214 protein-coding genes, 7 tRNA genes, 1 pseudogene, 2 CRISPR repeat arrays and 1 riboswitch (1 of these 225 running past the window's edge) are annotated in these 230,686 nt (G+C 40.5%); of the genes and pseudogenes, 135 read left to right on the top strand and 87 right to left on the bottom strand.

What is annotated here, in order from left to right; all coding sequences use genetic code 11:
* Positions 1-827, bottom strand: the 5' portion of a protein-coding gene (locus ACE2AL_RS13575) for an MFS transporter (protein WP_375083593.1). It extends 712 nt beyond the left edge of the window; the window shows 827 of its 1,539 coding nt (coding positions 1-827); its start codon is at positions 825-827; its stop codon lies off the left edge, out of view.
* A 130-nt stretch (positions 828-957) separates the two neighbouring features.
* On the opposite strand from ACE2AL_RS13575, the gene ACE2AL_RS13570 reads away from it, so the two are divergent.
* Entirely contained in the window at positions 958-1,860 is a 903-nt protein-coding gene (locus tag ACE2AL_RS13570; protein WP_272538693.1) for a LysR family transcriptional regulator, read from the top strand.
* Between the two features lie 55 nt (positions 1,861-1,915).
* On the opposite strand, the gene ACE2AL_RS13565 is transcribed toward ACE2AL_RS13570, so the two are convergent.
* From ACE2AL_RS13565 to ACE2AL_RS13555, 3 genes are all read right to left on the bottom strand, one after another.
* Positions 1,916-1,991 (bottom strand) — tRNA-Asn (locus tag ACE2AL_RS13565).
* A 253-nt stretch (positions 1,992-2,244) separates the two neighbouring features.
* Positions 2,245-2,320: transfer RNA gene (locus ACE2AL_RS13560), tRNA-Asn, on the bottom strand.
* A gap of 136 nt (positions 2,321-2,456) precedes the next feature.
* Positions 2,457-2,960, bottom strand: a complete 504-nt coding sequence (locus ACE2AL_RS13555) for a YlaC family protein (RefSeq protein ID WP_206086735.1) — start codon at positions 2,958-2,960, stop codon at positions 2,457-2,459.
* A 484-nt stretch (positions 2,961-3,444) separates the two neighbouring features.
* Between ACE2AL_RS13555 and cspE the strand changes: the two genes are divergently transcribed.
* From cspE to mgtA, 4 genes are all read left to right on the top strand, one after another.
* Positions 3,445-3,657, top strand: coding sequence for a transcription antiterminator/RNA stability regulator CspE (gene cspE / locus ACE2AL_RS13550; protein ID WP_004909801.1), 213 nt, complete (start codon positions 3,445-3,447; stop codon positions 3,655-3,657).
* 104 nt (positions 3,658-3,761) lie between these two features.
* Positions 3,762-3,950, top strand: a complete 189-nt coding sequence (gene dsrB, locus ACE2AL_RS13545; protein WP_206086736.1) for a protein DsrB — start codon at positions 3,762-3,764, stop codon at positions 3,948-3,950.
* Between the two features lie 425 nt (positions 3,951-4,375).
* A complete protein-coding gene (locus tag ACE2AL_RS13540; RefSeq protein WP_219249123.1) occupies positions 4,376-5,074 on the top strand; it encodes an MgtC family protein in 699 nt (232 codons plus the stop codon).
* A gap of 148 nt (positions 5,075-5,222) precedes the next feature.
* On the top strand, positions 5,223-7,925 hold the full coding sequence (gene mgtA, locus ACE2AL_RS13535) for a magnesium-translocating P-type ATPase (RefSeq protein ID WP_375083592.1): 2,703 nt from the start codon (positions 5,223-5,225) through the stop codon (positions 7,923-7,925).
* Positions 7,926-8,041: 116 nt separating this feature from the next.
* Here mgtA and ACE2AL_RS13530 read toward each other — a convergent pair whose 3' ends face one another.
* Positions 8,042-8,350 (bottom strand): DUF5339 domain-containing protein, encoded by a 309-nt coding sequence (locus ACE2AL_RS13530; protein WP_102139566.1) that lies wholly within the window; start codon positions 8,348-8,350, stop codon positions 8,042-8,044.
* A 1,023-nt stretch (positions 8,351-9,373) separates the two neighbouring features.
* Here ACE2AL_RS13530 and fliZ point away from each other — a divergent pair.
* Positions 9,374-9,889: a flagella biosynthesis regulatory protein FliZ gene (gene fliZ, locus ACE2AL_RS13525; protein WP_206086740.1), complete on the top strand. Its 516-nt coding sequence runs from the start codon at positions 9,374-9,376 to the stop codon at positions 9,887-9,889.
* A gap of 207 nt (positions 9,890-10,096) precedes the next feature.
* On the opposite strand, the gene putA is transcribed toward fliZ, so the two are convergent.
* Positions 10,097-14,080 (bottom strand): trifunctional transcriptional regulator/proline dehydrogenase/L-glutamate gamma-semialdehyde dehydrogenase, encoded by a 3,984-nt coding sequence (putA, locus tag ACE2AL_RS13520; protein ID WP_375083591.1) that lies wholly within the window; start codon positions 14,078-14,080, stop codon positions 10,097-10,099.
* A gap of 498 nt (positions 14,081-14,578) precedes the next feature.
* Between putA and putP the strand changes: the two genes are divergently transcribed.
* Positions 14,579-16,063, top strand: coding sequence for a sodium/proline symporter PutP (putP, locus tag ACE2AL_RS13515; RefSeq protein ID WP_272538691.1), 1,485 nt, complete (start codon positions 14,579-14,581; stop codon positions 16,061-16,063).
* A 91-nt stretch (positions 16,064-16,154) separates the two neighbouring features.
* Here putP and cycA read toward each other — a convergent pair whose 3' ends face one another.
* On the bottom strand, positions 16,155-17,555 hold the full coding sequence (gene cycA / locus ACE2AL_RS13510) for a D-serine/D-alanine/glycine transporter (RefSeq protein ID WP_206086742.1): 1,401 nt from the start codon (positions 17,553-17,555) through the stop codon (positions 16,155-16,157).
* 255 nt (positions 17,556-17,810) lie between these two features.
* Here cycA and ACE2AL_RS13505 point away from each other — a divergent pair.
* Positions 17,811-17,886: transfer RNA gene (locus tag ACE2AL_RS13505), tRNA-Lys, on the top strand.
* Positions 17,887-18,323: 437 nt separating this feature from the next.
* On the opposite strand, the gene ACE2AL_RS13500 is transcribed toward ACE2AL_RS13505, so the two are convergent.
* A complete protein-coding gene (locus ACE2AL_RS13500; RefSeq protein ID WP_206083828.1) occupies positions 18,324-18,764 on the bottom strand; it encodes a hypothetical protein in 441 nt (146 codons plus the stop codon).
* Positions 18,765-20,393: 1,629 nt separating this feature from the next.
* Between ACE2AL_RS13500 and flhD the strand changes: the two genes are divergently transcribed.
* The 13 genes from flhD to ACE2AL_RS13435 all read left to right on the top strand — a co-directional run bounded on the left by flhD (position 20,394) and on the right by ACE2AL_RS13435 (position 32,926).
* Positions 20,394-20,744: a flagellar transcriptional regulator FlhD gene (gene flhD, locus ACE2AL_RS13495; protein ID WP_206083829.1), complete on the top strand. Its 351-nt coding sequence runs from the start codon at positions 20,394-20,396 to the stop codon at positions 20,742-20,744.
* Positions 20,741-21,331, top strand: coding sequence for a flagellar transcriptional regulator FlhC (gene flhC / locus ACE2AL_RS13490; protein ID WP_206083830.1), 591 nt, complete (start codon positions 20,741-20,743; stop codon positions 21,329-21,331). The genes flhD and flhC overlap by 4 nt, the downstream gene beginning before the upstream one ends.
* 95 nt (positions 21,332-21,426) lie before the next feature.
* A complete protein-coding gene (gene motA, locus ACE2AL_RS13485; RefSeq protein ID WP_206083831.1) occupies positions 21,427-22,314 on the top strand; it encodes a flagellar motor stator protein MotA in 888 nt (295 codons plus the stop codon).
* 7 nt (positions 22,315-22,321) lie between these two features.
* Positions 22,322-23,245 (top strand): flagellar motor protein MotB, encoded by a 924-nt coding sequence (gene motB / locus ACE2AL_RS13480; RefSeq protein ID WP_241016823.1) that lies wholly within the window; start codon positions 22,322-22,324, stop codon positions 23,243-23,245.
* Positions 23,246-23,343: 98 nt separating this feature from the next.
* Complete coding sequence (cheA, locus tag ACE2AL_RS13475; RefSeq protein WP_272538690.1) at positions 23,344-25,398, top strand: chemotaxis protein CheA; 2,055 nt, start codon at positions 23,344-23,346, stop codon at positions 25,396-25,398.
* Between the two features lie 16 nt (positions 25,399-25,414).
* A complete protein-coding gene (gene cheW, locus ACE2AL_RS13470; protein WP_004909833.1) occupies positions 25,415-25,912 on the top strand; it encodes a chemotaxis protein CheW in 498 nt (165 codons plus the stop codon).
* Between the two features lie 103 nt (positions 25,913-26,015).
* Positions 26,016-27,701 carry a methyl-accepting chemotaxis protein gene (locus tag ACE2AL_RS13465; RefSeq protein WP_206083833.1) on the top strand — a complete coding sequence of 562 codons (1,686 nt, stop codon included), beginning with the start codon at positions 26,016-26,018 and terminating at the stop codon, positions 27,699-27,701.
* Between the two features lie 116 nt (positions 27,702-27,817).
* Positions 27,818-29,386: a methyl-accepting chemotaxis protein gene (locus tag ACE2AL_RS13460; protein WP_206083834.1), complete on the top strand. Its 1,569-nt coding sequence runs from the start codon at positions 27,818-27,820 to the stop codon at positions 29,384-29,386.
* Positions 29,387-29,514: 128 nt separating this feature from the next.
* On the top strand, positions 29,515-30,351 hold the full coding sequence (locus ACE2AL_RS13455) for a CheR family methyltransferase (protein WP_206083835.1): 837 nt from the start codon (positions 29,515-29,517) through the stop codon (positions 30,349-30,351).
* Complete coding sequence (locus ACE2AL_RS13450; RefSeq protein WP_206083836.1) at positions 30,351-31,418, top strand: chemotaxis response regulator protein-glutamate methylesterase; 1,068 nt, start codon at positions 30,351-30,353, stop codon at positions 31,416-31,418. The genes ACE2AL_RS13455 and ACE2AL_RS13450 overlap by 1 nt, the downstream gene beginning before the upstream one ends.
* A gap of 39 nt (positions 31,419-31,457) precedes the next feature.
* Positions 31,458-31,850, top strand: a complete 393-nt coding sequence (gene cheY / locus ACE2AL_RS13445; protein ID WP_206083837.1) for a chemotaxis response regulator CheY — start codon at positions 31,458-31,460, stop codon at positions 31,848-31,850.
* A gap of 24 nt (positions 31,851-31,874) precedes the next feature.
* Positions 31,875-32,513 (top strand): protein phosphatase CheZ, encoded by a 639-nt coding sequence (locus ACE2AL_RS13440; RefSeq protein WP_047756177.1) that lies wholly within the window; start codon positions 31,875-31,877, stop codon positions 32,511-32,513.
* A gap of 113 nt (positions 32,514-32,626) precedes the next feature.
* Positions 32,627-32,926 (top strand): helix-turn-helix transcriptional regulator, encoded by a 300-nt coding sequence (locus tag ACE2AL_RS13435; protein WP_272573711.1) that lies wholly within the window; start codon positions 32,627-32,629, stop codon positions 32,924-32,926.
* Positions 32,927-32,933: 7 nt separating this feature from the next.
* Here ACE2AL_RS13435 and ACE2AL_RS13430 read toward each other — a convergent pair whose 3' ends face one another.
* The 3 genes and pseudogenes from ACE2AL_RS13430 to ACE2AL_RS13420 form a co-directional block, all read right to left on the bottom strand.
* The gene (locus tag ACE2AL_RS13430) at positions 32,934-33,491 is read right to left on the bottom strand and encodes a hypothetical protein (protein ID WP_375083590.1); all 558 of its coding nucleotides are present in this window, start codon (positions 33,489-33,491) and stop codon (positions 32,934-32,936) included.
* A gap of 95 nt (positions 33,492-33,586) precedes the next feature.
* The gene (locus ACE2AL_RS13425; RefSeq protein WP_272538689.1) at positions 33,587-33,814 is read right to left on the bottom strand and encodes a CcdB family protein; all 228 of its coding nucleotides are present in this window, start codon (positions 33,812-33,814) and stop codon (positions 33,587-33,589) included.
* Positions 33,814-33,960, bottom strand: a pseudogene (locus ACE2AL_RS13420) (type II toxin-antitoxin system CcdA family antitoxin); the annotation flags it as partial. The pseudogene ACE2AL_RS13420 and the gene ACE2AL_RS13425, both read right to left, overlap by 1 nt.
* A 359-nt stretch (positions 33,961-34,319) precedes the next feature.
* Between ACE2AL_RS13420 and flhB the strand changes: the two are divergent.
* The 4 genes from flhB to ACE2AL_RS13400 all read left to right on the top strand — a co-directional run bounded on the left by flhB (position 34,320) and on the right by ACE2AL_RS13400 (position 38,291).
* Positions 34,320-35,471 carry a flagellar biosynthesis protein FlhB gene (gene flhB, locus ACE2AL_RS13415; protein ID WP_206083841.1) on the top strand — a complete coding sequence of 384 codons (1,152 nt, stop codon included), beginning with the start codon at positions 34,320-34,322 and terminating at the stop codon, positions 35,469-35,471.
* Complete coding sequence (flhA, locus tag ACE2AL_RS13410) at positions 35,464-37,563, top strand: flagellar biosynthesis protein FlhA (RefSeq protein WP_206083842.1); 2,100 nt, start codon at positions 35,464-35,466, stop codon at positions 37,561-37,563. The genes flhB and flhA overlap by 8 nt, the downstream gene beginning before the upstream one ends.
* A gap of 249 nt (positions 37,564-37,812) precedes the next feature.
* Positions 37,813-38,016, top strand: coding sequence for a type II toxin-antitoxin system RelE/ParE family toxin (locus tag ACE2AL_RS13405; protein WP_375083589.1), 204 nt, complete (start codon positions 37,813-37,815; stop codon positions 38,014-38,016).
* A gap of 107 nt (positions 38,017-38,123) precedes the next feature.
* Positions 38,124-38,291 carry a DNA-binding transcriptional regulator gene (locus ACE2AL_RS13400; protein WP_241016826.1) on the top strand — a complete coding sequence of 56 codons (168 nt, stop codon included), beginning with the start codon at positions 38,124-38,126 and terminating at the stop codon, positions 38,289-38,291.
* A 92-nt stretch (positions 38,292-38,383) separates the two neighbouring features.
* Here ACE2AL_RS13400 and ACE2AL_RS13395 read toward each other — a convergent pair whose 3' ends face one another.
* From ACE2AL_RS13395 to flgA, 3 genes are all read right to left on the bottom strand, one after another.
* Complete coding sequence (locus tag ACE2AL_RS13395) at positions 38,384-38,824, bottom strand: flagella synthesis protein FlgN (RefSeq protein ID WP_206083843.1); 441 nt, start codon at positions 38,822-38,824, stop codon at positions 38,384-38,386.
* 9 nt (positions 38,825-38,833) lie between these two features.
* A complete protein-coding gene (gene flgM / locus ACE2AL_RS13390) occupies positions 38,834-39,136 on the bottom strand; it encodes a flagellar biosynthesis anti-sigma factor FlgM (protein ID WP_206083844.1) in 303 nt (100 codons plus the stop codon).
* A 493-nt stretch (positions 39,137-39,629) separates the two neighbouring features.
* Positions 39,630-40,298, bottom strand: coding sequence for a flagellar basal body P-ring formation chaperone FlgA (gene flgA, locus ACE2AL_RS13385; protein ID WP_272538686.1), 669 nt, complete (start codon positions 40,296-40,298; stop codon positions 39,630-39,632).
* Between the two features lie 246 nt (positions 40,299-40,544).
* On the opposite strand from flgA, the gene flgB reads away from it, so the two are divergent.
* From flgB to cas6f, 17 genes are all read left to right on the top strand, one after another.
* Complete coding sequence (flgB, locus tag ACE2AL_RS13380) at positions 40,545-40,958, top strand: flagellar basal body rod protein FlgB (RefSeq protein ID WP_206083846.1); 414 nt, start codon at positions 40,545-40,547, stop codon at positions 40,956-40,958.
* A 5-nt stretch (positions 40,959-40,963) separates the two neighbouring features.
* Positions 40,964-41,368 carry a flagellar basal body rod protein FlgC gene (flgC, locus tag ACE2AL_RS13375; RefSeq protein WP_047755990.1) on the top strand — a complete coding sequence of 135 codons (405 nt, stop codon included), beginning with the start codon at positions 40,964-40,966 and terminating at the stop codon, positions 41,366-41,368.
* 12 nt (positions 41,369-41,380) lie between these two features.
* On the top strand, positions 41,381-42,232 hold the full coding sequence (locus ACE2AL_RS13370; RefSeq protein WP_206083847.1) for a flagellar hook assembly protein FlgD: 852 nt from the start codon (positions 41,381-41,383) through the stop codon (positions 42,230-42,232).
* A 29-nt stretch (positions 42,233-42,261) separates the two neighbouring features.
* Positions 42,262-43,482 carry a flagellar hook protein FlgE gene (flgE, locus tag ACE2AL_RS13365; protein ID WP_206083848.1) on the top strand — a complete coding sequence of 407 codons (1,221 nt, stop codon included), beginning with the start codon at positions 42,262-42,264 and terminating at the stop codon, positions 43,480-43,482.
* Positions 43,483-43,497: 15 nt separating this feature from the next.
* Positions 43,498-44,253 carry a flagellar basal body rod protein FlgF gene (locus ACE2AL_RS13360; protein WP_206083849.1) on the top strand — a complete coding sequence of 252 codons (756 nt, stop codon included), beginning with the start codon at positions 43,498-43,500 and terminating at the stop codon, positions 44,251-44,253.
* Between the two features lie 18 nt (positions 44,254-44,271).
* Complete coding sequence (gene flgG / locus ACE2AL_RS13355) at positions 44,272-45,054, top strand: flagellar basal-body rod protein FlgG (RefSeq protein WP_206083850.1); 783 nt, start codon at positions 44,272-44,274, stop codon at positions 45,052-45,054.
* 143 nt (positions 45,055-45,197) lie between these two features.
* Positions 45,198-45,896: a flagellar basal body L-ring protein FlgH gene (locus tag ACE2AL_RS13350; RefSeq protein WP_241016843.1), complete on the top strand. Its 699-nt coding sequence runs from the start codon at positions 45,198-45,200 to the stop codon at positions 45,894-45,896.
* A gap of 34 nt (positions 45,897-45,930) precedes the next feature.
* Positions 45,931-47,034 (top strand): flagellar basal body P-ring protein FlgI, encoded by a 1,104-nt coding sequence (locus ACE2AL_RS13345; RefSeq protein ID WP_206083852.1) that lies wholly within the window; start codon positions 45,931-45,933, stop codon positions 47,032-47,034.
* Entirely contained in the window at positions 47,034-48,014 is a 981-nt protein-coding gene (gene flgJ / locus ACE2AL_RS13340; RefSeq protein WP_272538685.1) for a flagellar assembly peptidoglycan hydrolase FlgJ, read from the top strand. Before ACE2AL_RS13345 ends, flgJ begins: the two co-directional genes overlap by 1 nt.
* 139 nt (positions 48,015-48,153) lie before the next feature.
* Positions 48,154-49,797 carry a flagellar hook-associated protein FlgK gene (gene flgK, locus ACE2AL_RS13335; protein ID WP_272573703.1) on the top strand — a complete coding sequence of 548 codons (1,644 nt, stop codon included), beginning with the start codon at positions 48,154-48,156 and terminating at the stop codon, positions 49,795-49,797.
* Positions 49,798-49,825: 28 nt separating this feature from the next.
* Positions 49,826-50,761 (top strand): flagellar hook-associated protein FlgL, encoded by a 936-nt coding sequence (flgL, locus tag ACE2AL_RS13330; protein WP_206083855.1) that lies wholly within the window; start codon positions 49,826-49,828, stop codon positions 50,759-50,761.
* A gap of 254 nt (positions 50,762-51,015) precedes the next feature.
* Positions 51,016-51,765: direct repeats of the CRISPR family, unit length 28 nt; unit sequence GTTCACTGCCGTATAGGCAGCTTAGAAA.
* A 225-nt stretch (positions 51,766-51,990) separates the two neighbouring features.
* Positions 51,991-52,968, top strand: coding sequence for a type I-F CRISPR-associated endonuclease Cas1f (gene cas1f / locus ACE2AL_RS13325; RefSeq protein WP_353168136.1), 978 nt, complete (start codon positions 51,991-51,993; stop codon positions 52,966-52,968).
* A complete protein-coding gene (gene cas3f / locus ACE2AL_RS13320; protein ID WP_375083588.1) occupies positions 52,965-56,450 on the top strand; it encodes a type I-F CRISPR-associated helicase Cas3f in 3,486 nt (1,161 codons plus the stop codon). The genes cas1f and cas3f overlap by 4 nt, the downstream gene beginning before the upstream one ends.
* Before the next feature lie 27 nt (positions 56,451-56,477).
* Positions 56,478-57,743, top strand: a complete 1,266-nt coding sequence (gene csy1 / locus ACE2AL_RS13315; protein WP_353168141.1) for a type I-F CRISPR-associated protein Csy1 — start codon at positions 56,478-56,480, stop codon at positions 57,741-57,743.
* Positions 57,740-58,684: a type I-F CRISPR-associated protein Csy2 gene (gene csy2, locus ACE2AL_RS13310; RefSeq protein WP_353168144.1), complete on the top strand. Its 945-nt coding sequence runs from the start codon at positions 57,740-57,742 to the stop codon at positions 58,682-58,684. Before csy1 ends, csy2 begins: the two co-directional genes overlap by 4 nt.
* 3 nt (positions 58,685-58,687) lie before the next feature.
* The gene (csy3, locus tag ACE2AL_RS13305; RefSeq protein ID WP_206083860.1) at positions 58,688-59,710 is read left to right on the top strand and encodes a type I-F CRISPR-associated protein Csy3; all 1,023 of its coding nucleotides are present in this window, start codon (positions 58,688-58,690) and stop codon (positions 59,708-59,710) included.
* An 8-nt stretch (positions 59,711-59,718) separates the two neighbouring features.
* Positions 59,719-60,354 (top strand): type I-F CRISPR-associated endoribonuclease Cas6/Csy4, encoded by a 636-nt coding sequence (gene cas6f, locus ACE2AL_RS13300; protein WP_206083861.1) that lies wholly within the window; start codon positions 59,719-59,721, stop codon positions 60,352-60,354.
* A gap of 130 nt (positions 60,355-60,484) precedes the next feature.
* Positions 60,485-60,872: direct repeats of the CRISPR family, unit length 28 nt; unit sequence GTTCACTGCCGCATAGGCAGCTTAGAAA.
* A gap of 374 nt (positions 60,873-61,246) precedes the next feature.
* Here the strand turns inward: cas6f and fliR are convergent.
* The 13 genes from fliR to fliF form a co-directional block, all read right to left on the bottom strand.
* Complete coding sequence (fliR, locus tag ACE2AL_RS13295; protein ID WP_117162049.1) at positions 61,247-62,026, bottom strand: flagellar biosynthetic protein FliR; 780 nt, start codon at positions 62,024-62,026, stop codon at positions 61,247-61,249.
* Positions 62,027-62,028: 2 nt separating this feature from the next.
* Complete coding sequence (gene fliQ / locus ACE2AL_RS13290) at positions 62,029-62,298, bottom strand: flagellar biosynthesis protein FliQ (protein WP_206083863.1); 270 nt, start codon at positions 62,296-62,298, stop codon at positions 62,029-62,031.
* A gap of 8 nt (positions 62,299-62,306) precedes the next feature.
* Entirely contained in the window at positions 62,307-63,050 is a 744-nt protein-coding gene (fliP, locus tag ACE2AL_RS13285; protein ID WP_375083587.1) for a flagellar type III secretion system pore protein FliP, read from the bottom strand.
* 12 nt (positions 63,051-63,062) lie between these two features.
* Positions 63,063-63,527: a flagellar biosynthetic protein FliO gene (fliO, locus tag ACE2AL_RS13280; RefSeq protein WP_272538679.1), complete on the bottom strand. Its 465-nt coding sequence runs from the start codon at positions 63,525-63,527 to the stop codon at positions 63,063-63,065.
* 19 nt (positions 63,528-63,546) lie between these two features.
* Complete coding sequence (gene fliN, locus ACE2AL_RS13275) at positions 63,547-63,963, bottom strand: flagellar motor switch protein FliN (RefSeq protein ID WP_004255621.1); 417 nt, start codon at positions 63,961-63,963, stop codon at positions 63,547-63,549.
* On the bottom strand, positions 63,956-64,963 hold the full coding sequence (gene fliM / locus ACE2AL_RS13270) for a flagellar motor switch protein FliM (protein WP_206083866.1): 1,008 nt from the start codon (positions 64,961-64,963) through the stop codon (positions 63,956-63,958). The genes fliN and fliM overlap by 8 nt, the downstream gene beginning before the upstream one ends.
* Before the next feature lie 5 nt (positions 64,964-64,968).
* On the bottom strand, positions 64,969-65,445 hold the full coding sequence (fliL, locus tag ACE2AL_RS13265) for a flagellar basal body-associated protein FliL (protein ID WP_206083867.1): 477 nt from the start codon (positions 65,443-65,445) through the stop codon (positions 64,969-64,971).
* 163 nt (positions 65,446-65,608) lie between these two features.
* Positions 65,609-66,976: a flagellar hook-length control protein FliK gene (locus tag ACE2AL_RS13260; RefSeq protein ID WP_375083586.1), complete on the bottom strand. Its 1,368-nt coding sequence runs from the start codon at positions 66,974-66,976 to the stop codon at positions 65,609-65,611.
* Entirely contained in the window at positions 66,977-67,420 is a 444-nt protein-coding gene (fliJ, locus tag ACE2AL_RS13255; RefSeq protein WP_047756920.1) for a flagellar export protein FliJ, read from the bottom strand.
* Between the two features lie 11 nt (positions 67,421-67,431).
* On the bottom strand, positions 67,432-68,796 hold the full coding sequence (gene fliI, locus ACE2AL_RS13250) for a flagellar protein export ATPase FliI (RefSeq protein WP_206083869.1): 1,365 nt from the start codon (positions 68,794-68,796) through the stop codon (positions 67,432-67,434).
* On the bottom strand, positions 68,793-69,524 hold the full coding sequence (fliH, locus tag ACE2AL_RS13245; protein WP_206083870.1) for a flagellar assembly protein FliH: 732 nt from the start codon (positions 69,522-69,524) through the stop codon (positions 68,793-68,795). Before fliH ends, fliI begins: the two co-directional genes overlap by 4 nt.
* The gene (gene fliG, locus ACE2AL_RS13240) at positions 69,517-70,509 is read right to left on the bottom strand and encodes a flagellar motor switch protein FliG (RefSeq protein WP_206083871.1); all 993 of its coding nucleotides are present in this window, start codon (positions 70,507-70,509) and stop codon (positions 69,517-69,519) included. Before fliG ends, fliH begins: the two co-directional genes overlap by 8 nt.
* Positions 70,509-72,191: a flagellar basal-body MS-ring/collar protein FliF gene (gene fliF / locus ACE2AL_RS13235; protein ID WP_375083585.1), complete on the bottom strand. Its 1,683-nt coding sequence runs from the start codon at positions 72,189-72,191 to the stop codon at positions 70,509-70,511. The genes fliG and fliF overlap by 1 nt, the downstream gene beginning before the upstream one ends.
* A 243-nt stretch (positions 72,192-72,434) precedes the next feature.
* Between fliF and fliE the strand changes: the two genes are divergently transcribed.
* The 3 genes from fliE (at position 72,435) to ACE2AL_RS13220 (ending at position 74,154) form a co-directional block, all read left to right on the top strand.
* Positions 72,435-72,746, top strand: a complete 312-nt coding sequence (gene fliE, locus ACE2AL_RS13230; RefSeq protein ID WP_206083873.1) for a flagellar hook-basal body complex protein FliE — start codon at positions 72,435-72,437, stop codon at positions 72,744-72,746.
* A 399-nt stretch (positions 72,747-73,145) separates the two neighbouring features.
* Positions 73,146-73,604 (top strand): Hsp20 family protein, encoded by a 459-nt coding sequence (locus ACE2AL_RS13225; RefSeq protein WP_349415256.1) that lies wholly within the window; start codon positions 73,146-73,148, stop codon positions 73,602-73,604.
* Positions 73,605-73,941: 337 nt separating this feature from the next.
* On the top strand, positions 73,942-74,154 hold the full coding sequence (locus ACE2AL_RS13220; RefSeq protein WP_206083875.1) for a cold shock domain-containing protein: 213 nt from the start codon (positions 73,942-73,944) through the stop codon (positions 74,152-74,154).
* 361 nt (positions 74,155-74,515) lie between these two features.
* Here the strand turns inward: ACE2AL_RS13220 and ACE2AL_RS13215 are convergent, their stop codons facing one another.
* From ACE2AL_RS13215 to ACE2AL_RS13205, 3 genes are read right to left on the bottom strand one after another with little or no spacing between them, the layout of a single operon-like run.
* Positions 74,516-75,175: a MarC family NAAT transporter gene (locus ACE2AL_RS13215; RefSeq protein ID WP_206083876.1), complete on the bottom strand. Its 660-nt coding sequence runs from the start codon at positions 75,173-75,175 to the stop codon at positions 74,516-74,518.
* Between the two features lie 17 nt (positions 75,176-75,192).
* Positions 75,193-76,827 (bottom strand): FUSC family protein, encoded by a 1,635-nt coding sequence (locus ACE2AL_RS13210; protein WP_353168276.1) that lies wholly within the window; start codon positions 76,825-76,827, stop codon positions 75,193-75,195.
* Positions 76,828-76,830: 3 nt separating this feature from the next.
* Positions 76,831-77,679: an efflux RND transporter periplasmic adaptor subunit gene (locus ACE2AL_RS13205; RefSeq protein ID WP_375083584.1), complete on the bottom strand. Its 849-nt coding sequence runs from the start codon at positions 77,677-77,679 to the stop codon at positions 76,831-76,833.
* Positions 77,680-78,674: 995 nt separating this feature from the next.
* Between ACE2AL_RS13205 and ACE2AL_RS13200 the strand changes: the two genes are divergently transcribed.
* Together ACE2AL_RS13200 and ACE2AL_RS13195 are read left to right on the top strand one after the other, a co-directional pair.
* Complete coding sequence (locus ACE2AL_RS13200; RefSeq protein ID WP_272538672.1) at positions 78,675-80,249, top strand: NAD(P)/FAD-dependent oxidoreductase; 1,575 nt, start codon at positions 78,675-78,677, stop codon at positions 80,247-80,249.
* Between the two features lie 98 nt (positions 80,250-80,347).
* Positions 80,348-80,704 carry an MmcQ/YjbR family DNA-binding protein gene (locus ACE2AL_RS13195; RefSeq protein ID WP_272573699.1) on the top strand — a complete coding sequence of 119 codons (357 nt, stop codon included), beginning with the start codon at positions 80,348-80,350 and terminating at the stop codon, positions 80,702-80,704.
* An 18-nt stretch (positions 80,705-80,722) separates the two neighbouring features.
* Here the strand turns inward: ACE2AL_RS13195 and ACE2AL_RS13190 are convergent, their stop codons facing one another.
* The gene (locus ACE2AL_RS13190) at positions 80,723-81,055 is read right to left on the bottom strand and encodes a DUF4180 domain-containing protein (RefSeq protein ID WP_375083583.1); all 333 of its coding nucleotides are present in this window, start codon (positions 81,053-81,055) and stop codon (positions 80,723-80,725) included.
* A 161-nt stretch (positions 81,056-81,216) separates the two neighbouring features.
* On the opposite strand from ACE2AL_RS13190, the gene ACE2AL_RS13185 reads away from it, so the two are divergent.
* Positions 81,217-81,519, top strand: a complete 303-nt coding sequence (locus ACE2AL_RS13185) for a hypothetical protein (protein WP_349415251.1) — start codon at positions 81,217-81,219, stop codon at positions 81,517-81,519.
* 487 nt (positions 81,520-82,006) lie between these two features.
* On the opposite strand, the gene ACE2AL_RS13180 is transcribed toward ACE2AL_RS13185, so the two are convergent.
* Complete coding sequence (locus ACE2AL_RS13180; protein WP_375083582.1) at positions 82,007-82,456, bottom strand: DUF1097 domain-containing protein; 450 nt, start codon at positions 82,454-82,456, stop codon at positions 82,007-82,009.
* 1,371 nt (positions 82,457-83,827) lie between these two features.
* On the opposite strand from ACE2AL_RS13180, the gene def reads away from it, so the two are divergent.
* Positions 83,828-84,337: a peptide deformylase gene (gene def, locus ACE2AL_RS13175; protein WP_206083884.1), complete on the top strand. Its 510-nt coding sequence runs from the start codon at positions 83,828-83,830 to the stop codon at positions 84,335-84,337.
* Positions 84,338-84,382: 45 nt separating this feature from the next.
* On the opposite strand, the gene fliT is transcribed toward def, so the two are convergent.
* The 3 genes from fliT to fliD are packed head-to-tail and all read right to left on the bottom strand — an operon-like array spanning position 84,383 to position 86,608.
* Complete coding sequence (gene fliT / locus ACE2AL_RS13170) at positions 84,383-84,772, bottom strand: flagellar protein FliT (protein ID WP_206083885.1); 390 nt, start codon at positions 84,770-84,772, stop codon at positions 84,383-84,385.
* The gene (gene fliS / locus ACE2AL_RS13165; protein ID WP_004909969.1) at positions 84,762-85,160 is read right to left on the bottom strand and encodes a flagellar export chaperone FliS; all 399 of its coding nucleotides are present in this window, start codon (positions 85,158-85,160) and stop codon (positions 84,762-84,764) included. The genes fliT and fliS overlap by 11 nt, the downstream gene beginning before the upstream one ends.
* Before the next feature lie 5 nt (positions 85,161-85,165).
* Positions 85,166-86,608, bottom strand: coding sequence for a flagellar filament capping protein FliD (gene fliD, locus ACE2AL_RS13160; RefSeq protein WP_375083581.1), 1,443 nt, complete (start codon positions 86,606-86,608; stop codon positions 85,166-85,168).
* A 367-nt stretch (positions 86,609-86,975) separates the two neighbouring features.
* Here fliD and ACE2AL_RS13155 point away from each other — a divergent pair, with 367 nt between their 5' ends.
* Positions 86,976-88,094 carry a FliC/FljB family flagellin gene (locus ACE2AL_RS13155; protein WP_375083580.1) on the top strand — a complete coding sequence of 373 codons (1,119 nt, stop codon included), beginning with the start codon at positions 86,976-86,978 and terminating at the stop codon, positions 88,092-88,094.
* 184 nt (positions 88,095-88,278) lie between these two features.
* On the opposite strand, the gene ACE2AL_RS13150 is transcribed toward ACE2AL_RS13155, so the two are convergent.
* Complete coding sequence (locus ACE2AL_RS13150) at positions 88,279-89,457, bottom strand: MFS transporter (protein WP_375083579.1); 1,179 nt, start codon at positions 89,455-89,457, stop codon at positions 88,279-88,281.
* A 617-nt stretch (positions 89,458-90,074) separates the two neighbouring features.
* On the opposite strand from ACE2AL_RS13150, the gene ACE2AL_RS13145 reads away from it, so the two are divergent.
* A complete protein-coding gene (locus ACE2AL_RS13145) occupies positions 90,075-90,788 on the top strand; it encodes an RNA polymerase sigma factor FliA (protein WP_206083888.1) in 714 nt (237 codons plus the stop codon).
* Positions 90,789-91,368: 580 nt separating this feature from the next.
* On the opposite strand, the gene ACE2AL_RS13140 is transcribed toward ACE2AL_RS13145, so the two are convergent.
* On the bottom strand, positions 91,369-91,815 hold the full coding sequence (locus ACE2AL_RS13140) for a GNAT family N-acetyltransferase (protein WP_206083889.1): 447 nt from the start codon (positions 91,813-91,815) through the stop codon (positions 91,369-91,371).
* A gap of 313 nt (positions 91,816-92,128) precedes the next feature.
* On the opposite strand from ACE2AL_RS13140, the gene cbpA reads away from it, so the two are divergent.
* Both cbpA and ACE2AL_RS13130 read left to right on the top strand, forming a co-directional pair.
* Complete coding sequence (gene cbpA / locus ACE2AL_RS13135; protein ID WP_375084311.1) at positions 92,129-93,070, top strand: curved DNA-binding protein; 942 nt, start codon at positions 92,129-92,131, stop codon at positions 93,068-93,070.
* Positions 93,070-93,366 carry a chaperone modulator CbpM gene (locus ACE2AL_RS13130; RefSeq protein WP_206083890.1) on the top strand — a complete coding sequence of 99 codons (297 nt, stop codon included), beginning with the start codon at positions 93,070-93,072 and terminating at the stop codon, positions 93,364-93,366. Before cbpA ends, ACE2AL_RS13130 begins: the two co-directional genes overlap by 1 nt.
* 134 nt (positions 93,367-93,500) lie before the next feature.
* Here ACE2AL_RS13130 and ACE2AL_RS13125 read toward each other — a convergent pair whose 3' ends face one another.
* Positions 93,501-94,118: a bifunctional 4-hydroxy-2-oxoglutarate aldolase/2-dehydro-3-deoxy-phosphogluconate aldolase gene (locus ACE2AL_RS13125; RefSeq protein WP_272538665.1), complete on the bottom strand. Its 618-nt coding sequence runs from the start codon at positions 94,116-94,118 to the stop codon at positions 93,501-93,503.
* A 12-nt stretch (positions 94,119-94,130) separates the two neighbouring features.
* Complete coding sequence (locus ACE2AL_RS13120; RefSeq protein ID WP_206083892.1) at positions 94,131-95,075, bottom strand: sugar kinase; 945 nt, start codon at positions 95,073-95,075, stop codon at positions 94,131-94,133.
* A 229-nt stretch (positions 95,076-95,304) separates the two neighbouring features.
* Here ACE2AL_RS13120 and kdgR point away from each other — a divergent pair, with 229 nt between their 5' ends.
* A complete protein-coding gene (gene kdgR / locus ACE2AL_RS13115) occupies positions 95,305-96,084 on the top strand; it encodes a DNA-binding transcriptional regulator KdgR (protein WP_272573693.1) in 780 nt (259 codons plus the stop codon).
* A 20-nt stretch (positions 96,085-96,104) separates the two neighbouring features.
* Here the strand turns inward: kdgR and ACE2AL_RS13110 are convergent, their stop codons facing one another.
* Positions 96,105-97,025, bottom strand: coding sequence for a chitinase (locus tag ACE2AL_RS13110; protein ID WP_375083578.1), 921 nt, complete (start codon positions 97,023-97,025; stop codon positions 96,105-96,107).
* Between the two features lie 458 nt (positions 97,026-97,483).
* On the opposite strand from ACE2AL_RS13110, the gene ACE2AL_RS13105 reads away from it, so the two are divergent.
* Positions 97,484-97,843 carry a hypothetical protein gene (locus ACE2AL_RS13105; RefSeq protein ID WP_206083895.1) on the top strand — a complete coding sequence of 120 codons (360 nt, stop codon included), beginning with the start codon at positions 97,484-97,486 and terminating at the stop codon, positions 97,841-97,843.
* A gap of 60 nt (positions 97,844-97,903) precedes the next feature.
* On the opposite strand, the gene ACE2AL_RS13100 is transcribed toward ACE2AL_RS13105, so the two are convergent.
* Positions 97,904-99,946: a choline transporter gene (locus ACE2AL_RS13100; RefSeq protein ID WP_206083896.1), complete on the bottom strand. Its 2,043-nt coding sequence runs from the start codon at positions 99,944-99,946 to the stop codon at positions 97,904-97,906.
* A gap of 209 nt (positions 99,947-100,155) precedes the next feature.
* Between ACE2AL_RS13100 and betI the strand changes: the two genes are divergently transcribed.
* The 4 genes from betI (at position 100,156) to ACE2AL_RS13080 (ending at position 106,607) form a co-directional block, all read left to right on the top strand.
* Positions 100,156-100,758: a transcriptional regulator BetI gene (gene betI / locus ACE2AL_RS13095; RefSeq protein ID WP_206083897.1), complete on the top strand. Its 603-nt coding sequence runs from the start codon at positions 100,156-100,158 to the stop codon at positions 100,756-100,758.
* A 21-nt stretch (positions 100,759-100,779) separates the two neighbouring features.
* A complete protein-coding gene (gene betB / locus ACE2AL_RS13090; RefSeq protein WP_272538661.1) occupies positions 100,780-102,258 on the top strand; it encodes a betaine-aldehyde dehydrogenase in 1,479 nt (492 codons plus the stop codon).
* 39 nt (positions 102,259-102,297) lie between these two features.
* Complete coding sequence (gene betA, locus ACE2AL_RS13085) at positions 102,298-103,974, top strand: choline dehydrogenase (protein WP_206083899.1); 1,677 nt, start codon at positions 102,298-102,300, stop codon at positions 103,972-103,974.
* 377 nt (positions 103,975-104,351) lie between these two features.
* A complete protein-coding gene (locus tag ACE2AL_RS13080; RefSeq protein WP_375083577.1) occupies positions 104,352-106,607 on the top strand; it encodes a TonB-dependent receptor domain-containing protein in 2,256 nt (751 codons plus the stop codon).
* A 56-nt stretch (positions 106,608-106,663) separates the two neighbouring features.
* Here the strand turns inward: ACE2AL_RS13080 and ACE2AL_RS13075 are convergent, their stop codons facing one another.
* Positions 106,664-107,005 carry a carboxymuconolactone decarboxylase family protein gene (locus ACE2AL_RS13075; RefSeq protein WP_375083576.1) on the bottom strand — a complete coding sequence of 114 codons (342 nt, stop codon included), beginning with the start codon at positions 107,003-107,005 and terminating at the stop codon, positions 106,664-106,666.
* A 335-nt stretch (positions 107,006-107,340) separates the two neighbouring features.
* Positions 107,341-107,688, bottom strand: a complete 348-nt coding sequence (gene cutA / locus ACE2AL_RS13070) for a divalent-cation tolerance protein CutA (RefSeq protein WP_206083902.1) — start codon at positions 107,686-107,688, stop codon at positions 107,341-107,343.
* A 674-nt stretch (positions 107,689-108,362) separates the two neighbouring features.
* Between cutA and ACE2AL_RS13065 the strand changes: the two genes are divergently transcribed.
* Complete coding sequence (locus ACE2AL_RS13065; protein ID WP_206083903.1) at positions 108,363-109,835, top strand: anion permease; 1,473 nt, start codon at positions 108,363-108,365, stop codon at positions 109,833-109,835.
* A gap of 70 nt (positions 109,836-109,905) precedes the next feature.
* Here the strand turns inward: ACE2AL_RS13065 and ACE2AL_RS13060 are convergent, their stop codons facing one another.
* The gene (locus ACE2AL_RS13060; RefSeq protein WP_206083904.1) at positions 109,906-110,112 is read right to left on the bottom strand and encodes a 3-oxoacyl-ACP synthase; all 207 of its coding nucleotides are present in this window, start codon (positions 110,110-110,112) and stop codon (positions 109,906-109,908) included.
* A gap of 358 nt (positions 110,113-110,470) precedes the next feature.
* Here ACE2AL_RS13060 and ACE2AL_RS13055 point away from each other — a divergent pair, with 358 nt between their 5' ends.
* Together ACE2AL_RS13055 and ACE2AL_RS13050 are read left to right on the top strand one after the other, a co-directional pair.
* Complete coding sequence (locus tag ACE2AL_RS13055) at positions 110,471-111,343, top strand: DMT family transporter (RefSeq protein ID WP_206083905.1); 873 nt, start codon at positions 110,471-110,473, stop codon at positions 111,341-111,343.
* Positions 111,344-111,576: 233 nt separating this feature from the next.
* Positions 111,577-111,897, top strand: a complete 321-nt coding sequence (locus tag ACE2AL_RS13050; protein WP_206083906.1) for a hypothetical protein — start codon at positions 111,577-111,579, stop codon at positions 111,895-111,897.
* Positions 111,898-111,943: 46 nt separating this feature from the next.
* Here ACE2AL_RS13050 and ACE2AL_RS13045 read toward each other — a convergent pair whose 3' ends face one another.
* Entirely contained in the window at positions 111,944-113,035 is a 1,092-nt protein-coding gene (locus ACE2AL_RS13045; RefSeq protein WP_206083907.1) for an NADH:flavin oxidoreductase/NADH oxidase, read from the bottom strand.
* A gap of 595 nt (positions 113,036-113,630) precedes the next feature.
* Between ACE2AL_RS13045 and ACE2AL_RS13040 the strand changes: the two genes are divergently transcribed.
* The 4 genes from ACE2AL_RS13040 to ACE2AL_RS13025 all read left to right on the top strand — a co-directional run bounded on the left by ACE2AL_RS13040 (position 113,631) and on the right by ACE2AL_RS13025 (position 118,166).
* The gene (locus ACE2AL_RS13040; RefSeq protein WP_375083575.1) at positions 113,631-114,947 is read left to right on the top strand and encodes a CitMHS family transporter; all 1,317 of its coding nucleotides are present in this window, start codon (positions 113,631-113,633) and stop codon (positions 114,945-114,947) included.
* 331 nt (positions 114,948-115,278) lie between these two features.
* Positions 115,279-116,097: a VanW family protein gene (locus ACE2AL_RS13035; protein WP_272538658.1), complete on the top strand. Its 819-nt coding sequence runs from the start codon at positions 115,279-115,281 to the stop codon at positions 116,095-116,097.
* A 228-nt stretch (positions 116,098-116,325) separates the two neighbouring features.
* Positions 116,326-117,036 carry an RNA ligase family protein gene (locus ACE2AL_RS13030; protein WP_206083910.1) on the top strand — a complete coding sequence of 237 codons (711 nt, stop codon included), beginning with the start codon at positions 116,326-116,328 and terminating at the stop codon, positions 117,034-117,036.
* The gene (locus ACE2AL_RS13025) at positions 117,033-118,166 is read left to right on the top strand and encodes an AAA family ATPase (protein ID WP_206083911.1); all 1,134 of its coding nucleotides are present in this window, start codon (positions 117,033-117,035) and stop codon (positions 118,164-118,166) included. The genes ACE2AL_RS13030 and ACE2AL_RS13025 overlap by 4 nt, the downstream gene beginning before the upstream one ends.
* 44 nt (positions 118,167-118,210) lie before the next feature.
* Here the strand turns inward: ACE2AL_RS13025 and ACE2AL_RS13020 are convergent, their stop codons facing one another.
* The 8 genes from ACE2AL_RS13020 to citC form a co-directional block, all read right to left on the bottom strand.
* On the bottom strand, positions 118,211-119,263 hold the full coding sequence (locus ACE2AL_RS13020; RefSeq protein WP_272573684.1) for a 4-oxalomesaconate tautomerase: 1,053 nt from the start codon (positions 119,261-119,263) through the stop codon (positions 118,211-118,213).
* A 526-nt stretch (positions 119,264-119,789) separates the two neighbouring features.
* Positions 119,790-121,223: an anion permease gene (locus tag ACE2AL_RS13015; RefSeq protein ID WP_206083913.1), complete on the bottom strand. Its 1,434-nt coding sequence runs from the start codon at positions 121,221-121,223 to the stop codon at positions 119,790-119,792.
* A gap of 255 nt (positions 121,224-121,478) precedes the next feature.
* Complete coding sequence (citG, locus tag ACE2AL_RS13010) at positions 121,479-122,363, bottom strand: triphosphoribosyl-dephospho-CoA synthase CitG (protein WP_349415240.1); 885 nt, start codon at positions 122,361-122,363, stop codon at positions 121,479-121,481.
* Positions 122,350-122,889 carry a citrate lyase holo-[acyl-carrier protein] synthase gene (citX, locus tag ACE2AL_RS13005; RefSeq protein WP_353167300.1) on the bottom strand — a complete coding sequence of 180 codons (540 nt, stop codon included), beginning with the start codon at positions 122,887-122,889 and terminating at the stop codon, positions 122,350-122,352. Before citX ends, citG begins: the two co-directional genes overlap by 14 nt.
* A gap of 2 nt (positions 122,890-122,891) precedes the next feature.
* Positions 122,892-124,418, bottom strand: coding sequence for a citrate lyase subunit alpha (gene citF / locus ACE2AL_RS13000; RefSeq protein ID WP_375083574.1), 1,527 nt, complete (start codon positions 124,416-124,418; stop codon positions 122,892-122,894).
* An 8-nt stretch (positions 124,419-124,426) separates the two neighbouring features.
* The gene (citE, locus tag ACE2AL_RS12995; protein WP_206083917.1) at positions 124,427-125,323 is read right to left on the bottom strand and encodes a citrate (pro-3S)-lyase subunit beta; all 897 of its coding nucleotides are present in this window, start codon (positions 125,321-125,323) and stop codon (positions 124,427-124,429) included.
* Positions 125,323-125,619: a citrate lyase acyl carrier protein gene (gene citD, locus ACE2AL_RS12990; RefSeq protein ID WP_206083918.1), complete on the bottom strand. Its 297-nt coding sequence runs from the start codon at positions 125,617-125,619 to the stop codon at positions 125,323-125,325. Before citD ends, citE begins: the two co-directional genes overlap by 1 nt.
* On the bottom strand, positions 125,616-126,692 hold the full coding sequence (gene citC / locus ACE2AL_RS12985; protein ID WP_206083919.1) for a [citrate (pro-3S)-lyase] ligase: 1,077 nt from the start codon (positions 126,690-126,692) through the stop codon (positions 125,616-125,618). The genes citD and citC overlap by 4 nt, the downstream gene beginning before the upstream one ends.
* Positions 126,693-127,060: 368 nt before the next feature.
* On the opposite strand from citC, the gene dpiB reads away from it, so the two are divergent.
* From dpiB to ACE2AL_RS12965, 4 genes are all read left to right on the top strand, one after another.
* Positions 127,061-128,689, top strand: coding sequence for a sensor histidine kinase DpiB (gene dpiB / locus ACE2AL_RS12980; protein WP_272538651.1), 1,629 nt, complete (start codon positions 127,061-127,063; stop codon positions 128,687-128,689).
* Between the two features lie 2 nt (positions 128,690-128,691).
* Positions 128,692-129,372: a two-component response regulator DpiA gene (gene dpiA / locus ACE2AL_RS12975; RefSeq protein WP_349415239.1), complete on the top strand. Its 681-nt coding sequence runs from the start codon at positions 128,692-128,694 to the stop codon at positions 129,370-129,372.
* 362 nt (positions 129,373-129,734) lie between these two features.
* Entirely contained in the window at positions 129,735-131,078 is a 1,344-nt protein-coding gene (locus ACE2AL_RS12970) for an MFS transporter (RefSeq protein WP_206083922.1), read from the top strand.
* A 21-nt stretch (positions 131,079-131,099) separates the two neighbouring features.
* The gene (locus ACE2AL_RS12965; RefSeq protein ID WP_272538648.1) at positions 131,100-131,693 is read left to right on the top strand and encodes a carboxymuconolactone decarboxylase family protein; all 594 of its coding nucleotides are present in this window, start codon (positions 131,100-131,102) and stop codon (positions 131,691-131,693) included.
* A gap of 65 nt (positions 131,694-131,758) precedes the next feature.
* On the opposite strand, the gene ACE2AL_RS12960 is transcribed toward ACE2AL_RS12965, so the two are convergent.
* The gene (locus tag ACE2AL_RS12960; protein ID WP_375083573.1) at positions 131,759-132,796 is read right to left on the bottom strand and encodes a hypothetical protein; all 1,038 of its coding nucleotides are present in this window, start codon (positions 132,794-132,796) and stop codon (positions 131,759-131,761) included.
* A 938-nt stretch (positions 132,797-133,734) separates the two neighbouring features.
* On the opposite strand from ACE2AL_RS12960, the gene dtpA reads away from it, so the two are divergent.
* A complete protein-coding gene (gene dtpA / locus ACE2AL_RS12955) occupies positions 133,735-135,207 on the top strand; it encodes a dipeptide/tripeptide permease DtpA (RefSeq protein WP_206083925.1) in 1,473 nt (490 codons plus the stop codon).
* A gap of 46 nt (positions 135,208-135,253) precedes the next feature.
* Here dtpA and glpX read toward each other — a convergent pair whose 3' ends face one another.
* A complete protein-coding gene (glpX, locus tag ACE2AL_RS12950) occupies positions 135,254-136,237 on the bottom strand; it encodes a class II fructose-bisphosphatase (RefSeq protein WP_272680813.1) in 984 nt (327 codons plus the stop codon).
* Positions 136,238-136,389: 152 nt separating this feature from the next.
* Positions 136,390-137,313: an AEC family transporter gene (locus ACE2AL_RS12945; RefSeq protein ID WP_206083927.1), complete on the bottom strand. Its 924-nt coding sequence runs from the start codon at positions 137,311-137,313 to the stop codon at positions 136,390-136,392.
* A 598-nt stretch (positions 137,314-137,911) separates the two neighbouring features.
* On the opposite strand from ACE2AL_RS12945, the gene ACE2AL_RS12940 reads away from it, so the two are divergent.
* The 16 genes from ACE2AL_RS12940 (at position 137,912) to fabV (ending at position 150,558) form a co-directional block, all read left to right on the top strand.
* A complete protein-coding gene (locus ACE2AL_RS12940; protein ID WP_375083572.1) occupies positions 137,912-140,770 on the top strand; it encodes a DUF2339 domain-containing protein in 2,859 nt (952 codons plus the stop codon).
* Positions 140,767-142,245 carry a DUF3999 family protein gene (locus ACE2AL_RS12935; protein ID WP_375083571.1) on the top strand — a complete coding sequence of 493 codons (1,479 nt, stop codon included), beginning with the start codon at positions 140,767-140,769 and terminating at the stop codon, positions 142,243-142,245. The genes ACE2AL_RS12940 and ACE2AL_RS12935 overlap by 4 nt, the downstream gene beginning before the upstream one ends.
* 189 nt (positions 142,246-142,434) lie before the next feature.
* Complete coding sequence (locus ACE2AL_RS12930; protein ID WP_272538644.1) at positions 142,435-142,719, top strand: hypothetical protein; 285 nt, start codon at positions 142,435-142,437, stop codon at positions 142,717-142,719.
* 64 nt (positions 142,720-142,783) lie between these two features.
* Positions 142,784-143,197 (top strand): GFA family protein, encoded by a 414-nt coding sequence (locus ACE2AL_RS12925; protein ID WP_375083570.1) that lies wholly within the window; start codon positions 142,784-142,786, stop codon positions 143,195-143,197.
* A 203-nt stretch (positions 143,198-143,400) separates the two neighbouring features.
* Positions 143,401-143,808, top strand: a complete 408-nt coding sequence (gene psiE / locus ACE2AL_RS12920; RefSeq protein ID WP_206084381.1) for a phosphate-starvation-inducible protein PsiE — start codon at positions 143,401-143,403, stop codon at positions 143,806-143,808.
* Between the two features lie 182 nt (positions 143,809-143,990).
* Positions 143,991-144,677 carry a LuxR C-terminal-related transcriptional regulator gene (locus ACE2AL_RS12915; protein WP_206083932.1) on the top strand — a complete coding sequence of 229 codons (687 nt, stop codon included), beginning with the start codon at positions 143,991-143,993 and terminating at the stop codon, positions 144,675-144,677.
* The gene (gene uvrC / locus ACE2AL_RS12910) at positions 144,644-146,476 is read left to right on the top strand and encodes an excinuclease ABC subunit UvrC (protein ID WP_375083569.1); all 1,833 of its coding nucleotides are present in this window, start codon (positions 144,644-144,646) and stop codon (positions 146,474-146,476) included. Before ACE2AL_RS12915 ends, uvrC begins: the two co-directional genes overlap by 34 nt.
* 57 nt (positions 146,477-146,533) lie before the next feature.
* A complete protein-coding gene (gene pgsA / locus ACE2AL_RS12905; RefSeq protein ID WP_206083934.1) occupies positions 146,534-147,082 on the top strand; it encodes a CDP-diacylglycerol--glycerol-3-phosphate 3-phosphatidyltransferase in 549 nt (182 codons plus the stop codon).
* Positions 147,083-147,246: 164 nt separating this feature from the next.
* Positions 147,247-147,322 (top strand) — tRNA-Gly (locus ACE2AL_RS12900).
* Positions 147,323-147,345: 23 nt separating this feature from the next.
* Positions 147,346-147,419: transfer RNA gene (locus tag ACE2AL_RS12895), tRNA-Cys, on the top strand.
* Positions 147,420-147,426: 7 nt separating this feature from the next.
* A tRNA-Leu gene (locus ACE2AL_RS12890) sits at positions 147,427-147,513 on the top strand.
* A 129-nt stretch (positions 147,514-147,642) separates the two neighbouring features.
* Positions 147,643-147,729 (top strand) — tRNA-Leu (locus ACE2AL_RS12885).
* A gap of 207 nt (positions 147,730-147,936) precedes the next feature.
* Positions 147,937-148,089 (top strand): MbeCy, encoded by a 153-nt coding sequence (locus ACE2AL_RS12880; protein ID WP_206083935.1) that lies wholly within the window; start codon positions 147,937-147,939, stop codon positions 148,087-148,089.
* 125 nt (positions 148,090-148,214) lie between these two features.
* Positions 148,215-148,802, top strand: coding sequence for a hypothetical protein (locus ACE2AL_RS12875; protein ID WP_375083568.1), 588 nt, complete (start codon positions 148,215-148,217; stop codon positions 148,800-148,802).
* Positions 148,803-148,939: 137 nt separating this feature from the next.
* Positions 148,940-149,254, top strand: coding sequence for a DUF1090 family protein (locus tag ACE2AL_RS12870; RefSeq protein WP_206083937.1), 315 nt, complete (start codon positions 148,940-148,942; stop codon positions 149,252-149,254).
* A gap of 104 nt (positions 149,255-149,358) precedes the next feature.
* Positions 149,359-150,558, top strand: coding sequence for an enoyl-ACP reductase FabV (gene fabV / locus ACE2AL_RS12865; RefSeq protein WP_206083938.1), 1,200 nt, complete (start codon positions 149,359-149,361; stop codon positions 150,556-150,558).
* Positions 150,559-150,619: 61 nt separating this feature from the next.
* Here fabV and ACE2AL_RS12860 read toward each other — a convergent pair whose 3' ends face one another.
* Positions 150,620-151,141, bottom strand: a complete 522-nt coding sequence (locus ACE2AL_RS12860) for a YcxB family protein (protein ID WP_206083939.1) — start codon at positions 151,139-151,141, stop codon at positions 150,620-150,622.
* A gap of 139 nt (positions 151,142-151,280) precedes the next feature.
* The gene (locus ACE2AL_RS12855) at positions 151,281-151,553 is read right to left on the bottom strand and encodes a toxin-antitoxin system YwqK family antitoxin (protein WP_375083567.1); all 273 of its coding nucleotides are present in this window, start codon (positions 151,551-151,553) and stop codon (positions 151,281-151,283) included.
* A 480-nt stretch (positions 151,554-152,033) separates the two neighbouring features.
* Between ACE2AL_RS12855 and ACE2AL_RS12850 the strand changes: the two genes are divergently transcribed.
* The 3 genes from ACE2AL_RS12850 (at position 152,034) to ACE2AL_RS12840 (ending at position 154,503) form a co-directional block, all read left to right on the top strand.
* Positions 152,034-153,239 (top strand): nicotinamide mononucleotide deamidase-related protein YfaY, encoded by a 1,206-nt coding sequence (locus ACE2AL_RS12850; RefSeq protein WP_206083940.1) that lies wholly within the window; start codon positions 152,034-152,036, stop codon positions 153,237-153,239.
* Between the two features lie 38 nt (positions 153,240-153,277).
* Positions 153,278-153,664: a GFA family protein gene (locus tag ACE2AL_RS12845; RefSeq protein ID WP_206083941.1), complete on the top strand. Its 387-nt coding sequence runs from the start codon at positions 153,278-153,280 to the stop codon at positions 153,662-153,664.
* Positions 153,665-153,726: 62 nt separating this feature from the next.
* Positions 153,727-154,503, top strand: a complete 777-nt coding sequence (locus tag ACE2AL_RS12840; RefSeq protein ID WP_375083565.1) for a nucleotidyltransferase domain-containing protein — start codon at positions 153,727-153,729, stop codon at positions 154,501-154,503.
* Positions 154,504-154,507: 4 nt separating this feature from the next.
* Here the strand turns inward: ACE2AL_RS12840 and ACE2AL_RS12835 are convergent, their stop codons facing one another.
* On the bottom strand, positions 154,508-154,939 hold the full coding sequence (locus ACE2AL_RS12835; RefSeq protein ID WP_272573344.1) for a hypothetical protein: 432 nt from the start codon (positions 154,937-154,939) through the stop codon (positions 154,508-154,510).
* A gap of 132 nt (positions 154,940-155,071) precedes the next feature.
* The gene (locus ACE2AL_RS12830; protein WP_272573343.1) at positions 155,072-155,497 is read right to left on the bottom strand and encodes a universal stress protein; all 426 of its coding nucleotides are present in this window, start codon (positions 155,495-155,497) and stop codon (positions 155,072-155,074) included.
* 325 nt (positions 155,498-155,822) lie between these two features.
* On the opposite strand from ACE2AL_RS12830, the gene ACE2AL_RS12825 reads away from it, so the two are divergent.
* Both ACE2AL_RS12825 and map read left to right on the top strand, forming a co-directional pair.
* Entirely contained in the window at positions 155,823-156,029 is a 207-nt protein-coding gene (locus ACE2AL_RS12825; protein ID WP_375083564.1) for a ParD-like family protein, read from the top strand.
* The gene (map, locus tag ACE2AL_RS12820) at positions 156,022-156,792 is read left to right on the top strand and encodes a type I methionyl aminopeptidase (protein ID WP_206083946.1); all 771 of its coding nucleotides are present in this window, start codon (positions 156,022-156,024) and stop codon (positions 156,790-156,792) included. Before ACE2AL_RS12825 ends, map begins: the two co-directional genes overlap by 8 nt.
* Positions 156,793-156,865: 73 nt before the next feature.
* Here the strand turns inward: map and ACE2AL_RS12815 are convergent, their stop codons facing one another.
* Positions 156,866-157,297 (bottom strand): carboxymuconolactone decarboxylase family protein, encoded by a 432-nt coding sequence (locus ACE2AL_RS12815; RefSeq protein ID WP_206083947.1) that lies wholly within the window; start codon positions 157,295-157,297, stop codon positions 156,866-156,868.
* A 157-nt stretch (positions 157,298-157,454) separates the two neighbouring features.
* Between ACE2AL_RS12815 and ACE2AL_RS12810 the strand changes: the two genes are divergently transcribed.
* Both ACE2AL_RS12810 and ACE2AL_RS12805 read left to right on the top strand, forming a co-directional pair.
* Positions 157,455-158,924, top strand: coding sequence for a PLP-dependent aminotransferase family protein (locus ACE2AL_RS12810; RefSeq protein ID WP_375083563.1), 1,470 nt, complete (start codon positions 157,455-157,457; stop codon positions 158,922-158,924).
* 319 nt (positions 158,925-159,243) lie between these two features.
* A complete protein-coding gene (locus ACE2AL_RS12805; RefSeq protein ID WP_206083949.1) occupies positions 159,244-160,527 on the top strand; it encodes a dicarboxylate/amino acid:cation symporter in 1,284 nt (427 codons plus the stop codon).
* 86 nt (positions 160,528-160,613) lie between these two features.
* Here ACE2AL_RS12805 and ACE2AL_RS12800 read toward each other — a convergent pair whose 3' ends face one another.
* Positions 160,614-161,501: a LysR substrate-binding domain-containing protein gene (locus ACE2AL_RS12800; protein WP_375083562.1), complete on the bottom strand. Its 888-nt coding sequence runs from the start codon at positions 161,499-161,501 to the stop codon at positions 160,614-160,616.
* A 123-nt stretch (positions 161,502-161,624) separates the two neighbouring features.
* Here ACE2AL_RS12800 and ACE2AL_RS12795 point away from each other — a divergent pair, with 123 nt between their 5' ends.
* The 6 genes from ACE2AL_RS12795 (at position 161,625) to ACE2AL_RS12770 (ending at position 165,757) form a co-directional block, all read left to right on the top strand.
* Positions 161,625-162,359, top strand: coding sequence for an aspartate/glutamate racemase family protein (locus ACE2AL_RS12795; protein ID WP_206083950.1), 735 nt, complete (start codon positions 161,625-161,627; stop codon positions 162,357-162,359).
* A gap of 279 nt (positions 162,360-162,638) precedes the next feature.
* A complete protein-coding gene (locus ACE2AL_RS12790; RefSeq protein ID WP_206083951.1) occupies positions 162,639-163,583 on the top strand; it encodes an SPFH domain-containing protein in 945 nt (314 codons plus the stop codon).
* A 204-nt stretch (positions 163,584-163,787) separates the two neighbouring features.
* Complete coding sequence (locus ACE2AL_RS12785; protein WP_272573341.1) at positions 163,788-164,297, top strand: DUF523 domain-containing protein; 510 nt, start codon at positions 163,788-163,790, stop codon at positions 164,295-164,297.
* Between the two features lie 189 nt (positions 164,298-164,486).
* Positions 164,487-164,621 carry a hypothetical protein gene (locus ACE2AL_RS12780; RefSeq protein ID WP_375083560.1) on the top strand — a complete coding sequence of 45 codons (135 nt, stop codon included), beginning with the start codon at positions 164,487-164,489 and terminating at the stop codon, positions 164,619-164,621.
* Complete coding sequence (locus ACE2AL_RS12775; RefSeq protein ID WP_375084310.1) at positions 164,567-164,743, top strand: GNAT family N-acetyltransferase; 177 nt, start codon at positions 164,567-164,569, stop codon at positions 164,741-164,743. The genes ACE2AL_RS12780 and ACE2AL_RS12775 overlap by 55 nt, the downstream gene beginning before the upstream one ends.
* A 207-nt stretch (positions 164,744-164,950) precedes the next feature.
* Positions 164,951-165,757: a hypothetical protein gene (locus ACE2AL_RS12770; protein ID WP_206083954.1), complete on the top strand. Its 807-nt coding sequence runs from the start codon at positions 164,951-164,953 to the stop codon at positions 165,755-165,757.
* Between the two features lie 48 nt (positions 165,758-165,805).
* Here ACE2AL_RS12770 and ACE2AL_RS12765 read toward each other — a convergent pair whose 3' ends face one another.
* Genes ACE2AL_RS12765 through ACE2AL_RS12755 form a run of 3 tightly spaced genes read right to left on the bottom strand, consistent with a single transcriptional unit; the run spans position 165,806 to position 167,829 of the window.
* On the bottom strand, positions 165,806-167,062 hold the full coding sequence (locus tag ACE2AL_RS12765; RefSeq protein WP_272516241.1) for a PTS ascorbate transporter subunit IIC: 1,257 nt from the start codon (positions 167,060-167,062) through the stop codon (positions 165,806-165,808).
* An 11-nt stretch (positions 167,063-167,073) separates the two neighbouring features.
* Positions 167,074-167,361, bottom strand: a complete 288-nt coding sequence (locus ACE2AL_RS12760) for a PTS sugar transporter subunit IIB (protein ID WP_219248895.1) — start codon at positions 167,359-167,361, stop codon at positions 167,074-167,076.
* 21 nt (positions 167,362-167,382) lie between these two features.
* Positions 167,383-167,829: a PTS sugar transporter subunit IIA gene (locus ACE2AL_RS12755; RefSeq protein WP_206083957.1), complete on the bottom strand. Its 447-nt coding sequence runs from the start codon at positions 167,827-167,829 to the stop codon at positions 167,383-167,385.
* Between the two features lie 230 nt (positions 167,830-168,059).
* Between ACE2AL_RS12755 and ACE2AL_RS12750 the strand changes: the two genes are divergently transcribed.
* Together ACE2AL_RS12750 and ACE2AL_RS12745 are read left to right on the top strand one after the other, a co-directional pair.
* Positions 168,060-169,094 (top strand): LacI family DNA-binding transcriptional regulator, encoded by a 1,035-nt coding sequence (locus ACE2AL_RS12750; protein ID WP_206083958.1) that lies wholly within the window; start codon positions 168,060-168,062, stop codon positions 169,092-169,094.
* 246 nt (positions 169,095-169,340) lie between these two features.
* Complete coding sequence (locus ACE2AL_RS12745) at positions 169,341-170,234, top strand: endonuclease/exonuclease/phosphatase family protein (RefSeq protein WP_272516242.1); 894 nt, start codon at positions 169,341-169,343, stop codon at positions 170,232-170,234.
* 43 nt (positions 170,235-170,277) lie between these two features.
* Here the strand turns inward: ACE2AL_RS12745 and ACE2AL_RS12740 are convergent, their stop codons facing one another.
* From ACE2AL_RS12740 to ACE2AL_RS12730, 3 genes are all read right to left on the bottom strand, one after another.
* Positions 170,278-170,580, bottom strand: coding sequence for a hypothetical protein (locus ACE2AL_RS12740; RefSeq protein WP_206083959.1), 303 nt, complete (start codon positions 170,578-170,580; stop codon positions 170,278-170,280).
* Between the two features lie 1,501 nt (positions 170,581-172,081).
* Positions 172,082-173,701, bottom strand: coding sequence for an FGGY-family carbohydrate kinase (locus ACE2AL_RS12735; protein WP_272573339.1), 1,620 nt, complete (start codon positions 173,699-173,701; stop codon positions 172,082-172,084).
* Between the two features lie 40 nt (positions 173,702-173,741).
* Positions 173,742-174,470, bottom strand: coding sequence for an SDR family oxidoreductase (locus ACE2AL_RS12730; RefSeq protein ID WP_206083962.1), 729 nt, complete (start codon positions 174,468-174,470; stop codon positions 173,742-173,744).
* Between the two features lie 234 nt (positions 174,471-174,704).
* Between ACE2AL_RS12730 and ACE2AL_RS12725 the strand changes: the two genes are divergently transcribed.
* Positions 174,705-175,733, top strand: coding sequence for a LacI family DNA-binding transcriptional regulator (locus tag ACE2AL_RS12725; protein WP_375083559.1), 1,029 nt, complete (start codon positions 174,705-174,707; stop codon positions 175,731-175,733).
* A gap of 59 nt (positions 175,734-175,792) precedes the next feature.
* On the opposite strand, the gene fetB is transcribed toward ACE2AL_RS12725, so the two are convergent.
* Positions 175,793-176,569 carry an iron export ABC transporter permease subunit FetB gene (gene fetB, locus ACE2AL_RS12720; protein WP_375083558.1) on the bottom strand — a complete coding sequence of 259 codons (777 nt, stop codon included), beginning with the start codon at positions 176,567-176,569 and terminating at the stop codon, positions 175,793-175,795.
* Between the two features lie 12 nt (positions 176,570-176,581).
* Positions 176,582-177,232, bottom strand: a complete 651-nt coding sequence (gene fetA / locus ACE2AL_RS12715; RefSeq protein WP_206083965.1) for an iron efflux ABC transporter ATP-binding subunit FetA — start codon at positions 177,230-177,232, stop codon at positions 176,582-176,584.
* A 487-nt stretch (positions 177,233-177,719) separates the two neighbouring features.
* Between fetA and ACE2AL_RS12710 the strand changes: the two genes are divergently transcribed.
* Positions 177,720-178,481, top strand: coding sequence for an SDR family oxidoreductase (locus ACE2AL_RS12710; RefSeq protein WP_272538631.1), 762 nt, complete (start codon positions 177,720-177,722; stop codon positions 178,479-178,481).
* 119 nt (positions 178,482-178,600) lie between these two features.
* Here the strand turns inward: ACE2AL_RS12710 and tkt are convergent, their stop codons facing one another.
* On the bottom strand, positions 178,601-180,631 hold the full coding sequence (gene tkt / locus ACE2AL_RS12705; protein WP_375083557.1) for a transketolase: 2,031 nt from the start codon (positions 180,629-180,631) through the stop codon (positions 178,601-178,603).
* Positions 180,632-180,663: 32 nt separating this feature from the next.
* Positions 180,664-181,116 carry a ribose 5-phosphate isomerase B gene (gene rpiB, locus ACE2AL_RS12700; protein WP_206083968.1) on the bottom strand — a complete coding sequence of 151 codons (453 nt, stop codon included), beginning with the start codon at positions 181,114-181,116 and terminating at the stop codon, positions 180,664-180,666.
* A gap of 323 nt (positions 181,117-181,439) precedes the next feature.
* Between rpiB and ACE2AL_RS12695 the strand changes: the two genes are divergently transcribed.
* The 6 genes from ACE2AL_RS12695 (at position 181,440) to crcB (ending at position 187,684) form a co-directional block, all read left to right on the top strand.
* Positions 181,440-182,552, top strand: coding sequence for an alcohol dehydrogenase catalytic domain-containing protein (locus ACE2AL_RS12695; RefSeq protein WP_375083556.1), 1,113 nt, complete (start codon positions 181,440-181,442; stop codon positions 182,550-182,552).
* Between the two features lie 123 nt (positions 182,553-182,675).
* Positions 182,676-183,941 (top strand): MFS transporter, encoded by a 1,266-nt coding sequence (locus tag ACE2AL_RS12690; protein ID WP_225818175.1) that lies wholly within the window; start codon positions 182,676-182,678, stop codon positions 183,939-183,941.
* A gap of 11 nt (positions 183,942-183,952) precedes the next feature.
* Entirely contained in the window at positions 183,953-184,954 is a 1,002-nt protein-coding gene (locus tag ACE2AL_RS12685; protein ID WP_206083970.1) for a dihydroxyacetone kinase subunit DhaK, read from the top strand.
* Between the two features lie 11 nt (positions 184,955-184,965).
* Positions 184,966-185,619 (top strand): dihydroxyacetone kinase subunit DhaL, encoded by a 654-nt coding sequence (gene dhaL, locus ACE2AL_RS12680; protein ID WP_272538627.1) that lies wholly within the window; start codon positions 184,966-184,968, stop codon positions 185,617-185,619.
* A 157-nt stretch (positions 185,620-185,776) separates the two neighbouring features.
* The gene (locus ACE2AL_RS12675; protein ID WP_206083972.1) at positions 185,777-186,739 is read left to right on the top strand and encodes a sugar-binding transcriptional regulator; all 963 of its coding nucleotides are present in this window, start codon (positions 185,777-185,779) and stop codon (positions 186,737-186,739) included.
* Between the two features lie 254 nt (positions 186,740-186,993).
* Positions 186,994-187,065, top strand: a riboswitch (Fluoride riboswitch).
* Between the two features lie 238 nt (positions 187,066-187,303).
* The gene (crcB, locus tag ACE2AL_RS12670; protein WP_206083973.1) at positions 187,304-187,684 is read left to right on the top strand and encodes a fluoride efflux transporter CrcB; all 381 of its coding nucleotides are present in this window, start codon (positions 187,304-187,306) and stop codon (positions 187,682-187,684) included.
* A gap of 51 nt (positions 187,685-187,735) precedes the next feature.
* Here the strand turns inward: crcB and ACE2AL_RS12665 are convergent, their stop codons facing one another.
* Positions 187,736-188,686, bottom strand: a complete 951-nt coding sequence (locus ACE2AL_RS12665; RefSeq protein WP_272538625.1) for a sugar-binding transcriptional regulator — start codon at positions 188,684-188,686, stop codon at positions 187,736-187,738.
* A gap of 177 nt (positions 188,687-188,863) precedes the next feature.
* On the opposite strand from ACE2AL_RS12665, the gene dalD reads away from it, so the two are divergent.
* The 6 genes from dalD (at position 188,864) to ACE2AL_RS12635 (ending at position 197,424) form a co-directional block, all read left to right on the top strand.
* Complete coding sequence (gene dalD, locus ACE2AL_RS12660; protein WP_206083975.1) at positions 188,864-190,252, top strand: D-arabinitol 4-dehydrogenase; 1,389 nt, start codon at positions 188,864-188,866, stop codon at positions 190,250-190,252.
* A gap of 11 nt (positions 190,253-190,263) precedes the next feature.
* Entirely contained in the window at positions 190,264-191,733 is a 1,470-nt protein-coding gene (xylB, locus tag ACE2AL_RS12655) for a xylulokinase (protein WP_206083976.1), read from the top strand.
* A gap of 88 nt (positions 191,734-191,821) precedes the next feature.
* Positions 191,822-193,111, top strand: a complete 1,290-nt coding sequence (locus ACE2AL_RS12650) for an MFS transporter (RefSeq protein WP_206083977.1) — start codon at positions 191,822-191,824, stop codon at positions 193,109-193,111.
* 611 nt (positions 193,112-193,722) lie between these two features.
* On the top strand, positions 193,723-194,946 hold the full coding sequence (locus ACE2AL_RS12645) for a hypothetical protein (protein WP_206083978.1): 1,224 nt from the start codon (positions 193,723-193,725) through the stop codon (positions 194,944-194,946).
* Positions 194,947-194,952: 6 nt separating this feature from the next.
* On the top strand, positions 194,953-196,188 hold the full coding sequence (locus ACE2AL_RS12640) for a Zn-dependent hydrolase (RefSeq protein WP_375083555.1): 1,236 nt from the start codon (positions 194,953-194,955) through the stop codon (positions 196,186-196,188).
* A 51-nt stretch (positions 196,189-196,239) separates the two neighbouring features.
* The gene (locus tag ACE2AL_RS12635) at positions 196,240-197,424 is read left to right on the top strand and encodes an amidohydrolase (protein WP_206083980.1); all 1,185 of its coding nucleotides are present in this window, start codon (positions 196,240-196,242) and stop codon (positions 197,422-197,424) included.
* Positions 197,425-197,513: 89 nt separating this feature from the next.
* On the opposite strand, the gene ACE2AL_RS12630 is transcribed toward ACE2AL_RS12635, so the two are convergent.
* Both ACE2AL_RS12630 and ACE2AL_RS12625 read right to left on the bottom strand, forming a co-directional pair.
* The gene (locus ACE2AL_RS12630; RefSeq protein WP_206083981.1) at positions 197,514-197,690 is read right to left on the bottom strand and encodes a DUF2526 family protein; all 177 of its coding nucleotides are present in this window, start codon (positions 197,688-197,690) and stop codon (positions 197,514-197,516) included.
* Between the two features lie 66 nt (positions 197,691-197,756).
* Complete coding sequence (locus ACE2AL_RS12625) at positions 197,757-198,317, bottom strand: helix-turn-helix domain-containing protein (protein ID WP_206083982.1); 561 nt, start codon at positions 198,315-198,317, stop codon at positions 197,757-197,759.
* 81 nt (positions 198,318-198,398) lie between these two features.
* Here ACE2AL_RS12625 and ACE2AL_RS12620 point away from each other — a divergent pair, with 81 nt between their 5' ends.
* On the top strand, positions 198,399-199,067 hold the full coding sequence (locus ACE2AL_RS12620) for an AzlC family ABC transporter permease (protein ID WP_375083554.1): 669 nt from the start codon (positions 198,399-198,401) through the stop codon (positions 199,065-199,067).
* Positions 199,068-199,069: 2 nt separating this feature from the next.
* A complete protein-coding gene (locus ACE2AL_RS12615; RefSeq protein ID WP_206083984.1) occupies positions 199,070-199,387 on the top strand; it encodes an AzlD domain-containing protein in 318 nt (105 codons plus the stop codon).
* A 38-nt stretch (positions 199,388-199,425) separates the two neighbouring features.
* Here the strand turns inward: ACE2AL_RS12615 and ACE2AL_RS12610 are convergent, their stop codons facing one another.
* Together ACE2AL_RS12610 and ACE2AL_RS12605 are read right to left on the bottom strand one after the other, a co-directional pair.
* Positions 199,426-199,614 carry a YegP family protein gene (locus tag ACE2AL_RS12610; protein ID WP_206083985.1) on the bottom strand — a complete coding sequence of 63 codons (189 nt, stop codon included), beginning with the start codon at positions 199,612-199,614 and terminating at the stop codon, positions 199,426-199,428.
* Positions 199,615-199,909: 295 nt separating this feature from the next.
* Entirely contained in the window at positions 199,910-200,224 is a 315-nt protein-coding gene (locus ACE2AL_RS12605) for a hypothetical protein (protein ID WP_206083986.1), read from the bottom strand.
* A 274-nt stretch (positions 200,225-200,498) separates the two neighbouring features.
* Between ACE2AL_RS12605 and ACE2AL_RS12600 the strand changes: the two genes are divergently transcribed.
* On the top strand, positions 200,499-201,503 hold the full coding sequence (locus ACE2AL_RS12600) for a luciferase-like monooxygenase (protein WP_206083987.1): 1,005 nt from the start codon (positions 200,499-200,501) through the stop codon (positions 201,501-201,503).
* Positions 201,504-201,596: 93 nt separating this feature from the next.
* Here the strand turns inward: ACE2AL_RS12600 and ACE2AL_RS12595 are convergent, their stop codons facing one another.
* The 4 genes from ACE2AL_RS12595 to hxpB all read right to left on the bottom strand — a co-directional run bounded on the left by ACE2AL_RS12595 (position 201,597) and on the right by hxpB (position 205,401).
* Positions 201,597-201,983, bottom strand: coding sequence for a YkgJ family cysteine cluster protein (locus ACE2AL_RS12595; protein WP_375083553.1), 387 nt, complete (start codon positions 201,981-201,983; stop codon positions 201,597-201,599).
* A gap of 413 nt (positions 201,984-202,396) precedes the next feature.
* Positions 202,397-203,788 carry an L-cystine transporter gene (locus ACE2AL_RS12590; protein WP_206083989.1) on the bottom strand — a complete coding sequence of 464 codons (1,392 nt, stop codon included), beginning with the start codon at positions 203,786-203,788 and terminating at the stop codon, positions 202,397-202,399.
* 180 nt (positions 203,789-203,968) lie between these two features.
* The gene (locus ACE2AL_RS12585) at positions 203,969-204,544 is read right to left on the bottom strand and encodes a metal-dependent hydrolase (RefSeq protein ID WP_206083990.1); all 576 of its coding nucleotides are present in this window, start codon (positions 204,542-204,544) and stop codon (positions 203,969-203,971) included.
* 191 nt (positions 204,545-204,735) lie between these two features.
* A complete protein-coding gene (gene hxpB, locus ACE2AL_RS12580; protein ID WP_206083991.1) occupies positions 204,736-205,401 on the bottom strand; it encodes a hexitol phosphatase HxpB in 666 nt (221 codons plus the stop codon).
* A 365-nt stretch (positions 205,402-205,766) separates the two neighbouring features.
* Here hxpB and ACE2AL_RS12575 point away from each other — a divergent pair, with 365 nt between their 5' ends.
* Positions 205,767-206,306, top strand: coding sequence for a YniB family protein (locus tag ACE2AL_RS12575; protein WP_206083992.1), 540 nt, complete (start codon positions 205,767-205,769; stop codon positions 206,304-206,306).
* A gap of 296 nt (positions 206,307-206,602) precedes the next feature.
* On the opposite strand, the gene ACE2AL_RS12570 is transcribed toward ACE2AL_RS12575, so the two are convergent.
* On the bottom strand, positions 206,603-207,469 hold the full coding sequence (locus ACE2AL_RS12570; RefSeq protein ID WP_206083993.1) for a fructosamine kinase family protein: 867 nt from the start codon (positions 207,467-207,469) through the stop codon (positions 206,603-206,605).
* A gap of 268 nt (positions 207,470-207,737) precedes the next feature.
* Here ACE2AL_RS12570 and ACE2AL_RS12565 point away from each other — a divergent pair, with 268 nt between their 5' ends.
* The 4 genes from ACE2AL_RS12565 to ACE2AL_RS12550 are packed head-to-tail and all read left to right on the top strand — an operon-like array spanning position 207,738 to position 217,862.
* Positions 207,738-209,576: an AAA family ATPase gene (locus tag ACE2AL_RS12565; RefSeq protein ID WP_272538618.1), complete on the top strand. Its 1,839-nt coding sequence runs from the start codon at positions 207,738-207,740 to the stop codon at positions 209,574-209,576.
* A 4-nt stretch (positions 209,577-209,580) separates the two neighbouring features.
* Positions 209,581-210,210 carry a 4Fe-4S single cluster domain-containing protein gene (locus ACE2AL_RS12560; protein WP_206083995.1) on the top strand — a complete coding sequence of 210 codons (630 nt, stop codon included), beginning with the start codon at positions 209,581-209,583 and terminating at the stop codon, positions 210,208-210,210.
* A 15-nt stretch (positions 210,211-210,225) separates the two neighbouring features.
* A complete protein-coding gene (locus tag ACE2AL_RS12555; RefSeq protein ID WP_375083552.1) occupies positions 210,226-216,516 on the top strand; it encodes an AAA domain-containing protein in 6,291 nt (2,096 codons plus the stop codon).
* Positions 216,513-217,862 carry a hypothetical protein gene (locus tag ACE2AL_RS12550; RefSeq protein ID WP_353166897.1) on the top strand — a complete coding sequence of 450 codons (1,350 nt, stop codon included), beginning with the start codon at positions 216,513-216,515 and terminating at the stop codon, positions 217,860-217,862. The genes ACE2AL_RS12555 and ACE2AL_RS12550 overlap by 4 nt, the downstream gene beginning before the upstream one ends.
* Positions 217,863-217,967: 105 nt before the next feature.
* Here the strand turns inward: ACE2AL_RS12550 and ACE2AL_RS12545 are convergent, their stop codons facing one another.
* From ACE2AL_RS12545 to ACE2AL_RS12530, 4 genes are read right to left on the bottom strand one after another with little or no spacing between them, the layout of a single operon-like run.
* Positions 217,968-218,834, bottom strand: coding sequence for a metal ABC transporter permease (locus tag ACE2AL_RS12545; RefSeq protein WP_375083551.1), 867 nt, complete (start codon positions 218,832-218,834; stop codon positions 217,968-217,970).
* Positions 218,827-219,708 (bottom strand): metal ABC transporter permease, encoded by an 882-nt coding sequence (locus tag ACE2AL_RS12540; protein ID WP_206083999.1) that lies wholly within the window; start codon positions 219,706-219,708, stop codon positions 218,827-218,829. The genes ACE2AL_RS12545 and ACE2AL_RS12540 overlap by 8 nt, the downstream gene beginning before the upstream one ends.
* The gene (locus ACE2AL_RS12535) at positions 219,705-220,595 is read right to left on the bottom strand and encodes a manganese/iron ABC transporter ATP-binding protein (protein WP_206084000.1); all 891 of its coding nucleotides are present in this window, start codon (positions 220,593-220,595) and stop codon (positions 219,705-219,707) included. Before ACE2AL_RS12535 ends, ACE2AL_RS12540 begins: the two co-directional genes overlap by 4 nt.
* Position 220,596: 1 nt before the next feature.
* The gene (locus ACE2AL_RS12530; RefSeq protein WP_206084001.1) at positions 220,597-221,508 is read right to left on the bottom strand and encodes a metal ABC transporter substrate-binding protein; all 912 of its coding nucleotides are present in this window, start codon (positions 221,506-221,508) and stop codon (positions 220,597-220,599) included.
* A 283-nt stretch (positions 221,509-221,791) separates the two neighbouring features.
* Here ACE2AL_RS12530 and ACE2AL_RS12525 point away from each other — a divergent pair, with 283 nt between their 5' ends.
* The gene (locus ACE2AL_RS12525) at positions 221,792-222,451 is read left to right on the top strand and encodes a transglycosylase SLT domain-containing protein (RefSeq protein WP_206084002.1); all 660 of its coding nucleotides are present in this window, start codon (positions 221,792-221,794) and stop codon (positions 222,449-222,451) included.
* Here the strand turns inward: ACE2AL_RS12525 and ACE2AL_RS12520 are convergent.
* Positions 222,445-223,149, bottom strand: coding sequence for a MarC family NAAT transporter (locus ACE2AL_RS12520; protein WP_206084003.1), 705 nt, complete (start codon positions 223,147-223,149; stop codon positions 222,445-222,447). The two genes, ACE2AL_RS12525 and ACE2AL_RS12520, sit on opposite strands and share 7 nt — an antisense overlap.
* A gap of 462 nt (positions 223,150-223,611) precedes the next feature.
* On the opposite strand from ACE2AL_RS12520, the gene fos reads away from it, so the two are divergent.
* From fos to rplT, 10 genes are all read left to right on the top strand, one after another.
* Complete coding sequence (gene fos, locus ACE2AL_RS12515) at positions 223,612-224,025, top strand: fosfomycin resistance glutathione transferase (RefSeq protein WP_206084004.1); 414 nt, start codon at positions 223,612-223,614, stop codon at positions 224,023-224,025.
* A gap of 17 nt (positions 224,026-224,042) precedes the next feature.
* The gene (locus ACE2AL_RS12510; protein WP_206084005.1) at positions 224,043-224,552 is read left to right on the top strand and encodes a GNAT family N-acetyltransferase; all 510 of its coding nucleotides are present in this window, start codon (positions 224,043-224,045) and stop codon (positions 224,550-224,552) included.
* A gap of 149 nt (positions 224,553-224,701) precedes the next feature.
* On the top strand, positions 224,702-225,100 hold the full coding sequence (locus ACE2AL_RS12505) for a hypothetical protein (protein ID WP_272538615.1): 399 nt from the start codon (positions 224,702-224,704) through the stop codon (positions 225,098-225,100).
* Between the two features lie 100 nt (positions 225,101-225,200).
* Positions 225,201-225,650 carry an isoprenylcysteine carboxylmethyltransferase family protein gene (locus tag ACE2AL_RS12500; protein WP_206084007.1) on the top strand — a complete coding sequence of 150 codons (450 nt, stop codon included), beginning with the start codon at positions 225,201-225,203 and terminating at the stop codon, positions 225,648-225,650.
* Between the two features lie 68 nt (positions 225,651-225,718).
* Positions 225,719-226,306 carry a hypothetical protein gene (locus ACE2AL_RS12495; RefSeq protein ID WP_375083550.1) on the top strand — a complete coding sequence of 196 codons (588 nt, stop codon included), beginning with the start codon at positions 225,719-225,721 and terminating at the stop codon, positions 226,304-226,306.
* A 258-nt stretch (positions 226,307-226,564) separates the two neighbouring features.
* On the top strand, positions 226,565-228,493 hold the full coding sequence (gene thrS / locus ACE2AL_RS12490; RefSeq protein WP_206084009.1) for a threonine--tRNA ligase: 1,929 nt from the start codon (positions 226,565-226,567) through the stop codon (positions 228,491-228,493).
* A 3-nt stretch (positions 228,494-228,496) separates the two neighbouring features.
* Positions 228,497-229,036, top strand: coding sequence for a translation initiation factor IF-3 (gene infC, locus ACE2AL_RS12485; protein WP_206084385.1), 540 nt, complete (start codon positions 228,497-228,499; stop codon positions 229,034-229,036).
* Between the two features lie 370 nt (positions 229,037-229,406).
* A complete protein-coding gene (gene infC, locus ACE2AL_RS12480) occupies positions 229,407-229,946 on the top strand; it encodes a translation initiation factor IF-3 (protein WP_206084392.1) in 540 nt (179 codons plus the stop codon).
* A 95-nt stretch (positions 229,947-230,041) separates the two neighbouring features.
* Positions 230,042-230,239, top strand: coding sequence for a 50S ribosomal protein L35 (gene rpmI / locus ACE2AL_RS12475; protein WP_004263702.1), 198 nt, complete (start codon positions 230,042-230,044; stop codon positions 230,237-230,239).
* Between the two features lie 45 nt (positions 230,240-230,284).
* On the top strand, positions 230,285-230,641 hold the full coding sequence (gene rplT, locus ACE2AL_RS12470) for a 50S ribosomal protein L20 (RefSeq protein ID WP_004263714.1): 357 nt from the start codon (positions 230,285-230,287) through the stop codon (positions 230,639-230,641).
* Positions 230,642-230,686: the final 45 nt, after the last annotated feature.

Below are 230,686 nucleotides of genomic sequence, written 5' to 3'. Positions count from 1 at the left end.
AAATTAAAAAATGGCAATGGGTGATACCATTCATTAATGAGAAACAGCGCAAGTAGCCCTAATCCACCAATTAATAAGACATAAATGAGTGAGGAATTAAGCCAATCTAAACGCTCTCCTTGGGATATTCCTACAGTTAGCATGGCTAAAGCGCTTCCCCCAAGGATTAAACCACGCCAATTAAATTGTTTAAGGCGTTCTAAGCGAAGAGGGTCTTGTGGTAAGCCATAGCCAATGCAAATGGTTGCAATGGCCATTAAGGGTAAATTCCAATAAAAATAACCACTCCATCCCCAGTGAAATGCAAATGCGGCGGCGGTTGCACCAAAGGTGGCACTCCACGCGGAAACCCACCCATAAGCACCTAACCCTAACACCTTAATTAGCGGGGGCATAAAGCGCAGTACAACGGTCATTAACATCGGTGGTAAAGCACCACCCGCGAAGCCTTGTAAGCTGCGAATGGTTAACAACCATGTGTAGTGCTCCCCTAACCAAGGTGTAATTAATCCACCCAGTAGATAAATTGAGCACATCACTAAGGCTACACGGCGTAATGAAAAAGTAGGCCAAAAACAGGGTGTAAAACCCGAGCCAATAACAAAACCTGTGACATAGCAGGAGATTAACCAACTTCCTGTATCTATATTTAGAGCCATTGCGCCTTGGATGTCGCCAAGGGCGAATTTACTGGCGTTTTCTCCCACGCCACTCGCCATGACCGCTAAAAAAACACCAAATAGGCCCATCCATGTGCGGCCACTGATCTCGCCTGCACTGGCTATCCATTTGTTTTTTTGAGGTTGCGTAATAGACGCATCAACCATTTCAAACTCCTGCTGTTTCAATAATTGTTCTATCAATTTCAGCAGTAGTATCTAAATTTTACTTGATTGTTTAAAATGAAATGATGTAATTAATTTATTGCAAAAAACGCAATCCGTGGGCGGGGGAAATATGCCACAGAAAATAGATTTTAATTTAATTTATGCGCTGAATTTATTACTGGAGGAAGGCAGTGTGAGCGGTGCTGCTGAAAAAATGAATTTAAGTGCGCCTGCGATGAGCCGCATTTTAGGCCGTATCCGTGAACAATTTAATGATCCTATTCTCGTGCGGGCAGGGCGAAAATTGGTTCCGACACCCAGAGCGTTAGAGTTAAAACAACAATTGGCAGAAATTATAGCTCAAGCTCAAGCACTTATTGAACCTGATGAGTTGTTTCATCCCGAATCCCTTGAAAGAACATTTGTCATACGTGCGAATGATATTTTTATTGGGGCACTAGGTGGGGGGTTATTAGAAACATTACGTAAGTTGGCACCACGAAGTAGTTTAACCTTTATCGCAGAAAGTGATATAGATGATGACTCCTTGCGTAGTGGCAAAGTGGATTTGGTTATTGGCTCATCACGGGATTGGCACCCTGAAATTAAAGCCCAGAGCTTATTTACGAGCACGTTTCAAGCGCTAGTACGTCCTGGGCATCCAATTCTTGACAACGTAACACCTGAAACGTTAACGCATTATCCGCATATTAGTGTTTCACGAAGGGGACGGACTTTAGGGCCAATTGATGATGCATTGCGTGATTTGAAATTGCAACGCAAGGTGGCATTGACGTTACCCAGTTTTCATTCCGCTATGATGCTAACAATGAAGTCTGATTATATCTTGCCGTTACCGCGCCATGTATTACAAGGGGTGAAAAGCATCAATTTGCCACTTGTTGAGATAGAACTCCCTATTGAGCTGGAGTCTATATTTATTGTGCAAGCATGGCACCCTCGTCTGGATAGGGACCCTGCGCACCAATGGCTACGTCAAACGATTAAGCAATTTTTTCTAGAAAAAGAATAATGAGTTAGTCGATGTTAGATAGCAAAAAGCCCGCATTAAGCGGGCTTTTTAAATTTGGCTCCTCCAGCTGGACTTGAACCAGCGACATACGGATTAACAGTCCGCCGTTCTACCGACTGAACTATGGAGGAATTGCTTTGTTCCTGAGAACGAGGCGCATATTACCCATCCTGTTTCCCGTTGTAAAGCATAAAAATTAAAAAAATCGTCAAGTGGGTGTTAAATAGACAAACTGGCGATTATCTGTACCTAAATATCTGATTTTAACTAAATGAGGGGATAGACAGCCACAATGAGAGCGAGGAAAGAAAAAAATAGATTTATACGTTAAATAGAGAGGATGCAAGATAGCAAAAAGCCCGCATTAAGCGGGCTTTTTAAATTTGGCTCCTCCAGCTGGACTTGAACCAGCGACATACGGATTAACAGTCCGCCGTTCTACCGACTGAACTATGGAGGAATTGCTTTGTTCCTAAGAACGAGGCGAATATTAACGATATCACCTCGGACTGTCAACGATAAAAATTGAAAAAAAACTCAACTGCTCAATCACTACTCAATATGACTGAATTTCATGCTAGTCAATTGATATTGCATTAATTTTGTGCAGCCAATTTACCTTGTACTGGTGTAGAAACTTCGGGGTAAACCACATGATAAATATCGTAAAACGAGATCATGCCTTTTAATGCAATTAGACGGGTGATTTCTTGTTTAATTGTTTGACTGACTTCATTGGAATCAAGGACTTTACGAATTGCGTTTTCAGAAACAGGTTCAGTCACGAACCATTCACCATTATAACAAACACGTAAATCTAACACGCCGATGTCTTCGAAATGATAGACTGGCTTAATATCAAAAAGTAACACGCTAGCTAAAATAATAAATAACAGAGTAATACCCAACGTCCAGTATGGGCCAAAATACGGCGCATACCAAAGAATAACGGCTAGCGGAATATAAGCTGCAATCATACCTATACATAAGTAAGGGTGGTTTGCGAGGAACTGGCTATTGAAATACGGTTTGCCATCACGATTTTCACGTTTATTGATGGTATCTAAATCTTCGACAAGTATTTGTTTGATAATATCCATGTGATAACTCTCTGTCAGATATTGAATCTATACTCGCAGAGTATCACGAGGGCTCAAGATTGTTATATATCAGTTAAAAAAAATATTAATGCAGATTGTCATGAGATCAGATAATTCTGACTGACAATAAAAGGTTTTTTTGCCCTTGTAATTAAATTTTTCTTTAAGTTATCAACTAAATGCAGTGTTTTTGTTAACGTTATGGCGGATAAAAGTGACATAGTCGAAAAAACTGCATCTTTTTATGGATTGAATGTATAAAATAGTTGCTATTATCTTAAAGTCATGAGTTAATGTGCATCGGCCTGTTTAGCAGTCCTATTTGATGTATGATTACTGAGTTAGTGTGTTCTAAAGAAGAAAGTTATCACAGATAGCCTTTGACCGTGACGCTTCATCTTGGTGTTTCCCTGATTAAATAGTTGACTCTGGCCCGTATATGCCAAAAAGGCAAGTTTTTTTGATGTTATATAGGAAAAGTCAAATGTCCGACAAAATGAAAGGTCAAGTTAAGTGGTTCAACGAGTCTAAAGGCTTCGGTTTCATCACTCCAGCTGATGGTAGCAAAGACGTTTTCGTCCACTTCTCTGCCATTCAGGGCAATGGTTTCAAAACTCTGGCAGAAGGCCAGCAAGTTGAATTCACCATTGAAAACGGTGCAAAAGGCCCAGCAGCTGCTAACGTAACTGCTATCTAAGCTAATTGCTGAACTGATTTTCTAAAGCCCGTCATTTTTAATGACGGGCTTTTTCGTATGCGTTACATTTATGATTAATATTATTTTGTTGGAAAATAGATGTCATGAATATTAATGATCGTGTTTATGTGAAAACAGATGGGCAAGAGCGACGAGAAGGAACAATTTTACTTATCGAACCTTTTAATGAAGGTGTAATGTATTTAATTGCATTACCTGATTACCCAGAAGGTATTTGGTTTTTTAATGAAAAAGAAGGCAACGAAGGCACGTTTGTCACATTAATTGAATAATAGTTTTTTAATTAAATTCAAATTTATTAAAAATTTGTTCTTTACTTCGTAAATTAGCCCACCTATACTCCACCCATCAATTATTTAGGAGATTATTACTTGGACAGTCAGAGTTGGAATAAAAACTTAATTTAACGGCAAGCCAGTAATCGTCTTTTCTTTTCACTGCTTGCCACTAAGGCGGGCGGTGTCTGATGTATCCCATCATACATACACCCTTATATTGTACACAAAGTACTATTCTATATTTAATTAATAGCTTATTACTATTGTATTGAGTGTGTATCATGTTTGTATATTTTTATTCTCTATTTCCTCCAGGCAATAGCTAATTATTCTTGAATCTTTATTGATTCAAATTATGGCTATGTGCTTTTTATTAAGCATATAAAAGATTATCCAAATTATTTTTTGGAGGAATTATTATGCTTTTTACTCCTGATATTTTAAATCTTGTCTCGGCAATGTGCCTCGGTGCCTTAATTGGTGCTGAGCGCCAATGGCGTCAACGTATGGCGGGACTGAGAACCAACGCATTAGTTGCAACGGGTGCTGCTGTTTTTATTTTAAGTTCTGTCACGACATCACCTGATAGCCCTGGCCGTATTGCTGCACAAGTGGTTTCAGGGATCGGTTTTCTGGGCGCGGGTGTCATCATGCGTGAAGGCATGAATATTCGAGGCTTGAATACAGCGGCAACGTTATGGTGTTCTGCTGGGATTGGCGTGTTATGCGGGTTGGGGCAATATTCACTCGCATTGATGGCTACCTTATTGATTTTATGTGCAAATATTTTATTGCGAGAAGCGGCTTCTCGCATCAATAAGCAGCCTCAAGTTCAAGCCTTAGATGTTGAACAACGTTATAAAATCCGCGTTATGTGCCATCAAGAAGACGAGATTTTAGTTAGAACCCTTATTTTACAAGCTATTAATGGGTTACACATTCGACTGCAATCGTTAAGTAGTGCTGACACATTAAAAACAGAACAACTTGAGGTTTGTGCTGAATTTTTGGCAACACCCGCTGAGCAAAAAGAGATTGAAGCATTAGTTTGTAGAATCAGTCTTGAGCAAAGCGTAAGTGCTATCAATTGGAAAGTGGCATCAGAGCTTCCGGCTTGAATGCAAACAATTAACTCACTATAGGAGCCGAAATGGACGATCACCCTCCGTCATGGAGACGAAACTTGGAGCTATCCAACTGATATAATAGCCTTATTTTCAGTTGGATAGCGTAAAAATACACAAGTGTTGTATTAGAGACAACGTTATGACTGAAATAAGACACCAACGCAAAAGCGTTAAAGCGCCTGCACGGCAAAAATTTATTGTTGGCGAGCAAGCGAGTAAAAATATTGAGCAAGTGCTAAATGAGTATCAAACCAATTTATTAGGCCTAGCAGACAATGAAGCGATGGATCGCTTAGTGACTGAGGGTGAAAATGAGGTTGCTCATGAAAAAGCCCCTCCTGCTTGGAAGCAGCTGCTTTCATCATTTAAAAACCCATTTATTTTTGTTCTGATTGTGTTGGCGTTAGTCAGCTTTTTCACGGACTATCTGATCCCTGAGCGTCAAGGAGAAGAGACAGATTTAACGGGTGTTATCATTATTGTTACGATGGTTCTGCTAAGTGGTTTATTGCGTTTTTGGCAGGAATATCGGACGAATAAAGCCGCTGAAGCGCTCAAATCTTTGGTTAGAACGACCGCAACGGTGTTTCGTCGGGACAATAAAACAGGGCGTTCAATTCGTAAAGAAGTTCCAATTAAATGCCTAGTCCCTGGGGATATTGTTCTTTTATCCGCTGGAGATATGGTTCCCGCCGATTTAAAACTCGTTGAATCGAGAGACTTATTTATTAGCCAAGCGATTTTAACTGGTGAATCTATCCCTGTAGAGAAATATGACACATTAGGGGATGTTTCCGCCAAAAACCTTGATCCTGTATCGCCCACTGAAAATGAATTACTTGAAATATCAAATATTTGCTTAATGGGTACTAACGTCACCAGCGGAACGGCTCGCGGTATTGTGGTGGCAACGGGTGGGAAAACCTATTTAGGCTCGCTAGCAAAATCAATCGTTGGTAGTCGAGCACAAACCTCTTTTGACAAGGGGGTAAATAGTGTCAGCTGGCTATTGATCCGTTTTATGCTAGTTATGGTTCCAATTGTCTTATTGATTAATGGATTTACAAAAGGTGATTGGTTCGAAGCAACGCTGTTTTCTTTAGCTGTTGCTGTAGGGTTAACCCCTGAAATGCTTCCAATGATCGTCAGTTCAAACTTGGCGAAAGGGGCAATTGCAATGTCTAAGCACAAAGTGATTGTCAAAAGGTTGAATGCTATCCAAAACTTTGGCGCAATGGATGTTCTTTGCACAGATAAAACGGGAACGTTAACGCAAGATAGGATCATTTTAGAACATTACCTTGATAGTCATGGTGAGAAAAATAGTAAAATTCTGCAACTCGCGTGGCTGAATAGTTTTCATCAAAGTGGTGCTAAAAATATGATGGATCAGGCCATTATTCGCCGTGGAAGAGGGAATAGTGAGGTTGAACAATTAAAAGTATTCCAGAAAATTGATGAGTTGCCATTCGATTTTATCCGACGAAAATTATCGGTAACGGTAAGGACGCCAGAGGGAAATGCGTTACTTATCTGTAAAGGTGCTGCTGAAGAAATGCTCGCTGTTTGTCAAAGTTATCAACAAAATGGTGAATCTCAGGTTTTAGATGAGCAAGCGAGAGCAAGAGTCACAGAGTTAGTGAGTGATTACAACCGACAAGGATTTCGGGTACTGTTGCTAGCGACGCGAGCATTAAATGAACATGAAGCTAGCCTGCCATTATCTGCTCAAGCGGAGCAACAACTTGAGCTCCAAGGTATTTTAACTTTCTTGGATCCTGCTAAAGAAAGTGCGATTTCTGCAATCGCGGCGTTGCGTGAAAATGGTGTCACCGTCAAAGTATTGACTGGCGATAATGCCATCATTACGGAGAAAATCTGCCATGATGTTGGGCTAAATATCAGTGAAATCATGACGGGTTTGGAAGTTGAAGCGTTGTCTGATGAAGAGTTGAGCCAAAAAGTTGAGCAGGTTTCTGTCTTTTGTAAGCTGACGCCATTGCAAAAATCCCGAATTTTAAAAAGATTACAGGCAAATGGACATACTGTCGGCTTTTTAGGGGACGGAATTAATGATGCGCCAGCGCTTCGTGATGCTGATGTGGGAATTTCCGTTGATACGGGTACTGATATCGCAAAAGAATCAGCGGATATCATCTTACTGGAAAAAGATTTGATGGTATTAGAGCAGGGAGTGATTAAAGGACGGGAAACTTTTGGTAATATTATCAAATACCTGAATATGACAGCGAGCTCTAACTTCGGGAATGTGTTCTCTGTATTAATTGCTAGTGCATTTATTCCGTTCTTACCCATGTTAGCAATTCATTTGCTCGTACAAAATTTGCTGTACGATATTTCCCAACTGGCATTACCTTGGGACAAAATGGATAAAGAGTTCTTAAAACGCCCTCGTAAATGGGATGCGAAAAACATTGGTCGCTTTATGATTTGGATCGGGCCAACCTCTTCTATCTTCGATATCACCACGTTTGCTTTGATGTGGTATGTATTCCAAGCAAATAGTGTGGCTCATGAAGCATTGTTCCAATCAGGTTGGTTTGTTGAAGGGTTATTATCACAAACCTTGGTTGTTCATATGTTAAGAACACAAAAAATACCCTTTATTCAAAGCACGGCGGCACTACCTGTGATGTTAACAACGGGATTAATTATGGCATTAGGCTTATATATCCCGTTTTCATCATTTGGAACCATGATTGGGTTACAACCATTACCAATTGAGTATTTCCCTTGGTTAGCGTTAACATTAGTAAGTTACTGTATTGTCGCACAATTGATGAAACAATTTTATATCAAGCGCTTTGGTACATGGCTATAACATATTGATAAATTAATAAAAAGAAGAACCAAGGAAGGTTCTCCTTTTTGCATAAAAAAGAGCCACAAATGGGCCCTTTCTTGGAAAATTGCAGTACTCTGAAATAATCTAAGCGATTACAGACCTAAAGCCGTTTTCATTTGTTTCATTGCATCAATACCTTGTTGGCAAGCTTTATCTTGCTGATCTTTAGGTAATGCGGCAACTTGTTTTTTACCTTCTTCCAGTTGACCTTTCATCGCATCTAACTGAGCTTTTGCTTGTGGGTTTTCTGAAGCTTTAGCAATTAAGCTATCAACTTCAGCGAAGTAAGCATTACAAGTTTCAGTTGCACCAGCAACTTCACCTTTTTTCTCTTCTTCTGAACAAGCAGTGATTGTCAGTGCCAATAAACCCATACCACAAGCTAAAATTAACTTTTTCATAATCAACCTTATTAAAATTATTTATTTATATAGCAAATGAAGTATATAAGAGAAGTTTTTAATATCAAATGTAACTAATCCTAAAATAATATCTTAATTAGTAATTATAAAAATAACTATGTTAGTGAATAATATTGCAATATGAAGCATGGGTAGTTGGATTATATATTATTTATGGGGAACTCATTAAAAATCACAGTATTAACCGCTGTTTAAAAGGGTGTATTCATTATTAGTGTAATACTCCCTCGATTAAGATAAAACTAAAAGGGTAAGACTGGCATTAAGTTGAAATGGGTAATTTCTGTAAAGTTATTTCTCATTAGAAAATAAGCCCCTGAAAGTGTGATATAGAACGAAATAAAGTCAATTAAAACCCATATAACACTTTTAATGCTATTTATAACATTTTTGTATATAGGGTTGAGTGTTTAAAAATAGTTATAAAATGTAATGAAAAGTTTACGTAAATTGAATAACGCTAAACTATGAGATATTTTAAGCATTAATATCTGTACATTTAAGATGCAATAATAGATGAAAAAGGTGAGCAGCTTCACATATTTATCAATTAAATCTTTGAATAGCTATAATATTGATTTTTAAATCAAATTTTCTTTGTACGAAGATAGGATAATCAGGTAAAGTCTGAGCCTTTGGTCTGTCTAATGAATAATTGCCTTTATAAGGTTCGTTAACGCTATGTGTATAGAGTTAACAAAATTTAAGTTAATTAGGTTGACGCTAAATCAAATTCGTACCAAAATTGACTCACCTTGGAAATTCGCCAAAGAGCGATAGACGGGGTAAAATATTTTTCATAAAGGGCAATAATTTTTCTTACATTACATTCTTAGGAGGATCATTCTCCTAAAGAAAAAGTGAGAAAATAATATACGGGTTTACCCGTATTTAAATGCAACATAGCAGACATTCTATTAATGCTATGGGCATAACAAGTATGTAACTCGGTTTATCTTGTTACAATTTTATTTTTAGACTTACACACAGGGCTTTACCATTATGTCTGCTTCTATTGTAAAGAAACGGCCTCTGAGTCGTTACATCAAAGATTTTAAACACAGCCAAACTCATTGTGCACATTGCCACAAAACTCTTGATCGTATCTCTTTGGTTTTCAACGATGACATCTTAAATAAAGAAGCTATCGCTGATATGACCGAATTGGTTGATGAAGGAACTTGGGGAGAGCTGCAAGGTAAATTTACTGCACTTTGCCGTTTTTGTAGTGAGATTTACTGCAATAGCAATACTGATTATTTTGATATTATGTCATTTAAACAGTATTTATTCTTACAGACTGAGATGAGCCACAGTACCGTTCGTGAGTATGTTGTTCGCTTACGCCGCTTAGATGAGTTGTTATCTTCTTCTAATTTTTCAATGAAAGAATTTACTGCAAGTAAAGTTCAAGAACAATTAAGCGAAAAAATGACAGACTCAGCATTTAGTAATTACAATATTGCATTACGTAAATATGAACAATATTTATTCTGGGAATCAGAAAAAGTGCAGTAATAAGAATAGAGTAGATAACCTACTTTGTGGTTAATCAATATCTATTCATTAATGAATTGGTGTCCTATGGGCACCTTTTGCGTTTTTAGCGGTTCAAAATAAATATCAAATCTGAATAGAATACGAAGATTAATTATATGAAAATCATTGAAAAGAAAAATGAAGAGGCCTGACTTCAATTATTCATGAAATCAGGCCTTATTGTATTTAACCGATGGTCATCAAGCTTGCATTCCCTCCCGCTGCAGCGGTATTGACACTCAATGAACGTTCGTGAACAAGTCGTTCTATTAATAAGTTCGTATCGCCACGCTCAAAACCTTGAACAGAGATAATTGGCCCTTTACGTTCAGCGATAACTGCACAAACTTCTTTTAACTGATCGCTATCCCCATGGTAAATAACACCTTCAATTGTCTCTTTAGAACCCTGCCATTGCTTGGTGATTGAGATGGTTTTTCGGACTTTCTCAGGAAGCAGTTTAAATAGTTTTTGGTGAGTTTCGCTATCAGGCCAAAGGGATTGGCAACCTGCCGCTAGAACCGCTGCAAGTTGAATTAAGCAGTCATTTTCATTGTCACTAATACATAAAACCAGGCCACGAGGACGTAATGTATAGGTATTTTTTTCACCCGTAGGGCCAGGTAAAAGTCGAGTAGTCCCTGCTTGAGTATAACGCGTAAATTGTTCGAGAACGGATTGATCAACAGGTGCCTGCTGTTTTTCTACCCATACAGTAAAGGCATCGAAAGGTGCAAGTAATTCGGCCCGTGCACTAGCATCCATTGGTAAGTGTTCATCTTGACGTGCAAGCGTATTCGTCACCGCACTCTCTGGACGTTCACTTAATAAACGGTAGAGATATAACGGCCCGCCCGCTTTTGGTCCAGTACCTGATAACCCTTCGCCACCAAATGGTTGCACACCGACCACTGCGCCAACCATATTTCGGTTGACATATAAGTTGCCAACTTTAGCTTTGCTGACGACTTGGTTGATGGTTTCATCAATACGGGTATGAACACCTAAAGTTAAGCCGTAACCCGCTGCATTGATTTGATCAACGAGCATATCAAGTTCATCACGTTTGAAACGAACCACATGAAGAACAGGGCCAAAAATTTCTCTTTTCAGCTCGCTAATGTTTTCCAACTCAATTAATGTTGGCTTAACATAAGTGCCTTCGTGTTGCTCTTTTGTATCATCGGAATGATCAAATGCCGCTTGGAAAATAGGTTTTCCTTTGCTACGCATTTGTTGAATATGTTGATCAATATTATCTTTCGCCTCACGGTCAATCACTGGGCCGATATCGGTGGAAAGGTGTTCTGGGTTCCCCATGCGACATTCTTCCATAGCGCCTTTCAACATACGTATGGTTCTATCGGCAACATCTTCTTGAACACAAAGTATACGTAATGCGGAGCAGCGTTGGCCTGCACTATCAAATGCAGAAGCAACCACATCTGTGACGACTTGCTCTGTTAATGCGGAGGAGTCGACAATCATGGCGTTTAATCCACCAGTTTCTGCGATTAATGGGGTAGGGCGGCCTTGGGCATCTAAGCGACCAGCAATATTACGCTGTAATAACCCCGCGACTTCCGTTGAACCCGTAAACATGACGCCACGAACGCGTTTATCACCGACTAACTGGGCTCCGATAGTTTCTCCTTTACCAGGTAAAAATTGCAATACATCACGAGGAATACCCGCTTGGTGAAGAATTGAAACGGCGATGGCACCGACAAGTGGTGTTTGCTCTGCTGGCTTGGCTAGTACAGTATTGCCCGCAGCGAGTGCAGCAGCAATTTGCCCAGAGAAAATAGCAAGCGGGAAGTTCCAAGGGCTGATACATACCACAGGTCCTAATGGACGATGGGTATTATTATCAAAGTCATTTTTGACTTGTGTCGCATAATAATTCAAGAAATCTACCGCTTCACGGACTTCTGCGATGGCATTCGAATAGGTTTTGCCAGCTTCACGAACTAAGACATCGAGTAGCGGTTGCAACTGCTGTTCCATGAGATCGGCTGCGCGTAATAAAATAGCGGCACGTTCTGATGGTGGGGTTGCAAACCAAATTGTGCCTGCGTCATTGGCGATATTTAACGCATGATCGGCTTCTTGTTCTGTCGTTTCACGAACATGACCGACAATATCTTTATGGCACGCAGGGTTGAGGATTGCTTGAGCTTCTGGAAGCGTATCTTTTGTGGAGAACTCGCCACCCAATAAAGGCTCTGCTAGTTTAGGCTGGATAGCAGCGCTGAGTAGTGCGCTTGATAAAGAAGCTAAACGGTGCTCATTCGACAGGTCGAGGCCCATAGAGTTAACACGTTCATTCCCGTATAAATCACGTGGGAGAGCGATTTTAGGGTGGGGTAAACCGATTTGGCCTTCTGTTTTAGATAGCTCAAGTACATCTTTCACAGGATCTGCGACTAATTCATCTAACGGAATAGTTGCATCAGCAATGCGGTTAACAAATGAAGTATTTGCGCCATTTTCTAATAAGCGGCGAACTAAATAAGCTAATAACGTTTCATGGGTACCAACAGGGGCATAGATACGGCATGGGCGATTAAGTTTGCCATCTGCCACTTTCCCGACTACTTGCTCATACAGTGGTTCACCCATCCCATGCAAACATTGAAACTCATACTGGCCAGGGTAGTAATTTTTACCTGCAATTTGGTAGATAGCGGAGAGGGTATGTGCGTTATGCGTTGCGAATTGTGGGTAAATTAAATTTGGTACAGATAATAATTTGCGAGCACAAGCAATGTATGAAACATCGGTGTAAACCTTACGGGTATAGACTGGATAACCCTCTAAACCATCAATTTGTGCGCGTTTAATTTCGCTATCCCAATAAGCACCTTTAACTAGACGGATCATCAAACGACGTTGGCTGCGTTCTGCTAAATTGATAATGTAATCAATCACAAATGGACAGCGTTTTTGATAAGCTTGAATAACAAAGCCAATTCCATTCCAGCCTGCAAGTTGCGGCTCGAAACACAGTTTTTCGAGTAAATCTAATGAGATTTCTAAGCGATCAGCCTCTTCTGCATCAATATTAATCCCTACGTCATATTGATGTGCTTGTAATACAAGAGAAAGTAGGCGTGGGTATAGCTCATCCATAACGCGTGAATATTGTGCACGGCTATAGCGAGGGTGCAGGGCTGATAGTTTTATTGAAATACCTGGGCCTTCATAAATACCACGTCCATTTGACGCTTTACCGATAGCGTGGATCGCTTGTTGGTATGACACCATGTAATCTTGGGCGTCTTTTTCTGTTAACGCAGCTTCTCCTAACATATCATAGGAATAGCGAAAGCCTTTGTCTTCTAACTTACGTGCGTTCGCTAAGGCTTGGGAAATGGTTTCGCCTGTAACAAATTGCTCGCCCATCAAACGCATCGCCATGTCTACGCCTTTACGTACTAGTGGCTCGCCACTTTTACTGATAATGCGGTTTAATGAGGTCGACAGTTTAGCTTCGTTGTGAGTAGAAACTAGCTTACCTGTAAATAATAAGCCCCACGTTGCAGCATTCACAAACATTGAGCTGCTTTGCCCTAGGTGAGATTGCCAATTTCCGTTACTGATTTTGTCACGAATTAATGCATCGCGAGTGGCTTTATCAGGGATGCGCAATAAGGCTTCGGCTAAACACATTAATGCTACACCTTCTTGGGACGAAAGTGAAAACTCTTGCAACAACCCTTGTACTAACCCGGAACGACCTACACCATTTTTTTGATTGCGTAATTTTTCTGCAATGGAGTAAGCCAGTTTATGCGCTGCCTCTGCCTGCTCAGTTGGCAGTTGTGCTTGTTGCAATAACATTGGTACAGCTTGCGTTTCTGGGATGCGATATGCGGAAGTAATTGAAGAGCGTTTTACTGATTGTGGTAAAATATGCTCTGCAAAATCTAAAAATGGCTGATAATTAGATTCTACTGTGGTGTCTTCTTCTCCTGTCTGATTTTCTTTTGCATCGATACCGGCGGATAACTCAGGAATGATTTGGTTATTGTCGAGTTGTTCTAGGTAATTATAAATAGCTTGCTTGATAAGCCAGTGTGATGTGCGATCCAGTCGTTGAGCGGCATTTTTAATGCGTTCACGAGTTGCTTCATCAAGTCTCACACCCATAGTTGTCGTGCTACTCATCTTAATTCCTCTAGTTGACAGGTCGTCATAATCGAAAAGTTACACAACATTATCTTAATGTTGCAACTTTGTGCAACATTGTTAAGTAAAGTTTCTGAGGGAAATGTGAAACATGTCGGGTTTTTTGGTGATTAATCATATTAATGAAAGTTATGGTTATTTATTATATATATTTTTCATATGGTTATAGCCATGCCGTTATTAAGGGAATAATTAATCAATTATTTTGAAATTTGGCTTAAAATTTTAACATTTGTGATATGGATTCTATTTATGGAATAAAAAATAGTTAATTTCTTGTTAATTTAATATGAGTCTGACTAGGATGGAGTCACTAAGATATTAAGTTAGTGCAACACAAACAATCACAACCTATTTGGTGTTCACGAAGATAAATTAAAGATGTGCAATAAAGTGCAACACCATGAAGTTACAAGTTATCAACGGCAATTCATATAAAGATAACTACACTACTAAGCTACTCAATGGAGAATATAGATGACTGTAAGCACTCCGATGATTGTCACGTTCATCGTATATATTACTGGCATGTTATTAATTGGCTATTTAGCCTATCGCTCAACAAAAAACTTTGATGATTATATTCTCGGAGGACGAAGTTTAGGCAGTGTGGTGACCGCATTATCAGCGGGTGCATCAGACATGAGCGGTTGGTTATTGATGGGGTTACCTGGCGCGATTTTTATCGCAGGTATTTCTGAAAGTTGGATTGCAATCGGGTTAACACTAGGGGCTTATTTTAACTGGTTATTCGTAGCAGGCCGCCTACGTTTGCAAACAGAAAAAAATAATAATGCCTTGACACTACCTGATTATTTTACCAGCCGTTTTGAGGACAATAGTAAAATCTTACGGATTATTTCTGCCATTGTTATCTTAGTTTTCTTCACCATTTATTGTGCATCAGGTGTTGTTGCAGGTGGATTATTGTTCGAAAGTACATTCCATATTAGCTACGAAAAAGCGATGTGGTTAGGGGCATTAGCCACTATTGCTTATACATTCTTAGGCGGCTTTTTAGCTGTGAGCTGGACAGATACAGTCCAAGCTTCGTTAATGATTTTTGCCCTGATCCTTACACCAGTTGTCGTTATTTTATCTATGGGTGGCATAGATACCTCTATCGAAGTGATAAAAGCGAAAAATCCTGAATACCTTGATATGTTCAAGGGAATGAATTTTATTGCAATTCTGTCTTTACTTGGCTGGGGTTTAGGCTATTTTGGGCAACCTCATATTTTAGCACGCTTTATGGCGGCAGATTCACACCAAACAATCCACTCCGCAAGGCGTATTAGCATGACGTGGATGGTGTTATGTTTAGGCGGTACTATTGCCGTTGGCTTCTTTGGTATCGGTTATTTCGAAATGAACCCGAGTGTTGCAGGGGCTGTAACGCAGAATAATGAACGTATTTTCATGGAATTAGCAGCAATATTATTTAATCCATGGGTAGCGGGAGTGTTACTTTCTGCAATTTTAGCCGCGGTAATGAGTACCTTAAGTTGCCAATTATTAGTGTGCGCAAGTGCATTGACCGAAGATCTCTACAAGCCATTTATTCGTAAAACAGCGAGCCAAAAAGAGTTAGTGTGGGTCGGGCGTTTTATGGTGCTGCTAGTTGCGGCTATTGCTATCTATATTGCCCGTGATCCAAATAACAAAGTATTAGGGTTAGTGAGCAATGCATGGGCGGGGTTTGGTGCTGCGTTTGGTCCCGTTGTTTTGATGTCTGTGCTTTGGAAGCGTATGACACGCACAGGTGCTCTGGCGGGTATGTTGGTGGGCGCTATAACTGTATTAGTTTGGATGCAATACAAATGGTTTGCATTGTATGAAATTATTCCTGGTTTTATCTTTGCTACCATCGCGATTGTAGTGGTGAGTTTAATCACTAAAGCGCCAAGTGCAGAAGCACAAGAACGCTTCGAACAAGCGGAAGCGGAATATAAAGCAAAGTAATAGTTGTTATCTTGTGATTAGATGAACGATTAAGAAGGCCGAACTGTTAAATATGTTCGGCCTTTTTTATTGGTGGATAGCGAAATGGTGTTTAATGTGTTTTGCGACGTTTCACAATTTGGTAGCCAATAAGCAGCACAATAAACCAGATAGGTGTCGCGATTAAGGCTTGCCTTGTATCGTGTTGGAATGCGAGTAAGACAATCATAAAAGCAAAAAATGCTAAGCTAACCCAAGACATAATAATCCCCGCAGGCATTTTATAATGGGAGGCTTTATGCATTTCTGGCCGCTTACGACGAAAGTTGAGGTAACTATATAAAATCATGCTCCAAATAAACATGAATAAGATAGCGGATACTGTAGTCACTAAGGTGAACGCATGCATGATATCAGGAATAAAATAGATAAGCACAATACCAAAACTGAGGCATATACAGGTGAAAATTAACCCTGTTGCAGGCACGGCTTTTTTCGATAACTGGCTAAATTTCTTCGGTGCATCACCTTCTTTAGACAAACCAAATAACATACGGCTGGTGGAAAATACTCCACTGTTTGCGGATGAAGCGGCTGACGTTAGCACCACAAAGTTAACGATGCTGGCCGCCGCAGGAAGACTGATTAACACAAACATTTCAACAAATGGGCTTTTATCCGCCAAAATTGTCCGCCAAGGTGTTACGGCCATAATCACAATAAGTGATAAAACATAGAAGGCAATGATACGAATTGGGATTGCATTGATGGCTTTTGGTAGCGATTTTTCAGGATCGCGCGTTTCAGCGGCCGCGGTACCGACTAATTCAATCCCAACAAATGCAAATATCGCAATTTGGAAGCCTGCAAAGAAACCACTTATTCCCATAGGGAACATTCCACCATCATTCCAAATGTTACTCAATGATGCAGTATGGCCTGTAGGCGATTGGAAATTCATCGCGATAAGCGTTCCGCCTACTGCAATTAAGGCAATAATGGCGACAATTTTTATCATCGCAAACCAAAACTCAAGCTCACCAAAAAGCTTAACGGACACTAAATTTAGTGTGAGTAAGGTGATGACACAAATAAATGAAGTCACCCATTCAGGAAAATCGGGTACCCAAAAACTGACATAGGAGGTAATGGCAATAATATCTGCGATGCCAGTGATCACCCAACAAAACCAATATGTCCAGCCGACGAAAAAACCTGCCCATGGCCCGATCAGGTCAGCAGAAAAGTCGCTGAAGGATTTATAGTTAAGGTTAGAGAGTAGAAGTTCACCCATTGCTCGCATAACAAAAAATAACACGAAGCCAATTATCATATATACGAATATAATGGATGGCCCTGCAAGAGAGATGGTTTTCCCTGACCCCATGAATAGACCCGTTCCAATTGCGCCGCCAATTGCAATAAGTTGAATATGGCGGTTACTAAGGCTTCGTTTTAACTGATTACGATCAGCGGAGTGCTGAGCTGGGTTTGAAGTTGTATTTTCTTCCATACTGTAAAGTGTCCGTAGTAGTTTGTTATAATTGACCACAGTATTTTTTTATTTGTGTGGTTATGTTTGCGTGAAATATTGTGACATAAATCTCAATTAGAGTAAGGAAAACTTACTTTGTTGAAATCGAAGTGCTGCTTATTCAATCTATCATTATCGTTAATTTAACATTCAATACTAAAAATTAACTTACACAATAAAAATAGCAGAATAATATTGACTGTAGCAATTGATAGGCGTTAAATATTTTGCACCGGGTTGTTAGCTCAGTTGGCAGAGTAGGCGACTCTTAATCGCTCGGTCTGGGGTTCGAACCCCCAACAACCCACCAGAATTAAGCTGTATTATCAGTATAATAAGCCACTTTTAAACAGTGGCTTATTGCTTTTTATGGTGCAAAAAAGCCTATTTATTATTCCCTTCGAAACAATTTCCATTTTTTACTCAAATTCATCTTGGATAAGCTTTGAGCCAGTCTGATTTACCTGACTCTAAGTTGAATAATCAAAACACAAAGAGAGCCTTGATTATATGCAATGTATATCAAAGTGCTATTTGTTAAATAAATGTGTAACTAACAAATTAAAAGAAAATTGATTGAACAGTATTTTTCTGAAATGAATAAATATCGATAAAATGCAATGATCAAAAAAAATAAATAGGCTGTTAAAACAGCCAATAAGGTAATAAAAAAGATAAGCTAGTAAAATAACCCGCCTAATCAAAAATAACTAGATTAATAATCTGTTGCAATACAGGGAAGTAATGCTATTCCTGTTGCGACCTTTTTTTCACGGTTACTTTAGCTTCGTAACCTAATAGGTATAAAGCCTGTTCTAGCATCTCAATTTTTGACGCGTAGTGAACATCGAGTAAGCGTTCTATTTGTTGCGCATTAATATTCATTTTTCTAGCTAAATCAACACGTAAAGTTTTAGTGTCTAACATTGCATTATGTAGCGCGACTTTGAGGCAGACTAAAATAGGCAAATACACTGGGAATGCATTTTCTGTATGTCCTTGTGGTAGTGGAATTGCTTTTCTTGACGTTATTAATTCAGATAATGTTGCCAGTAAAACCTCTTCGGCTTCCAATTCAACATCATCTTTGCAAAAAGTGACACCTTGAATACCTGGAAAATCATAAAAATTGATTTCAAATGCACCTTCTTCTTCAACAAATTCAACATTGGCAAAATAAGTAAACATACCTTTCCTTTTATAGTTGGTATTAAAAGCCGTTAGTATAAAGTAAATCTAAGAGAGCTTCAGTCAAACCTGTATGCAGAATAAGCGAGATTATAGGTGAGTAAGATGGCTTATTGAGCTCGATGATATCAAGATGTTCATTTTGTGATCTTGTAGGCGCAAATGTACCTATAACAACATAGTTTTATTTAGAAACTATTTGGAAATAAAGAAACTAAATGTGAACAAAGTCGCAATTCTTATAATCTTTTTACTCCAGTAGACATACTTCATTTTGTTGAATTTGTACTCGAAAAGCTAACTGAATTATTTTAACTAAAATCAACTCATTTCAGTTAGATGTGTTCATCGACTAAGCAAATTTACTTAAGTTAAATTAGCGTTAAGCTGGATTTGTTAAAATAAAAGTATATAGTAATTAATGGTTATAATAACATTATGTTATTATGTTATTAACGTGCCAATGTAAAACCCTAAACAAATTAAGTAAAAATACAAATTAAAATACAAGATGTCAGCACTGTTTTATTCTTATTTTGAATGAGATAAAGCGAATAGGAAAATTGATAAGAAACAGAATGTTCTCAATTGAAACTTTGATTTTTCGTGATGCGTTCTTGGGTTTGGTTACCTGTAGGTTGATCATTTTATTAAAAAAATTAATTTTTTAGTTATTTTAATAAAAAAAACAAAAATAAATTAATTGAAAGTGTTTAGTTAAAAAAATAATAACAAGAAAATTACTAAAAATATAAATCGGCCAATAATACATAACACATATATTTAAGCTAAATATTTGTTTCATTACTGACAGACTTTATAAAGTTTATTAATTTTATTAATATTATCATCTGGGCATATTATAACCATAGTTTAACGATTCTAATGGAACATATATATATGGAGATAATATGTATGACAAAATAATATCTTTTTTCTCTTTGAACTGGATTGAATAATTTTGAATAATGCCTATTGCTTTCATTAAACTTATTGAAAATTAATGATTAAGTTTTATTCCCAAATAGCCGATAATGAGAAATATCCATATTAGATTTTTGAGTTTCTCAATACCAAAGATTGATTTGGATCAATATTTTGATTTTGATGTTGTGATTGGTTTTTTTTGCTTTCAAATCACATGTAGAGAGTGAAGCTATTGATTAAAATCCTGTCATTTGGCTTAGGGTGATCTAAAATGTTGCGGATATTTTAGATAGGGAAAGACAAGATAAAGAAATAATAAAGATTATTTAATGAATCAATGGATAATTATCCCAATGAGATAAAAAGAAACATAAGTACCTTGAATAGTTAATTTAGTGGTGCATAATAATTGACGACTAATAATGACATCGGCAAATTCTGACTTTTACTGAAAGTGCTAAATTTTTAGTCACTCTTTATTGTTTGTAGGTATTCAGGAAATGTATTTAATTTAAGTTTGAAGATTTGTGTTTTTATACTCCAAACTGGGTATTGATTAACGGAAAACATGGGAAGTAATGGAATACATTTATCCAGTTTAATTAATTTTACTAATAACCAATTTTAGGCACACAAAACTTTCAAATTCATATTTGTTCTTTTTGCACACAGATGTTGATAAATATTCGGAAAGGAAAAAAAATGAGCTCGACGACAGATTTTCTGAAGCATATATACGATATTAACCTCTCATATTTGCTATTAGCCCAAAAACTCATCTCCCAAGAGAAAGCTTCTGCGATGTTCCGCTTAGGTATCTCTGATGCAATGGCAACTACTTTAGCAGACCTTACGCTTCCTCAATTGGTCAAATTGGCAGAAACAAACCAGCTAATCTGTCAGTTTAGATTTGAGAATAGCGACACAATTGAAAAGTTGACCCGCGACTCAAGGGTTGATGAATTACAACAAATTCATACAGGTATCCTCCTTTCGACCCGATTATTGCAAACGCATAATGAAGGCGACACTGATATAGCGAGAAAAAGATGAGTACCGCAGCTGAAAAAAGTATTGTCCAAGAAGCGAACGATATTCGCTTAGCCATGGAATTAATCTCTTTAGGCGCTCGCCTTCAAATGTTAGAAAGTGAAACCCAAATTAGCCGCGGCCGTTTAGTTCGATTATACAAAGAACTTCGAGGCTGCCCGCCACCAAAAGGTATGCTACCGTTCTCAACAGATTGGTTTATGACATGGGAGCAGAATATTCATTCATCCATGTTTTATAACGCCTATCAATTTTTACTGCAAAGTGGACATTGCCAAGGCGTTGATGCCATCTTAAAAGCTTACCGTTTGTATCTTGAACAATGTATTCCAGAGCCAGGTGATGAGCCATTATTAGCACTAACACGAGCTTGGACCCTCGTCCGTTTTGTTGAAAGTGGCATGCTACAAAGCTCAAAATGCAGCTGCTGCCATGGTTCGTTTATCACTTATGCGCACATCCCAGAAAATAGTTTTACTTGTAGTTTGTGTCAGCCGCCATCACGAGCAATAAAAAAACGTAAACTTTCCGAGCATCTCGCCGATATTACGCTATATCGACAGGATGGCATTACGAAAGCGGTAATGTAATTGGATTGATTTGGTCAACAGGCAAGTTTTTGCCTGTTACTCCTAATATTCCCTTTGACTGCCATCTGTTAACCAACGGAGTGAAAGGGAATATTGTGTTAATACTCATCGGGTATATCATTGTTACAATAGCGGTTATTGGCGGTTATCTCATGGTTGGTGGCCATTTAGGCGCGCTATATCAACCCGCTGAATTTGTTATTATATTAGGTGCTGGTTTAGGTGCATTTGTCGTGGGTAACAGTGGCAAATCCATTATCGCCCTATGTAAAGTATTACCGAAACTATTCCGCCGTTCTTCCTACAATAAAACGATGTCAATGGACTTGATGGCATTGTTATTTCAATTGCTCAATAAATCTCGCCAACAAGGGTTACTTGCCTTAGAAAAAGATATTGAAAATCCTCAAGAAAGCGAAATTTTTTCTCAATATCCTCGCATCCTCAAAGATGCATCCACCATGATGTTTATTGTGGATTATTTGCGTTTGATGGTAAGCAGTAACTTACAAAGTCATGAAATTGAAGCCTTAATGGATGAAGAACTCGAAACATTCCGCCAAGAAAATGAAGTTCCTGCATCTGGCCTAAATATGGTCGGTGACTCCATGCCTGCTTTTGGTATTGTGGCGGCGGTATTAGGTGTCGTGAATGCGTTGGGATCTGCTGATAGGCCAGCAGGTGAACTTGGCGCATTGATTGCCCATGCGATGGTTGGAACATTCTTAGGTATTTTAGTCGCTTACGGATTTATTTTACCCTTGGCAGCACTGATTAGATTACGCAGCAGCGAACAGCTCAAAATGATGGAATGTATCAAAGTGACATTCTTATCTGCATTACAAGGGTATGCGCCGCAAATTGCCGTAGAGTTTGGTCGTAAAGTGTTATTTAGTGCTGATAGGCCGTCATTCGTTGAACTTGAAGATAGAGTTCGCGAAGTAAAAGTGGGTGCTCGCTCACAAGAAACCACCGAGGAGTAACACTAGGATGGCAGCCAATACCCCTCATGTAATTCGAGTCAAAAAACGCAATTCTCATCATCAAGGTGGCCACGGTGGTTCGTGGAAAATCGCTTATGCCGATTTTATGACGGCGATGATGGCATTCTTTTTGGTGATGTGGCTGATTTCGATTTCAAGTCCTCAAGAACTCACGCAAATTGCAGAATATTTTCGAACTCCGCTTAGTACTGCAATTAACCCTGGTACCAAAAGTGGAGATGCGACCAACCCTATTCCGGGAGGCGGCAAAGACCCCATTTTTCGTGAGGGCGATGTGATGCCTGAACCGAATAATATTATTGACGGTAATGCCAGTTATCGGTTTGAAAAGCTTAAGGAAGCCCTTGAGCAGGCTATTTTAAAAGACCCACGTCTAAATGAGTTAAAACCGCATTTACTGATCGACATGATTAATGACGGTCTGCGCATTCAAATTGTCGATAGTGAAAACCGCCCGATGTTTCAAGTAGGTTCTGCGATAGTGGAACCTTACATGCGCGATATTTTACGCGCCATTGCCCCTTTGCTAAATGATGTACCTAACCGAATCAGCATTTCAGGCCATACCGATGATTTATCTTATGCCAACGGGGCGAATTACAGCAACTGGGAACTTTCATCAGACAGAGCAAATGCTTCGCGACGTGAGTTAATCCGTGGGGGAATGGATGAGAGCAAGGTTTTACGAGTGGTTGGTATGGCATCAGCGATTCATTTAGATAAAAACAACGGTCTTGCACCAATTAACCGACGGATCAGCATCATTGTTCTCAATGATGAGGAAACGAAACAAATTTTACGTGAATACGACGGAGCAAAACCGATTTCTGACGTATTGGGTAAACCAGCTACGAAGATAGCTACTGAGACTGTGGTGACGGCGAAAACACAGAAAAAAGCCGATGAATAGACTGTGTTTGTGAAGAGATACATTGTGATTTTTTATTGCCTGCCGGATTTTCCGGCAGTCAGCGTTAAGTGAAACCTAAGCGAAACTGGATAAAAACCATGGATATTACTGAGTTTTATCAAACATTTTTCGATGAAGCCGACGAGTTGCTCAGGGATATGGAACAACATTTACTTGAGCTTGATCCTTTTGACCCGGATAGCGAGCAGCTAAATGCCATTTTCCGTAGTGCGCACTCAATAAAAGGAGGTGCTGCAACCTTTGGTTTCACTCAGTTGCAAAACACCACGCACACACTGGAAAACCTGCTCGATAAGGCACGCCATGATGAGTTGGCCCTCACTCCTGACATCATAGATGTATTTTTGGATACCAAAGATGTTATGGCCTCGCAGCTCGATGCTTACAAAAATGATTCTTTACCCGATGAAGAGTCATTTAAACGAATTTGTGAAGTGCTTAGTCGTGTTGAGAACCATGCCGAAGAGGTCATTGAGGCAGAGTCTATTATTGAAGACATTGTACAAGTAGAAGAAGTGACGTCAGAAATTCAACAAATTGACGCTAAAGGGGAATTTTCGCATTACTTTAAAATCACATTAAGTGGACTTAAAGAAACCGAAGTCGATTTACTTGCCGACGAGCTCGAACTGTTTGGTCATTTATATCATACGGAAAAATCGACCGATAGCCTCCAAGTATGGTTAGGCACAAATACCGATATTGAGGATATTTGTGGGGTACTGTGTTTTGTGGTGGATGAATCACAAATTGCACAAGACGCTATCACGTTTGCTGATTGCCAAGCTTTTATGCCACAAGCAGAAAGAAAAAGTGAACCTGAAGCCGTTCAAGATGCGGAAATTGTGCTTCCAAAAGAAGTCGTTAACCCTACCGTGGTTTCGAGCCCTTCGAAAAAAACAGCAGTAACAAAACCGAAAGGGGACTCCAGCAGTATTCGTGTTGCCGTGGAAAAAGTCGATCAACTTATCAACCTGGTCGGTGAGTTAGTAATTATCCAATCCATGCTGACACAGCACAGCCAACACGTTGATCAAAATGAATACAGTGATTTACTGAGCTCTATTGTTCAATTGGAGCGTAACTCGCGAGCCCTGCAAGAGTCCGTCATGTCTATTCGTATGATGCCAATGGACTATGTTTTCAGTCGTTTCCCACGCATGGTGCGTGATATTGCCTCTAAATTAGGCAAGAAAATTGAATTAAAAGTGGAAGGTAGTTCGACTGAACTTGATAAGAGCCTGATAGAGCGCATTGTCGACCCGCTAAATCACCTTGTCCGTAATAGCTTAGACCATGGTATTGAAAAACCAGATGTCCGTGTGGCAAATGGAAAACCAGAAGCGGGGACATTGACTCTCGCAGCTGCACATCAAAGCGGCAATATTTGTATTGAGGTGCGTGATGACGGGGCAGGTCTAAACCGTGAGCGTATTTTGGCTAAAGCCCGTTCTCAAGGGATGAATGTGCATGATGGCATGAGTAACGATGAAGTGGCGATGCTTATTATGGCACCAGGCTTCTCCACTGCAGAAGTGGTGACTGATGTATCGGGTCGCGGTGTGGGGATGGATGTGGTGAAAAGGAACATTCAAGATATGGGCGGCCGTATCCAAATCGGCTTTACCGAAGGCAAAGGAACTATCATTCGAATTTTACTTCCTTTAACCCTTGCCATTCTTGATGGAATGTCAGTAAAAGTGGCAGAAGATGTTTTTATCGTGCCTTTAAGCGCCATCATCAGCACTTTACAACCACGACAAGAAGATATTTACCGCCTTGCGGGTGAAGAAAAAATGCTTTTAGTTCGCGGTGAATATCTGCCATTGGTCGAGCTACACCATGTCTTTTCTATTGAAGAAGCGGAGCGCAATTTGGATAACAGCATTGTGCTTATTATTCAAAATGCGGGGCACCGTTTTGCATTGCTTGTGGACAAATTGGTCGGACAGCAACAAGTCGTGGTGAAAAATATCGAAAGTAACTACCGAAAAATTCCAGGTATTTCTGCTGCAACGATTATGGGCGACGGTTCTGTTGCATTGATTTTAGATGTGGCTGAGCTGCAAAAAATGAATAACAGCATTTTGATCAAAAAGAAACATCAGGTTTCCCAACCTGTCGTGCACTAAATAGAGGCCATATACCATGTCTATGTTAGATGATGATTTAAATAAACACGAAGAAGAAAAAAACGGCGAAGGTTACCTTATTTTCACTTTAGGTGAGGAAGAGTACGGCATTGAAATTTTAAAAGTGCAGGAAATTCGGGGGTACGAGCAAGTCACTCGCATCGCAAATACACCTGACTTTATCAAGGGGGTTACGAACTTACGCGGAGTCATTATCCCAATCATTGATTTACGGGTGAAATTCTCTCATGAAAATGTGGTGTACAACGATAACACCGTTGTGATTGTTGTGAATTTAAAAGACCGAGTGGTTGGCATTGTGGTTGATGGCGTTTCGGATGTGTTGGTGCTCAATGAAGAGCAAATTGCACCGCCGCCCGATTTTGCAGTGACGTTATCCACCCAATATCTCACTGGTTTAGGGACACTCAATGACCGCATGTTGATTTTAGTGGACATTGAAAAGCTACTGACTAGTGACGAAATGGCGCTTATTGACAGCATGGCTGAGTAACTCTCAGCCTAAATAATTGCTCAAATAATAATAAGTCATTAACTAAAGTTTTTGGTTAGATGACCGATATCCAAAATACAACAAATAATGTTAGTAAAACGTCATGTACAGTCGAATTAAAATCGTATCAGGACTTTTGTCCGTCATTTTTATCTTTATTTTATTGCAACTGGTATCCAGTGGGTTGATGTTCACTAAACTCGGCGATAACAGCGACAGTATTAGTTATTTAAATTCACTACAACGCCAAAGACAAGTATTAACGGAAAGCTGGGTTAACCTTTTACAGGCCCGAGCCAATTTAAATCGGTCAATCAACGCCTACCTATTAGACGGCCGCAAAATTCAAGATGATGCGACAACAGAAGACCTGATTAAAGCGGCAAAACGTAACTTTAAAGCTGCGGATGATGCTTATGCCCGTTACAACAAGCTGATGCAAAGTTCAGAGTATGATAAAGCCAAGTTTGAACAGCTTTTTAGCACCTATGAAACCTACCGTGATGCATTAATTAAGCTCAGTGATTTCGCGGAAAAAGGAGACTTAGAAGGTTTCTATGCTCATAGAACATCGGGCCATCAAATGAAGTTCGAAGAGCAATTTAATGCTTATTTCGCCGATATTTCAGCCGATTTCCAAAGCGAAGTCGTTAATGCAGATAATAATTATCGCCAATCATTATATATGCTGGTGACATTATCGATTCTGCTCGCCTTTATTGGTTTCTTTAGTTATCGCTATGTGCGTAAAGGCATTATTGAGCCATTAGGTTTATTAAACGAGCGGATTAAAGTCTTCGCATCAGGTGATTTAACGCCTTCCATTACGACAGCCTCGAATAACGAAATTGGCGAATTAGCTAATGGCGTTCAGCACATGCAACAAGAGCTGATTAACACGGTTCGTGGTGTATTAGATGGCAGTGAAACTATTTACCAAGGCACCACTGAAATTGCCGCAGGTAATAACGACCTTTCTTCTCGTACGGAGCAGCAAGTGGCGTGTTTGGAAGAGACATCCGCCAGTATGAGCGAATTAACCGCAACGGTTAAGCAAAATACAGACTACGCCCATCAAGCTAGCGAGTATGCAAACCAAGCGTCTGTTATTGCGAAAGAAGGTGGAAAAGTGGTTTCCAATGTGGTGAGTACCATGTTGAACATTGCTGATAGCTCACAAAAAATCTCTGATATCACTGCCGTGATTGACAGTATTGCCTTCCAAACCAATATCTTAGCACTGAATGCTGCGGTTGAAGCTGCACGAGCGGGTGAGCATGGCCGTGGTTTTGCGGTCGTGGCAGATGAAGTGCGTAACTTAGCACAACGCAGTGCGGATGCCGCGAAAGAAATCAAAACATTGATTGAAGACTCTGTTTCAAGAACAGGAACAGGCGCGCGCCAAGCGGAAGACGCAGGTGAAACGATGACGAAAATTGTGGAATCGGTCACGCGAGTGACAGACATCATGACGCACATCGCAACCGCTTCTGATGAGCAAAGTAAAGGCATTTCGCAGGTCAGCATTGCAGTTGCTGAAATGGATAAAGTGACTCAGCAAAATGCCTCGTTAGTGGAACAATCAGCGGTTGCAGCGAATGTGTTAGAAGAGCAAGTCGCGAAACTGTCGCAGCTTATCTCTATTTTCCGTTTACCACCGTTAAAACAAAGTGAAATACGTAATACAAAGCCAGCAGCAAGAACGGTATCCAATATCGTTAAAACGCCGGATTTAAAAAAATTATCATCGAAGGAACATAAAGATGATGACAACTGGGAAACTTTCTAAACATTAAGCATGGTTTCACGCTGCAAGGCTTTGGCTTTGCAGCGTTTCTGTGCATTAGAAAACAAGCAATGTTTTAAGCGAACAGCTCTCTTAGCTGGCACAAATGGGGATTATCTATGTTTGGTAAAAATATCCGAATTTCGGTGAGTTTATATCTGCTTCTATTTTTATTTTGTGGAATGCAGATTGTGTCGAGCGGGGTTTCTGTTGGAATTGTTGTTAGTGAGTTAAAAGCATTAGAACGTATTGATTTGGGCTCTGATAAGCGTGCAATGCTTGAGGAAACCAATAAACATTTAATACAAGCACGTAATAGCTTAACGCAAATTGCATTGCTGAATAAAGTGAGTGGCCATGACCAGCTTATTGAAGAAACACAAGTCACTTTTGGCAAACTATTAGAAGAAGCGCAAAAAGATTATACCACATTTAAAAACCAACCGATTTTGAGTGAAAAAGAAAACCTTGCAGCTCTTGATGCTAAATATCAAGCTTTTGTCGCAACACTCAAAGCATTAAAAACACACTTAGATAACAAAGATATCGCAGCTTACATTGAGCTTCCAGCCCAAGAAAATCAAGATCAATTAACCCAAGTAATTGATGAATATCTTGAATTATTGAATGCTGAAAATGATGAATCTCTTTCTGCTGCACGCATGTACAACACCTTTGCGTGGAGCTCATTTTGTTCGGTGATTGTGATTATTATTCTGGTGATCGCGTTTGCTCATTATTGGATGAAACGTAAAGTGATTAACCCATTGAAAAGTATGGGTGAACACTTCGCTTTAGTGGCTGATGGCAAACTGAACCAAAATATTGAAATTACGACGGGCGATGAAATCGGTGAAGTATTTGGCAAACTCAAACAAATGCAAGAATCGTTAGCCACTTCCGTCAGTGCATTGCGTTCGAATACTGACCAAATGTATACCGGTATTCGTGAAATTGCTTTAGGTAATAATAACTTATCATCGCGGACTGAACAGCAAGCTGCATCCCTTGAAGAAACGGCAGCCAGTATGGAAGAGCTAACAGCGACCGTTAAGCAGAATGCGGATAACGCGCGTCAAGCCAGTGAGCTCGCCGTCAGTGCATCGAAAACGGCAACGAAAGGCGGTGAAATTACCGAAGATGTTATCGATACCATGACATCAATTTCTAACAGTTCGCAAAAAATTAGCGCAATTATTAGCGTGATTGATGGCATTGCTTTTCAAACCAATATTTTAGCCCTAAATGCAGCGGTTGAAGCGGCGCGTGCGGGTGAGCAAGGTCGTGGGTTCTCCGTTGTCGCTGGCGAAGTTAGGGCATTGGCACAACGTAGTGCTGAAGCGGCAAAAGAGATTAAAACGTTAATTGATGAGTCTGTGGGGCGTGTAAGTCAAGGTTCCCAGCTGGTGAATGAAGCAGGTGCGACCATGAGCGAACTGGTTGCTGCAGTTAATCAAGTGACTGAATTAATGGGAAATATTGCGTCTGCATCGAATGAGCAAAGCCGTGGGATTGAGCAAGTTGCTACAGCAGTGAGTCAAATGGACTTAGTCACACAGCAAAACGCTGCATTAGTCGAGCAATCGACCAGTGCAACTGCGGCACTGGAAGACCAAGCCAATAACTTAGTGGATACTGTGGCATTTTTTGAGCTCCCTGAAAATGCAGTAAACCGTAGTCGGTATTAAGTGTTGAGAAAACTCACAATGAGTTTTCGGCAGAGGGAAATGAATCGTTTTGTGCATTTCCCTTGCCATTAAAGGCAGCGCATTAGGTGGCTGCTTCTGGATTTTTATTGAATAGGACGACAAGTACGATGCTTTTTGTACCACAGATAGAACCACTGACTGATGATGAGTTTGGTCGGGTTTGTCGATTTATTCATAAAAAATCAGGCATAGTCCTAACCATGAATAAAAAAAATATGGTCTATAACCGGCTATTAAAGCGGTTACGTGACTGTAATCTCGACAACTTTTCTGACTATTTACGGATGCTTGAGCGCGAGCCACATAACGCGGAATGGCAAGCTTTCGTCAATGCGTTGACCACAAATTTAACCGCATTCTTTCGTGAGCCACACCATTTTGTCACGTTAACGGATTTTATTCGTACACGTAAAAATAACCCAATCACCATCTGGTGTGCAGCTTCTTCAACAGGGGAAGAGCCTTATTCTATCGCGATGACATTAAGTGATGTACTGGGGCCAAATGCCGTTAATGCCAAAGTGATTGCCAGTGACATTGATACGGAAGTGCTTGAAAAAGCGAAACAAGGTGTTTACCGCATCGAAGAGCTGAAATCACTTAGTGCACTTCAGCGGCAACGTTACTTTATGAAAGGTGTGGGGGAATTTGAAGGGTATGCACGAGTCAAGCCCGCGTTAAGGCAGATGATTGAATTTCGTTACTTAAATTTGAGTGACCATGACTGGCAGCTCCAACATCGCTTTGATGCAATTTTTTGCCGTAACGTAATGATTTATTTCGATAAAGAAATGCAAATAAAAATGCTTGAGCGTTTTGCACCACTGCTTAAGCCAGATGGCTTGTTATTTATTGGGCATTCAGAAAATTTATCACAATTAACACAACGCTTTGTGATCAAAGGACAAACCGTCTACAGCGTGCAAGCTGAAAGGAGGGGGTAATGAAAAAAATTAAAGTGCTATGTGTGGATGACTCAGCACTGATGCGTCAATTAATGCGTGAAATCATTAATAGCCATGAAGACATGGAGGTGGTGGATACAGCGCCTGATCCTTACGTTGCACGTGATTTAATTAAACAGCTCGAACCTGATGTGATCACGTTAGATGTTGAAATGCCTCGTATGGATGGTATTGATTTTTTAGAAAAATTAATGCGTTTGCACCCAATGCCAGTGGTGATGGTATCTACATTGACATCAAAAGGCTCCGAAGTAACGCTTAAAGCGTTAGAGCTTGGTGCGGTGGATTTTGTCACTAAACCACAAATCGGCATTCGCGAAACCATGATGAGCTACCGTGACATTATTGGTGAAAAAATTCGTGCGGCGGCAATGTCTAAGATCACTCAACGCAGTCGGTTTGCGCGGCCAGAGAAAAAAATGTCTGAGCCAGTTGCTCAAGCCAAAGCGTTGTCCCCGTATGTGTGTAACAGCCGTGTGATTGCGGTTGGCGCATCTACTGGCGGGACAGAAGCGATCCGCCAATTTTTAGAAATGCTACCCCGTGAATGCCCACCTGTGGTGATCACGCAGCATATGCCCGCAGGATTTACCCGCTCATTTGCTGACAGACTGAATAAATTGTGTGTACTAACGGTAAAAGAGGCAGAAAACAACGAGTTACTGCAAAAAGGACACGCCTATATCGCGCCAGGTGATTCTCACATGTTGATTGCAGACAAAGGCAAAGGTTTCCAAGTGATTTTGCAACAAAGTGAACCCGTTAATCGCCATCGCCCGTCAGTAGATGTGCTATTTGATTCAGTAGCTCAATGTGTCGGACGAAAATGCATTGGTGTGTTATTGACTGGTATGGGGATGGATGGCGCCAAAGGGTTATTGAATTTACGTAAACAAGGGGCGATTACTTACGCGCAGAACGAAAGTAGCTGTGTGGTATTTGGTATGCCACGAGCTGCGATTGAAATGGATGCAGTGGACGAAGTGCAAGATATTCGAAAAATTGCCCCAAGTGTTTTAGCAAGACTTTCTTCTGTCACTGTGTAGCAGCGGCGGAAATTCACAATTGTATTTGAAGGAGTGGTTATGGCCGCTAAAGATCTTAGTTTTCTGGTTGTTGATGATTTTTCTACCATGCGTCGTATCGTCCGTAACTTATTAAAAGAGCTCGGGTTTAGCAAAATAGAAGAAGCAGAAGACGGTGTTGATGCATTAGAAAAAATCCGTGCGGGTAACATCGACTTTGTTGTTGCAGACTGGAATATGCCAAATATGGATGGCTTAGAACTGCTTAAAACAATTCGTGGCGATGATGCACTTAAGCATATCCCAGTTTTGATGGTAACGGCGGAAGCAAAAAAAGAAAACATCATTGCTGCTGCACAAGCAGGGGCAAGTGGTTATGTGGTTAAACCGTTCACTGCCGCTATCTTAGAAGAAAAACTGAACAAAGTATTTGAAAAAATGGGACTGCAATAATAGTGAGTGCCAAAGGAGATTTTCATGACTGAGCAAGTGGGTATGGAAGGTATTCGCAATGGTAATGATGATTTAAAACAAGTCATTACACGCATTGGTACGCTGATGAGAACCTTGCGTGAAAGTATGCGCGAATTGGGGTTAGAAAAAAGTGTCCAACAGGCTGTTGCAAGCATTCCAGATGGGAAAGACAGACTGCGTTATATCGCGCAAATGACGGCGCAAGCGGCAGAAAAAACCTTAAATGGCATTGATGTCATCAAACCACTGCAAGTGGATATGAATAAAAATGCGCAGACGTTGCAACAGCAATGGCAAGAAACAGCGACTGGTGTGGTTCCTACACAATTGCGTGAGTCAACAGAAGCTTTTTTAGGGCAAGTGATCCAAGACAGCGAAACCACTAAGGCTGAATTACTGGAAATCATGATGGCGCAAGATTTTCAGGACTTAACAGGGCAAGTCATTAAAAAAATGATGGAAGTGGTTGAAGAAGCGGAAAAACAACTGCTGGCATTGTTAATGGAAAATACGCCACCTGAAATGCGTGCGAAAACACAAAACGAAAGTTTACTCAATGGCCCGCAAATCAATAAAGAAGGCGTTAATGTGATGGCATCACAGTCGCAAGTTGATGACCTGCTTGATGAACTTGGTTTTTAGGTTATTACGATAACCTAACCGCTTTTTATGGAGCTACATTAGTTGATAACGATTAACGTAGCTTCATATTATCCATTTCAATTAGTTAACTTACTGTGATCGAGTGTATTCAGATGATAAATAATGATTTGATTTCTACTTTGATAAATGATGAAAAAGGAGAAAGGCGAGAAGAACTTGACCAAGAAACCGCTTGCCTTGAATTAGAAATGCGCAAAGCGTTAATTAGCCAGTTGCGTATGGCTCGCCTTGCTAATAATTTTACGCAAGTTGAAATTGCTGAAAAAATGCAAACACAAAAGCAAAATATTTCTCGTTTAGAAAAAGGGCAGTTTGACCCTAAACTCGGTACGTTACTCAAATATGCGCAAGCTGTTGGCATGCAAATTACGTTAAATCCAACGGCTAAATAATATTGTGCTAGTCATGTTGGTAGACGGCAATAATTTTACTGCCGAGTACATGTTCAAATTGGGCAATAAAATCATCGCTAATATCCCAATTATGAAAGCTAAAACCTAGGTTGCCAAAGGCCCATTGAGGGTTAAATTGCCAACCGAAAAGCGGTGAATGAAAATTGCATTGAAAGCAGGATAAGCTTTCGTTTTTTCCTTCATACCAATCAGAAACGGCATCACCCCATGCATGACTGTGTTCTGTTTGTTCATTGCCGCATTGTGGGCAGTAAATGCCAATCCCATTGCCGCCTGCATGAAAAACAGTGCGTTCTGTGGCAATGGATAGGGTATTTTTTAATTGGTTTTCAGGTAGTTGGGTGGGAACAATACTGCCATCAATAACATATAAAATAGGTTCTTTATAAGCAGGCATTGGGCGATAAATTACCTTATCATATTCAATCGCTTGGAAGCTAGGGTCGATGATCCCTTGTGTTTGTAGCCAATTTAGCATGCGAGCCGCTTCTTTTGGCGCATCTTCAAGTGTGATATCGGGGGCGACTAGGTGGCAAGTATCCATAAGAACCTTATTAATTAAAACCCATCAATGAGTAGGGCAATGGCTTTTTTGATACGTTCTCTTTCATTGTTTAACGTATTGATTTGTTTGAAAAATTATAATTTTGGTACAGCGGCCATTAAGTGAGTCATTAAAATATAGTCATGGTCAAGAACCGAAAGGCATGGGGTTAGTTTATCAGGCACGGGCTGATGTAATAAATCGCTATCATATAAAGGGATGACCAATCGAGTATTCAGGATATCAATAATATCACTTTGAATATCAAATAAGTAGGGAGCATGAATAGCATCGCCTCTATTTTGATAGAGATGGTATTGCATTAAAATTCCCTGTATTTGTCTGAGAATAGTCCATGCTCTTTGCTGATCCTATTGAGTTCATTGAAACCCGCGATGTTTTTTTCTTTCCACTTTATGGTTTCCACTTTTTTTAATTCTTCGGCTAATGCCTTACATAAGATGGCTGATAAATTTAATTTCGCTTATTTGGCTTGCTCATATAGCTCGGGTGTAACGGTTACACTCACCGTTTTTTTAACCCTATGTGTTACCAGACTGCTCATGATAAATTCCTTATACATGTGTATTCACCCGTGTAAGCTGTCACGGTTTCGTGTGAATATGGATATTTTATCGCCATTTTTGAGCAGCGCGAGAAAAATATAATTGCCCGTTTTTTATTTGCCAAGCGCTTCGCAAAGTTGTTGTCTTATTGCTCAATAGGCAAATAACCCCCTCGAACTGCGTCTATTTTCCACCATTGATTTTTTTACACTCTGTCATGCTATAGCGATAACTCGTATTTTCGCTAAATTTTGGAACCACGGTGTCCGACGAGAGTGATGTAGAAAAAACAGAAGAGCCCACCCCCCATAAAAAGCAAAAAGCCAAAGATGATGGGCAAATCGTTCGTTCAAAGGAACTTAGCTCGCTAATGATGATGTTGGCGGGTATCAGTTTGCTCTGGTTAAGCGGGGGGCACCTTGCGGCACAACTTCGCCAAATTGCCCGACAAGGCTTTATTTTTGATGGCCATTATTTGCAAAATACAGGCTTAATGATCAGCTATTTAGGGCGTGTGGTCAGTGAGGCATTATTTGCATTATTGCCTGTTATTGGCGGTTTAGCGCTCGTCGGGATTTCCGCGTCGTCTTTAGTGGGCGGGTTAGTGTTTAACAGTAAATTGATTAAGTTCGATTTAAAAAAGCTCAACCCAATTAAAGGGCTAAAACGTATTTTTTCAATGAATGCGTTATCAGAATTGTTCAAGGCAATTTTGAAATCATTGTTTGTTGGGTTGGGGGCATTTATTTTTTTATGGCAAAGCTGGCCTTCATTGCTGCATTTAGTGATGGAGTCACCTGTTACCGCACTGAGTAATGCCCTGCAAAAAGTGATTTTTGCGGGGTATTTGATTGTGTTTTTGCTGATCCCAATGGTGGCATTTGACGTGTTTTATCAATTTCGCTCTCATTTGAAGAAATTGCGTATGAGCCGCCAAGAAATTAAAGATGAGTTTAAGCAGCAAGAGGGTGACCCACATATTAAAGCGAAAATTCGCCAACAACAGCGGGCGATAGCGCGAAATCGCATGATGGCGGATGTGCCACTTGCCGATGTGATAGTGACTAACCCCACGCACTATGCAGTGGCGCTGAAATATGATGATAAACGTATGGGGGCACCAAAAGTGTTGGCGAAAGGCGCAGGGGTGATAGCGCAGCGCATTAAGGAAATTGGTGAAGAACACCGAATATTACAATTAGAAGCACCGCCGCTTGCAAGGGCGTTATATCGTCATGCAGAGATAGGGCAAAGCATCCCTGTCGCGTTATATGCGGCGGTTGCAGAAGTTTTAGCATGGGTTTACCAACTGCGCCGCTGGCGTCGTGAAGGTGGGCTCAGACCGAAAAAACCGAAAAATTTACCAGTGCCACCGACGCTGGACTTTGCTGGAGATAACAATCGCGATGGCTAATTTGGCTGCACTTTTAAAATTGCCGAAAAACTTACAAGGAACGCAGTGGCAAATACTCGCGGGTCCAGTTCTAATCTTATTGATTTTGTCGATGATGGTATTGCCATTACCCGCATTTTTATTGGATTTACTGTTTACCTTTAATATTGCGCTTTCCATCATGGTGTTATTGGTGGCGATGTTCACTAAACGAACCCTTGATTTTGCTGCATTTCCAACTATCTTACTATTCGCCACGCTATTACGCCTATCGTTGAATATCGCATCAACACGAATTATTTTGTTGGATGGGCATACAGGGCCTGACGCTGCAGGTCGAGTCGTTGAGGCATTCGGCCACTTTTTAGTGGGCGGCAACTTTGCCATTGGTATTGTGGTATTTATCATTCTGGTTTTGATTAACTTTATGGTTATCACCAAAGGAGCGGGGCGTATCGCCGAAGTGGGTGCTCGCTTTGTGTTAGACGGAATGCCTGGTAAGCAAATGGCTATCGATGCTGACCTCAATGCAGGGATCATCAATGATGATGAAGCCAAAAAACGTCGTGCAGAAGTGACGCAAGAAGCGGATTTTTACGGTTCGATGGACGGTGCCAGTAAATTCGTACGTGGCGATGCTATCGCGGGGATCATGATTATGGTGATCAACGTGGTCGGCGGGTTAATCGTTGGTGTAGGTCAACACAATATGTCGCTAGGGGAGGCCACGAGCGCCTACACCTTGCTGACAATCGGTGATGGTCTTGTTGCCCAAATTCCTGCGTTGATTATCTCCACAGCGGCAGGGGTTATCGTAACTCGTGTTGCGACGGATGAAGACGTCGGTGAGCAGATGGTCAACCAACTGTTTAATAACCCGCGTGTTATGTGGTTGAGTGCAGGTGTTTTGGGTTTGATAGGCCTGATCCCAGGGATGCCAAACTTTGTCTTCTTATTATTTACAGCAGCACTTGCGGGATTAGGTTGGTATTTAGTACGTAAATCACAACAACCAGAAAGTGCAAAGGGCGATAATAACCAAGCACAACATTTCCAAGAAGCCAACAAGGTGGTAGAAGCCACGTGGGATGATGTGCAATTAGAAGACTTATTGGCAATGGAGGTGGGCTACCGTTTGATCCCACTTGTGGATAACGACCAGCAAGGTGAATTATTAGGCCGTCTGCGAGGATTGCGTAAAAAATTCGCTCAAGAAGTCGGTTACTTACCGCCAGTTGTCCACATTTGTGACAATTTAGCGCTTTCCCCTTGTGAGTACCGTATTTTAATTAAAGGTGCAGAGGTAGGACGCGGCGAAGCGCAACCAGGGCGTAGTTTAGCCATTGATCCTGGTAATGCCGCGGGGACGTTACAAGGGGATGCAACAAGAGAGCCCGCTTTTGGTTTACCTGCAGTTTGGATTGATGACGACTTACGCGAAGAAGCGCAAATTCAAGGTTATACCGTGGTTTCAGCGAGTACGGCGGTTGCAACACACTTCAACCAAATTTTACTGCAAAACTCGAGCACATTATTTGGTCGCCAAGAAGCACAAATGCTGTATGACCGAGTGAAAAAAGAGATGCCGAAACTGGCAGATGACCTGATCCCAGACACGATTTCGTTAACGATTTTGCATCGTGTTTTGCAAAATTTATTAATGGAAGATGTGGTGATCCGCGATATGCGCACCATCATTGAAACGTTAGCGGAAATGGCAGGGGAAAATGGTGAGCAAAAAGACACTGATTACCTCACATCACAAGTTCGTATTGCACTAGGCCGTGCGATTACTCAGCAATGGTTTGGTAATGCGGAAGAAATTCAAGTGATTGGGTTAGATGCCGGACTGGAACAAATTCTTCTGCAAGCGGCGAAAAATGGCGGTGGATTAGAGCCAAACCTTGCGCAGTTTATCCAAACGCAAGCGGAGCAAGCGGTTTCTCACCAAGAGGCGATGGGTGCGCCTAATGTCTTGTTAGTGAATCATGCGTTGCGGGTAATTCTTTCGCGCTTTTTGCGCCGCAGCTTGCCACAATTGGTGGTGATGTCGAATTTAGAAATGACAGATCACCGTAAAATTAGAATGACGTCAATGATCAGCGGCAGTTGATAAGAGCGTGTATTCGCCAAGATGAATGGCGAATATTATTGAGATAAAAGGAGCGGGGAGATTCTTATCAAGCCGCTCTTTTTTTGTATACCCCATACGGGAATCTAACCTGAATTCGGATTTACTTTTATTTTAACTGAGCTGTAGTAATTTTTACTATAGTTAAATTATGGGGGCTATGGATAGCTATCTATAAAACGAAGATGTTTAATCATAGTATCAAAAAAGATAAATATTAGTGATTTTGAATTGATTAATGCGGTAATGGATGTGTTTGCAGGCCAATATGAAGCCCATCTTGGTAGTGGCGTTATTAAAAAGCGTTTACCACTACAAGGAAAAGGAAAAAGCGGAGGCGTCAGAACGCTTATTTTTATAAGCAGGAGCGGCACTTATTTTTGTATATGCTTGGCTGAAATCTCGTTTAAATGCAAAAGGAACCAAAGAAATTGAGGACGATACACTTGAATCTTATAAAGATATCGTGAAGGTACTTTTGTAATTAGATGATGAAAAAATAATGAAAATGCTAAAAGCTAACCTGTTAGTGGAGGTTAATTATGAATAATAAAATTAATGAGTTACTGCAATTTGCCCATCTTACACCAATGACAGGGGAAGATATTAAGCGCATTCGTGAGCAAAATAATATCTCACAATCTTCCCTTGCACTTATCTTAAACATGACGAAAGAGAGTGTGTCTAAGTGGGAAAGAGGGGGAGATTAAGCCTAATGGCGTGGCATTGAGGCTTCTCACAATGATAGATGAGAGAATGTTTATTATTTAATTAATGCATTTTAAATAAACTGCTCTGCAAGCTAAATCGAAATTTTCTTACCTAAAACAGGGCGTTTTGATTCTAAGCCATCAGCACCATAGGTAGATTGGTTATTGTGTTTTTTGACAAAGTTCAGGCGCTGGGTATTGAGCTCAATGTGTAATTGCAGCATTTGATGGTTACGATAATTTAGCTCTTTAAGATCAGTCGTTAACACTTTAATCGCTTCCCATAGACCAGCCAAGGCCGCATCGCTTTCGTAGGGAGCGGTGATTTCAGCCTGTGCCTCAAGCTGTAAGCGATGGGTTTCACCGTGGCCGATAGCCGCGACAAGAAAGCGTTTTTGCTCAGTCGTTTCTTGGAAGGGTGATGGCGGCACACGGTGATAACCTAATAAGATTTCTTCATTTTTCATCACGATTTGCAGTGATTGTAAATGGGAAAGTTGCTGCTCTAGCAATATCAGTAATTCATCAGTCATAACGGTTATTTATTTCATTGATAACATGCATTCGTGGGCATCGCGTAAAATACCATCTGCAATTTTTTCCGCATCCATCGTTAGGGTGCCATCTTTAATAGCTTGTTTAATTCTTTCAACCTTTGCGAGGTTGATATCAGAGGCTTGCGGTTGCAATAATTTTTTTTGTAATTCGCTAGGTGCAAAAGTACTTTCTTTGACAGTGACATCAGCAGCAACTTTTTTATCGCGCATCGGGGCCGCCGCATCTTGCGGATCACGGTTTGTTACTTGAGTCAGCGCAGAAATTGCAGGGGTTTGCTCAATAGCCATAATGTATTTTCCTATTCCCGATTTTTATCATATGTCAGTTATCGGCGTATTTTTGGGGATCTTTAGTCTGTATAGTGTTACAAAATGTTGCTTTTATTCGTCATATTTCAAGTCGCCTCTGTGTTAACTGCGCTCATTCGCACTAGTCACTTACTTATGTAAGCTCCTAGCGACTCATTCACTTGTTGCCTTGATGCGACTTGAACTATTTAGAATAAACGTTCATTTTACCTTAAGGTAAACATTCATTTTGAGCAATTTTATGTCAAAGATAGATTCGTCATATTTCAAGTCGCCTCTGTGTTAATTGCGCTCATTCGCACTAGTCACTTACTTATGTAAGCTTCTAGCGACTCATTCACTTGTTGCCTTGATGCGACTTGAACTATTTAGAATAAACGTTCATTTTACCTTAAGGTAAACATTCATTTTGAGCAATTTTATGTCAAAGATAGATTCGTCATATTTCAAAGGACTTCAGTCTGGATGGCATTTATTTTAACGCAATATTAACACTGCCATTCTCTTGTGCTAACCCATTGACCACTTGACCATTGAGCAATCTTACACGAATATTTTGCCCAGCGGTGGCATTATTAATCGCGCGTCCCTCATATTTCACCGAAAAATTATCCCCATTGGCAAATACAAATACGGTTTGCCCAGCTTTAATCGCCCAAGGTTGCCTAACCATTGATTTGGTGAATGTTTGTCCTGCAGTAATTGTGCGTAGCACAATTGCGCCCCGCAGCGCCATTTTGTCCGTACTGGCTCCAGTTGGTAATTTGTGTAGCAGGCCTTTTTTGGTTCCGATATCAACAAATTCAATCGTTTCACCGCGGCTTAAATTACGAGTTGCAACATAATATTGTCCCGTCACATTAACTGTGAGCTGCAAAAACTGTTTTTTCTTCCCACATAGCACAGGTATCGACACATTTCCCATGTTGCGTCCACCAATAGGCGGGCTGATCTGCGGTTTATCACAGTTTGGCCATTTTTCAATCGGTGTTTTTATCTCAATGGAAACGTGGTTGTTTTTGCCATGCACTTGACGAAAATAGTGATTGATATCTTGTGGAAGAGAGGCTTGAGATAGCGTTGGAGTTAAGCTTAATCCACTGATTATTATGCAATAGGTCAATTTCTTAAGATTAGCCATCGGGTTACTCGCTCCTTTATCAACACACTTTTTCACGCTTGCAGTTTACCCACCTCTTTCATAATGAATGAGCCAAATAGGTCAATTATTTTGCCTTTATCCCGCCATTAGATTTTTTCGTAGACCGCTAAGATATGCACGTCGAATTTTAACTTTCGTACTCTCTTGATGGGTTTTGCCTAATTGAGGGGGCGAATATAACGAGCGTTCGTAGTCAACATCGCTATACATCCATTAAGGATCATCATGATTGATAAGTTAAATGCCACGTTTGCCTTCCAGCAGCAGGCGTTGTCAATACGTGAAGCTAGGCAAACTGTTTTGGCTTCCAATATTGCTAATGCGGACACACCGGGTTATCAGGCGCGGGATATTGATTTTAATCGTCAACTCCAACAAGCGATGGATAAAGGCGCTGTGAATGGCAAGGGGGTGGCACTGGCGGTGACAGCCAAAGGTCATATTGAAGGCCGAGGTATTAAGGCACCAAATATGGATTTGAAATACCGCGTCCCTTACCAAACCTCAATGGATGGTAATACCGTCGATATGGATATTGAACGCAGTCAATTCGCCGATAACACCCTGAAATATCAGGCTGATCTTACATTTATTAATAGCCGCGTTAAAAGCATGTTGGCTGTTTTACAGCAAGGGTAATCATTATGGCCTTACTGAGTATTTTTGACATTTCAGCTTCTGCATTAACTGCCCAGTCTCAGCGCTTAAACGTCAGTGCAAGCAACATGGCTAACGCAGAAAGTATTGCGGGGCCTGATGGGCAGCCGTATCGCGCTAAACAAGTGGTTTTCCAGATGGCACCACAAGGCCGCCACGAAGTGGGTGGCGTAAAAGTCAGTGAACTGATTGAAGACCCAGCACCACCACGTATGGAATACAAACCTGGTCACCCTTTAGCGGATGAGAAAGGGTATGTGCAAATGCCTAACGTAGATATGGTGGGGGAAATGATCAACACCATTTCGGCCTCTCGTAGCTACCAAGCCAACTTAGAAGTGATGAATACAGCAAAAACCTTGCTGCAAAAAACACTGACTATTGGCCAGTAACGGAGGTATGACATGGGGATTGCAGCCACGATGTACGATTCTTTGGACAACACTACCGCAGGGCCAGAACCTGCGGCAAGTAATGTGCCTAAGAAAAGTCAAAGTGATGATATGCGTGACACTTTTTTGAAAATGATTGTGACGCAAATGCAAAACCAAGACCCAACGAACCCGATGGAAAATACCGATTTAACCAGCCAATTGGCACAAATTGCCACGCTGGAAAGTATGAATAAACTCAGCGATAACGTGAGTGGTATTTCCCAACAAATCGGCTCAGGGCAATCACTACAAGCTACCGCTCTGGTGGGCAAAGGCGTACTTATTCCGCGTAATGAAATTGTTTTAGCTCCGCTTAAAAAAGAGAGTTCAGGCGAAAATAGCACGGTGACGAAACCATCGAACCCGTTACCCGATGAAGGAATTAGTCCAAACAGCCCATCTACCGCAGCGTTGAGCAATCAAAACACCTCTGAAGAGGACGGCGAAGAGCCAAAATCTGAATTTATTTCATCGCCATTTGGTTTCTTTTTACCGAAATTGGCCGATAGCGTTGAAATCACTATTCGCGACAAAAACAAAATGGTTGTGCGAACCATCACCTATGACTCTGAAGTTAAGCCCGACATTTATGACATGGCATGGGATGGTTTGGACAACAACGGCAATTTAGTCACCGATACGAAAGGGAAATATTACTTTGATGTGAGAGCTATCAGAAACGGGGCTGAAGTTGAGGTCACGAAACTGGGCTATACCCGCGTCAATGGTGTCACACCAGGATCTGACGCGCCATTATTAGATGTTGGCATCGGGCAAAGTGTGCCTCTTAGTAGCATTTTCAAAGTTTACCCTTCTTCTTAATTTTTACCCCCAATACTCATGGAGAAAATATGTCTTTTTCACAAGCAGTCAGTGGCTTAAATGCAGCGTCAGCGGGGCTCGATTCAATTGGTAATAATATTGCCAACTCCGCAACTAACGGCTTTAAAGGTGCAACGACATCATTTGCGGATATGTTCGCAGGTTCGGGTGTTGGCCTTGGTGTTAACGTTGCTGCAGTTACGCAAAACTTTAAAGACGGCCCAATTACACGTACAGATAGACCAACTGACGTGGCGATTTCAGGTAGTGGCTTTTTTCGCGTTCAAGATAAAAATGGTGATACTTACTACAGCCGTGATGGCCAATTTTTGCGTGATAAAAGCGGTAATTTAGTCAATAACCAAGGCATGGTGGTGACAGGTTACCCAGCCAGTGTCGATGAAAAAGGCAATGTCACCATTCAAAGCGGTGGCGTGCCTGAAGGATTAAACATCCCAACGGACATGATGGATGCGAAAAAATCTGAACTTGCCAAGTTAACCATTAACTTGAACTCAGAAGACAAAATCAAAGATAAAGCCTTTGATGTTGATAAGCCTGATGATTCATCAACCTATAACTTCAGCACCACAATGACGGCGTATGACAGCCAAGGTAATACCCATGAAATCTCCGTGTACTTTGTTAAAAATGCGGACAACGAATGGACAGCTTACGCAAAAGATGCAAGTGATAAGTCTGCAAAAGAACTTGGCAAATTAGAGTTTGATGGTAACGGCAAGCTAAAAGATGCGGATAAAGCGACATTTCCTTTCAACTATAACGGCTTAAACGGTGCGGATGACGGCGTTTTAAACGTTGATTTATCGAAAACCCGCCAACAAAAAGTGAGCGAGTCCTCCGTCAGTGCCATTGATGTTGATGGTTTCCCCGCGGGTGAATACACCAGTTTCAAAATTGAAGATAACGGCTTAATCGTTGCGAACTACTCAAACCAACAGAAACGTGTGGTTGGGCAAGTGGCGCTTTCTGCGTTTGCGAACCCGAATGGTCTCGTTTCCCAAGGTGGCAACGTATGGGCATCTTCAAACGCATCGGGCAACCCGATGGATGGCGTACCTGGTGTAGGGCAGTTCGGTAAATTAACCAGCGGTGCATTGGAATCTTCCAACGTGGATATGAGCCAAGAGCTTATCAGCATGATTGTGATGCAGCGCAATTACCAATCAAACGCGCAAACCATCAAGACGCAAGACCAAATGTTACAAACTTTGGTTAACTTACGATAAGCCTAGAGGGTGGCCATGGATCACGTCATTTATACCGCAATGGGGGGAGCGCGTCATGCGCTTGAGAACCAAGCGGTGGTTTCCAACAACATTGCTAATGTGTCTACCGCAGGGTTTAAAGCGCAGCTCTCTGCCATGCGCGCAGTGCCCGTGAATGGGGATAGCGCGCAAACCAGAACCTTGGTGGTTTCTTCAACCCCTGGCGCGGATATGAGCCAAGGGCCGCTGAACTACACAGGTAAGCCAACAGATGTTGCGTTAAACGATAAGCATTTTTTGGCGGTTGAATTAGCCGATGGCACAGAAGCGTATACCCGAAATGGGAATATCCAAATTTCGGGCGAAGGTGAGTTAGTGATTGGTGAACGCCGTCTGCAAGGCGATGGCGGGCCAATTAACGTCCCGCAAAATGCAGAAATCACTATTGGCATGGATGGCACCATCACCGCATTGCTGGCGACGGATCCGCCAACTATGTTGGGGCAAATAGGCCGTTTGAAAGTGGTTGAAGCGCAGCCGCAAGACTTAATTCGCGGGGAAGATGGGCTTTTCCATTTATCCCCTCAGGGGCAAGCCGCGAATGGCAATGTATTGCCACTGAGTGACCGTGCGGTTGTGACGTCTGGTGTGATTGAGGGAAGTAACGTCAATGCCGCCGAAGCGATGGTGTCGATGATAGCCAATGCAAGGCATTTTGAAATGCAAATGAAGGTGGTTCGCAGTGCGGATGAAAATGCCCAACGCGCCAACCAATTGCTTGCCGTCAGCTAAATTCAGTAAGGAATAATTATGATCCGTTCATTATGGATTGCAAAAACTGGGCTTGATGCTCAACAAACTAACTTAGACGTGATTTCCAATAACTTGGCGAACGTTAGCACCAATGGTTTCAAACGCCAACGCGCGGTTTTTGAAGATTTAATGTACCAAAATATTCGCCAGCCAGGGGCGATGAGCTCTGAACAAACCTCTTTGCCATCAGGGCTACAACTGGGGACAGGGGCACGCCCCGTTGCGACTATGCGTATTCATGGTCAAGGGGCATTGAATAAAACGGGCACCACAACGGATATCGCCATTAAAGGCCAAGGTTTTTTACATGTACAAATGCCTGACGGCACAGACGCATATACCCGTGATGGGGCATTACAGCCTAACCAAGATGGCCAGTTAGTCACCTCCAGCGGCTATCAAATCGTTCCTGCGATCACCATCCCAGATAATGCCAACAGTTTAACGATTGGGCGTGATGGTACGGTATCTGTCACCGTTTATGGCGATAGTCAACCTCAGCAAATCGGCCAAATTACGCTGACAACCTTCATTAACGATGCAGGGTTGGAAAGTATGGGGGAAAACCTCTATATGGAAACTGCGAGCTCAGGTGCGCCGAATGAAAGCGCGCCGGGAACCAACGGTGCCGGTCTGCTTTATCAAAACATGCTAGAAACCTCTAACGTGAATGTCGCCGAAGAGTTGGTCAATATGATCCAAACTCAGCGTGCTTACGAGATTAACAGTAAGGCAGTTTCTGCATCAGACCAAATGCTTCAGCGTTTAACGCAACTGTAATTGGTTTTGTATAGGCGCTCATGGGGTTCCTGTGAGCCCTATGAAAGACATCTCTTTGGGATGAACAACGTACACAGCAGCAAAAGAGTAGCATAATGATTGAAAGCGGCCTTATTTCCCAACAGCAAAAAACAGCGTTGCAGATGCGTTTGACTGCACCTAAACAGGTATGGTTACTTGCCGTTTTGGTTTTAGCCACCAGCGGTTGTGCTCACATTCCATCTCGTCCGTTAGTGGATACACAAACGACGGCTATTCCTTCTGCCCCTACAGCACCTTCCCCAAACGGTTCGATATTTCAAAGTGCCCAGCCTGCTTATTACGGTTATCAGCCGCTTTTTGAAGATAGGCGACCGCGTAATGTTGGCGATATTCTAACCATTAATTTGCAAGAAAATGTCAGCGCCAGCAAAAATTCCTCTGCCAATGCGAATCGCAGCGGTAAAACGGGGTTCCTTGCCGCGATATTACCTGGCTTTATGCAAGGGTGGATCGGTGGCAACAACACCGAACTGGATATCAAAGGAAACAGTGACTTTAGCGGTAAAGGTGGTGCAAATGCGAATAACACCTTTAAGGGAACCATTACGGTGACCGTCGACCAGTTACTGGCGAATGGCAATTTACATGTAGTGGGTGAAAAACGCATCGCAATTAACCAAGGCACTGAATCTATTCGTTTTTCGGGAGTGGTTAACCCACGAACTATTGGCTCAGATAACCATGTGAGCTCCACACAAGTGGCGGACGCTCGCATCGAATATGTTGGCGATGGTTATATCAACGAATCGCAAAATATGGGCTGGCTACAACGCTTTTTCTTAAATGTTTCGCCATATTAATTAAACATTAGCGAGTAACGGCCGAGAGAATTCAATGAAAAACAACGTATTAATTTTGCTATCACTGTTTTGCTTTTTTACCTTTTCGGCGCACAGTGAGCGTATTAAAGATTTAACCACCGTTCAGGGGGTGCGCGATAACGCGTTGATTGGCTACGGTTTAGTGGTGGGTTTGGATGGCACGGGTGACCAAACCATGCAAACGCCGTTTACCACGCAAAGCTTAAATAACATGTTATCTCAGATGGGGATCACGGTGCCACCTGGCACGAATATGCAGCTTAAAAATGTGGCAGCGGTGATGGTCACGGCAAAACTGCCGCCTTTTGCACGTACAGGGCAATCGGTGGATATCGTGGTGTCTTCTATGGGGAACGCGAAAAGTTTACGTGGTGGCACACTCTTAATGACGCCATTAAAAGGCGTGGATGGACAAATTTATGCCATGGCACAGGGTAATATCCTCGTGGGTGGCGCAGGGGCAAGTGGTGGCGGTAGTAGCATCAAAGTTAACCAACTTAACGGTGGGCGCATTACTGGCGGGGCGACTATTGAACGCGAGCTGCCAAGCAGTTTTGGGCAAAGTGGTGCTATTAACCTGCAATTAAACGAAGACAGCTTCACATTAGCGCAAGATATCGCAGATGCGGTCAATCGTATGGGCGGGATGGGAACGGCTAGCGCATTGGATTCTCGTACAGTGCAATTATTAGTGCCTGCAAACAACCGAGACCAAGTGCAGTTCCTCGCTCGGGTACAAGAGCTGAATGTTCGCACGCCAATGGCAGAGGCCAAAGTGATCTTAAATTCACGGACGGGCTCAGTAGTGATCAATCGCAGTGTAACACTGGAAAGCTGCGCGGTAGCTCACGGCAGTTTGGCTGTCACCGTGGAAAGACAAACTCAAGTTAGCCAGCCAGATACACCGTTTGCGGGCGGACAAACTGTGGTAACACGTAACACCAGTGTCGGCGTACAAGACCGCGGTGGCGCGTTGCAAAAAGTCAATGCCAGCGTGCAGCTCAACCAAGTGATTCAAGCACTGAATACATTAGGGGCAACACCAAACGACTTAATGTCGATTTTGCAAGCGATGGAAAGTGCAGGCTGTTTACGTGCGAAACTGGAGATTATCTAATGGGCGATATGCAGCTATTGCAAGGTGCGGCGTTCGATTTACAGTCGCTAAGTCAGTTAAAGGGCGAATTGAATAAAAACACGGAGCAAGGGCTGCGCCAAGTCACGCAGCAATTGGAAGCAACATTTGTCCAAATGATGCTAAAAAGCATGCGTGACGCACTCCCACAGGATGGCCTATTTTCCAATGACCAAACCCGTATGTTGACCAGTATGTATGACCAGCAAATTGCCCAAGACCTCTCCCAAAAAGGGTTAGGTTTTGGGGAGATGATGTACCAGCAACTGACGCGTGATCAACACACGTCAAGCGTCCCAAATTCCAACAGTTTATTGCCATTTGATGAAAAAACGGTGCAATCCTTACCGCCATTTAATATGGAACAGATGATGCGCCATTTTGCCCCGATGGGGGATGCGCTTTCTGCACCTTTGAAAAAAATCAAAGCGTTATCCCTTAACAGTAGCAACTTTATTAGCCGTTTGATTGAACCTGCTAAAGCCGCCAGTAAAGACAGTGGTATTTCCCATTTGCTGGTATTAGCACAAGCAGCGCTGGAAAGCGGTTGGGGGCAAAGGGAAATATTAAAAATGGATGGGAAAACCAGCCATAACTTATTTGGTATTAAAGCAGGGAAAAGTTGGCAGGGCCCTGTCACTAATATCATGACGACGGAAGTGATTAACGGCCAAACGATCAAAATGCGCGATGATTTTCGTGTTTATGGTTCATATGAAGAGGCCATTGCGGATTACATCAGTTTATTGACGGATAACCCACGCTATAAAGACGTCAAAAAAGCACCAACGCCTGAAATTGCGGCACGTCGTTTACATCAAGCAGGTTACGCCACAGACCCAGGTTATTCCGATAAATTAATCACCTTAATTAATCAAATACGAGGCAACCAGCCTGCGGCAAATACTTCAGCATCACGTGCTGTACAGGCTTATACCATCGACTTAAATGATATTTTCTAAAATACAGAATTTATACGTGTTAGGGCTAAATAATTACGTCGATTTTCCGATAACTAAATATGCTCTAAATAATTTGAGTTGCTATCGCCGACATTGTGTCAGCCAATGAACGCGATACGCACCCAGAACAGGAAAGCTTATGCTGAACAATGTAATGAATAATGCGCTCAGTGGTGTGAATGCTGCACAAGGCGGGTTAAGTGTGATTTCTAACAACTTAGCCAACGCTGGTGTGGGATATTATCACCGCCAAAGTGCTGTTTTCGGGGAGAATCCCGGTACGATGACACCGAGTGGCTATTTTGGTAACGGCACGTATTTCAGCCATGTTCGCCGTGAGTTTGATGAATTTATCAATGCACAGTACAGCCAAGCGCGTGCGCGCAGTGGTGACTACGAAGCGTACGTTAAAAACTGTAATAAAGTCGATGATTTGCTAACCAATGATATCGAAGATATCTCCAGCAATATTGGCAGCTTCTTCACGTCATTAGATGCGGCAACTAGTGATGCCAGTGATAAAACATTAATTGATGTTTTTCTTGGTAACTCTAATGCGTTGGTGAGCCAATTTAAAGAAGCAGACAGACGCTTACAAGAAATGGAGCGTGATGTTAATCGTCAAATCGAAAACAAGGTGAAAGACATTAACATCTACGCTGAGAAAATTGCAGGTTTAAACCAGCAAATTTCCCGCGTGCGTTCTGTCAGTGGCTCGGAACCTAATGACTTGCTTGATGTGAGAGATCGTTTAGTTAACGAAGTAAATTCGTTAATTGGCGTCAAAGTGATTGAGCAAAATGGCAACTATAACGTCACGTTTGCGAATGGCTTGCCATTAGTTACGGGGGAAAAAGCAAACCGTTTAGAAGCTGTGCCATCATCAAAAGATGATAGCCGCTTTAGCATTGGTTTTGTTGGCGCAAATGGCCAAGCCCGTGAAATTCCTGATGAATCTTTCCGTGGTGGAGAGCTCAGCGGTATCTTGCGTTCACGTCAAGATGTTATCGACCCCGCGTATCAAAAACTCAATAAGCTTGCGCTAGTTTTTGCTACCAAATTCAACGAAGTCCACAGTAAAGGCTATGATGCCAGTGGTAAAACGGGTGAGAACTTCTTTGAAATCGGTAAAGGCAATGTGGTGAGCAATACTCACAACACAGGCAAGGCTGATTTCGACTTAAAATACAGTGATGTTTCCAAAGTTACTGGTAGCAACTATGACATTCGCTTTGGTGATGATGGGTGGAGTGTTACGCGCTTGCCTGAAGGCACCAAAGTTGCTTTAGATGATGATTCAACCGCGACGACACTGAAATTTGAGGGTATTGAAATTAATATCAGCAACAGCAGTGCGCAAAAAGGGGATTCATTCCTCGCGAAGCCTGTCAGTGGCGTGATTAATGGCATGCAAACGTTGATCAGCGATGCAACAAAATTTGCCGCCGCGGGCAGCAAAGACAGCGGCCCTGGTGATAACGAAAACATCAAAGAATTGGTGAAGTTACAAGACCAAAAACTGATTGATGGCGGCTCAACGTTTTCTGATTTCTACGCGACGTTAGTCAATGATGTCGGAAGCAAAACCAAACAAGCGCAAATTGACTCTGAAACGCAAAATAAAATGACAGAGAGTTTCTATGAACAAGAGCAAGCTATCTCTGGCGTGAATATGAACGAAGAAAGTATTCAAATGCAAAAGATCCAACAATTTTTCAATGCCAATGCGCAAGTGTTGAAAACCGTGGATGATTTGTTTAATGCGCTGATGCGTGCATTCTAAGTTTTAGCGATATAATAAGGATTTAGCGATGCGTTTAAGCACAAATATGATTTATCACCAACGCCTACAAGATATGAATAATTCCCAAGCGCGTTGGATGGAAGCAGGTAGCCAATTAGCATCAGGTAAGCGAGTTAGCAAACCGTCGGATGATCCACAAGCATCATCTCAAGCGGTACGAATTAACCAATCTGAAACTCGCAATCAGCAATACGTGACCAGCCGTGGATTTGCGAAAACGGGTATGACATTACAAATGAGCATTTTGACTCAAATGACGGATGTCACCACACAGATTGATACCACGATTATTCAAGCTTCTAACCAAGGTGCTTTGAGTGATAAAGACCGCAATACATTAGCGGAGCAGTTAACAGGTTTGAAAGAACAACTGGTGGCATTGGGGAATTCCACAGACGGCAATGGGCGCTATATTTTTGCAGGTTTTAAATCGGATAAACCGCCTTTTGAAATTAACGCCGATGGGGATGTGCTCTATCACGGTGGTGATAAAGCGGTAATGCAGAATGTCTCCAGCGACCGTGAAATGACCACTTATTTCACAGGTGCTCAGGTATTTGATACAGACAGTAGTAATGTTGTGAATGTTTTCAAAGCATTAAATGCAGGTATTGACGCGTTAAAAATTCCACAGCAAGATGCACCTCAAGCGGATTTAGACCGTGCGCAAGAAGGGATGGATGAAGCCAACCGTGGCATTAAAGCGGCACTAGACCAAATTTCCAATATTGAAGCAAAACAAGGCTTACAACTACAAGAAATTGATAAATTGGATTTTTTAGCAGATACGCGTTCAATTCAAAATGCTGCTCGTAAAAGTGAGTTGCTTGAGACTAACTGGACAGGCACCACCACGGATTACTATAAAGAAAAAGCGATGTTTGAAGCATCACAAAGTATTTTCAAAGATTTAAACAGCATGTCTTTATTTGGTAGTCGTTAATCATCTAATACTTGAGTTCTACTCAACCGCGCTTTGCCGTTATTGGAGCGCGGTTTTTTTGTTTTTGGTGATTTTTGGGATCCAACGAAGAATGCTTCAACGAAGTTGTGCTATCTTAAATTTACCCTTTGTTTTTTGTTCTTTAAAAAAGTCTCTTAAAACAATATGTTATAAACTGAGTGTAAAAAGAAGGTATTTTCTTATTTTTATCGGTAACAGGTTGTTGTGATTCACTTTACTTATGATATTTTATAGTTCACTGCCGTATAGGCAGCTTAGAAAAGATGAATGTTTGAGAATGCCAGGGCCAATTAGTTCACTGCCGTATAGGCAGCTTAGAAATTCGTGAAATCGCTCACATGAGATGCAAGGTTGTTCACTGCCGTATAGGCAGCTTAGAAACGTATAAGTTCCTGAGATATTCAATAAAATATGTTCACTGCCGTATAGGCAGCTTAGAAAATAATGAAAATCGATATATGGTTGTAATCCATGTTCACTGCCGTATAGGCAGCTTAGAAAAAACTTGATTATCTAAATCAAAGTCTGATTTTGTTCACTGCCGTATAGGCAGCTTAGAAAGTTTCGTCTATGAGATTAAATTACCAGACGGTGTTCACTGCCGTATAGGCAGCTTAGAAATAATTGCAACCGACCCTCCATATTTTCAAGTTGTTCACTGCCGTATAGGCAGCTTAGAAATTACCAGCCATTCGCCCGTTAGATACGGATCACGTTCACTGCCGTATAGGCAGCTTAGAAACCCGCTAGATTGGCAAGGAAATAATGAGACTGGTTCACTGCCGTATAGGCAGCTTAGAAAACTTGGCTATCGCCAGACCAATTAAAGAAAACGTTCACTGCCGTATAGGCAGCTTAGAAATACACGGATAATCGTTACCATCAGAGCATCACTGTTCACTGCCGTATAGGCAGCTTAGAAATGTGTACATACCTCGCATTGTGAAGCGAGAAAGTTCACTGCCGCATAGGCAGTTTAGAAAGTGCGAAGTACGAAATGTCGTGCCGTTAGGTTGTTCACTGCCATCTAGGCAGCCTTTTATCAACACGCTATACCCATAAAAAGTCGTTTTGACTGGGGCTTTTGCCAAGCTCTTCACAAATTTTACTTTAGTACCAACTTTGACTTGTTTAGTGTGGGAATGTAGATTCTAATTGACTGTAAAACATTCAATAAACTTATCAATTTAAAAGGATGTTACGTCATTATGGATGATTTTTCACCATCAGATCTCAAAACCATTTTGCACTCTAAGCGCGCCAATATGTACTACTTAGAACATTGCCGTGTGATGCAAAAAGATGGCAGGGTGCTGTATTTCACTGAAGCGAAAAATGAAAACCTATATTTTAATATTCCTATTGCGAATACCACGGTTATTTTGCTCGGAACAGGAACGTCTATTACCCAAGCGGCGATGCGAATGCTATCCCAAGCGGGGGTTTTAGTCGGGTTTTGTGGTGGTGGCGGGACACCGTTATATATGTCTACAGAAGTGGAGTGGATGACACCTCAAGGGGAATATCGACCAACAGAATATCTGCAAGGTTGGTTAAGTTTCTGGTTTGATGATGAAAAACGTTTAGTTGCGGCGAAAAAATTCCAACACTCTCGAATTCAATATCTGCAAAAAGTCTGGCAAAATTCGCGTGATTTACAAAATGAAGGGTTTATTTATCAAGATAATACGCTAAAAACTGCATTCTCAACCTTTCATCAGCGTACTGAATTTGCCAGTAACGCCCAAGAACTACTTCTAACGGAAGCGCAATTAACCAAAGCCTTATACAAATACGCTGCCAATAATACGGGGCAAAAAAACTTTAAACGTCAGCACCAAGCCGCGGATAAAGGGAATGGCTTCCTAAATCATGGTAACTATTTGGCTTATGGGCTAGCTGCGAGTTGTTTATGGGTACTCGGTATCCCTCATGGCTTCGCTGTGATGCATGGAAAAACACGGCGTGGTGCACTGGTTTTTGATGTTGCAGACTTAATTAAAGATGCCATTGTTTTGCCATGGGCGTTTATCTGTGCAAAAGAAGAGGCAACAGAACAAGAATTTCGCCAGCAAATACTGCAGTCTTTTGTTGAGCATCACGCTTTGGACTTTTTATTTGATACGGTGAAATCGATAGCGTTACAAGGCCACACTGAGCAAATTTCGCAGAGTACAGCATTATGATGGTGACCTTTGTTTCACAGTGTGAAAAACATGCCTTAAAAAGAACTCGCCGTGTACTTGATGCGTTTGCGAATCGAATTGGTGACAATACTTGGCAAACACTCATCACTGAGGATGGCTTGCAGACAGTCAAAAAATTGTTGCGACAAAGCGCGAGCCGTAACACCGCAGTGAGTTGCCATTGGGTACGCTCTCGTTCTCGCAGCCAATTGTTATGGGTTGTTGGGCAAAAAAATAAATTTAATCAACAAGGTTTTGTGCCTGTCAATCGAACGGAAAAATCCTTGCTTGGAAGTGAACACGAACATGATTGGAAATACCTGCCGCTGATTAATGCGCTGGTTCGTCTAGCCGCGTTATTTCATGATTGGGGGAAAGCCTCACAGCTTTTCCAAGACAAACTCAACCCTTACTCAAAAATGCCTTTTAAAGGAGACCCCTTAAGGCATGAGTGGGTATCAGCGCTCCTATTAAGTGCTTTGGTAAAAAGCCAAACCGAATCCCAAAATGATGAAAGCTGGATCACGGCACTGATGACGTCCTCATGGAATGAGAAACAATTAAAAGCGTGGATCAAAGAAAATAAAACCCTTAAAAACCCATTAGCGGCACTGCCCGATGCAGCATCATTATTAGTTTGGTTGGTTGTTTCTCACCATCGATTGCCTTTTATCGAAAATAAAGGAGAACGGGAGAGTTTTGCAGGTAAAGAGTGTCAGTCACTGGAAAATTTATTAAAAATTCTCGATAAACAATGGGGATATCAAAATAATTATAATCAGCAAGAATATGAGAGCCGAATAGATCAATGCTTTGAATTCCCCCAAGGCTTATTAAGTGATTCGTTAACGTGGAAGTGTGCTGTGAGCGAAGCGGCGGAGCATCTTAAGCATCAACTTCCATTGTTTAATGAAGCTCTTGAAAATGGTTGTTGGCGGCTAGTAGCCCAACAGGCTCGCTTATGTTTAATGTTAGGGGATCACAATTATTCCTCCAAAGATGCAAGTCCAGATTGGCAATCATCTATTCCACTTTATGCAAACACTCAACGTGTTAGCGGCGCAGTACAGTACAAGCAAAAGCTTGATGAACATTTAGTGAATGTCGCGAATATTGCTGCCAATGTGACGGAATACTTACCTTTTTTTGAGTCAGAGCCCCCATCAGCGAGTGACATTAACGAACTAAAACACGATAAAAATGCGACAGGAAAATTCAGTTGGCAGGAGGATGCCGTTAACCACATTTATCGCTATCGAGAAGAGCAACACGATAAACCCCAAGGGTATTTTATCGTAAATATGGCGAGTACAGGGTGTGGGAAAACCACGGCAAACGCCAAGATCATGCAAGCGCTATCTGATGACAAGCAAAGTCTGCGCTTTATTCTTGCCTTGGGGCTGCGTACCTTAACACTGCAAACAGGGGATGAATACCGAGACCGTTTAGGGATAAAGGAAGATAACCTTGCGGTATTGATTGGGTCTAAAGCCGTATTAGCACTTCACCAAGAAGAAAAATCGAAACAAAAAATGATTGAGAAAGAACAACAACTCGCGGAGTTTGGTTCGGAATCTCAAGACAGGATTTTTGATGACGAAGGGCTGGAGCTCAATTGGTTTGCAGAGAGCTGGCAAGGTTGCTTACCTGAGGATGAGCTTTCAACGGTGTTAACTCGGCCTAAAGATAGAGCTTTGCTCTACGCGCCAGTTCTCGCCTGTACCATCGACCATATTATGGGGGCGACTGAAACCACTCGCGGTGGGCGCTATATTCTTCCCTATCTTCGGTTAATGTCATCAGACTTAGTCATTGATGAAATTGATGATTTTATCGGTGATGACTCCGCATCAATCGGGCGTTTAGTTCATTTAGCGGGAATGCTAGGGCGCAAGGTGATGATTTCATCGGCGACAATTACACCAACTCTGGCGCTGTTTTATTTTAATGCCTATCAGCTGGGTTGGCGAATTCATGCACTGAGTCAGCAAAAATCACCACAAATTGGCTGTATTTGGGTAGATGAGGGGCAATACAATGAAAAGAAAAATCAATGTACGCATTCATGCCAGATAGCAACGATTAGCTCGATGGATGATGAAGAGACATTAAATTATTACCGCCAATACCATGACGCATTTATTGCAAAGCGCGTTAAAACACTACAATCACTGGTGGCGCGCCGAAAAGCATGCGTAGTGAGAATGCAAAAAGTACCTGGCGAAGAACTTCAAGCGCAATATTTTGCCCATATTCAGCAAGCTATTTTGAATTTACATCACACTCATTTTTGCACTGAAACGCAAACCCAACTGAGTGTTTCTTTTGGTGTTGTACGCGTTGCGAATATTCCTGTATGTGCCGCATTAACCCATTATTTACTTGCTAATCAATGGCCAGAAGACGTAGAGATTCGAACGATGGCCTACCATAGTCAGCAGGTATTACTGCTACGCCATGAGCAAGAAAAGCACCTTGATGCGGTATTAAAACGCAAGGAAAAAACAGGAGAGCAACCAGATGCATTTCAAGATGTCATCATTCGTCAACACTTAGACCAAATACACCAACAAGGTAAAGCCAAACATCTTATTTTTATTTTAGTTGCTACTCCTGTGGAAGAGGTTGGGCGCGACCATGATTTTGATTGGGCTGTGGTTGAGCCGTCATCGTATCGCTCTATTATTCAGATGGCAGGGCGAGTGAGGCGACATCGCGAGGGAGAAACCGCGAATCCCAATATTGCGTTGTTGCAATATAATTGGAAAGGTTTTTTGGATCGTAAAGGCGAAGAGGTATTTTCCAAGCCAGGGTATGAAAACAAACATTTGAGTTTGCAGCTAGCGACCCGTGATTTGTGCCAGCTGGTGGATGAGCAACAACTACGGCAGTCTGTTGATGCAATCCCCAGAATTCAGCCTGCATCAGACTGGGAAAAACAGCAACATACCAATTTAGCCTGTTTAGAACATGCGGCTATTGAACGGTTGATGGGAACACTCCCCGAAAAAACACCCCCTAAAACGACGGTTAGAAAGCGTTCTTCATTTCTATCAGAAGCGACTGTTGCTAAAAACAGACCAACGACACTCTGGGGGTATACCAGTGGAGGCTGGTGGATGACGGCACTTCCTCAACAGTTTGTTTCTTTTAGAAAAACTCAGCCAGAGATACGTTTATCACTTATTTTATCAGCAAAAAATAAGCTTCATTTTTGTGAATACAGTCAAGACAGTGGTTGGGTTGATAACAGCTCAGAATATGGGATTAATTTTCAGCCGTTTACTGAGTCATTAAAACAGAAATTATGGTTAGTTAGGGATTACCGACAATCTTTAGAAAATAGAGAAAATGAATACCAGCAAGCGGAGCAGCTTTCTAAACAATACGGCGAAATGAGTTTTTTACCCCGCAAAGTGAGTGGTAATCATCTTTACTATAACGACCAACTGGGGCTTAGCACATTTAAAGTTTCCGAGTAAAAGTTTAGGTCAAAAGGACTATTTATTATGTTAGATCCAGCAATAGAAGCCTTTTTTGCGGAGCGTAAAGAGGGTTGGCTTAAAAAAAACATCAAGGCATCGATGAATGACGGTGAATTGCAGCAGTTACAGCAAGAGTGTGATGCGGTTTTTTCGTTAGAGCAATGGCTACCCAATGCAGCGAAGAGGGCGGGGCAAATTTCGTTATCAACCCACCCTTGTACCTTTAGTCATCCAAGTTCAAGAAAGAACAAAAATGGCTATGTTTCCGCGATACTCGCCAATTGCATACAAACCAATGATGGTTTTTTGCGCACGGGAAATGTAGCTGTTGAAACGGATGCATTGGGAAATGCTGCCGCACTCGATGTGTATAAATTTCTCACACTGGAACTACAAGATAATAAAACCTTACTTTCGCATATTGAGGATGAAACCCAGTTAGCAAAAGAATTGCTTAATCAGGGGGATGAAAGCTATCAGGTGCTCAGGGATGGCTTTTTAGCGATGGCCGCAACAGACGAAGCGGTCATTACCAGCTCGAAAATCAAACAAGTTTATTTTCCTGTTTGGATGGAAGATGCGCAATACCATTTATTATCCCCATTAACGCCTTCTGGGCTCGTTTTCGAATTACGTAAACGCCTTGACGCTATTCGCTTTTCTGAACAAACCAAAGCATTGCGTGATTTAAAACGTAAAGGGGAATACAGCGAGACTGGTTATAAAGAAATTTATGGGCTGACCACAATAGGCTTTGGGGGAACCAAGCCGCAAAATATTTCGGTCTTAAATAACCAAAATGCAGGGAAAGCCCATTTATTGGCTTCAGTACCACCGAAAATCACGCAGCGGCAACGTCATATACCAACTCATGATTTTTTTACTAACAGCCTAAACCCTTGGCAGGTAAAAGAAACCTTGGAGGCATTTCATGGGTTAATTCGTCTACCAAAAGAGCAGCGAGGGAGCCGCTTTATTGAATTCAGAAATAGACGCATCCATGAGTATATGGACTACCTAATGTTAATGATGTGGGAAGTGAGACGCCAGTTTGAACAAACTAATACACCATTGCCCACTCAGCTACCAAAAGAGCAACAAATTTGGCTATTCCCCGACCAACCGCGCAATAATTCAGATGAATGGCTATCTGTAATTATCAGCCTGATCACTCAGCAGTTTATACGGCATTACAAAAAAGTTCTGGGGAAAAAAGCGATTAAGTTGGGGAGTGATGAATTTGCGGCCATTGAAGAGATTATTGCACTGAATAAGGAGCTGTTACGATGAGCTCAACTTTTATACTTAAACTTCCTCATATCAACATTCAAAATGCCAATGCATTATCAAGCCCATATACCATTGGCTTTCCTGCAATGACCGCTTGGCTCGGGTTTATGCATGCCCTTGAGCGTAAACTACGGGAAATTGATGGCCTGAATATTATATTGGGTTCAATTGGGGTGATTAGTCATGAATGTGATTTACAAACCTATCGTGGGCCGAATGATTATGTAAGTTCAATTGTCGGGACGGGTAATCCATTAAACAATGATGGGACGCGTTCTGCTTTTATCGAAGAAGCCCGTTGCCATTTAAACGTGTCATTACTGATTAAATATGGCATAGGGAATGAGGGCGAAGTACAAGCTTTTCCCGCCGATTCACCTATTTTGCAAACCATCTATGACTTAGTTTTGACGATGAAATTGGCAGGTGGTGACATCCTTTCCTTAGGGAAGCCGTCGTCGCACATTTTGCGCTCAGATGATCCCGAAGGAAAATCAAAGCAAAGTTTGCTCAATAGTCTCATGCCTGGCTATGCCTTAATTGAGCGGCGTGACTTAATGATTGAGGCAATGGAAGAAGGGCAAGACGCCATGGATGCCTTAATCGATTATGTTGCGGTCGAAAACCGATGTGTTGAAACAATCAAGGAGGATGAGGCGAAAACGCATTTTGAATGGCGTAGTCAACGGAAAGCATCTGGTTGGATTGTGCCTATCGCAACGGGGTATCAGGGGATTTCCCCATTAGCCCAAGCGAAAAACCAGCGAGACGAAGAAACACCTCACCGATTTGCTGAAAGTATCGTGACGTTAGGTGAGTTTATTTTGGTAAACCGCGCAAACCAAATTGATGAAATTTTGTGGGAATACGTTTATGACGGATCCCATGACCTTTATTTATGCCAACAAGTGGTATCTAAATTTATTTCGAGTGGAGAATAGGTAATGGCGAAGAATAATGATGTTGCATCTGTTTTAGCATTTGAAAAAAAACTGGTTCCGTCGGATGGATACTTCTATGGAACACGTTGGGATGATAAATCGCAATTTGCGCCATTATCATTACAAGAAAAATCCGTTCGTGGCACGATTTCAAACCGTTTAAAAGGCGCGGTAAAAAACGACCCGTTAAAATTAAACGCAGAAGTTGAGAAAGCCAATTTACAAACGGTGGATGCATGTGCACTCGGCACTGATCAAGACACCTTAATGCACCAATTTACCTTAAAAGTGCTGGGTGGCGTTGAAACACCATCGGCTTGTAATAATGCGCTTTTTAAGCAGAGCTACAGCAAAGCAGCGACTGGCTATATTGAAAATGAAGGGTTTAAAGAGTTGGGGTACCGCTATGCGCACAATATTGCTAATGGGCGTTTTTTATGGCGTAACCGTGTGGGCGCAGAAAACATCGAAGTTATCGTAAAAGCATTAAATGCAGGTAATGAAGAACAGTGGGGCTTTGATGCGACACAACACAGTATTCATAATTTCGATAAACGCGATGAAAATATTAATAAGTTGGGTGAACGAATTTCAGCGGCCTTGTCGGGTAAAAGCCCAGCATTATTGCTGGAAATAACCACATTTGTTCAACTAGGCAAAGCCCAAGAAGTTTATCCAAGCGAAGAGCTGGTGATGGATAAAGGTAAAGGGGATAAAAGTAAAATTCTTTACCACGTCAATGAGCATGCAGCTATGCACTCACAAAAAATTGGTAATGCACTTCGCTCTATCGACACTTGGTACCCCGCTTACGGTAGCGAAAGTGGCGCTGGGGCGATTGCGATCGAGCCTTACGGCGCGGTGACCAACCTAGGTACGGCTTATCGAACACCAAAAGATAACCAGGATTTTTATACCCATTTTGATAAATGGGCACGAGGCGAAAAATTGGCGCGTATTGAAGACGAACATTATGTGATGGCGGTGTTGGTTCGTGGTGGTGTCTTTGGTGAAAGTGATAAATAAGGTGGCTTATGAATTATTATCAGGACGTCACCTTACTGCCTGACTCGACGGTTCCTTTGGATTTCCTGTGGCAAAAGGTTTACCAGCAAATCCACATTGCGCTGGTGGATAACCAATCAAAACAAGGGAAAAGTGGCATAGCAGTTGCGTTTCCCGAATATGGTTGTGTAGGTTTTCGTTTAGGTAAGAAAATCCGTTTGCATGCCAATAGACAAAGTGAGCTTGAGCAACTGGATTTACCAAAATGGTTAGCGAGGCTGGCGGATTATGTGCATATTAAGTCAATTCAGCAGGTTCCCGAGCAATCTGTACCTGTGAGTTATATTCGGCGCCATGTGAAAGGGAAAAGGCGAATAGAGGCAGATATGCAGAAAAAAGCGCAGCTATGGTCGGCGAAAACAGGGCAATCGTTGGATACCAGTTTAGAGGCGTTATCCAAAAGCAAGCCTAGAGCCAACAATCGCTTACCCTTTATTTGGGTTGAAAGTTTACACACCAAGCAAACTGAGGCGGGCGGGCGACCTTTTCCGTTGTTTATTGAAAGGGTGGAGTCAGCACAAGAGCAAAAAGGGCCATTTAATTGCTATGGTTTAAGCCAAGTAACGAATGGCTTAAATTTGGTTGCAACGGTTCCTCATTTTTGACCTTTATTTTTTGCTCTTTAAAAATTAACTTTAAAATCAATAAGTTATAATGCAGGTGAAATAAAAGGGTATTTTTAAATAAATACCCTTAACGCATTGTTATCACATATTTTTTGCTTTGAAGTTTATAGTTCACTGCCGCATAGGCAGCTTAGAAAGCGCACAATCTCTATGCGTCAATTAAGTGTGTGTTCACTGCCGCATAGGCAGCTTAGAAACAAACAATGCATAGCCGCCACTTAACTGGCCAGTTCACTGCCGCATAGGCAGCTTAGAAAATACCCTTGCTTTACTGGCAAGCTGAATGTTGGTTCACTGCCGCATAGGCAGCTTAGAAATATCACCATCAAGTTATTTGTTAGTCGGGTAAGTTCACTGCCGCATAGGCAGCTTAGAAATTACGCATTGCCTGCCAGTGAATATCAGTCTGGTTCACTGCTGCATAGGCAGCTTAGAAAAAGAGGCTGCAATAGTTAGTGATTGTGGTCGGGTTCACTGCCGCATAGGCAGCCTAGTGCTACGGCTTAGAAGGCCGTTGTTCACACTTCAATTTATCCATCATTGTTCGCTGAACAATAATTAAATCCATCTATTTATAATTGATATTTATTTAAGCGAACTTCTTTATTAGGTTAGTGATGCGTTTAACGCGAGATATATCTTGCTACTATCACTCGATAGCTTAGAAATGAAACAAGATACGGGTATTTATCACTGCCATGTAGGCAGTTTCGAACATAGTAGTAAACCTGAAAAAAGAGACGGGTTTTAACTACTTTAATGAGGGGAATTATATGGAAATTATCATCAATTTTTCTTGGGTTACATTAATTATCAGATTCACAAAGTGGTACTGATAATGAACTAATGCTGATTGACCGAGTATCGACACTCAAACAAACAAATTAAACATCAGCGAGAGCTGCTCAAATGCTTGGTGGATAAGCCGTTCGGTGTAGCGGGGGAGAATTGAAATAATCAACCCTAACATACTGATGCCAATGGTCAGTGTCAGTGGGAAGCCGACCACAAATACCGACAGTTGTGGAGTCATACGGTTTAAAATACCCAGCGCAAGGTTAAGAATTAAAAATAAGGTAATAAACGGTAAGGCTAACATTAACCCATTAATAAATATGGTATTGGCGAATTGAACGAATACCCAAAAACCATCACGATTTAATGGTGCGGTTTGAATTGGGATAAGCTCAAATGAATTGACCACAATATAAATAAGCCACAAGTGCCCATCGAAAGCGAGAAACAATAAAATGGTAATTACATTGAAAATACGCCCTAAAATTGGCATGTTTGGGCCGCCAGTTGGGTCAAAAAAGGTGGCGAACGACAACCCCATTTGCAAACCAATCACTTCCCCTGCATGACGAACTGCCGCAAATGCCATCTGCATGGTTAAGCCCATTGCGATGCCAATCACCATTTGTTGCACTATCACCCACAAGCCCATTGCCGAAAATAACGGAATATTTACGACGGGAAGTTGCGGCGAAACAATCAAGACAACAAAAAAGGCAAGGGCGACACGAACCTTGGTAATGGCTTGTTTTTCATTGAAAAAAGGCGCTGTACCCAGCAGCGCTAAGAGGCGTATAAATGGGTAAAAACCTTGGCTAAGCCAGAGGGTCAGGGTTTCGCTGGTAATGGTTAGCATCGTTAGCCAATGATGAAGGGTAAATTACTAAGCAAAGTGCGCATGTAGTCAATCAGTAGATTGAGCATCCACGGGCCAGCAATAATGATCACCGAAATCACGGATAAAATTTTGGGAATAAAAGATAACGTCATCTCATTAACTTGGGTGGCAGCTTGTAACAGGCTGATAATCAAACCTGCTGCGAGGGCGGCAAGTAATAACGGTGCTGCTAGCATTAGTGCGATTTTCATCGCTTCTGTTCCCATCGCCATTACGGATTCAGGTGTCATAATTGCTCCTAATTAAAAAAGCTTTGCGATAATGAGCCAAGCAATAATTGCCAGCCATCGACGAGAACAAATAACATCAGCTTAAATGGCAATGAAACTGTTGCTGGGGGAACCATCATCATCCCCAATGCCATCAAGACGCTGGCGACCACTAAGTCGATGATCAAAAACGGAATGAAAATCGTAAAGCCTATTTGAAAGGCGGTTTTTAGTTCACTGGTAATAAACGCAGGGACTAAAATACGCAGCGGTACATCTTTGGCTTCTTGGATATCTCCCACCTTGGCGATACGTGCAAATAACGCAAGGTCAGATTCGCGCGTTTGCCCTAGCATAAAAGTACGTAACGGTGCCGTGCCTTTTTCCAGAGCTGTCTCAAGGCTGATTTTATCTTCGCTAAAAGGCTGATAAGCTTCACGATAGACTTGGTCTGCAACAGGGGACATCACGAAAAAAGTCAGAAACAGCGCTAAGCCAAGCAGCACTTGGTTAGGTGGGGCAGATGGTGTCCCTAACGCATTTCGTAGCAAGCCCAGCACGATAATGATGCGTGTAAAACTGGTCATCATTAACAGTAGTGCGGGGATAAAGCCTAATAACGTTAAAAACAGCAAGGTTTGGACGGGTAACGACCAAGTTTGTCCGCCATCAGCTAAACTGTGGCTGATGACCGCAGGTAACGCTGCAAAAGCGGAATGGGGTAAAGTAAACAGAAGCGCAGCAACAAACAACGCGTTTTTTACAAGTGACATGCGAGCTTCCGATTACTTATACAAAGGAGTCACTGACGCTGCATGGTTCGCAGCATCTTGTTTTTTCTTGAAAACAGATTGAAACGTCAGTGGTTCATTTATTGAAACGGGTAAATGCTCAGTTTGTACAGGGTATTGATGTAGCACATTGATATTTTGCGCCGTCACCCCAAGAACTAAACATTCATTATTCACTTCGACCACGACAACCCGTTCTTTATTACCTAATGAGCAACTGCTTTTGACTTTTATCAGCGAGTCTTTGCCAAATTTTTTCGGGGCGAATCCCAGCTTTTTAACCAACCAAGCACCTGCGAGGATCAGCAAAATAATGCCACCGAGTGAACCTGAAATTTGTACCAAGCTATCATTTTGGTTAATGGCTGGTGCATTCGGCTCACTGAGCGAAATCGTATTGGATAAAAATGGCGCTGTTTGCGGCTGCGTTATGGGTTCGATTTGCGAAAACATTGTCATTGGCAATTGCCCTTGTATTTTAACGACTCAAGCGGCGCATACGTTCTGAAGGCGTAATGATGTCAGTAATACGGATACCGTAATTATCTGAAACTACGACAACTTCACCCTGCGCAATTAAATAGCCGTTGATTAAAATATCCAGAGGTTCGCCCGCTAAACCATCTAAAGACACCACAGAGCCTTGGGATAAACTCAGCAGTTTTTTAATGGTCATTTTGGTGCGACCTAGTTCAACCGACAGGCGAACGGGAATGTCCATAATCATGTCGATATCGGAGAGCTGATTTAATGGGTTTTGCCCATCAAAGTTATCAAAAGCCTGTGCACCAGCAGAGGCGGATTCCGCTTTTTTTTGCTGTTCTAACGCTTCAGCCCACAGGTCTTCACTGTCGTGATTGGTTGATGCATCAGGAGAGTTCTTCGCCTCACTCATTGGTACTTTCCTCATCTAGAGTGTTTAAAACAGGGTTAATCAAATGTTCTACACGCAACGCATATTGGCCATTTTGAGTGCCGTATTGACTGGTCAACACAGGTACGCCATCGACATTCACCATTAGGCGGTCTGGCTTCTCAATGGGGATAACATCCCCTTTTTGCAGTTGCAGTAAGCGAGAAATTCGCATTGGAATGTCAACAAAGTTGGCAACCAACTCAAGTTCAGAACGTTTAACTTGGGTCACAAGGTTAGAGACCCATGCTTCATTTTCCTGATGCCCTTGCTCCACGGGTGGGTTGATTAAACGCTCACGCAATGGCTCAATCATGGCAATAGGGATACAAATGCTGAATTCACCCACCGTGTTGCCAATCTCAACTAAAAACGGTGTAGTCACGACAATGTCGTTTGGTGAAGTGGTGATATTGGTAAATTTAACTTGCACCTCAGAACGTACATATTCCACTTCGATATCAGCAATGGGCTTCCATGCATCACGATATGCGCCCAGTGCTAATTTCAACATGCGGTTAATAATACGTTGTTCCGTATTGGTAAACTCTTTACCTTCTTGGCGAACAGGGAAACGACCATCGCCACCAAATAGGTTATCCACAGCGATATACACTAACGCGGGTTCGAAGGTAAATAGGGCCGTGCCTCGCAAAGGTGGCATATGAATGAGATTTAAGTTCGTTGGCACGGGTAAGTTGCGAGCAAATTCATGATAAGGCTCGATTTTAATGCCACCAACGGTGATGTCTGGGCTACGGCGTAACATGTTAAACAGCCCCATGCGGAACTGACGGGCGAAACGCTCATTAATGATTTCAAGGGATTGCATTCGCTCACGAATAACCCGACGTTGGGTATTCGGGTCATAAGGACGAACGTGGTCTTTCCCTTGCATTTCAGGTGCAGGCGTGTTGCTTGATGGCGCATCATCATTAAGAAGCGCATCAATTTCAGCCTGAGATAAAATATTATCGCTCATGAATATTACCGCAGAATAAAAGTCGTAAATAACACATCTGAAATATCCTGATCGGTATCGCCAGGGATCAGGGTTGGGGTGAGCGTTTGCTTAATTTCTTTCATTAGCTGCAACTTACCATCATGATTTTCAATGTTTTTGGCTTTTTGCTCAGACAAAAGTAGCAGTAAGCGACTACGAACTTCAGGAAGGTATTCATGAAGTTGCTTGCGAGATTTTTCATTCGCAAGGCGCAATGTTACGTGGATATAAAGCACGCGGTCAGGGCCATCAACACCCGCTAAGTTCACCGTAAAGGGCTCTAATTCCATAAAAATTGGCTGCGGCATATTCGGGCGCTTTTCGTCCTCACTTGCCGTTTGAGTGTCTTGCTGTGTCGTCCACCAGGTGTACCCACCAAAACCAGCACCCGCGAGGGCAACAAGGGCGAACAGAATGAGTAACCCTTTATTCGAACGTTTAGATTCTTTGCGTGACGACATGTTAGCTGAATTCCTGTTTCTTGGATGCTAAACCCAAATGGGTTTTTTCTTTATGATCTCTAGCATTATGGCTTGCTTGCTGAGAGTTAAAGGAGTGAAAAACGAAACAAAAAGGCGGTAACTCGGCGCTTTAGTTGTGAAATCACCGCATTTTGTTTATTAATTATGCAAAGGTACTGATACCACCTTGGCGCACTTGGGTGGTTTTAGCCGAAACAGTGGCATTGGCTTCACTGATGCCAACTACGCCAACCGACGGATGTGTTGCTTGAATTTGCCCATCACGATGCTGTTGTGAGCCTTGTTGTGAACCATCGGATTGGTGGTTTAAGTTCTCCTGCCCAACAGAACCTTGTGCCAGATGAATGCCACTTTCTTGTAGCGCACTGCGTAGCACTGGCATCATCGACTCCATCGCTGCGCGAACATGGCTATGAGGCGACACAAAATGCATCACCGCTTGGTTATCTTCGATACGTAAATGCACATTGAGTGAACCTAATTCTTCAGGGTGTAAACGAATTTGTGCTTGGGAAACCCCTTGGCGTGAGAAAAACAGCATGTGCTGGCTTAACTGCTGTTGCCATGCTTCACTGCCTAGTTGACTGGTTAAATGCAGGGTTGGCGCTGCTGTTGGCGCATTCATCGCCGCAGCTTGAACCGTTGAGGTCGTTGGCATCATACTGATTGGCTGCGTATTGGTATGGTGCGAGGCGCTGGAGGTAAATGCTCCCGTGTCCGTTTGCAAGGTAAACGCGCCTTTTGCTGTTTGGCTTAACGTTTCGTTCGTTACTGTTTGCATGTTAGCAAGGGGGTCTTTGTCGCTAACTTTTTTGTTCAACGGCATAATGTCTTGAGTTAGGTTTTTTCCACGGACATCTCGTGGGTTATCAAGTGCAAAAAGCGGTTGATCGCGGCGCTCTTCTTTTTCATTCTTAATCACGGTGCCTAAAGCAGGGGCTTCATCTTCACCTGCTAATTGCAATTGCGACCCTTCAAGGTGCTTGCCATCATCAGGTAACACATCATGAGTACCTTGGTTAAGCTGCTGCATGCGCTGGGTAAATGCCCCAAGCGTGGAGTGAGTTTCTGGCGGCGTTAAAGGTTTCGCCGTTAATTGCGCTTGATTGCTTAACGATTGCTTTAAGTTATTGAGCCAAGATTGCTCATTGGCTTCTTTACCTGTTAATAAATCAGCATTCAATGCAGTTTGTACACTATCTGGGCGCAAATTACGGCTAAAGTTCAGTTGCTCTATCGTGTTTTCTGCACTTTTTTGCAAGACACTCGTTGGCTCAGCGTTTTTTTCATTTGCACTGGTCAGTTTATTATCAACAATCTCTTTGTTGACAGATTTTTCGTCGATAGGCGGGGTAACCGTGCTTTCTTTAGGGGCAGGCTGTTGGTTATCCAACACTGCTTGGAAAGGCAGGGCGGGTGCTTGGTTTTCATCAATGCGTGATTCATTTTGTTGCGCGTTATTGTTTTTAGCTGGCGCAAGTGTTGGTACGCTATTGGCGTTGATGTCCATCTATTGTGGTCTCCGTAAAGTCGCGCGTTGAGCAAATTCATCCATTTGCTTTTGCTCTAAGCGATTTTGACGTTGGTATTCAGTTTGTTCAGCGCGTTGAATTAAGGTATCGAATGCATTGACGCGTTGTTGTTTTTCTTGCCAATGGCGGTTGGCATCGTTAACGCGTTGTTCCCATACATTAAGCTGCTGCTGTTGCTGTTCGATGGTCAGCTCTAAAGTGACCAAAAACTGTTGGTAATTCTGCCATTTGTCTGATGCCATCCCGCTGTGTAGCGTTTGGTTTAGCTTTTGTCGGTATTCAGACTGGTAGTTTTCCAACATATGTAGTTGTTGCGCCATTTGCGTGTGTGTTTGGCGCACTTGAGCTAACACTTTTGCGGCCTCTTCAGAGGCTTCCTCAGCTAAGCTGAGTAAAGTTGTCAACGCATTGTTTTTGGCCATTTATCCTCTCATTACTCGTTGGGAACAACTTGCATCAGCTGTTCGCAAGCGGTTTGATAGTCACAACGCTCATCAATATCTTGCTGTAAAAATGCCGACATCCGTGGGTAATACTGAATAGCGGTATCCAACATGGGGTCGCTCCCCATGGCATATGCCCCCACATTGATTAAATCGCGGTTACGTTGATAGCTAGACGTTAACTGTTTAAACCGCTGAATTTTTCGATAATGTTCTTTGGGAATTAATTCGGTCATTGCACGGCTAATAGAGGCTTCAATATCAATAGCAGGGTAATGCCCAGATTCGGCTAAAGAGCGAGAAAGCACGATGTGACCATCAAGGATCGCGCGGGCAGAGTCTGCAATGGGGTCTTGTTGGTCATCCCCTTCGGTCAAGACGGTGTAAAATGCGGTGATTGAACCGCCATTTTTACCGTTCCCCGCACGTTCAACTAGCGCAGGCAGTTTAGCGAAAACAGACGGTGGATAGCCTTTTGTCGCAGGTGGTTCGCCCACGGCAAGGGCAATTTCACGTTGTGCCATACTGTAGCGGGTGAGTGAGTCCATAATCAGCAATACGCTAAGGCCTTGGTCGCGAAAATATTCGGCAATACGCGTGGCATAAGAGGCACCTTGCATACGCAAAAGCGGCGAAACATCCGCAGGTGCAGCAACCACAACGGCACGTTTTAAGCCTTCAACCCCTAAAATATTTTCGATAAAGTCTTTAACTTCACGTCCCCGTTCACCAATTAAACCAACGACGATAATATCGGCTTGAGTAAACCGCGCCATCATACCAAGTAGTACACTTTTACCGACCCCTGATCCAGCAAACAAGCCCATACGCTGCCCGCGCCCAACGGTGAGTAAGGCATTGATTGCGCGAACGCCCACGTCCAGCACACTGCTAATCGGCGTGCGTTCTAATGGGTTGATGGGGGGCGTGATGAGCGGTGCACGGGTTTTCACTTCTAAAGGCCCCTTACCATCAAGGGGAGTGCCTTGGGCATCCAATACACGGCCTAACAGTTCATTACCAATCGGCAGTAAGCGGCTGGTTTGCCCATCCTCACCCGTTGATTGTGCATATACGCGGGCACCAGGGGCTATTCCTTCAAGGTCAGCGAGTGGCATCAGTAGCATGCGAGGGCCATTAAAACCAACCACTTCGCAAACTACCTCATCCGTGCCACCATTGATGGCGCGTTCAATAAAGCAGGTGGCACCAAGTGGCATTTTTATGCCTTCGGCTTCCATCACCAACCCGGTTATTTTGGTTAAACGGCCATAACGGCGCACCATCGGGATCCCTTTCATCCGCGATTCTAAATCGTCAAGCGAGGCAATCCAGCGTCCCAAACGTGCGGTCATGAAAGGCTCTCCGGTGCATATAAACGGCATAACTCTTGCCAACGGGTTGCGACAGTCATATCGATTTCACCATCTTCGGCGACAACACGACAGCCACCTAAGTGCAATTTCGGGTCAGCTACTAAGCGCCAACCGTGTAGGTTTAATAATGAGCCAAGATGCTGCTCTATAAGCTCAAAGTGATTCGGGTTGACGTGCAGCTCAGGTTGACCTGCAAAGATTGGTTTTTGTTGTAGTAAATGGCTGATTTCTTCAAGTAGGGCCGTGCCATCGCAAACGGTGGATTGCCCCAGCACTTGTTTCGCTGCGGTTAAGGCAATTTGCAATAATTTGGTTGTTACCACCGTATCGAAGGTATCGAGGGAGTAATTAAACTCCGACAATAATTTCTGCCAGGTTTCAATAACAGGTTGCTGTAAAGCAAGTGCTTGCTCACGCCCTTGCTCTTCCCCAGCCCGTAAACCTTGTTCAAAACCTGCTTGGTAGCCTTCTTTTTGGCCTTTTTCATAGCCTTGTTGAAACCCAGTGCGTTGGGCGTCTTCTTTAATATTATCCAGTAGGTTAATCTGCTCTAACACTTCTTTGGGCTCAAGACATGGCACTTTGGGTGTGTCAGGCTCAGGGACATCACTTAATGATGGGATAGCGGATGCGTTCAGCTCCCATTGATTAAGTTCACGTAATTTCCATGGCTGCCATTGGTCATGAGTCGGTTTTGTTTTAGACATACACGTCGTCTCCACCACCGATGGCGATTTCGCCTTTCTCGACTAAGCGGCGAACAATAAGTAGGATAGCTTTTTGCTCGTTTTCCACTTGGGACATACGCACTGGTGAGCGGGATTCCAAATCGTCGCGAACAATTTCCGCTGCACGCGCTGCCATATTGTTGAGGAAGTGGTCGCGCAGAGCTTGGTTGCTGCCTTTGAGGGCAATAACCAGCGAGTCGGTAGACACTTCTTGCAAAATACGTTGAATGCTGCGGTTGTCCACTTCGATAAGGTTTTCGAACAGGAACATTTCATCAATGATACGTTGTGCCAGTTCGCCATCGTAATCACGCATTGCATCGATAACGCTTTCTTCTTGCTGGCTCTTCATCAGGTTGATAATTTCGGCAGCCGTTCTTATGCCACCCATTTTGCTGCGTTTGAGGTTTTGTCCATCCAGCAAATTGTTTAACACTTCGGTCAGCTCGGCAAGTGCTGCAGGTTGTACGCCACCGAAAGTCGCGATACGCAGCATAATATCGTTGCGTTGGCGTTCTTCGAACAACTCCAAAACATCGGCAGCCAGGTTGCGTTTTAAGTGAACCAAAATCGTGGCGATAATCTGTGGATGTTCATCACGGATAATATCAGCAACGGTTTGTGGCTCCATATAGTTGAGGCTTTCGATACCTGAGGTGGTTTCTTGTTTTTCAAAGATATCTTCAAGCAGGCTCGCAGCACGCTCTTCACCTAGCGCCTTGATAAGGACAGAGCGTAGGTAGTCATTGGTGTTAATGTTCAGCGCCGCAAATTGAATTGCCGACTCTTCAAACTCGGTGAGGACTTCCGCCAGTTCGTTATTGGAGATCTGGCGCATGTTAGACACCGCCATACTCAGCTGCTGAACTTCTTTTGGATTCAGGTGTTTAAATACTTCTGCAGCCTGATCTTCGCCGAGTGTCATTAACATCACGGCGCTTTTTTCTGTTCCACTTAAACTCATTACGCTTTTCCTAACCACTGACGGATAACCATTGCCACGATTTGTGGGTCTTTTTCGGCCATTTCGCGAATACGTTGACTTTGGATTTCAGCGCTAACACGTTGGCGAGTGAGACGGCGGCGAGTTTGCTCATCCATGTCTTCGTTAATTTCTTCGTCTACCACAAGTGGTGTTTTCATCTGCGTTGCTACAAACATTTCTGCATCAGTTTGAGCTTGTTGCGTTTTACGGTATTTAACCCATTGCGGTTTGATACCAAAACGCCACATAAACCAAGCAATTAGGGCAATAAGCAGAATTTTGCCGTAATCCAGCAACTGGGCGATAAATTGCGGGCTTTCCAGTAACGACGGTTCAACTTCAACTGGCGTGTCATTCGTAAATAACGAGTTGGTGATATTTAACGAGTCGCCACGTGCAGTGGAGTAGCCCATTGCTTCACGAGTTAATGCTTCAATTTGCTGCATCATCTCAGGCGGCAATGGCTTCATTTCTGTGCCATTTTCACCTTCTTGTGAATGGTAATTGACGATAACTGCGACCGAGAGCCTATCGACTACGCCAATTTGCCGTTGGGTATGACTAATTTTGCGATCCACCTCGTAATTGGTCGTTTCATCGCTTTGCGAGTTAGTCGTGTTATTACGGTTATTGGTGGTTTGCTGTGCGTCTTTATTGTCTTTATTTGTTTCAATTGGTGCAGTTGGTGCACTAACGGGTTGGTTTGATAACGCGCCTGGTACGCCACCTGTTCCGCCATTGTTATTTTGCATACTTTGGCTGTTTTGGCGGGAACGGATAGCGGCGCTATTTGCTGCTTGGTTTGGTTTATATTCTTCTGAGGTTTGTTCTACCTTGGAGAAATCCATTTGTGCGGTGACTTGTGCATGAATATTTGCACGACCCACTAATGGAGAAAGAATATCTTCAATGCGCTGTTTAAGATGGGATTCCATCTCTTTGGTCATTTTAATTTGCGCACTGTTAGCGGATTGCTGGCTGTTATCGTTATTGGTGAGTAAGCGACCCGCTTGGTCAACAATAATGACATTTGTTGCTGTTAGCCCAGTGACACTGCTCGACACCATATGGACGATAGCGCTAATTTGCCCTTCATCAAGCATTCGGCCAGGCAATAAACCTACGGTGACTGAGGCGGTAGGCAATTTTTGCTCACGCACAAATAAGGTAGGTTTAGGGATAGCTAAATGCACTCGTGCACTTTGGACAGGGCTGAGTGACTCAATTGTGCGCGATAACTCACCTTCCAGCGCACGCTGGTAGTTAATTTGTTCGCTAAACTGGCTAATACCAAACTGTTCTTTATCCAACAGTTCGAAACCTGTGTTCCCCCCTTTGGGCAAGCCTGATTGGGCCAGCTTTAATCGTAACTCATGCACTTTATCGGCAGGTACTAAAATGGCGCTACCATTATCGGCGATTTGATAAGGGACGTTCATCTGCGTTAGCTGACCAACAATGTCGCCACCATCCTTAGCACTTAAGTTGCTAAGCAGGACACGGTAGTCGGGGCTACGTAACCAGAGCAGGAGGGCAACGATAATTGCGATGGCAGCAGCGGCTGCAATCATTAGCGGTATTTTAGGATCGGCTTTAATGCGGTCAACCATTGAGGCAAACCCTTTTTTAGCCTCTCCTGTGTCTTTAGATGCGGCACTCATAAATATTCCCTGCTTGGCAGACTACTAGACGGATGAAAATACTTTTGGTGAAACAATGTTATTTCCCTCTTCGTAACGTCACTTTTTCACTTTGCTATTATTTCTTGTCTTGGGGCAATCTAATGACGGAATCAGCCTATAAATTTGGTGTTATTTATCGGCTTCAAGTTAAAAAGGGTGTGGTAGGGTAAGCTCGACGAATGAATTAGTGGTACATATTCACTATATTGAGAAGAGAACATCATGACAGTTCAAGCCATTGAAGGGGTTATTTCACAATTAAATGTGGTGGCGACGCAAGCGACTAACCCAATAAAACCTACTATTGAGCCAGTGGGCTTTGCGGATCACCTTGTTGCATCCGTTAACCAAATCAATAAAACACGCAATGATTCTGCGAAGCAAATTGAAGATTTTACCCTTGGGAAGCAAGATATTTCCCTAAATGATGTGATGGTGGATATGCAAAAAGCCAGTCTAAGTCTGCAAATGGGTATTCAAGTGCGAAATAAACTGGTTGCGGCGTATCAAGAGATTATGTCAATGCCAGTGTGAGTTATTTATCTATTTGAATATTATAAATTAATGGTCTTATCGTGGCGTGTTAGTAGCAACGATAAGGCATTTTTATTCAAAATAATAATGGGCTTGAGTGACTTTGAGTTATCCAGCGATCAAATATCATAATTCCACTTTGACGATACCCATCTTATTTATACGCTAATAAAGGCTGTAAGATAACCTGCAAATAACGCCAAATATGTCTAATTTGTTGTCCTATTCATATGAAGATAGCCAATAAAAATGTGTAAAAAAAGTGCCATTGAAAACTTGAAATATTCGCTGTGAGCCTTATATAAATAATGCACCAAGCTAAAGCATGACGCCACACTAGGTTGATGGTGCAAGGTTATATAGGTTTAGTTTACGATATAGAATATTGAAGGAGCGTTTATGTCTAACATTCGATCTTTTTCATTATTTCCAACATTATCAGATAACTTGCTTTCAAATAGGTTTGATCAAATAGACAGATTGTTTAGCCAATTAACAGGTAATCGGCCGTTAACTTCAGAGCATCCTTATAATTTAAAACAAATAGACGATACGCACTATCAATTAACAGTGAGTGTGCCAGGTTATAAGGAAGATGACTTAACGGTGTCCATGAAAGGTGGGAAATTGTGCATACAAGGTGAGCAATCCACTGAATTAAACAATGACTCAGAAAAATGGATCCATAAAGGAATTACGCAAAACACGTTCTCCCTTGAGTTTAATTTAGGTAAAAATGTGAAAATTGAATCTGCTGAATTATCGGGTGGGTTATTAGCATTAGATATTGAATATGAAATTCCAGAGGAAGAAAAAACGCAAGTCATCGCGATTGAAAATAAAGATATAAAATCATAGTGTTACTAATTTTAGCCCGCCAGAAATGGCGGGTTTTTTATGTCTAAAATGAGGATGGAAATTGTGTTCTATTAGGCGCGATTTTTAATGGAATTACCCATGGGTTTGCGGGCAGGGTGTAAAATAAAATTGCAATTATGTTTTATGTGTGGCTTAATGTCGTCACTGGTTTGGAAGTACAGGCCTATTTATGCTAGTCAGTTTAAAGTTGTTCACCATTAAGCGTTATCTCAGATACCCCTTCATTGCGAATTCCTTCTAATTAATTCCATAAGTACCAATAAACAACCAAACGAACACATGCCTTATGGCAATTAAAAAAATTAAAGGAAATTCTATGTCTAATACAATGACTGGTTCAGTAAAATGGTTTAACGATGATAAAGGTTTTGGTTTTATTACTCCTGCAGATGGCAGCAAAGATGTGTTTGTTCACTTCTCTGCAATCCAGAGTGATAACTTTAAATCTTTAGCTGAAGGCCAACAAGTTTCATTTTCTATCGAAAATGGCGCAAAAGGCCCAGCAGCTGCAAACGTAATTGCACTGTAAAAATTAATAAAAATCTATTTAGGTTTAATTATTCACACTTTTGTAAAAGTGCGATAAAACCTTAGGCTTATTAATAGCCAATTAGAATATTATTTAAAACCTCGCACTGCGAGGTTTTGTTGTATATAAGGCTGACTAAATGTATTTATTATAAGCATTATTGTCATCGAACTAGGAATTATTTCATTAATGTATTGGCATTAGGGATTTAAGTAAATCAGCTTGCAGGCTCCCTAAAAAGTGAACTGACGCCATAAAACTAGACAATAACTTAATCTGCCTTTAAGGACTGAATTCTGTATATGACAGGGCTCAGTCCGTTTAATTTTGTCTTAGTTTAATTATGGTTATAGGAAAATAGTTAATAAAAGAAGCCAGATCGGGTTAATTCACCAATTCCTGTGATAATAAACTGCACTCCCATACAAACTAATAAAAATCCCATTATTCTTGATATTGCATCGATGCCACTTGTTCCAAAAAATTTCATTATCATATTTGAGCTTTTCAAACAGGCCCAAAGAATAATAGAGAATAAGAAAAAAACTAATGGTGGAGCAACTAAAACAACCCAATGAGGGTATTCACTTTCATTTGTGATGACAGATGAGGCCATACTGATGATCATTGCAATTGTCCCTGGCCCCGCAGTACTTGGCATAGCTAAAGGAACGAAAGCAATACTAGAGGTGTTATCTAATATCTTTGCTTCATCATTATTTTTATTGGCTTCAACAACGGGAAATAGCATTCTAAAGCCAATATAAGCGACAATAAAACCGCCTGCGATCCTTAACCCTGGAATACTAACACCAAACGTATTCATAATCGCTTGGCCTGAATACCATGAAACAAGCATAATAAAAAAAACATAAATCGGCGTTGTATTTATGGTTTTCTTACGAGCATCAATCGTCATTCCACCCGATAAGCCAAGAAATAATGCAACAGTTGTTAATGGGTTAGACAAGGGTAATAATACGGCGAGCCCAATACCAATTGCAGTTAATAATTCAAACATGTCAACTTCCTATGTAATTAGAGCAAGAAATTAAGAATTTTATGACTATATTTTAAGCTAATATCATCGTTTGATTTATCCTCTAAATTTATTGAGAAAAGAATCGAACTCTTATCTTTACCTATAGAAACACTATGAATAAGATGAAAAATTTTATTTTTGGCATCATGTGACTTAGCTAATTGGTAGAGACTAATTAAGGACAATAAAACATAAAGCTTATTAATGTGCTTAGGGTTAGAAATAGCACTAATATTCAATAGTATCGTATTTTTTAATTTATCTGAATTAAGGTCTTTAGATGTCATGCTACTAATTTTTTGCAACATAAAATTCATTTTACGTGACTCGATTTGCTGAGCACTACTCAGTGGAATGATATATAGCATCAATATCACAATGATAATGGAAAAAATAAGTGCAATTGAGGTGTTAGCAAAGTAAGAAAAATCAAAATCCATTGGATTGGTAAAATTAATGAGAAATATCATGGAAATGCATACGACATGAGAGAGCAAAAAGGCGAGTTTACCTACGGATTTTAAAACACCAAGAATTAAAAATATTGGTGCCATGATCATTACAGCTTGAAAATAACTAGATGCTTGAATTAAAAAGTAAAACTTCAATATGTAGCTAATAATAATCACTAGAATGGCAACGACTAATATAATAAAGGCGAGTTTATTTGCATTGGGGATAGTCACGCCAAATGTAAATGAAATACTTACTAATACAGGGAGTATATAACCATATTCCCAACCTGTGTTTAGCCAAAATAATACGCTAATAACCAGACTGATCACTAGCCTAAGTGTATTTAAAAAAGCATCTTTCCAATCAAAAAAATAATAGAAACTGCTATCAGATAAATCATTCTCTTGCTTTTTAAAGTCTAAAAATTGTTTGTAGCTAGTGTATTTTAAAAAGTGCTTATCAACCATGCCCATGATAGAGAAAACGATAAGCATAGGTAACTGTTTCGCTTTATGCTTTGCTGTTTTAAACGATAAAAAATGGCTTTCATATTGACTTGTTTCATCATAACTAATGCTATTTTCTAATACATTTTTTAAGCTTGTATGAATTTTATCATTTCTTTGTTTGAACAGGTTTGATAATAACTGTTTTTTTTCTGTTTGTATTTTTTTATCAATTAATTTTGTTTGAGGTATATTCGACTGATTAGGCAGTAAGTAGGTTATAAAAGTGTACACGACAATCCCTATCATCACTTCCATTAACCGTTCTTGAGATAAGTTAAAAATTGTCATTGGTAATGGAAATACTGACGTACCGAAAGCAATGATTGCGGAGGTGTAACCCGATAACGAAAACAGATATGGCATCATATAACGCGAAATTAATGTCATAAAAAGACATATCGATAACCAAATAATGATTAATGCAGTAAAAATCCAATGATCGTTAATACTGATATTGGCAATGAGAGTAACAGCAATGACACCAATAACACTACCCGATAGCCTTGCAGCCATTTTAGCTAAGCTTAGCGATGGGTCTGGATAGCCAATAATAGCAACGGTCATCATCGACCAATATGGCTTATCAAAACCAAAATAAGAGGATAAAAACCAAGCAAGTAAAATAGCTAATGTATACTTGATTGCAAATAACCAGTTTAATTTCATTGCTTACTCTTCAATAAATACAGTGCAAGTTGTTCCTGGGATCAAAGATATATTTTGACTATTTTTCAGCGATATTTTGACTGGTACACGTTGCGCTAGCCTAACCCAAGGGTAATTGGGCTGCACATTTTCTAATAGTTGGTTACCTGTTGATGAGTTATTATCATCAATTGCACGGCCGATACTTTGTACTTTTCCGCTTAATTCATTGTTATTGCTATATAGCTGTATTTTTGCATTGTCTCCTATAACCACATTTGTCATTTTAGTTTCTTCCAAATAGGCGATAACATAGTAGGAGTCTTTATCTACAATTGCGAATAAAGGCGAGCCAGCATTAATATAATTACCCGTTCTAAGGTTTAAGTTCGTGATAAAGCCATTTACGGGGGAGGTTATTTGCGTTCTTGAAAGATCAAGTTTTGCTTTGTTTATCTTTACTTTTGCCAATTCTATTTTTTGGGTCAGACTCGCTAGCCGAGACTGAGCATCTTCAAGCTCTTCTTTTGAAATGGCGACTTGGTTTAGTTTTGTACGCCTAGCGAGTTGGTTTTTTGCAAAGTTATGTTGAATAACCAGTTCGTTGAGTTCGAGTTCAGATTGGCGAACTTTAATTTCGTAATCTGTCGGGTCTATAATTAATAACAAATCACCTTTTTTAACTTCTTGGTTATCAATGATTAAAAGATTATCAATTTTACCTGAAACCTCAGCGGTCACTTGGTTGATCTCAGCTCTTATCCTGCCATCACGAGTCCACGGGCTTAGTGCATAATGGTTCCATAGTAAATAAATAGAGGAAATAATGATGAACAAAGAGAGAATGATGATTAAATATTTTCTGATATTCATTTTTACCAACTACGAATTAATAATGAAGTGTATGCATAAAATACATAAAAATAACATAGAGATATCAAATAGGTTCCCTGCATATTCATATTTGCTCATTAAATTTATATAAATAGTCCTAAAGATTAGCCATGAAAAGAACCCTAGAAAAAATACGAGTATGATCCCTGGTATAAAAACAGTTCCCCCTAAAATAAGATCTTTCATCGGTTATTCCACCATACAATGTATGTAATATTTCGTTGTACTGATATTTAGTAACTTGATATTTTTAATCTGAGACCTATTAAAATAACATGGGTTGTTATATCACTATATTATTCTAATGTGTAGTTGTATCGCATTAATAGTTAATTGATTGATATAACATACCATTAATTTATCTGGCGTTAGCGCTGTGGACTTAATGTGGAACATTAAACTTTTACATGCTATTCATAGCCATGTAATATACTATTTTTATAGGTTTTTTCCTTTATGAACAAGTTATTATCTATCTAAAACGTCGTTTTAACTACTTTTAAAATCAGGTAATTCAAATACTTTTTGAGTAACTAATATGGTTTTTATTATTTTAATGTGGTTTTTAATTGTTTTTGAATAACTACATCTTTATTTTTGTATGATGATTGAAACTGTATTATTAAAACAATAAACAGATTACAGTTGTCTTTATACAATTTATTTGGATTTAATGTTTTACCATTCTCATGTTGTGAGAGTGGGTATGCGAAATAATTAATAATAGACAAAAACCAACAGAGTTTCTTTTTTGAAAAAATCAAACAACTTTGAGTATGAAAAGTTAAATGATATGTTGTTATTGAGGTTTTATCTAATTGAAATATAAGAGTATAGTTTCAATGGTAGATTGCATGAGATAAATCGAAAAATAATCTAGCTTTTCTAATTCATTATCTAAACTTAAAAGGCTTAAATGTAAATTGACACTTGGGTCTGGCCTCAAGCTAACAATAAGAATTAAGGGGAATAGAATGGATGAGCAATATGACGTGGTGATTATTGGCAGTGGTCACAATGGCCTCGTTGCTGGAGCAAAGCTTGCGCACAAAGGGCTTAAAGTTGTTGTATTAGAGAGTGAAGAGACAATAGGCGGGGCGGCTCGTACCGCTGAAATTACGCAGCCTGGTTTCCACCATGATTTGTATGCAACCAATATCGGGTTATTTTTAGGATCACCGTTTTACCAAGAATATCAAAGTGAACTGCATAAAAATGGTTTTGATATCGTGACCAGTGACCGCCCTTACTCCAATGTATTTCCAGATGGCGATGGGATAGGTGTTTACCAAGACCGAGCTAAAACCGATGCGATGTTTCGCAAATATTCTCCGCAAGATGCAGACAGCTTTTGGGCGTTACTCAGTTATTTTCAAAAAACCGTTGGGCATTTTGCACCATTAATGCAAATGGAGTTGCCATCTTTTAAAGCAGCTAAGCAGTTGTTTTCCATGGTTAGACATTTAGGCATGGGGGAATCGCTTAATTTGGCGCAATTAATTCTTAAATCCACACGGCAATTTTCAGAAGACTATTTTACGCATCCAAAAACTCGCGCATTATTTATTCCTTGGGCTTTTCACCTTGATTATGGGCCTGATGTAACAGGTGGAGCAACATTTTCATTTTTAGAAAGCTTAAGTGACCATCTTAATGGACTTTCCATTAGCCGTGGTGGCGTGGGAAATTTAATGCACAGTATTGCCAGAATTATTGAAAATCATGGCGGGAAAGTGCTGACTCAAAAAGAGGTCACTGAAATTATTATCGAAAATGGTAAAGCGATCGGGGTGAAAACCACATCGGGTCAAACTTTTGGTGCGAAAAAAGCGGTTATTGGTAATATTACACCAACACAAATCGTTAACTCGCTGATCAAAGAGCAGCACTTACCGAGCAATTATATTCAAAAAGCGAAGCGTTATCGTTATGGTGCGGGTACGATGATGTTGCACTTTGCATTGGATAAACCCCTTGAATGGAATGCAGGGGAAGATTTTTCTAACTTTGGTTATGTACATATTGGCCCGTATACAGACGATATTTCCGCAACCTTTGACCAAGCCCAAAGGGGGATTTTGCCCGATAGCCCAATGCTGGTGGTGGGGCAACAAAGTCGTAGTGACAGAACGCGTGCACCAGAAGGAAAAGAAACTTTGTGGGTACAAGTCAGAGCACTGCCATTTGCACCGACGGCGGATTCCCGAAATGAAATTGCCATGGGGGAATGGGGCTCAATGAAGCAGCAATATGCCGAACGTGTGATTGATAAAATTGCGGATTATGCGCCGAATATCAAACAGAATATCCTTGATTATGCAGTGTTATCCCCAGCAGATCTCATGCGGCATAACCGTAACTTGGTGAATGGTGACAGTGTATCGGGCAGCCATCAACTCAGTCAAAACTATCTTTTTAGGCCTTTCCCTGGGCATTCACGATATAAAACGCCGATTAAAAACTTGTGGATGATCGGTGCTGCGACGTGGCCAGGTGCTGGGCTTAATGCCATTTCGGGCTATTTGGTGGCAGACCATATTTTAAAGTAAAGCATTGAACTTCACTAAAATTATCGTGGGCCTGATTAGGTTCACGATAAAATTCCCTTTATAATAATGCTCACTAAGACGCGCGGGTGGAGCCCACGATGAACCGAAATGAATTGATCGCGTATATTCAAAATAATTATGGTGTTATCCCTGAGTACCCATGGGCAAGAGCCCCCACATTTGCGACCTTTAAACACGGCAATAACGGAAAATGGTTTGCGGTAATTATGGATATTGCTGCAAAAAAAGTAGTCGAAGGTGGAGGAGAGGAAAAAATTGATATCGTGAATGTCAAGGTACCGCCCGAGTTAGTGGGCTCATTGCGGTTACAAAAAGGGATTTACCCCGCCTACCATATGAATAAAGAACATTGGGTGACCGTGAAGCTAGGGGCGGAGGTAAATGCTGCAGAGCTGATGTCCTTGGTGAATGAAAGCTACCGTCTGACCACCTAATTTATGGTTTATCAAACTTTACAGCATGTTAATAAAGTTGATTGAATGGCCTTTATTTGCTTCCAAAACAAAGTCATTAAAGGGTTTGCTTTGTTTTTTAACGTGCTCAATATCCCCAATAATGAGCGTATGAATGGCGTAATTTGTTAGTTTTTGCAGTAATTCCCCCGCATAGCCTGAGGAGAGTGTAAAAAACGCAGGGGCTAGCTCATCAACGGGTAATGCAATTGTTTTTATCCCTTCAGTCAATGATGCATCCATCACTAAATTAAGTAAGCCATTAATTTGCGTTGGTAGATTTTGAAAAATAAGAGCAGGGCTTTCGTTGATGGTCACAATTTGGTAATTCATGTGTTCTTCCTTAATTTAAGTCAAATGATACAATTTCTTAAGGTTATAACTGGTTTTTATTAAAAATGATCACAAAAAAGGCGATTTGTCACTAATAGCTGTTGTGCGCAGCAAATTAAATCGTAAGATCTCTAAACTTCCTTTATAGATAGAAAACTAGCATGCTTTCTCATTATATATCTCAAGCCCTAGTGGCTAAGAATTGCACATTAATTGTTAACCAACAACAGCAAGATAGTTTATCTGAAGTGTTTATTAAAACTCGCCAATGGCAATTTGCGGATGGGGTCGTACTTTTATGCACAGAGGAAATTGAAATAGCGGAATTTACCTGTGATAGTCAATGCCCTGAGCGCTGGATTATCTGGCAATTAGTCGAAGAGAATGGTCTGAAAATATTCCCAAAAAGAAAAGAGTTTTTTAATATTTGCCAACAAAACTTTTGGTTGAAAATGAAAACGTAGTGTCGGTTCTAAAAAAGAAGAATTTCATTGGTAACTATATTATTTTTATGGTTTTTTTCTTGCTCATAAACGAGAAATATCGAATAATCGCCAGCCCTAGTAAGATTTTATTTTTAGCCAAACTATTATTTATATTAAGTCAATCTAATCTTTCCATTATTTAACTCTTAATTGGCGTACAGATAAATCTGAATTTAACTAATAATGATGTGAATAGTTTCATATGAAATTATTTATTGAGTAGTTAGATAAGCTTACTTAATCAAAAAATGAATCTTATATTCATTTTTTATCATTTCGTTAACAATATTTACTTCATTTTCTTCGTTTAGCTATGTAAGCTTACTTAGTCGTTATTCTAATTAATTATTAATAAAATCATTATGTTATATATTGTTGTTATACGAATTTAAGGTACTATCAATCTTGTTTGAAATTCCCTTGGTTTTATTTATTCTTTTATGCCGCCTAAAAGCGGCTTTTTTTGTCACTTTTCAGCCAGCCACATTCCACTTTTCTTCATGGAAAAACCAAACACTATACCAATTAGTAATGATTGAATGGTGATCAGCCATGCCCCCTGCGCAGCAAAAATGGTGCAGGTACCGACAAAGGTTCCAGGGATGTATGACAACCACTGTTTTTTTGCTTGAATGCACATAAAAAAGGCCACAAATCCTGTGACGAAATAGCCGATAAAGCTCGGCAAGTTTTGCAAATAGCTACCGCCATGTAAGATAACTAATCCCCACACAACACCGCTGCTAACGGTTAGTGCGGTAATACCAAGGCCTTTGATGCCATCTTTCGGGTAGGCAAAGTAAGCCGTACAGCCCAGAAATCCTGCCCAGCCAATTAAGCCAAGTAAATCAGCGACCCATGCCCAAAGGCCCGAGAGAATTGCAGTAGTTAACGAAAGACAAAAAAGTAATTTCACAATAGCGACTTCAAATTAGGGTTAATCAATTTCAGAGAACCTTAGGCGGTTGCTTATGGTTACTCAGTGCAGCATTGTTATGCTTAATAAAAACAAATATCTTGTTGTCTCGATTCAGCTTTTGAGCTGATTAAATCAGAAACACGCATGTTTTTAATGAAGGTTTGCGTTAACATATTAATAAATCAAGATTATTTGGGTTATCAATAGAGATGAGAGCAAACAAAGGCAAGCATTGTATCCAGCTGATCCCCTGGTTGCAATTTGTATCTGCGGTTATTTCTCTGAATTCACAACCTAGATCAACTGCAATCGTTTACCTGTGTTTTCACAAAGAAAAAGTATGAAAGCGTCCCCATTAAGGCGTATTTGCAAATGGTATATTTACTTTGCATTGCTAATGCCCTTGAATATATTTTAAATAGAGGATGGCTAAGCCTGCGTAACCCTATTACACAGCGTAGGCGGCATCCTCTATTTTCTTTACCACTTTAACGTACTTTGAGACTTTGGTAGAAGAAAATACGTATTGTATTTACCCAGCTTACCAGCCGACAGCAACACCGCATTAATTACTGGGTTATTTGCGTTATTTCACGCAATAGAACTACGTAGGTTTACATTTTGCCTAACTGGGTATTGCACTCCAGCGGCAAGTACTTTGCCGTCTTGATAACGGCCGATACCAACCCTGCACTGAATCGGCTATTTAGGGAATAGGGGATATTACTCATTGCCGCGATAGAGGCAATGCCAGAGTTAGCTTGTTTGGTGGTTTTATTTATTTCCTGTTTTATTTGTTATCGTTTGAATATGTGTCATCGTCTGAATGACACCAGCATGCTATAGGCTTTTGGCTTAAATGATAAATCGCTTATACAAAGCTGTTTATTCGGGATATTGGCAGTGGGATAGTTTAACTCCAGTGTTATTTAAACAGGTGATGAGAAATTGTTAGCGATAGATAATTGTAAAATGATTAATTGCTTAAATGACACTTTTTGCATATTTTAGGTGAAGTTTGTTAAATAACATGGTATTTTTCTGCCAAGCCGCATTGTACCTTGTTTTTACACGAAATTTTAAATTGCTTGGTCAGGCATTGTGGCGAAAAAACCGCCAAGGTGCGAGTAAGGTTAAATCACAATGTCATTTTTTGCCTATTTTTGGCAAATGAAAAAGTTGATAATGTTTTCCATACTTATTTATTAAGCCATTCATTAGAAAAAGGTGTGCAAGCCTATCTCCTCTTAACGTGTTTAACGCGCGGTGTTGGGGTGCTTGCTTATGCAACTTTGTTCGTTTAGATAATTTGGCTGAGCAATAGATTCAATTATTAAGAATAAAGACTGAATTAATAGGATTTGAATTATGGCAGTAAGAGAAATTATTGAAATTCCCGATGAAAGACTGCGCATTAAATGCAGCCCTGTGACGGATTTCGCCGCGGTACAAACGTTAATCGATGATCTAATCGATACCATGTACAGCACTGATAATGGCATTGGCCTTGCTGCTACGCAAATTGCTGAAACCAAATCCATTATGGTGATTGATATTTCGGAAAACCGTGATGAACCGATGGTGTTTGTCAACCCTGAAATCGTCGAAAGCGAAGGGGAAACCAGTTACCAAGAAGGGTGCTTGTCAGTGCCTGAAATCTACGCGGATGTCGACCGTTTCTTACGTGTGAAAGTGAAAGCGTTTGATAGACACGGTAAAGAATTTGAGGTGGACAGCGATGAGTTTTTAGCCATCGTGATGCAACATGAAATCGACCACTTGCACGGTAAAGTGTTTCTCGACCACTTATCCACGTTAAAACGCAATATGCTGCTTAAAAAGCTGAAAAAACAGCAACGTTTAAAACAGCAGCAATAGTCATTGGAAGAGGCGTGTCAGGTTTGTTGGCCTGACACACAAATTTTATTCCCTAGGGCGAATAACCAACGGGGCGTCAGTCTCATCGAATTGCCCATAGCTGTTATTGAGCACCCGTTTTTGGTCTAATTGCTTAATTTCTTTGCTTAAAAAGTTTAAATGCTGTTGTAAATATTCTTTAGTCACACGTTCATTTTCAATAATTTTATGCAATAACTGAATAAATTCCTCAGTGATTGGCTGCTGTTCTTCGAACGCTTGCGTTAACGCGGTGAGGTTTTCCACCGCCAGGACGTACTCCGTTTCGCGGGAGACCAGTGTCTCCCATTCCCCAGATTGCGCTAAGGCAACTAAATTTTCACTTAATACTAAGACATTACGGTATATTTCTTGTAAATCGATAGGATTTTTATTGTCCACCTGATTATCTTTCATCCACATTTGCACCGATTTGTTGCCATGCAGAGGCGATATCGGAGAGTAACTGGTAAACTTCTTGGACATAAGCCACGTTGTTTTCGAGGTTGGCACGGAGTAGCTGCATTGTCATATACTCATACAAACTTGCTAAATTTTCCGCAAGTTCGCCGCCAGCTTCATAATTTAACGACTGCTTTAACCCAGTGTCAATGATGTCGATAGCTTTTGAGATTTCTTTACCTTTTTCAGCCACCTTCCCTTGCTGCATAAAAATCTCCCCGCGTTTCAGGGCACTTAGCGCCCCTTTAAACAGGATTTGGATCAGCTGGTACGGGGTCGCATTGGTGATTTCACTCTCCAAATCGACTTGTTGGTAGGCTTGCTGTGCGTGTCGTTGATACATATTTTTTAACCTAAAAGTCGGCCTAATGAATTACTGGTGCTGTTGAGCGACGTCATCATTTTATCGAGGTTTTGGAATTGGCGACGGTACATATCCATGGTGTTTTCGATTTGCTTATTGGTCTGCTCAATACGTTTATCTAAACTTTTCTTTTTCTTTTGGATACCATCGGTGGCATTGTGCAGTGTGCCTTCTTTGCTGTCTAAGGTGTCTTTTAAGTAGTTAAAGTTTTCGGTGCCAAACCCCGTTTCTTTTCCGTCCCCAGCAAAAAACACTTTGACGCTAGATGGGTTTTCTTTCAGGACTTTATCCAGCACTTTATTATCGATTTCTAAGGTGCCATCCAGTTTTTGCTTAATACCCATTTTGCCAAGTGTATCAATTTCACCGCTAGCTTGTGGGACGCGAACTTGCGTGCGCAGGGTACTTTGGATCATGCGTAAAGTAGAATCACCAATCAGCGGGCCATTGGTTTTATCGGGCGCAGTCCCTTTTTCTGTTGGTGTGTACTTAGTCAGCTCGCGAGCTAAATTTTGGAATTCATTATAGGCATCTACCCACGCTTTAATTTTGCCTTTAGCGGGCTCGATATCTTCAGAAACGATTAAATGGTCGGCTTTACCTTCTTCGCTTTCTTTTTTCAGGGTGAGGGTTAAACCGGGAAATAAATCTTTGGCTTCATTGGTTTGTGATTCTAATTGGAAACCATCAATCTCTAGCAATGCGGTTTGTGGGGCAACTTTTTGCACCATGCCGCTGGTATCAGCATTTTTTATGGTGACAACCCCTTTATCATCCATCACAGACTCAACATTCAGGATGTCAGCCAGTTTGTCATCCCCATCCACATTTATGCTAATGCGGTTTTCAGAACCTTCTTTTTTGGACGTCACAACAAGGTGATAAATATTGTCTTTATCTTTAATCACCGATGCGGAAACGCCTTTATCGGTTTTATTGATAGCATCGGCAATTTCAATCAATGAAGTGTGTTCGTTATCCAGTTTGATAACGATTTTATCTTTATCTTCTTTTTGCGAGGGTTGGGTAATAGTGATTGTGCGTTCTTTATCGCCATTACCCAGCAACTCTTTATTACTATTATTGGGTGTGCCTTTAGTGGCGATGGTTTGCGCTTTCGCTAAACGTTCAACGGTGACATCATGTACACCTGCGACAGCTTTACCGTCCGTTTTTACATCAAAGGCTTTATATTCGCCATTCACTTTGGTGGTGCTGATATCGCCGTATTTTTTTAAATCTTCCGCGGCTTTTTTCAGTTTTTCTAAGGACGACTGCATTTTACCAAAGGCGCTAATTTGCGCGTCATAACTGGCTTTTTGGGTGGTTAATGGCTCTAAACGACGGCGCTCCATCGATTCTAATTGGTCCATTTGTACGTTTAAATCTAAGTTTGACCCGATACCGAGTGTGGATATTCCTGCCATGTTTTCTCCTACGCTATGTCAGCGACATAAATCTTGAATATAAAAACTATTTAGACTGATATCGGCCAAAGGGAGGAAAATTTTAGACTATTCTGAAAAACAACGATGGCGGGAAGTAACGGGGTAAATCTAGGTATTTATCCTTATTAGGGGTAAATAACTCGAAAATTGATAAAAATAAAATAATTCCAAGCAAAATAATAAAGTAAAAAGCGGCTTCCCGTGCAGGTTTTGCCGTTATTGATGAAATTTTTATTCAAAAAGCCTAAAGGGGTTTTGGTTACAGCCGATAAACATATTGCTGACGAAAATCACTCAGTTAAGCGCATAGGCTTAACTTATTAATTTGAATAACAAGGACATTACCATGGCACAAGTTATTAACACTAACATTCTGTCTCTGACTACTCAGAACAATTTAAACCGTTCACAAGGCGTATTAGGTTCTGCAATTGAACGTTTATCTTCAGGTTCACGTATCAACAGCGCTAAAGACGATGCAGCAGGCCAAGCGATTGCTAACCGTTTTACGGCAAACGTTAAAGGTTTAACCCAAGCTTCTCGTAATGCCAATGACGGTATTTCTATCGCACAAACTGCGGAAGGCGCAGTTAACGAAATCAACGATAACTTACAACGTATTCGTGAACTGACTGTTCAAGCGAAAAACGGTACTAACTCATCAAGTGATATTGCTTCTATCCAAGCGGAAGTTAAAGATCGCATGGATGAAATAACTCGTATTTCTGACCAAACTCAGTTCAATGGAATCAATGTATTAGCATCAGAAAATAAAATGAGTTTTCAGGTTGGTGCAAATGATAAAGAAAGTATCGAATTAGATATGAAGAAAATCAACCTAGAAGAATTAGGTATTGATAAGTTTAAAGTTGGCAAGGGTGATATCTTATCTGATATGGATAAATTAGATGCAACCACTGGCGATGCTGACGAAAAGGCTGCTGCTGCTGCGCAAATCAAGGAACTAACAGGTAATGCAACATTTACTATAGTTGATGCTGGAACAGACGTTACTTTCCATAAAGGTGAGAACGGTCAAATTTATGCCAAAAAAGATGATGCATACTATAAAGTAGCACAATCAGATTTCAAGGCTAATGGCACGACAGCGACAACGGCTGATTTTACCTTGAACGCTAAAGCTGAAGTAAAATTAGATCCTAAAACAGCAGAAGAAGCAAAGGCTGATTTTGATAAGCAATTATCTACTTTAGATGATGCGTTAACGACGGTAGACACTTACCGCTCTAAACTTGGTGCATTCCAAAACCGTATGCAGTCTACCATCAACAACCTGAACAACTCTGTTAACAACCTGAGCGCAGCACGTAGCCGTATTCAAGATGCTGACTTCGCAACAGAAGTTTCTAACATGAGCCGTGGTCAAATTCTGCAACAAGCAGGTACTGCTGTGTTAGCACAAGCTAACCAAGTTCCACAAGGTGTTCTGAGCCTGTTACGTTAATTCGTAATTGGTTAATGATACTGAAGGCCAGCATTGCTGGCCTTTTCTTTGCCTGTCATATTTTGCACTACAAGGGTGTTGCCGTCAGTCAGTCACCCGAATCACGTACTTATGTACGCTCATCGGGATAACCGCCTTCGTCGCCTAGCCGCAACACGAGTTATTTAGGGCTCGCTGTAGTATTTCAGTTAAACTCCGCATACGTTTTAGTGTTAATTTTGGCACAGGCGTAAATTAATATATTTGATAACAGAATAAAAATAATAATAACGAGAGGGGTGTTAACCAGAAAACCAGACTCATAAACATAGGGTAGGGCGATTCCGCCAAATATATCCCCTGTTAAAAATGCGGTTTGTATTAAACCAAAAATATGTTCGGCATTCCCTTTGCGGGCAATCTCCATCTCAACCAAATTAATTAATAGTGAGCAAACGGTTCTAAACATATACATGGCAATAACCGAGATGGCGAAAACAATCGGGGAGCTAAATTTTATCGACCAAAACATGCCATAGAGCATCAGCATGCATAAACCAGAAAAAACGAGTAATGAGATAGGTTTATCTTTGTCAGAAAAAATAAACATAAAAAGGTTCTTGAGTACTAACCCAGAAATAACGCCTAATGACATCACAAGGCCAACATTCGCATCTGAAAAATGCATGTTTTTTAAATACACAGGAATAATGGGAAAGATCAGTGCCCAACTGGCGCCACTGATAATAAATGCAATAAATAAAATTAAATCTGCTTTACTGAGAAAAGGAAAAAATGAAATGCCTTTTGGGGAACCTTTTTTCACTAATGGTTTCTCAGTTTTTGGTATTTTTAATGAAGGAATGGCTACTATGGCGATTAATACCATGACCCCGCTAATCAATAAGGCGGAACGATATGGAGTTTGATCGATAATTGATAAAATCGTCACTAGCCCTCCTGCAATAAAAGCCCCAAGGCTTTGTGCAACTGTGCTTAAATTATCGGTGTGTAGCAGGACTTTATTTTGTTCCTGTTTATCAATATTAAAAATTAGTGATTTTAGCGCAATAGCGATAATACTCGCACCCATCCCTGCCATCAAACCTGAAGTCACGGCGATAGCCATCCCTGTGGGATAGGCTCTAAGAACAAGGCCACACCCATACAGGAAAAAGCCCACAATTAAACCAGTCTTAGTACCAAATCGGGATAGCCCTTTGGCATAAAATAGTGAGCACGCCCCCGCAACCGCCATCATTACGTATGAAATTGAAAATAACTTCAATTGCGCCTGCTGTTCCCAATAGATGGGCTGCAATGTTTTGGATATCCACATTGGGAAAAGAAAGAAAAAATAAAAGAAATATATTTTGTATGCCATTTTTATTCTTAACGGTTTAAGTTAAAATTTAAAGTTAATTATTTCATAAAGGTCATACTTGATTTTTTAATTAAACTCATCTGCCGTTGCATTGGTGAATGTAAAAATACATTATGTAAATTAAATCTGTCAAATAGTAATTTTTTACCTTGTTAGCCTGAATAATTTCAATGTTTAATTAATATTAAATAGATTTAAGAATTATATTTTTTATATAATCTATTAGTCCGATTATTTTCATTGTCATTACTTCCCATAGCAAATGCTATGTTTACCTTGGTTATGATGCATAGCGCCAAGCGCGCTTGTTGTTTACCAATAGCTTCATTTGTTTTAAGGGGGTTAACCCAGCTTACAGCTAATAGCAAAGTCTAAAGCCAAAACCTGCAATTTAATGAAAAAGCTACCTTTTAACAAAACAACCACTCCCACTTGTATTACCCATCAAATCTCTTGAAAGTTGTGTTAAAACAACCATTAACCTCGTGAATATTCAAATTTTGCCTATTTAGGATAAGGGAAATAAAGCCACATTTAGTGCCTTACTCTACGGATTGAAATCAAAACCAACACAGATAATGGGTACCTTTTATAAAGCTTGAAGGGTGATTCAGGTTGTGAGTGATTTGTATACTGCCGAAGGTGTGATTAATAAAAATAGCCTATGGGAGCGTTATTACCCTCTAATACGCCATGAAGCCCTGAAACTGCAAGTTAGACTACCCGCCAGTGTTGATATCGACGACCTAATTCAAGCGGGGGGCATTGGTTTATTGCATGCATTGGAACGTTTCGATGTTACCCAAGGGGCATCGTTCGCCACCTATGCGGTGCAGCGTATTCGTGGCTCAATGCTTGATGAACTGCGCAGCCGTGACTGGGTACCGCGCAGCGTGCGCCGCCAAGCAAGGGAAATGACCAAGGCCATTGGCGCGCTGGAACAATCACTGGGGCGCAGCGCGACGGAGCCAGAAATCGCTAAAGCGCTGGATATTGACCTTGCAGAGTATCGCCAAGCACTGCTAGATACCAATAATAGCCAGCTATTTTCCTACGATGAGTGGCATGAAGTTCACGGGGAAAGCTGTGAGCCGCAAATGGATGAGAGCGACGGTGGTAACCCGCTAAGCTTGCTGATGGAGTCGAGCTTAAAGTCGCAAGTGATGGCGGCGATAGACCAGCTACCAGAGCGTGAAAAAATGGTGCTGACGTTGTACTACCAAGAGGAGCTGAACCTGAAGGAGATTGGTGCGGTGCTGGAGGTGGGGGAGTCGAGGGTGAGTCAGCTTCATAGTCAGGCTATTAAGCGCTTGCGCGGTAAGTTGCGATGATGCTCGTCATACTTCGCACCACAGCGTTGTTGGCTTCATGAGTTCACCCTAGTCACATACTTATGTATGCTCCTAGGGCTAAACTCACTCGCCGCCTAGCTGTAGCACGAATTATTTAGAGCATTTGCATCGAGGGAATAATAAGATTGAAATGGTTTCCCTCGCCGATTTCTAAACATGTGTGCCTTTCTCGAAGTATCTTTTCTAGTCCTCTACCCACAATCCGAATTATTTAGAGCATTTGCATCGAGGGAATAATCAGATTGAAATGGTTTCCCTCGCTGATTTCTAAACATGAGCGCCTTTCTCGAAGTATCTTTTCTAGTCTTCTACCCACAATCCGAATTATTTAGAGTATCTGGAGCAGGGGAATAATAAGATTGAAATGGTTTCCCTCGCCGATTTCTAAACATGTGTGTCTTTCTCGAAGTATCTTTTCTAGTCCTCTATCCATAATCCGAATTATTTAGAGCATCGCAACGGAGTTGAAAGAATTTTTTGAGTTTATTATGTGTGAATTGGTTAGGGCATCATTGTTGAATTAAAAAGTATTTTCTTGAATTTATTGTGAGTGAGTGCCTCAATCCCTATCGGCGGATTTGGCTAAATAGGTCTCCGCGGTGGTGTGCCAAGCTCTTGGTGATTGGGTGAAGCCCAATTTCAGATATTCGGTGAGATTGCTGTCGGTGGAGAAAAATAAAATTTGGCAGTCGGGGGGAAGTTCTTCGGCGGCAATGCGCATTAATTGACGGTCGATGCCGTGTTTTTGATAATGTGCGTCAATGGCAAGTTCGCAGATATAACAGCAAGAACTAAAATCCGTGACCGCGCGGACAAACCCCACCACTTGCTCATCGTCCCATGCACTAATCAATAAATCCGCGTTATTCAGCATTGCATCTAATTGAGTTAGATTATCGGTTGAAACCGTTTCTCTAAACGGTGACTGAAGAATTAACCGAATAAAATCTTCAACTGATATGGCGAAATTCATTTTATAGCTCAGGCGGCTGGTAATAGCATCCATAGGGTTTCCTTTGCAATCAATTAGCTCTTTTATAGGTTTAGCCTGAAATGGTGAAAATTTCCTGTTTTTAGGGGGATTTATCAATAATTTCTGTGTTTATGGAATGGTAGTTCGCGTGAAATCAACAATATCGTTATCTATTGAATGGGCTGATTAATTAATATATTTAATTTTTAGCCTCATTCGGCTATTCCAATTATTGCTTAAATATCTTAAGTTAAATTCAATGCTGCCATTATATTTTCAAAATACACGCGGCAAGGTAAAGCACCATAAGAATTCTATTCAACAAATAAATGAACGAGATATGACTATGGAACTAAAGGATTATTACAGCATCATGGGTGTAAATCGCACTGATGATTTGAAGACCATTAAAACCGCATATCGCCGCTTAGCGCGCAAATATCACCCTGATGTTAGCAAAGAGCCCGATGCGGAAGCGCGTTTTAAAGAAATCGCCGAAGCGTGGGCAGTACTAAGTGATAAAGAAAAGCGTGCAGAATACGATGAGATGTGGGAACACCGAAACGACCCTTATTTTAACCAAGGGGCTCAAGGCCAGCAAAGTCATTCATACTCCCAGCAAGGTTTTGATTCAGGGAATTTCGATGATATTTTCTCATCGATGTTTTCTCAACGTGCACGCAGTGGTAGTACAAGGCAGCCACGTAGCCACCGCGGTCAAGACCTCGAAGTTGAATTGGCTATTTTCCTCGAAGAGAGCCAAGAATCACACAAACGCACCATAAGCTACAATTTACCAGTTTATAATGCCTACGGTTTTATCGACAATGAAATCCCCAAAACATTAAATGTGACAATCCCTGCAGGGGTTATTGATGGGCAACGCATCCGTTTAAAAGGGCAAGGTACCACAGGGGAGAATGGCGGTGAAAACGGGGACTTATGGATCACTATCCGCATTGCGCCACACCCATTATTTGATATTAAAGGGCATGATTTGGAAATTGTGGCGCCTTTAGCACCTTGGGAAGCGGCGCTAGGCACCAAAATCACTATTCCGACGCTCAAAGACCCTATCGTTATTACAGTTCCTGCAAATAGCCAAGTAGGCCAAAAATTACGAATTAAAGGAAAAGGACTGGTACACAAGGGGCATGCTGGTGATTTATACGTGATTATAAAAGTGGTGATGCCAGAGAGCAGTGATGCACAATCCAACGCACTGTGGCAGAAGTTGGCGGAGGCACAACAGAGTTTTGACCCGCGTAAGAATTGGGGAGGAAAATAATGGAACAGTTAACAACACTAACCGTTATTGATTTCTGTATTCATACAGGTATCGCTGAAGATGAATTACAGGAAATTGTCGGGCTGGGGATAATCCAACCGATTGAAACAACTCATGAATGGTTATTTGACGACCAAGCCGTGATTATTGTGAGAAGGGCCGTGCGTCTTTACCATGAGCTAGAGATTGATTGGCCAGGGATTGCAATGGCCATGAGCTTGATGGATCAAAATGATAGACTGCGGCGTGAAAATGAGATGCTGCGGTTACAGCTCAAACGTTTTATTGATGAATAATACCAATAATTAATCAAGTCACAGCTGTTGGGATTAGTGAGTATTGAGCAAAAAATGCAGGCTAATTTCTCATAAAAAAGCCCTTATCATGGGAATAAGGGCATAATGACGACAACGAGATTTTTTATTATTAATTAAATGGCTGCCGCTTGGGCAATTAATTTACCGAGCGCTTGCCAGTCTTCTTTGTCAATTAAGTCATTTGGCACCATCCACGAGCCACCGCAGACTAACACCGATGGTAACGCGGTGTATTCCTTAATGTTTTTCACACCGATACCGCCCGTTGGCATAAATTTCACTGGGTAAACAGCGCTCAGGGCTTTTAGCATGGCAACGCCGCCAGAGGCTTCCGCGGGGAAGAATTTTAAGGTGGTCAGGTTAAACTCAAGGGCCTGTTCGACGAGGCTTGGGTTATTCACTCCAGGAATAATAATCACTTTCTTTTGTTGGCAATAAGCGACGATTTTGGGGTTAAAACCTGGGCTAACAATGAAGTCCACGCCTGCATCAATAGCTTGGTCAACTTGTTCAGTGGTTAACACGGTGCCAGCAGCAATCAGCAATTCAGGGTAGGCGGCACGCATATTTTTAATGGCTTGCACGGCGGCAGGGGTACGAAAAGTCACTTCCGCACACGGCAGGCCGTTTTCCACCAAGGCTTTAGCAAGTGGTGCGCCATGTTCTGCATGATTAATGGTGATCACGGGAACAACGTTCAGTTTTTTAATTCTTTCAATCAGTTGATTCATGGCTAAAGCCCCTTAACATTTTCCTAAATCGGTGGTTGGCATGGCCTCGGCAGGAATAATTGCTCCCCGGTGTTGGATAACAGTTCCTGCCAGTAAGTGGCCAGTTTTTGCCGCGTCGCACGGTGTGCCGCCCAAAATGCGGCAGGCAAGATAACCTGCACTGAACGAATCCCCTGCGGCGGTGGTATCAATAACGTGACTGACTTTATTTGCTGGCACTTCATAGCGCTCATTATCAATGATCACGTAGCAGGCCTCCGCACCACGTTTGATCACAATCTCATTCACGCCATACAGTTGCGTACGCGAAATGGCTTCGATTTCGTGGCAATCCCCATACAGAAGTTGCTCGTCATCAAAGGTCAGAAACGCGATATCGGTTAATTTTAATATTTGTTGGTAAGCCTGTTGTGCGGCTTCTTTTGATGGCCAAAGAGCAGGGCGATAGTTATTATCAAACACAATTTTCGCACCGTGCTGTTTAGCTTGTTGCAGTATTTCCATTAAAAGTTGGCGAGCTGAGTCAGGTAAAATCGCTAAGCTGATGCCACTTAAATAAATAAATTGTTGTGAATTAAGAAGTTGCTGTGTGTGTGCTTTGCTGTTTTCATCCAACCAAAATTTGGCGGCTGCGTTATCGCGCCAATAAAAGAAACGGCGTTCGCCATCAGCGGAGGTTTCAATTAGGTACATCCCTGGTAAATGCTTTTGTGAAATTGAGACAGCTTCAGTATTAATACCTTCTTGCTGCCAGCTATCCAGCATTTGTTGGCTGAATGGGTCTTTTCCTAAACCAGTGATATAGCGTGTTGTCACACCCTGTTTTTGAGTTAAGCGAGACAAATACAGCGCAGTGTTTAGCGTGTCCCCACCGAAGGCTTGTTTATACAGCTCCCCCGACTTTTGCAATTCAACCATGCACTCGCCAATGACGGCAACTTGCGGATGTGTACTCATTTTTATCACCTGCGCGATTACGACTGTGTTATCGATTACTGACCTGATGAGGCTATTAAAACGCATTTGGTACAGAAACTCAATAAAAATGAAACGCCGTTTTAAAAATAATGAATCGCTGTTCTTGTTTTTATGAGGTTCGACAATTATGCTATGGCGTATCGCGTGGTTTTAATTGGCTTTATGATATTAATTATCGCGGCCAATCTAATAGGATGAAGAAAATAACATGGATAAGACGACTCAGACTGATGCCGTATCTGCAGTGGTGAAAGTATTTAGTATTCTCAGTGCGTTAGGGGAGCAAAAAGAGATTGGTGTTTCTGAGCTATCCCAGCGTTTATTAATGTCAAAGGCCACCACCTTTCGTTTTTTGCAAACCATGAAACAATTGGGCTATGTGGAACAAGAAGGTGAGGCAGATAAGTACTCACTGACATTAAAGCTCTTTGAATTAGGCGCAAAGTCCCTTGAATATGTGGACTTAATTGAAATCGCGGATAAAGAAATGCGCCATATTGGGCAAATAACCCATGAGGCCGTGCATTTAGGGGCATTGGATGAAGATGCCATTATTTACATTCATAAAATTGATTCCAGTTATAACTTGCGCATGTATTCGCGGGTAGGCCGCCGTAACCCACTGTATTGCACAGCAATTGGCAAAATTTTACTGGCTTGGCAAGATGAAGAAGCCATTCGTTTAGCTTTAAAAGATGAGACGTTTACCCAAAAAACGGATACAACCATTTTAAGCATCGAAAATTTGCTGGTGGAATTAGCTGCAGTGCGGGAGTGCCATTATGCGCAGGATAGAGAAGAGCAAGAACTCGGTTTGCGTTGTGTTGCGGTGCCTGTGTATGACCGCTTAGGTCATGTGGTGGCAGGGTTATCTATTTCGTTCCCAACCATTCGTTTTGATGAACAGCAACTTGATCATTATGTAAAATTGCTCAAAACATCAGGCCGCCGTATTTCAGAAAAAATGGGATATCACCATTATCCATGATATTGATGATATCGGGTTATTTATGAATTCAGTTTTTGGGTAAATAACTCGGTGTATTCAAATTCCTGAGTCTGCTCTGGATTGCCTGAGCTTGTGGCTTCAGGGTATGGTTTATTACCTGGTCGGTCACGTGTTAGGCTCCACATCGAAACAAGGTTTAACCCTATTTTCTTAGCAAACTCGCTTAAGATATCCGCATCATGGAAACTAAACATAGTCAGGTCATCGTTTAAACCAATCATCGGTGTGATTTGAACATAATCATACATTTCTTTATCACCAACGGTTGGGTAGAACGGCTTTAATTGGTTCTTAATGCTGATGGCCGCTTTGATAGCCGCATCGCCGAGACTGCTGATATTCGGGTCATAGTAGTCCATTGCCATGCCATTCACTTTCATGACTAAACCAGCATTCACTGATTTTTTGACTAAATCTAGCCCTGTCCCTGTGAGTCCTGTAGGCAGGGTGGGTAAGGTTAGGCTTAGGGTGATCTCAGGGTTATTTTCGATAATCACTTTTAACGCAGCAAACGCCTTGTCTGCATCATAGAGGCCGTTCTCAAAGTCTAAATCGATATGTGATGCGCCAAGTACATCTATCACCTCTTGGTAGGTTTCAATGAGTTGTTCCAGTGGTTGTACGAGGGAAACATCTTGGTTTGCTGCTCCCCCAAATGAAACGGCAACGTTGACACCAGCTGTAATAAGTTCATCCGTTAACGGTTTTGCCCAGCTAATTGGCATCGTAGGTTGGGCTGACCATGCTGCTTGTTTATCACGAGTTGCGGTTAAAAAACCAAGATAAAGAATATCAACGCCATATTTGATAGCCGCTTGGCTGTATTTCGCATTAGGCCTGCCATTCGGGTAGTTTTGCCAATCGTTCCAAGTTGCATCTACGCTGACATCGATATACGGACCAAAATACGTTTTATTCATTGTCTATCCTTTCGCAGGTTAAGTGATATAAAGTGAAATTTCGCCCTCAATAAGTTAATCAGTCAATTGAGAGGGGAAGGTTACTTTTATAAAAAATAGCGAATGGAACAAGATTAAAAATTGTTAGTAATCTACTAGGTTACAGTCTCAGGCAGCAGAATCAGCTCATCGGTCTGTTTTTACTTACCGCCTATTTTCGGCTCGGACGATTTCTAGCAAGATTAAAAAATTGCAGGGACCTAATAGATTGTAATAACAGACTTTAATAAGTGATTGAAGATTAATGCTGCGTAAATTCTATATTCTTAATAAAATTTATATCAATCAATTGATTTTATAGCTAATGTGAATTATCTATTTGAATAATAATATTATTATAAATTAGTATTTAATTATTTTTTATACGGTACTACTGTTGTGCGTATAATGTAAACTTATCGAAACAGTAGGGTATCTTTATGTTTAAAAAGGCTATTTTTATTATCTTTCTTAGTTTCACTTCTTGCGGCTTTGCCAGCGACTTTACCTTTAAAGAGAAATCACCCGTTGATCGCCAGTTTGATAAAGACTACCAAGGGGTTAAAAAATTACAGGCAGAACAGAAGTTTGTCTTTGATCCCAAAAAGAAACTTTCGCCAGAAGAACAAAGTTATCAAGCTTTACTTGAGCAGCGTGACGCCGACGAAAATGCCTTGTTTAGGCATTTCAATGTTTGTGATGTTAACCCAACGGGAGCTGGATGCCCGAGTGCAACGCCATGGATGAACGATCGCCAGCAAATGAAAAAGATGTTGGAACAAGCGGGTCGGTATAATTAATTGTTGAACCATTAATTATTAAATTATTAGGGAGCAATAAGCTCCCTTGTTTATTTGGGGTTATACAGATTCAGGAAATGTGAGAGTTGCCCCGGGAGATTCTCGACTCAAATGAATGAAATTCATATGTTTTTCATATTGATCGAGAATATCACTAATAACCTGCTCTTTAGTGTAATCCATTAAATCGTTTCCTTGCGAACCTTCCCATAAAAAGGTTTCTAAACGGAAATAATGGGATTTCCCTGAACGGGCACGATAGGTAAAACCAGGAACGGAATAACGTTGTGGCCACACTTGGTAAATAAAGCTTTGCTCTTCACCCAAGTCAACAGTGAGCTCTAGATGGTCTAACCGTTCATCGGAAATGGGGGGAAGAATGCTAAATTCGACCTTCGCTCCCCTTAAACTCAGCTCTTTCGCCACGTCTTGCATCGCAGGGATGCATACTAAGTCCAACATTCTTTGCGTATAAGAGGTTCCTGGGAAGTTCATGACACGGCCTAAACGCTGCTTCCAGTTTAATGTGCCGTTGCCATACAGTGGCGCGGGCGCATTGGTATTTAAGGAACTGACTCGTCTAAAATCCTCCACTTTTAATGATTTATACAAGCCTGCCATAATAAAGAAAATCACAAAGCTAAAGGGGAGCCCCATAATGACCGTGGTGTTTTGTAACGCAGCAACACCATCGGTCATCAGCATACCTAATGTGAGTAAGCCAATGGCGACTGACCAAAAAATACGTAACCAATTAGGGGCATCATTATTGATGTCACTGAGTTTTGACGTGAAATTCCCCAGTACCAGTGAGCCAGAATCTGCGGAGGTGACGTAGAAAAGCAACCCAGTGATCGTGGCAAGTGAAGCGGTTAGGCCAAATCCAGGATAAAGTTCAAGGAGGGAATAGAACCCTTTTTCAGGGGCTTCCAAGACCGTTTTTGCGAGTTCGCTATTTCCGTGAATAATTTCATACAAAGCACTATTACCAAAAATGGATAGCCATAATAGAGTGAAAACAAACGGAATAATTAAGGTGCCAATCACAAACTGGCGGATTGTTCGCCCCCGTGAAATACGCGCGAGGAATAACCCGACAAATGGAGACCATGCTACCCACCATGCCCAGAAAAACAGGGTCCAGCTATTCATCCAATCCGTTGGGCGGTCAAATGCGAAGCTGTTGAGTGTCATCCCCATAAAGCGGTTAACGTAGTCTCCGACATTTAACACGAGTGCATTGAGTAAGAATTCGGTATCACCAACAAATAATATAAATAAAATCAGCCCTAAAGCGAGTAGGACATTAAGTTCGGACAATACCCGTATGCCTTTATTGACCCCTGATGTGGCGGATATCACGGCCATCACAACGGAAAGGAAAATTAAGCCACTTTGTACGGTTAACCCTTGTGGTAAATCAAATAGGACTTTTAAGCCATAATTTAGCTGGACGACGCCGATCCCCAGGGTGGTGGCAATTCCGAAAATAGTCCCCAAAACGGCGGCGATATCGACAGTATGGCCGATTGGGCCATCAATACGCTTGCCAAATATTGGATAAAGAGCGGAACGGATCGTTAGGGGTAAATTATAGCGGTAACTAAAGTAGCCTAATGCAATTCCCATTAAAGCATACATTGACCAGCCCGTTAGGCCATAGTGGAACAGTGTCCACACCATCGACTGACGAGCTGCTTCTAATGTTTGGCCTTCGCCTGTTGGCGGTAGCATATATTGTGTGACAGGCTCTGCCACGGAGAAAAACATTAAATCAATCCCTATCCCTGCAGCAAATAACATGGCTGACCAACTTAGCATGCTAAATTCAGGTTTGGATTGTTCTGGCCCAAGTTTGATATTTCCGAAACGAGATGTTGCGACAAAAATGACGAACACTATGTATAACGTTGCAGCTAACAGGTAATACCAACCAAAGGTTTTTGATACCCAACCAAGGGTAGCGACGATCCATTGGTTTGCTGTTTCGGTCATTAAGATGGTGAAAAAAGAAAACGCGAGTATTAGACCCGCGGAAGTGAAAAAAACCACAGAATTTAATTTGTCTTTCTGCTGATTTTTCGAACTATTGAGAGTTGTCATCGGCAGTTCCACATTTTTATTTATTTAACAGGTGAAAAATTATTATTCTTGCTAATTAATTGAAATTTAAGCAAGTTAACCCTATTTTATCCTATTCCCCTCCGTGAAATTGTGAATTAATTGTGACAAATGGTAGTTAATATTGATTGAACATTCAATTAAAAAAACGTTTAATAAATGGAGACAATGTGTTTTTAGGTTAAGAGCTCATGCCGAAAATAGGTATTCAATCGATACGTAAACAGCAATTAATTCAGGCAACGTTAGCGGTAATTAATGAGGTTGGAATGCAAGAGGCCAGCTTTGTATTAATTGCACGTAAAGCGGGTGTTTCCACGGGAATTATTAGCCATTATTTTCGTGATAAAAACGGTCTACTCGAAGCGACTATGCGACATATTCAATATCAATTGGGCTTTGCCGTTGCGATGCGTTTGAGAATGTTAACAGGTGCAGACGCTAAATCGCGTATTCAAGCCATTGTGGAGGGTAACTTTGACCCAACACAGACGAGCGAGGCGGCAATGAAAACGTGGCTCGCGTTTTGGGCAAGTAGCATGCATCAGCCAAGTTTAAATCGTTTACAGCAGGTCAATGACCGACGTTTATATTCAAATTTAAGTTATGAATTTGGGCGCGTGCTGGCAAAAAATGAGGCGCGAATGGCAGCTAAAGGCCTTGCGGCACTTATTGATGGACTGTGGTTGCGTAGTGCGTTAAGTAACGAAACCTTCCCTGTTTCCGATGCGTTAACAATAACGAATGAGTATATCGAAATGAAACTCGGCGAGGTACACGAAGCTCAAACCTAAAATAATTTTACAGGAGATAGTATGAAGAACCCACCACTACATCAGCTATACATTCATGGTGGTTATATTGATAGCTCGCAACCACAGTGCGACCAATTTCCCGCGATCAACCCTGCCAATGGTGAGGTGATTGCCAATCTCCAATCGGCTAGCCAAGAAGATATTCAGTGGGCAGTGGAAAGTGCCAAACAAGGGCAAAAAGTGTGGGCGGCAATGACGGCAATGGAACGTTCGCGAATTTTACGTCGTGCGGTCGATATTTTACGAGAACGCAATGATGAACTCGCCTACCTTGAAACCCTTGATACAGGAAAGCCACTTTCTGAAACTCGATATGTGGACATTGTGACGGGAGCTGATGTCCTTGAATATTATGCAGGCCTTATTCCAGCTCTTGAAGGACAACAAATTCCATTGCGGGAAAGTTCATTCGCCTATACACGCCGTGAACCTTTGGGGGTCGTCGCTGGGATTGGCGCGTGGAATTACCCGATTCAAATTGCGTTGTGGAAATCAGCCCCTGCACTTGCGGCGGGCAATGCGATGATTTTTAAACCCAGTGAAGTGACGTCGTTAACTGCGCTTAAACTTGCTGAGATTTATACGCAAGCGGGTGTCCCTGCGGGGGTATTTAACGTGGTAACGGGTAAGGGAGGGGAAGTCGGGCAGTGGCTCACGGAACACCCAGAAATTGCAAAAGTGTCATTCACGGGCGGGATAGCGACAGGGAAAAAAGTGATGGCCAACGCTTCTGCCTCTTCCTTAAAAGAGGTCACCATGGAGTTGGGTGGCAAATCCCCGTTAATTATCTTTGATGATGCAGACTTAGATAAAGCAGCGGATATTGCCATGATGGCCAACTTTTACAGCTCAGGTCAAGTTTGCACCAATGGAACCCGCGTGTTTATCCCTGAATTCCTCAAAACGCAATTTGAAGCGAAAATTGTAGAGCGGGTTGCACGAATTAAGATTGGTTCACCGATTGTAGAAGAAACCAATTTTGGGCCATTAGTTAGCTTTCCTCATATGGAAAATGTATTACGTTACATTGAATTAGGTAAGCAACAAGGGGCACGGTTATTGTGTGGCGGTGAGCGTCTTGTTGAAGGGGATTTTGCTAAGGGCGCCTATGTGGCACCGACTGTCTTTACGGATTGCCGTGATGAAATGCAAATTACACAAGAAGAGATCTTTGGCCCAGTGATGAGTATTTTAAGTTACCAAACTGAAGATGAAGTTATTGCGCGTGCAAATCATTCCGTCTATGGGCTAGCCGCGGGCATTGTCACGCAGGACTTAACACGTGCTCATCGTGTTATCCATCAGTTAGAAGCAGGTATTTGTTGGGTCAATACATGGGGGGAATCCCCAGCAGAAATGCCAGTGGGGGGCTATAAGCACTCAGGTGTTGGTCGCGAAAATGGCATCATAACGCTGCAAAACTACACACAAATCAAATCCATTCAAATTGAACTTGGGGAGTTTTCATCCGTTTTCTAATCACATCATTTTAATTTGACTGAAACAGAGGAGATAACAATGGTCTATGACTATATTATTATCGGTGCTGGTTCAGCCGGTAACGTTCTTGCTACACGCCTGACAGAAGATCCTGAAGTTACTGTGCTGCTCCTAGAAGCAGGAGGGCCAGATTATCGGCTCGACTTTCGCACACAAATGCCAGCCGCATTGGCGTATCCGTTGCAAGGGCGTCGTTACAACTGGGCGTACGAAACTGACCCAGAACCTCATATGAATCATCGTCGTATGGAATGTGGCCGCGGAAAGGGGCTTGGTGGCTCTTCGTTAATTAATGGCATGTGCTATATCCGTGGAAATGCGATGGATTTTGATGGGTGGGCCCAAGCACCAGGCCTTGAAGATTGGCGCTATCTTGATTGCTTACCCTATTTTCGTAAAGCAGAAAGCCGCGATATTGGGCCAAATGATTATCACGGCGGAGATGGCCCTGTGAGTGTCGCAACACCAAAAACGGGTAATAATGTGCTGTTTAAAGCGATGGTGGAGGCTGGCGTACAAGCGGGTTATCCAAGAACTGACGATTTAAATGGTTACCAACAGGAAGGTTTTGGCCCAATGGATCGCACTGTTACACCACAAGGGCGACGTGCGAGTACAGGCCGTGGTTATTTAGACCAAGCTAAAGGGCGAAAAAACCTGACAATCGTGACGCATGCAACAACAGATATCATTGAGTTTGAAGGGAAAAAGGCGATAGGGGCCAAATATTACCAAGGTGACAGCACGACGGCAATAACGGTAAAAGCGCAAAAGGAAGTGCTTTTATGTGCAGGTGCAATAGCTTCCCCGCAAATTTTGCAGCGCTCAGGCGTTGGCCCCGAAGAGGTATTAGATGAATTTAATATTGAAAAAGTGCATGTATTAGAAGGTGTTGGGCAAAACTTGCAAGATCACCTTGAGATGTATTTGCAATATGAATGCAAACAGCCTGTCTCTTTATACCCCGCATTAAAATGGTATAACCAACCGATGATTGGTGCACAGTGGTTATTTAAAGGCACAGGGATTGGTGCGAGTAATCAATTCGAAGCTGGGGGTTTTATACGCACCAGCGATAAATTTGCATGGCCGAATATTCAGTTCCATTTTTTGCCTGTAGCAATAAATTATAACGGCAGTAATGCGGTAAATTTACATGGTTTTCAAGCTCATGTGGGTTCAATGCGCTCACCAAGTCGCGGCCGAGTCCGTTTAGCCTCATTAGACCCACGTCAACACCCAAGCATTTTATTTAATTACATGTCATCAAAGCAGGATTGGGAAGAGTTCCGCGCAGCAATACGTATCACGCGAGAAATCATGGCGCAGCCAGCACTTGACCCTTATCGGGGAGAGGAAATTAGCCCTGGTAAGCACATTCAAACGGATGAAGAACTCGACGCATTCGTTCGGGAACGAGCCGAAACGGCATTTCATCCCTGCGGAACCTGTAAAATGGGCAATGATGATATGGCAGTGGTGGATGGTTCAGGGCGTGTACATGGGCTTAGTGGCTTACGAGTAGTCGATGCGTCGATTATGCCGCTCATTATTACGGGAAATTTGAATGCAACGACCATTATGATTGCCGAAAAAATTGCAGATAAAATTCGTCATCGCTCTCCATTAGCAGCAAGTGATGCAGAATATTATGTAGCGGATGGCGCTCCTGTTCGGAGGGAGCCTCAGAAATAACGCATTATATTAAGCTACTAGCGGTCATTTAATTCCCTTAAGCGACGATACGTTGAGTATTGTCGCTTTTTTTACGTTTGAATAAAGATTTTATTAATAAACAACATAATGATAATAATAATGCAAATGATATTCATTATTATCTTGATCATTATTATCATTGGTGTATATTTCAATGGTTATTGCATTCATAGGGGGAATAGGCACGTAACCATTCAATAAATAAGGTTTTTCTGTTGGCTTCATTTAAAGCGTAACATATAAACCTACAATAAAATTCATGAATTCCAGTATGGCAGTAGGGATATATAACTCTGCCCGTACGGGGTTTTATTGTCTCAATAAAATAATCATTAATTAATGAAGGCATTACTTAAATGATATTTCAAAATAAAAAAATAATTAGCTTACTTGTTATTTGTTCATCAAGTGCGGCATTTGCGGATGAAACTCAAACTACACCTCAGAAAGATAAACTGACGGTCACTGCCAGTAAAATAAAGTCGAATAGCAAACAAATCGATACCAAAGATGTTTCAACGGTTCGAGGAACAACCAATTCCGATATATTTGCGAATGAAAGTTCATTACAGGTTAATAATGCTCGAAATGAAGCGGGTGCATTGGATATCGGTATTCGTGGTTTGCAAGGTAATGGGCGAGTGCCGATTATTATTGATGGCAGCTTGCAATCTACCAATACATGGCGAGGCTACCAAGGCAGTACGGACAGAACCTATATTGATATGGATTTGGTCGATACTATCAATATTGAAAAGGGGGCGTCGATGAGTAAATTCTCTGGTGGTGCTATCGGGGGAACGGTGAAATTAAAAACCTTATCGGCGAATAGTATTATCCCCCAAGGTGACCAATTCGGTTTTTTATTTAAAGGGAATATTTACAATAATAATCGCCGTCCATCAGTGGCATCAGATGAAAAAAACGAATCACAGTACCGCTTATCGAATGGGATTAAAAATTCTCACTTTAATAATGGTTCAGTGACAGTGGGAATGGCGTATCGAAATGAAAAATTCGATGTACTGATTGCTCACAGTGATAGAAAGCAAGGCAACTTTTTGGCAGGGAAGAATGGCTACCATAAATATTCAACTACAGATGCCCCCATAAAACCTGGGCAAGAGGTGGTCAATACCAGTTATGAAAGTCAATCAACGCTGTTAAAAACCAATATCTATATTAACCCTTATTCAAGTATCGAATTAAATTACCGCCGTCATGAACAAAAAGCAGGGGAAGTTTTAGCTGCATATTGGTATCAATCTGACGGGAAAATGCCACAGTGGTCACTCGGAACGGCAGATATCGATACCGCATCATTGAATTATTCCTATAAACCTGATTCATTGTGGGTGGATATGAATTTAGGTTTGTGGTGGACAAAAGGTAAATTTAAGCAACGTAATGGCACGACCGATGATGTTACTGCACATTATGGCAACCAATATCAGCATCGTTATACCGATGAACGCATGGGCTTTAACTTAGAAAATACTTCTGAGTTTGCAAATTACCCTATTAATGTGACTTACGGCGTGGAATTTATGGAACAAAAAACGAAGCCGTTAACCAAAACATACCAACCGATATGGACTCCAGAAGGTACGATCCCTGGTGAGGAGTTAACGCCAGTAACACGCAATGCAAAAGGAAAAAATACGTCGGCATTTACCAATATGGAATATAAAGGTGAGTGGGTTAGTACATTGGCAGGTTGGCGTATTCATTCTTTTGATGTCGATGACCATGTGTTAGGGAAAAGCATTAGTTATGGCCCGAAAAATGATTTTTTAGGTGAAGTGCGTTTTCATGTGACTGATGAGTTGGATGTCTATACTAAGTATTCAGACAGTTACCGTGAGCCAAGCCTATTTGAAACCACAGTTTCTGGGCAAACGTATTCTTATACACCCGATGTGCCACTTAAACCAGAGCATGCAAAATCATTTGAGGTTGGAATTGATTTTGAAAAAAATAACCTGATTTTTGATGAAGATACTACTGGCTTACGGGTGGGGTACTTTAATAATGATATTAAAGGCTATCTTTCCCAAGGGGTAAACCCAACGGGGGTCTATTCACCTTATGTTGTCATGAAAAACTACGATAGTTTCAAGCTTTCAGGTTATGAAATTGAAGCGAAATATGACTCTAATTATGCTTTCGGCTCGTTAGATGCGACTTTCTATAACAATTCAGAGCTTTGTTCTCGTGATGAAATGGAATTAGGTAACTTACCCGCTGCTTGTAACTCAGTTGGGTTTGCATGGGGATTATCACCATCGCGTCTCCCACCGAAAAAGGTCGTCTCTGGAATCGTGGGGGTGAAAATGTTTGATCAGAAATTACAAACAGGCTTACGTGTGCGTTATAATGCAGGCAAGGAATACCCACAGAAATGGTTAGCGGGAACAGCCGCTGCCCCTGTCACTAAGTTACATGCAACCACGACTTTTGATTTATTAGGGAAGTATTCTATTCAAAAAAATCTTCATGTGAATTTCAATATTGATAACCTAACCAATCGCTATGCGTTTGACCCAGGTACCGTTATTTATATGCCAATTCCAGGAAGGACGTTCAGACTGGGACTTGAGGCGACTTTTTAAGTGGCCAATTCAATTGCCTTAGATTATGAAATTTAAGGCAATATCACAGTCATTATTTATTTGGCTGAAAACTCTTTGTATGTACTAATAGTTTCAGCTGCATACATGGCAGATGGGCCACCACCCATGAAGATAGCAACGCCGAGTGCTTCAGCTAACTCTTGTTCTTTTACGCCTAGTTCAACTAATGTTTTGGTGTGAAAACCAATGCAGCCATCGCAGCGGTTTGCAACTGCGATCCCAATAGCGATAAGCTCTTTGGTTTTTTTATCAAGGGCACCATCTTGTACGCCAGTACTCACAAGCCCCGAAAAGTGTTTCATAACGTCAGGAATATGTTTACCTAATTCCGGAAGGTGTTTACTGATATGTTGGGTAACGTCATTGTATTTAGACATTTTTTTCTCGCTTTTAGTTAATGAATTTATATTATGTAAAATAATATAGTGTTTTTTTGTATATTATCAATCAAAATTAATTTAAAATTTAAAATTTTAAAAAGTTAATTTAGTATGGTTTTTATTTCAATTAATGGGGGGGGGAAGCGAACACTAAAAATGGGCAAAAAAAACCTCCCAAAAAAGATAAGGAGGGAAAATAAATATAAAGCGAGTCTACTTATATATCACTGATTGAATGTAAACCATACCCGACCAGATGAATTATTTTCCAAAAATACATCAAATGTTGATTAATAATGGAAAAAATTTTTTAAAATCATTTGAGTAGAGTATTATTTGACGGAATTAATTAGCCATTGTAAATAGTTATCCTCAACCTGACTTGGGTCAAGCCTTATTAATTCAGGTGTTTCATAGGGATGTATTTTTTTTATCGCCTCAAAAATGCTGAGTTGATTAGATTGTGTTGTTTTAATTAGTAGTAAAACTTCTTTATCTTTTGTGATATTACCTTGCCAAAGGTATAAAGATATTATTTCAGGCAATAAAGAAACACAAGTAGCTAACTGGTTATCTAAAAGGTATTGTGCGATTTTAATTGCACTCTCTTGACTATTGGTTGTGCATAATACAATGCAAGATGGTTGAGAATTATTACTGTATTGGCTATTGGTAGTCATTTTATTTCCTCGATGGTTATATTAAGAAGCGTGCTGTAATTAATGGTAGATTAGAGACAATAATATGGAATGAGATATGAATATCTAAAGGACATTTTTTAATGCACAAAAAAATTATTATTTCAAGTAACAATTGTATATCAAATAATAAGTCATATTGCTTGTTTTTTAATCTAATATTGGTTATTTATTCATCTCATGTGTTTTTTCACCTGTAAATGTAATTGAAATATTATGTGTATATATCTAAAGAATGTGTTCTTTTATATCTAAAGTGTAACTAATTCGATTCAGCCTACAAAAAACAAGGTTAAATTATAAAAAAATTGAAATTTTAGTATATTAAGAAAATTAAGATAATAAATTGAGCTATTATATGCGATAGACCTAAATACATTATAAATATGTAAAATACCAATTTAGCGAGTAAATATTTTTCTTGTGTTATTAAAAGCAAGTAAGGATTTTTTGCATTCAATAATGGCATTAGCATTATTGGAAAGTTAGTAATAACCAAATTTTACAAAAAAAAGTTACTTTATTCCTGAAATAAAGTAACTAACTGATAACGATCAAAGTTTTTAGGTTCTACATTGTTAACATGATGATGTAAATCAAAATAATTATCTGAATATACTCTGTATTTCCATCTTTAGGCATGTATGGATAACTCTATGAATAAACTTACACCTTTAAAACCTGTACCAACATTAATCGCAGTTGTAATCACACTTGTCATTTGGTTTTTAATTCCAGTACCTGAGGGTGTTAATCCCAATGCTTGGCATCTTTTGGCACTATTTGTCGGCACAATCGCCGCTATTATTGGCAAAGCTTTGCCAATTGGTGGGGTTTCTATTGTGGCTATTTCACTAGTTGCAGCAACAGGAGTCACCAACCCTGAATCAACGAAAGGCGCTATTGCTGATGCATTAAGTGGTTTTTCAAATGATTTAATTTGGTTAATCGGTATCTCGATTATGGTTTCTATGAGCTTGAATAAAACAGGCTTAGGCGCAAGGATTGGTTATTATGTTATTTCATTGTTTGGTAAAAAAACGATTGGAATTGCATATTCACTTGCGATAGCAGAAACAATTCTTGCCCCAGTGACACCAAGTAATACTGCGCGAGGAGGGGGAATTATTCACCCGATTATGCGTTCAATATCTGACAGTTTTGGGTCAAAAGCAGAAGATGGAACGGCAGGTAAAATAGGACGCTATCTTTCTTTAGTAAACTATAATATTAATCCGATTACATCGGCGATGTTTATTACGGCAACAGCGCCAAACCCGTTAATCGTCAGTTTGATTATTAGTGAAACCAGCCAAAGTAATGAGCTGACTTGGGGAATGTGGGCGATTGCGGCATTTGTTCCTGCTATTGTTTCGCTTATTTTAATGCCTCTCGTTATTTACTTTATGTATAAACCTGAAATCACCTCAACGCCTGATGCGCCTAATTTTGCAAAAGAACGTTTACAACAATTAGGGCCAGTATCATTGCCTGAAAAGATCACTTTAGGGGTATTTGGCTTACTGCTATTAATGTGGGCTGGTGTACCTGCGATGATCTTTGGGCCTGCTTATAGTATTAATGCGACAACGGCTGCCTTTATTGGACTCAGTATTCTATTGGCAACAGGCGTGATTAATTGGGATGACGTATTGAAAAATAAAGGGGCTTGGGACACTGTCGTTTGGTTCTCCGCTTTAGTTATGATGGCGAGCTTCTTAGGTAAATTAGGCCTAATTAAATGGATGTCATTAACTGTCGGAAGCACAATTGATAGTATGGGGATTAGCTGGGTATGGGGTATGCTCATCCTTGTTTTAATCTATGTCTACTCCCATTATTTCTTTGCGAGTACTACTGCGCATATTACCGCTATGTATGCGGCGTTTTTCTCTGCAGGTTTAGCATTAGGTGCGCCTCCAATGCTATTAGCACTGACACTCGCATTCTCATCATCGTTAATGATGTCGTTGACCCATTATGGAACAGGTACTGCACCCATTATCTTCGGGTCGGGGTATGCAACGTTAGGTGAATGGTGGAAAACAGGTTTTGTGATGAGTGTTGTTAACCTCGCTATTTGGTTCTTTATTGGTAGTGTCTGGTGGAAATTCTTAGGTTACTGGTAATAATACGCGGCTAACATGAGGATAAATAAAAGTCGGGCATAATTGCCCGATTTTTTATGTCCGTTGAATGCTATAATGCACTGATTATCAGGATAATTGTGCTAACGATAATCGAAACTAACATTATTTTTTTCCAGCTGATCACGGCCTTGGTATTCAGAGCATGTTGCCATAACAAATTGATTTCATCTGCATGAGCATATTTTCGTGTTTTAATAGCGAGTTTAACTTTTTTGACCATATCGTTGTCCGTTGAGACAGTATTTTTCATGATCATGGCAATTTACCTTGGTTGTAATAAGTAACAGCAATGCGTTAAGTAATATAAGAAATTGTTACGATGAAATGATTATCGCAGATAAAAAGTGAATAAAAATTGTCGAGTTTTTTTACCTATTTCCCCATTTAGGCGGAGAAACATTTGTTCTTAGAGTTTTTGCCAGAAAAAAGAGTAGATAAAAATAGAAATAACGTCATTAAGGGGAAATAAGGGGAATTTAAAGGTCATATTTACATTTTTTGGTGGGATATTTTTAATTTAAAGTTAAGTAGGTAAAGACCATAAATGTAATTGGTTTGGTTGTAAAAGCCAGTATGATATATAAACTCGCGATCAAATTTATGTAGAGGGAAACATGTATTCACAAAGGAAAGCTGAATTCTTCTTGGTATTAACCACGATGATTGCCGCTTGGGGGTGGGTTTTTTCGCGTGAAGCCGTTCAAGGTATGCCTGTTTTCGCTTTTCTGGGAACGCGTTTTTTACTTGCCGCTATTATATTGCTTCCTTTTTGCAAAGGAAAAAGAAATCGAATTCCACTGAAGCAACTCCCTAAAATATTAATGACAGGCGGTTGGATGGCACTGAATTTAGTTTTGTGGATCCATGCGGTTGCGATAACTGACTCTATTGGGGAAGGGGCTTTTATTATGAGCCTTGCGATGTTATTTGTTCCCTTAGTCGCATGGGTTATCTTGAAAAATCGACCAAGCCGATATTTTTGGGAAGCGTTGCCAGTAGCGATTATTGGGCTAGCTTGTTTAACTCTATTTAAAGCGCAGCTTGAATTTAAAGCAAGCCAGTTGTGGTTTTTAGGTGCCGCTATCGTTCAAGCGATTTATTTTTGTTATACCAGTTTGTATACCCGAATGGTGCCTCTTTTACCTTTAACAACGATACAGTTAGCCACAACAGGGATTGTGGCCTTGGTGCTTTCATTCTTTTTAGAAGAATGGCCGACAAGTTTAACCACACCAACCGTGATGTGGTTAGGGGCAAGTGTGGTTATCGCGACAAGCTTACGCTTTGTATTGCAACTTGTTGGTCAAAAAAATACCACCGCAGCCAATGCAGCGATTATTATGATCTTAGAGCCTGTAATGACAGTCTTTGTTGCTGCCATCTGGTATCACGAACGTATGCCGCTAATTCAAATCGTGGGCTGCATACTGATTTTATTTTCTTTATTTTATTACCGCTGGCGTTGTTCAAACTCATTATCTAAATAAGACTGATAGATAAAAAAACATTAATGATTGCGGATTTTTTTAAAGAAAACGACTATGATTAATAGCAAGATTTATCGATAGGGTATTAATCTTAATAAGACATTCTTATTCTGTAAATTAAGATTAATAGTGTTGAAAGTAGACAATAATTACCCAAAATAGCAAAATACTGAACAAGAGCATGCATTGCCATTTGTTTATGCATTGAAAGCTGAATGGGGAATAGGCAAAAAATGAAAAAATTAGTATTAATATTGGGTATGGCGGGTGTGATGAGCGTGTTATCAGCATGCTCCGATGAAAAATCAGAAATTGCAGAATACAAAGAAAATTTTGTGAATACTTGTGTGGTGGCTTCAGGTAACCCACAAGGCGAAACTGCAAAAGCAATTAGCGCCATTTGTGGTTGTGCATACGATAAAACGATTGAAAAATATGGTTTAAGTGAATTTAAACGTATGGACGGTGAATTGGAAAAATCAGGGAATGCAGAGCCTGAGTTCCAAAAAACAATGATTGAATTCGTTCAACAGTGTTCACAAAACGCGCGTTAATATTGCCTAACCCGCAGTGAATTATCCAACACTGCGGGTACTTATATCATTTAAATAAATTTTTAAATTGGTGGGGAGCACTGCGTAAATATTGCGGCGCTACATTAATTTGCTCGTTCAACTCAGTTGCCGCACGCCAAGGCCAACGGGGCTCAAATAAAATCCTACGACCAATGGCCACAAAATCCGCCTGATGCGTTGCAATAATCGCTTCTGCTTGTAGCGGTTCTGTTATTAGTCCAACCGCAATAACTGGCATCATGCTATGTTCATGGATAGCTTGCGCTAAAGGCACTTGATAATTAGGACTTAGCGGGATTTGTTGTTCTGGTGCAAGCCCTCCTGAAGAAACGTGAATATAATCACAGCCGAGTTCCTCTAATTGTTCACACAGTTCGATAGATTCGGGAACATCCCAGCCATTATCTAACCAATCCGTTGCGGAAATACGTACACCAACAGCAATATTAGGGCTGATAGCTTTACGCACCTCATGAAATACATTAATTAGCAAGCGGCTGCGATTTTCGAAACTTCCACCATATTCGTCTTGGCGTTGGTTTGAAATAGGAGATAAGAATTCATGCAATAAATAGCCATGAGCTGCGTGGATCTCTATAACGTCAAAACCAGCTTGTTCGGCCCGTTTTGCCGCATTAATAAATTGGTGTTTAATTTCTTGGATATCATCAGTAGTTAGTTCCCGTGGCAAGGGATTATTACCAAAAGCGAGAGGGGAAGGCGCGACAGTTTGCCAACCATGGGCATCCGTTTTACTGAGGCTTTTTCCCCCTAACCATGGAAGATCACAGGATGCTTTTCTGCCTGCATGGGCAATTTGTACACCTAATCGAGCATCAGAATATTGTCGAATATCAGTGAGCATTTGTTGCATGGCTGTTGCTTGCTCGTCATTCCATAGCCCAAGATCTTTATAGGTAATCCGCCCTTCAGGCACGATAGCACTTGCCTCGACGATCACCAATGACGCCCCAGATAAGGCCAGATTCATATAGTGTGCGCTATGCCAAGCTGTTGGTAAGCCATTATTAGCTGAATACTGGCACATCGGTGGAATAATAATTCTATTTTTTAGTGAAACCAGACCCATTGCTGCAGAAGAAAAAAGGTGACTCATTAGCGAATTCCCTATTTGTAGCCTTTAGTTATCCTAATATTATACCTGAATCAATAAGCGATTTTTGTGAGATGGTGTGGTATTGATTTGAAAACAGTATTTTTTTAGAGGAGAGATAAAGAAAAAAATCAAGTCATTTAATTCATATTTGAGCAAAGAGATAAAAAGCAGATTTTCCTTTCTAACCTGCATAAAAAACAACAATTTTTTTAAAAAAATAATAGAAAAATTAAAATAAAATAGTGATGAGAAATTATATATATCGATAATTCCACATGTTATTAATTAACTAATTAATAACCAATTCTCTTTGGCATTAATGGGCGACTATGGTTTTAATGGTTCTAATAGTGAGTTTGGCTATTTTTTTATTTTAAATAGTGATTTTAATAAGTGTAAATGAGTTGTTATTACCGCAAAAATAGCCAATGAGACTTGCGGGTAGGCTAAAGGATTTATATAAGCAAGGTACTGATACGTAATGAAATGAGTAAATTCATTCTTCAATATAATTAATGTTGAATATTGAAGGTTATCAAATTAATTACATAAAAATCATTCACCTGAAAAATATAATTCTAAGAAGGAAGCTCATGTGTTAACAATTATTGGTATTTTAATCATTGTATCGATAGTCACCCTATTAATGATGGGAAAAGTGAGTCCCATTATTGCAATGTCGTGTATTCCCTTTCTCGGCGCTTTATTAGCAGGATATTCTATCGCAGAAATATCTGTTTTTTTTGAAAGTGGTATTAATAAAGTTTCCAAAGTTGCCGCGATGTTCTTATTCGCCATCTTGTTCTTTAGTTTGATGAAAGATTTGCACATTTTTGACCCGTTAATTCGGATCATGGTCAAAATGACTCGGGGAAACATTATTGTTGTCTGTATTATGACGACACTTATTGCGGGTATTGTGCACTTAGATGGCTCAGGAGCAGCAACATTCCTTATTATTATTCCTGCACTACTCCCTTTATATCGTCAGCTTGGTATGAGCCCATATTTAATGCTGTTATTAATGTGTGCCAGTATGGGGATTATGAATATGGTTCCTTGGGGAGGCCCATTAGGTCGAGCTTCAGCTGTGACGGGTATAGATGCCTCTATTTTATGGCAGCATTTGATCCCTGTTCAATTAATCGGTATGGGCGGCGCCGTTGTATTTGCGGTTATTATGGGAATGCGTGAGAAACGTCGTATTGCTGCTGCAAAACTTAATGGTACCACGCCGTATGAAATGGATTCTTTGCTACCCGTTAGTGATGATATGGCAGATGTGACGGACACAATTCATAAACCTAAAAAACCGTTAATTAACGGTGGGTTGATTATCGCGTCAGTTATCTGTTTAGCATTTGGATTATTGTCAGCCCCCTATGTCTTCATGATAGCGCTTTCGCTAGCATTGATGGTCAATTTTCCAAATCCGAAAGAGCAAATGAAAGTACTGTCACAACATGCGCCGCAGGCTCTAGGCATGGTGGCTATTATTCTAGCCGCAGGTGCATTTTTAGGCATTTTATCCGAAGGTGGTATGTTGAAATCGATAGCGATGGACTTAACCGCTATCTTGCCAATGGAATGGGTATCGAAAGTTCATATTTTTGTTGGGATTATCGGTGTACCAATGGATATTTTCACCAGTACAGATGCTTATTATTTTGCGCTGTTGCCAATAATTCAACAAATTGCGGGTACTGTAGGTGTTGACCCATCTTCAGTAGTCTACGCGATGGCAATAGGCAATAATGCAGGGACATTCGTCAGCCCGTTCTCACCAGCAGCATGGCTAGCGATGGGGTTAGCAGGTATTGATATGGGACGCCATTTGCGCTACTCATTTGGCTGGATTTGGTTGTTTAGCTTCTTTTTACTTGCTATTGGTGCAGTACTCGGTCTCTACTAATTATTCTTCATCTTTTGGTCTGTCGCGTTGTTGGTTTCAAAAGTCAACCCGAGTCACATACTTATGTATGCTCCTCGGGATTGGCTTTCTTTGCCGCCTAGCGACAGACGCAAAATCTATTGAATAACCCGCGTGCATTAGCTAAAGCATAATCTCAATGTGGCGGCGTTGTTGGCATCAAAAGTAAATCCCTAGATCGAAACTTGAATTGCCAGAATATACAAAGTAGCCAATTGAATTATTGGCTTGCTAATTATCAGATAGTTACTATGTTGGAAAATTAACGGGTGTGACATCATTTATTGGTTAATTATATCAATAAGGTTTTGTTATGCGTCGGCCGTTTTCCTCATATCATCCTATTCTTTACTGGCTGCGTGTGACTCAAAAACGTCTGGCTCGAAGATTGCACTGGGCATTTTCCTCTAAATACTATTCGAAGGCGAAATCCAGTGAACGCCTTGAATATCGCTATAACAAACACACCTCTAAATTGATCCGTAAATTGGGTGACTCAGATTTGCGTCTGCAACATAACAAAGTGATTAATTTACGAATTGCGGTGCAAGCCATGAATGGCATAACCATTTATCCAGGGGAATATTTCTCTTTTTGCCGCTTAGTTGGAAAGCCGACGGCTCGCCGTGGTTTTGTCGAAGGAATGGAACTGTCTTTTGGTGAGGCTCGCTCTGGGATTGGCGGGGGGATCTGCCAACTGAGCAATTTAATCCACTGGATGATATTGCATTCGCCGTTGCAAGTCGTTGAGAGAGCCAATCACAGTTTTGATCCTTTTCCAGATGAAGGCCGTGTATTACCGTTTGGTTCAGGTGCGGCCATCTTTTATAACTACATTGATTTGGTATTTTACAACCCAACACAAAGCGCTTTTCAATTGGTATTTAATATCGCGGAGCACCAGTTAGAAGGGGAGTTATTATGTAGCGAGCCTCGTGATGTGAAATACCATATTTACCAAAAAAATCATAAATTTACTCGAGAAAAAAATATCGTTTATCGTCACAATGAAATTTGGCAGAAAGTGACAACTAAAGGACAAGAACCCGTAACATTACAAGATAATTGCTTGTATCGTAATAAAGTTGTGGTGAAATATGCCATTGATGATAGCCAAATAATGGCGTCATAATGCCAATTTCGGTTGATATTAGGAATATATTGATAGCCTTTATCTTGACTGTTGAACTAAAATCCCCCTGAATTGAATTCTAATTGGCTAATAGGGCATTATTAGCATCCAAAAAATGAGGCCGTCACTCGGAATAGATATGTAATACCAACACTTGATTTCTCAATATTTAAAGACGCAAATCTGGCAAAGGTTTGTGATGATTTCTATTTCTTTAGAGAAAGCATGATGAATATGCAATCAAGAAAGTATGGTAGAACGTATCATTATCCGTTCTCACCTGGTACGACGAGCGACGATCGTATCAACAGTGATTGGTGGTCTCATATCCAAAATATCGATACGCTAATTCACACAGAAAAACTCGATGGCGAAAACAATTGTTTGAATCGTCATGGTGTTTTTGCGCGCTCCCATGGCGCACCAACACAATCTGCGTGGAGCCAACAAATTCGCCAGCGGTGGCAATTGATTAAAGATGATTTAGGGAATATTGAGCTATTTGGTGAAAACCTCTATGCGGTGCATTCCATTGAATATCAACATATTGAAGATTATTTTTATGTGTTTGCAGTGCGCCAAGGGGAGTATTGGCTAAGTTGGGAAGAAGTGCAGTTTTATGCAGCACTGTTTGATTTTCCTACGGTGCCACAGCTTGTATTGCCAGTAAATAAACAGATGACTGAGCAAGAGTATGCACGCTCATTAATAGCAGCAGCATCATTAGATAGCCAATTTATTGCCCATGATACTCATACAGGTCAAGCCTGTAGTATGGAGGGAATTGTTAGCCGTGATAGCCAAGGTTTTCATGTGGATGATTTTATCTCTCACGTATTTAAATATGTGCGCAAAAACCACGTAAAAACAGATATTCATTGGAAGCGCAATTGGCAAAGGGCAAAGTTAGCATTTGAGCGGCAAGGAGAGCAATCATGAGTTGGCAATTCACTAAAAACCGCGATTGGGCACAACTTGAAGCTCAGTTTGATTTTGTTCGGGATATGAAAAATGTCCCGCAAGACGTGTTGCACCATGCTGAAGGCAATGTGGCTACTCACACCCAAATGGTGCTTGCTGCACTGGAAAGTCTGCCAGAGTATCAGCAGCTTTCTGAATCCAAACAAAATATCGTCTGGGCGGCAGCGTTATTGCACGATGTGGAAAAACGCAGTACAACGCGGGAGGACGAAGAAGGGCGTATTCATTCACCGGGGCATGCTAAAAAAGGGGAGTTATCCGCACGAAATATCTTGTTTCGCCAAGTAGATACTCCATTTGCAGTGCGTGAAAAAATTGCGGCACTTGTCCGTTTTCACGGCTTACCTTTATGGTTGATGGAAAAACCTGATCCAGAACGCACTCTCTTTGCCGCTTCGCTACGTGTTGAGATGTCATTATTGTGCATGTTAGCAAAGGCGGATGCGATAGGTCGCATTTGTGAAGACAAAGCAGAATTATTAGCACGTATTGAGTTGTTCGAGTTGTTTTGCCGCGAACAAGGGTGTTGGGATAAGCCGAAAGAGTTTGCTTCTTTGGCGGGGCGTTTTCATTACTTCCATCACCAAAGGGGGATGCCAGACTATCAACCTTTTGAGGAAGAAGGCAGTGAAGTCATCATGTTGTGTGGTTTACCAGGCATGGGTAAAGATCATTTTGTGAAACAATTTTACCCACAAACTCAGATGGTATGCCTTGATGAAATTCGTCGTGAGCACAAAATTAGCCCTGCGGACAGAAATGCGCAAGGTTGGGTGGCGCAGCAAGGCAAAGAGCAGGCCAAACAGTTTTTGCGTACAAAAACGGATTTTATTTGGAATGCGACCTCCCTCAGCGCGTCTTTGCGTGAAAGTATGGTGAGCTTGTTTGCTCGCTACCAAGCGAAAGTGCACATTGTGTATTTAGAAGTGCCTGATAAGCAGTGGCGTCAACAAAACCAACAACGGAAATTTGCCGTACCAGAACAGGTGATGGAGCGTATGGCAGGTAAGTTAGAGTTACCTACCCCCGATGAGGCATATCGTGTGTCTTATTATATTAATGGGAAGTTTGTCGATTTATTCGATTGATAACATTGAATAACCTGCCCAATTAACAGGGCAGGTTAACCCAATTACAGCACAAACACATCCCCTTCAAAAAGCTTACGTGCGGTGCGAATTATTGATGCTTGTAGCCCTTCAGGAGAATCCCCCTGTTGGTTCAGGGTAACTTCAAATTTGCCACTTAAATGCTCAATCGCAATGTTTTTCATATCCACAGATTGAACATAACGCTGTGCAATGTTATCTGGCAAAATCGTGCTGGTGGCGATAGCAATTGCCCCAGTCACCGCCAGTGCGCCGTGGCATTTTTGCGGCATAAAATAACGGACGCTTATGGTGCCGCCTTGGGTAGCGGGCGAAATTAAAATGGGTTTTGGGATCACTTTTTTTGTGACATCACCTAACCCCATCATGGCACCTGCTTTAATGCGAATTGACTCGAGTTGTTGCATAAATGCGTTGTCGGATTCTAATTCTGCGGCACTTTCATAACCCGTTTTATTTAATTGTGGCGCATCGATTAAGACGATGGGAACAGCCATATCAATGCAGCTGACTTCAATGCCATCAATGGTATCAATGGCATTACCCGTTGGTAATAATTTCCCCGTTTTGGCACCGCTAGCATTTAAAAAGGTGAGGGCGATAGGCGCCGCACTGCCTGGCACACCTGCAATTTGGGTATTTCCTTTATATTGTACTTGACCATCAGGGGTCTGTACGGTGGAATTGACAAAGGTTTCAGTGTTGACATTACGAACGCGGACGGTAGTCACGTTATCAGTGATAGGGACTAACCCTTTTTCGAGGGCAAAAGGGCCAACGGCACACAACATGTTGCCACAATTTGGGGCAGTATCGACAATACGCTCAGTAATAGCAACTTGGGCAAATAAATAATCAACATCCGCATCAGGATGCTCAGAGCGACTGATAATGGCGACCTTACTGGTCTGTGGGCTTCCTCCACCAATGCCATCAATCTGCAAAGGATGACCCGAACCCATAATATCTAAAATTAATTCATCACGTTGTTTGATATCAGTTGGCAATGAGTCCGCCAATAAAAATACACCTTTTGATGTGCCGCCGCGCATAAGGGTGCATGGGATTTTTTTCATAAGCTTATATCCTCGTCATATTTCGGTCTGTAGCGGTGTTGGCTGCAATCGACAACCCAAGTCACATACTTATGTATGCTCCTTGGGATAGTCTCATTTGCCGCCTAGCCACAGTCCGAACTATTTAGAGGATTACTTTGGATTCTCGTCATATTTCGGTCTGTAGCGGTGTTGGCTGCAATCGACAACCCAAGTCACATACTTATGTATGCTCCTTGGGATAGTCTCATTTGCCGCCTAGCCACAGTCCGAACTATTTAGAGGATTACTTTGGATTCTCGTCATATTTCGGTCTGTAGCGGTGTTGGCTGCAATCGACAACCCAAGTCACATGTTATTCAAGCCGCAGCGTTGCTGACTACGCTTATTCGTATACTGGTGTGTGTTCCTTGGGATATTTAGAAAGCCTTCATTCTGTTTTACGCACCATCGTTAACGCGAAATAGTCATTGTCAGATTTAAAAAAGGGGCACAATTGATATTGTACCCCATTGAATAATTTAGTGATTGATTAGAATAGAGCGCATTAAATCAGACCCATGCTAATCAAGATTTCCCACCAACCTAAACCGATAGTCATGTGGACGAATAAGCTAACGAATGCGACTAATCCACCGATGATCCACCAAGAACGAATATCGTTGTAGCCTGCACCGAATACGATTGGTGCTGCGGCACCACCGTAGTGCGTTACGCTTCCGCCGTATGCGTTAGAGAACAGTAAGCCTAATGCCAGTAACATTGGAGGTGCACCTGCGACCATACCTACAGTGGCAAATACAGGCACCATCGCGGCAACATAAGCACCACCTGATGCGAACAGGTAACGAATGGCGACACTGATAAACATGATAACAAAGAAAGCTAACATGGCTTGGTCACCGAAAGAGAGGTACTGACTCATGGTGTCGGCTAACCATTTAAAGAAGCCCGCTTTAGTGAGAACGCCTGACATACTGATGATACCGCCGTACCAAATCAGGGTGTTCCAACCCCCTTTGTTTTTCAGCACATCATCCCATGTGACAACACCTAAAATTAAGGTTAATGCCATGACAGCGATAGCGACACTGGATGCACTCACACCGATAAGGTCAGAGAAAATCCAGCCACACAGTGCGATAACGAAGATGATAGCCAACAGTTTTTCACGCATCGTCATTGGGCCTAAGTCTGCTAAGCCTTTTGCTGCGATCTCTTTGTTATTCACCTTTTTGAGTTCAGGTGGATACAGCTTATAAATCATCAGTGGTGTCAAAATCAGCATAATTAAGCCAGGAACCGATGCCGCGAGTGCCCATCCACCCCAACTTAAATGAATGCCCATAATGTCACTCATCATGGCTAATGCTAAAGCGTTTGGTGCCATTGCTGTTAAGAACATATAGCTGGTCGTTTTGGTCACCATGTATACGTTGACTAACAAGTAGTGGCCTGCTTTGCGAGGGCTTTTTTCAGGATCAGAACCTAATGCTACTGCCACGCTGTTTATGATTGGGAAAACAATCCCACCCGCACGAGCGGTATTCGATGGCGTTGCTGGGGCAATAATTAAATCAAGGATCGCAGTGACATAACCAAGGCCTAATGTAGTACCGCCCAATTTACCAATCAAAATGTACGAAAGGCGTTTACCCAAACCTGTAATAACAAATGCAGCACTCAGCGTAAATGCCGCAAATACCAGCCATGTTGTCCCTGATGCATAACCACTTAAGACTTCACTGGCTTTAACATCTTTCGTACCTGTTACACCAATTATGACGGCGCTTGCGGCAATAGTGGCTAACAAAATAACAGGTTCTGAATAAGGTTTTAATACCAGTCCAACAATAGCTGCGAGGTAAAGACCAAATAATAACCACGCGATATGCGGTAACCCCGCAGGAGTCGGTATTAAGGCGATAATGATTGGAATTGCTATCAGAAGTAGCAGTTTCCAGATTTTGTCTTTTGGCATAGGCTTGATCCTTAACGAAATTAAAACTTGAATATTATGAATTCGGTTTTTCGTCATATTGGAGGTATAGCAATGCCTTAATAGGAATAATGATTTTGATATTCATTGTCATTATTTAGCTATTTCCAATATGTTATAAATTCTTTAAATCAATAACTATTACTTAATTAAATATATTTTTATTAATCTTTATTAATTAAATTATTGAATGGGTTCCTGTGTTGGTGAACATATAAGTTGTTTTAATTTTTAATGCTAAATACCGAAGCCTTGTCTAGGCAGACGGGCAAAAAACCACGTTAAAATTAATAAATCTGCGCTACCACCTGGGCTTAGATTCTTTTCAATACAGTGCTGGTCAAATTGTTTTACTTTGACTAAATCATCAGGATGATTAATCCCCTCTTGCAATAATTTGGTTGCTTGCTGTTTTACCCAAATTAAACCATTTAAGCCGCCACGATTTGCAATATTGGTGTCATCATTAATTTTCATTAATAGAATTAACGTATTTATTAAAGCTATTTCAGCATCCTGTTGCGCCGCTAGTTGCTGTAAATAAAAGGGCAATGAATGGTTGATAACTAGCGAGTAGCCACCTTCAGCTTCCCCTCGTGCTCCAGTAAAACCAAATTGTTGATATAAACGTTGGCCAGCTGTTGGAGTATCCGTAGGTTGCATCAATTCAGCGCAAATCCCTTGGCACATCCCTGCAACTAATTGGCTAATCGCAACTGGTGTCACGGTTTGCTGTAATGCGGCTAAGCGACCAATTGCGGTTAATACTAAACCTAATGAAAAAATGCTGCCTTTATGGGTATTTACACCTTGAGTGGCTTGGAACATGGCGGTTTCACACGCCATCCCGATACTTCTAATTTTGCTTAAAACCTGTTTAATCGGTAGATTTTTATATTGTGTGCCAGCCTGAATAAATAGTGGAAAAAATTTGGCGATGGCATTGGCACTTAAATGAAAATCCGTTAGCGCCATATCTTTATGAGCGCCTGTATTGTGTTTGTCTACTAAACCTGGTTTTGGGGTTAAGTTCACTTCAGCGAGCATGGCTTGCCAAGCTAACTGGCTGTAATAGTGAGTAAGCTGGTCACTTAGGGTTTGTGAGTAGTTAACAAGTTCCATGGGCTAGCTCCGCTATGCGAGAAAGAACATCTGCCAAGGGATGAGCGCGATGACGAGCACAGATTTTGGCTTCTTTTTCACAAATTAAACAACGCCTTGCAGGTAGATTTAATTGACCACGTGAATATTGTTTTCCTTGTGCATCAAAGACATCAAAATCCCATAAACGTCCCACTGGGGAGCGTTCTTCGGCCTCAATTAATGTCTTTTTGACTTCAATGGCATCAGCATCAACGGCGACTAAACATTCAGGCCCCGTGCTTAATGCCCATGATTGTTGAGATAAAAGTACCCACTGCCTGCATAAAGCAACTTGTTTAAGCGCATTTAGGCCCTGATTAAACACATGTCTAACAAGGGAGTTGTCTTTGACAGCCCCTGGGAAAACGACAGTAAATGAAATCAAGGTTACCTGATGGAGACCAATCCATTGTTGCTGGCGTGCCTGACGGGCATCACGGCTTGCCAACAGCTCAGGTAAGGAAATTTCAAATTGCTCTTGAGTATCAGGCAGTGGGCAAAACATAGTTACTCCTTCACTTGATGAACAACATCAATCACAGAGCCATCACGGTAACGCACGACGGCAACGACTTTATCTGTAAATTCAATAGGGTTAGGTGTTCCCGTGAGTAACTGAGCGCGTTCTCTTAACCAGCCAATTGAAACCGTTTTGATACCTTGGCTTTCTAATTGCTGCTTCAATTCAGGTCGTGCAGGGTTTACGGCAATACCATGGTCGGTCACTAAAATATCGACGCTTGATCCCGGGGTAACGCAAGTCAGGACTTCATCAACTAACGTTGGGATACGACCGCGCACTAATGGCGCAACGATAATGGATAATTTCGCAGCGACTGCGGTATCACTGTGACCACCCGATGCACCGCGGATAACACCATCAGAACCTGTTAACACATTGACATTAAAGCGTGTATCAATTTCCAGAGCACTGAGTACGACAACATCGAGCATGTCGACAGAAGCACCTTTAGAGTCAAAGCAGGCGTATTGATTGGCACTGATTTCAATATGATTTGGGTTACGAGCAAGAGACTCTGCTGCCGCTTTATCAAAACTTTGTACGTCTAATAATTTGCGAATTAAGCCTTTTTCATGCAAATCGACGATGGTTGATGTGATACCGCCAAGGGCAAAGCCTGCGGTGATATTGTGGCGGCGCATTTTGTCCTCAAGGAAGCGAGTCACGGCAAGGGATGCGCCCCCAGTACCCGTTTGTAATGAAAACCCTTCTTTGAAGAAGCCTGATTTTTCAATAACATCAGCGGCAGTACGCGCAATCAGTAGTTCTCTTGGGTTTGAGGTCATACGGGTGGCATCAGCACCGATTTTATCTGCATCACCGACACGTTTAACCTTAACGATATAGTCGACCTCATCTTGCTTGATGCTGGACGGGTTGTGTGGATAATCCAATATATCTTCGGTTAGCATGACGACTTTATTCGCCGTTTCGGCATCAATTTTAGCGTAGCCTAACGAGCCACAGCTGGCGGTACCTGTATATCCGTTAGCATTACCGTATTCGTCGCAAGATGGCACACCAATGAAGGCGACATCAATACGCAGCTCGCCATTGTGCACAAGGTTTGCACGGCCACCATGAGAATGAATTTGCACTGGCTCTTCAAGTTCGCCACGAGAAATCGCTTCAGCCAGTGGACCACGAATACCTGAGGTATAAATCTTACGAATGACACCGTGACGAATATGTTCGACCAGCGGTGAATGGCATGCACTTAAGGAACTGGACGCTAATGTCAGATTACGAAAGCCCATTTCGGCAATCACTTGCATGACCATATTGACCGTCAGATCGCCGCCACGAAACGCATGGTGAAACGAAATTGTCATGCCATCTTGCAAACCTGAGCGGCGAATAGCCACTTGTAAGTCATCACATAGCTTGCGGTTTCTTGGTTTTTGAACTTGTTGTTGGACTTTACCAATATCTTTAAATTCACGTAATGCTTCATCGCTTTTAGGTTGTAGGTAAGCACTTACGCGTGTTTGACGTTGAGTATTTGTTGTCATTTTTTGCCTCACTCTTCCCGAATACCAGATAATGCCGCGCGAGATAATACTAAGCGGGCTCTGTCAATGACTGGGCCATCAACCATTTTTCCGTTTAATGACACCACGCCTTTACCCTCAAGGGCTGCGGAATCTGCGGCATCAACAACACGTTGAGCATGGTCGACTTCTTTTTGAGTTGGCGCATACAAGTTATGGAGTAACTCAATTTGTCTTGGGTTAATTAATGATTTGCCATCAAAGCCGAGTTGTTTAATGTGTGCGGCTTCGCGTAGGAAACCTTCTTCATTATTTGCATCAGAATAAACGGTATCAAAGGCTTGGATACCTGCTGAGCGTGCGGCTTGTAAAATGGCGCACCGAGCATAGAGGAGTTCAACGCCGTCAGGAGACCGCTCGGTGCGCAAATTGCGGACATAGTCCTCGGCACCTAATGCGATGCCAATAAGTCTTGGTGATGCGTGGGCGATATTCACCGCTTGTGTGATCCCCATCGGTGATTCAATCGCTGCTAATAAACCTGTGCTACCTTCTTCACGACCACAACTTTTTTCAATACGTAATATTTCAGTTTCGATATCGGTGACATCTTGAGCAGTATCTGTTTTTGGTAAACGCACAATTTTTGCGCCGCCACGAACAACAGCTTCAAGGTCAGCAACACCAAAGGCAGAATCTAAAGCATTCACACGAACAATAGTTTCAATATCGGCATACAAAGGGTGCTGTAATGCATGATAAACCAAGCGACGTGCGGTATCTTTTTCGCGTAATGTCACGGAGTCTTCTAAGTCAAACATCAGTGCATCTGCTTTATAAATAAACGAGTTGCTTAACATCGCCGCATTTGAACCAGGAACGAAAAGCATGCTTCTGCGTGTACGTGATTTTTGTTCTGGTGTCATTATTTATTCTCCCATGGCAAATAATCGATATCACAAGCACGAGCGAGTAGGGCTTCCAAACGCGCTTTTAGTACACACTCTAATGCACCTTTATCATCGACGATGATTTGAGCACCTTGAATATCATGCTGAACTATCATTTCCTGAACGATACTGGCGATAGCATCACCAAATTGTTTTTCAACACTGCTGGTTATTTGCACGGAAACTTCTTGAGTATCTTCTAGCGGTTCTATTCGAACCATGACATCACTTGATTCAAGTGTGCCAGCAACGGCTGCATGTTTAATCTTCATATTTCACCTATAGCTAATTCAGAACTTTCGATGCGGTTTGTCGTTGATGTTGCTTGATTAGCGAGCATCTCTTGTAAATATTGATATGTCGCGTCAGGCACAATCGCCTTAATAGCCGCAAGATCTTTTTTAGCGAGTAGTCTTCTAACTTGTGAGGCGGAGACCGCCGTTCCGTTGATGACTGTTCGCGGAAATTCAACGAGTTCTATAGGAGGAAAATTCATCGCATCCGTTTCAAGCCAATAGCGCATGTCTTGGTTATATTGGTTGGTGACTTGGCAAAATGGCTCTGATCCGACGAATCTATGGGTTATCCCCAATGCAGGGGCAATATATTGGCGAAAAATCTTAATATCGATTTCGGTATAACAGTTATTGGCTACCGTTTTGTCTTTAATAAAGTAACAAGGGAACGTTGCCCGAGAAATAATATATTCAGAACCACGGTGAATGGTGAGGTTCTCAATACCTTTTGTACCTGCTTCAATTAAGTTCAGTCTGACTTTATAAGGGAAGCGAGAGGTATCCTCTTTAACAACAAATAAGTGGAGCCAATCACAGGCTTTAGCTGCTTGTTCGATTAAATAACGGTGGCCTAAGGTAAATGGGTTGGCATTCATTACGATGGCCCCAATTTTTTTACCGTCGACACGCTGTGCTTTTAAACTTTGAATATAACGTTTTAGATAACAGCAACTATTTTCCATCAATACCATCACATCAGGCACAGTCGCTATAGTATGAAAACCGCATTGCTGGAATAGGTTTTCATTTTGAAATTTAGTATAAATAAACAAATGAGTTGTATTATTTTCGTAAGCAAGATTAACAAGCTCGGTTGCTAATTTTAACGCGAGACCTTCACCACGAACGTCATCGCTAATTGCTACGCATTTAATAACGTTTTTTGCCAGTCCACCACACGCGATTAATTCCTCATTACGGGTTATCGTAATGAAAACGTCAATGCTTGCATCAAGCTCTAAATCATTTTCCTTTAAAAACTGAGTTATTTCAGCAAGTTTCCTGTTCTCATGACGTTTTACCTGATTAAACGTTATGTTTTCGAACATAATAGTATCCTGCATCTCTTTTAGAGATGTTTTTAAAATGTTGCTAATGTTAAAATTAATTAAATAAGTGTTTTTTGGTTTTTCTTATTCTTAAAAATATAAACTCTTATTTAATTATCTTTTTCAAGATTAATATTAAAGGTCCTATATTTAATATATTTGACCTATTTCATGTTTCTAAAATGAGTTTGTATTTGTTTAATGGTTTTAATGTTTTTAATTATTCGATATGTGCTTTATTACTTGGTTTTAATGTGTTTAATTAATAATATGTGTATTATGTCTCTAGCTTATATTTCTAATATCAATTATTCTGTGATTTCTACTGTAACAAGTTTTTTACTTTTCAGTTGGTAACAAGAGCCTATATGAAAAAAGAGCATGCTTTCTCTACATTGACAAAAGTAAACTCAATTTCCTTTTCAGTGCGAGTTTTCTTTCTTCTATTGATTGTTTCTGTGCTTTTGACGCTTGGGTTGGGTAAATACTTTACAGATACTGCGGAAAATCGGTTGATTGCCAATATTCAATCTTTAGCCATGAGCCAAGCAAAGTTAATTGCGTCTATTGATGGGGTGGTGCAATCCGTAAAGAATAGAGATATCCCGAAATTGAAGTTGATTGCAGATAAGCTAAATCAAGACTCAAACTATGATTATGTGGTGATCGGTGATGAAAACTCAATGCGCTTATATCACCCGAATAGCCAAAAAATTGGTTTTAAAATGCAGTGGAATAAACCCGGTGCATTAGAAAAAGGGGAAAGCTATTTCATTAATGGTGAAGGCTCAATGGGGAATGCTGTCAGAGCGAAAACGCCCATTTTTGATGAACAAGGGAAAGTCATTGGTGTCGTTTCGATTGGTTATCTATCAAACAAGATAGATACCTCGCGCAGTGAATTGTTTGTCCAGACAGGTGCGACCTTCTTAGGAATATTGATTATCTTGCTTTTTTTGTCATGGGCATTTTCACGTTTAATTCAAAAACAAATGTTAGAAATGGAACCTGAAGAAATTGCCCAATTAGTGTTAGTGCAAAAAGGGATTTTTGAGGCTGTATTTGAAGGGGTCATTGCGGTAAATACTCAAGGGCAGATTATTAATATTAACTCTAACGCGAGAAAGATGTTATCCCTAGGCAAGCCTTTGGGCCAATTAACAGGGACACGGGTGTCGGAGCATATATCGCCAGCTGATTTTTTCATTACAGATATTGAAACCATTAAACACGACGTGATTTGTGAGTTTAATGGTTTAAATGTGATTGCAAACCGCGTGGCTATTCGTGATGGTGAGCAGCTTGCCGGGGCGGTTATTAGCTTTCGTAGCCAAAATGATATTGAATCATTAAATTCCCAATTGACACAAGTACGCCAATACGTAGAAAATTTGCGTACTCTGCGGCATGAGCATCTAAATTGGATGTCTACGTTGAGTGGTTTATTGCAAATGAAAGAATATGATCAAGCGCTTGCATTAATTAAAGGTGAGTCTGAATCTCAGCAACAACTTATAGATTCGTTACGTGAACAGTTCTTTGATAAGCAAGTTGCTGGGTTATTGTTTGGTAAGTATCACCGTGCAAAAGAATTGGGCTTACAGTTGGTTTTTACACCAGGCAGCCAGCTTCATGTATTGCCTGAGTCCTTAAATAGTACAGAATTTTGTGCCATATTAGGTAATTTGCTCGATAACGCATTTGAAGCCAGTTTGAAAAATAACCAGGGTAATAAACAAGTGGAGTTATACCTTTCCGATGAAGGAAGGGAGATTGTCATTGAGGTTGCAGATCAAGGATGCGGTTTCCCTGCAGAAATTCAAGACAAATGGTTTGAGCGCGGAGTGACAACGAAAACCGAAATGACGGAAGGTCATGGTATAGGGTTATATCTTGTTGCTTCTTATATTAAACGCTGTAATGGCGCGGTAATTATTGAAGAAAATCAGCCGCATGGTACAGTATTCTCAATTTTTATTCCGAAAGTGAAGATATAAAAATGATTAAGATAAAAATCCTCATTGTGGAAGATGAGCTGCTTTTAGCAGAGATGCACGGCGAGTACATTAAAGCATATCCAGCTTGTGACAAGGTTTGGTTGGCAGGTAATTTAGCTGAAGCCAGAAAAATGATTGAATACATGAAGCCAGATTTGATCTTACTGGACAACTATTTACCTGACGGCAAAGGAATCGATCTCGTTCATGAATTAATTCAAGAACGAAATAGTGCTGATATCGTATTTACGACAGCAGCGAGTGATATGGAAACGGTGACTGAAGCCATTCGTCTTGGCGTTTTTGATTATTTGGTTAAGCCAATAGCGTATGAACGTTTAGGCCAAACATTGGATAGATATATCCAGCGTAAATCTGTTTTACAAACCAACAGTAAAACGAACCAGAGTAAAATCGATGATATGTTTAATACTTATGCACGCGGTGAATCCAAAGAGGAACTGCCGACAGGTATCGACATGATCACACTCGAAAAAGTGCTAGCATTATTTGCAGATCTTGAAGCGGAATATACCGCAGAAAGCATTGCAGAAACGATTAAACTTAGCCGCACAACCGCAAGGCGCTATCTAGAATACTGCTTGGCAAAAAATAAGATTGAAGCTGAGATAGAGTATGGGAAGGTGGGACGCCCTCAAAGGATCTACCGCGGTCGCCCCTAATCTTCGTCATATTCCACGTTGTAGGGGTGTTGGCTGCATGCGATGACTCGGGTCACATACTTCTGTGTGCTCCCCGAGTTCCCCTTATTGACTGCCTACCTGTAATTTGAACTATCTAGATGATGTTCTTATATTCAATAAAATATCGCTTAATATAAAAAACTACAAAATCATTAATTTAAAGCCATTTTTATTATTTCTAATAGTTAGGATAGTATTTTATGTTTTTAATTAAATTTTCATGAGTTAGATGAAAATAATTTAACACTAAAAAATTATATTTTAGACTAAATCAATATTAATCCTTATTTAATTTTGATTATAGGATGTGATGACCATTTAAACACAGGGTCATTATTTATATGTCTATAACAACTAAAGAAAATAAAATAACACCAAAAGAAAGGAAGTATGCATTAGCATCATTTATTGGTACAGCTATCGAGTGGTATGACTTTTATATTTATAGCACTGCATCCGCATTAATTTTTTCAACATTATTTTTTTCAAAAAGCACGGACCCATCTGTTGCATTACTTTCCTCATTTGCGGCATATGGTGTGGGCTTTTTTGCCCGGCCATTAGGCGGTTTTATTGCGGGGCATGTTGGCGATAAAATTGGGCGAAAAAAAGTACTTGTTTACTCATTACTTTTAATGGGCGTGGCGACATTTATTACTGGGTTGATCCCGAGTTTTGATTCAATAGGTATTTATGCCATTGTTTTGCTTGTGATTATTCGCCTGCTTCAAGGTTTAGCTAGCGGTGCTGAGTGGGGTGGTGCGGCGTTATTAGCGGTTGAACATACGAAACCGCAGCGTAGAGGGTTTATTGGTTCATTTACTCAGATTGGCTCAGCAACAGGTATGTTACTGGCCTCAGCTGCATTTTTAGTTGTAAAATCAACAATGTCAGAAGAGAGCTTTTTAACTTGGGGTTGGCGTATTCCATTTTTCGTTAGCATTATTCTTGTCGTCATCGGGCTGATTATTAGGCTAAAAACAACGGAATCAGATGAGTTTCTCGCGCTTAAAAAGTCAGGGAAAATACAAAAATACCCATTAATTGAATTAATTAAAAATCATAAAAGATCAGTTTTTATTACGATAGGTTTACGATTAGCGCAACCTGCAATGTATGCAATATTAACGACATTTATTTTAAGTTATTTAAAATTAAAGAACCAAGATACCAGTATTGTATTAACATCAATTATTATTGCATCAGCGGTTTCAGTATTAACAACCCCTTTTTGGGCACTTTTGTCAGATAAAATAGGCAGAAGGATCCCCGCATTCTTTGCATTAATTAGTATTGGCATTGCAGTATGGCCATTCTTCTATTTCTTAGATAATGGTAATTTATTTTATTTACCTTTAGTCATGACCATTTTCTTGGCATTATTTGATGCTGCGATTTATAGCATTGGTGCCGCTTGGTTTGCTGAACAATTTCCTGTTGAAGTTCGGTACAGTGGTGTCTCCGTGGGCTATCAAGTTGGTACTTTGTTATCAGGTGGATTAACGCCATTTATTGCGACTGCATTATTACAATATAATAATCAGAGCCCTTATTTAGTTTCTTTATATATTTCAGCGTTATGTTTTATTAGTTTGATTGCAGCATATAAGGCAAATGACCCTATTGCGAAGCAACCAAAAGGTAAGACGCCAGATTTAACAAAACAAGAAGCGGTTTCATTATAATTTAAACGAATAGGAAATATCATGGCAAAATCTACCTTTAACATCGCTGAGCTGGATAAAACCCAAATACAGACGCGTAATTTTCGTGAATTATCGACGGGAAGTTGGAATAATGAAACAATAAGCGCAAAAAATAAGCATTTAATTGCGGTTGCAATTGCTCAAGCGACAAATTGCCAGCATTGTTTATTGCACCATGCCAAAGCGGCGCAGCAAGATGGTGCTTCTTTTGATGAAATCGCTGAAATCTCCTATTTAACAGGTGCGTATAATATTGCCGGTGATAGCCTTTTGGCATTAGATGCAAATCTATATTTAGATGAAGATAAAAGCGGAATATCTAAATATTATATTTCTCCCAAAGCTCTTACTTATGTCAATCAACAGCTTGATGCTATTTTTGTAGCAAGAGAAATTAAAATATTAGCGCTATTTGGTATTGCCAAATATAAGGGCAATAGAGCTCTCGCTGATCACCTATTAACGTTAGCTCACAAAAATGGCGTTGATGAGAATAGAATTACAGAAGCATTGTTGGTTGTTGATATTTTAAGCTCAGGTATTGTTTATTCTAACAACCAAGATATTTACCAATATTTATATGCTAGATCCTAAGCGACGGTACTAAACAACAGTACTAAACAACGTGTGGCTCTCTTTGAGAGCCACACGCCACTGCGTTATTTTTTATTCTTCAGATTATTTTCCAAAATCAGTACTTTTTTCTCAGCGCGCTCATTGCCTTTTGCTGCGGCAAGTTTATACCAACGTAGTGCTTTCACCTCATCTTGTTCAACACCCATTCCATATTGGTAGCAGGCACCACTTGCGTACTGCGCATCAGCACTATTTTGTTGGGCGGCCTTAATAAACCAATGACAGGCTTTTTCTTGGTCGGCTTTAATACCATCGCCGCGCGCATAAATTAACGCTAAATTAAACTGAGCGGAGACTTCCCCTTGCTTGGCGGCGAGGGTTAACCATTTGATGGCTAATTGCGTATTTTTTTTCGTTCCTTGGCCCGTCAGGTATAGCATGCCGAGGCTATTTTGTGCAGGAGAGAAACCAAGCTCAGCAGCGCGTGTGAAGTAATCAAACGCGAGGGCATAATTGACTTTGTCGTACATACCAGTTGCGGCTTGATAGCCCAGTAAATAGAGTGCTTGTGGGTGATTTTGTTCAGCGAGTGCGAGATAAATTTTTTGGGCTTTTTGCGGGTCTTTTGTGACCGCTTTTCCTTCTTCATACCAATAAGCTAACGTGAGCATCGCTGGTTGGAAATGTTGTTCAGCCGCTTTTTTAAGCCATTGTTCTGCAGATTCTGGGTTTTTCTCTAAAAGATTGTCAATGCCATGCAGTGTGTATTCTGCCATGTTCATTTGGCCAATAGGATCGTCATTTTCAGCAGCTAATTGCATCCAATGTAGCATCAGTTTTTCATCTTTAGGGACACCAGAACCTTCCTGGTATATCAGTGCCAAGTTAATTTGAGCTTTACTAAAGCCTTGATTAGCAGAAAGAAGATACCACTTTAGGGCGTCGTCAAGCTGTCCATGAGATTGGTAAAACATCGCTAAATTGAATTGAGCTTCAGCTTGCCCTTGAGTGGCAAGTTCAATCAGTGATTTTTCATCCAGCGGTGTGCTAACTTTTTCCGCGAAAGCCGAAGGAATAAATAAACAGCTTATCAAAAATAAGGGTAAAAAATTTTTTTTCACAGGGATTTCCTTCGAGCTATATTTCTTAAAAAACCATTTAAGGTAAATTATCGTGTTGCTGAGTTCAGTGCAATCATTTGGTTGATTGTACATTATTATCAATAAATCAAATGGTTAATTATTGCCATCAAAAAAGATGCAGAAAAAATAAAAAAAAGATGAACTTTTTTTGAAGTACATAGGTCTTAATAGTAACTATATTTCTGTTTGCTTGCGTAAACATTCATATATTTACCCTCATCATTCATTTCTTTACACGAAGTAATGTAATAATGCACCTACGTAGTGATAGTTTGAATTTAGCAAAAAGATCCTTGAGTAGAATGCATTATGCCCAGTTTATTTACTGGGCTTTTTTTTGTCTAAAATTCCTGAGCAACATCCTTTCATGACGATATCGCCACTTTCCAATTTATAAAATGCCTTTTTCCCATTGAGATTATCCCCAAGTTAACGTGAGGATACAGGGTTAATGTGGTATGACATATTCCATGAATATAATTAAAATATGGAATAATATCCTTAACATTAGAGAAACAACTGATTAATTAGTGGTCGATAATAATATTGGTATTTTGTAACAAATTGAAGTTAATCACGATAATAATTCATTGATGTAGTAATTAATACTGGCTAATTCTATAGTTTTGGTGCATAAATAACGTATATGGCTTAATTGATTATCTAGTTCTTGGCGGGATATCTACCGGTTAATGTTGAATAAATAATCAAATATGCTTTAACTCATTGAATTTTATGTTTGAGATCTAAAAACAATTCTACACACGTTTTTTGTTTGTTTTGAGGTCAGGGAATGACGCTCTTCTAATTTGTAGTGAGCCCTTCCAACGTTAATTCTTGAGATCATAACAATGCGAGAGCGCAACGAGCGCTCCGTGGTTTTTTTGCATATGTACAGGTTGTACTAGAGGTAACTTGTGTCCACAACAAATAATAAAGAGGAAGTCAGTCTTAACGCGTTTAAGCAACCTCGCTCGTTCTATCTCATCTTTTCTATCGAACTCTGGGAACGTTTTGGTTACTACGGTTTACAAGGTATCCTGCCTATATACCTGAGCCAAGTTCTCGGCATGTCAGAAACCGAATCCATCACCTTATTCTCTGCATTTGCAGCATTAGTTTATGGCTTTGTTGCAATAGGTGGTTGGTTAGGGGATAAAATCTTAGGCACAAAACGCGTTATCGTTTTAGGGACACTGACCTTAATTGCAGGGTATGCATTTGTCGCTTTCTCAGGGCATGATGTGTCAATGGTGTATGTAGGGCTTGCAACTATAGCAGTGGGTAATGGTTTATTTAAGGCAAATCCGTCTTCTTTATTATCAACCTGTTATGAAAAAGATGACCCACGTTTGGACGGCGCGTTTACCATGTATTACATGTCCGTAAACATCGGTTCATTCTTCTCTATGATTGCAACGCCTTGGTTAGCCAAACACTACGGTTGGGACGTTGCGTTCTCTCTGAGTGTCGTTGGTCTTATCATTACATTGATTAACTTCTATATGTGCAAGAAATGGGTTTCTCAGCATGGTTCGAAACCTGACTTTGCGCCAGTAGTGATTTCTCGCTTAGTGGCAACTGTGATTGGTGTAGTGGCATTAATTGCCATTTCTACATGGTTGCTGCATAACTTAGGTGTTGCACGTACAGCTTTAGCAATCATTTCTTTAGGGATTTTAGTTATCTTCATTAAAGAAACGCTCGCTTTAAAAGGTACTGCGCGTCGCCGGATGATTGTTGCATTAATTCTGATGTTAGAAGCAATAGTTTTCTTCGTTTTATATAGTCAAATGCCGACCTCATTAAACTTCTTTGCATTGCATAATGTTGAGCACGAAGTTTTCGGTTTTTCAATTGAACCTGCACAGTACCAAGCATTGAACCCATTATGGATTATGATTGGGAGCCCAATTTTAGCGGCAATTTATAACAAAATGGGTGATAATTTGCCGATGCCTCATAAATTTGCGATTGGGATGGTTCTGTGTTCTGCGGCATTCTTAGTACTGCCACTAGGTGCTAAATTTGCTAACGAAGCGGGTATTGTGTCTGTCCAATGGCTGGTGATTTGTTACGGTTTCCAAAGTATTGGTGAGCTGATGATTTCTGGTTTGGGCTTAGCGATGGTCGCTCAATTAGTACCACAGCGTTTAATGGGCTTCATTATGGGTGCTTGGTTCTTAACGAACTCTGCGGCTGCCTTTATTGCAGGGTATGTTGCCTCGATGGCCGCAGCGCCAGAAGGCGAACTGACCAGTAAAGTCGAATCATTAGCTGTATACAGTGATGTATTCTTGAAGATAGGCTTAGTGACTGGGGCGATTGCGATTATTATGGTGTTAACCGCACCAATGTTAAATCGTATGACGCTAGACCGCGCTGAGTAATCAATTAAAAAAGGGCCTCGAGGCCCTTTTTTAATACCATCAAAAGCTAGTTAAAATAGCGGTTATTGATTATCTTTAACGAACGAGAACGTCCATTAACCAGAAGGGTGTTCGAAATACGACTATAGGCATCTGTTGAAATACCTCCCATTAAAACTGTTGGTGTAATTGCAGTAGCAGCAAAAATGACATCGTCCGTATTAACCATTTGCTCTAACGATAAAATCTCACCAATTTCGATGCCCATTTGTTGGCAACGTATCGCTTCTTGTATGGCGAGCAGTTTATTTTCATCGCTATCACCTTTTGCTTTATCTCGAGCGATCAACCTAGCTTGCATATCGCCACCTAACGCTCGTGCAATTGCTGCGCTGATGATACCTTCTGGTGCTCCACCTGTACCATACATCATATCAATTGGATGTTCTGGAAGTATTGTTAGTAATGAGGCTAAAACATCACCGTCAGGAATGGTAATTACATTAGCGCCAAAATTACGAATGGTTTTGATAATGTGTTCATGGCGCGGTTTATCTAAAACAGCAATGGAAAGATGCGAAATGGGTTTATTCAATGCAGATGAAAGAAACTCAAGGTTTTTTTCAAGCGGGTGGCTTAAATGAACGGCACCTTTTGCCGCCGCTCCAACAACGAGTTTTTCCATATACATATCAGGAGCCTGAAGTAATGAGCCTGTTGGTGCGGCGGCCAGAACAGTAATTGCATTTTGCTCATTACAGGCAACCATTCGGGTGCCATCTATTGGGTCAACCGCAATATCAAGCCCTTCGACACCCGATTTTTTACCCACTTGCTCACCGATATAAAGCATTGGCGCTTCATCAATTTCACCTTCACCAATCACAATTTTTCCATAGAAATCAATTTCATTAAGGCGATTTCTCATGGCTTCAACAGCCGCTTTATCCGCAGCATTTTTATCTTGTTTACCTACCCAGTCGAAGGCTGCAATGGCAGCAACTTCGGTGACGGAAGCGATAGCGGAGGCTAACTCATCACTGATTTTCATTATTTATTAATATCCCAGATGCTTAAAAGAAAAAATACTTAGCGCTATGATACGTTTTTTGTGATCTATCTTGCAAATAATTGCTGATAAAACCAGCTAGGTGGGATGAAAGAGAAAGCAGGCCAAAAGTTGACCTGCTTTAATTCAGGGGGTTACAGCATTTCGACAATGGCAATACCACCAATAATAGAAATCAGAGCGGCGAGGGTACTGAGTAACACTGTCCCTGCGGATGTTTCCGTATAAGCTTGGTTACTAATGGCTAAAGCAGGCACAGCTGTTGCAGTCGGTAATACGCCAATAATAAAGGCTGCTTTTAATAAGTCATCTTGAAGGCCTAATGCAAGACCCGTCCCTAAAATCAAGGCTGCTTGAACAAAGTTTTTAATAAAGACGTTAAAAATAATTTCTTTGCTAATAGTTAACTTAATACCTGAAAGTAACAGACCAAGGAAAAAGAGAGCAACCCCTCCCGCTGTTTTTCCTAGTTCATTGACGGAATTTTGTAAGATTTCAGGTAACTTCACGCCAAAAATAGCCAGTAATGCACCTAGGATTGGCAAAAATACTAAAGGTTGGGCAACCGCTTTACCAATTGATTTTAAAACGCTATGACCTTGTTGAGAGCCACTAATCATCAGTAAGGTGAATGGAATGATGATAACAGTATAAATAAGGTTACCTAATACCATTGCAATCAATCCAGATGATCCGACAGTAGCTAATAAGACAGGTGGCCCACAGTAGGCCATATCAGGGAATGATACCGATAATGCCTGCATGGCAGCATCTTTTTTGTTGTGACGAAAAATAAATTTACCGAAAACAAACCCGATAACATAAGTTGCAATTAATCCGACAGCCAATGCTAATAAGTAATCGATATTGAGCAATACAGATGGTGGTGCTTGAGCGGCTGCAAGAAATAATGCGAATGGTAAGGCAATTTTGACAACAAAGTCAGCAAAAGCCTGCGAATATTCTCTTTTAATAAAACCATATTTCCCAGATAGCCAACCAACAGCTAAACCAAGAACGATTGGACCAAGTGCAGCGAGGATGATATGGAGTAGCATGAAGAATTCTCCTTATACTATTCTTCTTATTTCGACAATCTTTACAAATGTACTAACGATATGTATTTGCCTTTTGGAATAAGCTTTATTTTCAGTCTCTGTTGGTATTTCAATTATTAATTGACATAACAATGATGATGTAAAATTCAAATTGTTGTCATCATTAAATGATAGTGATTACTTGTTTTTTAGGTGTTAATTGATAAGTGTATATATAAATAAATTTAAAAACACTATTTAAATTTATATTTTTAAATTTATTGGAGTAATCATCTTAAATAGACTATCGGGAAATTAAAATAAATTCAAATTATTGCTTATTTTGAATATGACTAAATGATGATTAAGGGTTTTCTTAGTTACATTAGCTTTTAAACCACGTATTAATAATGGTTATCATTTTTGTGTGATAAGAGCGCTTTTACCAAAACTAAAACGAAGTATTTTGTAACAGTTTATTACATTTGGTTGGCAAGAGAATCAATGATATCTACACTAGCGATAATCACAAAACGCCACTTTGCCATATCTAAAACTGTGGATTTTATTATGAGGAAACCTATTTGTGGATACTTGGATACTAGTAGGGTTCATATTAGTGATTCTTGTTATACTAGCGCCGATTTTAGCGATAGTTTCGCTGAGTCGTACTGGGCGAATGCAATATCAAATTTCTGAGTTAAATCAGAAGGTTCGTTCATTAGAAACACAAGTTGCACAGTTTAAAAAATCGCAGAGTATCTTATCAGAATCCCCAATTTCAGAACAAACGCATCAAGAGATTACACAACTCATCCCAGAGCAAACTGATGATATTGAACAATCAATACTACAAAACTCAGTGCCTTCTACAGAAAGCGAACAAGATATAGTCGCTGAAAACTCAGTTGCTTACCAACAGGCAGAACCTAGGGATAATATTGAACGGGTGAAAGACGCGCTTATAACGACGCTACCACCTTCAACGCCTTCAAATAATATTGACGTTGATCCAAACCGGTTTAATAGCAATTTGTCATCTAAGGTAAACCCAAACCGATTTAATAGCACCAAAGAAAATACAACAAAAAATGTACAGGGTTGGGATGCAAATCAAAATATGCCAAGTAATGATAAATCAATATTTGGTCACTTCTTTACTTGGTTATTAAAAGGTAATCCTGTTGCTAAAATTGGGATTTTATTATTATTCCTTGGTGTTGCTTACTTATTAAACTACAGCGTACAAAACGAAATTATTTCTGTACAAATGCGTTTAGTATTCAGCGCGGTAGGGTGTTTAATACTATTAGGTGTGGGCTGGTGGTTACGTAATAAAAAAACACTTTTTGGTTTAATTTTACAAGGCGGGGGAATTGGTTGTTTATATATTACTATTTTCGCTGCTTTTAAGTTATACACCATGTTGCCATATGGAATGGCCTTTGCATTTATGTTGTTAATTTGTGCCGCCAGTATCGCTCTTGCATTATTACAACGTACTATTAGTTTAGCTGTTTTAGCGTCATTAGGTGGCTATTTAGCTCCTATCCTATTATCTACAGGTGGTGGCAGCCACATCGTGCTCTTCTCATACTATCTGATGTTATCAACAGGTATTTTAATTATTAGTGTGTGGCAAGCATGGCGACCATTGAACCTCGTTGGACTGGTTATGACCTATGGGGTGGCGCTTTTATGGGGGCTAGATAATTATCAATCTGACTATTATCTATCTTGCCAATTATTTATTATCGCTAACCTGATCATTTTTAATGCATTAACACAACTCTTTTCATTACGCTTCGAACACACTAAACAACTTCTTGTTGATAATACTTTATTATTTGTACCACCTTTCATTAGTATTGTGTTGCAATTCTTTATTTCTGAAGGCGTAGGATTATTACCTGCATTTATCTCGCTATTGATTGGCTTATTGTACCTCGTGGCAGGGTTACAAGTTCATAAACGTTATAAAGAAATTGGCAAAAACATGGCGCTAGGCAATATTATCATTGGTGCTGGGTTCGTCACCCTTGCCATACCATTAGCGCTGACATTTGAGTGGACTTCTATTATCTGGTCATTGGAAGGGTTATTACTTCTGTGGTTTGGCTTACAGCAAAACCAAAGGAAATTAGCTGCGGTAGGGTCATTACTGATTTTAGTAAGTGTAGTGACTTTATTAAGTGATTATCCATTCTTATATTGGAGTCGTAGCAGCACTTATATGGTGCCAGTATTACTTGTTGCTTGCTTTGGTGCGGGTGGTTTATTCCACATTCGCCGAAATGAAGATAGTAATTATTCATTATTTAGCTATGGTTTTTTAGTGATGGGAATAGTGGCATGGTATTGCTGGTTGCCAATGTTCACTAATATACTTTCCTGGAGCCGTGAATCTGAATCCTTTATTATGCTGGTCTTAGTCGTGATATCGGTATGGTTCTGGCGGTTATTTGCGATTCGTATTAATTGGGTTCCTTTACTTCTTTGCCAATCTTTCTTATGGATTGCGGGTTATTACTATCTCGGTATCGATTTCTTAAATGATGAAAATCCGATGGGCCGAGGTGAAGGTTCCTTAATTTGGCCAGTCGTATTAGGCAGCTCTATATTATTTGTGATCCACGCTTATAAGCTTCGCAACCCATGGATGCAAAGAGTATTACATGGCGCGAATTTATGGTTAATCCTTGCATTTATTGTAACACAAGTAAATTGGTTCGTTTCTATTCTTCCTTGGGGAATGCAACATGAAATGGGCTATTTTATTTATGTTATGGCGATAACATTAATAATTTTAGTGTTGTATTGGTTGCAGCAAAATAGAATGCCCCCAATGAAACGTAATGGACTGATTTACTGGTATAGTTTGTTGCCCGTTGTTGTTGGGTTAGTTGTCTTATCGGGATATGCTAATTTAGAAGATGGTAAATTAACGTTCTGGAATTACATTCCACTGATAAATCCATTAGATGAAGCAGGGTTGTTTAGCATTGCCGCGATTATTTTAGTGCGTAAAGGCTTTATGCAAAAAATACGTAAAGTCACTGAGATAGACTTCTGGATTTTTCGAGTGTTACTGGTTGCAATCATCGCTCTTGTAGCCTTGTGGTTTAATGGCATCCTCATTCGAGCAACGGCTGACTTTGCAGGGCTTAATTGGCATTATGAAACCTTGTTTGATTCGCGCTTAGTACAAACCGTTCTGTCGATTAGTTGGGCTCTTGCAGCACTAATGTGTGCAGTGATTTCGGCAATCAAGAAAAATCGGATCTGGTGGTTCTTCGGTGCAGGTATTTTTGCTTGTGTTATTGCAAAATTATTCTTAATTGATATTAACGGACAAGGTGGAATTACGCGTGCTGTCTCCTTTATTGGTGTGGCATTGGTAATATTAATTGTGGGGTATTTTTCTCCTTTGCCACCAAAAGAGTCAAAAGGAAAATCCGAACAGGAAACGCAATCATGAGTCTAAGTAAATACAGAGGGCTACTTGCTGTCTTTTCATTATCATTATTATTTTCGAGCCATTTATATGGCGAGGATGTTAAAGATAATTCACCTTATAATTTTTATCAGGGAGCAGAAATAAATATTTCAGACACAAACGAGCCTTTTTATTGGCTTGAGCTGCCTGCGAATGCTTACTTTAATTCTGCCTATCCAAATACATTACAAGATGTTCGTGTCTTTAATGGAATAGGGGATGAAGTTCCATCAGTACTTTTTTATGATGCTGAAAAATCTATTTCTAATGCAAAAGTGTCATTTACGCCTCAACATTTAGTTACGCGTATTGATAATGTAAATACTGATGAAGATATGCGTAAAGATAGGCAATATCTTCTTGTAGAATCTATACCTGGTAAAGTTAATCGCCTTGAGCTACCAAATACACAAGCAAAAGATAAAGCATCTTATCAAGCTTATTTGTTGACTCGAAATGAAGAGCAAGAACAAAATGCAGTGATTAAAACTCTAACACTGGATTGGGCTAAACATGAAAAAGATTGGCAAGCAAAAGCCTTTATTTTTACCAGCAATAATAAAGAAGACTGGGTTAATGTGGCGACAAATCAACCTATTATGAATTTAACGTTGGATGATCAAACTGTTGCAAGTAATCAAATTGAATTATTAAATGGTAATGCTCAAGTCTTGAAAGCACCTTATCTTTTGGCCATTATTGCGAGTTCCCCTGATGTTGTTATCCCTAACTTACTAAAAGTAAGCGCTGATGCGGATGTGTTAAAAGCAACTCGTCGTCAAGAGTCATTCCATTTTGAAATGACCAATGATGGGGTTTCACGGGAACATGTTATTTATCAATTACCCTCAATGCAGCCTTTAGATGAACTGCAAATACAATTACAGCAATCTAATCGTGTTATCCCTTTAAAAGTAGAATACTCATCAGATAGAGGGGAAAGCTGGTTACCACTAACGAATATTGTGGCATATAACCAGCATGCAAACGGTGAAACGGTTAGTAATACAAATATTGTTTTACACGGTGAAATGATCCGCTCATTAAGAGTTTCTGCATTAAAAGGGAGTTGGGAGGATCAACCCCCACGTATTGTGGGTAAACGAGATGCACTCAACTTGATATTTAATGTGCAAGGGGCTGCTCCTTACCTATTAGTGTGGGGAAACAAACAAGCTGTACAAGAAAATTTAACGTATAACCAATTAGTTGGGAAAACTTATACAGTTGCAGAGCTAATGTCGAGTTATCCCGTTACTTATCCCGACGCTGAAATCGTGCCGTTAGGGGGGATTGAGCGACTAACGGCGACCGATCTTGTCGATGAAGGCCCAAATTGGTTAACAATCTCATTATGGATTTTATTATTTATCGGGATTGTTGTTTTACTCTATTTCTGTTGGTATTTGCTCAAGGAAGTGAATTCTGGAAACAAAAATGAGAAAGGTGAATTATAAAACCGTTTCATTATTTGAATAGAAACAGCATAAAAGAGAGCGGATTGCTCTCTTTTTACGTTTCAAATATCTAAATAGTTCATTCAGACAAATATCTACATGATTTTACTGAATCATTAAAACAATTACGTACTCTGTGTTTTTTTTGACAGCCTTTCGCGCTAAAACATATTTTAGTGAAAGGAGAACATGATGAAAAATATTTTATTTACTCGTTTATTTATCGGCATAGCGTTATTTACGGGAGCAACTTTATTTGCCCAAGCCACAGATAATACGTTATTAACTGGGATTACTCCCCATGCAATTACGTATGAGTATGTGCAGTTACATCAAAATCAGCAGAATGAAGGGGATATTGAGTCCGAACGAGAAGCTAAGGAGCTTGAGAGTATTTTACTGCAAGACGCAACCAACGATCGACGTTTTACCGACCGCCAATTTAACCTAAATAAAAAGAAAAGTAAGTTGTAATTTGAGGGAAAATAGCCATTAATAGGTAAGAAACCCATTAATAGGCATAGCAAAGGAAAGTAAGATGCATAAAGGTCAATGTTTATGTGGTGCAGTTAAGGTATCAACGGGTAAAGCAGTTGATAAGCTAAGTGTTTGTCATTGTAGCATGTGCCAAAAATGGAATGGCGGTCCAGGTTTTAGTGTAGATTGCGGTAGCGATTTACACATTGAAGGCCAAGACTCGGTCACTATGTTTGTATCCTCACAGTGGGGGGAGCGCGCATTTTGTAAGCAGTGTGGTACACATCTTTTTTACCATTTAATTAATCCATCAACATATTATGTATCGGCAACCCTGTTTGAAGACAGCAAACAAGCGCAATTGGCGATGCAAATTTATATTGATAGCAAACCAAAATATTATAATTTTGTTGAGCAAACAGCGATGCTGACTGAGCAAGATATATTAAAAATGATGGGAGCCCCTTCAAATTAATTGCTGAATAAAAGGTTATGGTAAGGCGGGAAGCGTGCTCACCTTACCGCAAAACTGCAAATTTCCTTTCTGTTTGTCATGCTAACGACAAAAATTTGATTTACAATTAAGACAATATGCATTGAATAATATGGGTAACAACGCGTAATAGCTGTCATTGTACTCATGTTTTGTATTTCTTTGGGGAATAACAAATGAATAGTATGAAAGGAATGCGTCATGCGAGTAACATTGCATGGGTACTACAATGGATTCTGAATATTGGTTTAATTACCTTAGCCGCTGTTTTGGTGTTTTTTTTAGCAAAAGAAACCTTTACGATGGCATCTTTAATGTTTGGTAGCTCAAAGGGAGCAACAGCTTATGAGCTCTTAGAGGGGATTGTTATTTATTTCCTCTACTTTGAGTTTATTGCATTGATCATTAAATATTTTATGTCAGGTTATCACTTCCCTTTAAGGTATTTTATTTATATTGGCATTACAGCAATCATTCGTTTGATTATTGTCGATCATAGTGACCCAATGACAACGTTATTGCATGCAGGGGCAATTTTAGTACTGGTTGTCGCTCTTTACATCGCGAATACAGAAAAACTAAAACGTGAGTAATAAAATATTTATTCTTTAAATAGTAAAAGGGAGTCTATATCTCCTTTTTATTATTTGAAGGTTTTAATTATTATTAAATGAATTACCTAGTGTTTGTGTAATGATAAAGAGGTTGTATCCCAGCGACTTGCAATATAAAATCCTCATTCATTTCTATTTAATTCATTGATAAATAATATAATATGGGAATAAATATAATAATTATTGATGACAATAATATTACTCTGCATGGATTTGAGTTTATATTTAGTCGTCATTCACGCTGCAAATTGATAGCTTCATTTTCCTCGATTGACCAAGCGGTGGTTTGGAACCGTCATCAAAGAGCCAGTGTTATTTTAATCAGTAGTGACCACTGTCACTTTGATTCCTTAAAAATGATTCAAACATTGCGGCGCACGCAGCCTGATGTGGGAATTATTATTTATAACGTTCGTAGTAATTATTCTTTTTTTCTCAAAGCATTAGATATTGGTATTTTTGGGTTGTTGAGTGTCCACATTACTGAAGACGATCTGATAGAAGCGATAAAGGTGGTCAATGTAAAAAGGCGAATTATTTCTCCTGATATTGCTCAAGATCTCGCTTTGTATCGTGCTGTTCATAATAATCAGCAAGATTTATACGAGCTTTTGTCGGGTCGTGAACTGGAAATAATGTTGATGATAACCCAAGGTGTACCTATTAAGCAGGTTGCACAGACGCTATCCTTGAGTCCTAAAACAGTAAATACTTATCGATATCGAATGTTTGGTAAACTTAATATCTGTAGTGATGTAGAATTAACTCATATAGCCATTAGATATGGTTTAATTACAGTACAGGGTTTATCCGAGTGGCAGAACAGTTCGAATCAAAAGCTTTCTTAAAAACAGTGACAAATCAGCCTGGCGTATATCGAATGTACGATGCGGGCGGAACGGTTATATACGTTGGTAAGGCGAAAGACTTGAAAAAAAGGCTTTCCAGTTACTTTCGTGAAAATGTCAGTAGCCGAAAAACAGAGCAGCTCGTCAAACAAATTGCTGCTATTGATGTCACCGTGACACACACTGAAACTGAAGCATTATTACTTGAACATAATTATATTAAGTTGTACCAGCCCCGTTATAACGTGTTGTTGCGTGATGATAAATCCTATCCATATCTATTTTTAAGTCAGGAAACGCACCCACGGATCTCGATGCACCGCGGTGCTAAACATGCCAAAGGTGAGTATTTTGGCCCATTTCCAAGTTCTTATGCCGTACGTGAAACTCTAACCTTAATGCAGAAACTATTCCCTATACGTCAATGTGAGGATAGTGTTTATAAAAATCGCTCAAGACCTTGTTTACAATACCAAATAGGGCGCTGTTTAGGGCCTTGTGTTAAAGGTCTAGTTTCTGATGAAGACTATGATCAGCAAGTGGAGTATGTGCGGTTATTTTTGACAGGGAAAGACAAGCAAGTATTAACTGGCCTTGTGGAGCGAATGGAGAAGGCTAGCCAAGAGTTGCGCTTTGAAGACGCTGCGCGTTTTCGCGATCAAATTCAAGCTGTACGGACGGTGACTGAAGAGCAATATGTTTCTGGTGAGGGAGATGACCTCGATGTCATCGGAGTCTCTTTTGAATCAGGTCTTGCTTGTGTGCACGTATTGTTTATACGTCAAGGTAAAGTGCTTGGCAGCCGCAGTTATTTCCCTAAAATCCCAGCAGATACCCAACAAGATGAAGTTGTTCAAACTTTTTTGGGGCAATTTTATTTACAGGGTAGCGAAAATCGTACATTACCAGGGGAAATATTGCTGGATTTTGCCCTGACAGAAAAAGAGTTACTTGCTCAGTCATTATCTGAGTTGGCGGGGCGTAAGATTAACATTCAAAGCCAGCCAAGAGGAGCGAGAGCACGCTATTTGAAATTAGCCCGCACGAATGCCTCGATTGCGTTATCCACTAAAATAGCGCAGAACTCGACAGTCCAACAGCGTATGGCTGCGTTAGCGAAGGTGGTTCATTTAGAAAATATATCACGTATGGAGTGCTTTGATATTTCTCATACTATGGGGGAGCAAACAGTCGCTTCTTGCGTTGTTTTTGATAAAACGGGCCCAGTGAAATCAGAATATCGCCGTTATAACATTTCAGGTATCACTCCTGGTGATGATTATGCAGCCATGCACCAAGTATTGACTCGTCGATATGGTAAGCACCTCGATGAAGGAAAAGTGCCTGATATTATCTTTATTGATGGTGGAAAAGGGCAACTAGGGCAAGCTAAGGATGTATTTGACTCTCTTGAGGTTGATTGGGATAAAAATCATCCTTTATTAATTGGCGTGGCAAAGGGCAGTGATCGTAAAGCAGGGCTTGAAACGCTTTTCTTGAAACCTGAAGGCGAAGGTTTTGCCTTACCCCCTGATTCACCTGCATTGCATGTAATACAACATATTCGGGATGAGTCCCATAACCATGCGATTACAGGGCATCGCCAACGCAGAGCAAAAGTAAAAAATACGAGTGCGTTGGAATCGATTGAAGGCGTTGGGCCTAAGCGTCGTCAAATGTTATTAAAATATATGGGGGGATTGCAGCCATTGCGTAATGCCAGCATAGAAGAAATCGCAAAAGTGCCCTCGATCTCATACGCGCTTGCAGAAAAGATTTATAATGCATTGAAACAGTAAGTGTCTTAGGGCAACATATTCATAATATCCAACTTGGTCAAAAAGTTAGTGAGCGTGATGAAATTAAACATACCAACGTGGCTGACATTATTTCGCGTCATCCTAATACCATTTTTTGTCTTGGCATTTTACCTCCCTGTGACTTGGGGGCCGTTCGCCTGTGCGTTGATTTTTGTTGTCGCCGCCGTGACGGATTGGTTTGACGGTTTTTTAGCTCGACTTTGGAAGCAAACCACGAAGTTCGGGGCATTTTTAGACCCTGTTGCGGATAAAGTAATGGTCGCAACCGCGCTTGTTTTAGTCACTGAAAGTTATGATGTCTGGTATGTAACATTACCTGCCGCAACCATGATTGCACGTGAGATTATTATTTCTTCATTACGTGAATGGATGGCGGAGATTGGTAAGCGTAGCAGTGTTGCCGTATCTTGGATTGGTAAATTTAAAACAACGGCACAAATGATGTCACTCGTAGGGCTATTATGGCGCCCGACACCTTTAATTGAAAACCTTTCTATTGCGCTAATGTATGTCGCTGCTATCTTAACATTTTGGTCAATGTTCCAATATTTAAAAGCAGCGTGGGGCGATTTGAGCGAAGCGTGATCGAAATGATTGAAAAAACAGCGAACGATCCAATTATTTCAATAATTGTATTGACTCGATAGGTGAAATCAGTAGAATGCAACGCATCGAACGGCAACATGGTTTATGAAAATAAATAAGTAAATCAGCCAGTTTGATAGCATAAGCTGAAAGTTAAGCTTAACGCGGGAATAGCTCAGTTGGTAGAGCACGACCTTGCCAAGGTCGGGGTCGCGAGTTCGAGTCTCGTTTCCCGCTCCAAATTTCGTAAGAAATTCGGATAAGGCGCGTTAGCAAAGCGGTTATGCACCGGATTGCAAATCCGTGTAGCTCGGTTCGACTCCGGGACGCGCCTCCATAATTTAGCCCAGGTGGTGAAATCGGTAGACACAAGGGATTTAAAATCCCTCGGCCTTTAGGCTGTGCGGGTTCAAGTCCCGCCCTGGGCACCATCTTGAAGTAAGAGGATCATTTGATTCATTTTATTTTAAGTAAATAGGATCTTTATACGAGCGTCTACTCCAGTATATTGATTAACGGGTGAGTTACCTTATCCCTCTCGAAAGAGAAAATACAATTTGGCCCAGGTGGTGAAATCGGTAGACACAAGGGATTTAAAATCCCTCGGCCTTTAGGCTGTGCGGGTTCAAGTCCCGCCCTGGGCACCATCAATCTTAACTTTGTTAAGTTTGACAATTAACCACCAATAGGTGGTTTTTTTGTATCTATTTTTTCTTCCTCCATCATTCAAACGATTGATTTCTAATAAAGCTTCTCCTGTGTAAATTAACACGAAACTCGTGTAAAAATCCGTAAGTCAGACCGTTCTGCCAGGTTTTTATGTCATTATTCAATTTTTAAGAAAGAGACTGGCTATGTCACATATGAAAACAGAAGTTGTGGTTGTGCGTTTAACAAAGCATGAACGCGCTTTATTAGATGCAGTAAAAACAAAACCATTATTAGCGGATTGGCTGAAAGAAATCGCAATGGCCGAAGCGAAAGAACAAGAAAAAAAGGAACGTTAGACTGTGAAGTAAAAACACGTTATTCAGTCAGGTCATTTAATTTGATAAAAGCGATGTTGTTTTTTGATTAATCATCCGTTTTTGATAGTATCCAATTAGATGACTTAATTGGGATGTGTTAAGTAATGATAAAAGGAATTTTAATTACCTTCTTTGTTCTTGTATTAGCAGGTTGTAGCACAAATAAACTGGATGCCCCTTATGGCTTTAAATGGGGGCAAACGCCTGCTGATGTGAAACGGCTGAATTTAGTTGGGTTACAGTGCACTGAGTTTCAAGAAAACGGGGCGTTGTGCTCCACACCAAATACGCCAACCGTAAAAGGACGAATGTTTTTATTGATGTTTTCACGAGAAGAAAACACCTTGATGCTTATTTCTGCTCAAGGAAAAGATAGCCGTGATCAAGCGGTTATCTTAGCAGAGTATGATGAAATTAATCAAAAAATGTATGAAAAATATGGTATTCCAAAGAAAACAATCGAGCGGTATAAACGCGACTCTTTTTTCCTAGATAAAATATCTGATGACGAAACGACGCCATTTAAGCGGGTATATGAGCAAAATGGGATGCAAATAATGGTGGGGATCGTCAGTAATTCACATTTCAAAAAAATCCATAACAAAAAAGATATCATTTATTCAGTCATGACTATCTATAACTTAATTCCAGATAAGCCCCAAGAAATGACGACAAAAAATGAATCTAAGTAAAAATACTTAATTTGATTAAAAATGCGTAATTCTTTCATCTGGTTATAACTAAATCTTAACTAAGAAAATTCCCGTAGATGGAATAAGGGAATGATGATGAACTCGATATCATTATTTTATGAATATTGAGAAAAAACATGAAAAAGACGCTGGCATTGGCACTATTGTTAATGATCATTCCATTATCTTCACAAGCAGGGTCTCATTATTCTCGTTGTGAAAAGAAAATCATAAAGTTGGAAAAACAGCTGCGCCATATATCTCATTATGAAAATAGGCACAAAATTGCCAAAATAAAGCAAAAAATTCATGAGATTGAAGATAAATGTTATGACAGCCGTTCAGGTGCAACACGTATTTATGATAACTATCCACGTGGAAAAACGAGTGAATTAGAAAGGGAATTAGAATCTTTAAGGCGTGTCATTGAAGCATTAAAGGACTTAAAATAGACAAAACTGGTCTGTTCACTATGTTTATTTTCCACCAGTCTTAAGTAAATGGAGAATATCAGGTATATTAGACACTGATTGTTAGCTACCAAGAAAGAATGACTATGATTATCAAACCTAAAATTCGTGGTTTTATCTGCACTACAGCTCATCCAGCTGGTTGTGAAGCCAATGTTCGTGAGCAAATCGCCTATGTTAAATCTCGTGGCGAATTAAAAAATGGACCTAAAAAGGTTCTGGTTATTGGTGCATCCACCGGTTACGGTCTAGCTTCTCGTATCAATGCTGCTTTTGGCAGCGGTGCGGCAACTATCGGCGTATTTTTTGAAAAGCCAGGTAGTGAGAGCAAAACAGGTTCAGCCGGTTGGTATAACTCAGCTGGTTTTGACAAGGCTGCTAAAGAAGAAGGCTTATATGCAAAAAGCATTAACGGTGATGCCTTCTCTGATGAGTGCCGTCAAACAGTCATTGATTTAATTAAACAAGATTTAGGCCAAATTGATTTAGTTGTTTATTCACTGGCTTCCCCTGTGCGTAAAATGCCAGAAACGGGTGAAATCGTACGTTCTGCGTTGAAACCGATTGGCGAGCCGTACAAATCTGTTGCATTAGATACTAACAAAGATGTATTGATTGAAGCGGTTGTTGAGCCAGCGAATGAACAAGAAATCGCTGATACTGTTAAAGTGATGGGCGGTCAGGACTGGGAACTGTGGATGAATGCGTTAGATGAAGCTGGTGTTCTGGCGGATAACGCGCAGTCAGTGGCTTATTCTTACATCGGTACCGATTTAACGTGGCCAATTTACTGGCATGGTACTTTAGGAAAGGCCAAAGAAGATTTAGACCGTGCAGCGCATGCAATTAACCAAAAATTGCAGGCAAAAGGCGGCTCAGCTTATGTCGCAGTATTAAAATCAGTGGTTACGCAAGCATCTTCAGCTATTCCTGTTATGCCATTATATATCTCTATCGTGTTTAAGATAATGAAAGAACAAGGCATTCACGAAGGTTGTATTGAACAAATTCAACGTTTATTTGCAACTAAGTTGTTCAGCGGTACTGCACCAGATACTGATGAAAAACACCGTCTGCGTTTAGATGATTGGGAATTACGTGATGATGTCCAAAATACTTGCCGTGAAATTTGGAAACAGCTTAATGATAACAACATCAATGAGTTGACTGATTATCAAGGTTATAAAGCTGAATTCCTGCGTCTATTTGGTTTTGGCTTGAATGGCGTCGATTATGATGCAGATTTAAGTGGCGAAGTTAACTTTGAAGTGATTGAACTGGTTTAATAAGCTACTCATCATTCATTTAATACATAAAACCCGCATATGCATGCGGGTTTTTTATAGTCTAATTTAGTGGTGAGGATATTTTGCTTTTAACAAACAAAATAAATTGCTGGCTTTCTTGTTCTGATGTAAAGCTGCGAGCAGGAATAATCACTGCATAGACTCTATCTAAAAATAGATACAATAAATCACCATCCGTTCGGATAAACTGCACTGCACTCCATTTTATCGATGAAGAACCTTGATTACTGGTCTCATGCATACCTTCATCATCAAACCGATATTCACGTTCAATAAATAGAAATCCATCATCATCAGGAATAGCTTTATTAAAGCTTTGTACTATACGTAGCGTAAAGGTAATAAATAGTAATACAGCCAATAAAAAAGAAATGAAAATGATTGGTAAGGTTGCTTGAAAATATCGAAAGGCAGAGGCGCACGCGACAATAAAAACAAGTATAAAAAGAGTAAAGGGTAAGCTACTCGTTTTCTTTTTCGAAAAATATTTGTTTTTAAAACAGTAACGGCTAAACCTTATGTAATCAGTGCGGTTAAGTGAAACCAAAATTGGATTTATCATAAACGGATATCTTAATTATTTTTGTTAGAGAATAGGTGTTGTTGGGATAATAGCGGTAAGCGTATCGGGTGTAAATTGGTTAGATAGGAATAGGGTTAACAATTAGATAAATTCCCCCGAACGGAGTTCGGGGAAAAAATTATTGGTCTAAATAAACTTTACCGTTACGAAAATAGCCTTTAGTTGTCACAGATCCGTTTTCATCGAATTCAGTAATTTCATCCGCAAGCTCACCATTATTAAAAGTACCTATGATATGGGGCTTACTAGAGGGGGTATTGTGGTAAATTTTAAATGAGCCTGATAATTTTCCATTGGAAGCTGTCATTTCAATATAAATACGTCCATCATCATGATATGTACGGACTAAACCATCAACTTGGCAGTTTTTAAGGCTAATATCAGATTCCATCTTACCGTTTCTATAGTAGCTTTTTAGGTATTTATCAAAGCATCCTTTATGTATCCACGTTTTTAATTCGGGCTTACCGTTATCGTATTTGATTTCAAATGCTCCATCATGAATTCCTTCTGGGGCTTCAGTTGAAGGAAATTCAATTTTTCGGAGTTCTTCAAGTGAATCATATTTTGAACTTGAGCTGGATAATCCCCCAACTTGGCAGCCAGAAATAATTAGTGCAAAAGAAAAAATGCGACAGATTTTAATTGATTTATTTTTAACATATTAACCCTATCTATTGCTGTGAAAAATTAGTTTATTCAATTAGCTATATGGCTATAGACGTTTTATGACGAATTATGGTGAGAATTTTCTTAAACTATTTATTTTGTTATTGTCTATTTTTATGAATTTAAAAATAGTGATTTTAGTCGCTGAGGTAATAAGGTAATTTAGCGTTAGAATATTATTTTGTGATAAAGAGAGTTGCGAATGTTAGTTGTTGAGATGCTAAGCACTGGTGATGAAGTTCTACATGGTCAAATCGTTGATACCAATGCAGCATGGTTGGCTGATTGTTTTTTCCAGCAAGGTATCCCTTTAAGTACAAGAACGACGGTGGGGGATAATTTAGAAAGCTTAGTTAATGCTTTTTTGGAGCGTAGTCAGCATGCGGATATTCTTATTGTGAACGGTGGGCTTGGGCCAACGAGTGATGACCTCAGTGCATTAGCCGCAGCAAAAGCAGCGGGTGTACCATTGATTGAGCATACGCAGTGGATTGAAGTGATGGAGCGCTATTTTATTAGCCGTGGGCGAGTCATGCCTGAAACTAATCGTAAACAAGCATTACTTCCTGAAAATGCAGAATTAATTGATAATCCAGTGGGCACAGCGTGTGGGTTTTCAATAATGCTTAATGACTGTTTGTTATTTTTTACTCCAGGTGTACCGTCAGAATTTAAAGTCATGGTGAATGACCAAATACTTCCTCGATTACGGGCGCGTTTTACCTTACCTGAGCCGCCCATCTGCTTACGTTTAACCAGTTTTGGACGTAGTGAAAGCAGTTTAGCAAAACAATTCGATCATATTGAGTTGCCTGATGCATGCGTACTCGGTTATCGCTCTTCTATGCCAATAATTGAATTAAAATTGACTGGGCCAGCTTCTCAAAAAGTGCTTATGGAACAACACTGGCACAGCATTAAGCAAAGTATCGGGGATAACCTGATTTTTGAAGGTACTGAGGGTTTTGCTAAGAAAATCAGCAAACAATTACAAGAAAGACAATTAAAAGTTGCAGTGAGTGAGCAGTTTAGTGCGGGGCTATTAAGTTGGACACTAAGTTCAGCAGAAGCTTTGAATAATATGAGCTATGTGATTGAGAATGATCCAGAACAAACACTCACAACATTAATAGACCGAGCAAAAAATATCGCTAAAGCTCAATTAGCTTCTATAGGATTGGTAATAGGGGAGTTTGATGGTCAGTTTTTAAATTTCGCATTATCTACCCCTGAAAAGTGTTATGCACAAAGGGTACATTATTTACCCAATAATCACTCAAAGAAAGAAAAGCAAGAAGTCAGTGTAATGCTTATGTTAGATATGCTTTCTCGTTGGTTAAATGGTCGTGAAGTCATTGGGTATTATGAATGGTTGGTTCAAACTGAATCACTTATTTTGGATAATTAGTGGATACGGACTTAACTATTAATAAATTAAGGTGGTTTATGAGCAACTTGATTTCTGGAGGATGCCTTTGTGGTGATATTCGTTTTCAGGCAAAAGCCCCTCGTAATGTTCACTCGTGTTCATGTGATATTTGCCAAAAGCAAACAGGTGCACAGACTTTAGTCTGGCTTGAATTTGCAGCTGAAAATGTTGAATGGGTAGGAAAGGGTGGAAAACCTGCAACCTATCGTTCATCTAATCATTCAAGTAGGGCATTTTGCTCGCTATGTGGTAGCTCACTGGGTGCCATTGATGACGAACCTACAGTTGCTTTACTAACTGGCGTGATGGATGATCCTGCGCAGTTAGAGTTACCATTAGAATATCATTCTTTTGTTGATTTAGCGCCAGCTTGGTGGCGTCACTTAATCAGTTATGAACAGTAATTGTGCTTGCTTTAAAACGTGTTAAGGTCGTAAAAATTCGGTTAGATGGTAATGGTGAAATAGTGGCTTTAGATAAAAATGGTTGTATTCTTGTCCTTGGCGAGCAGCCTTATCAATCAGAATTTCAGCAAGTAATAACTGAGTCAATCAATTGCCTTAGTGCTTTATTAAACAAGAACCTTCACAGTATTTATATTTATGGTAGCGTGGCGAAAGGACAAGCAACGCCATATAAATCTGACCTTGATCTCTGTGTCATTGTTAATCAACCTGTCAACCAAATCGAAGTATCTCATTTAGCGCAACTACAAGTGACCTTGGCTTCAGACTACCAAGTCGTTAGTAAAGTTGATTTTGATATTGGCACCTATTCAGATGTCATGGATAAGACTAATTTATATAGCTGGGGCTATTGGATAAAACACCACTGTCGCTGCCTTTATGGTGATGATCTGAGCAAAAAGTTTATGCCATTTTTGCCTTCAAAGAAAATTGTGGATGCAGTCAATGGTGATTTCCTCGAGGTATTAAATGGCTATATACATCAAATCGACACTTGTCGTGATTTAACTAAGCGAAAGTTTTTGCAAAGAGCTGCTTCTAGGAAGTTAATCCACTCTACCGATCTTTTACGCAAAGAAGCAGATAAAGACTGGCCTGATAGCCTTGAAGATTATGTGCAAAAAATAATACAGCGCTATCCTAAACAAAAAAGGCCAATACAATATTTTTTAGCTCAGGCAAGGGAACCATCTGCTCATGACCAGCAGTTTACTTTTCACCTATATGAATTTATGAATTGGCTTTCGTATGAAAGAGATCATATAACGAAATTCTGAACGACTATTTTTCGTTAGGTTGTACTGCTTCAATAATATAGTTAAAGCTTGAGATCCCTTTTTTGCAGGCTTTATCTTTTAAAAGTGAGGGTGTTTTATCAATAGTACTTTTAAGTGTAGACAATTGGCTTGCGTATGCTTCTGCACCGATAATATCGGGATTTTTGTTTAAGTATTCAACAGCAGTGTCGACTTTTTGATAAAAATATTCGCAAGGGTTATCACTTATTTCTATCGCTTGTAAGTCCTTTAAGGTATTTGGTATTAATTGCTCTGAATTTTGTTTAATAATCTCAATATATTCCCCAGATTTAACCTGTTCAACTAAGGTTAACACCTTATTTTTCATATTGAAAAACATGATCATAGCAATAATCAGTGCCACGAGTAAAATAATATTAATGGTAATACTAATTCCGAGAAAATACTTTTTCATTACATTCCTTGATTGAAAAATTGAGTATAAAAACAAGGTAATTCCGTTATACATTTTTGTCTCTAGGAATAACATGAAAATTAAGATAGCTCTAATCAATGAGCTACCTTACGAATAAGTATCAGTGATAATCTAGCGGACAGTTAAAACAGAGATTTTTGAGTTTTGAATAACCATCGACGCCGTTGAACCGAGGAAATAGGTCGACATCCCTGGTCTTCTTGAGCCAATTACGATCAAATCGGCTGAAATTTCTTCAGCAACGCGTAATATTTCATCTCTTGGTGTGCCCATTAATACTTGAGCGCTATATTTATTCGTGGAAATATTAAATTCTTTGATGATTTCAGCAAGATGTTTAGTTACATTTTCTTGTTCACTATCTGCTTTTTCAGCAAAGCCAAAACCCATCGTAGTATAAAAAGGAACAGTCGGAATGATGGCTAAAAAATGGATATGTGCATTTTCATATTCAGCCAAATATTGAATATGTGACATGACCAGATGAGCTAAGCTTTTCTCTGTAATATCAATAGGTACTAAGATTTTATTATACATGTTTTTCTCCAGCTTTCATTTAATGAGTCCATGCTGTAATCGAATTTAGAATTATAAATAGATGCTAATTTATATTAGCCTTTTGCTAAATGAAACGCGAAAAGGCTAGCAAGCGAGTCAACCAAAATTTCGCAAATTGATCATAGCCGATTAACAATATAAATACTTTGACGGCGGATTCATCTTAAGCAAGTTAATAGAAAAACACCTGCTATTTTTCATGCTACTTGTGCTATTTCAATCGCCTTAGCTTTGCATTGCGATGTCATTGTTATATGATTTATTATAATTTATATATATTTCGTATTGTCGAGTCGAGGGCATTTTGGGGATCGTAAAAATTTCAGATGAACTGCATGATTATTTGCGTCATGCAAGCCAGGTGATGTCACGCTCTATAAACTCTCAAGCTGAGTTTTGGATAAAAATAGGTATGCAAGCGGAGTTAAATCCAGATAAGACATTTACAATGTTAATCAATGAGATGCTAGAAAAAGAGTTATCTGAGATAAAAGGGAAAGTTCATGAATAATATTACAATAAAAACAGCAGAAGAAATTGAACTGATGCGTGAGTCAGGGAAACTATTGGCGCGTGTATTTAAAATGCTTGATTCAGTTATTGTACCAGGCATTTCGACCATGGAAATTAACGACAAAGTAGAACGTTATATTATTGAAGAATTACAAGCACGCCCTGCGAGTAAAGGGCAATATGGTTACCAGTATGTGTTAAATACCTCATTAAATGAAGTAGTATGCCATGGCATACCTAAGACAGATGAAATCTTAAAAAATAAAGATATCATTAATGTTGATATTACCTTGGAAAAAAATGGTTTTATTGCCGACTCAAGTAAAATGTATGTCATGCCAGATGCATCGCCACTAGCACGTAAGCTTGTTAAAGACACCTATTTTGCAATGTGGGAAGGTATTAAGCAAGTTAAGCCTGGTGCAACATTAGGAGACATTGGCTCTGCTATTCAACATTATGCAGAATCAAAAGGTTATAGTGTTGTTCGTGAATACTGTGGGCATGGTATTGGTCGCGAAATGCATGAAGATCCACAAGTACTGCATTATGGTGTTAAAGGTAAAGGCATAGAGTTAAAAGAAGGTATGACATTTACTATTGAACCCATGATTAACCAAGGGGGTATGAAAATTAAAACGAAAAAAGATGGTTGGACGGTAGTTACAAGAGATAAAAAACTGTCAGCACAATCTGAACATACCATTTTAGTGACGAAAGAAGGATATGAAGTATTAACTTTGCGTGATGAAGAAAAATAGTTTTTAAGTCTTATTATAATGAGTTTGTTAGCCAAAAGGGTAGCAAACTCATTTTGTTTGCAGTAAGTCTTAACTATTGTCTTAATGCAATCGCAATGCGATTAAATGCACTCATTAACCCAATGGCTATTGTTAAATCAGAAATCTGTACATCACTAAAATGGCGTTTTAGCTCATCAAATAAGTTATCAGGAGTGCCACTTTCGACAATATTAACAACCGCTTCAGTCCATGCTAATACGGCACGTTCTTGAACACTAAAATGATGACTTACTTGCCACCCAGCAAGGGTATCAATTTTTTTATTGCTTAGGCCAGCATTGCGTAAGGAGTTCGCATGCATATCAAGGCAAAATGCACAGCCATTTATTTGTGACACTCTTAAATAAACCAGTTCAACTAGTTCTTTACCTAATCCACTTTTATCGAGGGCGTTTTTACAATCAATGAGTCCTTTATAGGCTTCAGGAGATAATGTGTTATACGCTAATCTAAGTGCGCTCATGGTGTTTCCTCATATATTTAATCAGTAGATAAAATGCAAAGTACAGTAATAGCGATTGTTATGGGCTCATTTTAAGGTTATCTTGGCCTAGTTTAAAGGGACAAGAATAACTGATTTTACTAGGACAAGTTTCAGGTGAATGTCATTGGGGGAGCGTATGTTTTTAAAAATTGATAGCAATATTAATACACCAATTTACCTGCAAATTTACCAGAGAATTCATGAGGGAATTAAAAGTGGCCAACTAAAAGCTGAGCAGCGTTTGCCTGCAGTAAGAGTATTAGCGAGTGAACTCAATGTTGCTCGAGGTACGATTGAATTGGCATATCAGTTATTAGTTAGTGAAGGGCTACTTGAAACTAAAGGTGCGAAAGGAACCTTTATTTCCCAAACGATAAAAAACCTTCCAATAAATAAATTCAAAGATCCAGAAGACTTGTATCTTGAAGAGAAAGTTTCGAATCAGTCCGTGCTGGTAAATAATCGTTCAAAGCGGAATTTTAGTGATTATACAGTTTTAGCATTTCAATTAGGTATTCCAGCGTTAGATGCTTTTCCACAGAAATTATGGGCTAGAATTTCTGCAAAAATATTACGTGATAGCCATTTTAATTTGCTAAGTTACCCTGATGTTCAAGGGCTAAAACAGTTAAGAGAAGGTTTAGCTCGTTATTTAATGATATCACGAGGAATTGACTGCTCCCCAGAACAAATATTTATTAGTTTTGGTCATCGTGCAAGTTTACAATTAATTGCTCAAAGCTTATTTACAGCAGGAGATACGGGGTGGTTTGAGGAGCCTGGCTACCATATTGCGCGTGATTTTTTACAGCAAATAGGATTAAAACTAATGCCTATAAGCGTGGACGACCAAGGGATTAATGTTACGCAAGGTGTTGAAGTGGCACCAGTAGCTAAATTTGCGCTCGTCACACCAACACATCAAAGTCCAACAAACGCAACATTAACTTTAGAACGCAGATTAGCATTACTTGAATGGGCAAACCAACAAGGTAGTTGGATAATTGAAGACGATTATGATGGTGAATTTCACTATCAAGGCCGCCCGTTACCTGCATTGAAAAGTTTGGATAGCCAAGAACGTGTTATTTACTGTGGGACGTTTAGCAAAGTATTGTACCCTGCATTACGCCTATCTTATATTGTCGTTCCTTCTAGCTACCATGATCATTTCCATTCCACGGCTATGATAATGGGGAATCAATGCCCAAGTTGGCAGCAGGAAATTACCAGCGTATTTATTCAAGAAGGTCACTTTTCCCGTCATTTACGTAAAATGCGCCATCTCTATCACCAAAGAAGATCTTTTTTAATAGAGGCGATAAAAATAAAATTGAGTGATGTTTTTGACATAGAATTACAGGCTGGTGGCATGCATCTTGTTGTCAAAATTATCAATGGAATATCGGCAATTCAATTTTCCCAATCAGCCGCATATCATGGATTAAAAGTTGAAGCTTTAGATGACTGGTTGATAAATAAAAAAGAAAGTTCTTTTTTATTATTGGGTTTTACCAATATAAAAGATAAGCAGGAAGCATTGATATTGTGTCAAAAATTAAAGGAAATTAACCTGAAGTTGTTATCATCAGGAAGATCTAAATAAAGAAAATTTGATTTATTTAAATGTGATTTATTTAGCTTAAGTTGTATTTATAGGTGGTTTTTTATTGTTTGATTTAAATTTAAAACTTAATTTTAAGCTTTGTAATTAAACTTCAATAACAAAATAAATTTATTTTTATAAACTAAATCAATAGGTTGATTTGGTTTTTCTAGGTATGCAATTTTTGCATAAGATTAAGTCCATTTGCATTTCTCTTTAAGTTAAAAAAATGTAACTATCCAAATCAGGCTCAAGAGTCGCATCCGATAAAAGGTTATAGCTCCAACTATAATTTTACATAAATAAAATAGGGGTACGAATGAACAGACATAAACTCATGAAACAAATTATGATAGCGATTGTGCTTGGTATTATATTAGGCTGGGGATGTCATAATTATGCTGCATCAGTGGAAGAAGCAAAAGATATTGCATCTTATCTCAATATTATTACTGATGTATTTTTAAGATTAATAAAAATGATTATCGCACCACTGGTTTTTGCTACGATTGTTTCTGGTATTGTTTCCATGGGAGGTTCATCTTCTGTTGGGAGTATTACCATCAAAGCTATGGTATGGTTTATTTCAGCTGCTGTTATTTCATTATTAATTGGAATGGTTTTTGTTAATGTTTTCCAATTAGGTGTGGGATTAAATTTAACGGTTCCAGCCGTTGCTGTTGATAGTGGGTTAAATACCTCTGGCTTTACATTAAAAGCGTTTATTACTCACATTTTTCCAAAAAGTTTTGCTGAAGCGATGGCAAACAATGAAATTCTACAAATATTAGTATTCTCTATCTTTTTTGGATCAGGCCTTGCGTTTATCTGCAAAGATAAAAAAAGTCCGATTGTGACATTAATCGAAGACTTGTCGCGTATCATGTTCCGTATTACAGACTATGTAATGAGCTTTGCACCAATTGCCGTGTTTGCTGCGATTGCATCTGCGGTAACAGTTGAAGGTCTAGGGTTGTTGTACGACTATGGAAAATTAATTGGTCTTTTTTATGTTGCGTTAGCTGTATTATGGGGCGTACTGTTCTTTGCAGGTTATGTGTTCCTAGGTAAATCTGTATTTAGTTTAGGAAAATTAATTCGTGAGCCTGTTGCGCTGGCTTTTGCCACCGCAAGTAGTGAATCTGCTTATCCAAAAACAATGGAAGCTCTGAATCAATATGGTGTTCCGAAAAAAGTGACTAGCTTTGTTTTACCGCTGGGTTATTCCTTTAACCTAGATGGCTCGATGATGTACCAGTCATTTGCAGTGTTATTTATTGCTAATGCGTACGGTATTGATTTGAGTATTACTGAACAAATTCTCATTTTGTTAACGCTGATGGTAACAAGTAAGGGGATGGCAGGGGTTGCTCGTGCTTCTATCGTGGTCGTTGCTGCAACATTGCCAATGTTTAGTTTACCAGAAGCAGGAATACTGTTGTTACTGGCGATTGATCAATTCCTTGATATGGGAAGAACTGCAACGAATGTGGTTGGTAACAGTATCTCTACAGCAGTTATTTCCAAGTTGGAAGAAAGAAAAGGCGGTTTCAAAGAAGACTCAGATGTGATTATCAATGAAAAAGTGACATCAACATCATAAAATTTAAGAGCGTTTAGCAATTGAAACCCTTCTGAGTTGGTTAACTTTAGAAGGGTTTTTGCTTTATTCAGATGAATAGTAGAATATTATTTACTTGTTTGGTTACGCATAAATTGCCAAAAACGTTCTGATGAAATATTGAGTCTCGCTTCTGTTCGATAAATATATACTCCCATCGTGATGGAAAGCGTGTTATCTAGGATAGCAAGTTCATTTTTTTGAAGTTCATTTTTAATTGAATAGTCTGGCAACCAGCCCACGCCACTTCCGTTAAGCACCATACGCTTCAGGACGTCGCTCATAGATGAGACAAATGATAGTTCAAAAGGCAAGTCAGTAGATTTATCCATTAATTGGTTGACTTGTCTCCCCATGTAGCTTTCATCGGTATATTTCATTAAAGGCAGGGTTGTACCATCTAATTTAAAAAGAGGTTTCTTGTTTCTGTCGCACATTGAAACGAGATGTAAACGGCTTTCAAGAATTTTCGCATGCAGAAATGGAGATGACATTAATTCTTCGTTATAGAAGGATAGAATAAAATCACTTTGCCCTTCTTTTAGCTTATGGACGGCTTCATCAACATTAATTGATTCAACAAAAAAAATCTTATCAATATTCTGTGAGAACTGGGAAATAAAATCAGGAAGAAGAAAAACAGAAAGTGAATGTGCCGCTGAGATATTAATTTTCTGCTTGTCGTTATCGACACCTTTAATTCTATTTATTTGAAAATAGATATCATCAAGTAAGTTTCTAGCATAAACAATGAAGCTTTTTCCTTGTGGGGTGAGCTGCAATGGATTGGTGTTTCTATCAAATATTTCAAAACCAACAGAGGATTCGATAGATTGAATTCTTCGACTAAAGGATGATTGCGATATATTTCTTTTCTCTGCCGCTAAAGTAAAACTTCGACATTCTTCTAGAACAACAATATCGTGCAACCATTTAATTTCTAGATTACTGATCATTGTATCCTCTTTTGATTATAGTTATTTATTTCCTATGCAAATTTAGCATAACTTATAGAAACTCTGCAATTACGAAAGGTGATCATTATGCGATTATATTATTATATTTTATGGGAGCGGATTATGAAAAAAATATTAGGTATGCTCGGGGGAATGGGGCCAGGTGCAACGGCAGATGCATTTTATAAATTAATCAATAATACTAAAGCATCTAAAGATCAGGAGCACATACCTGTTATTATTGTCTCAATTCCTGATATTCCAGATAGAACAGAAAATATTATTTATGATGGACCATCACCACTACCTGCGATGATAAACTCATTAAAACTACTTGAGAATGCAGGGGTTTCTTGTATTGTTATGCCTTGCAATACCGCGCATTATTGGTATGAGGATTTAATGAAGGAAGTTAAAATTCCTTTTATTAGCATTATAGATGCAGCATGTAAAAATATTATTTCTAATAAAATTAGAAAAGTAGCTTTATTAGCAACGACAGCAACAATACGTACGAAATTATACCAGGAAAAGCTCAGTTTGAATAATGTGGAGTGCATTGTTCCTGATGAGATTAATCAGTATAAAATAATGCAAAGTATTATTGCCTATAAAGCAGGTGATATTGATAAAGCAAAGGAGTTAATTTATCCCTATATTAATATGCTAAAGTCTGATGGCGTAAATAAATTTGTTATGGGATGTACAGAGATACCTTTAATCTTAGATGAGGTAGTTAATTGCTCACCCGATGAATTCATTGATGCTACTGAGGCTTTAATCAAAGAGGCTATTGATTGGTATAATTTTGGTGATGAACGATTTGAAAAAGAAATGATAAATGAGAATTATCAATAGTTATTTTAATTGTTTCGTATAGCCAACATCAGGGTGATTTTTAAATTTAACTGTTAAATTAATATAAATTTAATAGGTGGGTGTTATTTAATTTTTTTATTTATGGGCAGATAAATAAACTGAAGATCTATATGTTTCATTGACATATTTTAGTTGTAAAAAAACATTTTTTTAATTTATTTGAAAGTTTAGGACTTTTTTAACTTGTAGTTAATGGGAGAGTAGCGACAATAGACGTTTTATTATAATTATTAGTTATTGTCAGATAGGGATCTACTCATGCAATTTAAATCGATGGTTAAATTGGTTATTGGCGCAGCGGTGCTGCTTGTTCTTGGATTGGTTGGGATTAACTCATATACTATCGTTCAAGATGGGTCAGTGAAAGTTGGAACATTTTTAGGAAAAGTGGATCCTGTAGCATATGATGCTGGACTGCACTTCCCTATTAACCCATTTACAACTTTCGATACGTACTCAACGAAAGATATTCGTGTTTCGTTAAAGGAACTTCGAGTTCCTTCACAAGATAAATTAAAATCAATTGTTGATATTACCGTAATGTTGCAATTTGATGGTGCAAAAGCCCCTGTATTGCGTATTAATGGTGGTACCGAGAGTGAAGCATTGGATAAATATGTACGCCAAAAGTTAATCTCGACAATTTTAGAATTTGGTAAAGATGTGGCAAACGCGCAAGATCTTTATACTGCAGATACGCAAAGAAAATTACAAGACTCCATTAGAGACGCAATTCAAAGCTATGCATCGCCATATGGTTACACGATTAAAGAAATTATGATCCAAGATATTACTTTGCCAGAGGTGGTTCAAGAGCAAGTGGTTAATACTAAAATGCGCCAAGAGCAAATTAACCAAGCGAAAGCAGAAGCAGAAAAAGAACGTGAGTTAGCACAGAAGAAGGTTGTCATTGCAGAAGCTGAACGTGAGTCTGCGGAGCAACAAGCTATAGCTAGAGAACGTAACGCGCAAGCAAATGCATTTGCAATGCGCCAAGAGGCGGATGCAAAATTATATGCAGCACAAAAAGAATCAGAGTCTAATGCAATATTACAGCGCACAATCACCCGCGAAATGATCAATTGGAAACAGTTAGAGATTGAACAGATTAAAGCGCATAAATATAAAGGTGAAGTGCCTAATATTGTTGTTGGTGCTGATTATGATGGCAAGATGATTATGGATATGCGCAGTAATCAATAAGCTAGTTTTATAAGGCTAAATAAAAACAGAAACCCATTTTTATGAAGTGACCCCAAATAGTTGGATAACCAATTACTGGGGTTTTTTTCTATTTAAAATAAGCATTATTGGCGCGAAGAGCCAGTATGAAACAGTGTTTAATAGTCGCTATTATGATATTAAATGCAAAAATTCTGAGATGAAATAACCAATGATGAGGTTAACGTGATAGCGGTCAGCTCATGTTTATTAGGATTTTGTGTAAGGTATGATGGTAAGCATCAGCTTTATACACCTTTAAAACAACTTTATGATGCAGGAAAAGTGATTAGCATCTGCCCTGAAGTGTTTGGTGGGTTACCCACACCACGAGCACCCGCTGAAATTATGGGTGGTAATGGCAATGATGTCCTATTAGGTCAAGCAAAAGTCATTGATAGTGAAAGCGTTGATCTTACTGAAGCCTTTATTGAAGGTGCTAAGATTGCATTAAAAAAAATACAAGACTTAAATATTCGTTTTGTTGTTCTTAAGGCAAATAGTCCATCGTGTGGTAGCCAACAGATTTATAGTGGTGAGTTTAATGGTTCACTAAAAGACGGTATGGGTGTGTGCGCGGCCTTATTTAGACAAAATGGTATCCAAATTTTGGATGAAAACTCCCCAAATTTAATTGAAGTGGTCAATGCTTTATTTGATCAGGAAAGCGTAAAAACGGAGGTAGATAATTTATGATACAAATCCGTGCTGTCGATAAATTCAATTTTTGGGATGTTGGGGGAACTCACTTCTAATGCGGATGGAGTTGCTACTGTTTTAGAGGAATATATCTGTTGCAATGCCTTTTCAATCGCATAGTCTCACTTCTATCCTGAATATCAGCCGCGTGCGCTTTACCAAGGGGAAGTATTGATAGGCTTTTTTATGTACAAAATATTAGCTGATAAACCGAATGAAGCCTTTATCTGTCGTTTTATGTTAGACCACAAATTTATTGGCCAAGGATTAGGCAATCAATCTTTTTTGCGATCGTTGAATATCTCAAACGGCTCGGAATAAAAAGGATTTTTTTGGGTTTAGCGGTTGAAAACAATATAGCTAAGAAAGTATATATGAATCATGGCTTTAAGTTTACGGGTGAAATAGTGAATGAAGAGCATATTTATACGGTTGAACTTTAAAATACTTTTATTTTTACACCTAGGTTAAATTCATGTTTTATAATGCTAGCGTGAGGATTATTTTCGCTTAACACAGAATTATTAAGGTCATTATTGGATGCCTTATCAGTATTTTCGTTTGAATATAATGTGGATCTGTTTGTCTGCTAGATAGTTATCTTATAGATATGGTATATCATCGGAAAATAAATCTGATGAGTTAACATAATGTTTAATATCTCTGAGTTGATTAATGATTCGCCAATAGATTCGATTCTTTTATTTGTAATCACGTTTGTTTTGTTAATTTTATCTGCTTACATTGGCAAATATATTTTTAAGCGTAAATCAGTTCATGAAGAAATTGCTGATGATGAAGCTAAAATTATTCTCGGGGCAATTTTATCACTGTTAGGTTTGCTAATTGGCTTTGTGCTCTCTATTTCTATTAATGGCTATAATAACCGCCAACAGACAGAAGAAAATGAAGCTATCGCGATTGGTACAGCATATCAACGTGCCCAGCTATTGAATGCTGATGATCGAAATAAAGCATCCCACCTTATCCAGCAATATTTAGAAGCGCGTGTTGAGTTTTTTAAATCAGGGATCAGTGATGAAAATAACCAATGGCGCATGGTCTCGCTAGAGAAACAAAACCAGCTTTGGGAAATTGCTGTCAAAGAAGCAAATCAATCACCAAACCCTGTTGTTGCCTCCGTATTAAGCGCATTTAGTGATCTTTATCTTTCTCAGCAAAAAACAATGGCAAGTTGGCGGCATCAAATTCCGAATGCGACTTGGTTTCTCCTCATCTTTTTTGCTGTCTGTTCCAATGTCCTTATTGGCTACAATATTCGCGGTACTAAGGGGAAAAATTGGTTGATCCTAATTTTACCCTCATTAACCACATTGGCATTATTCATGATTGCTGAAATTGATGTGCCAGGAGAGGGGATGATCCACGTTGTTCCTGATGACTTAGTTTTATTGCAGGAATTCTTATTTAAGGATGGTGCATGGTTGGGAAAGTAGAATAGAAATAAAGCTCCCCAAGTAAGATATCTTGGGGAGCTTATTAGATTAGCGAACAATAATACCTAATAAAATTCCGATAGCACCAAAGTCAGCATCACTGAATGTTGTATTTGCGATACCAATATCCCCAAGTACAGGTAATAAGAATACAGGTAAGAAGGTGATTAGTAAGCCTTGCGCAAATGCACCTAAAATAGCGCCACGGCGACCGCCTGTTGCGTTACCAAATACCCCAGCTGCAGCTCCTACAAAGAAGTGTGGTACAACACCTGGAATAATCACTGTCATATTCAAGGCATATAATAAGAACATGCCGATGACGCCCGCTGCAAAGCTACTTAAGAAACCGACTAATACGGCGTTTGGGGCATAAGGGAATACCACTGGGCAGTCTAATGCAGGTTTTGCATTTGGCACGAGTTTGTCTGATATTCCTTTGAATGCAGGAACAATTTCAGCAATGACCATACGCACACCTTGCAGGATAATGTATACCCCAGCTGCGAAGGTAATAGACTGCATTAATGAGAACATAAACCAGTTTTTGCCGCCACTGACTTCACGCACAAAATCACCGCCCGCAAATAAGCAAGTAATGATAAAGATGATGAACATAGTGAATGAAATAGCCACAGGTGTATCACGTAGGAATAGCAAGCTTTTTGGTACATTCATATCTTCTGTTGAATGTTCTTTATTACCAAATTTGCTCCCAATAAAACCTGCTAATACATAAGAAATGGTTGAGAAGTGCCCAATAGCAACGTCGTCAGAGCCTGTAACTTTTTTCATATATGGGTGTGCGATGGCAGGGAAGAACACCATACAGAAGCCCACAATTAAAGAGCCAACAGTCACCAGCATAGTTCCTTCCATTCCTGCCGTTGCTAGAATAACGGCGATCATCATCGACATGAATAATGTGTGGTGACCTGTCAGGAAGATGAACTTCCATGGTGTTAAGCGAGCAATCAAGATATTGATTAACATCGCAAAGAACATGATCATTGCCATCTCACGGCCAAAGCTTTTTTGTGCAATAGACACAATGGCTTCATTGTTAGGTACTACACCGTTGATGCCAAAAGCATGTTGGAAGATGGCAGAGAAATCACCCAATGAGCTAACCACTAAACCTGCACCAGCACCTAAGATCACAAAACCCATAATGGTTTTAATGGTACCTTTAATGCATTCTGTTACTGGTTTTTTCTGTGCAATCAAACCGATAAGAGCAATAAGACCGACTAAAATAGCAGGTTCAGATAAAACATCCTGCATCAGAAAACGAAAAAATGACATAGAGCCTCCGTTTACATCGCACCAAGTTTTTGTAATGCAACAGTGAGGCGCTCTTTCATGGCAACTTTATCAATCATATTTTCCAGTGCGACGATTTCACCACCCACTTGTTGAGCAACAAGCTGCTCTGCAATATCACTTGTACCAACAAAAATATCACTAACAGTGCCTTTTGCTGAGCCTAAATCCACATGGTCAACTTCAGCACTGACTTGCATGTCTTTTAAAATATTTTTGATGCTCATTTCCATCATTAAACTGGTGCCTAAGCCATTTCCACAAACAACGGTGATTTTCATAATGTTTACCTTAATATGTAATTATTCGTATTTAGCGATGATTTGAAGAATGTCATCGACGTTTTCTGAGTGCATGATGCTATCAATATCTTCTTGATTATCAAAAAGTTCAGCAAGTTTTGCGATAGCCCCGATGTGACTATTGCTATCTGTAGCAGCAAGAACGATAAGCAGTTTGATTGGGTCGTTGCCATCTGAACCGAACTCAACGCCTTGTTTAATCACGGTTAAACCAAGGGATAGCTGGTTTACACCATCTTCAGGACGAGCATGAGGCATGGCAATCCCTGGGCCTAAGACATAATAAGGGCCAATCTTTTCATGTGATTTGATAATCGCATCGATATATTGCGGTTCGATTAACTTATTATTAATTAATGGTTTACAGGCGATTTTGATCGCATCTTGCCAATCTGTGGCACTTTCGACGACCTGAATAACGTTCGAGGTCAGTAAAGTCGTAAGCATCGGGTTGCTCCTGGTTGGTTAAATTTTTATCTTTTTAATGGTTGAGTGAATAGTAGTGATCTATGGTAGCGCTATCTAGCTGATTTGTTCATTTTCGTGATAGCGCTATCATTTTGAATAAATATTGCGAACAAAGGCTAAATGAATAGACTTGTAAGCTGATTAACAAATTCAACCTGTGCTAAGTTAGTGTTGTTGAATAATAAGTTTAGGCTAAATAAAAGTATTACATGCAAAAAACACGAAAAAGAAAAAATACAGGGCGAGTGACATTACAGGATGTCGCTAAATACGCAGGCGTTGGCTCTATGACGGTATCTCGTGCTTTGCGAACGCCTGAGTTAGTATCAGATAATTTGCGTGAAAAAATTAACGCAGCCGTTGAGGAGCTTGGCTATATTCCAAATTCTGCCGCGGGGATTTTAGCTTCAGGGCAAAGCCGAACTGTTGCCGTGTTAATTCCTTCTTTGCGTGACAATGCGAGTTCAGTTTTTTTGCAAGCATTACAGGAAGTGCTTAACAAAAACACTTATCAAGTTGTGATTGGTAGCCACGATTATCAGCAGAAAAAAGAATCAGAAGTTTTATCGACCTTATTACAAAGTAACCCTGCGGCGCTGATCATATTTGGTGCAGTTAATTCACAAAGCGTTTTTAATTACCTTAAAAATTTAGATATTCCAGTTATTAACGTGGCTGGGGAATCCAGTCATCCTGTTACTTTGAATATTAAAAGTAACATTGGCGAAGCGGTTAATTTTTTAACCCATTTTTTGCTACAAAAAGGCTATAAAAAAATAGGCTATATCGGGGCTCAGATGGATAGCAAAATGCAAAGCCAACAGCTGAGCGGTTGGAATAAGGCGATGCTAGCTTATAACCAAAGTGCTGAACAAAGCATTACTACGCCGTATGTCGCAACAATGGACTTTGGCCGTCAGGCGATTAGTGAAATGTTAACACGGCAACCAGAGCTTGAAGCTGTTATTTGTAGTCATGAAATGATAGCACTTGGTGTGCTTTTTGAGTGTCAAAGGCGGTTAATACAAGTACCAAAAATGCTAGCGCTTGCCTGCGTAGAAGGCTCATCAAATTGCGACCATATCCAGCCATCACTTACATCTGTCCGTATTGATTACAGTAAAATGGCGCGAGAAACGGCTAAAAAATTACAGAAGTGGTTAGCCGATCCTGATACTGACTTTTCTGAAACTCAAGATGAAATCATTTTTCCCTATAAGTTTGAAGCCAGACAAAGTGCATAAAATATAACTCTCCAGTTTAAATTAACGTTGCAGTATGAAATTTAATCTCTAGCCGACAAGATATAGTGGTATAAATCACTTTTTGATGAAAAATAGGATTGTTTTTTTGTATCTCGAAATAAGATTGTCGGCTGGGTCACTGTATCCTATTTATTCCCTGCTAATGTATAAAGAGGGCGGTTAACTGCCTGCATATTAGAAGTCTATTACTCGATGAATTGATTGAGTCATTACTGGGGAGTCACCATGAAATTTCTTAAAACTGTTATTTCAACTGCGATTTTAGTTTCTTGTAGTGTTAGTGCTGCAACAACAGGTTCTGAAGTCTTAAAAGTACAAGATGGCGGTACACCGAATAAAGTCTACACAGCAAATAAACCAACCATTAAAGTCGCAACTTACAATATTGGCAAAAATGAATTAGCTCAAGATGTGGCGAATTTAGATAATTTGAGTAAGGCAATTGGTAAGATAGACGCAGATGTTATTGTTTTAACGGAGATTGATAATAAAACTGCTCGCAGTAAAAAAGTTCATCAGCTAGAAGAAATCGCGAAAGCGAATAAGATGGATTTTGCTTTTGGTAAAGCATTGGATTTCGATGGTGGTGAATATGGGGTCGGAATTTTATCAAAATATAAAATAGATAAGTCCCAAGTTGTTAATTTGCCATCAGGTGATGCAGAGCAGCGTGTGGTATTAATCTCTCAAATAACTAAGCCTGGTTTTGATGCACCGATTATTGTGATGGGCACACACCTTGACTGGCAAAAAGATCCGACCATTCGTATCGGTCAGGTTCGTCATATTTTAGATGCGAGTATCGGTGATACAGATACAGGTTTTGATAATATCGCGGCTTCAATAAAAATATTAGCAGGGGACTTTAATTCCACGGCAAATGAGCAGCCTATTCAGGAAATTCGTTATATGTGGAACCCTGTCGAGAAGCAAGGGGTTGATTATCGTAGTTGGCCAGCAGTAAACCCAGCGATTGATATTGACCATATTTTTACATTTAAAGGTCAAGTATGGGATGTGAAGAATATGCAGATCCCAACTGACAGTGAAGAGTTCCAATGGTCGAGTGTTAGCGACCATCTTCCAATTATTGCTGAGTTGGAATTACAGGAGCAATAAATAAACTTGATGTTTATAAGCCAGGCCCCTTATGGGGTCTTTTTTATTTTTTTTCTATAGAGTTTTTCAATAACCTTTGTCTTTCAATATAACGCTTTTCAACAATGAGCAGATATTCCTCAATAGTTTGATAGATTTTTTCACGGGGTATAGAGACTAAGCTGTTATCACTTATAGCATCAGTCGTTTTATAGACAAAATCAGACATGAAGTCTGCAATGCTTTTAAATTGATTAGCCACATGTGTGTAGTAATACTGGTAGACATAGGATTCTTGTGAATGGCTGAGCTCCGTATTATTCGTGAGATTGTTTGTTGCAAGCAATAGTAGTTGAATGTTAGTCATGGAATCCCCTTTTATAGGCGGAAAATATTACCTGATTTTATAATTTTGTTTTGTCAATATTCGTCGGATAATTTTATGTTTTCGTTAAATACTTAGAGTTTGTAAGAATATTCTGTATTTTTGGCGATTTATGATATGACAGGACAAGGATTAATAACTTTATATTAAAAATGCAATAGTGTTTTAAATTAAAATTAAGTTAAATATTCTTATGATTGTTATGTTAATATATTGTTATTTGTTTTTGTTTTTCAAGCTGTTAATAAAGCCCAGTCTGCAATGTTTTTATTTTTATTTATAATAATCAGTGTGTTATGCATTATTGGTTTGAGGGTTTTGCAGTTTTGTTAATAAGAAATATAAAATAATAGGAATAAAAAATATCCTAAAAGATATTTTGGCTGATAAAGAAATTAATTATTCAATTAATTTTATCCATTTGAATTTATTGTGTTTTTCTATTTTTTTCTTCTTGTTTTAATTTTAGTTGATTAAAAGAGAGTATATGTTGGATATTTTGTTTACGCATTATCTGGGTATTATTACGCATAATTGGAGTTTATTCACAATTGGCAACATTATTATGTACATTGTATTATTTAATAATATATTCAATATAAGTAATATTAAACAGTATTAAACTGTTAAGGTTAATTATTGTTTCTGGTTCTGTAAGTATGAAACCTTTGTTGTATAAAAAATACAAATTGCAACAGTTAATCTTTAAGGTACTATTTATATTCAAGGTTTAATACTGGTATACTTACTCATGTAATGGGTAAAATGAAGTATAAATACGGGTTTGGTCGCATTGATTAGAGTAAATCGATTTTTTTGCTAACCATAATTTTTATCTATAATAGATATTAGAGATAGTAGCGTTCTAATAAGATATTCTTATGTGGATTATCAATCCTATTATTAAAATAATTATTACTTTCTTACAATTAACTAAATATATCTACTTACATACCTTTTATGTAAAGGTGTGGTGAACAATTTTGGTCAATTGGATGTGTTACTGTGTTTATGAGAGCTTAACTATATGAACATAATCAAATTGCTCACAATTCTATTGTTAACGGGGTGCTCTTTTATTTTGGGGGTCACTCTGAACTATTCCCCAACTCCTGATTTGGTCAAAATGGCAAAGGCTAATGTAGAGGATTATCTGTCATATCCTGAATCGGCTTCTTTTCGAAATGTGAAATATAATTTCATTCGACAAACAGCCAACAAAGGAGACTTAGGCTATGTCTGTGGAGAGGTATTTCGTGTGAAGAATGCGCGGTTAGAGGGCTATAAAAAGTTTGTTGTGAAAGCCTATAATGATAAGAATGGAAGAGTCACGATGTCCATACCACTTGTGGAAGGGGATTATGACTTATTACCAATGGAAATGATGAATTCGTTATGGGACAAGTATTGCTTCTAATTATGTGTACGAAAAGCACTCAATAAAGAAAGCCAATTGGCTTTCTTTAAAGGGTGATATGTGAGTTTATCCTCTTAGTTCTCTCGCACATTGCTGAAGCTGTAAGAAGGAAGCGAAACGTAAATCATGACGTGTTTGATAGCTTTCCTCTGCATAATAAGTTAAATCAATTTCACTAAATTGATCCATAGCTTGGGCGACGTTATCACAAATTTTACCCGCGACGGCACCTAAAATGGCTGAACCAAGTAAAACAGGTTCACTCGCTTGTGTAGAAATCACGGGAACGCCACATGTATCTGCTAATAACTGGCGAATTAATGGATGCTGTCCTGCGCCACCACTCACCACAATATTTTCAATTGCAGCGCCTGATTTTGCTTGTGCTTCAATGATTTGCCTTAAGCCATAACCAATACCACACACACCAGCAACATAAAATGACAGCAGATTTTCTAAGCTATTGTCCATGGTAAGGCCTGCAATTACCGCCCTTGCATGTGGGTCAGCGAATGGTGCGCGGTTACCTAAAAACTCAGGGACAACGTGAATTTTTTCAGCGAGTTCAACAGACTGAGATGCAGAGACCGTTTTTTCTAACACAAGGTCAGCTAAATAGACGGGAAGTGGTTTTCCTTGCTCTTTTGCGGTAATTTTTGCACTTATGCAAGCAGGGTGAAGGGAAAGAAGTTGATCAATCGCTGCGCCAGCGGCACTTTGCCCACCCTCGTTTAACCACATACCTGGTACCATCGCACTGTAATAAGGCCCCCAAACACCAGGTATGAAAACAGGCTCTTTAGTCGTTGTCATTGTGCAAGATGAGGTTCCGAAAACATACGCCATGTTGGCTGTTGCATCACCATTGACACCCACTGTACCAATCCCCCCTGCATGGGCATCAATCATGCCTGATGCAACAGGGGTACCGACTAATAAGCCCATCTGTTTTGCTGCATCGTTCGTTAAGCCAGAACCGCAAGGAGTGCCTGGTTCAACAATCAATTGGCCAATACGAGCAAATTTTTCATCAGCAAGTTCAGATAAACCAATTTGATGGAAGTAATCAGTATCCCAACGTTTTTCATGAGCGAGATAAGTCCATTTACAGGTGACTGTACAGGTTGAGCGAGCTAACGAGTCAGTTGATTTCCATGTTAAGAAATCAGCCAAATCAAAAAACTGCCATGCTTTTTCATAGGATTGAGGCAGGTTTTCTTTTAACCATAAAATCTTTGGCGTTTCCATTTCTGGGGAGATCTTACCCCCCACATAATTTAAGACAGGATGTTTTAGCTGATTAATACGTTCAGCTTGTTCTGTGGCGCGGTGATCCATCCAGACAATAATATTACGGTCTGGATCAGCACTTGGGCTAACGGAAATAGGCTGTTTATCGTGGCCAATCACGACGAGTGAACAGGTTGCATCGAAGCCAATTCCTGCGACCTGTTGTGGTGAAATATTTGAAGTTGCTACAGCTTGCTTAACACAATAACAAACTGCCTCCCAAATTTGGTTACTAGACTGCTCTGCGAAATGAGCACTGTCGCGGTAGAGTGTAATATCGTGTTTAGCAGATGCTAACATTTTGCCTGTCATGTCGAATACACCCGCGCGTGCACTGCCTGTACCAACATCAATGCCTATAACCACTTTATCATTTTGAGGGGTTGAACGTTGCATTTTACCTCCAAAAATTAATCATTATGAACTAAGAAAAACGCTACAGATCAACACTGTTTGGTACAATGACAAGGTCACGGACAGTGACATGTTTTGGACGAGTTAACATAAAGAGTACCGCTTCAGCCACTTCAATCGGTTGCATTAAGCTACCATTTGCCAGTGCTTCTTCCATTTTTTCTTTTGGCCAATCATCTAATAACGCAGTGACTACAGGGCCTGGTAAAACGGCACCCACACGAACACCGTGTTCTGAAACTTGGCGGCGAGTTGAGTGAACAAAAGCTTGAACCGCAAATTTAGACGCGGTGTAAATGGGTTCCCAAATAACGGGCACAACGCCTGCGATTGAGCTGGTAAATAATACATCGCCAGATTTTTGGGCAATAAAATGAGGTAAAACGGCACGAACACTACGGAAGGCAGCATTAATATTGAGATTTAAAACTTTATCCCAAACATCTGGATCGCCTTCTGCCACAGGGCCACCAATATAAGCACCTGCATTTGCATGAAAAATATCTAAACGGCCTGCTTTAGCGAGGATTGCATCTAGCATGCCATCGACTTGTTTTGTGTTCATTAAATCAATGACTAGAGGGATCGCATTTTCGCCTAGTTCAGCAACAAGTTGATTTAATCTATCTTCAGCACGGTCAATTAGAACCACTTTGACACCTGCATTGATCAGCGTGCGAGCACATTCAAGACCAATGCCAGATGCTGCGCCCGTAATTGCTGCGACTTTGTTTTCAATGGAAATAGCCATAATGATTTACTCCAATCGGATTTTAGCGGAAAAGTAAGTGAAAAATAATGAAATCAATGAGATGACAATGAGTCACGGGAATGGTTAAGGTGGCTGCATAGGATGGATTGATATTAAGTCTTTTTCATTATACCAACTCATGCTTCATCAATTTCAATATTGCTCAATCGATGGAGCAGTATTGCGACTTTTTTACTTTGGTGTCAAGCTAGGAAAAAATGGAGATATGAATCTGTGACAAAGATCAGACAAAATAAGAAAACAACGATCTATGACCTTGCGGAATTGGCGGGTGTTTCAGCGAGTGCCGTGAGTGCTGTGCTCAATGGAAATTGGCAAAAAAGGCGTATTAGTGCGCAATTGGCTGAAAAAGTGATGCGCATTGCGCAGGAGCAAAATTACTCAGTTAATAAACAAGCTAGCTTACTACGCAGCAATAAATCAAAAATCATTGGTATGCTGGTGCCAAAATATGATAACCGGTACTTTGGCTCTATAGTGGAACATTTTGAAGAAATGGCACGAGAAAGGGGGCTGTTTCCGATTATTACCTGTACGCGCCGTGATCCTAAATTGGAGATAGAAGCTGCACGTACCATGTTATCTTATCAGGTGGACTGGCTGATTTCGACAGGGGCAACGAACCCAGATAAAATCACACAAATTTGTCAATCTTCTGGCGTACCGACACTAAATTTAGATCTACCAGGCACATTAGCAGCATCAGTGATTTCAGATAATTACCTTGGTGCAAAAAAACTCACTCAGCGTATTTTAAGTAAAAAAAGCCGTAGTCAAGTATTAAACCAGCCGCTAATTTTTATTGGTGGGCGTGAACATGACCATAATACACGTGAACGTATACGCGGATTCATTGATGCGCATAATGAAATGGGTATTACGGTTCCAAATGAAAATATTTTAGCGTGCGGCTATGCGCCTGAAAAAGCAGAAAAAGTATTGTCCACTTTTATTAAGAAACGCAGTGAAAATCTGCAAAAAATAGCCCAAGGTGGCCTATTTATTAACTCCACTATTTCATTAGAAGGGGTAATGCGTTGGTTAGGAACACAAGGGTATACAGGTGAAAATCAACCTAATTTGGGATGCTTTGACTGGGATCCATTTGTCGCGTTGCTAGGTAATGATATTGAGATGGTAAAACAGGACGTACCCACAATGCTCAATCATATTTTCAAATTGATTGATGATGGAAATAGTCAGGCGCAATTGATTGAAGTATTACCTGTAGGTATAGGATAAATGCAGAATATAAATTAAGTGTTACCTGTGGTAAAACAGGCAACACAAGGCTCTGAGGGTTATTTATTTAAAGTTTCAACCAATAACTGATGACGTTGATTATAAAATTTAATATAGGTCATATAGCCTGCTAATATTGTCGAAAGACTCGCGGTGGCTAATAACATAAAGGTTACCATAATTTGGTATTTTACGGCTTGTAGTGGGTCGACCCCTGCAAAAATCAATCCAGACATCATTCCTGGTAGGCTAACAATACCAACAGTCTTTGCCGAATCAACCGTGGGGATTAACGAGGCGCGAATACTTTCCCGAATGATTGATGCAGAAGCTACTTTAGGGGTTGCTCCAAGGCTTAACATTTCTTGAATTTGCTGCTGTTGGCTGGCAAATCGTTGCCCTAAATTATTAAAGCAGAGTCCGACGGCTATCATCGCATTTCCTGCAATCATCCCTGTAATCGGTATGACTTGCATTGGTGTAAACTCAATGGCTTTAGTGAGAATTAAAACCAGTAGAGTGAGGAAAGTACCTGAGGTAATAGCAACGAAGGCTGTGAGATAGATTTTATCTAAATACTTACTACGTTTTTTGGCATTCCACGCAGCATTGACACAAATAAATAGCACCAACGCTACAGTGAGAAGTTCATGATCAACGTTAAAAATATATTTTAAAATATAACCAGCTATCAATAATTGAACAATAGCGCGACAAGTACTCCAAATAATATCTTTTTCCAAAGAAAGCTTTTCTTTGTGACTAATAAAAATCGCTACTAAGACTAACATGATAGAAAAAGTGAGCGACTCATTGGAAATGGTAGGCTGATGCACGATGATATCCTATTATTTAGCCAGATAAACGGGAAGGGTGATGACTTCATTTGCATGGGCAATTTCATCTTGGTCGTGAGTAACCCATAAAACTCCAATACCTTTTTCTATAGCCAGTTTGTGAATTAACTCATTCACCTTCACTTTATTTTCTTCATCTAGGGCACTCGTAATTTCATCTAACAATAAAATTTGGGGAAGAAACTGTAAATTTCGAATTAATGAAATGCGCTGTTTTTCGCCCCCAGAAAGCTCATTAATTCCTTTTTCAAGGATGGTTTCAGGTAATGAAAAATACTGTAAGTCACTGATAATTTTTGTTTTATCAAAAGGCTGCTTTCTGATTTGGTAAGGGAAAACGACATTATCATACACTGTGGCCCCGAATAATGAGGGGGTTTGGGTGCAATAAGACACTTGCTGGCGGTAGGTCTCTGGAGAGAGTGCATTAATGTCTTGCCCGTTAAAGAGGATATTTCCTTGAGTTGGAGAAATTAGGGATGCCACAATTTTTAATAAAGTGCTTTTTCCGCAACCTGATGGCCCCGTGATTAATTTAAATTCACCTGCACGTAGGTTAATCTGCACATTATCAAGAATAGTTTTTCCATCAATCGAATAGCTAATATCCTTTAGTTGCAGTAGTGAGCAGTTTTTTTCCATTTTTCCATGACCTATGTAATCAATTCACGTGATTAACGCGAATGAGAGCTATTTCTTCATTTTATCTGATATCAGCATGTTAGTTTTGTCTGATATCAATTTAGATATAACTAATAGTATGCGCTAGTTATTGTGAAATTTACACTGCATTATGTAAAGGCAGATTATTTAAGGTCAGTTTGAATACGATTATTATGTGTATATGATGTTATTTTAGGCAATAAAAATTATTGGATGATTTTAAAATAGATAACAAATAATCAAATGAAATTTTATTTTGAACATATGTTCTTATGACTTTTATTATTATTTAAATAATGGGATGTGGCGCTTTATTTTAAATGATGGATATAGCCATAACATTTAAATAATAATATATTATCTTAATTAAATAACGACACGTTTATAGGTCATTAGGGTTTTGAAAGAGACTCAATATCTATATTTCCCAATCTTATATATCACGTCATGATGTTAAGGAATTAAAATGAAAAAATTTAATGGTTTTAATACCCAATTCTCTCTTGATGGCAACGTTGCATTGATTACGGGGGGCGCTGCGGGGATCGGTCTGGCAATTGCACAACTCTATGTGGAAAAAGGTGCTAAAGTTGCCTTGGTGGATAAGTCAGATAAAGTTATTGATGTTGCTAATGGAATGAAAAATACTATTGGTATTCAATGTGATATTACAAATTCAGATTCTGTATCGCAAATGGTTGAGCAGGTGGTAAAGCATTATGGTGCATTGGATATTGCGGTTAATAGCGCGGGGATTGTTGCATTGGCACCCGCAGAAAGCTTAAGTGAGCAGGACTGGGATTTGACCATGAATGTCAATCTCAAAGGTACTTTCCTTGTATGCCAAGCAGCAGGTAATATCATGATTAAACAAGGAAAAGGTAAAATAATTAATATGGCATCACAGGCTGGGGTCATTGCGTTGGATCAGCATGCAGCCTACTGTGCGAGTAAGGCTGCTATTATTGGTTTAACCCAAGTTTTGGCATTAGAATGGAGCCCTAAAGGTATTCAAACTAATGCAATTTCACCGACTATTGTCTTAACTGAGTTGGGAAAAAAAGCGTGGGAAGGGCCTAAAGGTGATGAAATGAAAGAAAAAATTCCAGCGAGACGTTTTGCGGAACCGTCAGAAATTGCTGCCTGCGCGCTCTTTTTAGCCAGCGATGCTTCCGATATGATCACTGGGCATAATTTAGTGATTGATGGTGGGTATAGCATTCAGTGATTAAATTTAATATGCGGAGAATATACGTTATTCGCTTATTAATAAGAGTCATTAAAAAGGGCCAAATAATGATTTTATTATTTGGCCTGTAATATAAATTACAAAGTAGGATAACAGATTTAAATAATGTCGCGATTGATTACCGCTTTAGGCTGTAATAATGATAAAGATTGCTGAATAAGTTTCTCCACGGTAAAGCCAAAATAATCAAATAACTGCTCAGCAGGTGCGGATTCGCCAAAACTATTCATTCCCATAACTAATCCATCAAGGCCGACATATTTTCTCCAGTATTCACTGATACTGGCTTCGATAGCAATGCGGTTGCGAACATGATTAGGTAATACATGTTGTTGATAGTCCATGGGCTGTTTATCAAAGGTATCTGTTGATGGCATGGAAATAACGTTCACGTTGAAGCCTTGCTCGGTGAGATATTGCCAAGCTTCAACCGCTAAGGTGACTTCAGAGCCCGTTGCAATAAGCAGCAGTTCAGGGGTTTGGCAATTACTGCGTAATATATAACCCCCACGTTGAATAAGGGCTAATTGCTGGGGAGTACGGGAATGTTGTTGTAAATTTTGCCGTGACAGGATCAAAGCAGTTGGTGTTTGTTGGTTGGTGATGGCTTGTTGCCAAGCAACCGCTGTTTCCACTTGGCAGCAAGGGCGCCAGACAGACAAATTCGGGGTTGCACGTAAAGAGGCGAGTTGCTCTACTGGCTGATGTGTTGGCCCATCTTCCCCTAACCCAATAGAATCATGGGTATAAACAAGTACTTGGGGTAACTTCATCAATGCTGCCATTCGCACGGCATTTTGTGCGTATTCGCAGAACATCAAAAATGTGGCGGTATAAGGGCGAAAACCACCGTGTAATGCGATGCCGTTAGCAATGGCGGTCATGCCAAATTCCCGGACACCATAATGAATATAGTTACCCGCAGGTTGTTCATTAATCGGCACTGATCCAGACCAATAGGTTAGATTGCTGGGTGCTAAATCTGCAGATCCCCCGATTAATGCGGGTAAAACAGGGCCAATGACATTGAGGGTATTTTGCGATGCTTTACGAGTGGCGATTGTTTCAGGGTTATCATTCAATTTTTGAATGTAATCCGCCATGACAGACGTGAACGCGTGTGGCGTTTGGTTGGATAACCGTTTAATAAGTTGCTCAGCAAGTTCTGGATATTGCTTTGCATACTCTCTAATCGCTTGCTCCCACTGTAATTGTTGCTCCGAACCCCGCTCTATGGCATTCCATGACTGATAAATTTCGCCAGGAATTTCAAAGGGTGGATATTCCCATCCAAGCTGTTGACGTGTGAGGGCTATTTCTTCCGAACCAAGCGGTGCGCCGTGTGAATTTGCGGTTCCCGCTTTATTAGGTGAACCATAACCGATGGTCGTACGGCAAATGATTAGCGTCGGCTTATCTGTTTGTTGGCGAGCTTGCTCAATAGCGGCTTTGATAGCAGGCCTTGAATGGCCATCTATTCGGCGAATAACATGCCAGCCATAAGCTTCAAAACGTTCAGCGGTGTTATCCGTAAACCAACCTTTGGTATCTCCATCAATAGAGATTTGGTTATCATCATAAAAAGCGATGAGTTTATTCAGTTTCAAGGTGCCAGCAAGAGAGCACACTTCGTGGGAGATCCCCTCCATTAAACAGCCATCACCTAAAAAAACATAAGTAAAGTGGTCAACAACAGGGAAACCTGAGCGGTTAAATGTCGCACTGAGCGTTTTTTCTGCAATGGCCATTCCAACCGCGTTGGCAATACCTTGCCCGAGTGGCCCTGTCGTCGTTTCAACACCAGGGGTATAGCCGAGTTCAGGGTGGCCAGGGGTTTTTGAGTGCAACTGTCTAAATTGTTTTAAGTCTTCAATAGAAACATCGTAGCCTGTTAAGTATAAAAGGCTATATAGCAGCATCGAAGCATGCCCATTTGATAGGACAAAACGGTCACGGTTTGGCCAAGTTGGGTCGGCAGGATTATGCTGTAAGTAGTCCCGCCAGAGCACTTCGGCGATATCCGCCATTCCCATCGGCGCACCAGGATGGCCTGAATTGGCCTTTTGCACAGCATCAATGGAAAGAAAGCGGATGGCATTTGCTAACGGATTTTGTATCTGCGTGTACATGAAAACACTCCTGAAAAACTGTCTACGTGAAACTAACGTTCCCCATTTTCATATTCACTGATGCGAGCCACTTTTGGGGCAGAGCGACCACCTTCATAATGGGAAGCCAACCAAGTATCTACGATAGTTTTTGCGAGTTCAGGTCCAATGACACGAGCACCAAAGGTAATAATTTGCGCATCGTTACTTTTTTGGGCACGTTCTGCGGAGTAGGTATCGTGGCAAAGTGCGGCTCGAATGCCAGTGACTTTGTTGGCAACAATAGACATTCCAATCCCTGTTCCACAAATGAGTATCCCACGCTGATGTTTTCCTTGGGCAATAGCCGTTGCAACGGCATGGGCAACATCTGGGTACATTTCATCCTTAACCCCTGTATTTAAACAATAATCGGTGACTTGAATATTCAGCGCTGCGAGGTGTTGTTTGATCAAATCTTTCATTTCAAATGCGGCGTCGTCTGCACCAATGGCAATAGATAGCATGATTGAGATCCTTATGGTTGAACAAAAGTTCATTTGCAATTCAAATGTACTGATTAGAAAATAGGATCTTATGAACAAATAATCAATAGGTGAACATATGTTTTTAGTTTAAATAAGCTTTATTTTGTGATCTACGGCCTTAAATCCACTTATTTTTGCTAAAAAAGCTCAAAGTCATCATTTTACGTCGATTTTATAGGAATATTTGCTCTGAATCACACTTTGAGAATCTGGTGATGTGCATCGATGATTAAAAGAAGGTATGGTTAATTTGTATCTTCATTGAACTTATGTTCATTTAACAAACCGCCGAGGGTAAAACTATGTGTGAACACTGTGATCCAAAAGCCACGATGAGCGAAGGCATTCCAGAAAAAATGAAAGCGGTAGTGGCTTATGCACCGAAAGATTACCGTTTAGAAACTGTCGATGTTCCAAAAATTGGTGAAGAAGAAATATTAGTTCGCGTCGAAGCGTGCGGGATTTGTGCTGGTGATGTGAAAGCGTTTGAAGGAGCTCCAAGCTTTTGGGGAGATGCTGAGCAACCTGCCTATATTAAAGCGCCCATGATCCCAGGGCACGAATTTATCGGCCACGTTGTTGGCTTTGGCTCAAAAGTAGAAGGTTTTGCATTAGGTGACCGCGTAATCTCCGAGCAAATAGTTCCTTGCTGGGAATGCCGTTTCTGTAAACGGGGTGAATATTGGATGTGTGAAAAACACGACCTGTATGGTTTCCAGAATAATGTCAATGGCGGTATGGCTCAGTATATGAAATTTACTAAAGAAGCCATCAACTACCATGTGCCTGTGGATATGCCGATTGAAGACGCAATTTTGATTGAGCCGTATGCCTGTTCATTGCATGCAGTACAACGCGCGAATGTGAAACTGGGCGATGTTGTGGTGCTTTCGGGCGCAGGAACGCTTGGTTTAGGCATGATTGGTGCAATCAAAAAATCGGGTGCAGGCAAATTAGTGGTACTGGATTTATTCGATAAGCGATTAGAACTCGCTAAAGAATTTGGCGCAGATATGGTTCTGAACCCTAAACGTGATGATGTGGACAAAATCATTAAAGGGATGACGGAAGGGTATGGTTGCGACATCTACATTGAAGCGACTGGTGCACCGAAATCTGTTGAACAGGGACTCAAAATGATCCGTAAACTCGGTACATTCGTTGAGTTCTCTGTCTTTAAAGACCCTGTTACCGTTGATTGGAGCATTATCAGTGACCGTAAAGAACTGGATTTATTAGGTTCTCACTTAGCGCCATATTGCTATCCATTGGTTATCGAAGGTATCGGCAATGGTGATTTCCCGACAAAAGGTGTGGTAACGGATATTTTACCGTTAGATAAATTTGCGGAAGGTTTTTCCATGATGGCGAAGGGCGACCCGCATATCAAGGTGGTCTTAGACCCGAACCTGTAATGCTGTCGTGGGTTCACAAGCAAATAAAACAATAATGAGAAAAATTGGACCTGAATAAATGTCACCCTACCAAGGCTTGTTATTCAGGTCCTAGCCCAGCGAACACGCACTGAGGTTAACAATATGATAATCAATAAACTGTCTAAAGTAACGGGGTTTTCGCCAAAGTTGCTCCTTGGCTATTTTGGTGTTCTTATCTTCATGATGGGGGAAGGGCTCGAACAAGGGTGGCTTTCACCTTTTATCATTAGCCGCGGAATGAGTATTGAACAATCTTCATTACTGTTCAGCGTATATGGTTTTTTTGCTGCGGTTGCGGCGTGGTTGTCTGGCGTTTTAGCGGAAATTTATACTGCTCGCCGAGTGATGATTTTCGGGTTTGTGATGTTTGTGATTGGTTCAGTCATTTTCTTATCGATTGGCCTGCCAAGTAACAGCTTATCTATCATGATCCCAACCTATGCATTACGTGGATTCGGTTACCCAATGTTTGCATACGGTTTCTTAGTTTGGGTGGCATATGAAGCGCCTATTAAAAAATTGGGCTCCGCCGTGGGGATCTTCTGGTTCGTCTACAGTGGCGGGTTAGGTGTCTTGGGTGTGATGTATTCAAGTTATGCCTTACCGATTTTAGGTGAAATGGCAACGTTATGGAGCGGGCTGATTTTTGTCACCATCGGGGCATTTATCGCGATTGCCCTTAACCGAAACCATGAGGGCGGCGAACAACCAAAACAAAAAGTGTCGCTTAACTATGTGTTTAAAGGGATCACCATTGCATTTGAAAACCCCAAAATTGGCTTAGGGGGAATTGTTAGAACCATAAATACATCAGCGGCTTACGGTTTTGTGATCTTCATGCCAATGTTTCTTGCTGATTTTGGCTTTTCCCGCACAGAATGGTTACATATCTATGCCGCACTTTGGACTGTGAATATTGCTTTCAACCTCATTTTCGGTGTCGTCAGTGATCGTATTGGTTGGCGCAATATTGTGATTTGGTTCGGATGCGTCGGTTGTATGCTTTGTACCCTAATGTTCTATTACGTGCCGTATTACTTCGGCCATAACTATACCCTGATGATGATAGCGGCTGGGTTATTTGGGGCGTGCCTTGCAGGTTACGTACCGCTCTCTGCCATCATGCCATCACTCGCACCTGAAAATAAAGGCGCTGCGATGTCCGTACTGAATTTAGGTGCGGGGCTCAGTACCTTCGTTGGTCCTGCACTTGTTGGGATATTTATTAGCAGTGTCGGGGCATTTGGTGTGATTTGGATTTTCTCAGGGCTTTATTTGTTCAGTGCGATATTGATGAGGTTTATCACCGTACCGCAAGAACTTCTTGATCAGTCAGCAAAAATGCAGCTAACACCAGAAAATAAGTAAAAGAGGGAATTATGAACAGAATCATTAATGAACCTGACCTAGTTGTTGAAGACGCTATTCAAGGCTATTTAAAAGCGCACCCTGAATATTTTGCGCAGACCGATAACGCCCGCGTTCTGAAATATCCGAAGGCGCCAATCCAAGGAAAAGTGGGGATTGTCACTGGGGGAGGATCAGGTCATGAGCCCGCATTTTTAGGTTATGTGGGTGAAAACATGTTAGATGCGGTGGCTATCGGTGAGATTTTCTCTTCACCAACCGCAGGGGCTTTTTTAGATGCGTTCAAAGCCGCAGATAGTGGTGCTGGTGTTGCCTGTTTGTATGGTAACTACGCAGGCGACAACATGAACGTGAAAATGGCGATGAAAAAAGCCGAAAAAGCGGGTATGAAGATTAAAACTGTTGTTGCGACTGATGATGTTGCCTCTGCACCCGCAAGTGAAAAAGAGAAGCGCCGTGGTGTTGCGGGTGAAATTTTAATGTGGAAAGTTGGCTCGGCGGCGGCAAGTAAAGGTTATGACCTTGATGGGGTGATTAATGCGGCACAAAAAGCCATTAATAATTGCCACTCAATTGGTGTTGGTTTGACGTCTTGCACAATTCCGGCGGTGGGGCACCCGAATTTCCATATCGAAGATGGTATGATGGAGCTTGGCATCGGTCACCATGGCGAACCAGGCATTGAAATTATGCCAATCCAATCAGCGGCGCAAATGGCACAAACGATGTTAGCGCCAATTTTAACCGATATGCAGGCAAAACAAGGGGATGAGGTTGTCGTATTGGTTTCTGGGTTAGGTGCGACCCCAGTGATGGAGTTGTACATCTATTACGCTGAAGTCGAAAAATTATTACGTGAGAAAGGCGTTCGTATCGTGCGTAACTATGTGGGCAATTATTTTACCTCACTCGAAATGATGGGCGTCACACTGACATTAATGAAAGTGGATGAAGAATTAAAGACATTGATGGATGTCCCTGCGTATTCATTAGGTTTAACACAGGTTAAGTAAAGGAGCTCATTATGCAAGTTATCTCAACGGAACGTGGTAATGAAATAACGCTGGATTTAGTCCATATCATTGTGTCTAACCGTGAATACCTCAGTGAAATCGATGGTGCAATTGGCGATGGTGACCACGGTATTAATATGGCGAAAGGTTTCAATCTATGCGCTAAAGCGATTGAAGGCCGTGAATTATCCCTCAGTGAAGGTTTTGAAGAGATCTCGGATGCGCTAATGGAAGGTATCGGTGGTTCGATGGGGCCACTGTACGGCAGCTTCTTTATGGGGATGTCTGACAGTATTTCAGGTAAAAGTGAGCTTTCACAGCAAGATTTCCTGGCGATGCTACAAAACGGCTTATCGGAGTTGCAAGACATTAGTAGCGCAAACGTGGGGGATAAATGCTTAATGGATACACTGATCCCTGCAATTAATGCGTTTGAATCTGCAACTAATGCAGGTAAGGATTTCAAGCAAGCGCTAGATGCAATGCAAACTGCGGCTATTGCAGGACGTGATTCAACATTAGACTTAGTGGCAAAAATTGGACGCGCGAGTCGGTTAGGGGAACGTTCGCGTGGGGTATTAGATGCAGGGGCCACATCTTGCTGTTTATTACTTTGCCAACTTGCCCAAAGCGTTGAAAAACATGGCACTTTAGCCAGCGCATAACAGTTTATTCTATTTTTTTAGTGGATATAGAGTCGAAAACATTGCTTTATATCCACTGTCTTTGACAACTCGCTTATTAATTGTCACTAGAAACGCTATACTAAAATCGTATTATCCTTGTCGCGATTAACACCAATTGAGAGGAAACCACTACCTTATGGATAGATCACAAGCATCTTCCGATATCGAGCTACTGACTGAAATTGCGATTGCGTATTATCGCGATGAAATTACACAGGAAGAGATCGCCAATAAGTTTGGAATATCGCGAATTAAGGTGGGGCGCTTATTAAAGCGTGCAAAAGAAGAGGGGATTGTTGAAATTAATGTTCGCTATCACCCAATTTTTAGTACCCAGCTTGAGCAACAGTTACTCTCTCGTTTTCCTATTTCCCGCGCGTTGATTGCGTTAGATCATCCAGATGAAGAACAACAGCGTAATCAGGTGGGGACATTGGTTGCGAATTATTTATCAACCACACTGCGAGATAATATGATTGTCACGGTGGGGCAAGGGCGTAATGTGGCGGTTGTTGCCGATAGTGGCGGTGCCGTACCTGAAAAAGATTGCCGGTTTATTTGTGGTATTGGCGGTACGCATCGTCCTGGCGATTCGATAAACGCCGACCATATCAGCCGCCGCCTTGCTAAAAAATTTGGGGGAACCAGTGAAACATTATACGCCCCAGCGTATGTGGAAAATAACGAACTTAAACAAGCTTTTATGAAAAATGGCACCATAAAAGAAACCCTAGACCGTGCTCGTAAAGCGGATATTGCCTTAATCGGTATAGGCGATATGAATGAAGATAGTTATATGGTCAAACTGGGCTGGTTTACGCCCCGCGAAATCGTGGATGCAAGTTTAAACCAAGGCGTAATCGGTGATATTGCAGGATATGATTTTTTCAATGCACAAGGGCAGCATGTGGATACCGTCATGAATGACCGCGTGATAGGTTTAAGTATTGATGAGCTGAGAAAAATTCCCTGTGTGATTGCGATTGCCTCTGAATCGTCCAAATCTATGGCGATTATGGGCGCACTGCGCACAGGGGCGATTGATATTATCGCAACCAGTGCGAGTAATGTGCGGACGATTTTAAAAATGTCCCAATAGCTCGTCATACTTCAAACCGCAGTGTTGTTGACTGCGGTCAGTACCTTAGTCACATACTGGTGTATGCTCCTAAGGATATCTTCGTTTGACGCCTAGCTGCAATTTGAACTTTTTAGGGGATGGATCCCGCGTGTTATTCAAACCGCAGATTCGCATTAGCCACATATTGATGTATGTGCCTAACGGCTTATTAATAGCATCTATTATAAAATAGGTTTACATCTCCTAATTAGTTGCCTTATTATTTTAAGATAAGTATTTAGGGAGATGGCATTCCTCCTGCTGTTAAGAAACCGCCCAGTTGGGCTAATGATGCCTACGTTAACCTGTTAATTCGACGGGGTACGTAGGTTTATGTGCCCTGAATTTAGGGCATAAATGAACGATACTCGAAATACTTCAAGTTACATGGGTGTTGACTGTACTACGATAGCCGAGTCACATACTTGTGTATGCTCATCGAACTATCTTTGCTTGTCGCCTACATGCCACTCGAATTATTTAGAGTATAACAGGGAGACTTTCCTTTCATTTATCCCTCCTAACGCTTTATGGGAAGTTTCTATGTACGCCTCTTTATTTGCAATTGCGATTGGTTCTGTTCTTGGTGGCTGGCTTCGGTGGTTTGTTAGCCTGAAAATGAACCACCTCTATCCGAATATTCCCCTTGGTACCGTTGCGGTTAACCTTGTTGGTGGCTTCGTCATCGGCTTTGCCATTTCCTATTTTGCCAGTGCTAATATCAGTCCCGCGTATAAGCTCTTTATTGTGACAGGCTTTTGCGGTGCCTTTACCACCTTTTCGACCTTTTCATTAGAAGTGTTAGTGCTCATCCAAGAAGGGAAATTGGGCTTTGCGATTAGCACTATCGCTATTCATGTGATTGGCGCGTTGATCTTTACTTTGCTTGGCATGCTATGCCATAACTGGCTGGCTCAAGGATGAGTTTGAGCAATAAAATATTCAAGCGACATTATTGCCGCTTGAATATTTGGACTAATCATTCGCTAACAAATGTTGAGCCGTGGCTTCATCAGTGACTAAACCCGTTATCCAACCGCCATTGAGGACGGCTTGAATCGCTTGCGTTTTATGTGATCCTCCAGCAAAAGCAATCACTGGGTGTATGGGAGGGGAAAATAGTGGCACACTCGTGTGTGTGTCATCTAAGCTGGTGGCTAAACGCTCACCGTTGGCTTTAATAAAGTGGCCTAAGAGTTCTCCCGCGACACCTTTTTCCAGTAACATTTCTAGTTGCTCATCAGTGACAAACCCTTCTGAATTTAGTGGGCAATTCTTTCCCACCTCTCCAATACCAATAAAGGTAATATCAGCATTTAAGCCTTTTTCAGTGACCTCTTTATAGACGCGGTGTTGGCACCACATGGCCTTGTCTTCTGGGCTGTCCGCATACAACGGCGCGGGGAGAATATAGTGGCGACATTGCAGTTTTTCTGCAAAACGTAAGGGAATATCGTAACGTGTTGCAGAGCTATCGCGGGCAATTGCGCCAATTAATGAGACACATTGGTGTTGAGGCAGCTCAAGGTAAGGCAGTGCATCTATAATGCTGCGTAATGTTCTACCTGAACCGATACCGATAACTTGGGGTTTATCCTGCTCAATTAATTGTTCCATTAATTCTGCGCCCGCAACGGCGATCATATCCAACGTGGCATCGGTATCAAGTTGCCCTGAAGGTACTACATAACAATGGGTGAGATGGTATTTTTGCTGTATCTCATTGGCCAGCCGTAAGCATTCAGTAACAGGGTGGGTGATTTGCACATGCACCATACCTTGCTCTTTAGCTAAAGAGATCAGTCGCTGAGCGACTTGGCGTGATAGCCCCAATTCCTGTGCAATTTCTTGTTGCGTTTTACCTGCCACAAAATACAGCCACGCGGCTCTCGCGGCTTGTTCCATTTTTTTTAATTCTTTCTGCATGGACGCTCTCCTGCCTTTTTTCATCATTGTAATTCTGGGCAATTGCTTATTAAAAGGGCAAAAGTTATTACTGTGACCATTATCGCAGTAATTCTTGGTAGATTGAAACTAAAATATAACAAACGGGCAGATGCCCATAAAAATGGCAAATATTTACTTTTAAGTTAAGGAGTCACAATGCTAAAGCAGAAATCCGTATGGATGCACATTGGTGCTGGATCATTCCATCGTGCTCACCAAGCTTGGTATTTACACCGCTTAATTGCACAGGGCGATGACAGCTGGTCTATTGCGCTAGGTAATATTCGTAATGATGCAAATGCATTGCTTGATAACTTAGCGAAGCAAAATGGCGAATACACCCTTGAAACTGTTTCGCCAGAAGGTGAGCGCCACTACGAAAAAATCACGTCAGTGCGCAAAATCTTGCACTGGGATGAAAATTTAAGCCAACTTGTTGAGCAAGGCCGTGATAAAGCCACTCGCGTAATCGCTTTTACGGTAACCGAAGCAGGTTATTATTTAACTCCTCAACATGAGTTAGATGTCCAGCAACCCGATATCCAAGCAGATTTATCGGGAAAAATGATCACAATTTATGGGGCATTAACTGAGATCCTGCGTGCACGGCTTACAGCCCACGGCGAGCCAGTCACCTTATTAAACTGTGATAACTTACGTCATAATGGTGAACGTTTTCGCCATGGTTTTTTATCGTTCTTACAATTAAAAGGCGAAAATGACCTCTACCAATGGGTGAAAGACCATACTCGTTCACCAAATACCATGGTGGATAGAATAACGCCTCGCCCAACCCCTGATGTGGCAGAACGCGTGAAACAGCACACTAACTGGGACGATAAAGCACCCGTCATGGGTGAGGCTTTTATTCAGTGGGTAATTGAAGATGATTTCATTAACGGACGGCCTGCATTGGAAAATGTGGATGTCGAAATGGTGGAGTCTGTACTGCCGTGGGAAGAAGCTAAAATTCGAATCCTGAATGCAAGTCACAGCTGTATTGCTTGGGCAGGGACACTAATCGGCTTGAATTTTATCGACGACAGCACGCGTGAATTGCCAATCAAACAAATGGCCTGGAATTACGTCACTCAAGACGTAATCCCTTCATTGACGCCAAGCCCGCTGGATTTAGAACAGTACCGTGATGTGGTACTCGAGCGCTTTAGTAATCCTTATATTAAAGACACTAATCAACGTGTTGCCGCTGATGGCTTATCGAAAATTCCTGGGTTCATTACACCGACACTGCAAGAATGTTACCAACGTAACCAAGTGCCCGCGGCAACGGCGGTATTGCCCGCGCTCTTTTTTGTTTACTTGCAACGCTGGGCAAAAGGTGAGTTGCCTTATGAATACCAAGATGGTGTGTTAGATGAGGAATATTACCAAAAAATGATGAACTCACCAGATGCATTAACGCAATTTGTCTCGAGCGAAATGCTTTTTGGTTCCCTTGCGCATTCACCTGAATTCCATGAACTCATACGTAAAACGGTCGCCAATATCAACACTTGGCTAAAATCACCGCAGCAATCGCTGTAAGGAGAAAGGCAATGTACCTTGGAATTGACCTTGGCACCTCTGAGCTCAAAGCGGTTTTGATTAACAGCCAAGGGGAAATTGTTGCATCAAGCCATATGGCGCTGACGGTGCAACGGCCTCACCCTCAATGGGCGGAGCAATCCCCAGATAGCTGGTGGGAGGCAACAAATGCAGTCGTGGCAACGTTAAAACAAAAAGCACCAGAAGCGTGGGCGGCAGTCAAAGGGATTGGCTTATCGGGGCAAATGCATGGCGCCGTTTTATTGGATAAGCACAACAAGGTGCTACGTGATTGCATCTTATGGAATGACACTCGTAGTGCCAAAGAGTGCGAGTGGTTGATGGAGCAGCACCCAGAATTCCTGACCGTTGGGGCGAACTTGGTGATGCCTGGTTTTACTGCGCCGAAGCTCTTGTGGGTGGCGCGACATGAGCCTCAGGTTTTCAGTAAAATTAGCAAAGTGTTGTTACCGAAGGACTACTTGCGCTGGAAGATGACGGGGCAATTTCTCAGTGAAATGTCGGATGCGTCAGGCACACTGTGGCTTGATGTCGCTAAACGTGATTGGTCTGATGAATTGTTAGCAGCCACAAATTTAACCCGTGAACAGATGCCATCTTTGGTCGAAGGGGCTGAAAAAAGTGGTGTCTTGCGTGCTGACTTAGCTTCACATTGGGGGCTGAGTGCAGATGTAATTATCGCGGGTGGCGGTGGTGATAATGCGGCTTCTGCGGTAGGTGTCGGGGCGATTAATGAAGGAGATGCTCTGATTTCCCTTGGCACTTCAGGGGTGATTTTTGTGGTGAATAACCAGCTACAAGCCGACCCTCAACATGGTGTTCACGCCTTTGCCCATGCCTTGCCAAACCGTTGGCACCAAATGAGTGTGATGTTAAGTGCCGCAAACTGCTTGCGTTGGGCCTGCCAGTTATTGTCAACGACGGAAAACCAACTGATGGACGAGGTTGGTCAATTAACGGATGAGCAGAAAAAACGCGCGCCGATATTTTTGCCTTATCTTTCAGGGGAAAGAACACCGCACAATGACCCTTATGCCACAGGTTCCTTTTTTGCTCTGCGCAATGAAACAACACGAGCAGAGTTGGGTTACGCCGTGATTGAAGGGGTAACTTTTGCCTTAGCGGATGGCATGGATGTATTACAACAAACAGGGACAAAAATGCCGCGTTGTAGCTTAACAGGGGGTGGGGCTCGCAGCCCAATTTGGGCACAACTCATTGCAGATGTGATTAATGTGCCTATCGTTACACACCCTGCAAGTTCTTCAGGGGCTTTAGGTGCTGCACGCCTTGCATGGTTAGCTGACGGGGGCGATGTGGATAAGGTGTGTCAAAAACCTGACATTCTTAACACCTATTTGCCGCAATCTCTTAATCAACAGGTACTTAACCAACGGCTTGAGGTATTCCGTTTATTGTATCAGCAACAAAAACAAGCAAGAGAACTTATGCCGCAATAGGCCGAAAAGGCGGTATTCCCTACCTACCGCTTTTATCGCTCGCGCTTCGCAATTAATTAAAACAACAACATAAAATGAGGAAACTGCAATGGAACAACAGCAGTATTGGCTTGGTCTACCTAAGCATTTGTTCTGGGGGTTTATCGCCATCGCTATTTTTATGAGTGGTGATGGTTTTGAAATGGCTTTTTTATCGAAACATATTACTGACTTAGGTTTTACGCCGACACAATCAGCAATGGTGTTCACCGTTTATGGCTTGATGGCTGCAGTAGCCGCATGGGCATCGGGTGTGGTCGCTGAAATTATCACACCATTAAAAGCCATGATGATCGGTTTTGTTTTGTGGATTGTCATGCATGCACTGTTTATGGCTTTTGGCTTAGGTATGAAAAGCTACAGTATGATGTTGCTGTTTTATGGCATCCGTGGGTTGGCTTACCCGCTGTTTATTTATTCCTTTATGATGATGTTGGTGCAGGTTATTCCTCGTGCTCACCTCGCGGCCGCAACGGGCTGGTTCTGGGCGATGTACTCAGTGGGAATTGGCGTCATCGGCAGCTATTTACCCAGTTTCTCAATCCCGATGATGGGGGAAACAGGTACACTTTGGATGGCGATAGGTTGGGTGGCAATCGGCGGTATAATTGCTTACTTTAGCTTGCGTAATATCCCTGTTGACCGCTCGAAAGTGGATTTGCCAATGAAAGACAAAATGGCGGAGTTATCCCGGGCAGCGACAATCTTATTTACCAATAAAAATATTTTTATGGCGAGCTTGATCCGTATCATCAATACGATTTCGTTATTTGGCTTTGCGATTATCATGCCATTGCTATTTGTTGACCGCTTAGGCTTTACTATTTCTGAGTGGCTACAAATTTGGGCTGTGTTCTTCTTTGTGACTATTTTTACCAATATTTTTTGGGGCATTGTTGGGGAACATATCGGCTGGATCCGCCAAGTCAGGTGGTTTGGTTGTTTAGGTATGGCTGTTTCAAGCCTGCTGTTTTATTATTTACCTGTTTACTTTGGGCACAATTTTGCGATTGCCCTGATCCCAGCCATTTTACTGGGTATTTTTGTTGCGGCCTTTGTGCCAATGACTGCGGTATTCCCAAGTATTGAACCACACCATAAGGGCGCAGCCGTTTCGATTTATAATTTATCTGCGGGTTTAAGTAACTTTGCTGCCCCAGCGATTGCGAGCTTGGTATTGCCTTTCTTCGATATTGTCGGGGTTGTTTGGGCATATACTGGGTTGTATATCTTTGCAGGAATTCTGACGTTCTTTATAAAAGTTCCTCAGCCAGGCTTTGAGAATAACCGTAAAATTAAATCGGTTAAAATGATGACTGAGCAGCAAGCTAATAACTAAATCTGTTTTTATAATGGCCCATAAATTGTGATTTATGGGTTTTTTATTTTTGCTGTCAATAATTCTATACATTGATAAAGGGTTATCTGCCTTTATTTGTCCTAATTGTAGAGAAAATAGTTAACGATAAAATTAAGTATAATATTTTATTTAAATGTAAAAATTGGTCGTGTTTATTTTGTTTTTCCGCCATGGATTGTGTGAATTATTGAAATTTGATCCTTTTGCAATAGAATATAATTTAAAAGGCTAAAAAATAAACGAAAGTGAATCTGATTCTCAATTAAGTCTGTGTTGATATTTTACGCTACTGGATCGCCTCGGTAATAAAAGAATATTTATGTCTAAATGCTTTTCAGTGTAATAATTCACTGTCTAATAAGTTTATTGCCATTATTCCTGCCTGATTTAATCTTGTTCAGTTATCTATACATCTGTATTTTCAATGTTATGATGAATTTTGTTGCGAAATTGTATGTTTGCAGCGAAATGCTCTTTATATTGATGGTTTATCATTCATAAATAAGCTGTAAATTAGTAATTAACTAATATTAATGGCTTCTAATACTAAAAAAATAAACAAATAAAAAGATATACGCGGGGAAAAAGTTATGTCGCAGATGTTAGCTCTGTTTTTGATAGTCGGAATATTATATATCGGGGATGCGATAGCTGTACGCACCAAAGCCTGGATCCCTTCCGTTTTCGTGTGCGCAGTATTGTTTCTATTAGGGTATTGGACAATCTTCCCGAAAGATATCGTTAGTATTGCGGGTATTCCACAGGTTGTTGCTGTCTCCCTAATGTACTTATTAATTACCAATATGGGCACTTTATTGTCCCTGAAAGAATTATTACGCCAATGGAAAACCATTCTTATTTCATTGGCGGGTATTCTAGGCATTATTTTTCTCACCTTTATTATCGGTGTTGCCTTGTTTGATATGAATACGGTATTAGTTGCTGTTCCACCATTGGTAGGTGGTATTGTTTCTTCATTGATTATGTCAAAAGGTGCTGCGGAAGCAGGGCTAGTAGATCTCTCCGTTTTTGCAATATTAATCTATGTTATGCAAGGGTTTGCTGGTTATCCGCTGACGGCAGTGATGCTGAAAAAAGAAGGGCGTCGCGTACTGGAAAAATACCGTAGTGGGCAGTGGGAAGAAACACTTTCTGTAGAGGGTGCCAAAGAGGTCGAAGTGAAAACCGTGGTATCGGAAGACGAAATGCCGCGTATGTTTAAAAAAATCCCTAATCACTATAACACGAGTTATTTCAAATTCTTACGTTTGGCAGCGGTAGGGTATTTGGCCTACTTAGCATCATCTTATGCTGCACCTTACGTGAATATCAGCCCATTCGTGCTGTGCTTATTATTTGGAGTTATTGCATCTTCATTAGGTTTCTTAGAAAGGCAACCTCTGCAAAAAGCCAATGGGTTTGGTTTTGCTATCATGGCATTGATGTTATTTATCTTTGATACTTTAAACCATGCAACACCAGATATGTTATTGCGCCTTGTTTATCCAATGGTGGTGTTAATTAGTGCCGCCGTTATTGGAATGTACCTCGCGTCATGGATAGTTGGCAAAATGTTGGGTGTCACTAAAGAGATGGCTTTTGCGGTGGCATTAACTGCCCTGTATGGCTTTCCAGCGGATTACATCATTACTAACGAAGCGATTAACGCACTAACAAAAGACGAAAAAGAGCGTCAAATTCTCACTAGCCATATGTTAGGACCAATGTTAGTCGGTGGTTTCATTTCCGTCACCATGGTGTCTGTTGTCTTAGCGGGTATTATGGTCGCTTACATTGTTCCAGTTGCAGGGTAAATAATTATGGAAACAAGTACATCTCGAATTCAACGTCATTTAGAACAATTGGCAGAATACACCGCGACGCCAGGCCAAGGCACAACGCGTATGAGCTATAGTGAGCAAGATAAACAGGCCCGCCAATATTTAAAACAGCAAATGGTGGCGCTTGGTTTACAAGTTCGTGAAGATGCAATTGGCAACATTTATGGTCGTCTAGAAGGGCTGCAAGCGGATTTGCCTGCGGTGATTATTGGCTCACATTTTGACTCTGTTCCCCATGGTGGCGCGTTTGATGGCCCTGCGGGGATAGTGACTGGACTGGATGTGGTTGCGCGTATTCGGGAACAAAATTTAACGCCAAAATACCCACTCGAAGTGATCGCACTAGTGGAAGAAGAAGGCACCAGCTTCGGCCGTGGTTTGATGGCATCCAGTGTGATCACGGGTTTAATCGGTACTAAAGAGCTCTATCAACTTAAAGATAGGCAAGGCGTCAGCGCTGCAGAACGCATGGCTGCAGCGGGGTTTAATGCAGACAAAGCAGCGGATGCGGTATTAGACCCAAAAAATGTTAAAGCATTTCTTGAGCTGCATATTGAACAAGGCCCTGTGCTTGAACAGGCGGGTGAAGATGTGGGGATTGTAGAGACCATAGTGGGTATTAGCCAGTTAGAGATTAAGCTGACAGGCAAAGCGGGCCATGCAGGAACAACCCCAATGAATATGCGTGCGGATGCTTTAGTGTGCGCAAGTCAGATTATCAGCGAAATCGCAGCACTGGCAAAAGCCGCAGGGGACAATACGGTTGCGACAGTTGGCCGGCTCAATGTTCTCCCTAATGGCGCGAATGTTATCCCAAGTGAAGTGGTATTTAGCGTCGATATTCGTTCAAAAAATGATACTGCTTTGCGCAAAATCATTGAGAAAATCATTGAACTGACAGAAAAAACCAGTGAGTCAGCAGGCATTGATAGCGAGATTATTCAACCACTTTATGTACAACCAACTGAGTTAAATAATGAAATCATTGGCCTAATGCAGCAGCATGCAAGTGAACAAAATTTAAAATTTAGAACTATGGTCAGTGGTGCAGGGCATGACACGATGATTTTTGCAGGGATCACTCAAACAGGATTGATTTTTGTGCCTAGTCGTAATGGGTTAAGCCATCACCCTGATGAATGGACAGATTATGCGCAAATTGCACGTGGCGTTGACGTGATGTTTGCCACTGTGAAGTCACTTATTGAATGTTAATAATTAAGAAAAACACCAAAGTACAGTATTGAAAAGGGTAAAGGTAGAAAAATGATCAGTCCAATTATTACAGCTGCAATCAAAAAACACACATCAGAGATGATTGCTTTTCGTCGTGATCTACACGCTCACCCTGAATTGCCATTCGAAGAAGTGCGTACAACACAGCGAATTGCTGAAGAACTAGACAAAATCGGTATCGAATATCGTCTCACAGAGCCAACGGGTCTGATTGCTGAAATTAAAGGTGGAAAACCAGGTAAAACCGTCGCATTACGTGCGGATATAGATGCACTGCCAGTGTTGGAACTTAATGATTCTTTAGAATATAAGTCGACGATTGAAGGCAAAATGCATGCGTGCGGCCATGATGCCCACACGGCGATGTTATTAACTGCAGCGAAAGCATTGGTTGAGGTTAAAGACGAGCTTGCGGGTAATGTGCGTTTGATTTTTCAACCTGCGGAAGAGATTGCACAAGGTGCACTGGCGATGATCAAGCAAGGTGCTATTGAAAATGTCGATAACGTATTTGGGATGCACATCTGGACGACAACGCCATCAGGTAAGGTTTCTTGTAATGTAGGGGGGAGTTTTGCCTCCGCGGATCTATTAAAGGTCACGTTCAAAGGCCGTGGCGGTCATGGTTCTATGCCAGAAGCTACAATTGACGCGGCGGTTGTTGCATCGGCCTTTGTGATGAATTTGCAAGCTATTGTTTCCCGTGAAACATCTTCATTAGATTCTGCGGTTGTGACAATTGGCAAAATGGATGTCGGTACGCGTTTTAACGTGATTGCGGAAAATGCGGTACTGGATGGTACTGTTCGCTGTTTTGATATCGCGACACGCGATCGCATTGAAGCCGCTATTCGCCGTTATGCAGAACATACAGCCGCCATCTACGGAGCTACAGCTCAGGTTGATTATATCTATGGAACGTTGCCTGTGATCAATGAAGAACGTAGTGCGTTATTGGCACAATCTATTATTTCTGAAGCCTTTGGTGAGCAATCCTTAATCACGGAAAGACCAACGCCAGGTGGGGAAGATTTCAGTTTCTATATTGAAAATATTCCAGGTTGTTTCGCGTTGTTAGGCACAGGAAATGCGGAAAAAGACACGCAATGGGCACATCACCATGGTTGCTTTAATATTGATGAAGACACAATGGTCACTGGTGCTGAGTTGCACGCACAATATGCATGGGCGTACTTGCAACAAACGGATTTTTAAAAATACGATAAGCTCGTAAATAGTGTTTTTGCTATTAGCATGGCATCCTATACTGATTAGCCATTAAGTTTCAGTATAGGGTGAAATCCTTATACATCATGATGCACAAAAATAGCCTCTCTTAAGCGCTGTTGCTGCTCAAAGCGTTGCTCTTGGTTGAGTTCTGCATCATGGGAAAGCTGCATAAGCATTTCGTTCATATTGTGAACGGAATTTTCATCAAGCAGTAAATTCACTTTTTTAACAATTTCATCATAGTGGGACATAGTTACAACTCCAACGTATTTGTTTTGGTGTAATCATAATGCAAAACAGCATTGATGGTTATGCGATTAATTTTGTTTATCGATGATCATAACTGCCATGGTATTAGGTTCTAATGCGCGCATAATGTGGGGGTCATCACCAGGGTAGTGAATATAATCCCCAACAGCTAACTCAATAGGGTTATCTAATGGGCCGACTAAGGCCCTACCAGCAGTGATAATAATGTGCTCACTAACACCTCGCATATGCGGTTCTGACACACGGTCACGTCCTGGTTGTGCAATCACAGTGTAAATATCGCGACGAGAGTTATCTGGGGCTGATGATAATAAAAAGGCTAAATAATTGGCGTGTTCTGCGCTAACAGGAATTGCTTCACCGTGGCGTATTACGGTTACAGTCTCTTGTTTTTCTTCAATTAAACGTGCAAAAGGGATATCTAACGCAACGCAAAGTGCCCACAATGTTTCAATACTTGGGTTTCCGCTGCCTGACTCCAGTTGTGACAGGGTGGACTTGGCAATGCCTGCCTTGCGTGACAGTTCAGAGAGCGACAACCCACTTTTTTGCCGTTCGCGAGCGAGGGCTTTTGCGATAAGGTCAATGGGTGGTGTGGGTAAATTCAATTTTCATATCCTATTTAGATTGCACTTCGCCGTGATGATCATCATAATGAACAAATGTATTTTATATCGAACGGATTGGAAATGCTAACTTCAACATTCAATTCCACACTGAATAATAGCACAGTGAAAAACATCGCTCTTGTGTGTTTTGCTGACTTAATTGTGGGAATTTCATACGGTGCATTGGCACATTCTCAGGGGGTTGACTTTTGGGTGCCTTTAACACTATCAATATTAGTGCTTGCGGGAGCATCTGAGTTTTTATTTATCGGGGTAATCTTTACGGGGGGAAGCCCTATTTCCGCTGCTTTAGCTGGTTTGCTGGTTAATTCACGTCATATTCCATTTAGTTTTGCAGTGGGTGATTTAACAGGGAAGGGAAAGAAGGCACTTTTGGGTTACCACATTATGAACGATGAAAGTGTGGTTTTTGGTCTTGCTCAAGAAACAGAAAAAGAGAAGCGTGCTGCTTTTTGGCTGTGTGGTATCGGTATTTTACTTTGTTGGCCACTTGGGGTGATTATCGGAGAGGTATTAGGCAGTTTTATGGATGATACCCACGTATTCGGTATGGATGCTATGTTCCCTGCGATTATTTTAGCACTTTCATTACCCGCATTAAAAGATAAACGATTGAGGTTAACCGCCATTATTGGTGCGGTGATTGCTGTTGCAACCACTCCTTATTTACCTGCTGGTATCCCTGTTTTATTGGCGCTATTGAGCTTAGTTATTTATATAAGGAAATAATCATGATGGGTAATCCGTGGTTAATTTTTACAGGCATCATGATATTAGCTGTTGGCACATACCTTATGCGAGCTTCAGGGGCCTTACTTAAAGGGCGCGTGGTGTTATCAGAAAATAGTAAAGTGTTGTTTTCTGCTGCTGCGATTGTGATTTTATTTTCTGTTGCAGTGACCTCGACGTTATTCGCTGGGGATGCATTTTCAGATTGGCCAAAGGTTTTGGGCGTTTTGGTGGCAGGGGTACTTACTTGGTATAAAAAGCCCTTTATTCTTATTGTATTGTCTGCTGCTGCTGTTACGGCATTATTACGCTTAATCTAATAAAAAATTGCCCCTATTGGTATATAGGGGCAAACGAATTATACGGTGAGGTCTTTAATGGTTTCAGAGGACCCATTTTTTTGCACGGAGGCGATGCCTTTCAGTGCAGATTGTTTAGAAGCATACATCTCACTGGTGGCAATAATTTCATGATTAGCCGCTTTTAATACAAAGTAATAAGGCTGAGCCACATCTTTCGTGGATTTTTTCAATTCATAATAGCCCATGATAAGCTCCTGCGTTTAAATGGAAAACTAAATATCTAAATAAGGAAATAAGCAGAAAAAACGTTCCACTTAAAATAAGATTAGCTGTTGTTAGGTATTATTACTAGTGAGGGGACAGTATTTAAGAGGAACTACAAAAAAAAAGCCCCTGATAAACAGAGGCAATCGTAGGATATATAGAACTCTTTATTGTCCTTTCAGCATATCGGTATCTTATTGATTATGCTATTTGGTTATGCTTATCAATAAAAAAGGTTTTACCGATACCATTAACAAGGTTAATCAATATTACCCTTTACTGCGCTGTGGGGGCGTTAGCAGGTTTTGGCACAGGTGTGTTATTCGTAGTAAATTCAGGGACTTCCATTACAGTAACTTTTACAACATAGCGTTTGCCATCTTCAATTTTAGGCGCATTATTCGCCAATTTTTTCACTGTTTCATTTGGCGTCGTGGTTTGTTCAGCTACGCTGTACACCATATTATGATGATTACCCATATGTGGGCGTTGCATGTTGTTATTCCCACCATTGCCCATATTCGCTGCGGTTGCTGCAAAACCCACTGACATTAACGCTAAAGCGAATAAACCTGCATTTAATTTTTTCATTTCAATTTCCTCATCTGGTTGATGAAACCATCATTCACGAAAATTTTTCGTAGCTCAATCGCTTTTACCTCCCTTGACTGAAGCTTCATAATTACTGCACTTTTTGTGCATGCTTAATTCATAATTTAGTAAAAACAGTGGGTTAGTAGACTAAAGTTTACATTTTTATTCCAGTTGTGCTAATGAGGATTTCTATTGTGGAGGCTAAGGACGCAATAGACTAGGATGGTAAGTTAGGTTCAATATCACCATAATCCTAACAAAGTGAGCGTATATGTCAGATAAAAAAATCCCTCTTTCTTTGCTCGATCTTGCTCCAATAACTGAAGGATCAACGGCAAAAGAGGCTTTTTCCCATTCTCTTGACCTTGCTAAATTAGCAGAAAAACTGGGGTATCATCGTTATTGGCTTGCTGAGCACCATAATATGACTGGGATTGCCAGTGCAGCGACATCGGTACTCATTGGCTATTTAGCTGCGAATACGCAATTGTTACGGTTAGGTTCGGGAGGAATCATGCTACCGAATCATTCACCTTTAGTGATTGCCGAGCAGTTTGGTACGCTTAATACACTCTACCCAGAACGTATTGATTTAGGGATAGGGCGTGCACCAGGGAGTAACCAGCAAACGATGCAGGCTCTGCGCCGCCATATGAGCACGGATCTTGACAGTTTCCCACAAGATATTGCCCAGATAGTCAATTGGTTTGATGCGACTAATCCTGACCCAGGAGTTCGCCCTGTTCCTGGTTTTGGTGAAAAAATCCCTGTTTGGTTATTAGGATCAAGCCTTTATAGCGCGACACTTGCTGCAAAATTAGGCTTACCTTTTGCATTTGCCTCCCATTTTGCCCCTGATTTGCTATTGCAAGCATTAGAGGTTTACCGCACTAATTTCCAGCCATCGGCAAGGCTAGCAAAACCTTATGCGATGGTGTGTATTAATATCATTGCGGCAGATACACAGCGTGAGGCCGAATTCTTATTTACCTCGATGCAGCAAGCTTTTGTTATGCTGCGTCGTGGGCAGACCTCCCAATTACCACCACCCGTTGAAAACATGGCTAATATTTGGTCTCCAGCTGAAGAATATGGTGTTCAGCAAGCACTTGGGATGTCATTGGTTGGGGATAAATCCAAAGTTCGACATGGCTTAGAAACAATTTTACGGCAAACACAAGCGGATGAAATCATGGTGAATGGGCAAATTTTTGATCATCAATCGCGCCTATATTCGTTTGAACTGGCGATGCAAGTTATGAATGAATTGATCTAATTTATTTGAAAGGACGATATTTGCAGGGAAGCAATTGTTTGATTTAAAAATGAATCAAGAGATAACCCAGAAAAACTCTGGGTCATTGACGGGTTAGCAAGCGATTTGTGGATGATGTGGTTCAAGGGGAGGTAGCCCATGAGCTGCACGTGCACGGTCGCATGCCTCATTATAGATACCATCTTGCCAAGATTGCTCAAATTCACGACAAGGCGTAGGCCGTTGTGCATAAATGGAGCAAGACACACATTCCCCTATCGTGCCTTGTAGCGCGCTACAGCGTGTATTTTGCTTTTGATTGGTGCCATGCATGCAGCTCATGAAAGGGGTGATTTGCTCGGTTAAATGTTGTGGCACAACGCCACCGCCACTTTCTGCCTCAGCCCAATAAAAAGAGACACGAAAATAGGCACAACAAGCACCGCAGCTTATACAAGGGTTCTCTGAAGGGTCGGTTTTTAGAATATGAATATTTGACATAACAAAACCAGATATTGATGTTGATAATATCCCCGTAGAATACGGGTTGACGCAACACAAGCAGGAAGCTCAAGAAAACGTTGCTCGAATTTTATTATCTTATGTAAATCCAGTGAATTGCAATGGTTTTTAGTGGAAAAGACTAGGTTAGATAGTTATTTTTGATTTAAATAAAATTAAACGGCAATTTACAGTCATAAAAAAACCTGCCGTGTCGGCAGGTTTCGGACTGCCGACAAACCGATTAGGTTTGACTGCAGGTTGGATAGGTTTTGAAAATAAATTAGGAAAATCAATTTATTGGTTTTCGACTGATAACACAAAGCAGGAAAAACGACGCTTTTATCCTGCTTTGTCAACAACCTCAAACCTGCCGTGTCGGCAGGTTTTTCCAGTAAAAATAAGCTAAGAGACTAAACGTGTTTTAGTTCAGCATCATCATCTTGATTAAACACCGCTTTATCTGTTTCACCCATTAATTGACTAGTCACTGTTCCTGCTGTCATTGAGCCGCTGACGTTAAGGGCTGTACGGCCCATATCAATTAATGGTTCAACGGAAATCAACAGCGCAACTAAGGTTACTGGTAGGCCCATAGCAGGCAGGACGATTAATGCAGCAAACGTCGCACCACCACCCACACCAGCAACACCTGCTGAGCTCACAGTGACAATACCGACTAACGTTGCGATCCAAAGTGGGTCAAACGGGTTAATTCCCATGGTTGGAGCGACCATGACCGCTAACATTGCAGGGTAAATACCTGCACAACCGTTTTGGCCAATTGTTGCACCAAAAGATGCCGAGAAGCTTGCAATAGACTCAGGGATACCGAAACGGCGTGTTTGCGTTTCAATATTCAAAGGGATACTTGCAGCACTTGAACGGCTGGTAAAGGCGAATGTCAGAACAGGGCCTGCTTTCTTAAAGAATTTAATTGGATTTAAGCCAGTTGTTGCGACAAAAATACCGTGGACAACAAACATAATGCCGAGAGCGACGTAAGACGCAATAACAAAAGTGCCTAAGTTAATGATATCGTGAAGATTCGAGCTTGCGACTACTTTGATCATCAGGGCCATGACACCGTAAGGTGTTAAACGCATGACCAAACGAACTAATTTCATTGCCCAAGCTTGCATAACATCAATTGCCGCTAACGCTTTTTCACCGCGCTCTTTATCGTCTTTAAACAGTTGTAATGCAGCTACCCCTAAGAAGGCTGCAAAAATAACCACACTAATAATTGATGTCGGGTTTGCTCCAGTTAAATCCGCAAATGGATTTTTTGGAATAAACGATAAAATCAGTTGCGGTACGGTTAAATCAGAAACTTTACCAATATAGTTAGTTTCAATGGCGCTTAAACGTGCAGTTTCTGACTGACCTTGTACTAAGCCTTCTGCAGTCAGGCCAAACAGGTTGGCAATCAAAATACCGACTAGGGCTGCGATTGCGGTCGTTAACAGTAATGTTCCAATCGTTAAGAAACTAATTTTGCCCAAGGAAGACGCTTTGTGCAGTCTTGCAACAGCACTTAAGATAGATGCGAATACCAATGGCATAATCACCATTTGTAATAGCTGCACATAACCATTACCAACAATATTAAACCAAAGAATGGAGTCTTTTACTGTCTGGTGGCCGCTTCCGTAAACGAGATGCAGCACGACACCATAAGCGACACCAAAGACCAGACCGACTAACACTTTTTTAGACAGACTCCAGCCTTTTGCTCCCAGTTTTGCCAACAGTATCAGCAGTGCTACAAAGCCGAGCACATTAATAATTAGAGGAATATTCATTCCGAACTCCAAATCGTTTTTTATAAGGTATGTGACTAGCCCTTTAATCCTTATTAGTTATAAGGATTTAGTTGCTTCTAACAACTGGTTATATGATATCAACAGAGAAAACACATTTCTTATACTAAATAGTAATAAGATAGTATTATTCATGCTTACATTATATTACAAAACTGAAAATTATGTAGGGAAGCGTATATCTAGCTGATTTTGTATATATTTTATTACACTTTCTACCTGAGAATAAAAATCAAAGTGATACCCTGTAGGCAATAAGCAGGCACAAACCGTCAAAACGATTGCAATAAAACGTTCACTACGTTTGCTATTTTTGCCACGGATAATGGGAAAACAGAAACGTTGAGGTAATGGCCATAAAAATGGCACCCCTGACGGTGTTAGCATATCAGCGACTAAATGGCTCAAATAGCCTAATAAAAAAGCGTGAATGAGGTCATTAGGAATAGGCCATTGCACGGGGATCCACTGATAACATGAAAGCATTAATAACAACCATGCAAGTAAGCTATGAGTGAAACCGCGGTGACCACATAGCTTAGAAATGGGAAGTGAAAAAATACGTAGTAGCCGTCCAGGTAGAGAAGATGGATGATCAATATCGGGTAATAATGCACCTAATAACGCGCCTGGAACCAAGTGCAGCCAATCACCTTGAGCAAGCTCAGGGGTGACTTGGAGTTTATGGGCCATTATCAAAGAGGCGACGGAAAAAAGCAGATGCCCTTCAGCGGTCATGGTGGATAAAATACCATCTGTTTATCTATACAGTTAATTGGCAGTATAAAGTGTTTGAAAAGAATAAGATAGAGGAGACAAGGTAAAAAAACTCTTATTTATTAGCAAATAAGGAAAGGATTTAATATTTTTTGGTTATTCCCCTACCTAAGTCAGATAGGGGTGAACATAAATTACACACATGGCTATAACTAGCGTAAATGTTTTGATTCTAATTCATTTAGAGAGCTTAATTTAATATCCGCTAAACCAAAACGTGGATCATTAAAGTGTTTGCTATCTGGCACGACAATAGAGCGCATTCTCGCGGCTTTGGCTGAAATCATACCATTAAATGAATCTTCTAAAGATGCACAATGAATTGGTTTGGTTGATAGTGCAGAAGCAGCTTTCAGATAAACTTCAGGGTGTGGTTTACTCAATGGTAAGTCAGCCGCTGAAATGACAGCAGAAAAATAGTCGCGAATATCCAGCAGATTTAACACTTTTTCAAGCATATACAATGGTGATGCAGATGCCAGTGCAATTTTTAAATCCATTGAACGACACAGTTCCATAGCATGTTGCACACCAGGTAAAATAGGGCGGGTTTCTTCAACTAAGCCCACAACGCGGTCGATAATCCGTTGTTTGGCTTCTTGTTGGCTGCATCCATGCCAAGGTGAGGCTTGGTACCAAAGCTCAACAACATGGTCAATACGTAAACCCAAAGTATCAGGCAGAGTGTTGGCAATCGCAAGGTCAACGCCTAACTGTGAAAAGACCTCAAGTTCAGCTTGCTCCCAAAAAGGTTCCGAATCGATCAATAAACCATCCATATCAAAAATAACGGATTGGATGGGAAGGTTATGGTACATGTTAAAACTCCATTCATGTAAACCCTATTGCCAATAAGCTTTACCCTTGTGGCAGTAGGAATTAAGGGAACTTACCCAGCGATAATAGTATTTATTTACTAACTGACTATGATATCAGCAAACGAACAAATATTCGTATTAATTGAATGGGTGATTGTAACAACTCAACACTAAAGCGAATAGGCACAGATGGTGAAAGTTGTTTATCTAATGTGTTTTTAAAAATGTTTAAAGTTCTGAAAGTTATTACACAATCATCATTTTACAAGGTAAATTTGGAGGCATTTAATAATTTCGGCTATTATTATCCCTGAAAAGTCACCATGAAAATTTATCGAGAATAATAACTCTGAGGAAGAGCAGTAATGAATTACCACAATGCTAATTATGTCGCAATCGGCAAACGTATTCTGGGTTGGGTTGTTTTTCTGGTAGCTTTAATTTCGACGTTGGCGTCTTTAGTTAAACTCGCGGGGATGAAAGGGCTGACAGGTGAGGGGATCAACGCTGTTGCCAATGATTTTATTAAACTAATGGCGGAAATGACACGGCAAACCACACCATTTTTAAATTTCTTCTGGAATAATTCGCCTGTACCACAAGTTGCCAATGGTTTTTCAGGTAGCAACCTTGGCTTTATTCTTATCTTTATCTTTATTTTTGTTGGTTTGGCTCTCAGTGCATCAGGGCTAAGAATGTACCGACAAATTAAATTTATTCGCGAAAGCCTTGAAGATCATGTGATTTTGGAAAAAGCCAAAGGTATCGAGCTGTCCAAAGCAGAGCTGGAAGCAAACGTCACCATTCCAAGGCACACCATTTTTACCCAATTTTTTATTCTTTATTTCTGGCCAGTTGTACTTTTAATAGGGCTGTATTTTATCCTTAAATTACTTAACTGGTAATTTTCGTCATACTTCGAACTGTAGCGGTGTTGGCCTCACTCAGCTACTTGGGTCACATACTTGTGTATGCTCCCCAAGCTATCTTCGTTTGCCGCCTAGCTACAGTCCGAATTATTTAGAAAATACGTTTTTGTCATACTTTGACCTGTAGCGGTGTTGGCTTAGTCACATACTTATGTATGTGATTAAGGGTGCCTTCGTTTGACGCCTAGCTGCAGTCCGAATTATTTAGAAAATACATTTTGGTCATACTTTGACCTGTAGCGATGTTGGCTTCACTTGCCTATTGTTCCTTTTTATTCCTTTAATAACAAATCAACTATCTTTTGGGCGTGCAGGTAGCTTTGCTCATTACCGAAAATATGGGCTTGATTAAGTAAATAATATAATTGGTAAATAGGCTGCCTATCTAAAAAGCCATTTGGCAGCGGCCAAACACTTTGGTAACCATCAATAATTTGAATGGGAATATTTTTATACAATGGCAACATCGCAATGTCGCATTCTCTATCACCCCAATAACACGCAGGATCATAAAGAACTCCATCGATTTGATGGGTAATGGCACAGTTAGCTGGCCATAAATCACCATGTAATAAAGAGGGTTGTGGTTGGTGACCTGTTAATTTATTTTTAACAATATCGACAATTCGCTGAATATCACCAAATACCATGCCTTTTTCAGAGGCTAATTGTAATTGTAAGCCAATGCGTTTTTCTGCAAAGAACGAATTCCAGCGTTTTTCCCAGCCATTTGGTTGAATAATAGTACTTAACATGGTGTCAAAATCAAAACCATAACTAGGCTGTTCTTCCCATTGGTGTAAACGGGCAAGCTGTTGACCAAAATGCCAAGCGTTGGTGGTATCAAACGGTTTTAAAGGGAAGTATTCAAGAAGAAGAAAACTATGGTGCTTATTACTCCCCACGCCATATACCTTGGGAACGGTGATTGTTTGGCTTTTGGCGAGCATTTCAAGCTGTTCAGCTTCTTGCTTAAACAAAGGTAGAAACTCACGTCGATTTTGTTTAACGAATACTGTGTGTTCGCCATAGTCGATTCTTAGCGTATGGTGAATATCACCACCAGAGAGAATGACTTTGTTACGCAGCTCCGCCTCACCTAAGTGTTCACTTAATAAACGACACATTGCTTGCCACATGACTCACCTCGCTCTGCTTTGGTCTTCATTAACACAATACTATAGCGGCAGTTTGGGAATTAACAGTGATAATTATTTAAAAAGAAGCACCTATCACGAAATAACCGTTTAAGAATTTTATTCATTAAAATAAATTATCACAAATTTAAAGATAGCTGTTTTTGAACAGATTGAGAATGTTCAGATATTTGTCTATTAAAGCGATATGCCAGCGCGTTCCTTGTTTTATTCAGGTAAACTGCAAAAAATGAAATAATGAGGGGAAGCCATGCATACTGATTTTCAAAATCCACGTTGGTTAAGGGACTTACTGCGATTTATCCCGCTGAAAAGTCAGTTTGTGTTATTTGGTAATGTTCGCGATTTACAAGCCAGTGAAATTGCGCCTTCAGTTGTCACGCCTTTACCATTTAACCAGTCTTTATTTAATAGCTTATTTAAAGCAGGTTATGCATATGCGCTGACTTACACGCCATTAGTGGGCTTTCAATGCTTAGCAAACCCCGCGCAAGATGCCCAAGAAACTGAGGCCGTTATGCAACGGCTTGGGTTAAATATTACTGAGGGTAAAGCAGCTGGTGGCATTGATATGTTGAATCATCTGCTTGAACGGCTTATTCAAGATAAACAAGAGCCTATTGCCTTATGTATCGACTTCGCTTCTTGTTTAATTTCCCATCATGATAACCTCACCCCTGCAGAACACAGTTTATTTACTCGTGCATTAGTTGCATCACATCAAAGCAAGGCAAGGCCAGCAGGGGAGCATCATCAGCCGTTCTATAATACGGTGTTTTGGATAGTCGAAAAAGAAACAGATTTACCCGATTGGTTTGTCATTAATAACCCACGTATTCGAGCTATTCCTGTTGCCAAACCTGATGGTCAAGTGCGCCGTTTATTAGCCCAAAGTTTATTAGGCTCGCTGGTGGATTTTAATGGTATTGAAGAAGCTGATAAGCCACAGATAATTAATGACTTTGTTGATGAAACCGAAGGGTTGCTTTTATTGGATTTAACGGCAATTGTGCAGTTGGCGCGTATTGAGCAGGTGCCTGCAGCCAGTATTCGCGATGCCGTTCGCCGATATAAAGTGGGGATCACCGAAGATCCGTGGAAAAAAATTGATAAGCAAAAAATTCATCATGCTCCAGCTGTGATTTCACGTAGAGTAAAAGGTCAACAACATGCTGTTACGCATTTATTAGATATTATCAAACGTGCAATGACAGGGGTTGGTAGCCATAAAGGTGGGCGTCCTCGCGGTGTATTGTTTTTAGCAGGGCCTACAGGTGTTGGTAAAACGGAACTTGCCAAAACGGTGACGCAATTACTGTTTGGTGACGAAAGTGCTTATATTCGCTTTGATATGTCTGAATTTAGTGCCGAACATGCAGACCAGAGACTGATTGGAGCCCCCCCAGGTTATGTGGGGTATGATTCTGGTGGTGAATTAACCAATGCGATCCGTGAAAAGCCATTTAGCGTGGTTTTGTTTGATGAGATTGAAAAAGCCCACCCTCATTTAATGGATAAATTCTTACAGATTATTGATGATGGAGTTTTAACATCTGGGCGTGGTGATCGCGTATATTTTTCGGAATCGTTGATTATTTTTACGTCAAACCTCGGTATCTACCGTTTAGATACTAATGGGGAGCGGGTGGCCAACGTCCAGCCACATGAACCGTTTGAAACGGTTACGCGTAATGTAAAAAATGAAATAGAACGCCATTTTAAATTGGTACTTAATCGCCCTGAGCTACTTAACCGTATTGGTGAAAACATTATTGTTTTTGACTTTATTCGTCCAGACGTTGCTGAGCAGATTTTTGAGCAAATGGTGGATAACATTTTGTTAGGCTTAGAAAAGCAGCTTTTAACTATTTCAATATCTGCTGAAGCCAAAGAGGCGTTAAAAGTGAGTTGCTTGGCGGATCTTTCTAATGGTGGACGTGGGATCCGTAATCAATTGGAAATGCATTTGATTAATCCATTATCGAGAGCAATTTTTGATCAAGACATACAAACCAATAGCGCTTATCAAATTACGTCCATTCAAATGGGGGAAAATACGCAAATCATGTTAACCGCGGTTGGTAATTAACTTAATGAATATTAGCGTCTCACGTATTCATTTTCCTGTGACAACCTTAGGACCAGGGAAGCGTATTGGTATCTGGTTTCAAGGTTGTTCATTGCGCTGTAAAGGGTGTTTATCTCCCGATACTTGGCATGTGAAAGAAAGTTATCTTACGGTGGCAAAGCTGATTAACCAAATTGTAGAATGGTATCCTGTTGCGGATGGTATCACCATTTCAGGGGGCGAGCCATTCGAGCAGCCAGATGCCTTATTTGAACTTATACGTGAAATAAAACAGCGATTTCAAGGGGATATCTTAGTATATAGCGGTTATGAATGGGATGTGATTGAAGATAGAGTTAAGCGAATGAATCCCTACATTGATGCGTTGATCAGCGAACCCTTTAAAGTCGAAATACCGCAAACATTGATGTTAAGAGGCAGTGATAACCAACAGCTTCACCTTCTAACACCGCTCGGAAAGACATTATTTAAGCAATACCAACGCGTTATAACACCAGAAGATAAGAAATTGGATTTAGCCTTCGATGAACAAGGGAGACTGTTTCTGGCGGGGATCCCTGAACGTGATGATATGTCGCGGTTGAGTCAACTCCTTGCTCTGCAAGATAACACTTTAAAACAACTCAAAAAATAGCAACGAGAGAGAAGGATGACGATGATACGCTTTTGCCCGCATTGTTTAACAGAACGGCCGCTGACGGAAATATTTTGTGCGGGGCAAATCCAAACAGAGCAAGGAAGTTTCCAACGCTGTAGTTGGGACCTAACATTAGAGCCTATTCATCCAAAAGGATGGCGACCAGAAAAAGAGCAAGTGACTCCGCTCGAAACTTCAGCTTCAAACAGTCATCAAAGAGAAACAGATAACCGTCAAGTACGCTACTGTGAAAATGGACACCCAATAGCTGCAGATGACTTTATTTGCCTCGAGTGTGGGGCTGATGTCGCAGTAGAACCCGTCATTGAAGCTGTATCGTCATCCTATCCTCAAATAGGCTCTTGGCGTATAGAAAGACGGATTAATGGTAGTGATAGCCCCCGAGAACGCTACTTTGTCACGCATTGTACTGAAGAAAAACGTGGTGTACTGACCCTGTATCAAAAAGGGGAGGAGCCAGATCCCAATATTTATCAAGTCATTAAGCGTACCCCAACTGAGCATGTTCCCGAGTTTTATGAAATAGGCCGCTATGAAAACCGTGCATGGCATGTGACTGAAATGCTTGAGGGGGGATCATTAAGCCAATTTATACAACAAGGTGAATTTTGGCAACCTCATGAAATTCCTAGATTAGTGGAAGAAATGGGGCAGGCTCTTGCGGCGTTTGCAGAACATGGGCTGCGTCATCGTAATTTGTGTCCCGCTAATTTACTTATTCGTCGTCGTCATCCCTTAGATATCGTTGTGATTGAATATGGTTCCGCCTGCCTATCTGAGTTTGACCTTGATATTGTTACACCGCTGGATATTTCTCGTTATTCAGCACCTGAAACGCTAGCGGGGGGTGTCAGTGCAGCATCTGATTGGTGGAGCCTAGGAATTATTCTCTTGGAACAACTCACCCAAGGGCAGTGCTTTACCCAGGTTCAAGATAATGCCTTTCTTATCCAGGTTATGACGAATGGCGTTGATTTACCTGATGATTTACATCCGAATATTCAGTTGTTATTACGCGGGTTGTTGTGTCGTGATCGTTTTTTACGTTGGCAATGGCCACAAGTATCAGCTTGGCTACAAGGGAAGCCTCAACAAGCTCCTCAAATTCAAGAAACCAATAGACAAAGCCATTTCCACACGCTGACGTTTGCAGGGCGGCAATTCCAGCAACCTGATGTATTTGCATTGATGGCCGCGGAAGCTAGCCATTGGGATGATGCGTTGCCACTTTTATTTCGGGGGGATATAAGCTCTTGGCTCGCACAATTTGAAAATAGCCAAGCGCAATTAGTAAAATTGCAGGCATTGCTGGATAGTGATTTTCATCAAGAAAATCTCGATGACATTAAGCTGACCTTCGCTTTAAAAATCTTGAATGAAAACATTCCGTTGATTTACCGCGGTGAGATAATTACCCCTGCATGGTTGTTAGAAAACCCAAATTTAGCTTTTGCATTGATTAGCGAACCTCTTAACCAATACGTTCAAGATATTGACCCACAGCATTGGCTAGTACAGCTTTATCATCGCCAATACTTGGTGCGTGAACGTGCAAATCAGTTAAACATCATTTTGAATGAAGAAAGCCTCAGATTGTATTTATTGATTACGTCAATCAATCAATTATCGGCAAGATGGGCGCTCTTTCATGCCCAATTCCCTGATTCACATAATGAAAGTTTACAAGGGCTATTTGACAGGCAAAGTCCACAAGAAATTGATTACATTCTATTATTGAGTGCGGATATTGGCCAATTTATTTCAGTGTCAGCATTAGTTGAACAGGCGTTTGAACTCGCTAAACAAAACGATATTCATAATTTTGATCATGAAATCGCCAAAAAGCAGCTTTCACTAACGCGTAAGGAATTGTATTTACTGCTTAGTGAACGAGTAAGTGACTTCAAGCGTATTGGGTTGGCCGTTTTAGACAGTTGGGTTGACCAGTTTTTATTGATGCGTAGGCTTTCACTTAAGAAAATATTGGTATTACTGGCAGTACCCGTAGAACACTGGCAAGTTCCTGAATCACAAAAATATGTACTAGAAGTGTTGCGCTTTTTTAACCAAAAACTAACGGCGGTGACACAGCGGGGTAATTTAGTTCGCATGCGTTTAACGCCAAATACAGGGCGTATTGATTTAACTGAGTGTGATAGTGCAGTTCGCCGTGCAAGCACATTATTGGAACATCTACTTAATCGTAAAAAAGGGTTGATAACGATTGATAGCGATATGTTGCTACAGCGAAAAGGTGTGAATAGCCGCTTAAGAATGTTGCAAGCAGATACGCAATTATATCAAAGGGATACAGGTATAAATGGAATGTATCTGGGATTTCCTTTTTTAGTACTGAATACCCAGCCAAACCAAATTAAACCCCGAATTGCCCCATTATTTTTATGGCCAATTTCAATGCAATCGGCTATTGCACAACAAAGTCCCATCCAATTGAATTTTGACCACGAACGAGGAGCCGTCCGTCTTAACCCTGCATTAGCGAGTTTTGTCGGTATTCCTGCAATGAGTCAATGGCAGGGAGCGTTAGACACGTTATTGTCTAAAGCAGGCTTGACCATTGGTGAAGTCATGGAAAGTTTGTCAGCATTGCTGCCAGTACAAGACCTTGATTTAGCTCCATTACCTGCATTAACCGACCCAGTTGCTGAAAACTGTGCGCAAATTGCCTGTTCCGCGGTGCTATTTCATACCTCATTTATTGGGCAGGCGATGAGTAGCGATCTACAGCAAATCGCGAATACCTCTATTGCTCAAACGGCGTTGTCGACCTTACTGAAAGTGAATTCAGTTAATATTCAAGAACCTGTTATGGACTCCGAAAATATCCTGAGCCCATTTGCGTTGTCCCTTGCTGACCCCTCTCAAGAACGTGTCGTTCAAGCGGCACAGCGACAAACTGGACTATTGATTGAAGGGCCACCAGGAACAGGGAAAAGCCAAACCATCGTTAGTTTAATTGCAGATGCATTAGGCCACCAACAGACAGTATTAGTGGTATGCCAAAAGCCTGCGGCACTTGAGGTGGTATATAAGCGATTGGTTGCCAATGGTTTAGGCGACAGAGCGTTGCTCATCAACCAGAACCAAAAGGGCCGTGATATTATTTTGGCGGTACGTGAACAAATCGAGCAACTGTGGAACAAAGAAAACAGCGTATTATTTGAACAAGATTGGCAGGAAGAACGCGCTAATTTACTCTACCGAGTACAATTTTTTGAGCAAAAACTCGATGGTTATTACCATGCACTCAACCATGTTGATGAGTATTGGCAGCTGTCTTATAAGCAAATTTTAAGTCAATTAATTGAGGTTGAAGATTCAGAGCGCTTAAACATCCAGAATGATGCGTTAGCCCCAGTATTTAATGAGTTTAATCAAACCAAATTTGCCCAACTTTTTGATGATGTAAACCAGCATGCTCAGGCCTGGTGGCAACTCGATTATGAAAATAGTGCACTAAAAGCATTGGCCCTGTTTTCTGTGAACGACCATCAATATACGCTGTTTAATCAATATATTGCATTATTTATAGAGGCTGAAAAGCAGCGTGATCAGGTGTACCAATCGGATTATCACCGTATTCAACTCACTGAACTAACAAGCCATGAATTAATTCTGGAACAACTAAAACGGCATTTGGGCCTGCAAACGCAGGCGCAGTGGCAAAGCTTATCCCAGTGGCTAGCTTTGTTTATCAATTTACAGGGTTCAGTCACCACAGGTAAAACAGTTATTGAACAATTAGAACAATACTATCAACGCTTATTATTGATTGACGTGGTGAATACAGATTCACTGTTGTTCCCATTGTTTAAGGGGATTGAGTCGAAAAAACTGGCTCAGCTATCTCGCGCAGCAATTGAGTCAATGCAAGGTTCATGGTTACGCTTCCTCAACCCATTTTATTACGGGCGCCATAACCTGTTACAGCAATTTATAGCGCAAAGTGGGGTAAATCAGACGAGTTTGCCTGTGTTGCAAGCAACGATTGAGGTAGAGCAACAATGGCGTTTGATTGCACAAGAAATTATGCCTATTTATCAAAAAATAGGTGTTAATTTTGAACAGGATTGGCGAGCTCACTTACCGCAATTAATTGAGCAATTAAAATGGGTGGATAATACGAGCCAATTATTACTTCAATACCCTGAAATTTCACATTTTTTATTCGCTATTATTGATGAACAACAAATCGGGTTTGAACGCCAGTGCCTTGAGGTGCAGTCTGCGATTGCAAGAGTTAAAGCACAACGTGAAAGCACGAGCCAATTAAAACGTATGGCGTCTGTTTTTTCACCTCAGACGGTTGAACGTTTCCAATGTGCCATTAATAAAGGAGAATCATTTACGGACGAATTAGCCCAAATATTCCAAGAAAAAAATAACTTATTAAAATATCAATTATTTAGAATGGAAACGGCTAATTTTACTCAACAACATTGGCAAGTTTTATCAATATTATACCCTGTCGCTGCGCAATATATTCATGAGAATAGCCACCAAAAAGATTGGGTTGCGGTACTGAGCCAAACCATTAGCTACGGTTTCTATCACTTTGTCAAAGCGCAATTTGATGCCAAATTACCTGCACTTTCAACTAATAATATACAATTTATGGCGGATTTAGCGGAACTTGAAAGCGCACAGAAACAACTGCAATCGTTTAATCGTACAGCGCTGACACGCAATTATGACTTAGCTAAAATGGGGGGGCGCCGTGAATGGGAAGAAATTACACGCCTTGCAGGGCCAAGGGCGCGCCGTTTAAGGGAGTTTATTAATGAAGGACGCGAAATTGGCTTGATGCAATTACGCCCAATTTGGCTGATGACACCTGATGTGGCAAGCCAAGTATTGCCATTGCAAGCGGCAATGTTTGATAGTGTAATTTATGATGAAGCGTCTCAAATGCCGATTGAATTTGCATTATCTACCTTGTTTAGAGCGAAACAAGCCATTGTCAGTGGTGATGAGAAGCAAATGCCACCATCGAAATTCTTCACAGGGAAGCTGGTTGAAGAAGACAATCATGATGATGAAGATGAACAGCAGGAAGAGGCCGATGAGGAATGGGATTATCGGCAAATTAGTGATTGCCCTGACTTGCTGCATTTAGCGCGTACCGTATTGCCTGTGCATACTCTAGATATCCACTACCGTTCGGCATATCGGGAACTGATCAACTTTTCAAACTTTGCTTTCTATGAAAACCGGTTAAATATCCCAGCACAATTTTCAGCAAAATTAGTTAATAAAATTAAGCCGCTACAACTTGTGGCGGTTAATGGTGTGTATACAAATCAAACAAATGAGGCAGAAGCAGCAGCGATTGTCGACCATCTTGCAACATTATGGCAATTACCTTTTGCACAACGCCCGTCAGTAGGCGTGGTCACCTTTAACCAAAAGCAAACAACATTGATTAATCAACATATTCGTTTGCGTGCGGAGCAGGACGACGAATTCTTGGCTGCCTATACTCAAGAAAATCAACGTTTTTTAGATGAAGAAGATATGTCCTTTTTTGTCAAAAATGTGGAAAACGTGCAAGGAGACGAGCGTGATGTGATTTTATTTTCCACTACATTTGGCCGTAATACACAAGGGACATTTAGGCGTAATTTTGGCGTATTAGGGCAATCAGGAGGAGAACGTCGTTTAAATGTTGCGATCACACGGGCACGACAACGTGTGGTCATTATGTCTTCGATGCCTATTGAAGAAATATCGGATTTATTGACAACCTATCGTAAGCCTGAAAGCCCGCGAGATTACTTACAAGGTTATTTAGCTTATGCAAAAGACGCATGTGATCCGACAAAACAGAAAGAAAACCAAAAATTGCTTAACCGAATGTGCCAAACTCAGTTTGCCGTGCAGGATACACTTGAGGAACCAAGTGCGTTTGTCGCTTCAGTCGTTGAATTTATTCAGGAAAATGGTTGGCAGGTAACGGTATCTACAAAAAAAGAAGTGTTTCATTTTGATTGCCTGATTGAAGATAAAATAACAGGGCAATTACTCATTGGTATTGAATGTGACATGCCCTCACACCCACTTTTGCATACGGCTAGAGCGCGAGAGTTATGGCGCAGCAATATTTTAAGTCGCGTGATCCCCCAACGTCACCGCATTTCGATTATTGACTGGTATAACAATAGAGCATTAGCGCAGCAACAGTTACAGGACGCGATTGTCCACGCATCATTAAATTTAAATGGCTCTAAGAGCATGGCGACTAATCAAGAGGGCGAGTTATGAGTTCATCTGTGCATCGTATCAGCGTTAGGGAAATGAATGAAATCCAGTGCCGTCGGCAATTGGCTGTGACAAGTAAAATGTTTCAACAATGGCAAAAAATGGCCAATACAACCCAGTATCATCAGTCACGTATTGAGCAATTAGCCACATTATTTCAGCAGCTTTCAACGAGTGACACTGCCACATTGCCTGCACGCCAGTTAACGGTGTTGAAAAATCAATTAAGTGAGTTGAATGGCACATTGAAACACGAGATTCAAACCGTTCGCGAACAACAACTTGAACAACAGGCATTAGTGGCAAGAACAAACGCGCACCGACAGCACAACCTTGAATCTTTAGCCGCGTTAGTTCGTGAAAAACTTCCCCATGAAAAACAGCTAATTGCGGAGTTAGAAAATGCAGATACGATGACCGAAAAGGCCACGAGCTCACTCATTTTCCGCGCACTCGCCGTATTAAATGACGTGCAAAATCAGCTTTCACCATTTGCTAATCAATTATTAGATCAGTTAAAAGCACAATCTGATGGTGTCCCTCAATTTTGGCAGCACGGAGCACCATTATCACCATTTGCCAAGCAATGTGAGCAAATTTTACTGATGATTGAAAAGCTTAAACTGGTGGAATATTTGGCTGAAGTACAAAGTGCACAGCAGCAGCTCACTGAAATTCAAGCCATGAATGAAAGCCCACAGCGCCACTTACGAGCCGATTCACTCATCCTAATGTTGGCTAAGCAGTTGAAAGAAAGCCAGCAACATACTGAGTTAGTTGAAAAAATTGAACAGCTTTGTGCTGAGCTTGCTATTTTTTCTGATGAGGAAAATACAATAATTATCAATAAGGCATTAGCTTCAACGCATTTAAGCTCAGTTGCTGAGTTGATGTCACTGGCTGAACAATTAGATGCACGAATTAATTTCGCGGAACAGGCGTTTGTCGCAGAGGCGCAAAGAAGAACGGTGCTAGACGGCTTAGGTAAGCTGGGTTATCAAGTCCAAGAAACGGATGTTAAAACCTGGATGGATGATGGTAAAGTCGTGGTCAGGCACCCTGCAACCCCAGGATATGGTTTAGAGTTGGGGGGAAAACAAGCTCGTTTTCAAACACGTACAGTGGCATTATCCACAGAAAGGGACACTCAACGAGACAAAGATATTGATGCAATTTGGTGTAGTCAGCATCAGCAATTGCAAGCATTAATTGCTCAATCGGACGCCGAGCTAGTGGTTGAACGTGCATTGCCCGCAGGAAGCGGCGAAATGAAAGTTTATGATATGGAAGCGGCTGAACTGCAGAGAAATACCGTTATACACCAGCGACCTCGCACACTACGTAAATAAGCGATTACTCATAATTTATCATATTTCAAAAAAAGGCTGCTCTAACTATATAGGGTAAATTCAATAGCTTAGATCAGCCTTTTTATATGAACGTATGATTTTAGTTTAAGCTGTGTGCATACTTTGGGGATTTGTCTGGCTCCGTTTACGGGCTAATACCAGCTTGTTATAGATTAGGGCAATAACAAAATAAACAGCTTGAGTCACCACGATGGTTGGCCCTGTTGTTGCATTAATATGAAAGCTAAGAATAGTACCAATGACGCTAGATGTCACTGAAGCGATAATGGCGACGACCAGCATTTTGCCAAAGCTACGACAAAGAACGAACGCAATAATTCCTGGTGAAATCAGCATGGCAATGACAAGAATGATCCCAACAGCTTGCAGTGAGGCAACAATGGTCAACGCTAATAACGATAACAAACCATAATGAATCAACTTAACGGGTAAGCCAATCACGCGAGCTTGGTTTGGGTCGAAGCAATACAGCATAAAATCTTTACGTTTCAGTAAAATAATTGCAATCGTGATCCCAGCAAACAGTAAAATCTGTTTAAATTCGCTATCGGTGATCCCCAGAATATCGCCAAATAAGATGTGCGTCAGGTGTTGCTCTGTATCGATTTTAGCAAACATCACTAAACCGATAGCAAACATTCCTGAAAACACAATCCCCATGACCGTATCTTCTTTTATTCGACTGTTTTCTTTGAGATAACCCGTAGCGACGGCACAAAATAACCCTGAGGCAAATGCCCCAATTGCTAATGGGATACCCAGCAGCGAGGCAATAATGATCCCTGGTAAAACAGCATGGGAAATAGCGTCCCCCATAAGAGACCAGCCTTTTAACACCAAAAAGCAAGATAAAATCGCACACACAGTTCCTGTTACGATAGCGGTGATTAATGCCTTCTGCATAAAAGGAAATGCGAATGGTGCCATCAATAAGTCAATAAAATCACTCATGAGAGGCTCCTTGCTGGTGTAATCGGGCGACTTCTTTTTTCGCCTTGCGACGAGAGGCAAAAATGCCGTGCTTCGGTGCAAAGAAGAAAGCCAATAAGAAAATCATGGTTTGCAACGTGACGATTAACCCACCTGTTGCGCCATTAAGGTAGTAGCTGATATATGCACCTACTGCGCTGGTCACAGTACCGATAGTCACGGAGATGATTAACAATCGCTTAAATTGGTCAGTCAGTAAGTAGGCCGTGGCGCCAGGCGTGACAACCATGGCTATCACTAAAATAGCCCCAACCGTTTGCAGTGCGGCGACTGTACAGGCGCTTAATAATGTAAAGAAAATGATTTTTAAGCGTAAGGGGTTTAAACCGATGGAGCGCGCATGGCTTTCATCGAAAAAGACGGCTAAAAGGTCTTTCCATAAGCATAATAAAACGATGAATGAAACACCGATAATTATTTCAACTTGAAGCACATCCGCATCTGCAATGCCTAAAATATTACCAAATATAATGCTTTGCACGTTTACCGAGGTTGGGTTTAATGAAACAATTAATAATCCCGCAGCGAAGAAAGTGGAAAAGATAAAGCCGATAACGGCATCTTCACGCAGGCGAGTTAAATGTTTTACCAGCGTCATGGCAAGTGCCGCGAGGATCCCCGTAAAAAAAGCACCTGCAGCATAAGGTAAGCCTAATGCATAAGCTCCAGCCACCCCTGGAACAACGGAGTGGGAAAGGGCATCACCCATTAATGACCAGCCTTTTAGCATTAAATACGCAGATAAGAATGCACAGACGGCACCGACAATGGCGCTCACCCAAATGGCTTTTATCATAAAATCGTATTTAAAGGGCTCTAATAACAAATCAATCATTCTTCACCCTTTGGCTGATTTTTTCTCACTGGTGCATCGTGATCATGACCATAAAAAACCGCAGCCCTTTCATCATCGGTAATGACGGTAATTGAGCGAGGGTCATCATCATCATGCAGTTCTTGCCCTGACAGATTGATGTGGCGTAGTACTCCTCCAAAGGCCTGCTGAAGGTTTCTTTGTGTAAACGTCGTTTCAGTTGGGCCACTGGCTAATACGGTACGGTTAATCAAGATGACTTGGTCGCAGAACTCAGGGACGCTCCCTAAGTTATGAGTGGAAACCAAAATGAGGTGGCCTTCATCACGTAAACTGCGTAGCAGATCGATGATGGCATTTTCGGTTTTTACATCAACCCCCGTAAATGGTTCATCTAAAAGCAAAACTTTACCTTGCTGTGCAAGGGCGCGAGCCAAAAACACCCGTTTTTTCTGCCCACCAGAAAGTTCACCGATTTGACGATGTTCAAGGCCAGCAAGGTCAACACGTTCCAGTGCCATCTTCACGGCATCTTTATCTTCTTTTTTGGGAATACGGAAAAAGCCCATTTTCCCGTAGCGCCCCATCATGACAACATCCGACACTAAAACAGGAAAGTTCCAGTCAACTTCTTCTGTTTGCGGGACATAAGCAATAATGTTTTCTTTTAAAGCAGTTTTAATCGGTTGGGCATTTAATGTCACGCTGCCAGATGATGGGGTGACAAGCCCCATAATGGTTTTAAAGAGCGTCGATTTTCCACTACCGTTTACACCAACGAGTGCACAAATGGAGCCTCCCGTAATATTAAAACTCGCATCATAAATTGCGGTGTGACCGTTATTGTATGTTACGGTTGCATCATCAACGACCAGATTGGGGTGCTCAAATTGATTAGAGTGAGTCATATTACTGTGAAAATCCTTTAGCTATCGTGTCTACAGTGGTTTTTAACAGGTCGATATAAGTTGGTACTGGGCCATCAGCGGTGGAAAGTGAATCTACATATAAGATACCACCATATTTAGCCCCTGTTTCTTTGCTGACTTGGCGAGCGGGTTTGTCAGAAATTGTGCTTTCGCTAAATACAACAGGGATATTATATTGACGAACAGTATCAATCACTTTTTTAACTTGTAGAGGAGTACCTTGCTCTTCTGCATTGATTGGCCACAAATAGACTTCTTTAAAGCCGTAATCTTTCGTCAAGTAGCTAAATGCGCCTTCACTGGATACTAACCAGCGTTCATTTTCAGGAATGCGGTTTAAACGTTCACGCAGTGGTGCATCAAGGGCTTCAATTTGTTGCGTGTAGTTTTTGGCATTTGTATTGTAGGTTTCAGCATTTTCAGGGTCATACTTGACCAAGGCTTGACGAATGTTTTCGATGTAAATCTTGGCATTTGCAGGAGACATCCAAGCATGTGGGTTTGGATTATCTTTGTATTCCCCTTCACGAATAGGCATTGGCTCAATTCCTTCGGTCACAATAACAGCGGGAACATTGTTAAGGTTTTCAAAGAAACGTTGGAACCAAACCTCTAAATTCATGCCATTCCATAAGATTAAATCGGCATCATAGGCCTTCATAATATCTTTAGGTGTGGGTTGATAGCCATGGATTTCAGCGCCAGGTTTTGTAATTGATTCGACAACAGCGGCATCTCCGGCTACATTTTGAGCGATATCTTGTATAATGGTAAATGTGGTGACCACTTTAAATTTTTTAGCAAAGGCGGGTTGACTCACAAAGAGCATTGCCGCGAGCGCAAATACAGTGGTAAGTAAAGGTGCGGATAATCGAGATAAGTTCTTCTTCATAAAAGTTGACCCTGACATTATAGGCTTAGCATTTTTAACAGTATAGTTGTTAAGGTTGATAACAATTATACTTTATAACTTAGTTGATAATGATTATCAATATCATTTGTAAAAATAAACATAAAAAATGGGGAATTACATCTATAGTTATTATGGGTTTTGATTTCCCACTGTTATTTTGTATGACTAAAACACGTCCTGAAGTAAAAGTTAAGTAAAAATTATTTTATTTTTCTTGGGATTAGTTATTCTCCCAGTGGCTTTGATAGCAGAGGATACAACAGTGAAAAAAATAATCAGCGGTACTTTTGTGCTACTGCTACTTGCCGGTTGCTCTAGCGAGCCTGATAGGCAAACAACAAAAACGCGGATGTTGGACAATCGTAATACGCTGCCAACAACGGCACAAAATACCACGTTTCCACGTACGCCTTTTGATGAATTTATTCGTGACTCTGCTTCCCGTTATAGCGTCGATGAAACGCTTATTAGGGCAATCATTGAGGTTGAATCAAACTTTAGGCCAGAAGTGGTGAGTAAATCAAATGCAATTGGTCTTATGCAAATTAAAGCCTCGACAGCAGGGCGTGATGCTTATCGTTTCCAAGGCAAATCAGGGGAACCAAGTTCCAATGATTTGAAAGACCCGCAAAAAAATATCGATATCGGCACAGCTTATATTCGAATTTTAAGGGATCAGCACCTTGCTGGGATCAATCATCCGCAAACGTTGTATTATGCAACCGTTGTTGCATACGTCAATGGCGCTGGGGCATTACTAAGAACCTTTGATAATGATAAAGGTCGGGCGATCGCGATGATTAATAATTTATCGCCTGAAGAATTTTATCAGCATGTACAATCTAAGCACCCAGCACCGCAGGCACCACGATATTTGTGGAAAGTGAAAAATGCCTACAATGCTTTAGCGATGTCTTATTGATACTCTGTGAGTAAGTGTGGGAGCTGCGCGATAATTTCAACAATCCCGTTGATGACAAATTGCACTCCCATACAAATTAATAAAAAACCCATTACGCGAGCAATCGCATCAATACCACTATTTCCTAACCATCTCATAATTGACGTTGCCCCTCGCAAACCAATCCACACAATTAAACTGGCTAAAAGAAAGGTAATGACGGGGGCGACTTTAAGCACCCAAGGCGCAAAGGTTACGTTTCCTTGCAGCGACGCAGTTGAACTGATGATCATCGCAATGGTACCAGGCCCCGCTGTACTTGGCATAGCCAAGGGAACAAAGGCAATATTGGGGGATTCTTGGCGTTTTTTGGGAACACTGGGGTCATCTAATGGGGTTGTCGGTGAATCATCTGATGGATCACTATTAGGAAATAACATCCCAAAACCAATAAAAGCAACAATTAACCCACCAGCAATACGTAAACCTGGTATTGATATACCAAATGTATTCATCACAAGTTGACCCGCATAAAAAGCAATGGTCATGATGGCAAAAACATAAATTGAGGCGAGAAAAGCTTGGTGGTTGCGTTGCTCTTTGGTCATGTTTGCTGAGATGCTGAGCATAACTGCAATTGCTGTTAATGGATTAGCAAGGGGGAGAAGCAAAACAAGGCCAATACCAACAGCTTGAAAGAGTTCTAGGAAATTTGTCATAGTAATTAAATTCAATCTCCTGATAAGTGTAAGTAATTTAACTTATCCTAAATAATAACGTAAATTGTTATAGATCTGTATCTTAGCATCTTTAATTAGGTTAATGTTTTATTATTGAATAGGAACTAATGCAATGAATATTCAGAATAAGTGCTTACTATAAAGAATCAGGGGGAGGTTGAAGTTGTTCACATTTACTGTGGATAACTGCCGCATTCGTTTGTGAATAACCAAGATAAATACTTAACTTACAATTGGATAGCTGCTTGTGCTAAAAGTATGCAATTTTGATAGGCAAAAAAAAACCTTCTTACGGGGGTCATAAAAAGGTCAAGGGCATCTATTAACAGGTTATCTAATGTCGATATGTTATTGAGTATACCTTCTGCAATGTGATGTACTGATAATTTATGTAAATTCATTAAAAGATATTTTTAAAGTATATAAAAAGAGAGAGATAATATACTAAATGGGATTAATCATTTAACCTTGGCCGTGAGTGACATAATAAGAAGCATTTATTTTTATCAATCGTTATTAGGGATGAAACTACACGCTAAGTGGAAACATGGGGCGTATATTTCTTGTGGTGATTTATGGTTGTGCTTGTCTGTCGATATATCACGCCAACACTTAGCGCCGAGTGAAACAGATTACACTCACTATGCATTTTCCATATCAGAGAGCAATTTCGCTCTACTCGTCAATAAGCTAAAAGAGAACGAAGTTGTGGTGTGGAAGGAAAATAAGAGTGAAGGGGATTCTTTTTATTTTCTCGATCCAGATGGGCACAAATTAGAGTTGCATGTAGGTGATTTAACTCAACGCTTAAAAAGTTGCCAGAGTTCACCTTATGACGGTATGGAATTTTATTAATCAATAATGAGGTGAATATGGAAATCGTTACAATTACTTCACTTGATAACTATGAACAGCAGCTTGCTTCGTTATTAATTGATAGTGTAGAACATGGTGCTTCTGTGGGCTTTCTCGCCCCTTTATCTATTGATGAAGCCTCGGGTTATTGGCAGCAAATAAAGCCAGATTTAGTGCAACAAAAACGCTTTCTTATAGCATGTATTAATGATGATAAAATTGTGGGCGCCGTACAAATTGCGTTATGCCTAAAGGCTAATGGGCTACACCGTGCGGATGTTGAAAAATTAATGGTTCATAGTCAATTTCGCCAACAAGGAATTGCGACTCAATTACTTAATGTTGTTGAGAAAATAGCACTGAAAAATAATCGTACATTATTAGTATTAGATACTCGTAGTCAGGATGTTGCATCTGTTTTATACCGAAAACAAGGGTATAAAGAGGTTGGTGAAATTCCAAATTTTGTGGTTAATTCACAAGGTCGATTTGAAGGGACGACATTTTTTTATAAGTTGCTGGTTTAAAGCACACTGAATAAATTCCAATGATGATGTTTCTTTAAATAGCCGAAAGTCGCTAGAGTTTTCTTTACAAAGTATTTTTAATTTTAAAAATTGCTTTACGCACAATTGTATATCCTATGTTCAAGTTATTTTGAACAGTAGGAATGAGTATGAAAAAGCTGATAGCGACGTTTGCTGGGGCATCAATGTTATTTATTTTAGCTATCGCAATAATGCTCATTGTTTTTCCCCAGCAATGGAAAGAAAACATTTATCCTAGTTTGTCACAAGTAATCCCTGCATCATTAAGTTCTGTATTGCCTCAAGGACTTGTCAGTAATAATGTTTGTGATAGTTTGGAAAATAACTTACAGAGTTTCGCTAACTATCTGAAAGTGAATCAGGATATTGTGGATATAAAAGGTATGAATAGCCTAGATGAGCAATTAGCCAATATACAGGTGAGGATAGACTCAATGCCTGCAGATGTCCGTAATTTAGTATGCCAACAGGAATACAGCAAATTAGAAGGCTTAAAAAGTGTGTTCTCATTAGGGCACAGTAATTAATTTTTTGAGTCCATTATTCCACTTCACAATAGACACCACAAAGTTTCCTCGCTGTTTTATGGTATGCTAATTAACCTCATTTAGAGTTTAAGGTAGCATAATGAGAATTTTAAAATATCCATTGTTAAACTGGCTAATCGCAAATGGTGTGGCCATTTATTTTCTATTCAAACAGGATGCATTAATTTGGCAATTTTCAGGTTGGATGGGAATACTTGGCATTTTAGTTGCTTTTGAAAGTGCTAGCTGGGTCGCGACGAGTTTATTTTATTTTTATAAACATAAGACCTCGCCAAATCCAAGTGTTCAAGCAACGCACCTTGTCACTAATGGCCCCTATCGACTATCTCGAAATCCAATGTATTTAGCGTTTACTTCCATGAGCTTAGCGTTGGCATTTTTTACACACTCACCTTACTTTTTGGTTTCTGGATTAGTCTTCTGGCTAATGACAGATTTATACACCATCCCGCAAGAAGAACGTTTTTTATCTGTCACATTCAGTGAAGAATGGGAACGTTATCGCAAACAGACTCGACGTTGGTTATAAATTAATATTAATGAGACGCTTTCTCAATTATGATGGATCATTGTTTTTTATGATAATCAGGAATTTCAATGAACTACCAAGTTGCGCCACTTTGGATTAATTCTGCAAAGTTAGCGTGTTTGATTGTGATAAGTCTTTTTTTGGTTTTTTTTTCAGTTAGTGGGTTTATTGTATACTTACTGGCTATCGGGGTGGTATGGGCTGTAGTCGTTTCTTTTAAAATCCATGCAATGAAAGAAAAGGGGATTGTTTTAAAAAATAGTGATGTATCTGATTGGATAATTTATATCCAAGGTATTCCTGTTGAGGAAAAAAGACAGTCTTTAGCGAACCCTTGTTTTGCAATTTTACAGCAAGGTCAATCATTCTTTAGTAAAGCACTTATTTTAAGAGGGCTTATTCAAGCTTTTTTCTGTGTGTATATTTTTCAGCAAATCTATTTTGTGAATAATATTTATGTGCAGGTATTAGCTTTAATGTTTGAAGCATATATTTTGTATTCGTTATGGAATACCATCCAAAACTTCATTGCGATGAAACAAAATAAGATTATTACTGAAGAATTAGTCGCGCCTAGTGGATCGCATTGGTATCGCCTTTCATTCATGAAAAAAGGAAAACGAATTCCTGCCTTGGAGAGTTTATTCGCCATTTAATCGGGAAGGTGTTGATTCTTCATATATTGAGGCACAATAAACGGCTTTGCGCTATCGCCATAAAATATGTCTGTGTTATCATTGATAGTTGAGTAACTAGCGATGTATCAATTTATGTTGTCTTAAATTATCTATAATTGTGTACATATCTCGCACAGTGAAGCGAGAAATCGTTAGTAACGTATTGATTTATAAACTTTGGAATAATCAAGCAAGTGATCTGGCGTGTGGGTCACCACTGCTGATAAGGATTTTTTAATGCCTGTTATTACTCTTCCTGATGGAAGTCAGCGTCAGTTTGACCATCCTGTTTCTGTGATGGATGTTGCTCGCGATATTGGCGCGGGTTTAGCTAAAGCATGTATTGCTGGCCGTATTAATGGTGAGCGTGTTGATGCATGTGAAATGATTGAACATGATGCAAACGTGTCCATTATTACGAGTAAAGATGATGACGGACTCGAAATTATTCGTCACTCTTGTGCCCACTTATTGGGTCATGCAATCAAACAATTATGGCCAAACACTAAAATGGCTATCGGTCCAACTATCGATAATGGTTTTTACTATGATATCGATTTAGACCACATGCTGACGCAGGAAGATTTGGAAAAGCTTGAAAAGCGTATGCTTGAGCTTGCCAAAACAGATTATGACGTGGTGAAAAAACGAGTTTCTTGGGCTGAAGCTCGCGAAACGTTTGTCGCTCGCGGCGAAGACTATAAAGTCGAAATCTTGGACCAAAACATTAGCCAAGATGACCGCCCAGGTTTATATCATCACGAAGAATATGTGGATATGTGCCGTGGCCCGCACGTTCCTAATATGCGTTTTTGCCACCACTTTAAATTACAAAAAGTGGCTGGTGCCTACTGGCGCGGCAATAGCGACAACAAAATGCTGCAACGTATTTACGGCACAGCATGGGCTGATAAAAAGCAATTAGCGGCTTATTTATTACGTTTAGAAGAAGCGGCTAAACGTGACCACCGTAAAATTGGTAAACAACTAGACTTATACCATATGCAAGAAGAAGCGCCAGGTATGGCATTCTGGCATAACGATGGTTGGACAATTTTCCGTGAACTGGAAACTTTCGTACGTACAAAACTGAAAGCATATAACTATCAGGAAGTTAAAGGCCCATTTATGATGGACCGTGTACTGTGGGAAAAAACAGGCCACTGGGAAAACTACAAAGATGCGATGTTCACAACCTCGTCTGAAAACCGTGAATATTGTGTTAAGCCAATGAACTGCCCAGGTCACGTACAGATTTTCAACCAAGGTTTAAAATCTTACCGTGATTTACCACTGCGCATGGCAGAATTTGGTAGCTGTCACCGCAATGAGCCATCAGGCGCACTGCACGGTTTAATGCGTGTACGTGGCTTTACGCAAGACGACGCGCATATCTTCTGTACTGAAGAGCAAATCTTAAGTGAAGTGACCAGCTGTATTGAAATGATTTATGACGTTTATGCTACGTTCGGTTTCGAAAAAATCGTCGTTAAGCTGTCAACTCGTCCTGAAAAACGCATCGGAACTGATGAGATGTGGGATAAGGCAGAGGAAGATTTAGCGAATGCACTGAAATCAAAAGGTATTGAATTTGAATACCAGCCAGGTGAAGGTGCATTCTACGGCCCGAAAATTGAGTTTACACTGTACGACTGCCTTGACCGTGCATGGCAATGCGGTACTGTTCAGCTAGACTTTTTCTTACCAGGTCGTTTAACAGCTTCCTATGTGGGTGAGAACAATGAGCGCATTGTTCCTGTTATGATCCACCGTGCAGTGTTGGGTTCATTAGAACGCTTCATCGGGATTTTAACTGAAGAGTATGCAGGTTTCTTCCCTACATGGTTAGCACCACAACAAGTGGTTGTTATGAACATTACGGACGGTCAAGCCGACTATGTTCAAGAATTAGTAAGCAAGCTGCAAAGTGTTGGCATTCGTGCGAAAGCGGACTTACGTAACGAGAAAATCGGCTTTAAGATCCGCGAACACACACTGCGTCGTGTCCCTTACATGTTAGTCTGTGGTGATAAAGAAGTTGAGTCAGGTAAAGTTGCCGTACGTACCCGTCGTGGTAAAGATTTAGGCAGCATTGATGTCAACGAATTCACGACTGAACTGCTAAAAGAGATCCGCAGTCGTCAACTCAATCAGATGGAGGAATAAGGTATTAAAGGCGGAAAAAAACTCCCAACAGCACGTCCTAATCGTATCAACGAAGAGATCCGTGCAACCGAAATCCGTGTCACTGGTTTAGACGGTGAGCAACTTGGTGTCATGAGCGTGCGTGAAGCACTCTTTAAAGCAGAAGAAGCGGGTGTCGACTTAGTCGAAATCAGCCCAAATGCTGAGCCGCCAGTTTGCCGTATTATGGACTACGGTAAATATCTTTATGAGAAGAGTAAGTCTCAGAAAGAACAAAAGAAAAAACAAAAAGTTGTTCAAGTGAAGGAAATTAAATTCCGTCCAGGAACAGACGAAGGTGACTACCAAGTTAAACTGCGTAGTTTGATTCGCTTTTTGGAAGATGGTGACAAAGCTAAAGTTACGCTACGTTTTCGTGGTCGTGAAATGGCACACCAACAGATTGGTTTGGAAGTGCTTAATCGCATCAAAACTGATCTGGATGAACTGGCATCAGTGGAATCATTCCCTTCAAGAATTGAAGGACGCCAGATGATCATGGTATTGGCACCAAAGAAAAAATAATTAAGCCAGTATGGTAATAGTTAAACAGCGTTCATTTGAACGCTGTTTAACGTATTTTTTAGTAATATGAGGCGATTTTTCGCATGCTCGTAGCGTTTTTTCGAGTATAAAACTGGTACTCTCGACCCTCCTAAGATTAAAAATCTTACGCAAAAGCTAAGTTTTCAAATATGTTAGCGTGATTTATTTCAAGATTTACTTGAGTAATCGGACAATAAGCATTAAAATCCGCGGTCGAATCATATTGTCGACGGCTTATAGAGCCAAGACAAACAAAGAATATCGTATACACGTTAAGTTTTAACAACATAACGGGTGTATTTGCTTGAGAGAATATGCAAATCTCTTTACCCAGTTGGAGGAATGAAGTATTAAAGGCGGAAAAAGAATCCCAACAGCACGTCCAAATCGTATTAACGATGAAATCCGTGTTCCTGAGGTCCGTTTAACAGGTTTAGACGGTGAACAGTTAGGCATTATGAGCGCGCGTGAAGCGCTTGAAAAAGCTGAAGAAGCAGGTGTAGACCTCGTTGAAATCAGTCCAAATGCTGAGCCGCCAGTTTGTCGTATCATGGACTACGGCAAATTCCTTTATGAGAAGAGCAAGTCTCAAAAAGAGCAGAAAAAGAAACAAAAAGTTGTTCAGGTGAAGGAAATTAAATTCCGCCCTGGTACAGATGAAGGTGATTATCAGGTCAAACTACGCAACCTGATTCGCTTTCTGGAAGATGGTGATAAAGCAAAAGTCACGCTACGTTTTCGTGGTCGTGAAATGGCTCACCAACAGATTGGTCTGGAAATGCTTAACCGCATCAAAGCTGATCTTGAAGAACTGGCATCTGTGGAATCTTTCCCTTCAAGAATTGAAGGTCGTCAGATGATCATGGTGCTGGGACCGAAGAAGAAATAATTAGGCCTGCAAGTAATACGCATCCATAGCAATATGGTTGTTATTCGCCTAATTAATTCGTAGTTAATCACAATGCGAAGTTGGAAATTAAAGAAATGCCAAAGATTAAAACTGTACGTGGCGCAGCAAAGCGCTTTAAAAAAACTGCAGGCGGTGGCTTTAAGCGTAAGCATGCAAACCTTCGTCATATCCTGACTAAAAAGTCAACTAAGCGTAAACGCCATTTACGTCCGAAAGGAATGGTATCTAAAGGCGATCTGGGTCTGGTAGTTGCTTGCCTGCCGTACGCATAAGTAGACAATTTAGTTAATTAAGATAAAAGACGATAGGAGATAGCTATGGCTCGCGCAAAACGTGGTGTAATCGCACGTGCACGTCACAAAAAAATTCTGAAACAGGCGAAAGGTTACTATGGTGCACGTTCACGTGTTTACCGCGTAGCGTTTCAAGCGGTAATCAAAGCTGGTCAATATGCTTACCGTGACCGCCGTCAACGTAAACGTCAGTTCCGTCAACTGTGGATCGCGCGTATCAACGCAGCGGCTCGTCAGAACGGTCTGTCTTACAGCCGTTTCATCAATGGCTTGAAAAAAGCTTCAATTGAAATCGACCGTAAGATTTTAGCAGACATCGCAGTTTTCGATAAAGCAGCATTCACTGCTTTAGTTGAAAAAGCGAAAGGCGCTTTAGCTTAATTGTTTGCTTGAAAAGGGGAAGGTAACTTCCTCTTTTCATTTATA

The organism is Providencia xihuensis, from assembly GCF_041953405.1.
GTDB classification, from domain to species: Bacteria; Pseudomonadota; Gammaproteobacteria; order Enterobacterales; family Enterobacteriaceae; genus Providencia; species Providencia vermicola.
The sequence above is the reverse complement of the archived record's forward strand: the minus strand, read 5'-3'. Positions and strand labels throughout refer to the sequence as shown.

What these genes read in the sequence shown, in the direction of transcription:
- ACE2AL_RS13570 (WP_272538693.1), top strand. Translation starts at nt 958, where the DNA reads ATGCCACAGAAAATAGATTTTAATTTAATTTATGCGCTGAATTTATTA.
- ACE2AL_RS13555 (WP_206086735.1), bottom strand. Translation starts at nt 2,960, where the DNA reads ATGGATATTATCAAACAAATACTTGTCGAAGATTTAGATACCATCAAT.
- cspE (WP_004909801.1), top strand. Translation starts at nt 3,445, where the DNA reads ATGTCCGACAAAATGAAAGGTCAAGTTAAGTGGTTCAACGAGTCTAAA.
- dsrB (WP_206086736.1), top strand. Translation starts at nt 3,762, where the DNA reads ATGAATATTAATGATCGTGTTTATGTGAAAACAGATGGGCAAGAGCGA.
- ACE2AL_RS13540 (WP_219249123.1), top strand. Translation starts at nt 4,376, where the DNA reads ATGCTTTTTACTCCTGATATTTTAAATCTTGTCTCGGCAATGTGCCTC.
- mgtA (WP_375083592.1), top strand. Translation starts at nt 5,223, where the DNA reads ATGACTGAAATAAGACACCAACGCAAAAGCGTTAAAGCGCCTGCACGG.
- ACE2AL_RS13530 (WP_102139566.1), bottom strand. Translation starts at nt 8,350, where the DNA reads ATGAAAAAGTTAATTTTAGCTTGTGGTATGGGTTTATTGGCACTGACA.
- fliZ (WP_206086740.1), top strand. Translation starts at nt 9,374, where the DNA reads ATGTCTGCTTCTATTGTAAAGAAACGGCCTCTGAGTCGTTACATCAAA.
- putA (WP_375083591.1), bottom strand. Translation starts at nt 14,080, where the DNA reads ATGAGTAGCACGACAACTATGGGTGTGAGACTTGATGAAGCAACTCGT.
- putP (WP_272538691.1), top strand. Translation starts at nt 14,579, where the DNA reads ATGACTGTAAGCACTCCGATGATTGTCACGTTCATCGTATATATTACT.
- cycA (WP_206086742.1), bottom strand. Translation starts at nt 17,555, where the DNA reads ATGGAAGAAAATACAACTTCAAACCCAGCTCAGCACTCCGCTGATCGT.
- ACE2AL_RS13500 (WP_206083828.1), bottom strand. Translation starts at nt 18,764, where the DNA reads ATGTTTACTTATTTTGCCAATGTTGAATTTGTTGAAGAAGAAGGTGCA.
- flhD (WP_206083829.1), top strand. Translation starts at nt 20,394, where the DNA reads ATGAGCTCGACGACAGATTTTCTGAAGCATATATACGATATTAACCTC.
- flhC (WP_206083830.1), top strand. Translation starts at nt 20,741, where the DNA reads ATGAGTACCGCAGCTGAAAAAAGTATTGTCCAAGAAGCGAACGATATT.
- motB (WP_241016823.1), top strand. Translation starts at nt 22,322, where the DNA reads ATGGCAGCCAATACCCCTCATGTAATTCGAGTCAAAAAACGCAATTCT.
- cheA (WP_272538690.1), top strand. Translation starts at nt 23,344, where the DNA reads ATGGATATTACTGAGTTTTATCAAACATTTTTCGATGAAGCCGACGAG.
- cheW (WP_004909833.1), top strand. Translation starts at nt 25,415, where the DNA reads ATGTCTATGTTAGATGATGATTTAAATAAACACGAAGAAGAAAAAAAC.
- ACE2AL_RS13465 (WP_206083833.1), top strand. Translation starts at nt 26,016, where the DNA reads ATGTACAGTCGAATTAAAATCGTATCAGGACTTTTGTCCGTCATTTTT.
- ACE2AL_RS13460 (WP_206083834.1), top strand. Translation starts at nt 27,818, where the DNA reads ATGTTTGGTAAAAATATCCGAATTTCGGTGAGTTTATATCTGCTTCTA.
- ACE2AL_RS13455 (WP_206083835.1), top strand. Translation starts at nt 29,515, where the DNA reads ATGCTTTTTGTACCACAGATAGAACCACTGACTGATGATGAGTTTGGT.
- ACE2AL_RS13450 (WP_206083836.1), top strand. Translation starts at nt 30,351, where the DNA reads ATGAAAAAAATTAAAGTGCTATGTGTGGATGACTCAGCACTGATGCGT.
- cheY (WP_206083837.1), top strand. Translation starts at nt 31,458, where the DNA reads ATGGCCGCTAAAGATCTTAGTTTTCTGGTTGTTGATGATTTTTCTACC.
- ACE2AL_RS13440 (WP_047756177.1), top strand. Translation starts at nt 31,875, where the DNA reads ATGACTGAGCAAGTGGGTATGGAAGGTATTCGCAATGGTAATGATGAT.
- ACE2AL_RS13435 (WP_272573711.1), top strand. Translation starts at nt 32,627, where the DNA reads ATGATAAATAATGATTTGATTTCTACTTTGATAAATGATGAAAAAGGA.
- ACE2AL_RS13430 (WP_375083590.1), bottom strand. Translation starts at nt 33,491, where the DNA reads ATGGATACTTGCCACCTAGTCGCCCCCGATATCACACTTGAAGATGCG.
- ACE2AL_RS13425 (WP_272538689.1), bottom strand. Translation starts at nt 33,814, where the DNA reads ATGCAATACCATCTCTATCAAAATAGAGGCGATGCTATTCATGCTCCC.
- flhA (WP_206083842.1), top strand. Translation starts at nt 35,464, where the DNA reads ATGGCTAATTTGGCTGCACTTTTAAAATTGCCGAAAAACTTACAAGGA.
- ACE2AL_RS13400 (WP_241016826.1), top strand. Translation starts at nt 38,124, where the DNA reads ATGAATAATAAAATTAATGAGTTACTGCAATTTGCCCATCTTACACCA.
- ACE2AL_RS13395 (WP_206083843.1), bottom strand. Translation starts at nt 38,824, where the DNA reads ATGACTGATGAATTACTGATATTGCTAGAGCAGCAACTTTCCCATTTA.
- flgM (WP_206083844.1), bottom strand. Translation starts at nt 39,136, where the DNA reads ATGGCTATTGAGCAAACCCCTGCAATTTCTGCGCTGACTCAAGTAACA.
- flgA (WP_272538686.1), bottom strand. Translation starts at nt 40,298, where the DNA reads ATGGCTAATCTTAAGAAATTGACCTATTGCATAATAATCAGTGGATTA.
- flgB (WP_206083846.1), top strand. Translation starts at nt 40,545, where the DNA reads ATGATTGATAAGTTAAATGCCACGTTTGCCTTCCAGCAGCAGGCGTTG.
- flgC (WP_047755990.1), top strand. Translation starts at nt 40,964, where the DNA reads ATGGCCTTACTGAGTATTTTTGACATTTCAGCTTCTGCATTAACTGCC.
- ACE2AL_RS13370 (WP_206083847.1), top strand. Translation starts at nt 41,381, where the DNA reads ATGGGGATTGCAGCCACGATGTACGATTCTTTGGACAACACTACCGCA.
- flgE (WP_206083848.1), top strand. Translation starts at nt 42,262, where the DNA reads ATGTCTTTTTCACAAGCAGTCAGTGGCTTAAATGCAGCGTCAGCGGGG.
- ACE2AL_RS13360 (WP_206083849.1), top strand. Translation starts at nt 43,498, where the DNA reads ATGGATCACGTCATTTATACCGCAATGGGGGGAGCGCGTCATGCGCTT.
- flgG (WP_206083850.1), top strand. Translation starts at nt 44,272, where the DNA reads ATGATCCGTTCATTATGGATTGCAAAAACTGGGCTTGATGCTCAACAA.
- ACE2AL_RS13350 (WP_241016843.1), top strand. Translation starts at nt 45,198, where the DNA reads ATGCGTTTGACTGCACCTAAACAGGTATGGTTACTTGCCGTTTTGGTT.
- ACE2AL_RS13345 (WP_206083852.1), top strand. Translation starts at nt 45,931, where the DNA reads ATGAAAAACAACGTATTAATTTTGCTATCACTGTTTTGCTTTTTTACC.
- flgJ (WP_272538685.1), top strand. Translation starts at nt 47,034, where the DNA reads ATGGGCGATATGCAGCTATTGCAAGGTGCGGCGTTCGATTTACAGTCG.
- flgK (WP_272573703.1), top strand. Translation starts at nt 48,154, where the DNA reads ATGCTGAACAATGTAATGAATAATGCGCTCAGTGGTGTGAATGCTGCA.
- flgL (WP_206083855.1), top strand. Translation starts at nt 49,826, where the DNA reads ATGCGTTTAAGCACAAATATGATTTATCACCAACGCCTACAAGATATG.
- cas1f (WP_353168136.1), top strand. Translation starts at nt 51,991, where the DNA reads ATGGATGATTTTTCACCATCAGATCTCAAAACCATTTTGCACTCTAAG.
- cas3f (WP_375083588.1), top strand. Translation starts at nt 52,965, where the DNA reads ATGATGGTGACCTTTGTTTCACAGTGTGAAAAACATGCCTTAAAAAGA.
- csy1 (WP_353168141.1), top strand. Translation starts at nt 56,478, where the DNA reads ATGTTAGATCCAGCAATAGAAGCCTTTTTTGCGGAGCGTAAAGAGGGT.
- csy2 (WP_353168144.1), top strand. Translation starts at nt 57,740, where the DNA reads ATGAGCTCAACTTTTATACTTAAACTTCCTCATATCAACATTCAAAAT.
- csy3 (WP_206083860.1), top strand. Translation starts at nt 58,688, where the DNA reads ATGGCGAAGAATAATGATGTTGCATCTGTTTTAGCATTTGAAAAAAAA.
- cas6f (WP_206083861.1), top strand. Translation starts at nt 59,719, where the DNA reads ATGAATTATTATCAGGACGTCACCTTACTGCCTGACTCGACGGTTCCT.
- fliR (WP_117162049.1), bottom strand. Translation starts at nt 62,026, where the DNA reads ATGCTAACCATTACCAGCGAAACCCTGACCCTCTGGCTTAGCCAAGGT.
- fliQ (WP_206083863.1), bottom strand. Translation starts at nt 62,298, where the DNA reads ATGACACCTGAATCCGTAATGGCGATGGGAACAGAAGCGATGAAAATC.
- fliP (WP_375083587.1), bottom strand. Translation starts at nt 63,050, where the DNA reads ATGTCACTTGTAAAAAACGCGTTGTTTGTTGCTGCGCTTCTGTTTACT.
- fliO (WP_272538679.1), bottom strand. Translation starts at nt 63,527, where the DNA reads ATGACAATGTTTTCGCAAATCGAACCCATAACGCAGCCGCAAACAGCG.
- fliN (WP_004255621.1), bottom strand. Translation starts at nt 63,963, where the DNA reads ATGAGTGAGGCGAAGAACTCTCCTGATGCATCAACCAATCACGACAGT.
- fliM (WP_206083866.1), bottom strand. Translation starts at nt 64,963, where the DNA reads ATGAGCGATAATATTTTATCTCAGGCTGAAATTGATGCGCTTCTTAAT.
- fliL (WP_206083867.1), bottom strand. Translation starts at nt 65,445, where the DNA reads ATGTCGTCACGCAAAGAATCTAAACGTTCGAATAAAGGGTTACTCATT.
- ACE2AL_RS13260 (WP_375083586.1), bottom strand. Translation starts at nt 66,976, where the DNA reads ATGGACATCAACGCCAATAGCGTACCAACACTTGCGCCAGCTAAAAAC.
- fliJ (WP_047756920.1), bottom strand. Translation starts at nt 67,420, where the DNA reads ATGGCCAAAAACAATGCGTTGACAACTTTACTCAGCTTAGCTGAGGAA.
- fliI (WP_206083869.1), bottom strand. Translation starts at nt 68,796, where the DNA reads ATGACCGCACGTTTGGGACGCTGGATTGCCTCGCTTGACGATTTAGAA.
- fliH (WP_206083870.1), bottom strand. Translation starts at nt 69,524, where the DNA reads ATGTCTAAAACAAAACCGACTCATGACCAATGGCAGCCATGGAAATTA.
- fliG (WP_206083871.1), bottom strand. Translation starts at nt 70,509, where the DNA reads ATGAGTTTAAGTGGAACAGAAAAAAGCGCCGTGATGTTAATGACACTC.
- fliF (WP_375083585.1), bottom strand. Translation starts at nt 72,191, where the DNA reads ATGAGTGCCGCATCTAAAGACACAGGAGAGGCTAAAAAAGGGTTTGCC.
- fliE (WP_206083873.1), top strand. Translation starts at nt 72,435, where the DNA reads ATGACAGTTCAAGCCATTGAAGGGGTTATTTCACAATTAAATGTGGTG.
- ACE2AL_RS13225 (WP_349415256.1), top strand. Translation starts at nt 73,146, where the DNA reads ATGTCTAACATTCGATCTTTTTCATTATTTCCAACATTATCAGATAAC.
- ACE2AL_RS13220 (WP_206083875.1), top strand. Translation starts at nt 73,942, where the DNA reads ATGTCTAATACAATGACTGGTTCAGTAAAATGGTTTAACGATGATAAA.
- ACE2AL_RS13215 (WP_206083876.1), bottom strand. Translation starts at nt 75,175, where the DNA reads ATGTTTGAATTATTAACTGCAATTGGTATTGGGCTCGCCGTATTATTA.
- ACE2AL_RS13210 (WP_353168276.1), bottom strand. Translation starts at nt 76,827, where the DNA reads ATGAAATTAAACTGGTTATTTGCAATCAAGTATACATTAGCTATTTTA.
- ACE2AL_RS13205 (WP_375083584.1), bottom strand. Translation starts at nt 77,679, where the DNA reads ATGAATATCAGAAAATATTTAATCATCATTCTCTCTTTGTTCATCATT.
- ACE2AL_RS13200 (WP_272538672.1), top strand. Translation starts at nt 78,675, where the DNA reads ATGGATGAGCAATATGACGTGGTGATTATTGGCAGTGGTCACAATGGC.
- ACE2AL_RS13195 (WP_272573699.1), top strand. Translation starts at nt 80,348, where the DNA reads ATGAACCGAAATGAATTGATCGCGTATATTCAAAATAATTATGGTGTT.
- ACE2AL_RS13190 (WP_375083583.1), bottom strand. Translation starts at nt 81,055, where the DNA reads ATGAATTACCAAATTGTGACCATCAACGAAAGCCCTGCTCTTATTTTT.
- ACE2AL_RS13185 (WP_349415251.1), top strand. Translation starts at nt 81,217, where the DNA reads ATGCTTTCTCATTATATATCTCAAGCCCTAGTGGCTAAGAATTGCACA.
- def (WP_206083884.1), top strand. Translation starts at nt 83,828, where the DNA reads ATGGCAGTAAGAGAAATTATTGAAATTCCCGATGAAAGACTGCGCATT.
- fliT (WP_206083885.1), bottom strand. Translation starts at nt 84,772, where the DNA reads ATGAAAGATAATCAGGTGGACAATAAAAATCCTATCGATTTACAAGAA.
- fliS (WP_004909969.1), bottom strand. Translation starts at nt 85,160, where the DNA reads ATGTATCAACGACACGCACAGCAAGCCTACCAACAAGTCGATTTGGAG.
- fliD (WP_375083581.1), bottom strand. Translation starts at nt 86,608, where the DNA reads ATGGCAGGAATATCCACACTCGGTATCGGGTCAAACTTAGATTTAAAC.
- ACE2AL_RS13155 (WP_375083580.1), top strand. Translation starts at nt 86,976, where the DNA reads ATGGCACAAGTTATTAACACTAACATTCTGTCTCTGACTACTCAGAAC.
- ACE2AL_RS13150 (WP_375083579.1), bottom strand. Translation starts at nt 89,457, where the DNA reads ATGGCATACAAAATATATTTCTTTTATTTTTTCTTTCTTTTCCCAATG.
- ACE2AL_RS13140 (WP_206083889.1), bottom strand. Translation starts at nt 91,815, where the DNA reads ATGGATGCTATTACCAGCCGCCTGAGCTATAAAATGAATTTCGCCATA.
- cbpA (WP_375084311.1), top strand. Translation starts at nt 92,129, where the DNA reads ATGGAACTAAAGGATTATTACAGCATCATGGGTGTAAATCGCACTGAT.
- ACE2AL_RS13130 (WP_206083890.1), top strand. Translation starts at nt 93,070, where the DNA reads ATGGAACAGTTAACAACACTAACCGTTATTGATTTCTGTATTCATACA.
- ACE2AL_RS13125 (WP_272538665.1), bottom strand. Translation starts at nt 94,118, where the DNA reads ATGAATCAACTGATTGAAAGAATTAAAAAACTGAACGTTGTTCCCGTG.
- ACE2AL_RS13120 (WP_206083892.1), bottom strand. Translation starts at nt 95,075, where the DNA reads ATGAGTACACATCCGCAAGTTGCCGTCATTGGCGAGTGCATGGTTGAA.
- kdgR (WP_272573693.1), top strand. Translation starts at nt 95,305, where the DNA reads ATGGATAAGACGACTCAGACTGATGCCGTATCTGCAGTGGTGAAAGTA.
- ACE2AL_RS13110 (WP_375083578.1), bottom strand. Translation starts at nt 97,025, where the DNA reads ATGAATAAAACGTATTTTGGTCCGTATATCGATGTCAGCGTAGATGCA.
- ACE2AL_RS13105 (WP_206083895.1), top strand. Translation starts at nt 97,484, where the DNA reads ATGTTTAAAAAGGCTATTTTTATTATCTTTCTTAGTTTCACTTCTTGC.
- ACE2AL_RS13100 (WP_206083896.1), bottom strand. Translation starts at nt 99,946, where the DNA reads ATGACAACTCTCAATAGTTCGAAAAATCAGCAGAAAGACAAATTAAAT.
- betI (WP_206083897.1), top strand. Translation starts at nt 100,156, where the DNA reads ATGCCGAAAATAGGTATTCAATCGATACGTAAACAGCAATTAATTCAG.
- betB (WP_272538661.1), top strand. Translation starts at nt 100,780, where the DNA reads ATGAAGAACCCACCACTACATCAGCTATACATTCATGGTGGTTATATT.
- betA (WP_206083899.1), top strand. Translation starts at nt 102,298, where the DNA reads ATGGTCTATGACTATATTATTATCGGTGCTGGTTCAGCCGGTAACGTT.
- ACE2AL_RS13080 (WP_375083577.1), top strand. Translation starts at nt 104,352, where the DNA reads ATGATATTTCAAAATAAAAAAATAATTAGCTTACTTGTTATTTGTTCA.
- ACE2AL_RS13075 (WP_375083576.1), bottom strand. Translation starts at nt 107,005, where the DNA reads ATGTCTAAATACAATGACGTTACCCAACATATCAGTAAACACCTTCCG.
- cutA (WP_206083902.1), bottom strand. Translation starts at nt 107,688, where the DNA reads ATGACTACCAATAGCCAATACAGTAATAATTCTCAACCATCTTGCATT.
- ACE2AL_RS13065 (WP_206083903.1), top strand. Translation starts at nt 108,363, where the DNA reads ATGAATAAACTTACACCTTTAAAACCTGTACCAACATTAATCGCAGTT.
- ACE2AL_RS13060 (WP_206083904.1), bottom strand. Translation starts at nt 110,112, where the DNA reads ATGATCATGAAAAATACTGTCTCAACGGACAACGATATGGTCAAAAAA.
- ACE2AL_RS13055 (WP_206083905.1), top strand. Translation starts at nt 110,471, where the DNA reads ATGTATTCACAAAGGAAAGCTGAATTCTTCTTGGTATTAACCACGATG.
- ACE2AL_RS13050 (WP_206083906.1), top strand. Translation starts at nt 111,577, where the DNA reads ATGAAAAAATTAGTATTAATATTGGGTATGGCGGGTGTGATGAGCGTG.
- ACE2AL_RS13045 (WP_206083907.1), bottom strand. Translation starts at nt 113,035, where the DNA reads ATGAGTCACCTTTTTTCTTCTGCAGCAATGGGTCTGGTTTCACTAAAA.
- ACE2AL_RS13035 (WP_272538658.1), top strand. Translation starts at nt 115,279, where the DNA reads ATGCGTCGGCCGTTTTCCTCATATCATCCTATTCTTTACTGGCTGCGT.
- ACE2AL_RS13030 (WP_206083910.1), top strand. Translation starts at nt 116,326, where the DNA reads ATGAATATGCAATCAAGAAAGTATGGTAGAACGTATCATTATCCGTTC.
- ACE2AL_RS13025 (WP_206083911.1), top strand. Translation starts at nt 117,033, where the DNA reads ATGAGTTGGCAATTCACTAAAAACCGCGATTGGGCACAACTTGAAGCT.
- ACE2AL_RS13020 (WP_272573684.1), bottom strand. Translation starts at nt 119,263, where the DNA reads ATGAAAAAAATCCCATGCACCCTTATGCGCGGCGGCACATCAAAAGGT.
- ACE2AL_RS13015 (WP_206083913.1), bottom strand. Translation starts at nt 121,223, where the DNA reads ATGCCAAAAGACAAAATCTGGAAACTGCTACTTCTGATAGCAATTCCA.
- citG (WP_349415240.1), bottom strand. Translation starts at nt 122,363, where the DNA reads ATGGAACTTGTTAACTACTCACAAACCCTAAGTGACCAGCTTACTCAC.
- citX (WP_353167300.1), bottom strand. Translation starts at nt 122,889, where the DNA reads ATGTTTTGCCCACTGCCTGATACTCAAGAGCAATTTGAAATTTCCTTA.
- citF (WP_375083574.1), bottom strand. Translation starts at nt 124,418, where the DNA reads ATGACAACAAATACTCAACGTCAAACACGCGTAAGTGCTTACCTACAA.
- citE (WP_206083917.1), bottom strand. Translation starts at nt 125,323, where the DNA reads ATGACACCAGAACAAAAATCACGTACACGCAGAAGCATGCTTTTCGTT.
- citD (WP_206083918.1), bottom strand. Translation starts at nt 125,619, where the DNA reads ATGAAGATTAAACATGCAGCCGTTGCTGGCACACTTGAATCAAGTGAT.
- citC (WP_206083919.1), bottom strand. Translation starts at nt 126,692, where the DNA reads ATGTTCGAAAACATAACGTTTAATCAGGTAAAACGTCATGAGAACAGG.
- dpiB (WP_272538651.1), top strand. Translation starts at nt 127,061, where the DNA reads ATGAAAAAAGAGCATGCTTTCTCTACATTGACAAAAGTAAACTCAATT.
- dpiA (WP_349415239.1), top strand. Translation starts at nt 128,692, where the DNA reads ATGATTAAGATAAAAATCCTCATTGTGGAAGATGAGCTGCTTTTAGCA.
- ACE2AL_RS12970 (WP_206083922.1), top strand. Translation starts at nt 129,735, where the DNA reads ATGTCTATAACAACTAAAGAAAATAAAATAACACCAAAAGAAAGGAAG.
- ACE2AL_RS12965 (WP_272538648.1), top strand. Translation starts at nt 131,100, where the DNA reads ATGGCAAAATCTACCTTTAACATCGCTGAGCTGGATAAAACCCAAATA.
- glpX (WP_272680813.1), bottom strand. Translation starts at nt 136,237, where the DNA reads ATGAAAATCAGTGATGAGTTAGCCTCCGCTATCGCTTCCGTCACCGAA.
- ACE2AL_RS12945 (WP_206083927.1), bottom strand. Translation starts at nt 137,313, where the DNA reads ATGCTACTCCATATCATCCTCGCTGCACTTGGTCCAATCGTTCTTGGT.
- ACE2AL_RS12935 (WP_375083571.1), top strand. Translation starts at nt 140,767, where the DNA reads ATGAGTCTAAGTAAATACAGAGGGCTACTTGCTGTCTTTTCATTATCA.
- ACE2AL_RS12930 (WP_272538644.1), top strand. Translation starts at nt 142,435, where the DNA reads ATGATGAAAAATATTTTATTTACTCGTTTATTTATCGGCATAGCGTTA.
- ACE2AL_RS12925 (WP_375083570.1), top strand. Translation starts at nt 142,784, where the DNA reads ATGCATAAAGGTCAATGTTTATGTGGTGCAGTTAAGGTATCAACGGGT.
- psiE (WP_206084381.1), top strand. Translation starts at nt 143,401, where the DNA reads ATGAAAGGAATGCGTCATGCGAGTAACATTGCATGGGTACTACAATGG.
- ACE2AL_RS12915 (WP_206083932.1), top strand. Translation starts at nt 143,991, where the DNA reads ATGGGAATAAATATAATAATTATTGATGACAATAATATTACTCTGCAT.
- pgsA (WP_206083934.1), top strand. Translation starts at nt 146,534, where the DNA reads ATGAAATTAAACATACCAACGTGGCTGACATTATTTCGCGTCATCCTA.
- ACE2AL_RS12880 (WP_206083935.1), top strand. Translation starts at nt 147,937, where the DNA reads ATGTCACATATGAAAACAGAAGTTGTGGTTGTGCGTTTAACAAAGCAT.
- ACE2AL_RS12875 (WP_375083568.1), top strand. Translation starts at nt 148,215, where the DNA reads ATGATAAAAGGAATTTTAATTACCTTCTTTGTTCTTGTATTAGCAGGT.
- ACE2AL_RS12870 (WP_206083937.1), top strand. Translation starts at nt 148,940, where the DNA reads ATGAAAAAGACGCTGGCATTGGCACTATTGTTAATGATCATTCCATTA.
- fabV (WP_206083938.1), top strand. Translation starts at nt 149,359, where the DNA reads ATGATTATCAAACCTAAAATTCGTGGTTTTATCTGCACTACAGCTCAT.
- ACE2AL_RS12860 (WP_206083939.1), bottom strand. Translation starts at nt 151,141, where the DNA reads ATGATAAATCCAATTTTGGTTTCACTTAACCGCACTGATTACATAAGG.
- ACE2AL_RS12855 (WP_375083567.1), bottom strand. Translation starts at nt 151,553, where the DNA reads ATGGAATCTGATATTAGCCTTAAAAACTGCCAAGTTGATGGTTTAGTC.
- ACE2AL_RS12850 (WP_206083940.1), top strand. Translation starts at nt 152,034, where the DNA reads ATGTTAGTTGTTGAGATGCTAAGCACTGGTGATGAAGTTCTACATGGT.
- ACE2AL_RS12845 (WP_206083941.1), top strand. Translation starts at nt 153,278, where the DNA reads ATGAGCAACTTGATTTCTGGAGGATGCCTTTGTGGTGATATTCGTTTT.
- ACE2AL_RS12835 (WP_272573344.1), bottom strand. Translation starts at nt 154,939, where the DNA reads ATGAAAAAGTATTTTCTCGGAATTAGTATTACCATTAATATTATTTTA.
- ACE2AL_RS12830 (WP_272573343.1), bottom strand. Translation starts at nt 155,497, where the DNA reads ATGTATAATAAAATCTTAGTACCTATTGATATTACAGAGAAAAGCTTA.
- map (WP_206083946.1), top strand. Translation starts at nt 156,022, where the DNA reads ATGAATAATATTACAATAAAAACAGCAGAAGAAATTGAACTGATGCGT.
- ACE2AL_RS12815 (WP_206083947.1), bottom strand. Translation starts at nt 157,297, where the DNA reads ATGAGCGCACTTAGATTAGCGTATAACACATTATCTCCTGAAGCCTAT.
- ACE2AL_RS12810 (WP_375083563.1), top strand. Translation starts at nt 157,455, where the DNA reads ATGTTTTTAAAAATTGATAGCAATATTAATACACCAATTTACCTGCAA.
- ACE2AL_RS12805 (WP_206083949.1), top strand. Translation starts at nt 159,244, where the DNA reads ATGAACAGACATAAACTCATGAAACAAATTATGATAGCGATTGTGCTT.
- ACE2AL_RS12800 (WP_375083562.1), bottom strand. Translation starts at nt 161,501, where the DNA reads ATGATCAGTAATCTAGAAATTAAATGGTTGCACGATATTGTTGTTCTA.
- ACE2AL_RS12795 (WP_206083950.1), top strand. Translation starts at nt 161,625, where the DNA reads ATGAAAAAAATATTAGGTATGCTCGGGGGAATGGGGCCAGGTGCAACG.
- ACE2AL_RS12790 (WP_206083951.1), top strand. Translation starts at nt 162,639, where the DNA reads ATGCAATTTAAATCGATGGTTAAATTGGTTATTGGCGCAGCGGTGCTG.
- ACE2AL_RS12780 (WP_375083560.1), top strand. Translation starts at nt 164,487, where the DNA reads ATGTACAAAATATTAGCTGATAAACCGAATGAAGCCTTTATCTGTCGT.
- ACE2AL_RS12770 (WP_206083954.1), top strand. Translation starts at nt 164,951, where the DNA reads ATGTTTAATATCTCTGAGTTGATTAATGATTCGCCAATAGATTCGATT.
- ACE2AL_RS12765 (WP_272516241.1), bottom strand. Translation starts at nt 167,062, where the DNA reads ATGTCATTTTTTCGTTTTCTGATGCAGGATGTTTTATCTGAACCTGCT.
- ACE2AL_RS12760 (WP_219248895.1), bottom strand. Translation starts at nt 167,361, where the DNA reads ATGAAAATCACCGTTGTTTGTGGAAATGGCTTAGGCACCAGTTTAATG.
- ACE2AL_RS12755 (WP_206083957.1), bottom strand. Translation starts at nt 167,829, where the DNA reads ATGCTTACGACTTTACTGACCTCGAACGTTATTCAGGTCGTCGAAAGT.
- ACE2AL_RS12750 (WP_206083958.1), top strand. Translation starts at nt 168,060, where the DNA reads ATGCAAAAAACACGAAAAAGAAAAAATACAGGGCGAGTGACATTACAG.
- ACE2AL_RS12745 (WP_272516242.1), top strand. Translation starts at nt 169,341, where the DNA reads ATGAAATTTCTTAAAACTGTTATTTCAACTGCGATTTTAGTTTCTTGT.
- ACE2AL_RS12740 (WP_206083959.1), bottom strand. Translation starts at nt 170,580, where the DNA reads ATGACTAACATTCAACTACTATTGCTTGCAACAAACAATCTCACGAAT.
- ACE2AL_RS12735 (WP_272573339.1), bottom strand. Translation starts at nt 173,701, where the DNA reads ATGCAACGTTCAACCCCTCAAAATGATAAAGTGGTTATAGGCATTGAT.
- ACE2AL_RS12730 (WP_206083962.1), bottom strand. Translation starts at nt 174,470, where the DNA reads ATGGCTATTTCCATTGAAAACAAAGTCGCAGCAATTACGGGCGCAGCA.
- fetA (WP_206083965.1), bottom strand. Translation starts at nt 177,232, where the DNA reads ATGGAAAAAAACTGCTCACTACTGCAACTAAAGGATATTAGCTATTCG.
- ACE2AL_RS12710 (WP_272538631.1), top strand. Translation starts at nt 177,720, where the DNA reads ATGAAAAAATTTAATGGTTTTAATACCCAATTCTCTCTTGATGGCAAC.
- tkt (WP_375083557.1), bottom strand. Translation starts at nt 180,631, where the DNA reads ATGTACACGCAGATACAAAATCCGTTAGCAAATGCCATCCGCTTTCTT.
- rpiB (WP_206083968.1), bottom strand. Translation starts at nt 181,116, where the DNA reads ATGCTATCTATTGCCATTGGTGCAGACGACGCCGCATTTGAAATGAAA.
- ACE2AL_RS12695 (WP_375083556.1), top strand. Translation starts at nt 181,440, where the DNA reads ATGTGTGAACACTGTGATCCAAAAGCCACGATGAGCGAAGGCATTCCA.
- ACE2AL_RS12690 (WP_225818175.1), top strand. Translation starts at nt 182,676, where the DNA reads ATGATAATCAATAAACTGTCTAAAGTAACGGGGTTTTCGCCAAAGTTG.
- ACE2AL_RS12685 (WP_206083970.1), top strand. Translation starts at nt 183,953, where the DNA reads ATGAACAGAATCATTAATGAACCTGACCTAGTTGTTGAAGACGCTATT.
- dhaL (WP_272538627.1), top strand. Translation starts at nt 184,966, where the DNA reads ATGCAAGTTATCTCAACGGAACGTGGTAATGAAATAACGCTGGATTTA.
- ACE2AL_RS12675 (WP_206083972.1), top strand. Translation starts at nt 185,777, where the DNA reads ATGGATAGATCACAAGCATCTTCCGATATCGAGCTACTGACTGAAATT.
- crcB (WP_206083973.1), top strand. Translation starts at nt 187,304, where the DNA reads ATGTACGCCTCTTTATTTGCAATTGCGATTGGTTCTGTTCTTGGTGGC.
- ACE2AL_RS12665 (WP_272538625.1), bottom strand. Translation starts at nt 188,686, where the DNA reads ATGCAGAAAGAATTAAAAAAAATGGAACAAGCCGCGAGAGCCGCGTGG.
- dalD (WP_206083975.1), top strand. Translation starts at nt 188,864, where the DNA reads ATGCTAAAGCAGAAATCCGTATGGATGCACATTGGTGCTGGATCATTC.
- xylB (WP_206083976.1), top strand. Translation starts at nt 190,264, where the DNA reads ATGTACCTTGGAATTGACCTTGGCACCTCTGAGCTCAAAGCGGTTTTG.
- ACE2AL_RS12650 (WP_206083977.1), top strand. Translation starts at nt 191,822, where the DNA reads ATGGAACAACAGCAGTATTGGCTTGGTCTACCTAAGCATTTGTTCTGG.
- ACE2AL_RS12645 (WP_206083978.1), top strand. Translation starts at nt 193,723, where the DNA reads ATGTCGCAGATGTTAGCTCTGTTTTTGATAGTCGGAATATTATATATC.
- ACE2AL_RS12640 (WP_375083555.1), top strand. Translation starts at nt 194,953, where the DNA reads ATGGAAACAAGTACATCTCGAATTCAACGTCATTTAGAACAATTGGCA.
- ACE2AL_RS12635 (WP_206083980.1), top strand. Translation starts at nt 196,240, where the DNA reads ATGATCAGTCCAATTATTACAGCTGCAATCAAAAAACACACATCAGAG.
- ACE2AL_RS12630 (WP_206083981.1), bottom strand. Translation starts at nt 197,690, where the DNA reads ATGTCCCACTATGATGAAATTGTTAAAAAAGTGAATTTACTGCTTGAT.
- ACE2AL_RS12620 (WP_375083554.1), top strand. Translation starts at nt 198,399, where the DNA reads ATGCTAACTTCAACATTCAATTCCACACTGAATAATAGCACAGTGAAA.
- ACE2AL_RS12615 (WP_206083984.1), top strand. Translation starts at nt 199,070, where the DNA reads ATGATGGGTAATCCGTGGTTAATTTTTACAGGCATCATGATATTAGCT.
- ACE2AL_RS12610 (WP_206083985.1), bottom strand. Translation starts at nt 199,614, where the DNA reads ATGGGCTATTATGAATTGAAAAAATCCACGAAAGATGTGGCTCAGCCT.
- ACE2AL_RS12605 (WP_206083986.1), bottom strand. Translation starts at nt 200,224, where the DNA reads ATGAAAAAATTAAATGCAGGTTTATTCGCTTTAGCGTTAATGTCAGTG.
- ACE2AL_RS12600 (WP_206083987.1), top strand. Translation starts at nt 200,499, where the DNA reads ATGTCAGATAAAAAAATCCCTCTTTCTTTGCTCGATCTTGCTCCAATA.
- ACE2AL_RS12595 (WP_375083553.1), bottom strand. Translation starts at nt 201,983, where the DNA reads ATGTCAAATATTCATATTCTAAAAACCGACCCTTCAGAGAACCCTTGT.
- ACE2AL_RS12590 (WP_206083989.1), bottom strand. Translation starts at nt 203,788, where the DNA reads ATGAATATTCCTCTAATTATTAATGTGCTCGGCTTTGTAGCACTGCTG.
- ACE2AL_RS12585 (WP_206083990.1), bottom strand. Translation starts at nt 204,544, where the DNA reads ATGACCGCTGAAGGGCATCTGCTTTTTTCCGTCGCCTCTTTGATAATG.
- hxpB (WP_206083991.1), bottom strand. Translation starts at nt 205,401, where the DNA reads ATGTACCATAACCTTCCCATCCAATCCGTTATTTTTGATATGGATGGT.
- ACE2AL_RS12575 (WP_206083992.1), top strand. Translation starts at nt 205,767, where the DNA reads ATGAATTACCACAATGCTAATTATGTCGCAATCGGCAAACGTATTCTG.
- ACE2AL_RS12570 (WP_206083993.1), bottom strand. Translation starts at nt 207,469, where the DNA reads ATGTGGCAAGCAATGTGTCGTTTATTAAGTGAACACTTAGGTGAGGCG.
- ACE2AL_RS12565 (WP_272538618.1), top strand. Translation starts at nt 207,738, where the DNA reads ATGCATACTGATTTTCAAAATCCACGTTGGTTAAGGGACTTACTGCGA.
- ACE2AL_RS12560 (WP_206083995.1), top strand. Translation starts at nt 209,581, where the DNA reads ATGAATATTAGCGTCTCACGTATTCATTTTCCTGTGACAACCTTAGGA.
- ACE2AL_RS12555 (WP_375083552.1), top strand. Translation starts at nt 210,226, where the DNA reads ATGACGATGATACGCTTTTGCCCGCATTGTTTAACAGAACGGCCGCTG.
- ACE2AL_RS12550 (WP_353166897.1), top strand. Translation starts at nt 216,513, where the DNA reads ATGAGTTCATCTGTGCATCGTATCAGCGTTAGGGAAATGAATGAAATC.
- ACE2AL_RS12545 (WP_375083551.1), bottom strand. Translation starts at nt 218,834, where the DNA reads ATGAGTGATTTTATTGACTTATTGATGGCACCATTCGCATTTCCTTTT.
- ACE2AL_RS12540 (WP_206083999.1), bottom strand. Translation starts at nt 219,708, where the DNA reads ATGATTGATTTGTTATTAGAGCCCTTTAAATACGATTTTATGATAAAA.
- ACE2AL_RS12535 (WP_206084000.1), bottom strand. Translation starts at nt 220,595, where the DNA reads ATGACTCACTCTAATCAATTTGAGCACCCCAATCTGGTCGTTGATGAT.
- ACE2AL_RS12530 (WP_206084001.1), bottom strand. Translation starts at nt 221,508, where the DNA reads ATGAAGAAGAACTTATCTCGATTATCCGCACCTTTACTTACCACTGTA.
- ACE2AL_RS12520 (WP_206084003.1), bottom strand. Translation starts at nt 223,149, where the DNA reads ATGACAAATTTCCTAGAACTCTTTCAAGCTGTTGGTATTGGCCTTGTT.
- ACE2AL_RS12510 (WP_206084005.1), top strand. Translation starts at nt 224,043, where the DNA reads ATGGAAATCGTTACAATTACTTCACTTGATAACTATGAACAGCAGCTT.
- ACE2AL_RS12505 (WP_272538615.1), top strand. Translation starts at nt 224,702, where the DNA reads ATGAAAAAGCTGATAGCGACGTTTGCTGGGGCATCAATGTTATTTATT.
- ACE2AL_RS12500 (WP_206084007.1), top strand. Translation starts at nt 225,201, where the DNA reads ATGAGAATTTTAAAATATCCATTGTTAAACTGGCTAATCGCAAATGGT.
- ACE2AL_RS12495 (WP_375083550.1), top strand. Translation starts at nt 225,719, where the DNA reads ATGAACTACCAAGTTGCGCCACTTTGGATTAATTCTGCAAAGTTAGCG.
- thrS (WP_206084009.1), top strand. Translation starts at nt 226,565, where the DNA reads ATGCCTGTTATTACTCTTCCTGATGGAAGTCAGCGTCAGTTTGACCAT.
- rpmI (WP_004263702.1), top strand. Translation starts at nt 230,042, where the DNA reads ATGCCAAAGATTAAAACTGTACGTGGCGCAGCAAAGCGCTTTAAAAAA.
- rplT (WP_004263714.1), top strand. Translation starts at nt 230,285, where the DNA reads ATGGCTCGCGCAAAACGTGGTGTAATCGCACGTGCACGTCACAAAAAA.